At 66.2% G+C, this 229225-nt stretch carries 214 protein-coding genes, 5 tRNA genes and 1 riboswitch (2 of these 220 only partly in view); of the genes, 125 read left to right on the forward strand and 94 right to left on the reverse strand.

Translation table 11 applies throughout. The features are described from left to right. The 3 genes in view from J2848_RS02435 to J2848_RS02445 are tightly spaced (at most 23 nt apart) and all read right to left on the reverse strand, a layout consistent with a single transcriptional unit that may run on beyond the window. Window positions 1-100, reverse strand: partial view of a FliO/MopB family protein gene (locus tag J2848_RS02435; RefSeq protein ID WP_149230847.1) — the 5' portion only. The gene continues 239 nt to the left of window position 1, outside the view; only the first 100 of its 339 coding nucleotides appear in the window; it begins with the start codon at window positions 98-100; its stop codon lies off the left edge, out of view. Window positions 101-123: 23 nt separating this feature from the next. Next, window positions 124-537 carry a hypothetical protein gene (locus J2848_RS02440; protein WP_149230848.1) on the reverse strand — a complete coding sequence of 138 codons (414 nt, stop codon included), beginning with the start codon at window positions 535-537 and terminating at the stop codon, window positions 124-126. Beyond that, window positions 534-812, reverse strand: coding sequence for an EscU/YscU/HrcU family type III secretion system export apparatus switch protein (locus J2848_RS02445; protein WP_246193783.1), 279 nt, complete (start codon window positions 810-812; stop codon window positions 534-536). The genes J2848_RS02440 and J2848_RS02445 overlap by 4 nt, the downstream gene beginning before the upstream one ends. A 334-nt stretch (window positions 813-1146) precedes the next feature. On the opposite strand from J2848_RS02445, the gene flgB reads away from it, so the two are divergent. The 8 genes from flgB (at window position 1147) to recA (ending at window position 8491) form a co-directional block, all read left to right on the forward strand. Further along, complete coding sequence (flgB, locus tag J2848_RS02450; protein WP_253568565.1) at window positions 1147-1518, forward strand: flagellar basal body rod protein FlgB; 372 nt, start codon at window positions 1147-1149, stop codon at window positions 1516-1518. Between the two features lie 53 nt (window positions 1519-1571). Then, entirely contained in the window at window positions 1572-1982 is a 411-nt protein-coding gene (gene flgC / locus J2848_RS02455; protein ID WP_149230851.1) for a flagellar basal body rod protein FlgC, read from the forward strand. A 52-nt stretch (window positions 1983-2034) separates the two neighbouring features. After that, entirely contained in the window at window positions 2035-2334 is a 300-nt protein-coding gene (fliE, locus tag J2848_RS02460; RefSeq protein ID WP_109106993.1) for a flagellar hook-basal body complex protein FliE, read from the forward strand. A gap of 45 nt (window positions 2335-2379) precedes the next feature. Then, window positions 2380-2739: a flagellar biosynthetic protein FliQ gene (locus tag J2848_RS02465; protein WP_149230852.1), complete on the forward strand. Its 360-nt coding sequence runs from the start codon at window positions 2380-2382 to the stop codon at window positions 2737-2739. Then, window positions 2736-3506: a flagellar biosynthetic protein FliR gene (fliR, locus tag J2848_RS02470; RefSeq protein WP_149230853.1), complete on the forward strand. Its 771-nt coding sequence runs from the start codon at window positions 2736-2738 to the stop codon at window positions 3504-3506. Before J2848_RS02465 ends, fliR begins: the two co-directional genes overlap by 4 nt. Window positions 3507-3519: 13 nt before the next feature. Then, complete coding sequence (gene flhB / locus J2848_RS02475; RefSeq protein WP_149230854.1) at window positions 3520-4596, forward strand: flagellar biosynthesis protein FlhB; 1077 nt, start codon at window positions 3520-3522, stop codon at window positions 4594-4596. 131 nt (window positions 4597-4727) lie between these two features. Next, window positions 4728-7259 (forward strand): hybrid sensor histidine kinase/response regulator, encoded by a 2532-nt coding sequence (locus J2848_RS02480; protein WP_149230855.1) that lies wholly within the window; start codon window positions 4728-4730, stop codon window positions 7257-7259. Between the two features lie 152 nt (window positions 7260-7411). Continuing rightward, complete coding sequence (gene recA / locus J2848_RS02485) at window positions 7412-8491, forward strand: recombinase RecA (RefSeq protein WP_149230856.1); 1080 nt, start codon at window positions 7412-7414, stop codon at window positions 8489-8491. Window positions 8492-8579: 88 nt separating this feature from the next. Here recA and J2848_RS02490 read toward each other — a convergent pair whose 3' ends face one another. Together J2848_RS02490 and J2848_RS02495 are read right to left on the reverse strand one after the other, a co-directional pair. Then, window positions 8580-9152, reverse strand: a complete 573-nt coding sequence (locus J2848_RS02490) for a hypothetical protein (RefSeq protein WP_149235490.1) — start codon at window positions 9150-9152, stop codon at window positions 8580-8582. Window positions 9153-9240: 88 nt separating this feature from the next. Then, complete coding sequence (locus tag J2848_RS02495) at window positions 9241-11853, reverse strand: glycosyltransferase family 2 protein (protein WP_149235489.1); 2613 nt, start codon at window positions 11851-11853, stop codon at window positions 9241-9243. 256 nt (window positions 11854-12109) lie between these two features. On the opposite strand from J2848_RS02495, the gene J2848_RS02500 reads away from it, so the two are divergent. Beyond that, window positions 12110-12520, forward strand: a complete 411-nt coding sequence (locus tag J2848_RS02500; protein WP_149235488.1) for an HIT domain-containing protein — start codon at window positions 12110-12112, stop codon at window positions 12518-12520. A 70-nt stretch (window positions 12521-12590) separates the two neighbouring features. Then, on the forward strand, window positions 12591-12788 hold the full coding sequence (locus J2848_RS02505; protein ID WP_149235487.1) for a hypothetical protein: 198 nt from the start codon (window positions 12591-12593) through the stop codon (window positions 12786-12788). Between the two features lie 82 nt (window positions 12789-12870). Here the strand turns inward: J2848_RS02505 and J2848_RS02510 are convergent, their stop codons facing one another. The 3 genes from J2848_RS02510 to J2848_RS02520 all read right to left on the reverse strand — a co-directional run bounded on the left by J2848_RS02510 (window position 12871) and on the right by J2848_RS02520 (window position 17835). Continuing rightward, window positions 12871-13824 carry an ACT domain-containing protein gene (locus tag J2848_RS02510; protein WP_149235486.1) on the reverse strand — a complete coding sequence of 318 codons (954 nt, stop codon included), beginning with the start codon at window positions 13822-13824 and terminating at the stop codon, window positions 12871-12873. 1 nt (window position 13825) lies between these two features. After that, window positions 13826-17464: a transcription-repair coupling factor gene (gene mfd, locus J2848_RS02515; RefSeq protein WP_149235485.1), complete on the reverse strand. Its 3639-nt coding sequence runs from the start codon at window positions 17462-17464 to the stop codon at window positions 13826-13828. Window positions 17465-17526: 62 nt separating this feature from the next. Next, window positions 17527-17835 carry an FAD assembly factor SdhE gene (locus J2848_RS02520; RefSeq protein ID WP_149235484.1) on the reverse strand — a complete coding sequence of 103 codons (309 nt, stop codon included), beginning with the start codon at window positions 17833-17835 and terminating at the stop codon, window positions 17527-17529. Between the two features lie 234 nt (window positions 17836-18069). On the opposite strand from J2848_RS02520, the gene sugE reads away from it, so the two are divergent. Further along, window positions 18070-18387, forward strand: a complete 318-nt coding sequence (gene sugE, locus J2848_RS02525; protein WP_149235483.1) for a quaternary ammonium compound efflux SMR transporter SugE — start codon at window positions 18070-18072, stop codon at window positions 18385-18387. A 16-nt stretch (window positions 18388-18403) separates the two neighbouring features. Here sugE and J2848_RS02530 read toward each other — a convergent pair whose 3' ends face one another. Then, entirely contained in the window at window positions 18404-18943 is a 540-nt protein-coding gene (locus tag J2848_RS02530) for a glycine cleavage system transcriptional repressor (RefSeq protein ID WP_149235482.1), read from the reverse strand. A 452-nt stretch (window positions 18944-19395) separates the two neighbouring features. On the opposite strand from J2848_RS02530, the gene J2848_RS02535 reads away from it, so the two are divergent. Next, on the forward strand, window positions 19396-19851 hold the full coding sequence (locus J2848_RS02535; RefSeq protein WP_494546053.1) for a hypothetical protein: 456 nt from the start codon (window positions 19396-19398) through the stop codon (window positions 19849-19851). 13 nt (window positions 19852-19864) lie between these two features. Here the strand turns inward: J2848_RS02535 and J2848_RS02540 are convergent, their stop codons facing one another. The 3 genes from J2848_RS02540 to tldD form a co-directional block, all read right to left on the reverse strand. After that, complete coding sequence (locus tag J2848_RS02540) at window positions 19865-20161, reverse strand: immunity protein Tsi6 family protein (protein ID WP_149235480.1); 297 nt, start codon at window positions 20159-20161, stop codon at window positions 19865-19867. Between the two features lie 31 nt (window positions 20162-20192). Beyond that, window positions 20193-20753: a polymorphic toxin type 46 domain-containing protein gene (locus J2848_RS02545; RefSeq protein WP_149235479.1), complete on the reverse strand. Its 561-nt coding sequence runs from the start codon at window positions 20751-20753 to the stop codon at window positions 20193-20195. A gap of 150 nt (window positions 20754-20903) precedes the next feature. Beyond that, window positions 20904-22337, reverse strand: coding sequence for a metalloprotease TldD (gene tldD / locus J2848_RS02550; RefSeq protein WP_149235478.1), 1434 nt, complete (start codon window positions 22335-22337; stop codon window positions 20904-20906). A gap of 246 nt (window positions 22338-22583) precedes the next feature. On the opposite strand from tldD, the gene J2848_RS02555 reads away from it, so the two are divergent. From J2848_RS02555 to J2848_RS02600, 10 genes are all read left to right on the forward strand, one after another. Continuing rightward, window positions 22584-23963, forward strand: coding sequence for a DUF3422 family protein (locus tag J2848_RS02555; RefSeq protein WP_246194505.1), 1380 nt, complete (start codon window positions 22584-22586; stop codon window positions 23961-23963). Between the two features lie 577 nt (window positions 23964-24540). Next, on the forward strand, window positions 24541-25389 hold the full coding sequence (gene coxB, locus J2848_RS02560; protein WP_149235477.1) for a cytochrome c oxidase subunit II: 849 nt from the start codon (window positions 24541-24543) through the stop codon (window positions 25387-25389). A 120-nt stretch (window positions 25390-25509) separates the two neighbouring features. After that, window positions 25510-27129 carry a cytochrome c oxidase subunit I gene (gene ctaD / locus J2848_RS02565; protein ID WP_149235476.1) on the forward strand — a complete coding sequence of 540 codons (1620 nt, stop codon included), beginning with the start codon at window positions 25510-25512 and terminating at the stop codon, window positions 27127-27129. A gap of 135 nt (window positions 27130-27264) precedes the next feature. After that, window positions 27265-28176 carry a heme o synthase gene (gene cyoE, locus J2848_RS02570; RefSeq protein WP_149235475.1) on the forward strand — a complete coding sequence of 304 codons (912 nt, stop codon included), beginning with the start codon at window positions 27265-27267 and terminating at the stop codon, window positions 28174-28176. After that, window positions 28173-28358 (forward strand): cytochrome c oxidase system small membrane protein, encoded by a 186-nt coding sequence (locus tag J2848_RS02575; protein WP_149235474.1) that lies wholly within the window; start codon window positions 28173-28175, stop codon window positions 28356-28358. Before cyoE ends, J2848_RS02575 begins: the two co-directional genes overlap by 4 nt. Beyond that, window positions 28358-29002 carry a cytochrome c oxidase assembly protein gene (locus J2848_RS02580; protein WP_149235473.1) on the forward strand — a complete coding sequence of 215 codons (645 nt, stop codon included), beginning with the start codon at window positions 28358-28360 and terminating at the stop codon, window positions 29000-29002. Before J2848_RS02575 ends, J2848_RS02580 begins: the two co-directional genes overlap by 1 nt. A gap of 21 nt (window positions 29003-29023) precedes the next feature. Further along, window positions 29024-29899, forward strand: coding sequence for a cytochrome c oxidase subunit 3 (locus tag J2848_RS02585; RefSeq protein ID WP_211103362.1), 876 nt, complete (start codon window positions 29024-29026; stop codon window positions 29897-29899). A 33-nt stretch (window positions 29900-29932) separates the two neighbouring features. Next, the gene (locus tag J2848_RS02590) at window positions 29933-30340 is read left to right on the forward strand and encodes a DUF983 domain-containing protein (RefSeq protein WP_149235472.1); all 408 of its coding nucleotides are present in this window, start codon (window positions 29933-29935) and stop codon (window positions 30338-30340) included. Beyond that, a complete protein-coding gene (locus J2848_RS02595; protein ID WP_149235471.1) occupies window positions 30337-31137 on the forward strand; it encodes an SURF1 family protein in 801 nt (266 codons plus the stop codon). Before J2848_RS02590 ends, J2848_RS02595 begins: the two co-directional genes overlap by 4 nt. Continuing rightward, window positions 31115-32602, forward strand: coding sequence for a carboxypeptidase M32 (locus tag J2848_RS02600; protein WP_149235470.1), 1488 nt, complete (start codon window positions 31115-31117; stop codon window positions 32600-32602). The genes J2848_RS02595 and J2848_RS02600 overlap by 23 nt, the downstream gene beginning before the upstream one ends. A gap of 99 nt (window positions 32603-32701) precedes the next feature. Here J2848_RS02600 and trpE read toward each other — a convergent pair whose 3' ends face one another. The 5 genes from trpE to J2848_RS02625 all read right to left on the reverse strand — a co-directional run bounded on the left by trpE (window position 32702) and on the right by J2848_RS02625 (window position 37225). Further along, a complete protein-coding gene (trpE, locus tag J2848_RS02605; protein ID WP_149235469.1) occupies window positions 32702-34213 on the reverse strand; it encodes an anthranilate synthase component I in 1512 nt (503 codons plus the stop codon). A 41-nt stretch (window positions 34214-34254) separates the two neighbouring features. Beyond that, on the reverse strand, window positions 34255-36135 hold the full coding sequence (locus J2848_RS02610) for a peptidylprolyl isomerase (RefSeq protein ID WP_149235468.1): 1881 nt from the start codon (window positions 36133-36135) through the stop codon (window positions 34255-34257). A 231-nt stretch (window positions 36136-36366) separates the two neighbouring features. Beyond that, window positions 36367-36546: a CsbD family protein gene (locus J2848_RS02615; protein WP_109086593.1), complete on the reverse strand. Its 180-nt coding sequence runs from the start codon at window positions 36544-36546 to the stop codon at window positions 36367-36369. A 102-nt stretch (window positions 36547-36648) separates the two neighbouring features. Further along, on the reverse strand, window positions 36649-36987 hold the full coding sequence (locus J2848_RS02620; RefSeq protein ID WP_149235467.1) for a hypothetical protein: 339 nt from the start codon (window positions 36985-36987) through the stop codon (window positions 36649-36651). A 22-nt stretch (window positions 36988-37009) separates the two neighbouring features. Continuing rightward, window positions 37010-37225 (reverse strand): hypothetical protein, encoded by a 216-nt coding sequence (locus J2848_RS02625; protein WP_149235466.1) that lies wholly within the window; start codon window positions 37223-37225, stop codon window positions 37010-37012. Window positions 37226-37410: 185 nt separating this feature from the next. On the opposite strand from J2848_RS02625, the gene J2848_RS02630 reads away from it, so the two are divergent. Then, window positions 37411-37752 (forward strand): YnfA family protein, encoded by a 342-nt coding sequence (locus tag J2848_RS02630; RefSeq protein ID WP_149235465.1) that lies wholly within the window; start codon window positions 37411-37413, stop codon window positions 37750-37752. Here J2848_RS02630 and J2848_RS02635 read toward each other — a convergent pair. Next, window positions 37724-37969 carry a hypothetical protein gene (locus J2848_RS02635; RefSeq protein ID WP_149235464.1) on the reverse strand — a complete coding sequence of 82 codons (246 nt, stop codon included), beginning with the start codon at window positions 37967-37969 and terminating at the stop codon, window positions 37724-37726. The genes J2848_RS02630 and J2848_RS02635 overlap by 29 nt on opposite strands. 609 nt (window positions 37970-38578) lie before the next feature. Here J2848_RS02635 and J2848_RS02640 point away from each other — a divergent pair. The 3 genes from J2848_RS02640 to J2848_RS02650 all read left to right on the forward strand — a co-directional run bounded on the left by J2848_RS02640 (window position 38579) and on the right by J2848_RS02650 (window position 42904). Beyond that, a complete protein-coding gene (locus J2848_RS02640) occupies window positions 38579-40729 on the forward strand; it encodes a putative bifunctional diguanylate cyclase/phosphodiesterase (RefSeq protein WP_149235463.1) in 2151 nt (716 codons plus the stop codon). Between the two features lie 95 nt (window positions 40730-40824). Further along, window positions 40825-41847 carry a Fe(3+) ABC transporter substrate-binding protein gene (locus J2848_RS02645; RefSeq protein ID WP_149235462.1) on the forward strand — a complete coding sequence of 341 codons (1023 nt, stop codon included), beginning with the start codon at window positions 40825-40827 and terminating at the stop codon, window positions 41845-41847. 1 nt (window position 41848) lies between these two features. Then, the gene (locus tag J2848_RS02650; RefSeq protein WP_149235461.1) at window positions 41849-42904 is read left to right on the forward strand and encodes an ABC transporter ATP-binding protein; all 1056 of its coding nucleotides are present in this window, start codon (window positions 41849-41851) and stop codon (window positions 42902-42904) included. Window positions 42905-42925: 21 nt separating this feature from the next. Here J2848_RS02650 and J2848_RS02655 read toward each other — a convergent pair whose 3' ends face one another. Continuing rightward, window positions 42926-44713 carry an ABC transporter ATP-binding protein gene (locus J2848_RS02655; RefSeq protein ID WP_149235460.1) on the reverse strand — a complete coding sequence of 596 codons (1788 nt, stop codon included), beginning with the start codon at window positions 44711-44713 and terminating at the stop codon, window positions 42926-42928. 175 nt (window positions 44714-44888) lie between these two features. On the opposite strand from J2848_RS02655, the gene J2848_RS02660 reads away from it, so the two are divergent. Next, complete coding sequence (locus J2848_RS02660; RefSeq protein WP_149235459.1) at window positions 44889-45896, forward strand: patatin-like phospholipase family protein; 1008 nt, start codon at window positions 44889-44891, stop codon at window positions 45894-45896. An 8-nt stretch (window positions 45897-45904) separates the two neighbouring features. Here the strand turns inward: J2848_RS02660 and J2848_RS02665 are convergent, their stop codons facing one another. Continuing rightward, on the reverse strand, window positions 45905-46087 hold the full coding sequence (locus J2848_RS02665; RefSeq protein WP_149235458.1) for a hypothetical protein: 183 nt from the start codon (window positions 46085-46087) through the stop codon (window positions 45905-45907). A 161-nt stretch (window positions 46088-46248) separates the two neighbouring features. On the opposite strand from J2848_RS02665, the gene J2848_RS02670 reads away from it, so the two are divergent. After that, window positions 46249-46752 (forward strand): RT0821/Lpp0805 family surface protein, encoded by a 504-nt coding sequence (locus tag J2848_RS02670; protein ID WP_149235457.1) that lies wholly within the window; start codon window positions 46249-46251, stop codon window positions 46750-46752. 119 nt (window positions 46753-46871) lie between these two features. After that, on the forward strand, window positions 46872-48755 hold the full coding sequence (locus J2848_RS02675) for a potassium/proton antiporter (protein WP_149235456.1): 1884 nt from the start codon (window positions 46872-46874) through the stop codon (window positions 48753-48755). A 2-nt stretch (window positions 48756-48757) separates the two neighbouring features. On the opposite strand, the gene J2848_RS02680 is transcribed toward J2848_RS02675, so the two are convergent. Further along, a complete protein-coding gene (locus J2848_RS02680; RefSeq protein ID WP_149235455.1) occupies window positions 48758-50431 on the reverse strand; it encodes an ABC transporter permease in 1674 nt (557 codons plus the stop codon). 111 nt (window positions 50432-50542) lie between these two features. Further along, entirely contained in the window at window positions 50543-52369 is a 1827-nt protein-coding gene (gene typA / locus J2848_RS02685; protein WP_109086605.1) for a translational GTPase TypA, read from the reverse strand. A 270-nt stretch (window positions 52370-52639) separates the two neighbouring features. On the opposite strand from typA, the gene J2848_RS02690 reads away from it, so the two are divergent. Both J2848_RS02690 and J2848_RS02695 read left to right on the forward strand, forming a co-directional pair. Next, a complete protein-coding gene (locus tag J2848_RS02690) occupies window positions 52640-54583 on the forward strand; it encodes an autotransporter assembly complex protein TamA (RefSeq protein WP_246194503.1) in 1944 nt (647 codons plus the stop codon). 66 nt (window positions 54584-54649) lie between these two features. After that, window positions 54650-58993 (forward strand): translocation/assembly module TamB domain-containing protein, encoded by a 4344-nt coding sequence (locus J2848_RS02695; RefSeq protein ID WP_246194501.1) that lies wholly within the window; start codon window positions 54650-54652, stop codon window positions 58991-58993. A 60-nt stretch (window positions 58994-59053) separates the two neighbouring features. On the opposite strand, the gene J2848_RS02700 is transcribed toward J2848_RS02695, so the two are convergent. The 3 genes from J2848_RS02700 to J2848_RS02710 form a co-directional block, all read right to left on the reverse strand. Then, window positions 59054-59365 (reverse strand): hypothetical protein, encoded by a 312-nt coding sequence (locus J2848_RS02700; protein WP_149235453.1) that lies wholly within the window; start codon window positions 59363-59365, stop codon window positions 59054-59056. Window positions 59366-59483: 118 nt separating this feature from the next. Beyond that, entirely contained in the window at window positions 59484-59819 is a 336-nt protein-coding gene (locus J2848_RS02705) for a hypothetical protein (RefSeq protein WP_149235452.1), read from the reverse strand. 201 nt (window positions 59820-60020) lie between these two features. Then, window positions 60021-60947: a lytic transglycosylase domain-containing protein gene (locus tag J2848_RS02710; protein ID WP_246194499.1), complete on the reverse strand. Its 927-nt coding sequence runs from the start codon at window positions 60945-60947 to the stop codon at window positions 60021-60023. Window positions 60948-61617: 670 nt separating this feature from the next. On the opposite strand from J2848_RS02710, the gene J2848_RS02715 reads away from it, so the two are divergent. Then, a complete protein-coding gene (locus J2848_RS02715; RefSeq protein WP_149235451.1) occupies window positions 61618-62445 on the forward strand; it encodes an RNA polymerase sigma factor in 828 nt (275 codons plus the stop codon). A gap of 230 nt (window positions 62446-62675) precedes the next feature. Here J2848_RS02715 and J2848_RS02720 read toward each other — a convergent pair whose 3' ends face one another. Further along, entirely contained in the window at window positions 62676-62840 is a 165-nt protein-coding gene (locus J2848_RS02720) for a DUF1328 domain-containing protein (protein ID WP_042689062.1), read from the reverse strand. 354 nt (window positions 62841-63194) lie between these two features. On the opposite strand from J2848_RS02720, the gene J2848_RS02725 reads away from it, so the two are divergent. After that, on the forward strand, window positions 63195-63602 hold the full coding sequence (locus tag J2848_RS02725; RefSeq protein ID WP_149235450.1) for a hypothetical protein: 408 nt from the start codon (window positions 63195-63197) through the stop codon (window positions 63600-63602). Between the two features lies 1 nt (window position 63603). On the opposite strand, the gene J2848_RS02730 is transcribed toward J2848_RS02725, so the two are convergent. Further along, window positions 63604-65676: a YjbH domain-containing protein gene (locus J2848_RS02730; protein ID WP_149235449.1), complete on the reverse strand. Its 2073-nt coding sequence runs from the start codon at window positions 65674-65676 to the stop codon at window positions 63604-63606. Between the two features lie 88 nt (window positions 65677-65764). Then, window positions 65765-66184 carry an OsmC family protein gene (locus J2848_RS02735; protein WP_149235448.1) on the reverse strand — a complete coding sequence of 140 codons (420 nt, stop codon included), beginning with the start codon at window positions 66182-66184 and terminating at the stop codon, window positions 65765-65767. A 179-nt stretch (window positions 66185-66363) separates the two neighbouring features. On the opposite strand from J2848_RS02735, the gene J2848_RS02740 reads away from it, so the two are divergent. Next, complete coding sequence (locus tag J2848_RS02740) at window positions 66364-67341, forward strand: cation diffusion facilitator family transporter (RefSeq protein WP_246194497.1); 978 nt, start codon at window positions 66364-66366, stop codon at window positions 67339-67341. 4 nt (window positions 67342-67345) lie between these two features. Here J2848_RS02740 and J2848_RS02745 read toward each other — a convergent pair whose 3' ends face one another. Continuing rightward, window positions 67346-67861, reverse strand: coding sequence for a phasin family protein (locus J2848_RS02745; RefSeq protein WP_149235447.1), 516 nt, complete (start codon window positions 67859-67861; stop codon window positions 67346-67348). 84 nt (window positions 67862-67945) lie between these two features. Further along, on the reverse strand, window positions 67946-69154 hold the full coding sequence (gene metZ, locus J2848_RS02750) for an O-succinylhomoserine sulfhydrylase (protein ID WP_149235446.1): 1209 nt from the start codon (window positions 69152-69154) through the stop codon (window positions 67946-67948). An 80-nt stretch (window positions 69155-69234) separates the two neighbouring features. Next, window positions 69235-69314, reverse strand: a riboswitch (SAM riboswitch). Window positions 69315-69399: 85 nt separating this feature from the next. On the opposite strand from metZ, the gene J2848_RS02755 reads away from it, so the two are divergent. Next, complete coding sequence (locus tag J2848_RS02755; protein ID WP_246194496.1) at window positions 69400-70344, forward strand: AraC family transcriptional regulator; 945 nt, start codon at window positions 69400-69402, stop codon at window positions 70342-70344. Window positions 70345-70386: 42 nt separating this feature from the next. On the opposite strand, the gene murJ is transcribed toward J2848_RS02755, so the two are convergent. Beyond that, window positions 70387-71961, reverse strand: coding sequence for a murein biosynthesis integral membrane protein MurJ (gene murJ, locus J2848_RS02760; protein ID WP_149235493.1), 1575 nt, complete (start codon window positions 71959-71961; stop codon window positions 70387-70389). A 296-nt stretch (window positions 71962-72257) separates the two neighbouring features. Between murJ and J2848_RS02765 the strand changes: the two genes are divergently transcribed. Further along, window positions 72258-74747: a hybrid sensor histidine kinase/response regulator gene (locus tag J2848_RS02765; protein ID WP_253568568.1), complete on the forward strand. Its 2490-nt coding sequence runs from the start codon at window positions 72258-72260 to the stop codon at window positions 74745-74747. Window positions 74748-74771: 24 nt separating this feature from the next. Here the strand turns inward: J2848_RS02765 and J2848_RS02770 are convergent, their stop codons facing one another. From J2848_RS02770 to J2848_RS02800, 7 genes are all read right to left on the reverse strand, one after another. Continuing rightward, window positions 74772-76700: a PAS domain-containing sensor histidine kinase gene (locus J2848_RS02770; protein WP_246194492.1), complete on the reverse strand. Its 1929-nt coding sequence runs from the start codon at window positions 76698-76700 to the stop codon at window positions 74772-74774. Between the two features lie 106 nt (window positions 76701-76806). Beyond that, window positions 76807-77697: a VOC family protein gene (locus J2848_RS02775; protein ID WP_149235445.1), complete on the reverse strand. Its 891-nt coding sequence runs from the start codon at window positions 77695-77697 to the stop codon at window positions 76807-76809. A gap of 110 nt (window positions 77698-77807) precedes the next feature. Further along, entirely contained in the window at window positions 77808-78734 is a 927-nt protein-coding gene (locus J2848_RS02780; RefSeq protein WP_253568571.1) for an electron transfer flavoprotein subunit alpha/FixB family protein, read from the reverse strand. A gap of 53 nt (window positions 78735-78787) precedes the next feature. Next, window positions 78788-79537: an electron transfer flavoprotein subunit beta/FixA family protein gene (locus tag J2848_RS02785; RefSeq protein WP_253568573.1), complete on the reverse strand. Its 750-nt coding sequence runs from the start codon at window positions 79535-79537 to the stop codon at window positions 78788-78790. Between the two features lie 37 nt (window positions 79538-79574). Then, window positions 79575-80102 carry a thioesterase family protein gene (locus J2848_RS02790; protein ID WP_149233701.1) on the reverse strand — a complete coding sequence of 176 codons (528 nt, stop codon included), beginning with the start codon at window positions 80100-80102 and terminating at the stop codon, window positions 79575-79577. A gap of 114 nt (window positions 80103-80216) precedes the next feature. Further along, the gene (locus J2848_RS02795) at window positions 80217-80609 is read right to left on the reverse strand and encodes a MerR family transcriptional regulator (protein WP_149233700.1); all 393 of its coding nucleotides are present in this window, start codon (window positions 80607-80609) and stop codon (window positions 80217-80219) included. 114 nt (window positions 80610-80723) lie between these two features. After that, on the reverse strand, window positions 80724-82469 hold the full coding sequence (locus tag J2848_RS02800) for a long-chain-fatty-acid--CoA ligase (RefSeq protein ID WP_149233699.1): 1746 nt from the start codon (window positions 82467-82469) through the stop codon (window positions 80724-80726). Window positions 82470-82626: 157 nt separating this feature from the next. On the opposite strand from J2848_RS02800, the gene J2848_RS02805 reads away from it, so the two are divergent. From J2848_RS02805 to J2848_RS02815, 3 genes are read left to right on the forward strand one after another with little or no spacing between them, the layout of a single operon-like run. Further along, the gene (locus J2848_RS02805) at window positions 82627-82929 is read left to right on the forward strand and encodes an SCP2 sterol-binding domain-containing protein (protein WP_098739680.1); all 303 of its coding nucleotides are present in this window, start codon (window positions 82627-82629) and stop codon (window positions 82927-82929) included. A gap of 50 nt (window positions 82930-82979) precedes the next feature. Next, a complete protein-coding gene (locus J2848_RS02810) occupies window positions 82980-83636 on the forward strand; it encodes a DUF6134 family protein (protein WP_149233698.1) in 657 nt (218 codons plus the stop codon). A 21-nt stretch (window positions 83637-83657) separates the two neighbouring features. After that, window positions 83658-83942: a DUF1488 family protein gene (locus J2848_RS02815; protein ID WP_042702619.1), complete on the forward strand. Its 285-nt coding sequence runs from the start codon at window positions 83658-83660 to the stop codon at window positions 83940-83942. A gap of 9 nt (window positions 83943-83951) precedes the next feature. Here the strand turns inward: J2848_RS02815 and J2848_RS02820 are convergent, their stop codons facing one another. After that, a complete protein-coding gene (locus J2848_RS02820; RefSeq protein WP_149233697.1) occupies window positions 83952-84443 on the reverse strand; it encodes a flavin reductase family protein in 492 nt (163 codons plus the stop codon). Between the two features lie 280 nt (window positions 84444-84723). On the opposite strand from J2848_RS02820, the gene J2848_RS02825 reads away from it, so the two are divergent. The 6 genes from J2848_RS02825 to J2848_RS02850 all read left to right on the forward strand — a co-directional run bounded on the left by J2848_RS02825 (window position 84724) and on the right by J2848_RS02850 (window position 91636). After that, entirely contained in the window at window positions 84724-85860 is a 1137-nt protein-coding gene (locus J2848_RS02825) for a flagellar motor protein MotB (protein ID WP_149233696.1), read from the forward strand. 288 nt (window positions 85861-86148) lie between these two features. Then, window positions 86149-87531: a circularly permuted type 2 ATP-grasp protein gene (locus J2848_RS02830; RefSeq protein ID WP_246194141.1), complete on the forward strand. Its 1383-nt coding sequence runs from the start codon at window positions 86149-86151 to the stop codon at window positions 87529-87531. After that, entirely contained in the window at window positions 87528-88505 is a 978-nt protein-coding gene (locus J2848_RS02835) for an alpha-E domain-containing protein (protein WP_149233695.1), read from the forward strand. The genes J2848_RS02830 and J2848_RS02835 overlap by 4 nt, the downstream gene beginning before the upstream one ends. A gap of 69 nt (window positions 88506-88574) precedes the next feature. Next, entirely contained in the window at window positions 88575-89324 is a 750-nt protein-coding gene (locus J2848_RS02840; RefSeq protein WP_149233694.1) for an arginyltransferase, read from the forward strand. A gap of 240 nt (window positions 89325-89564) precedes the next feature. Continuing rightward, the gene (locus J2848_RS02845) at window positions 89565-90104 is read left to right on the forward strand and encodes a TRAP transporter small permease subunit (protein WP_149233693.1); all 540 of its coding nucleotides are present in this window, start codon (window positions 89565-89567) and stop codon (window positions 90102-90104) included. 20 nt (window positions 90105-90124) lie between these two features. Then, window positions 90125-91636: a TRAP transporter large permease gene (locus tag J2848_RS02850; RefSeq protein WP_149233692.1), complete on the forward strand. Its 1512-nt coding sequence runs from the start codon at window positions 90125-90127 to the stop codon at window positions 91634-91636. Window positions 91637-91724: 88 nt separating this feature from the next. Here J2848_RS02850 and J2848_RS02855 read toward each other — a convergent pair whose 3' ends face one another. The 4 genes from J2848_RS02855 to metC form a co-directional block, all read right to left on the reverse strand. Next, window positions 91725-92210, reverse strand: coding sequence for a PRC-barrel domain-containing protein (locus J2848_RS02855; RefSeq protein WP_149233691.1), 486 nt, complete (start codon window positions 92208-92210; stop codon window positions 91725-91727). 126 nt (window positions 92211-92336) lie between these two features. Then, window positions 92337-93020 (reverse strand): calcium-binding protein, encoded by a 684-nt coding sequence (locus tag J2848_RS02860; RefSeq protein ID WP_149233690.1) that lies wholly within the window; start codon window positions 93018-93020, stop codon window positions 92337-92339. A gap of 561 nt (window positions 93021-93581) precedes the next feature. Next, window positions 93582-94016 carry a phosphoribosyl-AMP cyclohydrolase gene (hisI, locus tag J2848_RS02865; protein ID WP_149233689.1) on the reverse strand — a complete coding sequence of 145 codons (435 nt, stop codon included), beginning with the start codon at window positions 94014-94016 and terminating at the stop codon, window positions 93582-93584. 29 nt (window positions 94017-94045) lie between these two features. Further along, window positions 94046-95224: a cystathionine beta-lyase gene (metC, locus tag J2848_RS02870; protein WP_149233688.1), complete on the reverse strand. Its 1179-nt coding sequence runs from the start codon at window positions 95222-95224 to the stop codon at window positions 94046-94048. A gap of 391 nt (window positions 95225-95615) precedes the next feature. Between metC and J2848_RS02875 the strand changes: the two genes are divergently transcribed. The 5 genes from J2848_RS02875 to J2848_RS02895 all read left to right on the forward strand — a co-directional run bounded on the left by J2848_RS02875 (window position 95616) and on the right by J2848_RS02895 (window position 101227). Further along, complete coding sequence (locus J2848_RS02875; protein ID WP_109443430.1) at window positions 95616-96635, forward strand: amino acid ABC transporter substrate-binding protein; 1020 nt, start codon at window positions 95616-95618, stop codon at window positions 96633-96635. A 216-nt stretch (window positions 96636-96851) separates the two neighbouring features. Continuing rightward, window positions 96852-98051: an amino acid ABC transporter permease gene (locus J2848_RS02880; RefSeq protein ID WP_149233687.1), complete on the forward strand. Its 1200-nt coding sequence runs from the start codon at window positions 96852-96854 to the stop codon at window positions 98049-98051. Window positions 98052-98056: 5 nt separating this feature from the next. After that, window positions 98057-99163 carry an amino acid ABC transporter permease gene (locus tag J2848_RS02885; protein WP_149233686.1) on the forward strand — a complete coding sequence of 369 codons (1107 nt, stop codon included), beginning with the start codon at window positions 98057-98059 and terminating at the stop codon, window positions 99161-99163. Between the two features lie 30 nt (window positions 99164-99193). Next, window positions 99194-99979, forward strand: coding sequence for an amino acid ABC transporter ATP-binding protein (locus J2848_RS02890; RefSeq protein WP_149233685.1), 786 nt, complete (start codon window positions 99194-99196; stop codon window positions 99977-99979). Window positions 99980-100141: 162 nt separating this feature from the next. Then, a complete protein-coding gene (locus J2848_RS02895) occupies window positions 100142-101227 on the forward strand; it encodes a pyridoxal phosphate-dependent aminotransferase (protein WP_149233684.1) in 1086 nt (361 codons plus the stop codon). A 330-nt stretch (window positions 101228-101557) separates the two neighbouring features. Here J2848_RS02895 and J2848_RS02900 read toward each other — a convergent pair whose 3' ends face one another. From J2848_RS02900 to J2848_RS02935, 8 genes are all read right to left on the reverse strand, one after another. Next, window positions 101558-101800, reverse strand: coding sequence for a hypothetical protein (locus J2848_RS02900; RefSeq protein WP_246194138.1), 243 nt, complete (start codon window positions 101798-101800; stop codon window positions 101558-101560). 100 nt (window positions 101801-101900) lie between these two features. Further along, complete coding sequence (locus J2848_RS02905; protein WP_149233682.1) at window positions 101901-102518, reverse strand: GNAT family N-acetyltransferase; 618 nt, start codon at window positions 102516-102518, stop codon at window positions 101901-101903. Further along, window positions 102494-102931 (reverse strand): GNAT family acetyltransferase, encoded by a 438-nt coding sequence (locus J2848_RS02910; protein WP_149233681.1) that lies wholly within the window; start codon window positions 102929-102931, stop codon window positions 102494-102496. The genes J2848_RS02905 and J2848_RS02910 overlap by 25 nt, the downstream gene beginning before the upstream one ends. After that, window positions 102928-103815, reverse strand: coding sequence for a rhodanese-like domain-containing protein (locus J2848_RS02915; protein WP_149233680.1), 888 nt, complete (start codon window positions 103813-103815; stop codon window positions 102928-102930). The genes J2848_RS02910 and J2848_RS02915 overlap by 4 nt, the downstream gene beginning before the upstream one ends. Before the next feature lie 52 nt (window positions 103816-103867). Beyond that, complete coding sequence (locus J2848_RS02920) at window positions 103868-104575, reverse strand: alanyl-tRNA editing protein (RefSeq protein WP_149233679.1); 708 nt, start codon at window positions 104573-104575, stop codon at window positions 103868-103870. A 17-nt stretch (window positions 104576-104592) separates the two neighbouring features. Further along, window positions 104593-105594, reverse strand: a complete 1002-nt coding sequence (locus J2848_RS02925; protein WP_149233678.1) for a cysteine synthase A — start codon at window positions 105592-105594, stop codon at window positions 104593-104595. A 147-nt stretch (window positions 105595-105741) separates the two neighbouring features. Then, on the reverse strand, window positions 105742-106353 hold the full coding sequence (locus J2848_RS02930) for an NUDIX domain-containing protein (protein WP_149233677.1): 612 nt from the start codon (window positions 106351-106353) through the stop codon (window positions 105742-105744). 97 nt (window positions 106354-106450) lie between these two features. After that, window positions 106451-107479 (reverse strand): S1C family serine protease, encoded by a 1029-nt coding sequence (locus tag J2848_RS02935; protein ID WP_149233676.1) that lies wholly within the window; start codon window positions 107477-107479, stop codon window positions 106451-106453. A gap of 239 nt (window positions 107480-107718) precedes the next feature. On the opposite strand from J2848_RS02935, the gene J2848_RS02940 reads away from it, so the two are divergent. Both J2848_RS02940 and J2848_RS02945 read left to right on the forward strand, forming a co-directional pair. Further along, a complete protein-coding gene (locus J2848_RS02940) occupies window positions 107719-107898 on the forward strand; it encodes a hypothetical protein (RefSeq protein WP_149233675.1) in 180 nt (59 codons plus the stop codon). 71 nt (window positions 107899-107969) lie between these two features. Next, window positions 107970-108212: a hypothetical protein gene (locus J2848_RS02945; protein WP_149233674.1), complete on the forward strand. Its 243-nt coding sequence runs from the start codon at window positions 107970-107972 to the stop codon at window positions 108210-108212. Window positions 108213-108254: 42 nt separating this feature from the next. On the opposite strand, the gene J2848_RS02950 is transcribed toward J2848_RS02945, so the two are convergent. From J2848_RS02950 to J2848_RS02960, 3 genes are all read right to left on the reverse strand, one after another. Further along, complete coding sequence (locus J2848_RS02950; protein ID WP_149233673.1) at window positions 108255-108506, reverse strand: hypothetical protein; 252 nt, start codon at window positions 108504-108506, stop codon at window positions 108255-108257. A gap of 264 nt (window positions 108507-108770) precedes the next feature. Beyond that, window positions 108771-108846 (reverse strand) — tRNA-Asn (locus tag J2848_RS02955). Between the two features lie 230 nt (window positions 108847-109076). Beyond that, a tRNA-Cys gene (locus J2848_RS02960) sits at window positions 109077-109150 on the reverse strand. 87 nt (window positions 109151-109237) lie between these two features. On the opposite strand from J2848_RS02960, the gene J2848_RS02965 reads away from it, so the two are divergent. The 6 genes from J2848_RS02965 to J2848_RS02990 all read left to right on the forward strand — a co-directional run bounded on the left by J2848_RS02965 (window position 109238) and on the right by J2848_RS02990 (window position 115450). After that, a complete protein-coding gene (locus J2848_RS02965) occupies window positions 109238-109459 on the forward strand; it encodes a hypothetical protein (RefSeq protein ID WP_149233672.1) in 222 nt (73 codons plus the stop codon). After that, window positions 109456-110112, forward strand: a complete 657-nt coding sequence (locus J2848_RS02970; RefSeq protein WP_149233671.1) for a protein-L-isoaspartate O-methyltransferase family protein — start codon at window positions 109456-109458, stop codon at window positions 110110-110112. The genes J2848_RS02965 and J2848_RS02970 overlap by 4 nt, the downstream gene beginning before the upstream one ends. 102 nt (window positions 110113-110214) lie before the next feature. Continuing rightward, window positions 110215-110541: a rhodanese-like domain-containing protein gene (locus tag J2848_RS02975; protein WP_149233670.1), complete on the forward strand. Its 327-nt coding sequence runs from the start codon at window positions 110215-110217 to the stop codon at window positions 110539-110541. A 2-nt stretch (window positions 110542-110543) separates the two neighbouring features. Further along, the gene (locus tag J2848_RS02980; RefSeq protein ID WP_149233669.1) at window positions 110544-111947 is read left to right on the forward strand and encodes a TolC family outer membrane protein; all 1404 of its coding nucleotides are present in this window, start codon (window positions 110544-110546) and stop codon (window positions 111945-111947) included. A gap of 126 nt (window positions 111948-112073) precedes the next feature. Further along, complete coding sequence (locus tag J2848_RS02985) at window positions 112074-112736, forward strand: DUF2497 domain-containing protein (RefSeq protein ID WP_281288639.1); 663 nt, start codon at window positions 112074-112076, stop codon at window positions 112734-112736. Window positions 112737-112801: 65 nt separating this feature from the next. Then, window positions 112802-115450 (forward strand): valine--tRNA ligase, encoded by a 2649-nt coding sequence (locus J2848_RS02990; protein WP_211103260.1) that lies wholly within the window; start codon window positions 112802-112804, stop codon window positions 115448-115450. Window positions 115451-115492: 42 nt separating this feature from the next. Here J2848_RS02990 and J2848_RS02995 read toward each other — a convergent pair whose 3' ends face one another. The 3 genes from J2848_RS02995 to purM all read right to left on the reverse strand — a co-directional run bounded on the left by J2848_RS02995 (window position 115493) and on the right by purM (window position 117499). Further along, on the reverse strand, window positions 115493-115636 hold the full coding sequence (locus tag J2848_RS02995) for an aa3-type cytochrome c oxidase subunit IV (RefSeq protein WP_149233666.1): 144 nt from the start codon (window positions 115634-115636) through the stop codon (window positions 115493-115495). A gap of 126 nt (window positions 115637-115762) precedes the next feature. Then, on the reverse strand, window positions 115763-116416 hold the full coding sequence (gene purN, locus J2848_RS03000) for a phosphoribosylglycinamide formyltransferase (RefSeq protein ID WP_149233665.1): 654 nt from the start codon (window positions 116414-116416) through the stop codon (window positions 115763-115765). 21 nt (window positions 116417-116437) lie between these two features. Beyond that, window positions 116438-117499 carry a phosphoribosylformylglycinamidine cyclo-ligase gene (gene purM, locus J2848_RS03005; RefSeq protein ID WP_149233664.1) on the reverse strand — a complete coding sequence of 354 codons (1062 nt, stop codon included), beginning with the start codon at window positions 117497-117499 and terminating at the stop codon, window positions 116438-116440. 97 nt (window positions 117500-117596) lie between these two features. Between purM and J2848_RS03010 the strand changes: the two genes are divergently transcribed. From J2848_RS03010 to J2848_RS03040, 7 genes are all read left to right on the forward strand, one after another. Then, window positions 117597-118961, forward strand: a complete 1365-nt coding sequence (locus J2848_RS03010) for a DUF2066 domain-containing protein (protein ID WP_170307169.1) — start codon at window positions 117597-117599, stop codon at window positions 118959-118961. Beyond that, window positions 118958-119518, forward strand: coding sequence for a CDP-alcohol phosphatidyltransferase family protein (locus J2848_RS03015; protein WP_149233662.1), 561 nt, complete (start codon window positions 118958-118960; stop codon window positions 119516-119518). Before J2848_RS03010 ends, J2848_RS03015 begins: the two co-directional genes overlap by 4 nt. Beyond that, complete coding sequence (locus tag J2848_RS03020) at window positions 119515-120582, forward strand: AI-2E family transporter (protein ID WP_149233661.1); 1068 nt, start codon at window positions 119515-119517, stop codon at window positions 120580-120582. The genes J2848_RS03015 and J2848_RS03020 overlap by 4 nt, the downstream gene beginning before the upstream one ends. A 13-nt stretch (window positions 120583-120595) precedes the next feature. Further along, complete coding sequence (locus tag J2848_RS03025) at window positions 120596-121318, forward strand: HdaA/DnaA family protein (protein ID WP_149233660.1); 723 nt, start codon at window positions 120596-120598, stop codon at window positions 121316-121318. A 22-nt stretch (window positions 121319-121340) separates the two neighbouring features. Then, window positions 121341-122120, forward strand: a complete 780-nt coding sequence (locus J2848_RS03030; protein ID WP_149233659.1) for an SDR family oxidoreductase — start codon at window positions 121341-121343, stop codon at window positions 122118-122120. 221 nt (window positions 122121-122341) lie between these two features. After that, entirely contained in the window at window positions 122342-122824 is a 483-nt protein-coding gene (locus J2848_RS03035) for a MarR family winged helix-turn-helix transcriptional regulator (protein ID WP_246194136.1), read from the forward strand. A gap of 762 nt (window positions 122825-123586) precedes the next feature. Continuing rightward, a complete protein-coding gene (locus J2848_RS03040; protein ID WP_149233658.1) occupies window positions 123587-124963 on the forward strand; it encodes an ATP-binding protein in 1377 nt (458 codons plus the stop codon). A 91-nt stretch (window positions 124964-125054) separates the two neighbouring features. Here the strand turns inward: J2848_RS03040 and hutG are convergent, their stop codons facing one another. Then, a complete protein-coding gene (hutG, locus tag J2848_RS03045; RefSeq protein WP_149233657.1) occupies window positions 125055-125879 on the reverse strand; it encodes an N-formylglutamate deformylase in 825 nt (274 codons plus the stop codon). A gap of 368 nt (window positions 125880-126247) precedes the next feature. Between hutG and J2848_RS03050 the strand changes: the two genes are divergently transcribed. From J2848_RS03050 to J2848_RS03070, 5 genes are read left to right on the forward strand one after another with little or no spacing between them, the layout of a single operon-like run. Next, on the forward strand, window positions 126248-126763 hold the full coding sequence (locus tag J2848_RS03050; RefSeq protein ID WP_149233656.1) for a hypothetical protein: 516 nt from the start codon (window positions 126248-126250) through the stop codon (window positions 126761-126763). Window positions 126764-126794: 31 nt separating this feature from the next. Beyond that, window positions 126795-128012, forward strand: coding sequence for a hypothetical protein (locus J2848_RS03055; protein ID WP_246194134.1), 1218 nt, complete (start codon window positions 126795-126797; stop codon window positions 128010-128012). Between the two features lie 43 nt (window positions 128013-128055). Next, window positions 128056-129312, forward strand: a complete 1257-nt coding sequence (locus J2848_RS03060; protein WP_170307168.1) for a glycosyltransferase family 4 protein — start codon at window positions 128056-128058, stop codon at window positions 129310-129312. After that, the gene (locus J2848_RS03065; RefSeq protein WP_149233654.1) at window positions 129305-130306 is read left to right on the forward strand and encodes a GumC domain-containing protein; all 1002 of its coding nucleotides are present in this window, start codon (window positions 129305-129307) and stop codon (window positions 130304-130306) included. The genes J2848_RS03060 and J2848_RS03065 overlap by 8 nt, the downstream gene beginning before the upstream one ends. Next, window positions 130303-131379: a glycosyltransferase family 2 protein gene (locus J2848_RS03070; protein WP_149233653.1), complete on the forward strand. Its 1077-nt coding sequence runs from the start codon at window positions 130303-130305 to the stop codon at window positions 131377-131379. The genes J2848_RS03065 and J2848_RS03070 overlap by 4 nt, the downstream gene beginning before the upstream one ends. Here J2848_RS03070 and J2848_RS03075 read toward each other — a convergent pair. The 3 genes from J2848_RS03075 to J2848_RS03085 form a co-directional block, all read right to left on the reverse strand. Further along, window positions 131289-131756, reverse strand: a complete 468-nt coding sequence (locus J2848_RS03075) for a helix-turn-helix domain-containing protein (protein ID WP_149233652.1) — start codon at window positions 131754-131756, stop codon at window positions 131289-131291. The genes J2848_RS03070 and J2848_RS03075 overlap by 91 nt on opposite strands. A 134-nt stretch (window positions 131757-131890) precedes the next feature. Then, window positions 131891-132685: a glycosyltransferase family protein gene (locus tag J2848_RS03080; protein ID WP_149233651.1), complete on the reverse strand. Its 795-nt coding sequence runs from the start codon at window positions 132683-132685 to the stop codon at window positions 131891-131893. After that, complete coding sequence (locus J2848_RS03085; protein ID WP_246194132.1) at window positions 132682-135516, reverse strand: SLBB domain-containing protein; 2835 nt, start codon at window positions 135514-135516, stop codon at window positions 132682-132684. The genes J2848_RS03080 and J2848_RS03085 overlap by 4 nt, the downstream gene beginning before the upstream one ends. A gap of 331 nt (window positions 135517-135847) precedes the next feature. Here J2848_RS03085 and J2848_RS03090 point away from each other — a divergent pair, with 331 nt between their 5' ends. Both J2848_RS03090 and J2848_RS03095 read left to right on the forward strand, forming a co-directional pair. Continuing rightward, window positions 135848-136882 (forward strand): histone deacetylase family protein, encoded by a 1035-nt coding sequence (locus J2848_RS03090; RefSeq protein ID WP_149233649.1) that lies wholly within the window; start codon window positions 135848-135850, stop codon window positions 136880-136882. Between the two features lie 89 nt (window positions 136883-136971). Next, a complete protein-coding gene (locus J2848_RS03095) occupies window positions 136972-137565 on the forward strand; it encodes a putative metalloprotease CJM1_0395 family protein (protein WP_149233648.1) in 594 nt (197 codons plus the stop codon). A gap of 40 nt (window positions 137566-137605) precedes the next feature. Here J2848_RS03095 and aguB read toward each other — a convergent pair whose 3' ends face one another. Next, window positions 137606-138514, reverse strand: a complete 909-nt coding sequence (gene aguB, locus J2848_RS03100; RefSeq protein ID WP_149233647.1) for an N-carbamoylputrescine amidase — start codon at window positions 138512-138514, stop codon at window positions 137606-137608. A 537-nt stretch (window positions 138515-139051) separates the two neighbouring features. Between aguB and J2848_RS03105 the strand changes: the two genes are divergently transcribed. After that, entirely contained in the window at window positions 139052-139567 is a 516-nt protein-coding gene (locus J2848_RS03105) for a MarR family winged helix-turn-helix transcriptional regulator (protein WP_149233646.1), read from the forward strand. Window positions 139568-139652: 85 nt separating this feature from the next. Here the strand turns inward: J2848_RS03105 and J2848_RS03110 are convergent, their stop codons facing one another. Beyond that, window positions 139653-140966, reverse strand: coding sequence for a pentapeptide repeat-containing protein (locus J2848_RS03110; RefSeq protein WP_149233645.1), 1314 nt, complete (start codon window positions 140964-140966; stop codon window positions 139653-139655). 186 nt (window positions 140967-141152) lie between these two features. On the opposite strand from J2848_RS03110, the gene phoU reads away from it, so the two are divergent. Together phoU and J2848_RS03120 are read left to right on the forward strand one after the other, a co-directional pair. After that, the gene (gene phoU, locus J2848_RS03115; RefSeq protein WP_149233644.1) at window positions 141153-141872 is read left to right on the forward strand and encodes a phosphate signaling complex protein PhoU; all 720 of its coding nucleotides are present in this window, start codon (window positions 141153-141155) and stop codon (window positions 141870-141872) included. A 276-nt stretch (window positions 141873-142148) separates the two neighbouring features. Then, a complete protein-coding gene (locus J2848_RS03120) occupies window positions 142149-144401 on the forward strand; it encodes an anthranilate synthase (RefSeq protein ID WP_149233643.1) in 2253 nt (750 codons plus the stop codon). A gap of 51 nt (window positions 144402-144452) precedes the next feature. Here J2848_RS03120 and J2848_RS03125 read toward each other — a convergent pair whose 3' ends face one another. Then, entirely contained in the window at window positions 144453-144701 is a 249-nt protein-coding gene (locus J2848_RS03125; protein WP_012973951.1) for a DUF2312 domain-containing protein, read from the reverse strand. Window positions 144702-145086: 385 nt separating this feature from the next. On the opposite strand from J2848_RS03125, the gene J2848_RS03130 reads away from it, so the two are divergent. The 8 genes from J2848_RS03130 to J2848_RS03160 all read left to right on the forward strand — a co-directional run bounded on the left by J2848_RS03130 (window position 145087) and on the right by J2848_RS03160 (window position 151503). Beyond that, a complete protein-coding gene (locus tag J2848_RS03130) occupies window positions 145087-146235 on the forward strand; it encodes a Re/Si-specific NAD(P)(+) transhydrogenase subunit alpha (protein ID WP_149233642.1) in 1149 nt (382 codons plus the stop codon). Window positions 146236-146261: 26 nt separating this feature from the next. Further along, window positions 146262-146681, forward strand: a complete 420-nt coding sequence (locus tag J2848_RS03135) for an NAD(P) transhydrogenase subunit alpha part 2 (protein ID WP_149233641.1) — start codon at window positions 146262-146264, stop codon at window positions 146679-146681. A gap of 4 nt (window positions 146682-146685) precedes the next feature. After that, entirely contained in the window at window positions 146686-148080 is a 1395-nt protein-coding gene (locus tag J2848_RS03140; RefSeq protein ID WP_149233640.1) for an NAD(P)(+) transhydrogenase (Re/Si-specific) subunit beta, read from the forward strand. Window positions 148081-148179: 99 nt separating this feature from the next. Continuing rightward, window positions 148180-148467: a DUF1330 domain-containing protein gene (locus J2848_RS03145; RefSeq protein ID WP_149233639.1), complete on the forward strand. Its 288-nt coding sequence runs from the start codon at window positions 148180-148182 to the stop codon at window positions 148465-148467. 156 nt (window positions 148468-148623) lie between these two features. Continuing rightward, entirely contained in the window at window positions 148624-148752 is a 129-nt protein-coding gene (locus J2848_RS35845; protein ID WP_281288637.1) for a hypothetical protein, read from the forward strand. 184 nt (window positions 148753-148936) lie between these two features. Then, window positions 148937-149965 (forward strand): ABC transporter substrate-binding protein, encoded by a 1029-nt coding sequence (locus tag J2848_RS03150; RefSeq protein ID WP_149233638.1) that lies wholly within the window; start codon window positions 148937-148939, stop codon window positions 149963-149965. Between the two features lie 30 nt (window positions 149966-149995). Then, window positions 149996-150748 carry an ABC transporter permease gene (locus J2848_RS03155; RefSeq protein WP_109052199.1) on the forward strand — a complete coding sequence of 251 codons (753 nt, stop codon included), beginning with the start codon at window positions 149996-149998 and terminating at the stop codon, window positions 150746-150748. After that, entirely contained in the window at window positions 150736-151503 is a 768-nt protein-coding gene (locus tag J2848_RS03160; protein ID WP_149233637.1) for an ABC transporter ATP-binding protein, read from the forward strand. The genes J2848_RS03155 and J2848_RS03160 overlap by 13 nt, the downstream gene beginning before the upstream one ends. A 12-nt stretch (window positions 151504-151515) precedes the next feature. Here the strand turns inward: J2848_RS03160 and J2848_RS03165 are convergent, their stop codons facing one another. The 3 genes from J2848_RS03165 to J2848_RS03175 all read right to left on the reverse strand — a co-directional run bounded on the left by J2848_RS03165 (window position 151516) and on the right by J2848_RS03175 (window position 157974). Continuing rightward, the gene (locus tag J2848_RS03165; RefSeq protein WP_149233636.1) at window positions 151516-152730 is read right to left on the reverse strand and encodes a threonine ammonia-lyase; all 1215 of its coding nucleotides are present in this window, start codon (window positions 152728-152730) and stop codon (window positions 151516-151518) included. Then, complete coding sequence (locus tag J2848_RS03170; RefSeq protein WP_149233635.1) at window positions 152727-155459, reverse strand: penicillin acylase family protein; 2733 nt, start codon at window positions 155457-155459, stop codon at window positions 152727-152729. Before J2848_RS03170 ends, J2848_RS03165 begins: the two co-directional genes overlap by 4 nt. A 145-nt stretch (window positions 155460-155604) precedes the next feature. Beyond that, window positions 155605-157974: a hybrid sensor histidine kinase/response regulator gene (locus J2848_RS03175; RefSeq protein ID WP_149233634.1), complete on the reverse strand. Its 2370-nt coding sequence runs from the start codon at window positions 157972-157974 to the stop codon at window positions 155605-155607. A gap of 157 nt (window positions 157975-158131) precedes the next feature. Here J2848_RS03175 and J2848_RS03180 point away from each other — a divergent pair, with 157 nt between their 5' ends. Next, on the forward strand, window positions 158132-158713 hold the full coding sequence (locus J2848_RS03180) for a hypothetical protein (RefSeq protein ID WP_149233633.1): 582 nt from the start codon (window positions 158132-158134) through the stop codon (window positions 158711-158713). A gap of 4 nt (window positions 158714-158717) precedes the next feature. Here J2848_RS03180 and cbiB read toward each other — a convergent pair whose 3' ends face one another. Next, window positions 158718-159680 (reverse strand): adenosylcobinamide-phosphate synthase CbiB, encoded by a 963-nt coding sequence (gene cbiB / locus J2848_RS03185; protein ID WP_149233632.1) that lies wholly within the window; start codon window positions 159678-159680, stop codon window positions 158718-158720. A 66-nt stretch (window positions 159681-159746) separates the two neighbouring features. Here cbiB and cobD point away from each other — a divergent pair, with 66 nt between their 5' ends. The 4 genes from cobD (at window position 159747) to J2848_RS36090 (ending at window position 164271) form a co-directional block, all read left to right on the forward strand. Further along, on the forward strand, window positions 159747-160847 hold the full coding sequence (gene cobD / locus J2848_RS03190; protein WP_149233631.1) for a threonine-phosphate decarboxylase CobD: 1101 nt from the start codon (window positions 159747-159749) through the stop codon (window positions 160845-160847). Window positions 160848-160983: 136 nt separating this feature from the next. Then, window positions 160984-162675, forward strand: coding sequence for a sensor domain-containing diguanylate cyclase (locus tag J2848_RS03195; protein ID WP_246194130.1), 1692 nt, complete (start codon window positions 160984-160986; stop codon window positions 162673-162675). Window positions 162676-162777: 102 nt separating this feature from the next. Next, a complete protein-coding gene (locus J2848_RS03200) occupies window positions 162778-163083 on the forward strand; it encodes an STAS domain-containing protein (RefSeq protein ID WP_149233629.1) in 306 nt (101 codons plus the stop codon). Between the two features lie 3 nt (window positions 163084-163086). Beyond that, window positions 163087-164271 (forward strand): PP2C family protein-serine/threonine phosphatase, encoded by a 1185-nt coding sequence (locus J2848_RS36090; protein WP_149233628.1) that lies wholly within the window; start codon window positions 163087-163089, stop codon window positions 164269-164271. Here the strand turns inward: J2848_RS36090 and J2848_RS03210 are convergent. Next, on the reverse strand, window positions 164234-165154 hold the full coding sequence (locus J2848_RS03210) for a response regulator (RefSeq protein WP_149233627.1): 921 nt from the start codon (window positions 165152-165154) through the stop codon (window positions 164234-164236). The genes J2848_RS36090 and J2848_RS03210 overlap by 38 nt on opposite strands. A 121-nt stretch (window positions 165155-165275) precedes the next feature. Continuing rightward, window positions 165276-168869, reverse strand: coding sequence for a response regulator (locus J2848_RS03215; RefSeq protein ID WP_246194128.1), 3594 nt, complete (start codon window positions 168867-168869; stop codon window positions 165276-165278). Between the two features lie 370 nt (window positions 168870-169239). Between J2848_RS03215 and J2848_RS03220 the strand changes: the two genes are divergently transcribed. Next, the gene (locus J2848_RS03220; RefSeq protein ID WP_253568580.1) at window positions 169240-169947 is read left to right on the forward strand and encodes a substrate-binding periplasmic protein; all 708 of its coding nucleotides are present in this window, start codon (window positions 169240-169242) and stop codon (window positions 169945-169947) included. An 81-nt stretch (window positions 169948-170028) separates the two neighbouring features. Then, window positions 170029-170655 carry a glutathione S-transferase family protein gene (locus J2848_RS03225; protein WP_149233626.1) on the forward strand — a complete coding sequence of 209 codons (627 nt, stop codon included), beginning with the start codon at window positions 170029-170031 and terminating at the stop codon, window positions 170653-170655. Between the two features lie 59 nt (window positions 170656-170714). Here the strand turns inward: J2848_RS03225 and J2848_RS03230 are convergent, their stop codons facing one another. Genes J2848_RS03230 through J2848_RS03240 form a run of 3 tightly spaced genes read right to left on the reverse strand, consistent with a single transcriptional unit; the run spans window position 170715 to window position 172590 of the window. After that, window positions 170715-171041 (reverse strand): DUF1244 domain-containing protein, encoded by a 327-nt coding sequence (locus J2848_RS03230; RefSeq protein ID WP_149233625.1) that lies wholly within the window; start codon window positions 171039-171041, stop codon window positions 170715-170717. 32 nt (window positions 171042-171073) lie between these two features. Then, entirely contained in the window at window positions 171074-172300 is a 1227-nt protein-coding gene (locus J2848_RS03235) for a DUF2478 domain-containing protein (protein ID WP_149233624.1), read from the reverse strand. Between the two features lie 47 nt (window positions 172301-172347). Beyond that, the gene (locus J2848_RS03240) at window positions 172348-172590 is read right to left on the reverse strand and encodes a sulfurtransferase TusA family protein (RefSeq protein ID WP_149233623.1); all 243 of its coding nucleotides are present in this window, start codon (window positions 172588-172590) and stop codon (window positions 172348-172350) included. A gap of 220 nt (window positions 172591-172810) precedes the next feature. Between J2848_RS03240 and J2848_RS03245 the strand changes: the two genes are divergently transcribed. Continuing rightward, window positions 172811-173842: an SDR family oxidoreductase gene (locus tag J2848_RS03245; protein WP_149233622.1), complete on the forward strand. Its 1032-nt coding sequence runs from the start codon at window positions 172811-172813 to the stop codon at window positions 173840-173842. A gap of 104 nt (window positions 173843-173946) precedes the next feature. Next, on the forward strand, window positions 173947-175197 hold the full coding sequence (locus tag J2848_RS03250; RefSeq protein WP_149233621.1) for an Hsp70 family protein: 1251 nt from the start codon (window positions 173947-173949) through the stop codon (window positions 175195-175197). A 38-nt stretch (window positions 175198-175235) separates the two neighbouring features. Here J2848_RS03250 and apbC read toward each other — a convergent pair whose 3' ends face one another. Then, entirely contained in the window at window positions 175236-176402 is a 1167-nt protein-coding gene (gene apbC / locus J2848_RS03255) for an iron-sulfur cluster carrier protein ApbC (protein WP_149233620.1), read from the reverse strand. A 172-nt stretch (window positions 176403-176574) separates the two neighbouring features. Here apbC and hflK point away from each other — a divergent pair, with 172 nt between their 5' ends. The 3 genes from hflK (at window position 176575) to J2848_RS03270 (ending at window position 180615) form a co-directional block, all read left to right on the forward strand. After that, window positions 176575-177840, forward strand: coding sequence for an FtsH protease activity modulator HflK (gene hflK, locus J2848_RS03260; RefSeq protein ID WP_149233619.1), 1266 nt, complete (start codon window positions 176575-176577; stop codon window positions 177838-177840). A gap of 13 nt (window positions 177841-177853) precedes the next feature. Beyond that, window positions 177854-178777: a protease modulator HflC gene (hflC, locus tag J2848_RS03265; RefSeq protein ID WP_149233618.1), complete on the forward strand. Its 924-nt coding sequence runs from the start codon at window positions 177854-177856 to the stop codon at window positions 178775-178777. Window positions 178778-178962: 185 nt separating this feature from the next. Further along, window positions 178963-180615: a DegQ family serine endoprotease gene (locus J2848_RS03270; RefSeq protein ID WP_246194140.1), complete on the forward strand. Its 1653-nt coding sequence runs from the start codon at window positions 178963-178965 to the stop codon at window positions 180613-180615. Between the two features lie 90 nt (window positions 180616-180705). Here J2848_RS03270 and J2848_RS03275 read toward each other — a convergent pair whose 3' ends face one another. Further along, the gene (locus J2848_RS03275) at window positions 180706-180882 is read right to left on the reverse strand and encodes a hypothetical protein (RefSeq protein WP_170307166.1); all 177 of its coding nucleotides are present in this window, start codon (window positions 180880-180882) and stop codon (window positions 180706-180708) included. 523 nt (window positions 180883-181405) lie between these two features. Here J2848_RS03275 and J2848_RS03280 point away from each other — a divergent pair. Continuing rightward, complete coding sequence (locus tag J2848_RS03280; protein ID WP_042689360.1) at window positions 181406-182095, forward strand: LuxR C-terminal-related transcriptional regulator; 690 nt, start codon at window positions 181406-181408, stop codon at window positions 182093-182095. Between the two features lie 132 nt (window positions 182096-182227). On the opposite strand, the gene J2848_RS03285 is transcribed toward J2848_RS03280, so the two are convergent. Then, the gene (locus tag J2848_RS03285; RefSeq protein ID WP_149233617.1) at window positions 182228-183628 is read right to left on the reverse strand and encodes an ATP-binding protein; all 1401 of its coding nucleotides are present in this window, start codon (window positions 183626-183628) and stop codon (window positions 182228-182230) included. Beyond that, entirely contained in the window at window positions 183625-184326 is a 702-nt protein-coding gene (locus J2848_RS03290; RefSeq protein WP_149233616.1) for a response regulator, read from the reverse strand. Before J2848_RS03290 ends, J2848_RS03285 begins: the two co-directional genes overlap by 4 nt. A 169-nt stretch (window positions 184327-184495) precedes the next feature. On the opposite strand from J2848_RS03290, the gene J2848_RS03295 reads away from it, so the two are divergent. After that, window positions 184496-184741: a hypothetical protein gene (locus J2848_RS03295; protein WP_246194126.1), complete on the forward strand. Its 246-nt coding sequence runs from the start codon at window positions 184496-184498 to the stop codon at window positions 184739-184741. 21 nt (window positions 184742-184762) lie between these two features. Here the strand turns inward: J2848_RS03295 and J2848_RS03300 are convergent, their stop codons facing one another. Further along, a complete protein-coding gene (locus J2848_RS03300) occupies window positions 184763-185275 on the reverse strand; it encodes a MarR family winged helix-turn-helix transcriptional regulator (RefSeq protein ID WP_098739700.1) in 513 nt (170 codons plus the stop codon). A 113-nt stretch (window positions 185276-185388) separates the two neighbouring features. Further along, window positions 185389-186345, reverse strand: coding sequence for an iron exporter MbfA (gene mbfA / locus J2848_RS03305; RefSeq protein WP_149233615.1), 957 nt, complete (start codon window positions 186343-186345; stop codon window positions 185389-185391). A gap of 258 nt (window positions 186346-186603) precedes the next feature. On the opposite strand from mbfA, the gene tpiA reads away from it, so the two are divergent. The 11 genes from tpiA to J2848_RS03360 all read left to right on the forward strand — a co-directional run bounded on the left by tpiA (window position 186604) and on the right by J2848_RS03360 (window position 198936). After that, window positions 186604-187359 carry a triose-phosphate isomerase gene (gene tpiA / locus J2848_RS03310; protein ID WP_149233614.1) on the forward strand — a complete coding sequence of 252 codons (756 nt, stop codon included), beginning with the start codon at window positions 186604-186606 and terminating at the stop codon, window positions 187357-187359. Window positions 187360-187546: 187 nt separating this feature from the next. Beyond that, window positions 187547-187870, forward strand: a complete 324-nt coding sequence (gene secG / locus J2848_RS03315; RefSeq protein ID WP_149233613.1) for a preprotein translocase subunit SecG — start codon at window positions 187547-187549, stop codon at window positions 187868-187870. 198 nt (window positions 187871-188068) lie between these two features. Next, the gene (pyrG, locus tag J2848_RS03320; RefSeq protein WP_149233612.1) at window positions 188069-189700 is read left to right on the forward strand and encodes a CTP synthase; all 1632 of its coding nucleotides are present in this window, start codon (window positions 188069-188071) and stop codon (window positions 189698-189700) included. A gap of 184 nt (window positions 189701-189884) precedes the next feature. Continuing rightward, window positions 189885-191714 carry an autotransporter domain-containing protein gene (locus J2848_RS03325; protein ID WP_170307165.1) on the forward strand — a complete coding sequence of 610 codons (1830 nt, stop codon included), beginning with the start codon at window positions 189885-189887 and terminating at the stop codon, window positions 191712-191714. Between the two features lie 74 nt (window positions 191715-191788). After that, the gene (locus J2848_RS03330; protein WP_149233610.1) at window positions 191789-192484 is read left to right on the forward strand and encodes a dienelactone hydrolase family protein; all 696 of its coding nucleotides are present in this window, start codon (window positions 191789-191791) and stop codon (window positions 192482-192484) included. A gap of 503 nt (window positions 192485-192987) precedes the next feature. Further along, window positions 192988-193428, forward strand: coding sequence for a hypothetical protein (locus tag J2848_RS03335; protein WP_149233609.1), 441 nt, complete (start codon window positions 192988-192990; stop codon window positions 193426-193428). Window positions 193429-193880: 452 nt separating this feature from the next. Beyond that, the gene (gene kdsA, locus J2848_RS03340) at window positions 193881-194708 is read left to right on the forward strand and encodes a 3-deoxy-8-phosphooctulonate synthase (RefSeq protein ID WP_149233608.1); all 828 of its coding nucleotides are present in this window, start codon (window positions 193881-193883) and stop codon (window positions 194706-194708) included. A gap of 87 nt (window positions 194709-194795) precedes the next feature. Then, a complete protein-coding gene (locus tag J2848_RS03345) occupies window positions 194796-195266 on the forward strand; it encodes a DUF192 domain-containing protein (RefSeq protein ID WP_318604834.1) in 471 nt (156 codons plus the stop codon). 100 nt (window positions 195267-195366) lie between these two features. Beyond that, window positions 195367-197001, forward strand: a complete 1635-nt coding sequence (locus tag J2848_RS03350; protein WP_149233607.1) for an efflux RND transporter periplasmic adaptor subunit — start codon at window positions 195367-195369, stop codon at window positions 196999-197001. Further along, window positions 196991-197707 (forward strand): ABC transporter ATP-binding protein, encoded by a 717-nt coding sequence (locus J2848_RS03355; RefSeq protein ID WP_281288636.1) that lies wholly within the window; start codon window positions 196991-196993, stop codon window positions 197705-197707. Before J2848_RS03350 ends, J2848_RS03355 begins: the two co-directional genes overlap by 11 nt. Beyond that, window positions 197704-198936 carry an ABC transporter permease gene (locus J2848_RS03360; protein WP_149233606.1) on the forward strand — a complete coding sequence of 411 codons (1233 nt, stop codon included), beginning with the start codon at window positions 197704-197706 and terminating at the stop codon, window positions 198934-198936. Before J2848_RS03355 ends, J2848_RS03360 begins: the two co-directional genes overlap by 4 nt. Here J2848_RS03360 and J2848_RS03365 read toward each other — a convergent pair. After that, the gene (locus J2848_RS03365; RefSeq protein ID WP_149233605.1) at window positions 198905-199309 is read right to left on the reverse strand and encodes a hypothetical protein; all 405 of its coding nucleotides are present in this window, start codon (window positions 199307-199309) and stop codon (window positions 198905-198907) included. The genes J2848_RS03360 and J2848_RS03365 overlap by 32 nt on opposite strands. 155 nt (window positions 199310-199464) lie before the next feature. Here J2848_RS03365 and J2848_RS03370 point away from each other — a divergent pair. The 3 genes from J2848_RS03370 (at window position 199465) to J2848_RS03380 (ending at window position 200036) form a co-directional block, all read left to right on the forward strand. Next, window positions 199465-199542: transfer RNA gene (locus tag J2848_RS03370), tRNA-Pro, on the forward strand. 76 nt (window positions 199543-199618) lie between these two features. Continuing rightward, complete coding sequence (locus J2848_RS03375) at window positions 199619-199915, forward strand: ETC complex I subunit (RefSeq protein WP_014247573.1); 297 nt, start codon at window positions 199619-199621, stop codon at window positions 199913-199915. Between the two features lie 44 nt (window positions 199916-199959). Beyond that, window positions 199960-200036 (forward strand) — tRNA-Arg (locus J2848_RS03380). A gap of 170 nt (window positions 200037-200206) precedes the next feature. On the opposite strand, the gene J2848_RS03385 is transcribed toward J2848_RS03380, so the two are convergent. The 4 genes from J2848_RS03385 to J2848_RS03400 all read right to left on the reverse strand — a co-directional run bounded on the left by J2848_RS03385 (window position 200207) and on the right by J2848_RS03400 (window position 205280). Continuing rightward, a tRNA-Lys gene (locus J2848_RS03385) sits at window positions 200207-200282 on the reverse strand. Window positions 200283-200412: 130 nt separating this feature from the next. Beyond that, window positions 200413-200991 carry a pantetheine-phosphate adenylyltransferase gene (gene coaD, locus J2848_RS03390; RefSeq protein ID WP_149233604.1) on the reverse strand — a complete coding sequence of 193 codons (579 nt, stop codon included), beginning with the start codon at window positions 200989-200991 and terminating at the stop codon, window positions 200413-200415. 23 nt (window positions 200992-201014) lie between these two features. After that, the gene (gene gyrA / locus J2848_RS03395) at window positions 201015-203786 is read right to left on the reverse strand and encodes a DNA gyrase subunit A (protein WP_149233603.1); all 2772 of its coding nucleotides are present in this window, start codon (window positions 203784-203786) and stop codon (window positions 201015-201017) included. 135 nt (window positions 203787-203921) lie between these two features. Further along, window positions 203922-205280: an MATE family efflux transporter gene (locus J2848_RS03400; protein WP_149233602.1), complete on the reverse strand. Its 1359-nt coding sequence runs from the start codon at window positions 205278-205280 to the stop codon at window positions 203922-203924. Window positions 205281-205554: 274 nt separating this feature from the next. Here J2848_RS03400 and J2848_RS03405 point away from each other — a divergent pair, with 274 nt between their 5' ends. After that, entirely contained in the window at window positions 205555-205740 is a 186-nt protein-coding gene (locus J2848_RS03405; RefSeq protein WP_211103259.1) for an entericidin A/B family lipoprotein, read from the forward strand. A 39-nt stretch (window positions 205741-205779) separates the two neighbouring features. Then, window positions 205780-205968 (forward strand): hypothetical protein, encoded by a 189-nt coding sequence (locus tag J2848_RS03410; protein WP_149233601.1) that lies wholly within the window; start codon window positions 205780-205782, stop codon window positions 205966-205968. Between the two features lie 81 nt (window positions 205969-206049). Here J2848_RS03410 and J2848_RS03415 read toward each other — a convergent pair whose 3' ends face one another. Beyond that, entirely contained in the window at window positions 206050-208035 is a 1986-nt protein-coding gene (locus J2848_RS03415; RefSeq protein WP_246194121.1) for a lytic transglycosylase domain-containing protein, read from the reverse strand. 36 nt (window positions 208036-208071) lie between these two features. On the opposite strand from J2848_RS03415, the gene dapA reads away from it, so the two are divergent. The 3 genes from dapA to J2848_RS03430 are packed head-to-tail and all read left to right on the forward strand — an operon-like array spanning window position 208072 to window position 210476. Continuing rightward, entirely contained in the window at window positions 208072-208947 is an 876-nt protein-coding gene (gene dapA / locus J2848_RS03420; RefSeq protein ID WP_149233599.1) for a 4-hydroxy-tetrahydrodipicolinate synthase, read from the forward strand. Window positions 208948-208975: 28 nt separating this feature from the next. Next, the gene (gene smpB, locus J2848_RS03425; protein ID WP_042704640.1) at window positions 208976-209449 is read left to right on the forward strand and encodes an SsrA-binding protein SmpB; all 474 of its coding nucleotides are present in this window, start codon (window positions 208976-208978) and stop codon (window positions 209447-209449) included. Window positions 209450-209453: 4 nt separating this feature from the next. Next, window positions 209454-210476, forward strand: a complete 1023-nt coding sequence (locus J2848_RS03430) for a class I SAM-dependent methyltransferase (protein WP_149233598.1) — start codon at window positions 209454-209456, stop codon at window positions 210474-210476. Window positions 210477-210524: 48 nt separating this feature from the next. On the opposite strand, the gene J2848_RS03435 is transcribed toward J2848_RS03430, so the two are convergent. Beyond that, a complete protein-coding gene (locus J2848_RS03435) occupies window positions 210525-211508 on the reverse strand; it encodes an aldo/keto reductase (protein WP_149233597.1) in 984 nt (327 codons plus the stop codon). 95 nt (window positions 211509-211603) lie between these two features. Between J2848_RS03435 and J2848_RS03440 the strand changes: the two genes are divergently transcribed. Next, window positions 211604-212266, forward strand: coding sequence for a TetR/AcrR family transcriptional regulator (locus J2848_RS03440; protein WP_149233596.1), 663 nt, complete (start codon window positions 211604-211606; stop codon window positions 212264-212266). Here the strand turns inward: J2848_RS03440 and J2848_RS03445 are convergent. From J2848_RS03445 to J2848_RS03465, 5 genes are all read right to left on the reverse strand, one after another. After that, window positions 212238-213098 carry a helix-turn-helix transcriptional regulator gene (locus tag J2848_RS03445; protein WP_149233595.1) on the reverse strand — a complete coding sequence of 287 codons (861 nt, stop codon included), beginning with the start codon at window positions 213096-213098 and terminating at the stop codon, window positions 212238-212240. The genes J2848_RS03440 and J2848_RS03445 overlap by 29 nt on opposite strands. 52 nt (window positions 213099-213150) lie before the next feature. Further along, window positions 213151-213708, reverse strand: a complete 558-nt coding sequence (locus J2848_RS03450; protein ID WP_149233594.1) for a YbhB/YbcL family Raf kinase inhibitor-like protein — start codon at window positions 213706-213708, stop codon at window positions 213151-213153. A 91-nt stretch (window positions 213709-213799) separates the two neighbouring features. Beyond that, window positions 213800-214804: a porphobilinogen synthase gene (gene hemB / locus J2848_RS03455; protein WP_149233593.1), complete on the reverse strand. Its 1005-nt coding sequence runs from the start codon at window positions 214802-214804 to the stop codon at window positions 213800-213802. Window positions 214805-214922: 118 nt separating this feature from the next. Beyond that, window positions 214923-215846, reverse strand: a complete 924-nt coding sequence (locus J2848_RS03460; protein WP_149233592.1) for a metallophosphoesterase family protein — start codon at window positions 215844-215846, stop codon at window positions 214923-214925. A 19-nt stretch (window positions 215847-215865) separates the two neighbouring features. After that, window positions 215866-216759, reverse strand: coding sequence for a diacylglycerol/lipid kinase family protein (locus J2848_RS03465; protein ID WP_149233591.1), 894 nt, complete (start codon window positions 216757-216759; stop codon window positions 215866-215868). 295 nt (window positions 216760-217054) lie between these two features. Between J2848_RS03465 and J2848_RS03470 the strand changes: the two genes are divergently transcribed. The 7 genes from J2848_RS03470 to J2848_RS03500 all read left to right on the forward strand — a co-directional run bounded on the left by J2848_RS03470 (window position 217055) and on the right by J2848_RS03500 (window position 224749). After that, entirely contained in the window at window positions 217055-218116 is a 1062-nt protein-coding gene (locus J2848_RS03470) for an enoyl-CoA hydratase/isomerase family protein (RefSeq protein WP_149233590.1), read from the forward strand. A gap of 243 nt (window positions 218117-218359) precedes the next feature. Then, window positions 218360-218833, forward strand: coding sequence for a MarR family winged helix-turn-helix transcriptional regulator (locus J2848_RS03475; RefSeq protein ID WP_045580172.1), 474 nt, complete (start codon window positions 218360-218362; stop codon window positions 218831-218833). A gap of 275 nt (window positions 218834-219108) precedes the next feature. Further along, complete coding sequence (locus tag J2848_RS03480) at window positions 219109-220389, forward strand: cation:proton antiporter (RefSeq protein WP_149233589.1); 1281 nt, start codon at window positions 219109-219111, stop codon at window positions 220387-220389. Between the two features lie 236 nt (window positions 220390-220625). Beyond that, on the forward strand, window positions 220626-221855 hold the full coding sequence (locus J2848_RS03485; RefSeq protein WP_149233588.1) for an ABC transporter substrate-binding protein: 1230 nt from the start codon (window positions 220626-220628) through the stop codon (window positions 221853-221855). A 107-nt stretch (window positions 221856-221962) separates the two neighbouring features. Beyond that, complete coding sequence (locus J2848_RS03490; protein ID WP_149233707.1) at window positions 221963-222850, forward strand: branched-chain amino acid ABC transporter permease; 888 nt, start codon at window positions 221963-221965, stop codon at window positions 222848-222850. A 4-nt stretch (window positions 222851-222854) separates the two neighbouring features. After that, the gene (locus J2848_RS03495; protein WP_149233587.1) at window positions 222855-223850 is read left to right on the forward strand and encodes a branched-chain amino acid ABC transporter permease; all 996 of its coding nucleotides are present in this window, start codon (window positions 222855-222857) and stop codon (window positions 223848-223850) included. Between the two features lie 236 nt (window positions 223851-224086). Further along, window positions 224087-224749: a phasin family protein gene (locus J2848_RS03500; RefSeq protein ID WP_149233586.1), complete on the forward strand. Its 663-nt coding sequence runs from the start codon at window positions 224087-224089 to the stop codon at window positions 224747-224749. A gap of 105 nt (window positions 224750-224854) precedes the next feature. On the opposite strand, the gene J2848_RS03505 is transcribed toward J2848_RS03500, so the two are convergent. Together J2848_RS03505 and J2848_RS03510 are read right to left on the reverse strand one after the other, a co-directional pair. Further along, the gene (locus J2848_RS03505; protein WP_149233585.1) at window positions 224855-225697 is read right to left on the reverse strand and encodes a 23S rRNA (adenine(2030)-N(6))-methyltransferase RlmJ; all 843 of its coding nucleotides are present in this window, start codon (window positions 225695-225697) and stop codon (window positions 224855-224857) included. 58 nt (window positions 225698-225755) lie between these two features. Then, the gene (locus J2848_RS03510) at window positions 225756-226373 is read right to left on the reverse strand and encodes a transglycosylase SLT domain-containing protein (protein ID WP_246194120.1); all 618 of its coding nucleotides are present in this window, start codon (window positions 226371-226373) and stop codon (window positions 225756-225758) included. A gap of 731 nt (window positions 226374-227104) precedes the next feature. Between J2848_RS03510 and J2848_RS03520 the strand changes: the two genes are divergently transcribed. Further along, window positions 227105-228424, forward strand: coding sequence for a tetratricopeptide repeat protein (locus tag J2848_RS03520; protein ID WP_281288640.1), 1320 nt, complete (start codon window positions 227105-227107; stop codon window positions 228422-228424). Between the two features lie 4 nt (window positions 228425-228428). On the opposite strand, the gene J2848_RS03525 is transcribed toward J2848_RS03520, so the two are convergent. Further along, window positions 228429-229225, reverse strand: the 3' portion of a protein-coding gene (locus J2848_RS03525; protein ID WP_149233582.1) for a glycosyltransferase family 4 protein. The gene runs 379 nt beyond the window's last position; 797 of the gene's 1176 nt are visible here — the last part of the coding sequence; its start codon lies off the right edge, out of view; the stop codon is at window positions 228429-228431.

Genomic DNA, 229225 nt, shown 5'->3' on the forward strand with positions numbered 1-229225 from the left:
CGGCCATGCCGACCCGGCGCATCACCCAGGCGACGACCATGATCAGCGCCACCACGAAGATGAGCGCCATCAGGAACCGGATATACTGGTCGAGATCCATGGAAACGGCAGGCTTTCTCTAGATTAAGGCGTGTCGTCCGGCAGGGCCGGAGCGGCCGGACCAGCGGTGCGGCCATAGGCGACAGCCGCACGCTGGCGGGCGGTGTGCGGATCGTCGCGGCCGGCCAGCGCGGCGGCGATGGCGTCCTCCCGCCGGTTCTTCTGGTCGGTCAGGGCGGCGGCCAGCGGACCCAGGGCCGCGGCCAGATCGCCGAGCGGGCCGAGCAGGGTGCGCGCCTCTCCCCGCGGCAGAGCCTCGGCGGCGAGGCAGAGATGGGCGACGCGGTCCTCCAGCCCGGCGAGGTCGATCAGGATGCCGGCCTCCGCCTGCGCCCGAGCATCGTCGAGCGTGCCAGCCAGCGCTGTCGCCCGTTCCGCAATCCGGGCGACCGATTCGGCGCCGTCTGAGACAAGGGGCGGGGATGGCGGACGGGTCACGGCTTGTCCTCCTCCGGAATGTCATCGGATCGCGGCTCCGGCGGCAGGGTGCCGTTGGCGCGGTAGACATGGGCCAGGACCTCCGCCACCGCGGCGATGGCCTCGACCGGGATGTCGCTGTCGACCTCGATGGCGGACAGGATTTCGACCAGATCGGCGTCCTCGCGCACCTTTACGCCGTTGGCGAAGGCAAGCTCCAGGATCTGCTCGGCCACCGTGCCCTTGCCGGTGGCGACGATCCGCGGCAGAGTCTCCGTTCCCAACGCGTACTTCAGCGCGACCGCGACCGGGCGCCGGGCGGCAGGCGGCCTCTTGCCGGCAGGTGAGCCAGCAGGTGGCGGGGCGGGAGGGCGTGCTTGCGCGGACAACAGGCGGCCTTGGTCAGAGGGTCCTTCCTGCGCCGCATCCTGGACCGGTAGGCTTAACGAACTGTAAAGGCGGGCCTGTCAGCCGACTTCCGTCGGCAGGGATTCATCCTTCGTTAACGCAAACGGGCGACCATTGGACACTATAGAAATGCCCGGATCGGGCGGCGTTCAGCGATATCGCGGACTCAAGGGCGGCGGGATCAGGGCGATGGACCTCGGAAATCTCGGACTCTTCAAACTGATGTCGCGCAAGATGGACTGGCTGACCCAACGCCAGGAAGTCCTGTCGCAGAACATCGCCAATGCCGACACGCCGGAGTACAAGAGCCGGGACCTGAAGCCGTTCAGCTTCCGCGATGCGCTCAGCGACAGCCGGCGGCTGACTCCGGTGGCGACCAACGCGTCCCATCTGGCCGGCACCCGCGGGGCCGGCGGCATGACCCAGGAACAGAAGGTGCGCGACCCGTACGAGACGGCGCCGGACGGCAACAACGTCGTCCTGGAAGACCAGATGATGCGGATGAGCCAGAGTTCGATGGATTACCAGACCATCACCAACCTGTATAAAAAGCAGGTGGCGATGATCAAGTCGGCGATCCGCTCGGGCAGCTGAATGTCTTCGGGGTGCCGGTCGGCTTTCAGGCTGGTTTGTGAGGAGGTGGTGCGATGGATCTCTATAAATCGATGGCGGTTTCCGCATCGGGCATGAAGGCGCAGGGCACGCGCCTGAAGGTCATTTCGGAGAATCTGGCCAACGCCAACACCACCGCCGAAACGCCGGGCGATCTGCCCTATCGCCGCAAGACGGTCATCTTCAAGAACGAGTTGGACCGGGCGATGGACGTCGACAAGGTCCGCGTCGCCAAGGTCGACGTGGACAAGAGCGACTTCCAGCGCAAGTACGACCCGTCCCACCCGTCGGCCGATGCCGACGGCTATGTCCTGCTGCCCAACGTCAATTCGGTGGTGGAGGCGATGGACATGCGCGAGGCCCAGCGCAGCTACGAAGCCAACCTGTCGGCGATCGACACCGCGCGGCAGATGCTGACCCGCACCATCGACATCCTGCGCGGCTGACGCCCGCAACTTCCATCGCCATCATCCCTTCTGACCGACCGGAACCGCCGCCATGATCAATCCGCTGAACGCCGCCGCGGCCTATGCCACCACCGCCGCCAAGACGACCGGCCCCGGCATGGCCGCCCGCGACGGTGTCTCCTTCGGTGATGTGCTGGAACAGGCGGCCAAGGAGAGCATCGGCACCCTGAAGAAGAGCGAGGACATGTCGGCGCTGGCCGCCGTCGGCAAGGCCGACCTGAACGACGTCGTCCAGGCGGTGACCAACGCCGAGGTGACGCTGCAGACCGTCACCGCTGTGCGTGACAAGGTGCTGAACGCCTATCAGGAAATCCTGCGCATGCCGATGTGACGGCGTTCGCCCGCGTCCACACATCGTCCTGCACCGTCTGCGATCATGAACGAGACCGAAGTCATCGAGCTTTGCCGCACCTCGATCGTCACGCTGGTGATTGTCTGCGGGCCGATTCTGGTCATCATGATGGCGGTGGGCACCATCATCTCGATCTTCCAGGCCGTCACCCAGATCAGCGAGCAGACGCTCGCCATGGTGCCGAAGGTGCTGCTGGTCTTCGGGCTCAGCATTCTGCTGATGCCCTTCATGCTGGGCAAGCTGACCGAGTTCTTCGAGCATGAGGTGGCCGACCGCATCGTCGCCATCGGCGTCGGCGCCACCGACAATGGCGGCGCCCCCTTCACGCCCGGCACCGGCGTGACGCCCCCGCCGGCTCCCACCGCCGCCGCGGCGGGTCAATGAATATCCTGCAACAGCTTCTGGGCGAGCAGATCTTCGTCTGGATGTTGGTCTTCATGCGGGTAGGTACCGCCTTCAGCGTGATGCCAACCATCGGCGACGCCTTCGTTCCCACCCGCACGCGCCTGCTGTTCGCGCTGGCGGTCAGCATGCTGGTGGCGCCGGCGATCCGGCCGATGCTGCCGCCGATGCCGGGCAACCCGTTCCAACTGCTGGTTCTGGCCGCCGGGGAGATGACCATCGGCATCTTTATGGGCACCATCGCCCGACTGCTGATGGGCGCGCTGGAGGTGGCCGGAACCATCATCAGTCTGCAGAGCGGTCTGGCCAACGCGCAGATCTTCAACCCGGCGCTGGCCACATCCGGATCGCTGCCCGGTTCGCTGATGGGCTGGCTGGGGTTGCTTCTGCTGTTCGTCACCGACCTGCACCATCTGCTGATCATGGCGGTGGTCGACAGTTATTCCACCTTCACGCCCGGTGCCGCCATCCCGATCGACGACATGGCGAATGTGATCGGGCAACTCGTGTCGAAGAGCTTCATGATGGGGGTGCAGATGTCCGCACCCTTCCTGATCACCGGCATCCTGTTCGCTTTGGCGCTGGGGTTGCTGAACAAGCTGGCGCCGCAGGTGCAGGTGTTCCAGCTGTTCACCTCGGTCCAGGTGCTGCTGGGGCTGTTCATGTTCGCGCTGACGCTGGGTGCGATGATGCTGTTCTGGCTCTCGCGCTTCGAATCGACCTTCGTCGAATTCCTGAAGCCGCTGTAGAAGGGGGACGCCGGTGTCGGAAGAGGCGGACGAGTCCTCCAAAACAGAGGACCCGACATCCAAAAAGCTCGACGAGGCCCACAAACAGGGCCAGTTCGCAATGACCCGCGAGGCCGCGAACTGGTTGATGGTCGCGGCGATGCTGGTGGTTCTGGTCTCCATCCTGCCCGGCACGATGAAGGGGCTGGTCTTCCGCCTGAACTATTATTTCGAAAACCTGGACCGCCTCACCTTCGACCGGGCCGGGGTTGGCGCCTTGCTGTTTCGGGTGATGAGCGACACCATGTGGGCGCTGTGGCTGCCCATCCTGCTGTTCGTGGTGGCCGGCGTTCTGTCGACCATCGGGCAGACGGGGTTCCACATCTCGTGGGAACTGATCTCGCCCAAGTTCGGCAAGCTGAACCCGCTGCCCGGCCTGATGAACATGTTCAAGGCCAACCAGGGCGTGGAGCTGCTGAAGAGCATCGTCAAGCTGGGGGTGGTCGGCGGCGTTGCCTATATGGCGCTGGTCCCGATGTTCGGCGGCATCGAGGCTTATATCGGCATCGACATCGTCGCCATGCTGCTGCAGATGGACGGGCTGGCCCACCGGCTGCTGGTCTGGGTTCTGGTCGTCCTCACCTTCATCGCTGCCGGCGACTTCATCTGGCAGAAGCAGCAATTCGACAAGAAGATGAAGATGACCAAGCAGGAGGTGAAGGACGAGCATAAGCAGCAGGAAGGCGACCCCGTGGTCAAGGGCCGCATCCGCCAGATCCGGTTCGAGCGCGCGCGCAAGCGCATGATGGCGGCGGTACCCAACGCCGACGTGGTGGTCACCAACCCGACCCACTTCGCCGTCGCGCTGAAATACGACCCCAGTCAGATGGGCGCACCGATGGTGCTGGCGAAGGGCGTCGATCAGGTGGCCTTCAAGATCCGCGAGATCGCCGAATCGAACAATGTTCCGGTCATAGAAAACCCACCTCTTGCCCGTGCGCTCTATGCCGCTTGCGATATCGACGAAGAAGTTCCATCCGAGCATTATCGGGCGGTCGCCGAAGTCATCACCTATGTCTTCAAGCTGAAAGGGCGGGCGCTGCGTAACTGACCTGGGCGCAACTGACCCGGCTCCGCAACGGTTGACGGGATCGGGTGTGCCGGCCGACGATCCGGGCGGTGCGATGGGCATGTCCGGACCGGGGCATTTCCCGGCGGGACCGTGTGGGGTTTGGAGTATTGGTGGACGAGACAACTTCCCTTTCCGACACCGCGCGCAATGCAGTGAACCGTCGGGCTTCGTCCGGCGGGGTGCTGATGATGGCCCAATATGCGCTGGCGCCCGCCGGGCTTCTGGTGCTGGCCGCCGGGTTGCTGGTGGACCGCGACTCGGTCGTCTGGTTGGGGGCGGCACTGGCGACCGCGGGCGTGGCCCTGCTGATCGCCCGCAGCGTCTCGGTGGTGCGGCGGTCGGCGCACATTGGCGCGCTTCTCGGCGGGGCGCTGGAAGGGATGCCAGCCGGACAGCTGGTCTGCGACGGGGCCGGCGACGTGGTGTTCGTCAACGCAGCCTTCCGTGAACTGGCGGGCTGGCGCCGCGGCGAACGGCCGCTGGACGCCCTGGCCCGCCAATTCTCCGGCGACCCCGACAGCGCGCGCGAGTTCCGCCGCCTGCGCGAGCGGGTGAAGGCAGGGGCCGCCGCCTCCGCGGAGCTGGCGATCCCGGCCCTGGACCACAACCCGCCGGAATGGCGCAAGGTGCAAGGCCAGCCGGTGGGCGGCTTTCCCGGCTCCGTCCACTGGCGGATCGAGGACATCACCGCCCGGCGCGAGCTGGAACATGTCATGTTGCGCGAGCAGGCCAAGCTTGCCGACTTTATGGAGCATGCGCCGGTCGGCTTCTTCTCGGTCGACCAGAACGGCAATTTCCTGTTCGTGAACGCCACGCTGGCCCAATGGCTGGAGGCCGCTCCCGGCGACCTGACGGACGGCGAATCGCAGCTGCACGGGATCCTGGCGGCACCGCCGCTCTCAGCCGCCCCTTATGACCTGTTCGACCATGGCGGGAGCGAGCAGCGCGGCGAGCTGACCATGGTGGGGCTGCGCGGACGGCGGTTCCAGGTCGCGGTGGCGCAGAGCGTGGTGCATGCCGACGACGGCACCATCCACACGCGGTCGGTGGTGCGCGACCTGTCCCCCGAGCGGGAATGGCAGGAGGCATTGCGTCAGTCGGAGCAGCGGTTCCAGCGCTTCTTCGAAGATGCGCCGATCGGCATCGCGCTGGTCGACGAGACCGGGCAGCTGACCGAATGCAACGAGGCCTTCCTGGCGCTGATCGGCAGCGAGGCGGGCAGCGTCATCAACCGTCCGATGGCCGACCTGATCGTCCCGGCGGAGCGTGAGGCGGTGATCGCCCGGCTGAAGTCGGTGCAGGGCGGCGCCGATCCGGCCCACCCGCTGGAGGTGCGGCTGTCCGGCGGGCGGGAACTGACCGCCCAGCTCTATGCCCGGCGCCTCGCCAACCCGGTGCGCACCGACGGCCGGGGAGACGGAACGCGCGGCGACGGTGTCGGCCTGATCCTGCACTTCATCGACATGACCGAGCGCAAGAGTCTGGAGGCCCAGTTCGCCCAGTCGCAGAAGATGCAGGCGGTCGGCCAGCTGGCCGGCGGCGTGGCGCACGACTTCAACAACCTGCTGACGGCGATGATCGGCTTTTGCGACCTGCTGCTGCTGCGGCACAAGCCGGGCGACCAGTCCTTCAGCGACATCATGCAGATCAAGCAGAACGCCAACCGCGCCGCCAACCTCGTGCGGCAGCTGCTGGCCTTCTCGCGCCAGCAGACCTTGCAGCCGCGCGTCATCAACGTGACCGACGTGCTGGCGGAACTGGCAAACCTGCTGCGCCGGCTGATCGGCGAGAACATCGAACTGAAGATGATTCATGGCCGCGACCTGGGGCTGGTCAAGGTCGACCAGAACCAGCTGGAGCAGGTCATCATCAATCTGGTGGTCAATGCCCGCGACGCCATGGCCGGCGGCGGCAAACTGACCATCAATACCACCAACTACGTCGTCACCCAGCCGGAACGGCGGGAGCATGAAACGGTGCCGTCCGGCAGCTATGTCTCGATCGAGGTGATCGACACCGGCTGCGGCATCGCGCGCGAGAACCTCCAGCGTATCTTCGAGCCGTTCTACACGACCAAGGAGGTCGGGTCGGGCACCGGGCTCGGCCTGTCGACGGTCTATGGCATCGTCCGGCAGACCGGCGGTTTTGTGCTGGTCGATTCGGCGGTGGGGGAGGGGACGACCTTCACCATCCTGCTGCCGCACCACCAGGGTGAACTGCGCCCGGTCGATACGGCGGAGCCGCGCGAACGCCGTGGCAGCGACCTGACCGGCACCGGTACCATCCTGCTGGTGGAGGACGAGGACGCCGTGCGTGTCTTCTCCGCCCGCGCCTTGCGCAACAAGGGCTATCAGGTGCTGGAGGCCAAGAATGGCGAGGCGGCCTTGCAGCAGATCGAGACCAACGGCGCGTCCATCGACCTGCTGATCACCGACGTGGTGATGCCGCAGATGGACGGCCCGACGCTGGCCCGCCATGTCCGCAGACTGCGCCCGGAGATGCGGGTGATCTTCATCTCCGGCTATGCCGAGGATCGGCTGGGCGAGATCGACGGCGTCGAAGTCGCCCATTTCCTGCCCAAGCCCTTCTCGCTGAAGCAGCTGGCGTCCAAGGTGAAGGAGGTCATCCGTGACGGGCGGTGAGCGGCAAATCCGCCCGCAAAAGCGTGCCCGGATATACCCCGTAAAATAGGAACGTACAGGCAACATCATCCCTTGCAAATGGGAACGAAGAGAGTACATTCAGCCTCGTTGCAAGCGCGCCGACCGTGTGTTCTAAGAGAGGGGTACCGGGCATGTCGTCCGCACAGCTTCGTTTGGTCGAGAAGGATTCCATGGACAAGCAGAAGGCGCTCGATGCCGCCCTGAGCCAGATCGAACGCGCGTTCGGCAAGGGCTCGATCATGAAGCTCGGCGCCAAGGAGAACTTGGTCGAGACGGAGGTCATTTCCACCGGCTCACTGGGTCTCGACATCGCGCTGGGCATCGGCGGTTTGCCGAAGGGCCGCATCATCGAAATCTACGGGCCGGAAAGCTCGGGCAAGACCACGCTGGCGCTGCACGCCATCGCCCAGGCCCAGAAGGCCGGTGGCACCTGCGCCTTCGTCGATGCCGAGCATGCGCTTGATCCGTCCTATGCCCGCAAGCTCGGCGTCAACATCGACGAGCTGCTGATCTCCCAGCCGGATGCCGGCGAGCAGGCGCTGGAGATCGCCGACACGCTGGTGCGCTCCGGCGCCATCGACGTTCTGGTTGTCGACTCGGTTGCCGCCCTGGTTCCGCGCGCCGAACTGGAAGGCGAGATGGGGGACAGCCATGTCGGCCTGCATGCCCGCCTGATGAGCCAGGCGCTGCGCAAGCTGACCGGTTCGATCTCCAAGTCGAACTGTCTGGTGATCTTCATCAACCAGATCCGCCTGAAGATCGGCGTGATGTTCGGCAACCCGGAGACGACGACCGGCGGCAACGCGCTGAAGTTCTACGCGTCCGTCCGTCTCGACATCCGTCGCATCGGTTCGATCAAGGACCGCGAGACCGTGGTCGGCAACCAGACCCGCGTCAAGGTGGTGAAGAACAAGATGGCCCCGCCGTTCCGCGTGGTCGAGTTCGACATCATGTATGGCGAAGGCGTGTCGAAGGTGGGCGAATTGCTCGACCTTGGCATCCAGGCCGGCGTGGTCGACAAGTCAGGCGCATGGTTCAGCTATGAGGGTACCCGGATCGGCCAGGGCCGCGAGAACGCCAAGAACTACCTGCGCAACAACCCCGAGGTCGCTGATGCGATCGAGGCCAAGATCCGCGGCAATGCCGGTCTGGTCGCCGACGCGATGATGGGCACCCCGGAAGCCGATGGCGAGTCCTCCACTCCGGAGTGAGGCCAAGGTAAATGAAATGAAAAGCCCCGCCTTCCTTAAGGAAGGCGGGGCTTTTTGCTTTTGGGAAATGTTGGCTGGCGAATGTTTCCTACACATCCACCACCATGTGCGGCCGGAACGCTCCCTCCAGCGTCAGCAGCAGATGCAGGTAGACCGCCACCTTGCGTGCGCGGTCGGTGTTGCGGGTGAGGCAGTCGCGCAGTTGCTCGGCCAGGCGGGCGGTTTCCGGGTCTTGCGCGGGTGCGACGGCGGTAACGGCCTGGACGATGTGCTCGGGGTCGACGGGGATCGGCGCCGCAGGATCCTTTAGCAGCGCTTCGGCCAGCGCTTCCTCGTCATGATGGACCGGCGGATTGGGCGGCGCGGGTGGAGCGGCGCGGGACAGGTGACTGCGGAGATTGTCCTTCAGCCGGGCCCGCTGCCGTTCGTCCAGCCCGTCGAACTGGTCGACCTCGTCGAACAGAAGATCGTACAGGCGGCGGCGCTGCGGGTTGGGTGGGTTGTGGTCGCGCCGTTCCTGCTCGCGCTCTTGCTGCTCGCGCCGCGGGTTGCGGCGGTGGTTGCGGTCGGTGGCGCTGCCGGCCCGCTCGACGCCCGTGGTGGTGCGGACGCTGAACTCCGGCGGACCGATGCCGCGCCCGGAGGTGAGATTACCGGACATGAGCCGCCTCCCGGGACTGGTAACCCTGACGGTCAAGTCTGGCAGAGCCGGCGCTTTCGTCAATGCGAAAGCGCCGGCTTGTCGCAGGTCAGTCGCCGGCCCCGGCGCTGACGGTGTCGTCGGTGGTTTCCGGCTTGCTCTTGCCGAAACCGATGGTGGGGAAGACGTTGATCAGCGCGGTGATGAAGGCGGCCAGATAGGGCAGCGATTGCACCACCAGCAGGCCCGACCACATGAAGGCGTCGCGGTTCTCATGGCCGAAGACCATGACGATCGCCAGCGCCGCCCCCCACAGCGACACCAGCAGCACCAGTTCCTCCCGCGCCATCAGGAAGGCCTGCATCAGCGCCGGCTGGTTCTCGCATTTCGGCGTGCGGACGAAGGGTCTGCCAGAGGTGAACATGCCGAGCCACATGGCGCGGCCGACCGTGTGGGTCAGCGCCATGCCGGCTACCGCCGCGCCGACCTTGTCCCAGAATCCGCACTTCACCCGCGCCTCGTAGAGCCAGAGCGAGGCACCGACCTTGAAGGCGAAGACGCTGAGCGTCGGGATCATGAAGACGTTGGGTGGGAACTCGAAATATTTGGGGAAGGCCATCAGGCCGATGGACCACAGGATGCCGGCGATACCGAACACCATGTGGGCGGCGTCGGCGAACCAGGGCAACCAGCCGGTGATGAAATGATACTTCTGGCCGGCGGTCAGCTCCTTGGCTCCCGGCGACAGCTGACGCCAATGATGCTTCAGGATCTGCACGGCGCCATAGGCCCAGCGGAAACGCTGCGTCTTGTAGGCGGAGAAGCTGTCGGGAACCAGGCCCTTGCCGTAGCTCTCCGGCATGTAGACGGCCTCATAGCCATGCTCGAACAGGCGCAGGCCGAGGTCGGCATCCTCGGTGATGCACCATTCACCCCAGCGGCCGACCTTTTCCAGGGCCGACTTGCGGATGATGGTCATGGTGCCGTGCTGGATGATCGCGTTGCGCTCGTTGCGCTGGATCATGCCGATGTGGAAGAAGCCAGCATATTCCCAGTTGGTCATGCGCTGGAACAGGTCGTGTTCCCATTCGCGGTAGTCCTGCGGCGACTGGACGAAGCCGACCTCCGGCCGGTTGAAGTGCGGGATGGTCGCCTTCAGCCAGTCGGGATGGACCTGATAGTCGCTGTCGATGACGGCAATGTGTTCGGCGTCGGGTGCCGTTTGCGCCAGACCGAAGTTCAGCGCACCTGCCTTGAAGCCCGGCCAGTTGTCGAGGTGGAAGAAGCGGAACTTCGGCCCCAGCTTCTTGCAGTATTCCTCGATCGGCCGCCAGACCGCCGGATCCTTGGTGTTGTTGTCCAGCAGCAGGACTTCGTAATTCGGGTAGTCGAGACGGGCCAGCGCGTCCAGCGTCTGCATGACCATGTGCGGCGGTTCGTTGTAGCAGGGCACATGGATCGACACCTTCGCGGCATTGGGCAGCGGGGCGGCGGAGCAGGGGACGAACTTGCGCTTGAACTTGTGCTGCCAGACGACCTCGGTCAGTTCCATGCCGTCGATCAGCATGACCGCGAACAGCACGAGCTGGCAGAAGATCAGCAGGCCCCAGGCGATTTCGGTGGTCAGTGCGAGGCCGGCGGCGGACGCTGCGCTGACGGTGAAGACCAGGACGGAGGCAACCGCCTGGATCAGCCCGCCGTAGAAGATCTGGCCGCCGATCTTCAGGTCGCTGCGGCGCCACAGGAAGAACACCAGCGGCAGGAAACCCAACGCCACGGCGGTGGCGCACTTGATCTCCCAGTTGCGGATCTCGTGCACCCCGCCGATCATCGGGAACTTCGGGTTGCGCTGATAGTCCCACAAGCCCCAGCTGGTGCCGGCCGTGCCCTCGATCTCCCGCTTCCAGGGCTGATCGAAGGCCTCCATGATGAAGTAGTCGAGCTTGTTCTGGGCGGCGACGTTCAGGAAGTTGCGGATGAACTTGGCCTGGTTGACCTGGCTGGCCTCGGCGCCGCGGCGCCATGGGCCGTCGGCCGGCCAGCCGATCTCGCCGATCAGGATGTGCTTGTTGGGGTATTTCTGCTTCAGCTCGTTGAAGCGGAACATGGCGTAATCGACCGACTGGTCGACCGGCACGCCTTCCCAGTAGGGCAGCAGATGGACGGCGAGGAAATCGACCGCCTCCACCAGTTCCGGATGCTTCAGCCAGACGTGCCACGGTTCGGCGATGGAGACCGGGACGTTGACCTTCTTCTTCACCCGCTTGATGTAGTCGATGGCCTGCGGGACGGTCAGGTCGGCGCGCAGGATCGCCTCGTTGCCGACCAGCACGCGGCGGACGTTGCTGTTGGCGCGGGCGAGCTTGATCAGGCCGGCCAGTTCGGGCTCGTCGATCTCGGGCTTGCCGGTCGTCCAGGCGCCGGCAGTGACCGGCAGGCCATGCTTGCCGGCGATGGCCGCCACCATTTCCGAACCGTCGGTGGTCGAATAGGTGCGGACCGCCTTTACCGCGCCATCCAGCGCATCCATGTCCTTTTCGATGTCGTCGGCGGATGCCTTGTCACCCTTCGACGGGCTCTTGTCCGAATGGAAGGGGGTATAGGCGACGCCGGTGATGGCGCCGGCCCAGGACCGCTCGTCCACCGGACGGTTCCACAGCGCCCAGAAGGCGATGTTGCCGAGGATCACCAGGATCAGAACCGCAAAGGCCGATTTGCGCATGTGGGTCGTTCTCGCTCGCCGCACCAGAAAACATGGATGCGGCCCGCGGAAATGGCGCAAGGGGATCGTTGCCGCCCCGACCATTGCCTCGGACCGAACTCTATAATCGTCCAACGAATGCCGCTGCGCCGTATGGCCGGCGCGCACAGCCTTCTATACAAGCTTCGCGGTTGCCCCGCCACTGCCGGCTACAACAGAGCAGCCTCCGGATTATTCCGGGATGATGCTTCCGGGCAGCGCCAGAGAGGAGTGAAGCATGTTTTCCCTTAACGAACGGCTACAGGCAGATACCCGCCTTGTGACCGATCTGCGGCTCTGCCGGGTCCTGCTGATGAACAACCGGCTGTGGCCGTGGCTGATCCTGGTGCCGATGCGGGAGGATGCGGTGGAGATCCACCGGCTGGGGGAGGCCGATCAATTGACGCTGATGCGGGAAATCGCTCTGGCGTCCCGCGTGGTGGAGCGGCTGTTCGCGCCGGACAAGATGAATGTCGGGGCTTTGGGCAACATGGTGCCGCAGTTGCACGTCCATGTGATCGGGCGGACGCGCGGAGATCCGGCATGGCCGGGTCCGGTCTGGGGCTCCGGCCATGCAGAGCCGTATGAACCGGCGGAGGCTGCGGCACTCGTTGATCAGCTGGCGGAAGCATTGCGGGCCAACGAGTGAATTTGGCGCGTGAACTTTGCCGAGGCTGGGGTGTTTGTGTGGTCAACCAGCTTTACGGGAGACCGCTGCCATGGCCGATCAGGATCGCTCCAAATCCGTAACCTCCGACGCTTCGTCGGACGCCGCACAGCGAATCGAGGACAAGCTGGTCGACAAGACCGGCAAGGCCTCCGGCGATCCCGATAAGCCCGTCCAAAAGAAATGGGAGGAGATGGGCGAGCGGGAGGAGATCATCGAGCAGACCCAGCGGGAGGGTGGCAGGGACTGAGCCGTCCCGGAGGTGCCTGCGCCATGTCCACTTCCTGACCCTCTCCCTTCTTCCGGCGGGGGAGGGTCGGTGGCGCTCGCCCCTACCGCTTCACAGTGCAGGTCAGCGCCAGCACGTCCGCCGCCTTGTCCAGGTCGTCGGCGCGGACCAGCACATAGTCGGTGTTGTAGGTGGAGATTGCGAAGATCGGCAGATGGGCCTGGGCCAGCGGCACGGCGATGCGGGCCAGGACGCCGAACAGGGAGAAATCGAGGACGCCCTCCACCCGGAAGGCGCGCCAGCCGCGTTCGGCCTTCACGCCATCGGGCACACGCTCCTCGCGGCAGAGGATCGACAGTTCCTCGCCGCTGCGGGTGGCGCCGACCAGCGGGTCGGTCCAATCGAGCCAATCGGGCAGTCCGCCGCCCGGCGGTAACTGGGCCACTGCCAGACGATCGGGCAGGATCGTCAGGGTAAGACCGGTCTGTTCGCGCACCAGGGCGGCGGTCAGCGTCGCCTCGTCCACCTCGAAGGGTTTCAGGATGCGCCGGGCACGGGCGACGAGCGACGGTACGCCGGAGCGCATGGCGCGGCCCAGCATCTCCGCCGAGGTGGCGCGCAGGCCGGCGTCAGATTCGGCAAGATCGACCACGGCTTGCAACGCGCTGGTCTGGACGATGCGGCTGGGGCTGTTCTCGAACCAGTCGGCCAGCAGGACGGCGGCGCGGTGGCGCTGCTCCTCGGTCATGGTCAGGCGCGGCACGATCTGGGCGATGTGCCAGCGGACTTCCGCCTGTTCGATGGCGACGGCGTCGGTCAGCAGATGCTCGACGTAAGAGTCGAGCCAACCGGGATTGCCGCGTGACACCCGTTCCAGCGCATCGGCGGCGCGCATGCGCACGCTGGCATTGTGGTCGAACAGGCAGCCTACCAATTCGGCCAGCTTGCCGCGGTCGGCGGATACTTCGTCGGCAACGGAGGGAGCGTCGCCGACCGCCCGCCGGTCGCCAATCGCCAGCCGGCGAGCGAGCGAGGCGTTGCGGATCAGGTCATCCATCTCAACGCCGTCCGGTTGGACGGCCGAAGCGCGACGGCGTGCCGAAACGCGACGCGATCTTGGCACCGGTCGGCTTCGGCGGCGGCGGAGGAGGGGGCGGCGGGGTTTCGCCGCGCGGCACGCCACCGCCGGACGCCATCTCTGCCAGATCCTTCACCAGTTTCTGGACGCTGCGGACGCGGGCCTGCGGATCGGGCCATTCGCGGCTGTAGACCAGCTTATGGTCGGGCCGAAGCTTCATCAGCGTCAGATGCTGGGCGATGTAGGTGAGCAGCTTGGCCGGCTCCGCATAGAAATTGTCGTGGAATGCCAGCACCAGCCCCTTCGGCCCTGCATCGACCCGGTCGATGTTGGCCTGTTTGCACCAGCGCTTGATGGTGACGACGTCCAGCAGGTTCTCCACCTCCTCCGGCAGCTTGCCGAAGCGGTCGATCAGCTCGGCGGCGAAGCCGTCGACCTCGGCCCGGTCGACCAGATCGGCGATGCGGCGGTAGAGCGACAGCCGCACCGTCAGGTCGGGGACGTAGCTTTCCGGGATCAGAACCGGCGTGCCCAGGTTGATCTGCGGCACCCACTCCTGCGCCGCCGCCGCGGCGACCGCACCCTCCTGCATCGCGGCGCGGGCGTTGGCGACGGCCTCCTCCAGCATCTGCTGGTAAAGCTCGACACCGACCTCGCGCACCTGACCCGATTGTTCCTCGCCCAGCAGGTTGCCGGCACCGCGGATGTCCATGTCGTGGCTGGCGAGCTGGAAGCCGGCGCCCAGGCTGTCCAGCGTTTCGATGACGTGCAGGCGCTGCTGGGCCGTGGCGTTCAGCGGCTTGTTGGGCGCGTAGGTCAGATAGGCGTAGCCGCGCTTCTTCGACCGGCCGACGCGGCCGCGGATCTGGTAGAGCTGCGCCAGACCGAACAGGTCGGCACGGTGGACGATCAGCGTGTTGGCGTTGGGGATGTCGAGGCCGCTTTCGATGATGTTGGTGGCGAGCAGCACCTCGAACTTGCCCTCGTCGAAGGCGGTCATCACATCTTCCAGTTCGCTGGCCGGCATCTGGCCGTGGGCGGTGACGATCTTGACCTCCGGCACCAAGTCGCGCACCCGCTCCGCCACCTTCGTCAGATCCTCGATGCGCGGACAGACATAGAAGGTCTGGCCGCCGCGATAATGCTCGCGCAGGATCGCCTCGCGGATTACCACCGGGTCGTAGGGCAGGACGAAGGTGCGCACGGCCAGACGGTCGACCGGCGGGGTGGCGATCAGCGACAGCTCGCGAACGCCGGACAGCGCCATCTGCAGGGTGCGCGGGATCGGCGTGGCGGTCAGCGTCAGCACATGGATGTCGGCGCGCAGTTCCTTCAGCCGCTCCTTCTGCTTCACGCCGAAATGCTGCTCCTCGTCGACGATGACCATGCCGAGCCGCTTGAAGTCGAGGCCCTTGGCGAGCAGGGCATGGGTGCCGACGACGATGTCGGCCGTGCCCTCCGCCAACTCCTTCTTGACCAGCGTCTGTTCGCGGGCGGTGACCATGCGCGACAGCTGCACGACGCGCACCGGCAAGCCATTGAAACGGGTGGAGAAGGTGCGGAAATGCTGGCGGGCGAGCAGGGTGGTCGGCACGACGACGGCGACCTGCTTGCCGCTCATCGCCACCATGAAGGCGGCACGGAGCGCCACCTCGGTCTTGCCGAAGCCGACATCGCCGCAGACCAGCCGGTCCATCGGTCGGCCGCTGCCGAGGTCGGTAAAGATGTCCTCGATGGCCTTCAGCTGGTCGTCGGTCTCGGGGTAGGGGAAGCGGGCGGCGAATTCCTGATAGACCCCCTCCGGTGTCAGCACCGGGTCGGCCTTCTTCAGCATGCGCTCCGCTGCGATCTTCAGCAGAGCCTCGGCCATATCCTTCAGGCGCTTCTTGACCCGCGCCTTGCGGCCCTGCCAGCCGGCGCCGCCCAGCTTGTCGAGCTGGACATTGGCGTCCTCCGAGCCGTAGCGGGAGAGCACCTCGATGTTCTCGACCGGGACATACAGCTTGTCGCCGCCCTCATAGATCAGGCGCAGGCAGTCGTGCGGCGCGCCGGTGACCTCCAGCGTCTCCAGCCCGTCATAGCGGCCAATGCCGTGATCCATGTGGACGACGATGTCGCCCTCATGCAGGGCCGAATGCTCGGCGATGAAGTTGGCAGCCTTGCGTTTCTTCTTGGCCGGGCGGACCAGACGGTCGCCGAGGATGTCCTGTTCGGTGATGACGGCGAGATCGGCGGAAATGAAGCCGTGCTCCATCCCCAGCACGATGGTGCCGATGATGCCGCGGTCGAAGCGGCGGACATCCTCCATGCTCTCCGCCGGCTCCAGGCCGGGGATGCCATGGTCGGCCAGCACATTGGACAGGCGGTCGCGCGATCCGGCGGAATAGCCGGCGATCAGCACCCGGCGCCCGTCGGCGCGCAGCGCGCGGATATGGTCCTTCACCGAGTCGAAGACGTTCACGTCGGGGCGGTTGCGCTCCTCGGCGAAGTCGTGGCCGCGCCTGCCGCCGGCGTCGACCGTCCCCTTGATGCCGGGGGGTGTCGAAAAGATCTGGAGTTGCGCCACCGCACGCTCCGCCATCAGGGCATCCCAACCGGTGGAGTCGAGGAACATCGAGGAGACTGGCACCGGCTTGTAGACCGGCGATCCCGCCCGCTTCTCGATGGCCATCATCGAATCGCGCGAGGTATGGAAATCGACGATCTGGGCGATGCGGGCGTCGCGCGCCTCGTTGGCCTGATGGTCCAGGCTGACGATGCCGCGTGGCAGATAGTCCAGCACCGTGTCCATGCTCTCGTGGAACAGCGGCAGCCAATGCTCCATCCCGCCATAGGAGCGGCCGGCGGAGATCGCCTCGTAGAGCGGATCGTCGTCGGTGACCGCACCGAACAGCTCGCGGTAGCCGGAGCGGAAGCGGGCGATCCCGGCATCGTCGAGGAAGACCTCCGACATCGGCTTCAGCTCGACCTTGTCGCGCTTGTCGGTGGTGCGCTGGGTCATCGGATCGAAGGCGCGCACCCCCTCCAGCTCGTCGCCGAACAGGTCGAGGCGTAGCGGTTCCTCCGTCCCCGGCGGGAACAGGTCGACGATGCCGCCGCGCACCGCGAACTCGCCCGGCTCCCGCACCGTCTGGGCGCGGGTATAGCCGTTGCCGGCGAGGTAGCGTTGCAGCTTCTCCAGGTCGATCCGGTCGCGCAGCTTGGCGGTGAAGACCGCATCCTTGAAGGCGCTGCGCGGCGGCACCTTCTGCACCACGGCGTTGACCGTGGTCAGCACGATCAGCGGGGCCAGACCGTCGCGGTTCGCCGCCGCGTCGCGCCGGGCGATCAGGCGGGTCAGCGTGTCGATGCGCCGGGCGACGATGCCGCCGTTCGGCGACACCCGGTCATAGGGCAGGCAGTCCCAGGCCGGGAAGGTCATCACCTCCAGCTTCGGCGCGAAGAAGGCCAGCGCTTCCGCCAGCAGGGCGCAACGCGTGTCGTCCAGCGCCACATGCAACAGGCCGTAGCCGCCGGCCTTCTGCGCAAGCTCCGCCAGGATGCGGGCATCATGACCCTCGGGCGCGCCGCCGATCAGGAGACGGCCGGCGCGGCCGGGCTGGAGATCGTAACTGACCAAAGGAGGATGCCTCGGAGATGCGGGGGACAGGCTGGGAACGTCGGGGGCCTTGACCGGCTCCGTCAGGAGCCCTGACGTGGTGTGTATCGGAACGCCGTCAACAGGCGCATCACGTCAGTGTCATGCTCCGCCGGGACAGGCTCGCGCCCGGACATCCAGTCATAGAGGTCAGGATCGCCAAGTTCCAGCAACGCCTCGAAGCGGTCGAGCATGGCGTGGTCGAACCCGCCGACATGGGCGTCGGCGAAGCTGCCCATCAGCAGGTCCATTTCCCGTGTGCCGCGGTGCCAGGAGCGGAAGCGCAGCCGCTTGCGCCGGTTTTCGAGCGATTCGGCCTTCTCGGGAGCCGACTGGATGCCGTTTTCGGTCATTGCTGTCCAACGTCAAAAGCCCCCAGCGCCACCAGCGGCGAAGGGGGAACCATTCAGGAACCCCATCCTGCACGGGCCGGCGCGGCGATGCAACCTTGGCTGCCTGCCTTGCCCCCGGCTTGACCCTGCGCAGGGGATGTCCTATCTGCCCAATGGCCCGCGGGGACGGCCCCGCCAATTGAAAGAGGGTACCGGGTGGGGACGACCCCGCCATTCCAGGACGGAGGCACCGTCATGGCGTGGGTCACGCTGTTCATCGCCGGTCTTTTCGAAATTGGCTGGGCTATCGGCCTGAAATACACCGAAGGCTTCACCCGCCTCATCCCGAGCGTGCTGACCGCCACGGCGATGCTTGCGAGCATCCTGCTGCTGGGGGCGGCGCTGAAGAGCCTGCCGTTGGGCACGGCTTACGCGGTGTGGACGGGGATCGGCACGGTCGGCACGGCCCTGCTGGGCATGATGCTGTTCGGCGAACCCGCCGGCGCGCTGCGTCTGCTGTGTATCGCGGCGATCGTCGGCGGGATCGTGGGACTGAAGGTTCTGCATGGGTGAGGGGAGGTCACCCCTCTCAGAGCGCCTCGGTCCGGCAGGTCAGGCCCAGGGTTTCCGCGGTGTTCGCCACCGCTGACAGGCAAACATCCGCCCGCTCCGCCGGAATCGACACCGAGAAACGCAGGACATAGCGCTCGCCGACCCGGTCGGGCAGGGTCTGCGCGTCCAGCCGCACGATGTTGGCGTCGAACTGGGTGAAGATCTCGGACAGCCGTGCGACGAGGCCGGGCTGGTCGCCGCCCGACACTTCGACGCGGTGGGTGACCATGGCCTGCGGCCCCGGCTGGGGATCGAAGGCGAAGGGGGTGACCTTCACCTCGGCGCCGGCGAGGACGGGCAGCGACGACAAGCTGGCCTGTACCTCCGCCACCGTCAGGCCGGCGGGCAGTTCGCAAACGGCGGAAAACTCGGCCCCGGTGCCCAGCGAGGCGAAGGTGGCGTCGCGCAGGTTGATGCCCTGTTCGAACAGGTGGCTGGTGATGCCGGAAACCAGCCCGACCCGGTCCGGGCAGAAGGTGGAAACCAGGGCCAAGCCCGCAGTCGATTCCGTCGCCATCGCACATCTCCCGTATTGGCTTTTTTCGACGGGCACAGCGTGCCGTGCCGTTTCATTGGGCGATCATCGAAGCCGGGGGCCAGGAACGCCAGTGGAAAATCATCCCTCAGCCGCCCTCTGGCCACCCACTGGGTTCTGTCGCTAAACCGTATAGCCAATCATGACGGAAGGGATCTGGACGATGCCGACCTTGGGCATCGGTACCGTTGAGGTGGGGCATCATGAGATTGAATAGCTTCAGCTTTCCCACCAATTGCTCGCCGAGCTTTCGCCGTGCGATAAACGATCCTGTTAGTAAGGAGCCCAGGTGGTGTGAAGTGATAGAATCCCCAATCTATATTGTGACGGACGTTGAGTTAAACGGCCTTGTTCCAGGTCGCCACTCGATGCTGTCCTTCGGATCTGTCGCCGTAAGGCCAGACGGCCATCGTTGTGGCGAATTCGAGGCCGTCTTGGACACACTTGATAATGCGACGGTTGATCCGAACGTCATGGCCTTCTGGCAGACGCAGCCTGAAGCATATGCCGCCGCGACCAGAAATCCCGAAGCGCCAACAGCAGTAATGGGGCGTTTTGTTGATTGGGTAAGGCAAATGCCCGGTGATGCGATATTCGCTGCGCATCCGCTTGCGCTTGATGGACCGTGGATCGATTTTTACATGCGGACGTTCGCTTCCGAGTGTCTCTTTGAAGGGTCATGGCGACCCAACCGCTTGTTCAAGAGCGCACCATTGTGCTTGGCGTCCTTTGCTGCCGGAAGGCTGGGTTGGCCATCATGGACGTGCGATGTCGATCAATATCCCGCCGACTGGCTGGGTGACCATGAACACACGCACCGAGCTATCGACGATGCAAGGGGTTATGCTCACCTTCTCGTGACTCTCATGCGCGAGATCAGCCCGGCATGAGCTTGCTCTTTGGTTACACCGCCGACCCGCCGAACAGCCGGCGGGTGGCGGCGCTGATGGCGTGCAACTCCGCCGCCAGCGCCGGGTCGATGTCGTCGACATAGTGGGAAGCGAGCAGGCCGAAATTCAGGTCGTCGGCGCGGTCCAACCGTGTGGCTCCATCCCGCGCCGCGCCGTCGACATACTCAAGCTGGCGCTGGATGCTGGTCAGCCAAATGTTCTCCGGCTCCCGCCGTGCCAGCGCGGCAATCCCGGACTGAGCCAGCGCGATGCGGCGGCGCAGGTCATCAGTGGTGGCGATATCTGGCATGGCGGGACTCCGGTGCGATGGGGGCGGGGAGTTACTGTACCAGCCCACCGTTGGAGACACCCGCCTTAACGCTGTTGGGCACGACGACCTGGGTACAGCCGCCCTTGGTCTGCACGCTGGTGCCGGGGGTGGTCCAGCTGTCGACGATCGGGGCGGCGATCGACTTCAGGCCTTGGCCGCCGGGCAGAACCGCCTTGTATTCGGCCCGGCCAGCGCCGGAGATGCCGAGGCAGTCGGGCGTCGCCGTCGCCACGGGCGAGAAGAAGTTGCCGAAGCGGATGCTGTCATAGCCGGTGCGGACGAACTGGAACCAAGTGGTCCCGGTCGGCACCTCGATCACCTCCAGCGGCTTGGAGAAATCGATCCCCTTGGAATCATCGGCGTAGCGGGCGGAGGTAAGGTCGGTCGAGGCATAGAAATAGCTCGCCACCACCACGCGGGCGTTCAGTTGATCGGCGCTGGAGCCCGGAGCCTTGGCGACGGTCACCTGCTCGGCCGTCGGGGCCGTCTGCGCCAGCCCGGGAAGAGCCGAGGCCAGCGTCAGGCCGAGTGCGAGGGTTGCGGCCTTCAAAATGCGGGAAAACGAATTCATTGGCGATCATCCATCCGGAAAATTGAAAAACTCCGGCGCAACGATACCAATGCAATCGACCTGTCCAAGCACCAAATAGCGCGAGGGGCCGGACCGCCTACCCGGTCCGGCCCCATATTCAACGTACCGTGATCACGTCAACCCATGGCGTCAGGCGGCCGTGCCGCCGACCGTCAGGCCTTCCAGCTTCAGCGTCGGCTGGCCGACGCCGACCGGCACGCCCTGGCCGTCCTTGCCGCAGGTGCCGACGCCAGGGTCGAGTCGGCTGTCGTTGCCGATCATCGACACCCTGGTCAGGCTGTCCGGACCGTTGCCGATCAGGGTGGCGCCCTTCACCGCAGGGCCCAGCTTGCCGTCTTCGATCAGATAGGCCTCGCTGGCGGAGAAGACGAACTTGCCGTTGGTGATGTCCACCTGACCGCCGCCGAAGTTCTTGGCATAGATGCCCTTCTTGACCGAGGCGATGATCTCGTCCGGCGTGTGGTTGCCGTTGCGCATCACCGTGTTGGTCATGCGCGGCATCGGGTTGTAGGCGAAGCTCTGGCGCCGGCCGTTGCCGGTGGGGCGCATGCCCATCAGGCGGGCGTTCATGCGGTCCTGCATGAAGCCGACCAGGATGCCGTCCTCGATCAGGGTCGTGCACTGGCCGGGCGTGCCTTCGTCATCGACGCTGATCGAGCCGCGCGAGTTCTCGATGGTGCCGTCGTCGACGATGGTGACGCCGGGGGCGGCGATGCGCTGGCCCATCAGGCCGGAGAAGGCCGAAGTCTTCTTGCGGTTGAAGTCCCCCTCCAGCCCGTGACCGATGGCCTCGTGCAGCAGGATGCCGGGCCAGCCGCTGCCCAGAACCACCGTCATCTCGCCGGCCGGGGCGGGGACGGAGGACAGATTGACCAGTGCCTGCCGCAGCGCCTCGTCGACGAAGCCGCGCCAGGTTTCCGGCTGGATGTAGTGTTCATAGGTGACGCGGCCGCCGCCGCCATAGCCGCCGGTCTCCATCCGGTCGCCCTCGGCCACCACGACGGAGACGTTCAGGCGCACCAGCGGGCGCAGGTCGGCGACGCGGACGCCATCGGCGCGGATGATCTGCACCGCCTGCCATTCGCCGCTGATCGAGCAGCTGACCTGCCGCACCCGCTCGTCCTTGGCTCGGGCGTAGGCGTCGATATCGGCCAGCAGCTTCACCTTCTCTTCGAAGGGAACGAGGTGCAGCGGGTTGTCGGGGATATAGAGCGCGCGGTTGGTGCCGGCCGGCGGCTCCGCCAAAGTGCCGGTGTGGCCGGCCTGCACGGCGCGCACGGTGGCCGCCGCACGGCGGATGGCCTCCTCCGACAGGTTGCTGGCATGGGCGTAGCCGGTCGCCTCGCCGGCAATGGCGCGCAGGCCGAAGCCCTGGGTGGTGTCGAAGCTGGCGGACTTCAGCTTCCCATCGTCCCAGCCCAGCGACTCGCTCTGGGCGTATTCGAGGTAAAGCTCCCCATCGTCGGCACTGTGCAGGGCGTCCTGCACGACGCCTTCCACGCGGGCGCGGTCCATGCCGGCGCGGTTGAAGAAGAGATCGTCGGTGACGGCAAGCGCGCTCATGAAAACTCCGAACCTGTGATGGGGCGGAACCCGGTTTGAGGCGATTGCCGGCCGGATTCCATCGCCTGATTCCACGGTAGGACACAGTGTCATAGCGGGCGATCTCGCGCCCAGCCGTACGATGTGTTCTAACGGACAGACTATAGTGTGGCGACGCTGGCGCGATCCGGCAAGTTCGCCGATGCCGGATTGTGTAACCTGACGGCGGACGGGCCGGGGGGCGGTGCTGAGATGGCGGAGGGGATCATGACGGACGGAGCGGCGCGGACGATCACGGATACACTGAACCGCGCCGGCGCGCCTGGAGCCGGTGCCGCCATGGCCGGTCCACGCCCGTTGCGCGACCATCCGCTGCGCCAAACGCTGACCAACGAAGTCCATGCCCGACCACCCGAAGCGCTGACCTCGCCGGTGCGCGCCACCATGCTGGCGATGCTATCGGGCGAAGGGGCGGCGGAGGCCGACCGCCGGCATCTGGAGGCGCTGTGCGACTGGGCCGGCGTGGTCCGCCCGCCGCAGGGCGCCACCCACCACAGCGCATCCTTCGGCAGCTTCCACCTCAAGTGGGAACGGCATACCGAATTCTCGACCTGGACCGTCTTCCGTCCCAGCGCCATGCCGGCCAACGCCGTGGTCGACCCCTTCGTGGAGCCGGCGCTGCATGCCCTGCCGCGCGACTGGCTGGCCGGGCTGCCGGGTGAGTTGCTGGTCGGCATCCATGTCGCCGTGCTGTCCCCCGACACGCCGGAACCGTCGCCGAACATGATGGCGGCGATGTTCGGGTCGGAAAGCTATGTCGGGTCGCGAATCGCCGGTCGGTCGGCCACCGCCTGGACCGATTTCCGCATCCATGGCGACGGCTTCTCCCGCATGCTGGTCGCAGACCATTCAATGACGCCTCGCCAGACCGGCCGCGTCGTCCAGCGCCTGCTGGAGATCGAGACCTACCGTGTGCTGGCCCTGCTGGCCTTGCCGATGGCCCGCGGCGTGCTGCCGCGCATCGGCCCGATCGAGGCCGGGCTGTCCGAGGTGACAACGCGAATCGCCAGCCTGCGCGGCCTACAGGACGAGCGCGACCTGCTGGACCGCCTGACGCTGCTGGCGGCGCAGACCGAGCAGATCGCCGCCGAGACCGCCTACCGATTCGGCGCCGCCCGCGCCTATCACGAGCTGGTGGAGCGGCGAATTGAGGAACTGCGTGAAATCCGGATCGAGGGGTTGCAGACCGTCCAGGAATTCATGGACCGCCGCCTGACACCGGCGATCCGCACCTGCGAGGCGGTGGAGGAGCGGCTCGATTCGCTGTCACAGCGCGTCGCGCGGGCCAGCACGCTGCTGCGCACCCGCGTCGAGATCGCGGTGGAGGGACAGAACGCCGAACTGCTCCAGTCGATGGACCGCCGCGCGCAACTGCAGCTGCGCTTGCAGGAAACGGTCGAGGGGCTGTCGGTGGTGGCGATCAGCTACTATCTGGTCGGGATCGTCGGCTATGCAGCCAAAGGGCTGAAAGGTTTCGGGTTCAAGGTCGATCCCGACATGCTGGTGGGGGTGATGATCCCCATCGTCATCGCTTTCGTCTGGTCGGGCGTGCGGCGGATTCGCAAGGTATTGGTCGGGCGGCATTGAGGGGTAGGGTGGCGGTTTCGCTCCGTCTTCGAAGAGGAAAGCTGGTCACCCCGTCCAACCTCCCCCGCCCAGCGGAGGAGGTTGGACGGGTGCAAGCGCCTATAACCTTCGCCCATCTGGCCCGAGGCCCAGGCCTCACCCATTCTGATCACCTGAGTCGCGCCCACGCACCGCAACAATCCTGCATCTAACTCGGCGAGCCTCCTCATATCCTTTCCCAACTTCATCGCCGCAAAACTCAGCTAGTCCAACGGACTGCGGCGGAATGTCGCATGGCATGACCCCTGTGTCCGCTCAACCTCTGTTCCTACGGCTCATCGGAATGTGAGGAAAAGTCTATGCGAACAGTGGGAGAGAGGAAAGGCTTGTAACCCAGCGTGGCGCGGGGATAAGCTCCGGCTGCGGGTATATGTCACGCTAAGATGGCGTGATCCCTGCATAAACTGACGTTCGCTGATAAGCCCAACCATGGACCGCGCGAACAGAAACCGGTCCGGACCAACAGGGCGGAGGGAGCGTCGGCGGGAAGAGACGACCGCGGGCCATGACGAGCGTCGCGGCTAAGAAGGGGTTGGGGATGAGAAGGCAAAGCCTGTACGCCGCCGGCCTGGCGGCGGTCCTGTCGATGGTGGGCGGCTGGAGCACGGCCGTCCTGGCGAACGAGCCGCGGCCGTGGGAGATGGGCATGCAGCCCTCCGCCTCGCCGGTCAAACACCTGATGACCTCGTTCAACGACCTGCTGACCGTCATCATCACGCTGATCGTGATCCTGGTGGCGGGCCTGCTGGCCTACTGCGTCGTCCGCTTCAACGCGAAGAGGAACCCGGTCCCGTCGAAGACTTCGCACCATACGCTGCTCGAGGTCGCCTGGACCGTGGTCCCGGTCATCATCCTGATCGTGATCGCCGTTCCATCGTTCAAGCTGCTCTACGCGGCGGAGCGCATTCCGCAGGCCGACATGACCATCAAGGTCACCGGCCACCAGTGGTACTGGGATTACGAATATCCCGACCACGGCAACATCACCTTCTCCAGCTACATGATCGCCGACGCCGACCTGAAGCCCGGCCAGAAGCGCCTGCTGGAGGTCGACAACCGCGTGGTCGTGCCGGTCAACACCACCGTGCGCGTGCTGGTGACCGCCGGCGATGTGATCCATTCCTGGGCGGTTCCCGCCTTTGGCCTGAAGAAGGACGGCGTTCCCGGCCGCATCAACGAGACCTGGTTCAAGGCCGAGCGTGAAGGCGTCTATTACGGCCAGTGCTCCGAAATCTGCGGCACCAATCACGGCTTCATGCCGATCGCGGTCGAAGCCGTGTCGAAGGAGGCGTTTGACGCCTGGGTCGCCAAGGCCAAGACCGCGTTCGCGCCGAAGGACGGCGACCGCGACGTGGCTCAACGCCCGACCGGTACGCTGGTCGAATAAGCGGACTTCGCACAGCCCGCCAGCGGGAAGACGCGATAAGAAGAACCTAACCCAGTTGCCGCCGGTGCTTCGAAAAGACGGCATGGACGGCGCCCAGGGACAGCGACAAAGGGTAGAGACATGGCAAACGCCACACCGGGACATGGGGAGCATGGGGGAGACCATGCGCACGGGCATGACGATCATCACGTCCCCGGCTTCGTCCAGCGCTGGTTCTATTCGACCAACCACAAGGACATCGGCACGCTCTATCTGATCTTCTCGGTCATCGCCGGGCTGATCGGTGGTCTGTTCTCCGTCATCATGCGGGCGGAGCTTCAGTCGCCGGGGCTGCAGTTCGTTTCCGACGGCCAGATGTGGAACGTGCTGATCACGGCGCACGGCCTGATCATGGTGTTCTTCGTGGTGATGCCGGCGCTGATCGGCGGTTTCGGCAACTGGTTCGTGCCGCTCATGATCGGGGCGCCCGACATGGCCTTCCCGCGCATGAACAACATCAGCTTCTGGCTGATCGTGCCGGCCTTCCTGTTGCTGCTGGGCTCGGCCTTCGTCGGCACCGGCGCCGGCACCGGCTGGACGATCTACCCGCCGCTGTCCTCGCCATTGGGGCATAGCGGGCCGTCGGTCGACATGGCGATCTTCGCCCTGCATCTGGCCGGTGCCAGTTCGATCCTCGGTGCGGTGAACTTCATCACCACCATCTTCAACATGCGCGCCCCGGGCATGACGCTGCACAAGATGCCGCTGTTCGTCTGGGCGATGCTGGTGACCGCCTTCCTGCTGCTGCTGGCTGTGCCGGTGCTGGGCGGCGCCATCACCATGCTGCTGACCGACCGCAATTTCGGCACCACCTTCTTCAATCCCGAAGGCGGCGGCGACCCGATCCTGTTCCAGCATCTGTTCTGGTTCTTCGGCCACCCCGAAGTCTACATCATGATCCTGCCGGCCTTCGGCATCATCAGCCACATCATCTCGACCTTCTCCAAGAAGCCGGTGTTCGGCTATCTCGGCATGGCCTACGCCATGGTCGCCATCGGCGTGGTCGGCTTCGTCGTGTGGGCGCACCACATGTACACGGTCGGTCTGGACGTCAACACCAAGGCTTACTTCACCGCCGCCACCATGATCATCGCGGTGCCGACCGGCGTGAAGATCTTCTCCTGGATCGCCACAATGTGGGGCGGCTCGATCGACTTCAAGGTGCCGATGCTGTGGGCGATCGGCTTCATCTTCCTGTTCACCGTCGGCGGCGTCACCGGCGTGGTGCTGGCGAACGGCGGCCTCGACAACTATATGCACGACACCTACTACGTCGTGGCGCACTTCCACTATGTGCTGTCGCTGGGGGCGGTGTTCTCGATCTTCGCCGGCTGGTATTACTGGATCGGCAAGATGTCGGGGCGGCAGTATCCGGAGTTCTGGGGCAAGGTCCATTTCTACACGACCTTCATCGGCGTCAATCTGGTATTCTTCCCGCAGCACTTCCTGGGCCTGTCGGGCATGCCGCGCCGCATCCCGGACTATCCGGATGCCTTCTGGGGCTGGAACATGATCTCGTCGCTGGGCGCCTATATCTCCTTCGCCTCCACGCTGCTGTTCGTCTGGATCGCCTGGAAGACCCTGCGCAGCGGCGAACGTGTGCCGGGCGCCTATTGGGGTCCGCAGGCCGGCACGCTGGAGTGGACGGTCAGCTCGCCGCCTCCGTTCCATGCGTTCGAGACGTTGCCCCAGGTGAAGTAAGCGTGCTAACGGGCGGGCGTCGCCGAGAAGGAGGCGCCCGCCCGATACAGAGGACCAAGCCGAGCAGCCCGAAAATGGGCGCCGGCGTGGAGGGTGCCGGGGTGACGACCCGGGGTTAGAAGACAAGGACCTGACATGACGGACGTGACGAACGAACTGACGCTCAACCACACCGGAGGGGCGTCGGCCGGTGACTTCATCGAGTTGCTCAAGCCGCGGGTCATGTCGCTTGTGGTCTTCACTGGGCTGGCCGGCATCGTGCTGGCGCCCGGCCACATCCACCCCTTCCTGGCTGTGGTCGCCGTGCTGTGCATCGCCGTCGGTGCCGGCGCATCGGGTGCCATCAACATGTGGTACGACCGCGACATCGACGCGGTGATGACCCGCACGGTGAAGCGTCCGATCCCGTCGGGCCGGGTGGAGCCGGCGGAGGCTCTCGGCTTCGGCGTCACCCTGTCGGTTCTGTCCGTTGTGGTGATGGGGCTGGCGGTGAACTGGACGGCGGCGGCTCTGCTGGCGCTCACCATCGGCTTCTATGTCTTCGTATACACCATGTGGCTGAAGCGCCGGACTCCGCAGAACATCGTGATCGGTGGGGCCGCCGGCGCCTTCCCGCCGATGATCGGCTGGGCCGCGGTGACCGGCACGGTCGACCTGCCGTCCGTCCTGCTGTTCCTGCTGATCTTCCTGTGGACGCCGCCGCATTTCTGGGCTCTGGCGCTGTTCCGCAACGGCGACTACACCCGCGCCGGCGTGCCGATGATGCCGGTGGTGGCGGGGGAGGCGGCGACCAAGCGGCAGATGCTGCTCTACACGCTGATCCTGCTGCCGGTGGCTGCGGCACCGTATTTCGTCGGCATCGCCGGGCCGGTCTATCTGGCGGCGTCGGCCATCCTAGGGCTGATGTTCGTCGGTTGCGCCGTTCGTGTCCTGCGGGCCTCCGACGACAAGCCGGCCAAGAAGATGTTCGGCTTCTCGATCCTGTACCTGTTCCTGCAGTTCGCCGTGATGATGGGCGAGCGGTTGATCCTTGGAGGGTGGGCATGACGGTGATGGAACGCGAAGACCTATCCGATACCCGCAACTCCGTCGAAGAGCAGCGTCGGCAGGAGGCCGACCTGCGGGCCAGGAAGCTGCGCGGCCGCAATCTGGCTGTGCTGGCGGCACTGCTGGCGCTGGTTGTCCTGTTCTATGCGATCACCGTCGTGCGGATGGGCGGGGCGCACTGATGGCCGGGCGAGACGACAGGCTGCGCCGCCGCAACCGCCTCGTCCTCGGCTCCCTGTTCGGGCTGGTGGCGGGGATGATCGGGCTGACCTACGCGTCGGTCCCGCTCTACAACCTGTTCTGCGCGGTGACGGGGTTCGGCGGCACGACCCAGCGGGCGGAGCAGGCCGCGGCGCGTGTCGTCGACCGCAAGGTGACCGTCCGCTTCAACGCCGACACCAACGCCGCCCTTCCCTGGTCCTTCAAGCCGGAGCAGAAGGATCTGGAGCTGAAGCTGGGCGAGACCGGCTTCGCCGCCTACCGGGCGGAGAACCGGGGGAAGACCGCCACCGTCGGGACGGCGGTCTACAACGTCACGCCGGAAAAAGTGGGCGCCTATTTCAACAAGCTGCAGTGCTTCTGCTTCACCGAGCAGATCCTGGAGCCCGGCCAGACCGTCGACATGCCGGTGACCTTCTTCGTCGACCCGTCGATGGCCGACGATCCGAACATGGACGACGTGAGCACCATCACGCTGTCCTACACCTTCTTCCGCGCCAAGGACAGCGAGGCCAGGCTGGCACAGCATACGGTCGCCGCACCCGTGTCCGGGGCACCGGGGGCAAGCAAACAAAAGGCGGAGCCGGGGGCGACCGCCACAAACTGAACCATATGGGGTAGTGAGACGATGGCCGACATCACCCACGGGCAAATGCCGCACGCCGAACCATCAGCCCATGAACCGGGCGCCGGCATCCCGCATCCCTACCATCTGCTGAAGCCCAGTCCCTGGCCGCTGATCGGCGCCTTTTCCGGCGGGCTGCTGGCGACGGGGCTGGTCATCTTCATGCATGGCGGCGGCAAGCTGCTGATGATCCTGGGCGTGCTGGCCATCCTGGTGACGATGTTCGGCTGGTGGCGGTCGGTCATCCGGGAATCGGTGGTGGAGCATGCCCACACCCCGGTGGTGAAGATCGGTTTGCGCTATGGCATGGCGCTGTTCATCGCGTCGGAGGTGATGTTCTTCGCCGCCTTCTTCTGGGCCTTCTTCCATGCGGCGCTGGAACCGAAGGTGTCGCCGATCAACCCTGACGCCGTCTGGCCGCCACCCAACGTGCATGTCATCGATCCGTTCGACATGCCGCTGATGATGACGCTGACTCTGCTGCTGTCGGGTGTCACCGTGACCTGGGCGCACCATGCCATCCTGGAGGGGCAGAACCGCACGGCAGCCAAGGCGCTGGGCCTGACCGTGCTGCTGGGCGCGCTGTTCACCTTCTTCCAGGGCTATGAGTACGTCCACGCCGCCTTCAAGTTCACCGACGGCATCTTCCCGTCGACCTTCTACATGGCAACCGGCTTCCACGGCTTCCATGTGCTGGTCGGCACCATCTTCCTCGCCGTCTGCTGGGTGCGGACGGTGAAGGGCCATTTCACCCCGCAAAGCCATTTCGGTTTCGAGGCGGCGGCCTGGTACTGGCATTTCGTCGACGTGGTCTGGCTGTTCCTGTTCGTGTCGGTTTACTGGTGGGGTGGGCATGGTGGCGTGATCGCTGCCCACTGACGCCATCGATGCCGTGCCGTTCCGGCGGCCCATATGTCTGCCGGAACGGTCCGAACGGGAGGTGATGGCGTGATCGATCTGTATCCGAGAGTTTCCCCGTTATCGGCGGGGCTTCGCTCCGTCTGCCCGCGTTGCGGCAAGGGGCGTCTGTTCGACGGCTACCTGACGGTGGCGGAGCGCTGCAATGTCTGCGATCTGGATTTCTCCCAGGTCGACAGCGGCGATGGGCCGGCGGTCTTCCTGATCTTCATTCTGGGTTTCCTGGTGGTGCCGGTGGCGCTCTGGGTTTCCATGACGGTCGACTGGCCGTTATGGCTTCATGCCATCGTCTGGAGCATCGTGGTGTTGGGTTTGACGCTGGGCATGCTTCGGCCGGCCAAGGCTTATGTGGTCGCTCTCCAGTACCGTTATCGTCGAAGCGAAGTGGAGAAAGGCTCTTGAGTGCCACTGCCGTGGAACCGGCGGAGCGGAAGCGTTTCCGCCCTTCGCTGGGGGCGACGGTGTTTACGCTGGCCGGGCTGGCGGTGACCATCGGGCTTGGCACGTGGCAGTTGGAACGGCTGTACTGGAAACAGGAGCTGATCGCCCGGATCGCCCGGCAGATGGCCGAAGCGCCGGTCCCGTTGCCCGCCCGTATCGACGATCCCACCGCGTGGGAGTTCCGGCCGGTGACGATCACCGGGCGTTTCCTGAACGACAAGGACATGCTGCTGATCGCCCGCCCGCATCAGGGGCAGGTCGGCTATGAGGCGCTGACGCCGCTTCAGCGTGCCGACGGGGCCGGCGTCGTGTTGGTCAACCGCGGTTTCGTGCCGATGGACCGCCGCGATCCGGCCACCCGGGCCGCCGCGCGGGTGGAGGGGGAGGTGAGCGTCAAAGGCATCGTCCGCGTGCCGCAGCCGCCCGGCTTTTTCCAGCCCGGCAACGGCAACCCGGCGCCCGGTTCCGCCTGGATGCGCGCCGACCCGCCGGCCATGGCGGCGGCACTGTCACTGAGCAGCGTGGCTCCTGTGGTGATTGAGATGTTGCCGGGGCAGGGGAGCGGGCTGGCTGGGGCGCCCGCCGGAACCCTGGCTGGAATCGAGCCGCGGGTGGAATTGCCGAACAACCACCTCCAGTATGCCTTGACCTGGTATGGGCTTGCGGTGACGCTCGCCGGGATCTACGTGCTGTCACAGCGCAAGCGCGCCGACACCGGAACCGACGGACGACCCGATGACCGCATATCAGGAGCTTGAACGCCGCCACGCCCGCATCGCCGCCATCGGCGATGCGCTGGGCATTCTCGGCTGGGACACCCAGACGATCATGCCGGAGGGTGCCAATGACAGCCGGGCGGAGCAGACCGCGACCCTGTCGGTGATCGCGCACGAACTGGCGACCGACCCGCGTATGGGTGACCTGCTGGCGGAGGCGGAGAGTGACGACAGCCTCGACGCCTGGCAGCGCGCCAACCTGCGCGAGATGCGCCGTCATCACATCCAGGCCACCGCCGTTCCCGCCGATCTGGTGGAGGCGACCAGCAAGGCGGTGTCGGTCTGCGAGATGACTTGGCGCGTCGCGCGGGCGGAGAGCGACTATGCCAAGCTGCTGCCTTCGCTGACCGAGGTTCTGGCCCGCGTGCGCGAGGGGGCGGAGGCGCTGGGCTCCGTGATGGGGATCAGCGCCTATGACGCACTGCTCGACAGCCACGATCCCGGCGCGCGGGCGGAGCGCATCGACGTGCTTTTCGCCGATCTGTCCAGCTTCCTGCCCGATCTGATCGGCCGTGTGCTCGACCAACAGGCGGCGGCTCCTGCGGTGATGGAACCGCAGGGGCCGTTCCCGGTGGAAAAGCAGCGCGAGCTTGGCGTCCGCATGATGGAGCGGCTGGGCTTTGACTTCCGCCGCGGCCGGCTGGACGTATCGCTGCACCCCTTCTGTGGCGGGGCGACCGGCGATGTGCGCATCACCACCCGCTATGATGAGGCGAACTTCACCGACGCGTTGATGGGTATCCTGCACGAGACCGGCCATGCGCTGTACGAGCAGAACCGCCCGCGCACGCGGCTGAGCCAGCCAGTGGGCCAGTCGCGCGGCATGGCGGTGCACGAGAGCCAATCGTTGCTGATGGAGATGCAGGCCTGCCGCTCGGCGGAGTTCATCACGTGGCTGGCGCCGGTGGTGCGCGAGACCTTCGGCGGAGAGGGCGCAGCCTGGGAGGCCGACAATCTGCGCCGCCTCTACAGCCGGGTGGAGCGCGGATTCATCCGCGTCAATGCCGATGAGGTCACCTATCCCGCCCACATCATCCTGCGCTATCGCCTGGAGAAGGCGCTTGTCGCCGGTGACCTGACGCTGCCGGATCTGCCGGGCGCCTGGAATGACGGCATGGCGGAACTGGTCGGGGTGGTGCCGCCGAACGACCGGCTGGGCTGTTTGCAGGACATCCACTGGCCGGGCGGCGGCTGGGGCTATTTCCCCAGCTACACACTGGGGGCCATGACGGCGGCGCAGCTGTTTGACAGTGCCCGCAGCGCCGATCCGGAGATCGTCCCGGCCCTGTCGCGCGGCGAGTTCGCGCCACTGGTGAATTGGCTGCGGGTGAACGTGCATGAGACGGGCTGCTTCCACGCCTCTGGCGACGAACTGCTGAGGGCGGCGACCGGCCGGCCATTGGATGCGTCGGTGTTCAAGCGGCATCTGGAGCGGCGGTATCTCTGACCGCCTGTTCGCGGGAGTCGCTCCGTTCGCTCGCAACCGTCCCTGCACGAAAAAGGCCGCCCATGAGGCGGCCCTTTTCGTGCAGCGTAAATGTGGAGATTACCCCCGCGCGGTGGTGCGCAGGGTCTCTTCGGCGGCGCGGATCAAGGCCATCGACTTGTTGACCGTCTCCTGATATTCGGCCTCCGGGTCGCTGTCGGCAACGACGCCGCCGCCAGCCTGGACATACATCATGCCGTCCTTCAGCACGGCGGTGCGCAGCGCAATGCAGGTGTCCATGGCGCCAGACGCGCCGAAATAGCCGACGCAGCCGGCATAGACGCCGCGACGGGCCTTCTCCAGCTCGTCGATGATCTCCATGGCGCGGACCTTGGGCGCGCCGGACACCGTGCCGGCGGGGAAGCCGGCGACCAGCGCGTCGAGCGCGTCGAACTTCGGGTCGAGTTCACCCTCGACGTTGGAGACGATGTGCATGACGTGGCTGTAAAGCTCCACGATCATCTTGGCTGTGACCTTGACCGTACCAACCTTCGCCACCCGGCCGACATCGTTGCGGCCGAGGTCGAGCAGCATCAGATGTTCGGCCAGTTCTTTGGGGTCGCTCAGCAGATCGGCGGCCAGCGCCTCGTCCTCCGCCGTGGTGGCGCCGCGCTTGCGGGTGCCGGCGATCGGACGGACTGTCACCTTGCCGTCGCGCACGCGCACCAGGATTTCCGGGCTGGAGCCGACGACGGTCAACTCGCCGAAGTCGCAGTGGAACAGGAAAGGCGACGGATTCAGGCGACGCAGCGTGCGGTACAGCGCCAGAGGCGACGGCTTGAAGGGGAAGCGGATGCGCTGGGACGGCACGACCTGGAAGATGTCGCCGGCGCGGATGTACTCCTTCGCCTTCTCCACGATCGCGTGATACTCCTCGCGCGTCGTGTTGGAAGTCCATGCCAAGGGCAGACCGTTCTCCGCCCGAGGCTCCCGCCGGTAGGGCAGGGGACGTTCCAGGTCGGCCAGCGCGTCGGTCAGCCGTTCCCGGGCGTCGGCATAGGCGGTGGCGGCATCCTTGCCGGCCTTCGGCCACACCGGCGTCACCAGCGTAATCGAATCGGTGTGGCTGTCGAAGATGGCGACGATGCTGGGCCGGGTCAGGATCGCGTCCGGGATGTTCAGCTCGTCCGGATTGTTGTCCGGCAGCCGCTCCATCAGGCGCACCATGTCGTAGGTCATGTAGCCGAACAGGCCGGCCGCCATCGGCGGCAGTTCTTCCGGCAGTGGAATCCGGCTTTCGTTGATCAGCGCGCGCAACTCATCCAGCGGCGCCCGGCCGAGAGGCCGGAAGGCGTCGCGGTCGTGCAGGGCGTCGCGGTTGATCTCTGCCTTGTTGCCGCGCGACCGCCACACCACGTCCGGCTTGAAGCCGATCACCGAATAGCGGTCGCGCCGCGACCCCGCCCCGCGTTCCGCCGATTCCAGCAGGAAACCAAATGGACGCCCGTCCGCCAGCTTCATGTAGGCGGAGACCGGGGTCTCCAGATCGCTGACCAGCGTGGTCCACACCACCTGCGGCCGACCGGCGGCGTAAGCGGCATCGAAGCTGGTGATATCGGGCTGGACCTTCACGGCACGAGACCTCTTGGATTGCTGTCGGCTAAGCCGAAGCCTCAGTTGCTGGCGAAGAACTGGTCGATGCGCTGGCGATGGATGCGGACCGGATACTTATCACGCAGCGCGTTGGTGAACTCAGCCAGCAGATCGTTCTGCATCCCCTGTTCGACCGAGGCACGGACCGGGGCCAGATCGGCATCGGCGGCCTTCGGATCGGCCGGGATGACCTCCTTCAGGCGGGTGACCACCTGGGCATCGGCGGTGTTGCCGGTGACGACCTCGTTCGGCTTGGCGGCAAACAGCTTGGCGACCATCTCGGCCGGCAGGCCCTGCACCGACTGGGTGTCGCGGGTGAAGGGGCTGGTCATGGCGAAACTGGCGCCGGCCTGGGTGGCGACGTCCTGGGCGGCGGCCTCGGCCCCCTGCTTCAGGCGGGCGGCGATCTCTTCCGCCTTCTTGGCGGCGCGCTCGGCGCGCTGTTCCTGCTGCCAGTCGGCGATGACCTGATCGCGCACGTCGGCCAGCGGGCGGACGGCGGCGGGGATCACGCTGTCGACGCGGACAGCGGTGAAATTGCTGCCCTCGCCCTCGGTCAGGTTGGAGGTGGCGCCGGTCTTGAGCTGGAAGGCGTTGGGGAGCAGCGCCTTCAGACCGGGCAGGTCAGGGGCGGCGTCCTTGCCGTCCGGAGCCTTTCCGGTGCTGTCGATGGCGGCGACCTTGCTCAGCACCAGACCCTGGGCCTGGGCGACCTCGTCCAGCGACGCGCCGCTGGCCAGTTGGTCCTCGACACGGTTGGCGATGGAGAAGACGGAGTCGAGCGCCTGCTCCTTCTTCAACTCGGCAGCCAGCTGGTCCTTCACATCCTCGAAGCTCTTGGTCGAGGCCGGGGTGACGCCGGTGACGGCCATGACGTGCCAGCCGAGCGCGCTCTTGATCGGGTCGGAGGTCTTGCCGGCCTCCATCGCGAAGGCGGCATCGCCGATTTCCGGCAGGTCGGACTTGGCGATGTTATCCAGAGTGACCGGCTCGACGCCGGCGTCCTTGGCGGCTTCGGCCAGACCCTTGGTCTTGGCGGCCTCGGCGATCTGCTTGGCCTTCGCCTCGTCGTCGATCACCACCATCTGCACGTTGCGCTTTTCCGGGGCGCCGAACTCGTTCGCACGCTCCTCATACGCTTTGCGGAGTTGGGCATCGTCGATCTTGATGTCCTTCGCCAGCGCATCGGGTGACAGGCGGGCGACCGTCAGGGCGCGGTATTCCGGGGCGGTGAAGCGGACCTGATGGTCCTCGTAAGCCTGCTTGATCGTCGCATCGTCCGGCACGCCGACATCGCCGATGGAGGCGTTGGGCAGCGTCACCACCTCGGCCACGCGCTTTTCGCCACGGTACCGGTAGAGGTCCTGCACCAGCGGCTGCGGCGGAGTCAGGCCGGCGGACACCGCACCGGCGACCAGCTGGCGGGCGGTCTCGCGCTGGACCATCGCGACATAGCCGTCCTCGGTCAGCTGGTTGTTACGCAGCACCGACCGGAAGACGTTGGGATCGAATTGGCCCTGCTGGTTGCGGAAGGCCGGCTCGTCGGCGATGCGCATGCGGACCACCTCCGGCCCTACGGCGATGCCCATGTCGGTCGCGGCGAGGTCGAACAGGGTGCGCTGGATCAGCGACTGCAGCGACTGCTCCAGCAGGCCGAAGCGCTTGGCCTGCTCGGCGGTCAGGTTGCCGCCCAGCATCGGGCGCAGCCGTTCCATCTGCCGGCGGAATTCCTGGTCCAGCGCCTGCTGCCCGATCTCCACCTTGCCGACTTCGGCGACGGTGGTGGGGGTAGTGGAGCGGAACACGTCGCCGATCCCCCAGATGCCGAAGCTGAGGATCAACAGCACGAACAGGATCTTGACGACCCAGGAGCCGGCGAAATTGCGGATGAACTGGAGCATGGGACCCGAATCTAAGCGCGTCGTTCGGCCATCCGGCCGGGGCGGCGCATCATAGATAGGGGAGGGTGGGGCGGCAACAGCCCATTTCCGGGTCGGCGAACTCCGCCGGTGTCCGGCCCGCAGGTGACTTACAGACGAATGCCCCGGCCCTGCACGCGAATGCGGGGCCGGGGCGTCCGATGGTCACGTCACCTCAGCGAACCCTTGCGGGTGCCGGGGTTCCGTCGGCGATCACTTCAGCGCGTCGCGCACCGAGTCCTTGGCGCCGCCAATGGTGTTCTGAACCTTGCCGGCGGCCTTCTCGCCGCGGCCTTCGGCTTCGGTCTTGGTGTCGCCGGTCAGCTTGCCTGCCGCTTCCTTGATGGAACCCTTGATGGAGCGGGCAGCGCCCTCGATCCGGTCCTTGTCCATGCTGGCAACCTCCTGTGTGTTGGTTATGCCGGGACAACAGGACGGAAGACGAAAGGGTCCATTAATAATATTACACGAAAGACAAACAGGCCGCCGTCGCGCTCACGCCCGGCGCGGTCCGTCGATTCCACGGTCGGGCCTGCGTGCGGGCACGCCTCCGTCACCTCCCATATTCGAGCTCATCGGTCCGGCGCTGTGACGGTGCAGGGCAGCCAGTTGCAGGGCATGGTGGGTGATCTGGCTACGGAAATCGCGATCGACGCGGCTGAAGGCGCTGAAGGCCAGTCTCACCGCCGCCGGGGATCGGGTGCGCAGCGCCTCTTTCAGGGCATCGCGCAAGGTGCGCAGTTCCAGGATGCCGGGGACGAAGGCCATCTCGACCGCCTCCGCCAAAATCCCCACAGAACACAGTGTGGCTTCGTCATCGAGCGTCAGGCTCAATCCGCGTATTCTCCAGCCGTGATCAGGAACCCAGCAGATCCACCACTGCCGTCAGGCAACGGCTATGGGACAGGCAGGCCTCGCAACGGCCGGCCATCGGACGCGGATCCGGGCAGTGCTTGTTCCGCAACGCTTCCAGCCCCTGGAACAGGATGTGCTTCTTCGCGTCCGAAATCACGTCGGTGGCCCGGATCGTTTCGATGGCATCCCGCATCGGGTTGGTCGCGTCTATGAACATCGCAGTATGCCTCCCTCAGGGCGAATTTATGCCGCACCCCCGTCCAAGTCCATGAATGTACTGTAATATTAGGGCGTCAAATTGAAACGAGCTGTGGCGCATTTCAGCGGCGCGCGACGCATTGACGCCGGAAGATGCGGCCGGCAGCATCCTGCCGCAGATGACGGGCGCGAAACGGAGCGAGAATGGAGCGGACGCTGGGTGTGACGCTGGCGGTGTATGGCGTGGCGGCGCTGGCGGAAATCGCCGGCTGCTTCGCCTTCTGGGCCTGGATCAGACTGGGGCGGAGCACATGGTGGGCTCTCCCCGGCATGGCCAGCCTGTGCCTGTTCGCCTGGCTGCTGACGCGGGCCGACGCTGATTTCGCGGGGCGGGCCTATGCTGCTTACGGCGGCGTCTACGTCGCAGCGTCGCTGCTGTGGCTCTGGCTGGTCGAGGGGGCGCCGCCGGACCGCTGGGACGCGGTCGGCGCGCTGATCTGTCTGGCCGGTGCGGTGCTTATTCTGGCCGGCCCGCGCGGGGGGTGAGCGCGGACGATACCGGCCGGAAGACCGAACGTTGCAGAGCCGGGCCGTTCACCAGCACCAGCCGGCCGCCGTCCACCCGCAGATAGGCGCCGACACGCACCCGGCGGCGAAGGATATCGTCGTTGAGCATGATCTGCGCATCGGCCAGAGACAGCGGGCTGCCCTGGTAGTACGCACGGCCATCGGCGTGTCGGATCTGGCTGAATGCGCTGGTCATGACGGAATGCTCCCAATCGTTTTTTCTCGAACCGTGGACCGTTGGCGGATCCGACGTGCGGCCGCCAACCGACCTGCTGTCGGTCGTTGCAGCCGTTGTCGGGAAAACGCCTGGGACCTCCGGTTTATTCCTCCATCAGGCACAAAGAGGCGGGGCAGGCGAAAAATGGCGGGACGAAGCCGGTATCTGGGCCGGTATCAGGGGGTACCGTGCGGGGCTGTCGGCGAACATCTTGAGGGGAATACCGCCTCAGGTCCAGAATGCCGCGCCCAATGCCTCCGAATTGTCGCAGGGCGTACGCGCAAAAGCTGTAGTGGTGCGCCGTATGGCGGCAGTCTGTCTCCGAAACCGCGGCATGCATTGAACCATGTCAATCGCGCTTCGGACTCCAACCGTTAGAGTGTGGACGCGTCACGGCAAGCCGGTTGCGGAAATGTCCTGCATTTACGCGTTCGCTTGGCGTTGGAAAAGATACCGGACGGGGTCATAATACCACCATCGGGTATCCGCTTCTGCCGCCAGGACATCCTGCGGTGCATCATCAGCCCAGCCATCCCGGCGGGACAGAGAAAAGCGGATCGTTTCGTGGACCTACAACCGGCGGATCAGATGAACGGTTCCGAGTGCAGCGGTTCCGATGTGGCGCAAGCCGCCGGAATGCCGCGCGATCCGGCCTTTCTGGCCTCGCTGGCCGCCAGCCTGCTCGACGATGGCGGGATGGCTCTCGTCTATCTCGACCGCAACCGCGTCTGCCGCCATGCCGACCCGCATTTCGCCGCGGCGCTCGACCGGTCGCCGGCGGACCTGATCGGCCGCCCGCTGGCCGGCATCGATCACCCGGTCATCGTGGCGCTGGCAACTGCCATTGCGGCCATCGGCGAGTCGCCGGCGCACGGCTCCGCCCCGGTCGATTGCCCGACGGTCGACTGTGACGGCCGCCGTTCGATCCTCAGCGGCAGCGTGATCGCCCATCGCGACGAGGCCGGGACGACGCTCGGCTATCTCGGCACCTTTCACCGGACCGGCGATCCCGACCGCATCGCCGAATTCGTGACCTGCCGCGACTCCTTCATTGCCACTCTGCTGGATGCGGCGGTCGACGGCATCATCGTGTCCGACCGCAGCGGCATCATCCGTTCCGTCAATCGCGCCTGTTGCCGTCTGTTCGGCTATGAGGACAGCGAACTGATCGGGCGGAACATGGCCATCCTGATGCCGCCGCCCTTTTCGCGCGACCACAACCGCTACATCGATACCTATATGCGGACCGACCGGGCCAAGATCATCGGCATCGGCCGCGACACGCTGGGCCAGCGCAAGGACGGCACGGTGTTCCCCATCCATCTCAGCGTCGGCGAGGCGCGGCTGGGGGAAGAGGTCACCTTCGTCGGCATCATCCGCGACATTTCCGAACGTCTGGCGGCGGAACAGCGGGCCTCCTACCTCGCGCGGCACGACCCGCTGACCGGCGTGCTGACCCGCACCGCCTTCCTGGAGGATTGCGAGGTCCTGTTCGCCGGCCACCGTGGCGATGGAGCGGCTAGGGGGGCGGATGGCGGAATGTTCGCGCTGTTCTCGCTGGACGTCGACCAGTTCAGCGACGTGAACGAAGCCTTCGGCTTCCATGTCGGCGACGCCGCGCTGAAGGCGATGGTCAGCCGGGTGACAGAGGTGCTGCCGCCCAACACCATCATCTGCCGCATTGCCGCCGATGAATTCGCAGCGCTGTCACGGGTGACCGACGCCGATCATGCCTGCACGCTGGCGGGCGTTCTGCACGACCGGTTGACCGCCTCGATCTATGCCGACCGCCATTGGGTGCGGCTACGCCTGTCGGTCGGTGCCGCGATGCAGGACGATGCGGTCGGCACGCTGGAGGATCTGAACGCCAAGGCCAAGCTGGCCTTGCAGGCGGTGCAGCACAATGGCGGCAATGCCGTCTGTTTCTACACGCCGGAAATGGCGGCGGCGGCGACGCGGCGGATGATGCTGACCATGCATCTGACCCACGCCATCGAACGCAACGAACTGCGCCTCGTCTACCAGCCCATCGTCGACAAGGCCGGACGGGTCCGTTCGGCGGAGGCGTTGCTGCGCTGGGACCATCACGCGCTGGGGCCGGTTTCGCCCGGGGAGTTCATTCCGGTCGCCGAGGAAAGCGGCCTGATCGTTCCGATCACCGACTGGGTACTGTCCACCGCCATCGCCCAGATGTCGGCGTGGGAGACGGAGGGCGTGCTGCCCGACCGCGTCTTCCTTAACATCTCCGGCCAGCAGTTCCTGCGCGGCAATCTGACCCTCCGGCTGGAGGAGTTGCTGGGCGAGCATCCGTCTCTGCGCAGGCATCTGGGTCTGGAGATTACCGAACAGGCGGCGGTGCGCGACCTGAAGGTGGCGGTGCGAACGCTTGGCGAACTTGCCCAACTGGGCATCCAGGCGGCCATTGACGATTTCGGTTCCGGCTATTCCTCGCTCAGCTATGTGCAGCAGTTGCCGGTGGCGAAGCTGAAGATCGACCGCGCCTTCGTCATCGACGTGCCGGAAAACCCCAAGAGCAACGCGCTGGTCCGCGCCGCCGTCGGCATGGCACACGGCCTCGGCCTGACCACCGTGGCGGAAGGGGTGGAGACGGCGGAGCAGCGCGATTTCCTGGTATCTGTCGGCTGCGACATGATGCAGGGCTATCTGTTCGGCCGGCCGATGGTGCCCGAGGCGCTGGCCGACATGGTGCGTGCACAGGCTGCTCCGCTCGCCGGCTGATCCCTTCCCAAAGTGAATCCCGTCTCGACAGCATCGGCTGCAACTGATATCCATTCTCATGGATTTGAGAGCTGTTCGCAGTCCGGGAGTGATGGATGTTCATCGACAAGATCGCTGGAGTTGCTTTTGCCGTCTGCGCCTTGACCGCCTTTTCGGTTCAGGCACAGGAAGTCAATATCTACAACTCGCGGCATTACAATACCGACCGAGTGATCTATGAGACCTTCACGAAGTCGACCGGAATCAAGGTCAACATCATTGAAGGCAACCACGATGAACTGATCCAGCGCATGAAGTCGGAGGGCGCCAGCAGCCCGGCCGACCTGTTCATCACCGTCGATGCCGGCCGTCTGGCCGCCGCCGCGAAGGAAGGGCTGCTTGCCCCGGTCAGCTCGCCGCAGTTGGATTCGGTGAAGGTGCCGGCGAACCTGCGTGACCCGAACGGTGCCTGGTGGGGGCTGTCCAGCCGCGCCCGCGTCGTCGTCTATGCCCGCGACCGGGTGAAGCCGGAGCAGATCAAGGATTACGAGGACCTCGCCAAGCCGGACTGGAAGCACCGCGTCCTGACCCGCAGCGGCACCCATCCCTACAGCCTGGCCCTGACCGCTTCGATGATCGAAGCACTGGGCGAGGAGAAGGCGGAGGAGTGGGTGAAGGGCCTCGTCGCCAATCTTGCCCGTCCGCCGCAGGGCGGCGACACCGACCAGATCAAGGCGGTGGCGGTGGGCGAGGGCGACGTCGCCATTGCAAACACTTATTACGTCGGCAAGATGATCACCTCGACCAAGCAGGAGGACCGTGAGGTCGCGTCCAAGGTCGGCGTGATCTTTCCCAACCAGGGCAACCGCGGCACCCATGTGAACCTCAGCGGCGCCGGCGTGGTGAAGACCTCCAAGAATCAGGAGAATGCCCGCAAGCTGCTGGAATATCTGCTGAGCCCGGAGGCCCAGCGGCAGTTCGCCGACGGCAACATGGAATATCCGGTCAACCCGGCGGTCCAGCCGCATCCAGAGCTGGTGAAGCTCGGCAGCTTCAAGGCGGCCGAGGTGAATGCGGCCTCCTTCGCGGCCCACACGCCGCAGGCGTTGCGCATCATGGACCGTGCCGGCTGGAAGTAAGATGACCGACGCGCTTCTTCCTTCCGTCGTCCTATCCGGCATCACCCACCGCTATGGACAACTGACCGCGGTCGACGACATCTCGCTGTCGGTGGCGCCAAAAGAGGTGGTGTGCATCGTCGGCCCGTCCGGCTGCGGCAAGTCGACCCTGCTGCGCCTGATCAGCGGGCTGGAGACGGTCCAGACGGGCGAGATCGCCGTGGATGGGCAGGCGCTCGCCACCGTTAACCGGTCGCTGCCGCCGGAAAAGCGGCCGGTCGGCATGATGTTCCAGGACTTCGCCCTGTTTCCCCACCTGACGGTGGCGGGCAACATCGCCTTCGGCCAGACCGACCGTCCGCGCGCCGAACGCAGGCGCCGGGTGGAGGAACTGCTGGAGATGATGGCGCTGACCCGCTATGCCGACGCCTACCCGCACACCCTGTCGGGTGGCCAGCAGCAGCGGGTGGCGCTGGCCCGTGCCATGGCGCGCGACCCGAAGGTCCTGCTGCTCGACGAGCCGTTCTCCGCGCTGGACGAGCAGCTTCGCCGGTCGGTGCGGGAAGAGGTGGTGCGGATCATCCGTGCCAGCGGCATCGCCACCATCGTGGTCACTCACGACCCGGAAGAGGCAATGGAGATGGGCAACCGCGTGGTGGTGATGGAGGCCGGACGCATCGTCCAGGCCGACACGCCGGTTACCCTCTATCGGCGCCCGGCCAACAGCTTCGTCGCCCGCCTGTTCGGTGAGGTGAACCGCTTCGAGGCGACGGTGCGCGACGGTCAGATCGTCACCCCGCTTGGCCGGATCATGGCGCCCGGCCTGCCCGGCGGCACCAAGGTCGAGGTCGCCTGCCGGGTGGAGGATCTGGAACTGGTGCCGCTGGGCGCCCGACCCGACGCCGTGCCGGTGCGGGTGCGGCATTCCAGCTTCCTGGGGCCGGCGACGCGGGTCTGCCTGGACCTTGGTGGGGCTGAGGTCCACGTGCGCCTGCCGGGCCATGTCGACGTGCGCGCCGGCGAGGAACTGTCCGCCGCGATGGCGGCCGAACGGGTGATGGTGTTTCCGGCGGGGTGAGGCAGCGTCGGGCGGAACGCCTCACGCTTCCGCCCGCACCTCGTCCTCGCCGAACTGCAACCGGCACAGCCGGGCATAGGCGCCGTCGGTGGCCAGCAGCGCCTCGTGGGTGCCCTGCTCGATGATGCGGCCGCCTTCCATCACAACGATGCGGTCGGCATTGCGCACGGTGGCCAGCCGGTGGGCGATCACCAGCGTGGTGCGCCCTTCGGTCAGCCGCTCCAGCGCCGCCTGCACCAGACGTTCCGATTCGCTGTCGAGCGCGCTGGTCGCCTCGTCCAGCAGCAGGATCGGCGCGTCCTTCAGGAAGGCGCGGGCCAGCGCCAGACGCTGGCGCTCGCCGCCCGACAGCTTGACGCCGCGGTCGCCGATCACCGTGTCGTAGCCCTCCGGCAGCTTCGACACGAAGTCATGCGCGGCGGCGGCCTTCGCGGCGGCGATCACGTCGTCCATCCCGGCATCGAGACGGCCGAAGCAGATGTTCGCCCGCACCGTGTCGTTGAACAGCACCGTGTCCTGGCTGACGATCGACACAGCACCGCGCAGGCTGCGCATCGTGGCGCCGCGGACATCCTGTCCGTCGATCAGCACCTCGCCCCCCGTCACATCATAGAGGCGCGGGATCAGATTGAAGACGGTCGACTTGCCGGCGCCGCTACGCCCGACCAGCGCTACCGTGCTGCCGGCCGGCACGTCCAGGTCGATGCCCTTCAGCGTGTCGGCCCCGGCCTCATAGGAGAAGCGGACGCCACGAAGGGCGACGGAACCCTTGGAGATGGAAAGCGGCTTGGCGCCCGGCTGCTCGACGATGGTCGGCTGCTGGTCCAGCAGTTCGAAGATGCGCTGGGCGGCGGCCAACCCTTCCTGCAAGGCGGCGTTCAGCGTGCCGATGGCGCGCACCGGCTGGGCCGCCATCAAAAGCGCGCCGACGAAGCCGGAAAAGGCGCCGACCGATCCTTCGCCCAGCGTCATGCGATAGCCGGCGAAGGCGATCACCCCCGCCACCGCGACGCCGCCCAGCACCTCCATCATCGGGTCGATGCGCGAGCGGGCGCGCACCGCCTTCATGGTCAGCAAGTAGTTGTCGTGGAAGGCGCGTCCGGCGCGGGCGCGCTCATAGTCTTCGAGGTTGTAGGTCTTGACCATGCGCGCGCCCGAAAGGCTTTCGGTCAGCAGCGAGGTCATGTCGCCCATCTGTGCCTGGGTGTCGCGCGACACGCGGCGCAGGCGCTTGCCGATGCGCACGATGGGCACGGCCGCGATGGGGTAGATGATGAAGACGATCAGCGACAGCAGCCAGTCCAGATAGAACATCGACCCGACCAGCGCGATCACCGTCAGGATGTCGCGCACCAGCCCGGTCAGTGTACGGGACAGCGCATTGCGGATCAGGTCGACGTCGTTGATGAAGCGGGAGGTCAGCGATCCGGTGGGCGTGGCATGCAGCTGCGCCATGTCGGCGGTTTGCAGATGCGCGAACATCGCCAGCCGGATGTCGGCGATGATCCGCTGGACGATGTCGCTGGTCACCACCGTTTGGGAATAGAGCGACGCGCCCTTGATGATCGTCACCGCGACGATGGCGAGCGGAATCGCCAGGAGCATGCCGCGATCCTGGGCGGAGAACATGGCATAGGACTGGTCGATCAGCAGCGGATAGGCGCCGGTGGTCGCCGCCACCACCGCCATCAGCACGAAGGACAGCAGCAGCTTGCCGCGATAGGGGCGCACCCATTCGCGCCACATCCGGGCCGCCAGCCGTTCGGTCGCCGCATCCAGGCGCAGGGGCTTGCCGCTCTTGTTCGTCACGGTCGCATCCGATCTCTTGTCCGATGGGGATGGCTTAGCCCATGGGCTTCGGCTTTGTCCACCGGTCGAGATGATGGCCCCGGCGCTGGTTACAAGCTTCGTTTACCGGTTCCGTGGAAAGCTGCGGATGATCAGGGCGGCGAACACGTGCCGCCGGGGGAGAGGGAGAAGGCGCATGCCGAACGGATTTAGCCCCAATGTCGGACTTAACGGCGGTTCACGGCGTCCGCGCATCGGTCTGGCGCTGGGCGGCGGGGTGGCGCGCGGCTGGGCCCATATCGGGGTGCTGCGGGCGCTGAAGCGCTATGGCATCGAGGCCGATATCGTCTGCGGTTCATCGGTCGGGGCGCTGGTCGGTGGCGTCCATCTGGCGGGCAAGCTCGACACGCTGGAAGAGTGGGTGCGCACGCTGACCCGGATGAAGATCGTCGGCTATCTGGATCTGCGGTTGCGCCAGGGCGGCGGGCTGATCGGCGGCGACCGGCTGCTGGCGGAGCTGCGAATGCATCTCGGCGACGTGCGGATCGAGGAACTGCCATGCCCTTATGCCGCCGTCACCACTGATCTGGTGACCGGCCACGAGGTGTGGCTGCAACGGGGCGAACTGGTCGATGCCATGCGGGCGTCCTTCTCGCTGCCAGGGGTGTTTCCGCCGGTGTCGATCGACGGGCGCTGGATGATCGACGGCGCGCTGGTCAACCCGGTGCCGGTGTCGGCCTGCCGGGCGCTGGGCGCGCAGATGGTGATCGCCGTCAATCTGGCCGGAGACATTTTGGGCAAGGCGCGCAAGCCCGGATCGAGCGTGCCGACCGCCGCCGGCTTCGACCTGCTGCGGCTGGTCGAAGACGAGGCGCCGGACCACCGCCCACCAAGCGGCATCGGCGCCCTGACGCGCCGGATCTTCCGCCGCGACTATGAGGGGCCGAGCCTGTTCGGCGTGATGGTCTCCTCGCTGGGCATCGTCACCGACCGCATCACGCGGTCGCGGCTTGCCGGCGATCCGCCCGACGTGCACATCGTGCCGCGGCTGGGCCATATCGGGCTGACCGAGTTCGACCGTGCCGATGATTGCATCCGCGAGGGCGAGGCGGCGGTGGAGCGCGTCCTGCCGGACCTGCACGACGCGCTCGCCGTCTTCGCGACCGGCCCGCGCGAATCGACGCGCACGCCGGTGCGGGACTGACGGGTTCCTTAGTGGTCGATTGCGGTGCCCAGCGCCGCACCACCCAGGCCGCCGATCACGGCGCCGCGGGTGCCATCAATCGCGTAACCACCGGCCGCACCGGCCGCACCGCCGACCACGCCGCCAGTCGAGCAGGCGGTGATGGAAAGAAGCGCGAACACCGCACCGATCAGACGCAAACGGGACATCATGCTACCCTCCACGTGTTGACTGTTCGGTCTCTAAACACGCGGGATCGCATTTTGCTTCCATCCTCCCCTGATCTTTTGGCTCTGCCCCTTGGGAGGAACTTCTTCACCTCTTAAGCGTTGACCCGACTTTGACCGTGAAACGTTGATACGGGGGAGCCGTCATGCGAACCATCACCAAAAATCTGCGCGCGACCGCGATCGCTGCCACCGCGGCGCTGTCGCTCACCGCCTGTCAGACCGGCAACAGCGGCAGCGGCATCGGCGGCATGAACACGTCGGAGACCGTCGGGACGCTGGGCGGTGCCGTCGCCGGCGGCCTGCTCGGCTCGCGCTTCGGCGGCGGGGCGGGCAAGCTGGCGACCACGGCCATCGGAACGCTGGTCGGCGCCTATGCCGGCCAGCAGCTGGCTCGCCACTTCACCGCCGCTGACCAGAACCGGGCATCGGATGCGGAGGAGCGTGCCGTCGCCAACAACCAGACCATCACCTGGAACAACCCGCAGTCCGGCAACAGCGGCACCATCCAGCCGGTAAGGACGTATCAGGGCACCGATGGACAGACCTGCCGGGACTACAACCACACGGTCGTGATCGAGGGCAGGACGGAGGTGGCGCGCGGCACCGCCTGCCGTCAGGCTGACGGAAGCTGGAAGCTGGTATCGTAAGCGTACAGCCTATCCGAATGACCGCCTCCGGGTCCTACTCCTTGCGGATGTGGGGACTTGCCGTCAAAATCAAGGAGTTCCGCCGGATGGCGGCCCGATAAGAACGGCGTACGGGGCTTATGGAGGCGGTCAGCTATATCATCCTCATCGGATCAACTCTGCTGATCGTCAGCGTGCTGACCAGCTACCTCGCTCTGCGGGTCGGTGCGCCGCTGCTGCTGATCTTCCTCGGCATCGGCCTGCTGGCCGGCGAGGACGGGATCGGTCAAATTTCCTTCAACGATGCTGGTTCCGCCTTCCTGATTGGATCGATGGCGCTGGCGGTGATCCTGTTCGAAAGCGGGTTCGACACCAAGCTCGCCAGCTACAAGGCGGCGGCCTGGCCGGCGATGACGCTGGCGACCCTGGGGGTGGCCATCACCACCGGCGTGGTCGGCGTCGCCGCCCATTACCTGATGGGGCTGGGATGGGGGGAGGCTCTGCTGGTCGGTGCGGCGTGCAGTTCCACCGATGCGGCGGCGGTCTTCTTCCTGTTGCGCGTCGGCGGCATCACGCTGCGTGATCGCGTCCGCTCCACACTGGAAATCGAATCGGGCAGCAACGACCCGGTCGCCATCATGCTGACCATCCTGCTGGTCGAGGCCGCGACCCATGGTCTGGCTTCTCCGGTCGCCATCGTGGGGGAACTGCTGCTGGCCTTCGCGTTGGGTGGGGTGATGGGGCTGGCCGGCGGCTGGCTGCTGGTGACCTTCATCAACAAGGCGAATTTCGAGGCCGGGCTGAACCCGGTGGTGACGCTGACCTTCGCCCTGTTCATCTTTGCCGTCACCAACGTCATGGGCGGCAGCGGCTATCTGGCGGTCTATGCCGCCGGCCTTTATGCCGGGAACGTCAAGTTGCGCGGCGCGCTGGAACTGCGGCGTTTCCATTCCGGGCTCACCTGGCTCAGCCAGATCGTCATGTTCGTGATGCTGGGCCTGCTCGCCACGCCAAGGGAGTTCGCCGGCATGATCCTGCCGGCGCTGGGGGTTGCCTTCGTCCTCATTGTGGTCGCCCGTCCGGTCGCGGTGTGGATGTGCCTGCTCCCCTTCCGATTCTCGGTGCGGGAGACCAGCTTCATCGCCTGGGTGGGCTTGCGCGGGGCGGTGTCGCTTCTGCTGGCGCTGGTGCCGGTGCTGGGTGAACTGGAAAACGGGCAGCTGATCTTCAACACCGCCTTCATCGTCGTGGTCGTCTCGCTGCTGGTGCAGGGCTGGACCATCGGCACGATGGCGCGGGCGCTGGAGCTGATCGTCCCGCCCCGCCGCGGACCGGTGGAGCGCGTGGAACTGGAGCTTCCCGGCAACGCCGACCAGGAACTGGTCGCCTACACCGTCCACGCCAAGAGCCCGGCCGCCCGGGGGCAGCGTATGCCGCGCTGGGCCAAGCCGTCACTGGTCATCCGCTCCGGCGCGGTGGTTCCACTGCACAAGGCCAAGCCGCTTCAGTCCGGTGACCATATCTATCTGTTCACTCCGCAGCACCGGCTGCCGCTGATCGACAAGCTCTATGGCGGCAGCCGGGCGCTCGACCAGAACGACCGGGAGTTCTACGGCGATCTGGTGCTGAGCCCCGACGCGACGGTGGAGCAGATCGCCGAGATGTACGGCCTACCTCTGTCGATGTCCAATGCCCGGCTGACGCTGAGCGACCTGCTGCGCAACGAGTTCGGCGGCTCCTGCGAATTGGGCGACCGGGTTCGCATGGGCGGGGTCGAGCTGATCGTGCGCGATATGGAGGACAACACCATCACCTCAGTCGGCATGGCGCTGGAACCGGCCCGAGTCACCAGCCGGCGCCGGCCGCTCTACCAGCGGGTCGCCGACATTGGCGGACGGCTGCACGGCTGGTGGAACGAGCATGCCTTCCGCCGCTGGAAGGAGCGGGAGAAGCTGCGGGCGCGGCGTCCCACCGATGCTCTGCCGGCCGCGGATGCCAAGCACGAGGAGCGGTTGGAAAGCTGACCTTAACCGCGGTGTCCCGGTCGTGACGCGGCGATGGTACGGCTGAGATAGATGACCGGCGCCAGCCCGACCAGCACGATCACCAGGGCGGGCAGGGCGGCATCGTCCAGCCGCTCGGTCGAGGCCATGCGGAAGGCCTCGATCGCCAGCGTGTCGAAGTTGAAGGGCCGCAGGATCATCGTTGCCGGCAACTCCTTCGTGATGTCGACGAAGACCAGCATGGCGGCGCTGAGCAGGCTGGGGCGCAGAAGCGGCAGATGAACCCGGCGCAGCACCTGCAACGGCGTGTGGCCCAGCGAGCGTGCAGCCCCTTCCAGATTGGGGCCGATCTTGGCGAAGCCGGACTCCAGCGGCCCGTAGGCGACGACGAAGAAGCGGATCAGGTAGCCATAGAGGATGCCGGCGATGGTGGTGCCGAGGATCACACCCATCGGCCAGCCGGTCCAGTCGCGCGTCAGCCCAACGGTGATGAGGATGCCGACGGCAATCACCGTGCCCGGCGTGGCATAGCCGAGCGAGGCGAGACGGGCCGCTCCGGTGGCGAGACCGCTGCGGTCATGACGCACGCCGTGTATTACCATCAGCGCCACCGCGACGACCAGCAGCGCACCACTGGCGCCGAGGATGAAGGTATTGACCGTCAGATCGGTGAAGCGGGACAGCGTCAGTTCGGTGCCGCCGCGCAGGATCATGCGGATCAGCACGGCACCGGGCAGCAGGAAACCGAACAGAACCGGCGTCAGGCAGACGATCCATGCCACCACCGTGCCGCGGGCCGACAGGCGTGGGGCGGGCAGGGCGCGATAACGGCCGGTGGTCTGGTGGAAGCGCATCCTGCCGCGAGACAGCCGCTCCAGCCCGACCAGTGCCAGCACCACCAGCAGCAGGACGGCGGCAAGCTGCGCCGCCGCGGCCGGGTCGCCCAGCGCGAACCAGGTGCGGTAGATGCCGACGGTAAAGGTGTCGATGCCGAAATAGCGGACCGCGCCGAAGTCGGCCAGCGTTTCCATCAGCGCATAGCCGACGCCGGCCACCAGCGCCGGACGGGCCAGCGGCAGCGCCACGCGGCGGAAGGCGCCGAACTGGGTGCAGCCCAGCGTACGGCTGGCCTCCAGCACGCAGACCGACTGTTCGAGGAAGGCGGCGCGGGTCAGCACATAGACGTAGGGATACAGCACCGACGACAGCACCAGACCGGCGCCCCAGGCAGTGTGGATCTCCGGAAACCAATAGTCTCCGCGCCGCCAGCCGAAGGTGGCGCGCAGGAAGGATTGCAGCAGCCCGGCGAACTGGAGGAAATCGGTGTAGGTGTAGGCCAGCACATAGGCCGGCATGGCCAGCGGCAGAAGCAGCAGCCATTGCAGAACCCCGCGCCCGCGGAAGTCGTGCATGGTGACGGTCCAGGCGCAGGCGACACCGGTCACCAGCGTGACGACGCCGACGATGCCCAACAGGATCAGCGTGTTGAGGATATAGCCGGGCAGCACCGTCCGTGCCATGTGCCCCCACAGGTCGGTGGAGACGCCGGCGGACTGGACGAAGACGGCAAGGATCGGCAGGGCGATCAGCAGCGCGAGGATCAGGGCGAACAGGCCGGTGAAGCCGATACACACCCACAGCCGGCGGAGAGAGAAGGACGGAGAGCCGGGAGACTTCGCGTCGGTCGCCATCGCCATGCGGAAACATCCTCGCGGTGGTTCAAAAAAAGCGGTCCAAAAAGAAGGCGGCGCTTGCTCCCTGTCAGGGGGCAAACGCCGCCGGTACTCTAGCCTATATGCGAACCGTTATCAGCTCGCTTCGGCAGCGCGCTGGTGACGCTTGCGCTCGTTCGGGTCGAGGTAGCGCTTGCGCAGGCGGATCGACTTCGGCGTCACCTCCACCAGCTCGTCGTCGGAGATGTAGGACAGCGCCTTTTCCAGCGTCATCTGGATCGGCGGAGTCAAGCGGACCGCCTCGTCCTTGCTGGTGGTGCGGATGTTCGTCAGCTGCTTGCCCTTGATGACATTGACCTCAAGGTCGTTGCCGCGGGTGTGCTCGCCGATGATCATGCCCTGGTAGACCGGCACGCCCGGATCGATCAGCATCGGACCACGGTCTTCCAGGTTCCACAGGGCGTAGGCCACCGCGGTGCCGTCGCTGTTGGAGATCAGCACGCCGGTGCGCCGCGCCGCGATGGTGCCCTTGAACGGGGCATAGCCGTGGAACAGGCGGTTCATGATGCCGGTGCCGCGGGTGTCCGTCAGGAACTCGCTCTGGTAACCGATCAGGCCGCGCGACGGGGCGTGGAAGACGATGCGGGTCTTGTCGCCGCCGCTCGGGCGCATCTCGATCAGGTCGGCCTTGCGCTCCGACATCTTCTGAACGACGGTGCCCGAGAACTCCTCGTCGACGTCGACGACGACTTCCTCGATCGGCTCCAGGCGCTGGCCGTTCAGCGGATCGGTCTTGAACAGCACGCGCGGACGGCTGATCGCCAGCTCATAGCCTTCGCGGCGCATGGTCTCGATCAGGATGCCGAGCTGCAGTTCGCCGCGGCCGGCCACCTCGAAGGCGTCGCCGCCCTCGGTGTCGGTGACGCGCAGGGCGACGTTGCCTTCGGCCTCGCGCATCAGGCGGTCACGGATCATGCGGCTGGTGACCTTGTCGCCTTCACGACCGGCCAGCGGGCTGTCGTTGACCGAGAAGGTCATCGCCAGGGTCGGCGGGTCGATCGGCTGGGCGGCCAGCGGCTCGGTCACTTCCGGCGCGCAGATGGTGTCGGCCACGGTGGTGTTGGTCAGGCCGGCCAGGGCGACGATGTCGCCGGCATGCGCCTCGTCCACCGGAACGCGTTCCAGGCCACGGAAGGCCAGCACCTTGCTGATGCGGGCGTTCTCGACCAGCTTGCCGTCGCGGCTCATCGACTTGACGGCCATGTTGACCTTGACCGAGCCGGTCAGGATGCGGCCGGTCAGGATGCGGCCCAGATACGGGTTCGCTTCCAGCGTGGTCGCCAGCATGCTGAAGGGCAGGTTCTCCTCGACCTTCGGCGCCGGGACATGGTCGCGGATCAGTTCGAACAGCGGGGTCAGCGTCTCGCGGGCGCCGTTCTCCAGATCCGTGGTCGCCCAGCCGTTGCGGCCCGAGGCGAACAGGGTCGGGAAGTCCAGCTGCTCGTTCGAGGCGTCGAGCGAGGCGAACAGGTCGAACACCTCGTCATGCACCTCGTGCGGACGGCCGTCGGGACGGTCCACCTTGTTGATGACGACGATCGGGCGCAGGCCGAGCTTCAGGGCCTTGCCCAGCACGAACTTGGTCTGCGGCAGCGGACCTTCGGCCGCGTCGCAGAGCAGGACGACGCCATCGACCATGGAGAGGATGCGCTCCACCTCGCCGCCGAAATCGGCGTGGCCGGGGGTGTCGACGATGTTGATGCGCAGGTCGTTCCACAGAACGGATGTGCACTTGGCCAGGATGGTGATGCCGCGCTCGCGCTCCAGGTCGTTGGAGTCCATGGCGCGTTCGGCGACCTGCTGGTTCTCGCGGAACGAGCCGGCCTGCTTGAGGAGTTGGTCGACCAGCGTGGTCTTGCCGTGGTCGACGTGGGCGATGATGGCGACGTTACGGAGATTCATGGAGCCTTGGTCTCGCAATGGCACCCCCGACACGCAGCACCTCGCCGCAAACAACAAAAAGGCCCGCCGAAAGAAATCGGTGGGCGCTGTCGGGGAAACTGTTGCGGCGCAATATATGGATCTGTGGAAAAAACGCAAGCACTGTACCCTTTGGTCTAGGGCGAATTTCCGGGATGGAGCCATGCGTCAATGGGCCCTACATTGGGGGCGATGATCCGCTTCGCTTCCGCTTCCCGCCGCCGGGCTGCCGCCGCAACCAGGATTGCAGCCGTGCCGCTCAAGGCTCCGATCGCCGTACCGCTGGTCGCCGCCCTGCTGATGCTGGGGCCGGCCGACGCCGGCCATGCCCAGGATTCGCCCCCCGACAGCATCCCCGGCGCCGTGCCCGCGGCGCCTTCGGAGGCTGTTCCGCCGGATGAGGAGGTGCGGCCGGCCGGCATCACCTATGACGTGGACATCACCGGCGTGGAGGATGACGGCCTGCGCGGCACGCTGCGCGACGCCTCCACCCTGGTGGAGCTGAAGGACGATCATCCGCCCTCGCTGATCGGGCTGGAGCGTCGTGCCGACAGCGACCGCGACCGTCTGCAGACGGCGCTGCGGTCGGCCGGATATTATGATGCCAAGCTGGACATCCGCATCGAGGACCCGGCGGCGGCCGGCACGCTGCCCGCGGGTGGGGAGGCGCCGCCGGTCAAGGTCACCGTCGCGGTGACGCCTGGGCCGCTCTATCACATCAAGACGGTGACGGTGCGCGGCGCCAACGGGTCGACCTTGCCGAAGGAGGTTGCGACCGACGATCTCGGCCTCGCCGCCGGCGCGCCTGCCGTGGCGCAGAAGGTGCTGGATGCCGAATCGGAGCTGGTCGGTCGGCTGAGCAAGCGCGGCTATGCCTTCGCCAAGGCGTCCGACCGCGAGGTGGTGGTCGACCATTCCGACCGGACGATGGATGTCGCCTATACCGTCGATCCCGGCCCGCTCACCCGCTATGGCGCCACCCGCATCGAAGGACTGGAGAAAGTCGACGAGGATCTGGTGCGCGGACGCCTCGCCTGGAAGGAGGGGCAGGTCTTCGACCCTGCCGCCACCGACAAGGCGCGCCAGGACATCGCCGCCCTTCAGGTCTTCGACACCGTCCGGGTGCGGATGGCGGACGAGCCGGGACCGGACGGCGTCACCCCGGTGATCGTCACGGTCAATGAGCGCAAGCGCCGTTTCATCGGCAGTGGCGTCACCTATTCGACCCAGGACGGGCTGGGCGCCAATGCCTATTGGGGTCACCGCAACCTGTTCGGCGGGGCGGAGCAACTGCGGGTCGGTGTCGATGTCGGGCGAGTCGCCGGCTCAAGTGGCGGCACGTCGAGCAAGAGCAACGACCTGCCGGACCTGCGCTTCAGCGTCAATTTCCGCAAACCCGACTTCCTGGCGGTGAAGCAGTCGCTGCTGGTCAACTTCGCCGTGGTCAACGATCAGCCGCCGGCCTACAGCCGTGTCGCGTCGGAACTGACGGTGAAACTGGAACGGCCGCTGACCGACCAGCTGACCGTCAGCTACGGCCTGACCGGCGAGCGTGGGCGGGTCCGGACGGAGGACACCACCTATCAGACCTCCTTCATCGGTGTGCCGTTGGGCGCGGCCTGGAACGGCACCGACAATCTGCTGAACCCGACATCCGGTCAGCGGGCATCCTTGCAGGTGACGCCTTGGTTCCCGGTCGGCGGTGATACCAAGTCGCCCTTCACCTCGGTGCTGCTGAACGGCTCCACCTATTACGATCTCGGCAAGGACGGGCGCTATGTCGCCGCGGCGCGGATCGGGCTGGGAAGCATCCTCGGCACATCGCTGACCGATATACCGCCGGATCACCGCTTCTATGCGGGTGGGGGCGGGTCGGTGCGCGGTTACGGCTTCCAGAAGGCGGGGCCGCGCGACCGCTATGACGATCCTGTCGGCGGCCGGTCGCTGTTCGAGATCGGGGCGGAGCTGCGCATCAAGGTCACGGAAAGCATCGGCGTGGTGCCCTTCGTCGATGCCGGCACGGTCTATGACAAGGCCTATCCCGACTTCAGCGAGCCTTTGCGCGTCGGTGCCGGGCTGGGGCTGCGCTACTACACCGACTTCGGCCCGCTGCGCGTCGATGTCGGCGTTCCGCTGAACCCCGCCAGCGGCGATGCGCGCTGGCAGTTGTATCTGAGTTTGGGGCAGGCGTTCTGATGGCGCAATTTCGTCTCAATCATTCGGGACGATGACCATTTATTGCGGTTAGGACTTGGGTGGCTGGTGAAAGGGTATGGTGTGACGGCGGTTCGCTTCCTTCTGGTCGGTCTGACGATCCTTGGCGGCCTGCTGGCCGGTCCGCAGCCCGCTCGGGCCTTCTCGCTGTTCGCCGGCGATACCGCCCGTGAATGGCTGACGGAGAAGATCGAGGGCGCGGTCGAATCGCCGGACATGCATCTGAAGCTGGGCACCATCGACGGCAGTATCCCCACCGACTTCACCATCGCCACCGTCACGCTGGCTGACAGCCAGGGCGTCTGGCTGACCATCGACCGGCTGCATGTGGTGCTGTCGCCGTCCGCTCTCTTCATGCGTAGCGCCAGAATCGACGCGCTGGAGGCGGCCTCCATCAAGGTGACCCGCGCGCCGGTCAGCACCCAGCCGGCGGCGCCCTCCGACCCCAATGCTCCGCTTTTGCCCAGCCTGCCGGTCGACATCGACCTGAAGAAGCTGCTGGTGGAGCGGCTGGAACTGGCGCCGGGGCTGTTGGGCGAGCAGGCGGTGCTGCGTATCGCCGGTGCCCTGGCGCTGGAGCACAGCGGCGGGGCGGTGAACGCCAACCTGTCGGTGGCGCGCATCGACGACAAGCCCGGCAAGGCCGATCTGGTCGCCGCCTTTGATCCCGGCAAGAACGCGCTGACCCTGTCGGTCAACGCGTCGGAACCAGCTGGCGGCGTCATGGCCCGCACGCTGTCGATCCCCGGCCTGCCGCCCGTCGAGCTGGCGCTGAAGGGCGATGGCACGCTGGACGACTGGACCGGCAAGCTGACCGCCATGGCCGGCGAGGCGGCTTCACCCGCCGGCACGCTGAACGCAGACGCCGCCATCAAGAAGCTGCCGGAGGGGCACGTCCTGACGCTGGCAGCCGGCGGCAACTTTGCGCCGCTGATCGCCGGGCTGGCAGGCGATACGGTGACGCCGCTGATCGGCCCCAGCCCGACGCTGAACGCCACTGTGTTGCGGGCACCATCCGGCGCCATCAGCCTGCGTCCGCTGGCGCTGACCGTCGCCGCTGCGAACGCTACGGTGAATGGCGATGTCGCCGCCGATTACAAGAGCCTGAACCTGCACTGGCGCTTGCAGGCCGGACCGGACTCCACCCTGCACCCGCTGGTGCCGCTGTCCTGGCGCGAGGGAGTGGTGGAGGGTTCCGCCGAAGGAACGCTGAATGCGCTGAACGTCGCGGTGAACGCCACCCTGCGTGACCTTGCCGCTGACGATCCGGCGCTATCCAGCCTTACCGGGTCGGAAACCATCCTGACTGCCAAGGCGCAGATCGACACCGGTAGCGGCCGGATCGGGCTGGAGACGTTGGCGCTGACCGCTGCCGCCGCGCGGGCCGAGGCGAAGGGAAATGTCGACGGCTGGGGCCAGACTGTCGATCTGACGCTGAGCGCGAGTGCCGACGATCTTGCTCCCCTGTCGGGACTCGCCGGCCGGCCGCTGGCCGGTGCGGTGGTGTTGAGCGGGCCGGTGAAGCGCGTTGCCGACGGCACGCTGACCGCCGACCTGACCGGCAGCCTCGACCGCCTGTCCACCGGCACGCCGGCCGACGCGATGCTGGGTGACAAGGCGACGCTGGCGCTGGCGGCGCGGATGGAGCCGGGCGGCGCCATGCGGCTGAGCAATCTGTCGGTTGATGGCCGCAACGGCAAGCTGAGCGGCAACGCGGCTCTCGTGGACAACAAGGTCGATGCCCGCACCACCCTGACCGTAGCGAAGCTGGAGCCGCTGGGAAGCGCGCTCGGCACGCTGATGTCGGGGGCAGCGACGCTGGAAGCGACCGCCCGCGGCCCGCTCGACGCCATCGAGGCGCAGGCGACGCTGAATGCCCGCGACCTCGTGGTGCAGGGGCGCCGGCTGGGTGCCACCGAGGCGAAGGCGACCGCCGCCGGGCTGCCGGCCACGCCGAATGGCATGGTCTCGGCACGGACCAGCCTGGACAATACGCCGCTGTCGGTGGATGGACGCTATGCCCTGCGCGAGCAGGCGTTGCGGCTGGACGGGCTAACCATCGCCAATGGGACCAACCGCATCACCGGACAGGCGCAAGTGGCGCTCGACACACTGCTTGCCACCGGACGGCTGGAGGGCAAGCTGCCCAACCTGAACGGCCTGTCGGAACTGGCCGGGATGCCGCTCGGCGGCGGGGCAAGCTTCACCTTGGCACTGGACGGCAAGGGCGGCAAGCAGGCGGCCAACCTGAGCGCCGACGCCAGCAACCTGCGGGTGGAGGGGCAAGCTGGACCGCTGCTCACTGCCCGCCGGCTGACCGCCAAGGCCGATGTCGCCGATGCGCTCGGCATTCCCAGCGGCAAGGCGCGGGTGGAGATGACCGAAGGCAACGCTGCCGGCAATGATCTGCGCAGCGTCACCGCATCCGTCGACGGGTCGCTGACCAAGGCATCTTTCCAGGCCAATGCCGCGGGAGCGGGTGCGCAGCCGATCTCGCTGGATCTCGCCGGCGGGATGACGCGCGAGGGCGAGGCAACTCGCATCCGGCTCGACCGGTTGCAGGCGCGCTATGCCGGGCAGGATCTGCGGACGACGGCGCCAGCCACCATCCTGCTGGCCGAGCGCCGGTACGAGGTGAAGGAACTGCGGCTGTCGTCGGGCAACGCCCGTCTTGCCGCCGACCTCGGCTTGAACGGCGATCGGCTGAGCGGCGAACTGACGGTCGACCGCTTGCCGCTGGCGCTGGCGAAGCTGGCCAGCCCGACGCTGGCGTTGGATGGAATCGCCAATGCGCGGGCGTCGCTCGGTGGAACGCTGCGCAACCCGCGTGCCGATGCCACCTTGCGGGTCAGTGGCCTGAAGGCACAACAGACCACCCAGGCTGGGCTGCCGGGCATCGATGCGATGCTGGACGCCCAATGGCGTGACCGTCGGCTGGCGCTGAACGGCCGGATCGCCATGCCGAAGAATGCCGGCACGCTGACCGCCACCGCCGCCCTTCCCCTGGTGATGGATCCCGACAGCTATGCCGTCAGCGTGCCGCCCAAGGGCGCGATCGAGGCGGCGGTGAACGGCACGGTGGATCTGTCGCTGGCGAACGACCTGCTTTCCGCATCTGGCGACCGGGCGCGCGGATCGCTGCGGCTGGATGTGCGCGCTGGCGGGACGGTGGAAAAGCCGTCGCTCGGCGGATCGGTGGTGCTGGCGAACGGGCGCTACGAGAATCGGGCGTCGGGAGCGGTCATCACCAACATCGAAGCGCGGCTGGCCGGCGACGGCGACGTCTTCACCATCCAGAGCTTCCGTGGTCGGACCCGCAATGGCGGTGCCATCAGCGCCAGTGGCGTCATCCGTCCGGGTGCTGCCGCCGACCGGCAACTCGACATCGCACTTCAGGCCGACAATGCCCGGCTGGTGGAGATCGATCTGGTGACGGCGGAGATCGGAGCGAACCTGACCCTGACCGGCGGGTTCGCCAACGCCCGGCTGGCCGGGCCGGTCGACATCCGCCGAGCCGAAATCCAGGTGCCCGACCGCATGCCGGCCAACGTCGTCGACCTGAAGGTGACGGAGGTCGGCAAGAGCCGCCGTGCCCGCGGGACGACGCAGGTGTCGACCGCCGGCGGTACCCGCCGCGTGCCGCAGCCGGCGGAGACACCACCAGCCGCGACACCGTTCGTGCTGGCGCTGGACATGACGGTCAATGCGCCGAACCAGATCTTCGTGCGAGGCCGTGGGCTGGATGCGGAACTCGCCGGCAGTCTGCGCGTCAAGGGCACCGCCGCGGCGCCGGAGGTGACCGGCCGCTTCAACATCCTGAAGGGTAGCCTGAACCTGCTGGCGAAGAATTTCGAGTTCAAGCGCGGCGTCTTCGATTTCGACGGTACCCAGCCGATCGACCCGCGGCTCGATCTCCTGGCGGAGGCGACGGCCAACGGCATCACCGCCGATGTCGTGGTCAGCGGCACCGCCCGCCAGCCGAAGATCGAACTGACCTCCCCCCAGGGACTGCCGCAGGACGAGGTCCTGGCCGGCGTGCTGTTCGGCAAGTCGGTCGGCGACCTGAGTGCGGCGGAAGCGGTGCAGCTTGCCCAGTCGGCGGCGTCGCTGGCGGGGGTCGGCGGCGGAGGAGGCGGCATCCTGGACAAGGTGCGCCGCGGCCTTGGCGTCGACCGTTTGGACTTCACCCAGGGTGAGAACGGCAAGGGCGGGGCGGTGCAGGCCGGCCGCTATGTCAGCGACCGCGTCTATGTTGGCGTCGAACAGGGCATCGGTGCCAACCAAAGCCGCGCCAAGGTCGAGGTCGACATCACCAAGAATCTGAAGGGCACCGCCTCGGTCGGGGCCAATTCGGAGACGAAGTTCGGGGTGGTGTATGAGAAGGATTATTGAGGGAGAGGGCCGGGGCTAGCTGGTCCAGATATGATGCGGCATCGGCAATGGCGGTGACGGTCAATGGAGAAGCCTTGCCGTGCCGGTCACGCGCTGGACCGTATCGGCGTCGCTCAACCGTTCGCCCAGCGCCAACAACTCGTCGGACAGCTTGCGGTTGGCGTCGGTCAATTCTTGGATGCGGGTCTGCGCCGCCTGCTGCTGCTGGGACAGGGTCGCCACCGTCTCCGTCAGCTTGCGGATTTGCTGGGACTGGCGAGCTGCCGCCTCGTTCTGGCTGCGGCGGATCGATCCGACGGCCACCAGCACGACAAGGCTGATGGTCACGCCGGCCGCAATGGCGACGATGCTGACCCCGGTGAACCAGTCCATGGGCGCAAAGCTTCCGCCCATTTCACTTATTGGTCAAGCAGCCTGGCAATCCATAAACGCAACGGACCCGGCGCCGCGCCGGGTGCCGGGTCCGTTGCGATAAAAACTATTGGTGGCGTCAGCCCACTGAGCCGCTGACCGGACGCTCCGCCTTCATGCGCAGTTCCTTCAGGTGATCGCCGAAGGCGCGCAGGACCGGCATGATCCGCTGGGTCTGGTCGGTGGTGACGTGGGCGTCCGTCTTCAGCACGATGGTCGGCGCCTCGGCCATCAGGCGCTTGGCGCGCATCGGACCGACCTTGTCGTCGAGGAACATGGCCATGCCCATCAGGATGCCCAGCGTAACGTCGTCCGGAGCCTTGGGCAGGGCCAGGACTTCATGAAGTTCGTTCAACAGCGTGTAGGCGACGATGGAGGTGCGTTCGATGGTGTCGACGTCGGCGGCCATGGGCATCGGGCGGGTCCTCGGGAAACGTTCGGAAGAAACGTTGCGGGTGAGACGCTGGCGGGTGACGCGGGAAGGCGTCCCGTGGGGCGCCAGCGCTTGCGAAATCCGTCGTGTCCCGAGGGTAATCGTCAGTTTATAACCAAAGTGTTAACCAAACGCCGCCCGAGTCGCCCGAGTCGCATTTTTCCGAGTCGCAATCTTCCGTTCTCATCGTTTTCCGCTGCTGCGCGCCTTGGTCGAAAGCGACAGTTCTGCAACCTCCTCTCGCGCGCTGCTGACGAGGCCGGCCGACTGGACGACGTCACGGTTGAACGGATGATAGGTCTGCGCATAGACGCCGCGGATCTTGGTCACATAGTCCTGCGTCTCGCGATAGGGGGGGATGCCCTTGTACTGAAGCACCGCCCCCTCGCCGGCGTTGTAGCCGGCCAGCGCATAGGCGACGTTGCCGTCGAAATAGGCCAGCAGCCAGCGCAGATACTTCATGCCGCCGCGCAGGTTCTGTTCCGCGTTGAAGGGATCGGACACGCCGAAGCGTTCCGCCGTCTCCGGGATCAACTGCATCAGCCCTTGGGCGTTTTTGTTCGACACGACGTCGATGCGATAGCCGGATTCGACCGCAATGACCGCCAGCACCAGATCAGGGTCGAGGCCATAGGTCGGCGCCATCTTCTGCACCATGGCGCGGATTTCGGCCGGCGGCTTGCGGATGATGCCCCAGCGCAGGTTGGGCGGTTCGCAGCGGTCGGGTGTCTTAACCGTTCCGCCGGCGCTGCCGACCAGACGTTCCGCCTGCTCGTTGCCCAATGCGGCGGCCTTGCGTAGCCAGGCTCGGCCCAAGTCGGCATCCTTGGACACGCCGCCCAACCCTCCCATGTGCATGCGCCCCGCCATCAGCGCGGCGTCGGCGTAATCCTGCCGGGCGGCCCTGCAATAGAGCGATAAGGCCAGTCGCTGGTCGGCCTTCACTCCGTCGGCGCGTTCGTAATGCTGCGCCAGTTCGTACTGGGCGCGGGCGCTGCCCTTGCTCGCCAGGGCTTCCAGTGCTGCGACGGTCTTTTCGGCGATGCTGGCGCTGGCCGGTACCGAGGCCAACAGACCGGGCAGGAGTGCCGCCGCCGCGAGTGCCGCCATGCGCGTGTTGCAGATTGGGCGTTTGGTATTGCGCCGTGAAGTTGTCGAAGCGTGCGGCGCGGACGATGTACCGCAAAGGTTCGTGTGGCCTTCCACCGGACCCCCCTGTATGATTTTCTTCAAGCTTTCGGAGACCATCAAAAGGTTGGGAGCAGATCTCTCTGGGAGGACGCCGTTGCACCCAACTGGCTGAGTGACGGGCATGGCGGCATAAGCCGAAACGGAACGCCGGTTGCCGGGAAATACATCGCCGTAACTGGTTGATGTGGCGCTGCCAATAAAAAATATATAGGCCGATCGACTGGTGTCGGTCGGTCTTTTTCTTTTCATGTTGGTCATGCGTCCTCCAATCGACTTGGAGAAATAACCAACGACCAAGTTTTAAGCCAATGCCCGAACGGTGATTGGACTGGGATAGCCGGGGTACTCTAGGGGTTAATTGTCTCCATTGTATGACCCACTAGCCTTTTTCCCAACTGGCAGCTCCTTTGTGCGCTCATTACGTACGGATCGGGCCAGATAATCGGCTGCGAAATTCGACGGCCCCGGACGATGGAAACTCTCCGTTGTCCGGGGCCGTCGCGCCGGAGGCCCCGGCAAAGCCATCCGCACCCACGATGCGGGCGGCGGCGCCGTGGCGAACGGCATTGAAGGAGGCATCGTTTTACCGATGGCGAACCACGTCGCGACCACCTTGAGCCACCGACTGCGCGTTCCGGCCGAGCCGGTGCCCTTCGGCGCCGAGGCCGTTGGCCGGACCCGTTCGGATGGCCTGCCGACGTACCTTGACCAAGACACTGCTGATGCCAGGGCCGATGCCAGGATGGAGACCCATTTGACTGTCCATGCGGAGGCCAGGAGGGCCAAGGCCAGCAGCGAGATCGACGAGGCCCCGGCCGATGTCGATGCCCCTGATGCTGAAGTTGCCAACGTTGACGTTGCTATCGAAGCTGCTGAGGAAGAAGAGTTCCACCCCGATCCCAACGCTCCGCCGGATCCGGCGGTAATCCGTCAGATCGAGGAGGAGATCCCGCGCCTTCGCCGTTTCGCCCGCGCTATGGTGCGCGACGCCACGCTGGCCGACGATCTGGTGCAGGAATGCCTGGAGCGCGCGCTGTCGCGGCTGCATCTGTGGCGCCCCGGCACCAACCTCCGCGCTTGGCTGTTCACCATCCTGCGCAACCTGCACATCAACGGCGTGCGCCGCCGCCAGCCGGTGGTCGACATCGATGCGGAGGCACAGGCCGCCATCGGCGCCGCTCCCGGTTCGCAATTCGTGCGGATGGAACTGCGCGACCTGCGCCGCGCGCTGGCCCTGCTGCCGAACGAGCAGCGCGAGGTGGTTCTGCTGATTGGGCTGGAGGGCATCTCCTACAACGAGGCGGCCGACATCCTGGGGATTTCCATCGGTACCGTGAAATCGCGCCTGTCCCGCGGTCGCCGCGCCCTGCGGCTGCTGATGGAGGGGCAGAACCCATCGGACGACACGGACGCCTGAATTCGATCGCCTGGTGAAATTCGTGGGGTGTCCGGTCGCCGGGCACCCCTTTTCATGATTGTCGACGACGGCCACAGGCGAAGAAGAAAGGCGGCGTCCACGTCGGATGCCGCCGGAGGCAGGGACAATCGAGATTCCGCCCGGGCTCGCCGGCGCTGACGTCGTCTCTGGAGGAGAGCGTGTTGCAGTGTCAGGAGATGCTGCGATCAACCGGCCGGTTTGCCGCTTCCCTACCGTCGCCGAACCAGACCCATGATCAGGCTGATGGCGAACAGGACCAGGAACAGGAAGAACAGGATCTGCGCGATGCCGGAGCTGGCCGACGCGATCCCACCGAACCCGAGCGCGCCGGCGATCAGCGCGATGACGAAGAAAACGAGAGCCCAATAAAGCATCATATCCTCCTTCGCTTGGCCGAATAGTCACCAAGGACTGCCGGCGTCACGCATGAGACAAGTCGTGACCGCACCCGCCGTCCCGTCGTCTCCGTCCCTCGGCCTCCTGGGTCATGCAAGTCGGGCCAAGGTGACGGTAAGCACAGCCGGTGAGGCGGCATTCGAAGACCAGAACAACGCCATGGGCATGATGTTCCCGGCTCCTGACCGGTCGGAGTATCGGGGTGCCGTAGGGCTGGTGCGGACTGGCATTTATGCAACAACGGGGCTGCCGGAGCGTTTCCGCTTCCTGAGAGGCCTGGCATCCGCCGGCCACAAGGGACGACAACGAGTGAGGACGCTATGAGGAATGGATTGATCCTGACGGCCATGGTCGCGTCATTGGCGGTGGCTCCGGCGGCGATGGCACAGCAGACCTATTCGCAAAGCTATTCCACCTATTCAGGAAGCACCGGTGGCGATGTCTCCGGGGTGACGGGCTCCGCCAGTGGATCGGCGTCCGATCTCGCCGGGCGTCGTGGCCGGGGGCAGAAGCCGATCGAATTGCAACAGACGACGCTGCTGAACCAGCTCAGCGCCGCCGGCTATGTCTCGGTTCGCGACTTCCGCAAGGAGGGGGACCGCTACGTCGCCAGTGCCATGACCCCGCAAGGCCAATGGACGACCGTGGTGCTCGACCCGCGCAATTCCTCGACGACGCCCGCCAAATCTTCGGTGATCAACTCTTCGGTGATCACGCCGGGTACCAAGCCGATCCGCTGAGTCAATTCAGCAGTCGCGACCATGTGCCGGTGAGGCGGCCGACGCTTCCCGGCACGCGGAGGTCGTAGAGCGGCAGGGGCTGCTGCAAACGCTGCCCGGCATCGCGGCCCAGGGTGCGGACAGCCGTTTCCACCGTTCCGCCGACCGGCAACCAACCCGACGCGGCGATCGGCACCACCAGCGCCACTCCCCAGTCCATCCGCCCGCCGAAGCGGCTTTGGGCTCCATCCGGCCCCTCGGTCCAGGTGGCATGGGCGGTCAGACCGATGCCGCCGTCGAAACGCCGCATCACCTCCACCGTGCCGCCCCAATCGCCACCGAGATAGCGGCCGAGTCGAAGCGCGGTCGTCGTGTCGGCGCCGGGGGATTCCCAATAGAGGCTGGCATGGCCGGTGCCGCGGGCATCGCCACGGTCGATGGCAAACAGGCCATCCGGCCGCCGTTTCCACACCTGATTGACGTCGAGTCCGATCGCCCAGCGTGCCGAGAGCGGCTGCACGAGAGCCTCCGCGCCGATCCCGCCGTACATTTCCTCCAGATGGCCGGCGGACAGCCGGGTGGTCAGTCCATCCATTGGCCGGGCAAGCCACGCCGCATAGGCATGCTCGAGGGCAATTGGACGGTCGGTGTAGCGGGGCAGATCACTGCGCACCGGCTGCGCCGCCGGCAGGGCATTGGTGTCCAGCAACTCCAGATCGCTCGGCGCGTTGATGCGCAGCCCGCCGCCCAGCACCAATCCACGTAGCGGCTCCGCCCGCAGCATCACGTCGGTGTGGGTGCGCTGGGCCAGGGTGGTTCCCAACTCCGCCAGATCGAAGGTGGCGACCAGCCGCGTCGACAGGTCGAGGTGCGGGCGCCAGTCCGGCGGCGGCTCGGCCGCGGAGGCGAGTTGGGTGGTGCGCCAGATCTCCTCGGAGCTGCCACGGTGGCCGGCTGCCCGTTCCAGATCACGGCGCAGCAGGGTCACGGAAGCGGTGTCAAGACCCGCAACACCGGTAACGACGCGCAGCCGCTCGACCTGCGGCGGGGCGAGGTCGGCGAGCAGGCGGGCGGCGTCGCCGACCTCGCGCGCCAGCGGCATGCGCCCGCTGCCGGCCGGGTCGAGCCAGAGCGTGACCATCTCACCTTCGATCCGGGCTGAGCGGACGGGCAGGCCGCGGCTGCGGGCCACCAGGGCGATGGCATCAGCCGACAGCGCCGATCCGGCGGAGGGGCGCGGACCGATGGCCGGGGGAGGGTGATCGGGGCGGTCGGCATCCACTGCGGGATCGAAGCGGACCGACAGCCGCAGCATCAGCCGCCGTCCCTGCTCGTAGGCCGCCCCCAGATCGGCCCAGGATGTCGGGCGCCAGGACAGGCCGAGGTTGTAGCGGCTGCCGGGATCGAAGCCGGGTTCGTCCTGCCGCTGGGCACGGAAACGATCGCCGGAGGATTCCAGCTTCAGGCTCAGCCCGTCGACCGGCGTGTGCCATTCGGCACCGCCGAACAAAGCCACACGCTCGCCGCTGAACCATGCCTTGGGACCACGGGTGGTTGGCCAGGCGGAAGGATCGCGGTCGCGGCGGAACCGGCCGCCCAGGAAGCGCAGCGGGTTGCGCAACTGCCCGGCCTCTCCCAGCGTGCCCCATCCCATGCCGAGGGTCAGGTCCAGGTCCCACCAACGGCGCGATAAGGCGATGTATTCGCCGGCGAAGCGCCCCTTGCCCGGCAGGTCCAGCCCCGATCCGGTGACGTCGCGTCCACCGACCACGATCGCCGGCCCATGCTCGTTCTCCCGCCTCAAGCGGAGCTTCAGGTCGAGCCCAGGTTCGCTAAGGCCGTAATAGCCGGGATAGACGCTGTTGCGCGCGGTGACCTCCAGCCAGGGCAGCGGCTGGGCCGAGATCGTAAAGTGGCGGTGCAAGTCGCCGAGCGCGGTCAGCCCGCCGCTCATCGAGCCGTCTGGCGCCATCCGCGCGGTCGGCGCCTGCAACAGCCCGATCCCGCCCCAGTCGGACAGGCTGACACGCGCCTCTTCGGCGAACGCAGGGGCGGACGATGCCGCGAGAAGAACAAGGAGAGCAAATGGATGCACGCGGTGATCGCGAAAAATCGGAGCTGCCGCCTGATTTTTCGCGAGTCATGCGTATGGATGCAATTGAAAAGTTGTGCTGGTTGCCGTTTTACTGCGCTTCGACCACTTCGAAGTCGTGGGTGATGGTGGCGGTCTGGCCCAGCATGATGGAGGCGGAGCAGTATTTCTCGGCCGACAGGGCGATGGCGCGCTCCACCTTCGCTGGGTCGAGCTTGCGGCCGGTCACCGTGAAATGGACGTGGATCTTGGTGAAGACCTTCGGATCGGTGTCCGCCCGCTCCGCTTCGATGGCAGCGACGCAGTCGGTGATCTGCTGCCGCCCCTTCTCCAGGATCATCACCACGTCGAAACAGGTGCAGCCGCCCATGCCGATCAGCAGCATTTCCATCGGGCGGATGCCGGCGTTGCGGCCGCCGGCTTCCACGGCGCCATCCATCACCACGGCATGGCCGCTGCCGGATTCGCCGACGAACATCTTGCCGTCCACCCAGGTGACGCGCGCCTTCATGACCATTTCCTTCGTTCACTGTTGATCGTGAGTGACCGCGCGAAGCTAGGCGTGGCGGCGGATCGGCGCAAGGGGGGCGCTACGCCCTTCGGCGCAAGGGAGCGCTGCGCCCTTCAATGTCGGACTTGTCCAACCGCGTCCGCGCGCCCAAAGTCGGGGGCGCTGCGACGCACCATCCGATGACGAGACCCACCACCATGCCGCACGGCCATTCCCATGGCGGTTCCAGCCATGCCGGTCACGACCATGCTGAACATGACCATGCCGGCCATCACCATCACGGTCCGGTGCGTTACGACCGCTCCTTCGCACTGGGGGCGCTGCTGAACATCGGCTTCGTGGCAGTGGAGGCGGTCTATGGGCTGATTGCCAACTCCACCGCCCTGCTGGCCGATGCCGGGCACAATCTCAGCGACGTGATGGGACTGCTGCTGGCCTGGGGTGCCGCTTGGATGGGGCGACGAATCCCGCAAGGTCGCTATACCTACGGCTTCGGCAACGCCTCGATCCTGGCGTCGCTGCTGAACGCGATGATCCTGCTGATCGCCGTCGGGGCCATCCTGCTGGAGGCGGCCAACCGCCTTGCCGCTCCCGAGCCGGTGGGGGAGACCACGGTGATGGTGGTGGCGGTGATCGGCATCGTCATCAATGCCTGGACCGCCTGGCTGTTCATGGGCGGTCAGAAGCAGGACATCAACCTGCGCGGCGCCTATCTGCATATGGCGGCCGATGCGGCGGTGTCGCTGGGCGTGGTGGTAGCGGCGCTGGCGATCCGCTTCACCGGCTGGCTATGGCTGGATCCGGTGACCAGCATCGTGATTGCCCTGGTCATCGTCGCCGGTACCTGGGGCTTGCTGCGCGATTCGATACGGCTGGCGATGGACGCAGTGCCCGACGGCGTCGACCGGGCGGGGGTGGAGCGTTATCTGGCAGGGCTGCCCGGCGTCGTTGCCGTGCACGACCTCCATATCTGGCCGATCAGCACGGTGGAAACCGCCCTGACCGCCCATCTCGTCCGGCCCGGCATGAACCAGGACGACACGCTTCTGCTGGAGATCTCGACGGTGCTGAAGGACCGCTTCGGCATCGGCCACGCCACCATCCAAGTGGAGCATGACGGCAGCTGCTGCCGCCTTGCTCCGGCGGACGTGGTCTGACCCTTTACGCCTGTTCGCGGGCGAGGCGGCGTGCGTTGGCGCGCACCTTGCGGTAGGCGGGATTCATGCCGGCGGCGGCAAGGGCGGCCGTCGCCTCGATCAGGCGCAGGTTGGCGTGGATGCCGGCATCGACGGCATCGGCCAGCAGGCGTTGCTGGACGTCGACGATCTCCACCGGGTTCTTGCAGGTGGCGAGGCCGCCGATGGTGGTGGCGACCGCCTGGGTCTGCTTGGTGATCATGGTGATCCAGGCCTGCCCGAACTCGCCGAGGCCCGTGGCGACGGCATGGAAGGCTTCCACCGCAGCCTCCACCTTCTCCGCACCCATGCGGATGAACTCCGGATTGGCGAAGTCGATCGGGTTCGACAGGGCCGCCGTCATCATCGCGGTGCGATAACCGATGGTCTGCGCCGCCGCGACGCCCATTTCGCTACTGCGAAGGCCGGTCTTGGTGAGCTGGCCCGCCACCGCCATGAGCCTGTCGGTGGGATGGCCGTTGCCGGCGTTCTGTCGTGCCATGGGCGTCGCCTCTCTCAAAAAATCGTTGCCGTAACCTGACTGCAGGGTCAACGCTGCACTGCAACATAGGTTCCGGCACGATCTTTACGCCTCGGCGAGCGCGCGGTCGAGATCTTCGATGATGTCCCGGGGATCCTCTAGACCAACGGACAGGCGCAGCAGGCCGGGTTCGATCCGGGCGGCGACCTTCTCCTCGTCCGTCAGCTTGGAATGGGTGGTGGTGGAGGGGTGGGTGACGAGGCTCTTCGAATCGCCGAGATTGTTGGAGATCATCACCATGCGCAGGCCGTTCAGCGTATTGAACGCCTCGGTCTTGCCGCCCTTCAGGAAGATCGACAGCATATTGCCGCCGCCGGTCATCTGCTTGCGCACCAGATCATATTGCGGGTGGCTGGGCAGCAGCGGGTACAGAACCTGGGCGACCTTCGGATGGCTTTCCAGGAACTCTGCGACCTGGAGGCCGGCCGCCGACTGGGCCTGGACGCGCAGTTCCAGCGTCTCCATGCCCTTCAGCAGAAGCCAGGAATTGAAGGGGGAGATGGTCGGGCCGGTGTTGCGCAGGAAGGGGTGGATGACCTCCGAAGCGTACTTCTTGTCCTTGGCCAGGATGACGCCGCCCAGGCAGCGGCCCTGGCCGTCGATGTGCTTGGTCGCCGAATAGATGATGACATCGGCACCGAAGTCGAACGGGCGCTGGAGCACCGGCGTCGCGAAGGCATTGTCGACCACCACCACGGCACCCGCCTTGTGGGCGAGATCGCAGACCGCCTGAAGGTCGACGACCTCCAGGCCGGGGTTCGACGGGGTTTCCAGGAAGACCGCCTTGGTCGGCTTGGACAGCGCTTCTTCCCATTCCGTCAGGTTGGTGCCATCGACGAACACCGTCTCGATGCCGTAGCGGCTACATAGATCCTTCAGGATCCAGTAGCAGGAGATGAACAGCGCCCGCGGCGCCACCACCCGGTCGCCGGTGCGCAGGCCGCTCATCAACGCGCCATGCACCGCCGCCATGCCGCTGGCGGTGGCATAGGCCCATTCCGCGCCCTCATACTCGGCCAGTCGGTCCTCGAACATCGCCGAGGTCGGGTTGCGGAAGCGGGAATAGACGTGACGCGAACCGTCGTTGGCGAAGGCGTTCTCCGCCTCCTCCGCGGAGCCGTAGACGAAGCCTGAGGTCTGGTACAGAGCCTCGCAGGTTTCGTCGAACTGCGAACGGCGGATGCCGCCATGGACCAGCTTGGACCGCGGGCGCAGACCCGCGACGTTCGGATTGCGATGATCGGTGCGCGACATTCCGCGACTCTCCCCTGATGATCGCCGGTGGGGCAAGGCCGGCCGCAAACAAAAAACGCCCCGACCGATCGGGTCGAGGCGCGGACGCGGCTCGGACCTTTTTAGCGGATTGTTTTACGTGGCCCGCAAGCCGGTCGACCAAATCACCACGTGGGTCCGCTTGTACGACTGCCTATGACCGCCGTCAAGAGGGGTAGCGCCGCATTCCCCTCTTCCGGATCCATCCAGCCTGCCGATCCGCAATCGTGGCCGATATTCAGCAAGATGCGCCAGGACGGCTGCCGGACCCCGGCTTATGGTTCCCCTCATCAACCGTGCAGGCCAGACCGACGATGAGCAGGAAAGTATATGACGAAAGGTTTTCCCGGTTGTTCGAGTATATCGATCAGAATCTGGAAGGAGACCTGTCGCTCGACAGGTTGAGCGATGTCGCCTGCCTCTCGAAATTCCACTTCCATCGTCTTTTTTCGGCTCATTTCGATGTCAGTGTTGGGAAATACATCCAGCTGGCACGGTTGAAGCGGGCATCGTTCCGGCTGGCCTTCTATCCGGCCGACAAGGTCATCGACATTGCCTTGGACGCCGGTTTTGAAACGCCGGAATCCTTCTCCCGCGCCTTCAGGAAGGCGTTCGGCCAGACCCCGTCCGAGTTCAGGAAAACTCCGGAATGGCGGCGGTGGCACGACCGCTATCGTCACATCAAAAGAAAAAGGATCAGGACCATGGATGTTTCGATCGTCGACTTCGCGCCGGTCCAGGTGGCGGCCTACTGTCATCGCGGACCGATCGAAGGCGTGAATGACTCGGTTCGCATCTTCATCGACTGGCGCAAGAGCAGCGGGCTGTCGCCACGCGAGCGCTGCCGGACCTTCGGCGTCGCCTACGACAACCCGGAAATCATCGAGCCGGCCGACTTCCGGTTCGACATCTGTGGGGAGATCGACGGGGAGGTGCCCGAGAACCCCCAAGGTGTGGTGAAGAAGCTCATCCCCGGTGGGCGCTGCGCCGTGGTCAGGCACCGTGGAGCGCACGAGCAGATCGGGGAGTTCGTGAGATTTCTCTATGGCCGATGGCTTCCGGAAAGCGGCGAGGAGCTTCGTGATTTCCCGGTCTATTTCCACTATCTGAACTTCATCGGAGAAACGCCGGAGCATAATTTGCTGACCGACGTCTATCTGCCGCTGAAGTGAAGCCAGGGCACGGAAGTGGCGCCGCTTCCGTTGGCCGCTGGTTCAGCCGACCTGCTCCTTGCTTGGTTGCACCTTTTTCGACAGCATCCCCTTCACGTCTCCCAAATTTGCCCCGCCCAGCAGCGCCGCCAGCGCTCCGAAGGCCGCGGCGCCGCCTGACACCAGCAAGGCCAGTGCGACGAACCGCACCGCGGTGGAGGGTGCAGCCAGCCAGGGCGCCAGCACACGCTCGCCCACCAGGAGCGCCGCCCCCATGCCGGCTGCCGCCACGGCGATGCGCGGCGCGCGGCGCTTCAACCGGCCGTCCAGGTCGAACAGGCCGCGCTTGCGCATCGCCGCCACCAGCAGCCCGACATCCAGCCAGGCGGTCAGGCCGGTGGAAAGCGCAATGCCGACATGCCCCAGCCAGGGCATCAGAAGCAGTGCCAGCAGGGCGGTGGCGACCGTCACGATGACGGCGACGCGCACCGGCGTCACCGTATCGTGGCGGGCGAAGAAGGCGGCGTTCAGCGACTTCACGATCACATAGGCCGGGATGCCGACGGCATAGGCGGCGAGTGCCATCGCGGTGGCGTGCGCCTCCTCCGGACCAAAGGCACCGCGCTGGAACAGCACCGAGACGATGGGCGTGCCCGCCACGCCGAGGGCGACCGCCGCCGGCAGGCCGAGCAGCAGGCTGAACTCCAGCGCCCGGCTCAGGTAGTGGCGGGCCATCCGCTCGTCCCCGGCAGCGACATGGCGCGCCAGCACCGGCAGAAGGGCGGTGCCGATGGCGATGCCGATGACGCCCAGCGGCATCTGGTTCAGCCGGTCGGCGTAATAGAGGAAAGACACCGCACCCGACGGCAGCAGCGAGGCCAGCACGATGTTCAGGAACAGGTTGATCTGCATGACCCCGGCGCCGACGGCACCCGGGCCGATCAACCGGAACAGCCGCCGCATTCCCTCCGTCATCCGCGGCGGACGCAGCCTCAGCACCACCCCGGCCTTTGCGCAGGCCCAGGCCATCCAGGCGACCTGCACAACTCCCGACAGCGTGACCGCCGCCGCCATGGCGGTGCCGGGCGCCAACCCCAGCCGCGGGGCGATCAGCAGGGCGGCGACCAACGTCAGGTTGAAGGCGATCGGGGCCGCGGCGAAGGGGCCGAAACGGTCGAGCGCGTTCAGCACTCCGCCGAGCAGCGCCACCAGCGAGATCAGCGCCAGATAGGGAAAGGTCAGCCGCGCCATGTCCACCGCCAGGGCGAACTTGGCCGGCTCGTCGACGAAGCCGGGGGCGAGGCCATGCATCAGCCAGGGCATGGCGACGATGGCGGCCAGCGTGAAGGGCAGCAGCATCGCCAGCAGCATTGTCAACGCCTCTTCCGCGAAGCGGATAGCGGCACTGCGGCCACGGGTCTGAAGCTCGGCGGCGAACAGCGGGACGAAGGCGACGCCGAAGGCGCCTTCCGCGAACAGCCGACGGAACAGGTTGGGCAGTTTCAGCGCGACGAAGAAGGCGTCGGCAACCGGGCCGGCGCCGAGCACGGCCGCTGTCAGAATGTCGCGTGCGAAGCCGGCCAGCCGGCTCAGCAGGGTCAGGCCGCCGACGGTGGCGATGGCGCGTGCGAAGTTCATCGGCGCGGTATAGCCGGCCGTGAAGGCGCGGCAAAGCCGGCTTTTCGGCGCGGTTCCCACCTGCCCGCCGTCATCCGGCGCCATCCGGTGCGCCGCAGCACCGCTCGAAACGCGATGGCTGCGATTCCAGTGCCGGCAGTCTGCCCGGGTGGAGCAACTGTCGTCGGCTGCCACCTTGCCGGTTGCGGCGTTGCGCCGGCATCTGCGTTGCGGCATGCTTGCGTCCGCCTGCCGCTGCCGTCCGCTTCCTGCCGATGGGCGCGGTCGGCGGACGATCCACTGCGTTCGGGGTTTACGTGAAGCGGGCGCTCTGGCTTTTCTCCGGTTTCGGCGGGCGTCTGGTTCTGCCCGCTCTGGCGGTTGCGCTGGCCATCGCTGCCCTGTGGTGGATTCTGCTCGACCGGCTTCACCGGGAAGAGCGGCTGCTTGATCTGACCGCCCATGAGAAGACCGCCGTCATCGCCCGTCTGGTGGAGGAGCATGCGGTCTCCACCTTCCGCCGTGTCGACGACCTGCTGCTGGACCTGATCGCCAACACCGAGCGCAACCGTTCCATGCGCCTGGATACCCGCCGCGCCTTCGAAGAGGGGCTGGTGGTGGGCGTCCGCGTCTATGACGCCTCCGGCATGCTGACCATGGGCGGGGGGCGCGCCACCTTCCAGGGCACGGTCACCGATCGCGACGAGTTCCGCATCGCCCGCGACGGCACGCCGCGCGGGCTGGTGATCGGCATTCCCTATGCCTCGTCGGAGGCGCAGGATCTGCTGATCCCGGTGTCGCGGCGGCTGGAAAACACTGATGGCACCTTTGCCGGCATCGCGGTCGCCGACATTCCGGTCGAATCCTTCGCCCGCTATTACCGCGTTCTCGGTCTGCCGTCCGATGGGGTAGCGACGCTGCTGCGCTTCGACGGCGTCATTATTGCCCGCAACACAGGGCTCACTGCCGTCACCGGCCGCGGAGTGGCCAACAGCGAGCTGTGGCAGGCGATCCGGCAGCATCCCGTCGGCCACATGCGGATGGTCAGTCCGGTCGATGGGGTGGAGCGGATCACCGCCTTCCGGTCGGCACCCGACTATCCGGTCATCGCCATCGTCGGCGAATCGGTCGAGACGGTGTTCGGCCCTTGGCGCGACAACGCCCGCCTTTACATCGGCTGGGCAGTCGTCACCACGGTGGTGATCCTGCTGTTCGTCATCGCCTTTATCGTCGAACTGCAATGGCGCCGCCACACCGATCGGGCGCTCAGGGTGCGCAACCGGGCGCTGGCCTGGAGCAACGACGGCATCATGATCGCCGACGCCACCCAACCGGGAATGCCCATCGTCTATGTCAATCCGGCGCTTGAACGGCTGCTGGGTACGCCGACATCCGATCTGATGGGCAGCGGCGCCCTGACCGCGCTGGAACGGGCGACGAACGACCGGGCGGCCTTGCAGCCCCTGCGCGACGCCATCGTTGTCGGCCGCGATGCCCGGGTGGAACTGACCCGTCCCGATCCGGTGACGGATGGGCCAGACTTGAAATGGCCGCGCTGTCTGGAGCTGAGCGCCTCGCCGGTGCGCGACCATGACAACCGGCTGGTTAGCCTGATCGCCACCGTCCGTGACATCTCCGAACACAAGCGGGTCCAGTCGGCTCTGGCCGAGGCGAGGCGGGAGGCCGACCGGGCGAACGTCGCCAAGTCGAAATTCCTGGCGGCCGCCAGCCACGACCTGCGCCAGCCGGTTCAGTCGCTGATGCTGCTGATGGAGGTGCTGTCCAGCCGCGTCAGCGACGGCATGAGCCGCAATGTGCTGGGCACGATGGAGCGGGCGCTCGGCGCCTTGAAGATGCTGCTGGACGGGCTGCTCGACGTCTCCCGGCTGGAGGCCGGTGCGGTGGTGCCGGAGGTCGAGGTTTTCCCGTTGTCCGAGGTGATGGAGCGCGTCGCCGCCAACAGCCGCCCGGTCGCCGTCCAGAAGGGGCTGATCCTGCACATCGTGCCGTGCAGTACCCATGTGCGCAGCGATCCGATGCTGCTGGGCCGGATCCTGCAGAATCTGGTGGAGAACGCGCTACGCTACACCGACAAGGGACGGATCCTGATCGGCTGCCGCCGTCGCGGCGAGGCGTTGCGAATCGAGGTATGGGACACCGGCATCGGCATTCCCGCCGACCAGCAGGAGGACATCTTCCAGGAGTTCGTGCAGGTCGGCAATGCCAGCCGCAACCGTGACCAGGGCCTGGGCCTTGGGCTGGCGGTGGTGCGGCGGCTGTCGGTCATGCTGGGGCATCAGGTGACGGTGCGGTCGACGCCCGGCGAAGGGTCGGTCTTCGCGGTCGAGGTCCCGGTCGCCGACCCGCCGGCGGTGAAGCCGTTGCCCGCTCCGTATTCTTCCCGTCCGGCTTTCGCCACCACCGTGCTGGTGATCGAGGATGATCCAATCGTCCGTGAAGGGCTGCGCGCCATGCTGTCGGAGTGGGGCTATACCGTTCTGGCCGCCGAGTCCTGCACCGAGGCGCTGGACCTCGCCAACCGCGGGCCGGCTCCCGACCTGATCGTCGCCGATTACCGCCTGCGCGAGGGCCGCACCGGGACGGAGGCGATCCGCGAGGTTCGGCTGGCCCTGGGCCGCATCCTGCCGGGGATCCTGGTCACCGGTGATACCGCCCCCGCCCGCACGCAGGAGGCGGAGGCCGGCAATTTCCGCGTGATGCACAAGCCGGTGATCGCCGCCGACCTGCGCCGCGCGGTGGCGGAGGCGCTGGAACCGCTGCTGCGAGAACGCCAGACGGTCGCCTGACCGGCACCGGGCGGTCGCGGGAGGTCAGCCGAGATCCGGCGCCTGCCGCGGCACCCGCAGGATGAAGACGGCGCCCTGGCCGGGGCTGTTGCGGACGCTCAGCTGCCCGCCCAGCGTCTGAGTCGCCAGATTGTAGGCGATGTGCAGCCCGAGGCCGACGCAGCCGGCATGGCGCGCGGTGGTGAAGAAGGGGTCGAAGATCCGCGGGAGATCGGCTTCGAGGATGCCCTGGCCGTCGTCCTCGTGCACCACCTCAATCCAGTCGTCGCCGTCGGCATGGATGTCGATGACGATCAGGCCGCTCTGCTCGGGCCGGAAGGCGTGGGTCAGCGAGTTGCGCACCAGATGGGTCAGCACGCGGGCGAAGGCGCCGGGGAAGCTTTCCAGCTGAAGCGCCTCCGGGCAGGCCAGCTCCACCCGGTGGCCGGAGGAGCCGATCTGCGTGTGCAGGCTCAGCAGCACGTCCTCGGTGTATTCGCGCAGGTAGAAGGTACGGCGCTCGTCGCCGGTCTGGTCGGCTGCCACCTGCTTGAACATATGGACCAGCGTGGCGATCCGCTCGGTGTTGCCGACCAGCAGTTGCCCGGCCTCCTGTGCCACCTCAAGGAAGCCGGCCAGCGCCGAGCGGGTCAGGGCGTTGGCGGCGAACTGGCGCTTCACGTCCTCCGCCCGGCTCAGCAGGTGTGAGGCGGTGGTGAGCGCCACGCCGACCGGCCCGTTCACCTCATGCGCCACCCCGGCGACGAGCTGGCCGAGGGACGCCATCTTCTCGGTCTGGACCAGGCTGTCCTGGGCCGACTGCAATTCGCGATAGGCCTGCTCCACGCGGTCCTTGGCGGCGCGCAGGGCGTCGGCGGCGCGCGCCCGCTCGGTGGTGTCCAGCATGACGCCGAACAGGTGGGTCAGCCGCCCATCCAGATCGAATCGGGGGGCACAGGAAGAGGAGACGTAGCGGACCTCGCCCACCGGATCGATCACCCGGTATTCAACATAGACGCGGCGCGAGTTGCCGATAACGCTTTCCAGCATGTTGCCGAAGGACATCCGATCGTCGGGGTGGAGGATGCCCAGCAGATTGTCGAAGGTCGGTTCGAACCGGTCCGGATCCTGGCCGTAGATGCCGAAGGCTTCGCGGTTCCACACCAGTGCGCCGCTGTGGATGCCGTACTCCCAGTAGCCGAGATGACCGGTGCGGTAGGCCTCCTCCAGCCGTTGCTTGGCAGCTTCCAGCTGGGCCGCGGCCTCTGCCCGTTCGGTGCTGTCCATCAGCACGCCGAAGAGGTGGGTCAGCCGTCCGTCGGCATCCAGCCGCGGCGCGCAGGAGGAGGAGACGTAGCGGGCCCGGCCGTCCCGGTCATGGACGCGGTATTCGACGTAGACGCGCTGAGGGTTGCCGACGACGCTCTCCAGCATGTTGCCGAATCGCGGCCGGTCGTCCGGGTGCAGGATGCCGAGCAAGGCATCGAAGCCGCCGGCGAAGCGGTCGCGGTCATGACCCAGCACGGTCAGTCCGGCGTCGCTCAGCACCAGCTCGCCGGTATGGATGCCGTATTCCCAGTAACCAAGCTTGGCGGTGTGATAGGCCTCCTCCAGCTTCTCGGTCGCCAGCGCCAGCCCACGGGCGGCGTGACGCTGGTCGGTGACATCCTCCATCGTCGCGATCCAGGGCGGGCCGCCGATACGCACCAGCAAGTCGCGGATGTCGCCGGAGATGGACGGCGCGGTCACCTCCCGCTCGGCACCCGGCGCGGCATCGGCAAGGTCGGCCGGAAAGGCGTCGATGCTGCCGTAACGGTCGAGAAAACGGCGGTTTCCCCGTAACCGCCCGTCTGCTTCGCGCATCAGGGCCGGAATGGGCAGGGCATCGAAGAGCGGGGCGAAGGATGCCGGTGCGGGTCCGGTCTCCTGCCCCGGAGCCCCCGTCACATCCATCGTCTGACCCGCTGCCGTCATGTGCATCTCCACAGTCTGCACCCGTTCACGGGCGCAACTGTCGGGGGACACTACACAAGCAACTCAACGGCTCCTATGCCCAATTCGGTGCAAATCGTCGCGAATTTCAGGGTATCAGGCTGTCGAGGTCGAAGTCCTGGGCGAAGGCGACCATGGCACCGCAGGCGCTGCCCGACCCGACCCGCATCACGCCGCCGCCGACCACGGTCGGGAATTTGCTTTTCTGCAAAGCCTGCTGGGTCTTCACCGGGTCGGCGACGCGCAGCACGAAGCCGGCGAAGAAGGGCAGGGTGGCCTTGGCGAAGGCCGGATCGGCGGTCCAGGCCCAGTGCAGCCGGTCCGGCGTGGCGACCAGCACGGGGACCTGACCGTCGCCCCGTTGCGCCGGCTCCACCACGCGGGCGGAGCCGCGGTCGGTGACGGTGCTGCCGAGCAGCCGCGCATAGGTCGCAGCCACCGCATCGGGATCGGCGGCGGCGACCACCAGCGCTTCCAGCCCGATGGCGCTGTTGGCATGCTCCAACTGGTCGGGGCGCCAGACCAGATCGGGCGTGTGGTGCTGGCACAGGAAGACGCGGCCAGCCGGGGTGGCCGCCGGGTCGATCTGGGTGATGGTGAAGGTTGCGTCACGACTGCCGCCCGGCAGCTCCACCGGCCGGCCGAAATCGACGGGGTCCGACGACGGGAAGCCGGCGGCGGTCAGCGGCCCGGCGGCGGCGCGGGCGTCCGGCGTCTTCAGCGCGATGGCAGCGATCCCCTCGCGCTTACGCAGAAAGGCGGCGTAATGGGCGTTGACCGGCCGCTGTTCCTCGATGCCCAGCAGTTCCAGATAGGTGCCGGTCGGGAAAAGGATGGTGTGGTTGGCCGACTTCAGTTGGGTGTGGTGGCCGCGCGGCGTTACGGTGAAGCCGAGCCGGGCGTAGGCGTCGCGCGCCGCGTCGAGGTCGCGGGTCGCGATGACCAGATGGTCCAGTCCGGTGATGCCGTCGATGCTCATGGCGTCCTGCCGCTGTCGGGTTGCTATGTCGCCAGCGATAGAACAGCCGGCCCGCCGCGGCAAGCGCGAAGCGGCCGGGCCTCCGCGCGGGGAAGGCCCGGCCTTACCGGTCAAAGCGCCTGCTGGAGTTCCGGCAGGGCCTTGAACAGGTCGGCGACGAGGCCGTAGTCGGCGACCTGGAAGATCGGTGCCTCTTCGTCCTTGTTGATGGCGACGATGATCTTGCTGTCCTTCATGCCGGCGAGGTGCTGGATGGCACCCGAGATGCCGACGGCGACATAGAGGTCCGGGGCGACGATCTTGCCGGTCTGACCGACCTGATAGTCGTTCGGCACGAAGCCGGCATCGACCGCCGCACGGCTGGCGCCAACCGCAGCGCCCAGCTTGTCGGCGATCGCTTCCAGCAGGGGAAAGTTGTCGCCCGACTGCATGCCGCGCCCGCCGGAGATGACGATGCGGGCCGAGGTCAGTTCCGGACGCTCCGATTTCGACAACTCGGCCGAGACGAAGCTCGACAGGGCGGGGTCGGCGACGGCGGCGACACTCTCGACCGGGGCGTTACCGGTGATGGCGGCAGCCTCGAAGGCGGTGGTGCGGACGGTGATCACCTTCACCGTATCGGCCGACTGCACGGTGGCGATGGCGTTGCCGGCGTAGATCGGCCGCTCGAAGCTGTCGGCGGAGACCACGGCGGTGATGTCGGAGATCATCGCCACGTCGAGCAAGGCGGCGACGCGCGGCAGCACGTTCTTGCCCACCGAGGTGGCGGCGGCCAGGATATGGCTGTAGCCGGGGGCGAGCGAGACCAGGAGGGCCGTAACCGGCTCGGCCAGCGCGTGCTCGTAGGCGGCATCGTCGGCGAGCAGCACCTTGGCGACGCCGGCCAGCTTGGCGGCCTGCTCCGCGGCGGGGGCGGCGTTGCGGCCGGCGACCAGGACATGAACGTCGCTGCCGAGCTTCCCGGCGGCGGTCACCGCGTGGGCGGTGGCGGGCTTGAGGGTGACGTTGTCGTGATCGGCGAGGATCAGGATGGGCATGGGAGATTCCTGTGTCGGGCGGGATGTAGGACTTGGGACACCGAGGCCAGTCCTCAGATTACCCGCGCCTCGTTCTTCAGCTTGTCGACCAGGGTGGCGACGTCCGGCACCTTGATGCCGGCCTGACGCTTCGGCGGTTCGGTGACCTTCAGCGTCTTCAGCCGCGGCGTCACGTCGACGCCCAGGCTGTCCGACGTGATGGTCTCCAGCGGCTTCTTCTTGGCCTTCATGATGTTGGGCAGCGAGGCATAGCGCGGCTCGTTCAGGCGCAGGTCGGCGGTGACCACTGCCGGCAGCTTGAGGTCCACCGTCTCCAGGCCGCCGTCGATCTCGCGGGTGACCGCGACCTTGCCGTCGCCGGCAGCGATCTTGGAGGCGAAGGTGCCCTGGCCCCAGCCGAGCAGCGCCGCCAGCATCTGGCCGGTCTGGTTGCAGTCGTCGTCGATCGCCTGCTTGCCGAGGATGACGAGGCCGGGGGCCTCCTTCTCGACCAGTGCCTTCAGCACCTTGGCGACGGCCAGCGGTTCGGTCGTCACATCGGTCTGGACCAGGATGGCGCGGTCGGCACCCATGGCAAGAGCGGTGCGCAGGGTTTCCTGCGCCTGCGCCGGGCCGATGGAAACCACCACGATCTCGGTCGCCTTGCCGGCTTCCTTCAGGCGCACGGCCTCTTCGACGGCGATCTCGTCGAAGGGGTTCATGCTCATCTTCACGTTGGCGGTCTCGACGCCGCTGCCATCCGCCTTGACACGGATCTTCACGTTGTAGTCGACTACTCGCTTAACCGGCACCAGAACCTTCATGACGGCGTGTCTCCTCTCTGATGGTTTCTTGTACGATTCACGCGGCGGACAGGGTCTGTCCGCGCAGGCCAGCGACAGCATCGGGGATCGGCGGGGAGGCGGTGGTGGTGCCGAGGGCCGCCAGAACCTCGGCCGGGGCGACCACCCCCTTGGCGCTGACGAAAGCGCCCTGAACGACGGCCAGCGCCGCCAGCCCGTCCCGCGTCTCCATGCGGTGTTCGATGAAGATGTATTTGTCGTCCCAGCACAGCACCCGGCTGGCCAGGGTGAAGCGCTGGAATGGCCGCAGCGAACGGCGGTAGCGGATGGTCGCTCCGCCCAGAACCGGTTGCCAGCGGTTGCGCAGGATCGCCGGACCCAGGCCGACGCGGATCATAAGGTCGGTGCGACCCAGATCCATCACGCTGAAATAGCGCGCGTTGGTCATGTGCAGGTTGATGTCCAGGTCTGTCGGCCAGACCCGGAAGCGCAGCGTCGATGGCTCCAGCAACCCGGCACGGCGACCACGCCATGCGGAGACTGTGGCGGCGACGGCAACGGCCAGCAGACGGAAGATCAGGTTCATGCCCGATCTCCCGGCCATATGGCTTTATCGGCGGCCCGCGGCTGTCGCTGTCCCATCATGCTCCGATCTCCCCTCGCCAGGCCGATCGGAGCGCTTTCGGGGGCGCCCGACCGGTCAGCTGTCCTTCGCGGCGGATTTCAGCTCCGCCAGGGTGCTGTTGACCTGCTGTTCGATGTCGCGCAGCTCCTGCACGGTGGCTTCCAAGTCCTCTCGCTGCTGGGCGAGGTCCTTCAGCCGCTTCTGCACGCGCTTCAACAGGTTCTTCTGCTGTTCGACCCCGCCATTGACGTTGTAGAGGTCGAGATATTCGCGGATTTCCGCCAGCGAGAAGCCCAGGCGCTTGCCCCGCAGGATCAGCTTCAGCCGGGCGCGGTCGCGTTTCGTATAAACCCGGTTGTTGCCGACGCGGTTGGGCGCCAGCAACCCCTTGACCTCGTAGAAGCGCAGAGCCCGCGGCGTGATGCCCAGCTCTTCCGCAAGCTGGTTGACCGTGTAGAGCTGTTCCATCCCTGGGAAGACCTTTTGTTCGTGTCCGGCACAATGCGCCTTCCGTCTGGTAGCACAGCTGCCGTCGCGTGATAAGGCTTCCCTTTACGTCCGGGTCAACGCGGTGACTTCGGGTCATCCTCCGTTCGATAGCGCCTGCTGCGCCTCGGCGATCAGCTCCTTCTTCGACAGCTTGCCGACGGCGGTCTTCGGCAGTTCCTCGCGGAACTCGATGGCCGTCGGCATCTCGATTCGGGAGATCTTGTCGCGCAGGAAGTCGCGCAGAGCGTCCGCCGTTAGGCTGGCGCCGGGCTTCAACTGCACGAAGGCCTTCGGCGTCTGGCCGCGGTAATCATCGGGCAGGCCGATGACGCAGGCGGCGACCACGTCGGGATGCTGGTAGATCGCCTCCTCGATCATGCGCGGATAAACGTTGTAGCCGCTGCAGATGATGAGATCCTTCAGCCGGTCGAGCAGGAAGACATAGCCGTCCTCGTCCATCGTCCCGACGTCGCCGGTCAGCAGGAAGCCGTCGACCACGGTGCGGTCGCTCTCCTCTGCCCGGCCCCAGTATCCGGCCATTACGTTGGGTCCGGTGATTGCCACCTGTCCTTTCTCGCCGATGCCGAGCTTGCGGGTCGGGTCCTCCAGGTCGCGGATCTCGATGGCGATGCCGGGCAGCGGCAAGCCGATCGACCCTTCCTTGTTGATGCCGTTCAATGGGTTGGCGGCGCAGACGGGAGAGGCTTCCGACAGGCCGTAGCCTTCGATCAGCACGCAGCCGGTCGCCGTCTCGAACTGGCGCTTCAACTCCATCGGCAGTGGCGCGCCGCCGGAGATGCAGTAGCGGATCGAGGTCATCGGATAGCGGCCGACCTGCGGGTGACCCAGCAGCGCCTTGTACATGGTCGGCACGCCGGGAACGAGGGTCGGCCTGCGCTTGGCAATGGTCTTCAGCACCTGTTCGGTCTCGAAGCGCGGCAGCATGATCAGCTCCGCCCCGCAGGCCAGCCCCATGTTCAGCACCACGGTCATGGCGAAGACATGGAAGAAGGGCAGCACGGCGAGTACCCGCTCCTTGCCCAGGGCAACGTCGGGGAACCATGCCTGCACCTGCCGCGCGTTGGACAGCAGGTTGTGGTGGGTCAGCATCGCCCCCTTGGGGACGCCGGTGGTGCCGCCGGTGTATTGCAGCACGGCGACATCACGCAGCCCGTCGATGCGCACCGGGCGCAGCGTCCCGTCATTGGCCAGCAGGCTGCTGAAATCGACATGGCGGTCGTCGCGCGGCACGGCGGCAAGCTCGCCGCGCTTCAGCACGCTGAACAGCGCTTTCTTCACCGCGGGCAGGATGGTCCCCATGCGGCAGACGACGATGCGCTTCATCGGCGTGCGCGCCAGCATCGCGGCGACGCGCGGATAGATCTGCTTCAGGTCCAGCGTCACCATGATCTCGGTCTGCGAGTCGGTGATCTGGTGCTCCAACTCCCGCTCGACATAGAGCGGGTTGTAGTTGACGACGGTCCCACCGACCTTCAGCACCGCGAAATAGGAGATGACGTAGGTCGGGCAGTTCGGCAGGCACAGGCCCACCCGCACCCCCGGCCCGACACCCAGATCCTGGAAGCCGCGGGCGGCGCGGTTCACCAGATCCAGAACCTCGGCGTAGCTGTAGCGGCGGCCCATGAAGTCCAGGCAGGGACGGTCGGCATAGCGCGCGGCCGCTTCCTCGAACAGCATGTGCAGCGGCATCGGCGCGAACGGCTGGTCCCAGGCGACCCCCTTGGGGTAATGCGCCAGCCAGGGATGGGCGGCGTCTTGTGCAGCGTCGTTTATGGCGGTGGTGGGCGGGTTGGCGCTCTGCGCAAGCGGCTCGGGCATGGTTCGCTCCCCTTGGCGGTGGCGCGTTCCGGATCACCTGACAGCCGGCTTCAGGGGCGGCGGGCGTCTGAAACGCTTTCGTTATGACGTTGACGTAAACGTAATGCGAGCCTACTGTCAAGACCAGTCCTACGAACAATCCTGAGGGCACGCTTTCATGGTCGACGACATTCTGCAGGAACTGCGCAGCCGCAGCGGCGATCTGCGCTCGCTCAACGCCTCGGTCCGCTTTCTGCTGGGCAAGGAGGGGGAGGTGATCCGGGTCGATGGCCGTGCCAGCCCGATCAGCATCAGCCGTGAGGATGCCGAGTCCGACTGCACCATCCGCATCTCGCCGGAAAACCTGCAGAAGCTGATCAACGGCAAACTGAACCCGATGCTGGCCTTCACCATGGGCAAGCTGAAGGTTGAAGGATCGATGGGCGTCGCGATGAAGCTGGCGCAGCTGCTGGACGATTGATCGAGCGGCCGGAAGAGCCGCCAAACACACTCAACCGGGAGGAAAAGACTATGACGACGATGCGCAGCAAATGCGCCACCCTGTCCGCTGCCCTGATGGCGACCACGCTGCTGACCGGCCTGTCGGGAACGGCTTCAGCGCAGGCGACCGCGCGGACACTGAATTACCAGATCCTGATGGGCGAGGACCCCATTGGCAGCGAGCAGGTGAAGATCGAGCCGCAGGGCGATCGCACCAAGGTCACCGTCACTGCCACCACGCGGGTGAAGGTGCTGTTCATTAACTTCCGCTACGACCACAAGCGGGAGGAGATGTGGAAGGGCGGGGTGCTCGAATCGATGAGCGCCACCACCGACGATGACGGCACTCCGCACAAGATCGAGATGGCGCGCGATGCCGGCGGCTACCGCCTGACGGTGGACGGCAAGGCCCAGCAGGCGGCGGCGAACGTTCTGCCGCTGACGCTGTGGACGCCGGAGGTGTTGAAACACCGCGAGCTGCTGTCGGTGATCGACGCGGCCCCCTACAAGGTGGCGGTGCGCAAGGTCGGGGCGGAGACGGTTGAGGCCGGCGGCAAGGCGCTGGAAGCTGCGCATCACCGCATCGAGGGCGATGTGGAACGCGACCTGTGGTATGCGGCGGACGGCACGCTGCTGAAGACGCGCTTCAAACGCAGCGGCTATGATATCACCTATGTCCTGAAGTGATTTCTGCCTATTGAGGACCCGATGCCCATCTTCCTGTTTCCCGACGATCCCTTCTGGAACGAGGAGGCCGACGCCGTGGAGTTCGCGGTGCAGGTCGGGGAATATCAGGGCCGGGTCTTCGTCACCCGCCGCACCTTGCAGGGCATCGTCGGCCATACGCCCAAACCGGACGAGGCGGTTCAGCAGGTCTGCATGAACCGCCCCCTGTTCGAACGCGCAACCGAACAGCGCATCATGGCCCGCGCGCTCGACCCTGACGCCAACATCCACCTGACCGGCCGCGACCTGCACCGCGCGGCCGGCTGAGGAACACGATCAGCCCAGCCGGGCGTAGCGGCCGCGGAAATACAGCAGCGGGTCGCCGCTTTCGCGCGAGGTCAGCTTGCGGACGCGCCCCACCACGATGACATGGTCGCCGCCGTCCAGCAGATGCTCGCGGTCGCACTCCAGCGTGGCGAGGCAGCCGGGCAGCAGACGGACGCCGCCGCGGCCGGTGACGACCTCAAGCCCGGTCCACCGCTCCTGCAGATCGCGGCGGGAGAAGCGGTTGGACAGTTCCTCCTGATCGGCGGCCAGGATGTTCACCGCGAAATGCGGGGCGGAGTTGAAGGCCTCGAAGGACATCGCGGCACGGCCCAGGCAGAACTGCACCAGCGGTGGATCGAGCGACACCGACGAGAAGGAGTTCACCGTAACCCCCAGCGGCAGCCCGTCGGGTGCGATGGTGGTGATGACGGCGATCCCGGTGGCGAAGCAGCCGAGGGCGGAGCGGAACGCAAGGGGATCGATCGGCTGGTCGGTGATCATGACGTCCTGTGGTGTGGGCCTGCGTGGAGGGGAACTGCTCTGAACAGCCTTTGGAGGGGCCGAAGGTGACACACAAGGTAGGAAATACCGGGAATTAATCCAGCACGCCACCCGGCGCAAGCCGCATCTCCGCCCCATCCCCGACCCGGACAACGTCGTTAAACGGATCTTAATGAAACCCGGTCAGGGTTTTGCCGCGGCAGTCGGCCGCCGCGTCCACCGCGGCGCGGCGCGCGAAAATCGGCCTTGAGGGCCGCGAACCATTCGCCACGGCCAGGGCATGAGCGGGAATTCCGGCGGCAACGAGCAGCCGATCATCATCAAGAAGAAGAAGGGCGGGCACGGCGGCCACCATGGTGGCGCCTGGAAGGTGGCCTATGCCGACTTCGTGACCGCGATGATGGCCTTCTTCCTGCTGCTGTGGCTGCTGAACGTCACCACCTCGGACCAGCGCAAGGGCATCGCCGACTATTTCTCGCCGGTATCGGTCAGCCGTGAGCAGTCGGGTTCCGGCGGCATGCTGGGCGGCAAGACCATCACCGTGCCGGGTGCGCAGGTCTCTCCCAGTTCGCCGATGTCAGCCGACGTGCCGGTGTCGGGACCGCCCGGCTATTCGGCGCAGCAGACCGAGGATGCCGACGACCCGACCGAGACCACCGCCGGCCCTGGCCAGGGCACGGGTCCCGGAAAGTCGGCCAGCGGCACTGCCTCCAATGCCGACGTCGCCGACCAGAAGCCGAGCGAAACCCGCGCCGAGTTCCAGAAGCGGATGGAGGAGATGGCCAAGCAGCTGGGCATCCCCGGCCAGAAGCCCGGCGAGAAGCTGTCCGACTTCGGCGAGCGGGTGAAGGAAGCGATGGACAGCCTCCAGGGTGCCGCCAAGGAGGCCCGCCAGTTCCAGCAGGCCGCCACCGAGATCCGTCAGGCCATCCAGTCGGTGCCGGAATTGGAGCCGCTGGCCCAGAACCTGATGATCGACCAGACGCCGGAGGGCTTGCGCATCCAGATCGTCGATCAGGACCGCGTGTCGATGTTCCCCGGCGGTTCGGGCCAGATGTATCCGCAGACCCGCCAACTGGTGCAGCAGGTGGCGAAGGCGCTGTCCAAGCTCCCCAACAAGCTGTCGATCAGCGGCCACACCGATTCTTCGCCGTTCCCGGCCGGATCCGGCCGCGACAACTGGGATCTGTCGACCGAGCGGGCCAATGCCACCCGCCGCGCCCTGCTGGCCGGCGGCATCGACCCGACGCGAATCCAGGACGTGGTGGGCAAGGCCGATCGCGACCCGCTGGTCGCCGACCAGCCCAACAGCCCGCGCAACCGCCGCATCACCATGGTCCTGCTGCGCGAAACCCAGGCGGCACCCGCGGCCGGCGGCCAGTCCGGGGGCGGCGGTGCTCCCACCAAAGCACGATAGCGCCTCCACGCTACCGGTACTTTGGCGCTATTTTCCGCAAGCGCCCGCATCCGAATTCTTGCTTTGTCGTCGCGTTGCACAACGGCACGCGCGTTTGCCCTGTTCAAAGCGCGCGGCGATGGGTCATACTTCCTACACAATGCGACATGGCCGGGGCGATGCCGCCCGGCCCGCGATGATCGGTCAGATACAAGCGCGGGGGAGTCTGTGAGCGTACCCGAGGGCAAACCGTCCGACCTTTTGTCATCCTACAATCCTGGCCTGTACTTCGACGAGCTGTTCGGAGCCATGGATTTGCCGGCCGAACATACGGCGCTCATACGCCAGAGGCTGGCCGCACTCGATTTCGATGAGCTGCGCCGCCGCGCGCAGGATGCGGAACGGGAGCTGTACAATCTCGGCATCACCTTCATCGTCTATTCCGACAAGGACGCCGTCGACCGCATCCTGCCGTTCGACGTCATCCCGCGGGTGATCTCCGCACCGGAATGGAAGCATCTGGAGGCGGGCGTCACGCAGCGGGTCGCCGCGCTGAACCTGTTCCTGCACGACATCTATCACGACCAGAAGATCCTGAAGGACGGGGTGATCCCGCGGGATCTGGTCGAAGGGAACCACAATTTCCGTCCGCAGATGATCGGGCTGGACGTTCCCTTCAACACCTACATCCACATCATGGGCACCGATCTGGTGCGCGACCGCCATGGCACCTTCCGCGTGCTGGAAGACAACGGCCGCGTTCCGTCGGGCGTCTCCTATGTCGTGGAAAACCGCCACATGATGCAGCGGGTCTTCCCCGACCTGATGCAGGACATCGGCATCCGGCCGGTCGACAATTACGGCCACAAGCTGCTCGATGCGATGGTGGAGATCGCGCCGGTCGACGACCCGCAGGTCGTGCTGCTGTCACCGGGCACCTACAACTCCGCCTACTTCGAGCACATCTTCCTGGCGCGCGAGATGGGCGTGCCGCTGGTGGAAGGGCGCGATCTGGTGGTGGATAACGACCGCGTCTTCATGAAGACGACCAATGGTCTGGCCCCGGTCCATTCGATCTACCGCCGTCTGGACGACGCCTTCCTTGATCCCAAGGCCTTCAACCCGGACAGCCTGCTGGGCGTGCCCGGCATTCTGGAGGCCTATCGCAAGGGCAACGTCGCGCTGGCGAACGCCATCGGCACCGGTGTGGCCGACGACAAGGCGGTCTACTGCTACGTTCCGCGAATGATCAAATACTACCTGGACCAGGAACCGATCATCCCCAACGTCGACACCCGCATCTGCCGCGAGCCGGACGCTCTGCAATACACGCTGGACAATCTGGCCGATCTGGTGGTGAAGCCGGTTGGCGAGGCCGGTGGCTACGGCATCACCATCGGCCCGCGCGCCAGCAAGGCGGAGTTGGAGGATTGCCGGGCCAAGCTGCTGGCCGATCCGTCCAACTACATCAGCCAGCCGGTCGTCGACCTGTCGGTCTGCCCGACCGTCTGCGACGACGCCATCGAGCCTCGGCATGTCGATCTGCGCCCCTTCGCCATCACCGGCAAGAGCACCTGGGTCCTGCCCGGCGGCCTGTCGCGCGTGGCGCTGAAGAAGGGCACGCTGATCGTCAATTCGTCCCAGGGCGGCGGCTCGAAGGACACCTGGGTTCTGGAAGGTGGTGCGGCATGAACCTGCTGTCCCGTTACGCCGAGTGCATTTTCTGGATGGCCCGCTACATGGAGCGGGCCGAGAATCTGGCCCGCATCCTGGACGTGCACGAAACCTTCGCGCGCGACACCCGCGGGGCCACCAACTGGTTCTCCATCGTCCAGCTGAACGCCGACGAGAAGGACTTCTTCAGCCGCCACGACCGCCCGACGGCGGAGGCGGTGATCCATTATTACATGTTCGACGGGCAGAACCAGAATTCGCTGCTGTCAATGCTGCGGATGGCGCGGGAGAATGCGCGGACGCTGCGCCCCTGGATCTCGACGGAGATGTGGACGCAGATCAACGTGTTCCACAACAAGCTTTTGGAGATGTCGGTCAAGGATGTGGCGACTCAGAACCTGTCCAAGGTCTGCACCTGGATCAAGGAGGAGTGCCAGACCCACACCGGCATCACCGAGGGCACCTTCTACCGCGACCAGGGCTGGTACTTCTACCAGATGGGCAAGTATATCGAGCGGGCGGACCAGACCACGCGCCTGCTCGACATCAAGTATCACACGCTGTTGCCGTCGCCGGTCGAAGTAGGATCCACCCTGGACGTCAGCCAGTGGACGACGGTCTTGCGTTGCACCGCCGGCTATCACGCCTTCCGCCGCGTCTATCCCCGCGGCATGTCGCCGGCTACCGTCGCCGGATTCATGCTGTTCAACGAGGGCTTCCCGCGCTCGGTCGTGATGTGCGTGCGGCAGATCGACGGCGTGCTGACGCGGATGCGCTCGCGCTATGACCTGCGCGGCGGCTCCGCGGCGATGGAGCGGGTGGACGAGTTGCTGGCCGCCCTGCTGTCGCGTCCGATCGACGCGGTTCTGCGCGACGGTCTGCACGAGTACCTCGACTGGATCCAGCAGCAACTGAACATCGTGACCACGGAGATCGCGCAGGCCTTCTTCGGGGTCCAGCCTCCTCTGGCGGTTCAGAGCCAGTCGCAGTAAGCTTGCGGCGGCGGAGGGGGCTGGCACTCCTCCGCCTCCTCGTCATTGTCGTGGTGGTTGTCGCTCAGAATGTCGGTCATCCAGCCGCCGCAGCGTCCATTGCAGCAATTCTTCCGGTCGGGGCCGATGCCCTGCCCCTATCTGCCCGGACGTGTGGAGCGCAAGCTGTTCACCCGCCTCATCGGTCCCTTTGCGACCGAGGTGAACTCCACCCTGTCACGGGCTGGTTTCCGCCGCAGCCACGATATCGTCTACCGCCCGGTCTGCCCCAACTGCCAGGCCTGCGTGCCGGTGCGCGTGCCGGTCGCGGAGTTCGAGCCGACCCGGTCGCAGCGCCGCGTGCTGAAACTGAACGAGGGGGTGACGCTGACCGAGCGGCCGGCCTATGCCACGTCGGAGCAGTACCGGCTTTTCTCGCTCTATCAGAATTCCCGCCACGGCGATTCGGACATGGCCCGCATGGCGATGGGCGATTTCGCCGCCATGGTCGACGAGGGCAGGGCGGACACCAACCTGCTGGAGGCACGCGACGAGCGCGGTCAGCTGGTCGGCTGCATGCTGACCGACCGGCTGTCGGATGGCTATTCGGCGGTCTACAGCTTCTATGATGCGGCCCAGGACCGCCGCAGCCTGGGCACCTTCATGATCCTCGGCCTGATCGAACGGGCGCGGCTGGCCGGCATGCCCTATGTCTATCTGGGCTACTGGATCGCCCACAGCCGCAAGATGGCCTACAAGGCGAAGTTCCACCCGCTGGAATGCCTTGGCGAAGACGGCTGGCGCCGCGTGGATATCGTGTCCGACGGCGACGCGGAGTAGGGGCATCGGGGCCGCCTGTCCCGTTCGCGATGCCTTCCCCACCGTCCGCCTACGTGATTCTACGTAGCTCCAACGTAGCCCTTGCCGCTGTGGGGCGGGAAAGGAATAGTCCCTTCAAATCCTATCTTTTGGTATACCCTCCGAACGAGAGAGGGTTGCGACCTGCCGCGGCTATGCGGCTGCAACAAAAGCAAAAGGGGACGGCCAAGGCCGCGCCCCCGCAACAGGGAGGTTTCTCCTTTGACAGGTCTGCTCAGACTAAGCGGGCTGATCGATGCCGTGAATGAAGGCATCGGCAAGCTTGCCTACTGGCTCGTGCTGGTCGCCGTCGTGGTCAGTTCGGTCAACGCGGTCATCCGCTATGCCTTCAATATCAGCTCCAACGCCTGGCTGGAGCTGCAATGGTACCTTTTCGCGGCGGTGTTCCTGCTGTGCGCCGGCTACACCTTCCTGCGCAACGAACATATCCGCATCGACATCGTTCTGGGCCGCTTCTCTCGGCGTGTGCAGGCCTGGGTCGACATCTTCGGCATCCTGGTCTTCATGTTCCCGATGTCGATCCTGATCCTGAAGCTGTCGCTCCCGATGTTCTGGGACAGCTTCCACACCAATGAAATGTCGAGCGATGCCGGCGGCCTGATCCGTTGGCCCGCGAAGCTTCTGATCCCGGTCGGCTTCTTCCTGCTCACCGCACAGGGTGTGTCGGAACTGATCAAGCGCATCGCCTTCCTCACCGGCCATCGTGACGAGCCGGGTGAGAAGATGCACAGCCATTCCTAAGGACCGGGAGCGCTCCCCAGATGGTAGAGTTCGTATCCGCCAATATGGCGCCGCTCATGTTCGGCGCCCTGGTGATTTTCCTGTTGATGGGCTTCCCGGTCGCCTTCGCCCTGGCGGCCAACGGTCTGGTGTTCGGCCTGATCGGCATTGAGCTGGGCCTGCTGACCCCGGCGCTGTTGCAGGCGTTGCCGGAACGCGTGTTCGGCATCATGCGCAACGACACGTTGCTGGCGATCCCGTTCTTCACCTTCATGGGCCTGATCCTCGAGCGATCCGGCATGGCCGAGGATCTGCTCGACACCATCGGGCAGCTGTTCGGTCCGATCCGCGGCGGTCTGGCCTATGCGGTGATCTTCGTCGGTGCGCTGTTGGCGGCGACCACCGGCGTGGTCGCGGCCTCGGTCATCTCCATGGGCCTGATCTCGCTGCCGATCATGCTGCGCTACGGCTATGACCGTAGGGTGGCCTCGGGCGTCATCGCGGCGTCGGGCACGCTGGCCCAGATCATCCCGCCGTCGCTGGTGCTGATCGTGCTGGCCGACCAGCTCGGCCGGTCGGTCGGCGACATGTATGCCGGCGCACTGATCCCCGGTCTGGTACTGACCGCGCTCTATGCCGGCTACATCCTGCTGACCAGCATCATCAAGCCGGAGATGGTGCCGGCCCTGCCGCCGGAGGCCCGCACGCTGCGCGGGGGCAAGCTGCTGCTGCGCGTCATTACCTCGCTGGTGCCGCCGCTGGTGCTGATCTTCCTGGTGCTGGGCACCATCTTCATCGGCATCGCCACCCCGACGGAGGGCGGCGCCATGGGTGCCGCCGGCGCCATCCTGCTGGCGCTGGCCAAGCGGCAGTTGAGTTGGAGCCTGATGCGTCAGGCGATGGACTCGACCGCCAAGCTGTCGTCCTTCGTGGTGTTCATCCTGATCGGCTCGACCGTCTTCGGTCTGGTGTTCCGCGCCGTCAACGGCGACCTGTGGGTGGAGCATCTGCTGATCGGCCTGCCGGGCGGCGAGCTGGGCTTCCTGATCGTCTGCAACATCCTGGTCTTCGTCCTGGCCTTCTTCCTCGATTTCTTCGAGCTGGCCTTCATCATCGTTCCCCTGCTGGGGCCGGTGGCGGACAAGCTGGGCATCGACCTGATCTGGTTTGGAGTGCTGCTGGGCGTCAACATGCAGACCAGCTTCATGCACCCGCCCTTCGGCTTCGCCCTGTTCTTCCTGCGGTCGGTGGCACCGAAGACCGACTATCTCGACAAGATCACCGGCAAGAAGATCGCGAAGATCACCACCGGCCAGATCTATTGGGGGGCGGTTCCCTTCGTGGTCATCCAGATCATCATGGTCGGTCTCGTCATCGGCTTCCCGCAGCTCGTCGATGCCGGCCGCGACAAGGGGCCGGCGATCAACCTGAACGACGTGAAGATCGAGATCCCGGCCTTCGACAACCAGGATGTGGCCCCGCCCTTTGGCGCCCCGGGTCAGCCGGAACAGAACCCGGCGGACGACATCATGAAGCAGCTTCAGGGCAAGTGACGGATTCCATCACGAAAGCTGGACAGGAAAAGGGGGGCCGGTTCGTCCGGCCCCCTTTGTTTTTGGTGCGTTTCCAGTTGGGAAAGGGTCAGCGTGTCGGGGTCGTCGCCCCGGCCCAGTTGGTCGGGGCATTGCCCGCCGGCAGAACCACTCCGCCATTGCCGAGCGATACCATGCGGTCGCTTCCGGCAACCGGCGGCAGGTCGGCGAACTGCTCCGCCGTCATGCCGGTGAGGATCACGGCCTGCCGGTTGCGGGCGTAGCGCAGATTGTCGCTGGCGACCGTCACCTTGTGCTCGTTCGGGAAGCGGGGGGCGCCCACGGTAATGATCGCCTGCTCCACCTGGTTGGCGGGCCCGATCACGAGGTCAGTAACGTTGCCAAGGATGCGGCGTCCGTCCGGCGTCTGCACGGTCAGTCCGACCAGTTCGACCGGCGGCTGGGTCGACACCTCCGCCGACGGGACGCCGCCCATATCGGAACTGGCGCAGGCACCCAATGTCAGAACCGGCAGGAGAGCAAGGACCGGCAGGGTGGGAAGCAGCGTGCGCTGGGAAAGGCGGCGATGGTCCATCGGTGTTGGCCCTTTTGCTGACGGCGCGGAAATATCCGCTTCCACAACAGCACGAGCGTGGCCGGAGGTCCCCCGCGCCGATGGAGTGATCCCATCGTCCGCGAGTGACCACCTCTTCCGGACAGGTCAGGTGAAGATATAATCGTGGCCGGCGGTCAGCCCGACCTGATCCACGGTCAGCGACGAGCCGTCGGCGAAGGTGAAGACCGATTGGAAGCCGCTGGTGGTCAGCGACATCTGGCCTGCGGTGTAGCCGTGGAACTCGATCTGATCGATTCCCCGCTCGAAGTAGTTGATGGAGTCCTGGCCAAAGCCGCCGGTGGCCTGCTCCATCAGGAAACGGTCGACCTGCCCGTCGGTGTAGCTGACCATCTGGTCGTTGCCGGTGCCGGGCCGGAACAGGTCGGCGCCGCCGTCGCGATAGCTGTCATAGAGCGTGTCGTTGCCGGAACCGCCGATCATGGTGTCGTCGCCGCGCATCCCCTTCAGGATGTCGTCGCCGGTACCGCCGTCCAGCCAGTCGTTGCCCTCTCCGCCGAACAGCTGGTCGTTGCCGCTGTCGCCCCACATCGAATCATTGCCGGCTTCGTTCCCGCCATAGGGGTCGCCGAGCCAGTCGTTGCCATCACCGCCATGCAGTTGGTCGTTGCCCAGCCCGCCGATCAGCGAATCATTCCCCCGTTCGCCGAACAGCTGATCGTTTCCGCCGGCGCCGTTGATACGGTCGTCCCCATCCAGACCGTCGAGACGATCGTCAAAGGCGGTGCCGGTCATGGTGTCGTTGTTCGAAGTCCCCCAAAACTGGCGCATGGCGTCTCTCCATCAGTGCCGTTAACGTGCTGTTAACGATTAACCAGATGTTAACCATGGCCCCGGGGCGGTCGAAAAGCGATAAAGGGGCAATACAAAGGGGGGCGGGCGAGATGACACAGATAATTGAAACTTGATCGAATTAAAAAAATGAAGTGTTTCTTTATTCGGTGCTTTTGTGGCCGAAAGCGGGAAATTTTTGTGATTGAATGAAGACTTTCTCTCCCATCCGGGCAGGTTTTGACCGGCGGAAGGGCACAAGTGCGGCTGACGAAGGCGATGCGCAGGCAGGCAAGGCGGTAGACCACAGGCCAAAGGCACTGTCGGAACGGATCGACCGGAAGAGGTGCAGCGGCGCGAACGGGTGCAGGGATCTCCGAATTTGCGGATTCCGGTGCTCGTGCAAAAAATAACCGGGCGTCCAAGGGGGCGCCCGGTGCAGTCATATACAGGGAGGGTTAGAGACAAGAAGGTGTGTATACCCTTCGGCGGGGGTGCGGCGTTGATGTGGATCAACAAACACTCCCGCGGCGGCGAATCACCTTACTCCCGGCCTGTCCGTCAGCCGTGGCTGTGTGAATGGCCACCATAGAGAATGGCGGGATCGGTCTCGACCTCCTGGATCGTCTCCAGTCGTCCTTCGCGCCAAGCGCGATAGAAGCAGCTGCGCCGGCCGGTATGGCAGGCGACGCCGTCCTGCTCGACGATCAGCAGCAGGGTATCGCCGTCGCAATCGACGCGGAAATCCTTCAGCCGCTGCATCTGGCCGGAGGTTTCGCCCTTGCGCCACAGACCGCTGCGCGAGCGCGACCAGTAGCAGACGCGGCCGGTGGACAAGGTCTCTACCACCGCGTCGCGGTTCATCCAGGCCATCATCAGAATCTCGCCGCTGCCCTCGGCCTGGGCGATGGCAGGTACCAACCCGTCGGCGGTGAAGTGGATGGTGTCCAGCACCTCTTCATAGGGGGCTGAATCGATCGACGGTGCGTCCGTCATGGCAAATCACTCCTCAACTGACCCGCCGCCTAGAGGGCGGCGGCCATCCGGCGGAAGCCGGCTTCGAGATCGCGGATCAGGTCGTCGGGGCTCTCCAGCCCGGCATGCAGACGCAGCACCTGTCCCGGATCGGTCCAGCGGGTGGCGGAGCGCACGGCCGCCGGCCGGGTCGGCAGGATCAGGCTTTCGAAGCCGCCCCAGCTATAGCCCATGCCGAACAGCTCCATCCCGTCCAGCATCGCCGCCAGCGCCTTGCGTGGCACCTGATCGATGACGATGGAGAACAGGCCGCTGGAGCCGGCGAAGTCGCGCTTCCACAGTTCGTGGCCGGGGAAGTCGGGGCGGGCAGGGTGCAGGACCCGCGTCACCTCCGGCCGGGCGGCCAGCCAGTCGGCGAGCGCCAGCGCGCTTTCCTGATGCTGGCGCATGCGCACCGACAGGGTGCGCAGGCCGCGCAGGCCGAGGTAAAGGTCGTCCGGTCCGCCGCAGACGCCGAAGCGGGTGGCGGTCTTCTTCACCACGGTCCAGCTTGCTTCGTCGCGGCAGGTGACGACGCCCAGCATGGCGTCGGCATGGCCGACCATGTATTTGGTCGCGGCATGGATCGACAGGTCGACGCCATGGTCAAAGGGGCGGAAGAACAGCGGAGTCGCCCAGGTGTTGTCGATCATCACCGTGGCGCCGACCGCCTTGGCCGCGGCGGCGATGGCCGGCACGTCCTGCACCTCGAAGGTCAGGGAGCCAGGCGATTCGAGGAAGACGACGCTGGTGTTCGGCCGCAGCAGCGCCGAAATGCCGGCGCCGATGCATGGGTCGTAGAACTCGACCTCCACCCCATAGGGGGCCAGCGTTTCCTTGGCGAAACGGCGGGTCGGGCCATAGGCGCTGTCGGTGATCAGCACATGGTCGCCGGCCTTGGTGAAGGAGGACAGCGCGATGGCGATGGCGGCGAGACCGGAACCGGTGTTCACCGCCCGGTACCCGCCCTCCAGCGCCGCCGCCGCCTCTTCGAATGCGAAGGTGGTGGGCGTGCCCATGCGACCGTAGTTCACGCTTGTCAGCATGTTCCGGTCGCTTTCCTCCAGCGCGTCCAGGGTTGGGAACAGCACGGTCGAACAATGATAAACCGGCGGATTGACGATGCCGTGGTTGTTCCGCGGATCGCGGCCGGCATGAACGAGAATCGTGTCCTTCGTGACGTCCTTCATCGACTGTCCGTTTGGCTGGAGCGGCAATCCGGCCCGTCCGATTCCGTCACCTGCGGAGCAAGCCCACAGGCGGCGGTGCGGGCGCGGCCGAACATTGTGTCATCCCGGACGCCCTGCCGCCATCGCGGATTGCGCGCAGCGACCATCAGGGGTTGGTATGTTCTGGTAACACCACCAATGCACAGAGGATTCGACAAGTCGGATCAAGTTGATACACTCTTGTCCCACGCGCATGGCTGCGTCGCGATCCTCACAGGACCGATCCAGGGGGATTGTCCTGCCGGATCACAAGGTGGATCAAATCCAACTTGGATCACGGGGCCGGCGTGACCAAGCGCGTCATCAGACCGCTCAAATGCGAAGAACGCAAGAACAGGGTGGAGTTCATAATATGAAGTCAGGGTTCCTGGCCGCCGCCGCTGCGGCCGTGGTCGTTTCCGCCAGCGCCGTCGCCGGTGCTGCCACGCTCGACACCGTCAAGCAGCGCGGCTTCGTGCAGTGCGGCGTGAACGCCGGCCTTCCGGGCTTCGGCAACCCCGACAGCGCCGGCAACTGGACCGGCCTGGACGTCGATTACTGCCGTGCCGTCGCCGTCGCCATCTTCGGCGATGCGAACAAGGTCAAGTTCACCCCGCTGTCCGCCCAGCAGCGCTTCCCGGCCATCCAGTCAGGCGAAGTCGACCTGCTGTCGCGCAACACCACCGCCACGCTGACCCGCGACACCTCGGTCGGCCTCAACTTCGCCCCCGTCACCTATTATGACGGCCAGGGCTTCATGGTTCCGAAGAAGCTGGGCGTGAAGAGCGCCAAGGAGCTGAACGGTGCCACCGTCTGCGTCCAGTCCGGCACCACGACCGAACTGAACCTCGCGGACTATTTCCGCGCCAACAACATGACCTACAACCCGGTCGTCATCGAGTCGAACGACGAGGTGAATGCCGCCTACTTCGCCGGCCGCTGCGACGTGCTGACGACCGACGTGTCCGGTCTGGCCGGCACCCGCGCCGGCGTCGCCCCGGTTCCGGACGACCATGTCATCCTGCCGGAAGTCATCTCCAAGGAGCCGCTGGCCCCGGCCGTGCGCCATGGCGACGACCAGTGGTTCGACATCGTGAAGTGGACGGTCTACGCGACCATCCAGGCGGAAGAGTTCGGCATCACCTCCAAGAACATCGACGAGTTCGCCAACTCCAAGAACCCGGACATCCAGCGCTTCCTCGGCACCTCGCCGGGCATGGGCAAGGCTCTGGGCCTGGACGAGAAGTGGGCCTACAACGTCGTGAAGAAGGTCGGCAACTACGCCGAGATCTTCGACCGCAACGTTGGCCCGGGCACCCCGCTGAAGCTGGAGCGCGGCCTGAACGCCCTGTGGACCAAGGGCGGCCTGATGTACGCGCAGCCGTTCCGGTAAGGCACGTTACCGTTCGAAGCGCCGCCCGCAGGCCCATTGCCGGGGGCGGCCTTCCGGTTCTTTAAGGAGCGGTCGCGAAGGGTGCCGGTGAAGCGCCCGCGCAGGGGACCGCATTGGGAGACATGTCGCATCCCCTACGGTGTGGGAAATGCCCGGAAGAACGTCCGGGACCGCGTGGGCACCGTATGGGGCGCGATGGTTGGGGGAGAGTAGTCCGTGGCGACCGAGACCCGGACCACCCAAGGCGCTCCGCCGCCGGGTGGCGTATCGTTTTCCCTCAGCGACCCGACGTTCCGCGCCATCGTCTACCAGATCCTGGTGGTCGGCGCGGTCGTCCTGGTCGGCTGGTTCCTGATATCAAACACGCTCGACAACCTCGCGCGGCGCTCGATCGCGACCGGGTATCATTTCCTGGAGCGTGAAGCGGCCTTCGGCATCGGCGAGTCGCTGATCGACTATTCGCCGAAGGACACCTATGGCCGGGCTTTCCTGGTCGGCGTGCTGAACACGCTGAAGGTGTCGATCATCGGCGTCATCCTGGCGACGATCATCGGCACGATCATCGGCGTCGCCCGCCTGTCCAGCAACTGGCTGATCGCCAAGCTGGCCTCGACCTATGTCGAGATCATCCGCAACATCCCGCCGCTGCTGCAGCTGTTCTTCTGGTACGCGCTGGTGTCGGACGGCCTGCCGCCGGTGCGTCAGGCGCTGAACCCGATCCCGGGCGTGTTCCTGTCGCAGCGCGGCCTGCGCGTGCCGGTCCCTGCCCCAGATCCGGTCTGGGCCAACATGGGCATCGCACTGCTGGTCGCCATCGTCGCCGCTTGGGGCGTGTCGCGCTGGGCGCGGGCGCGGCAAGCCCGCACCGGGCAGCCGTTCCCCGCGGGCTGGACCGGGCTCGGCCTGATCGTCGGCCTGCCGATCCTGACCTGGCTCGCCGGCGGCGCGCCGCTCGCGATGGACGTGCCGAAGTTGACCGGCTTCAACTTCACCGGCGGCGGTGCCATCTCGCCCGAATTCTTCGCCATCCTGACCGGCCTGACGCTCTACACCGCGGCCTTCATTGCCGAGGTTGTGCGTAGCGGCATCAAGGCGGTCAACTGGGGCCAGACCGAGGCCGCCCGCGCTCTCGGCTTGCCGAGCAGCCCGACCCTGCGTCTGGTGATCCTGCCGCAGGCGCTGCGGGTGATCGTGCCGCCGCTGACCAGCCAGTATCTGAACCTGACGAAGAACAGCTCTCTGGCGCTGGCCATCGGCTATCCCGATCTGGTGTCGATCGCCAACACGACCCTGAACCAGACCGGTCAGGCGATCGAAGGCGTGACGATGATCATGGGCACCTATCTGGTCATCAGCCTCAGCATCTCGATCTTCATGAACTGGTACAACAAGCGCATTGCGCTGGTGGAGCGGTAACGGCCATGACCGACAACGTGCAAAGCGTCGGCCTGCCGGACGAGCGTCCGCCGGCCAACACCGTGGGCCCGATCGCTTGGCTGCGGAACAACCTGTTCAACAGCTGGTACAACGCCATCCTGACCATTCTGGTCCTGGGGCTTCTGGCGTCGGCGATCCCGCCCTTCCTCAACTGGCTGCTGTTCCGCGCCCACGGCTTCGATGCGACCTCCACCGTCTGCCGGCAGGATGCCGGCGGCGCCTGCTGGGGCTTCATCAGCGAGAAGCTGCGCTTCATCATGTTCGGCATGTTCCCCTGGGAACAGCAGTGGCGGCCGCTGGTGACCATCGCCGTCTTCATCGCCCTGCTGGTCGCCAGCTGCGACCGTCGCTTCTGGAAGCCGTGGTTCGGGCTGGTCTGGGCGGCCGGGCTGGCGCTGGTGGCGGTTCTGATGTGGGGCGGCGTGTTCGGTCTGACCTATGTCGAGAACACGCTGTGGGGCGGTCTGCCGCTGACCATCATCCTGTCGGTGATCGGTCTGGCCGTGGCCTTCCCGGTGTCGATCCTGCTGGCGCTGGGCCGGCGGTCGAACATGCCTGCGGTGAAGGTGCTGTGCGTCACCTACATCGAGCTGATCCGCGGCGTGCCGCTGATCAGCCTGCTGTTCATGGCGTCGGTTATGCTGCCGCTGTTCCTGCCGAACGGGGTGTCGATCGACAAGCTGCTGCGCGCGCAGATCGCCTTCATCATGTTCGCCGCCGCCTATATGGCGGAAGCGATCCGCGGCGGTTTGCAGGCGATCCCGAAGGGGCAGTATGAGGCGGCGGACGGGCTGGGGCTCGGCTATTGGCAGAAGATGCGGAAGATCATCCTGCCGCAGGCACTGGCCATCGCCATCCCGCCGCTGGTGAATACCTTCATCAGCTTCTTCAAGGACACCTCGCTCGTCATCATCATCGGCCTGTACGACCTGCTCGGCACTGCGAAGGCCGCGCTGTCCGATCCGTCCTGGCGCGGTTTCTACCGCGAGGCCTATCTGTTCATCGGCGTGATCTACTGGATCTTCTGCTTCAGCATGTCGAAATACAGCCAGAAGCTCGAACGCGATCTCAATCGCGGCCATCGCCGCTAGATCCTCGCCGTCAAGGGAGATACGAGACCCATGTCCCAGGCCATGTCCCAGGGCACCAAGCCGAAGCACACCCTGAGCGGCGAGGAGATCATCCGCTGCACGGGCGTCAACAAGTGGTACGGCGAGTTCCACGTCCTGAAGAACGTCAACCTCAGCGTCCAGAAGGGCGAGCGCATCGTCGTCTGCGGCCCCTCGGGGTCGGGCAAATCGACGATGATCCGCTGCCTGAACCGGCTTGAAGAGCATCAGAAGGGCACGATCGTCATCGACGGGATCGAGCTGACCAACAACCTGAAGAACATCGAATTGGTCCGCCGCGAAGTCGGCATGGTGTTCCAGCACTTCAACCTGTTCCCGCACCTGACCGTGCTGGAGAACTGCACGCTGGCCCCCATCTGGGTCCGCAAGATGCCGAAGGCCGAAGCGGAAGAGCGGGCGATGAGCTACCTGAAGCGGGTGCGCATCGCTGAGCAGGCCAAGAAGTATCCCGGCCAGCTGTCCGGCGGCCAGCAGCAGCGCGTCGCCATCGCGCGGTCGCTGTGCATGAGCCCGAAGGTGATGCTGTTCGACGAGCCGACCTCCGCCCTCGACCCCGAAATGGTCAAGGAGGTGCTGGACGTCATGATCGGGCTGGCCGAGGACGGCATGACCATGCTGTGCGTGACGCACGAGATGGGCTTCGCCAAGTCGGTCGCCGACCGGGTCATCTTCATGGACCGCGGTGAAATTGTGGAGCAGGACACGCCGGACGCGTTCTTCTCCAACCCGAAGTCGGAGCGCACGCGCCTCTTCCTCAGCCAGATTCTGAACCACTGATCGCCAAGGCGGATCGACAGTTCCATTCGATCCGTCATATGGAAATAAAACACCTCGACTCATGGTGCGCGACGCAATGTCCTGTGGCGTCGCGCACCGGTTTGCGGTTCAATCGGTCGCCTGACGTGCTGTTCGACCGATCCGCTTACGGAGACCGAGGTTATGGACCTGCTCAGCCCCCGTCCCAGCGTTGGCCAGATCAAGCCGTACCGTCCCGCTCGCCCGCCCCGCGACGGTCGCCGGTGGATCGACCTGTCCCTTACCCATAATCCGCTCGGCCCCAGTCCGCTGGCGCTGGACGCCTATTGCGAGGCGGCGACCCGCATCCACTGTTATCCCGACTGGGATCAGGAACCGCTTCGCCACGCGATCGCGCGCCGACATTCCATCGACGTCGACCACATCGTCTGCACCGCCGGATCGGAGGAGCTGATCCATCTGGTTGCCCAGGCCTTCGCCGGCCCCGGTGACGAGGTGCTGTGCCACGAGCGTGGCTATCGCGGATTCCTGAAGGCGATCCGCGCCGCTGGCGCGACCGCGGTCATCGCGGCGGAGCGCGACATGGTGGTGGATGTCGAGGCGCTGATCGACCGTGCCAGCGAGCGTACGAAGATCTGCTTCCTCGCCAACCCCAACAACCCGACTGGCACCTACATCCCGGCCGATGCGGTGCAGCGTCTGCGCGCCGGGCTGCCGCCGCACACGCTGCTGGTGCTCGATTCGGCCTATGCCGATTACTGCCGGCTGCCGGACTACAGCGATGGGACGGAGATCGTCGAGAACTCCGACAACGTCATGCTGATCCGAACCTTTTCCAAGATGCATGGGCTGGCGGGCCTGCGGGTGGGCTGGGGCTATGGTCCCGCCACGGTGATCGAGGCGGTGAATGCCATCCGCGGCACCTTCAACGTCTCGCTGCCGGCCCAGCTGACCGCCGCCGCCGCGCTGAGCGATGCCGAGCATGAGGAGGCGACCTTCGCCCACAATGCGCAATGGCTGCCCTGGCTGTCGCGTGAACTGGAGCGGGTGGGGCTGCGTGTCTATCCCAGCGTCTGCAACTTCGTGCTGGCCCGGGTGCCGACCGATCCGTCGCTGGGCATCCAGGCGGTTATCGACCATCTCGCCCGCCGCGGTATCCTGGTGAAGGCGGTGACCGAATACGGCCTGTCCGACTGTCTGCGCATCACCGTCGGCCGCGAAGAAGAGAACAAGGCGCTGGTGGTGGCGCTGGCGGAGATTCTCGGTTGAGGATTGCGGCAGAACGGTGCAAAGGAATCGCCGGGATTTCCATCGCTCTTGATACAGATCAACGAACGACCTATGCGCTTCGGTGTAAGGTCCGTCTTGTCTCTAACCCTCCCTATATCACTGAGCCGGAGCATCCGCATGGATGGCTCCGGCTTTTTCTTTTCGGGAAGAAGAGAGAGAGCCGGGGGCGGAAAGTGCCGGTCCTTTGACATGCATCAACGCAGGGAACGGCAGACGGGCGTAGACCTATGACTGTCTCTAACCCTCCCTGTTTTACAGGAGGCTCCGGTTTCGGTGCCTCCTGTTTTTTTGTCCGCAATCAGGCTGGGGTCAGGAGGGCGGTCGCGAGCGGTTCCAGCGCATGACCAGCCCGATCAGCGACAGCGGCACCACCACGACGGCACCGATCAGGATATAGGGCAGGGCCCAGCGTCCGGCGTCGATCACCAGTGCGGCAATGTCCTGCACCGTCTGCCAGCTGTTCGTCAGGATGCTGGCCGGGTCGATGTGCAGGAACGACAGCACGAAGCCGACGATGAAGCACAACACCAACGTCCGAATGATCCAACCCACCAAGGCCCCACCTCGCGCTCGTCATGGCGTAGTTCGGTAGATGGGGCGGGATGGATGGAATGGTCAAGGGGGAGGTGCCGGTCGGTGACGCTCCCGGTCATTACCCCGCCAGCGGGATATGGTCCCCTGCGTTGCGGGGCAGTACGCCGTCCAGACGCGGGTCGCGGACCTCGCGGGCGACGTGGCGGGTGGGGACGAAGCCCATGCTCTGATAGAGCGGCAGCGCCTTCGGATGGTCGAAGGTGCAGGTGTTGACGACCAGTTTCGAGGCGCCGCCCTCCCAGGCCTTGCGGATGATGGTGTCGAGCAGCCAGGGACCAAGCTTGTGGCCGATGAAGTCGGGAATCAGCCCGAAATAGGCGAGGTCGGTCTCCTGAGCCCGCCGGTCCAACTCGCCAAAGCCGGCCGGCGTGCCATCGACATACAGCACCCAGACCTCTACCCGCGGGTCGAGGATTGAGCGCTCCAGCTCCTTGCGCGGCATGCGGCGGCGTTCGTGCCACAGCCAGGGCTCGCCCACCGTGTCGTAAAGATAGCGGTAGAAGGACCAGCTCGGCGGGTTGGCCCGCACCAGCGAAAGGTTGCCGGATGGCTGGCGCACAGGCGCATGGGCCGGTGGGGCGGTCATCTCCAGATAGGTGACGATCACCGGAAGATGGCCCGGCCGGCTGGCGGCGGACAGGGGCGGGCGGATCAGGGAGAAGGGTTGGTCAGCCATTTCTGCATCATCGTGACGGGCGATCTGGCATAGCCCAACCTTTCATAGAAGGCCAGCACCCGTTGGTTGGTCTCACGGACGAGCAGCTGGACCTTCGGCATGCCAGCCGCCGTCAGCCAGCCTTCGGCCTCCGCCACCATCCGGCGGCCGAGGCCCTGGCCCTGCAATGCCGGGTCGACGGCGACGTAATAGATCCAGCCACGGTGCCCGTCCTGCCCGACCATGGCGGTGCCGACGATTCGCCCGCCATCGTCAATGGCGGCCAGCACTGTCGAACTGCTCTTCGACAATGCCAGCGTGAAATCGGCGGCCGGGTTGTTCCACGGCACCACCAGCCCGCAGGCGGTCCACAGCGCAACGACGGCGTCGCAGTCTTCCGCCGTGCAGGGCCGGATGGTGACGGCCGCGGTCATGGTTGCCGAGGCCCGGTTTCCATAGGCAGATCTTCGCGCAGCCCCCATTCGGCCCAGGACCCGTCATAGATCGCCACGTCCGGCTTGCCGGCGGTGGCGAGGCCCAGCGCGATGACACAGGCGGTGATGCCGCTGCCGCAGGACGCCACCATCGGCTGGTCGAGGTCCAGCCCGGCGGCCTGGGCTTTCTGCACGATAACGTCAGGAGGCAGCAGGGTCTTGGCTTCCGCGTCGATCAGGTCGGTGTGGGGCAGGTTGAAGCTGCCGGGAATGCGGCCGCTGCGCCGGCCGGGCCAGGGCTCCGCAACCGCACCTTCGAAACGTGGTTGGGCGCGGGCGTCGGTCACCTGATCGGCGCAGACCTCGATGTTGGCGAGCACCTGATCGGCGCTACGGATCAGCTCTGGCCGCTTGCGTGCGGTGAAAGTCGTGGGCTGGACCGGGGCGGCTTGACCCGATTCGGTCGGGCGTCCTTCCGCCAGCCATTTCGGCAGGCCGCCGTCCAGAACCGCCACCCGGTCGAAGCCGAACAGCCGGAACAGCCACCAGACGCGCGCCGCCGCGGTCGCCATTCCGGCACTGTCATAGACCACCACGGTATCGCCGTCGGCAATACCCAGCGCGCCGATCTTGGCGGCGAAGGTGGCCTCGTCCGGGGCCATGTGGGGTAGGGGAGCGGTGTTTGGTGCCGCCACCTCGTCGACGTCGCACAGGCGGGCGCCGGGAATGTGACAGGCTGCGAACTCCGCCCGAATGTCTCGCTTCAGGGCCGGCATATGCCAGGACCCGTCGAGAATCTTCAACCCCGGCCGGCCGAGATTGCGGGCCAGCCAGTCGGTGGAGACGACGGGGCCGGTCAGCGCTTCAACAATGCTGTCGCTCATGCTGCGCGTCCTTGGAATGAGGGGCTGTCGGGAACGGATCGGTGAAAGGGGTTCAGTCCTTTAGCGCGATGACGACGCGCCGGTTCTGCTTGCCCTTGTTTTCGATCTTCGTCACCTCGATTCCGCCGATCTCGCCGGTGCGGGCGACATGGGTGCCGCCGCAGGGCTGCAGATCGACGCCCTCGACATTCAGCAGGCGGACCCGGCCGCTGCCGGTCGGCGGCTTTACCGACATGGTGCGAACCAGTTCCGGCTGTGCCGCCATCTCGTCGTCGGTGATCCACCGGGTGCCGATGGGCGTATCGGCGGCGATCAGCCGGTTCACCGCCTCGGTGATGGCGTCCTTATCGAGGGACTCGGCCGGGACATTGAAGTCCAGCCTGCTCTTGTCGGCGCCGATCTGGCCGCCGGTGACCGACCCCGGCACCACCGCGCACAGCAGATGCAGGGCGGTGTGCATGCGCATGTGGCGGTAGCGGCGGTCCCAGTCGATCTCCGCCTCAACCGCGGTGCCGGGGCTGGGCAGTTCCTGCCCGTCGTCGGGCACATGGATGACGTCGTCGGGGCCGCCGTCGCCTTTCACCGTGTCCTTGATGCGGACTTCGAACCCGTCGAAGCGCAGGACCCCGCTGTCGCCCGGCTGGCCGCCGCCGGTCGGGTAGAAGACGGTGCGGTCGAGCCGGATGCCGCGCTCGTCCACCGCCGTGACGGTGGCGACGCAATTGCGGGCGTAGGCGTCCTCGCGGAAAAGCGCGTCCATATCCCCCTCAGGAAGAATCAGGCCAGCCAGTCTGGCACCGGAAGATTCTTCTCACGGAGGAAGTCAGGATTGAAGAGCTTCGATTGGTAACGCTGCCCTCCGTCGCACAGGATGGTCACCACCGTGTGGCCGGGACCGAGGTCGCGCGCCACCCGCATCGCCGCGGCGATGTTGATGCCGCTCGATCCGCCCAGTACCAGACCCTGGGTTTTGATCAGGTCGAAGATGATCGGCAGCGCCTCTTCGTCCGGGATTTGCAGCGCATCGTCGATCGGGGCGTCTTCCAGGTTGGCCGTGACGCGGCCCTGGCCGATGCCTTCGGTGATGGAACTGCCTTCCGACTTCAGCTCACCCTTGGTGTAGTAGCTGAACAGGGCGGCGCCCATCGGGTCGGCCAGAGTGATGCGGATGTTCGGGTTCCGCTCCTTCAGGGCCAGCGCGATGCCGGCCAGCGTGCCGCCGCTGCCCACCGCACAGGTGAAGGCGTCGAGCTTGCCGCCGGTCTGCTCCCAGATCTCCGGGCCGGTGGTGGTGCGGTGGCCTTCGCGGTTCGCCGTGTTGTCGAACTGGTTGGCCCACACGACACCGTTGGGTTCGGTTTTCGCCATCTCCTCGGCCAGACGGCCGGAATAGCGGACGTAATTGTCGGGGTTGGAATAGGGAACCGCCGGGACCAGCCGCAGGTCGGCGCCGATCAGGCGCAGCATGTCCTTCTTTTCCTGGCTCTGCGTTTCCGGCATCACGATGACGGTGCGATAGCCCAGCGCGTTGCCGACCAGCGCCAGCCCGATGCCGGTATTTCCGGCCGTGCCTTCGACGATGGTGCCGCCGGGACGCAGCAGCCCACGCTTTTCGGCGTCACGCACGATGGCGAGCGCCGCCCGGTCCTTGACCGATCCGCCGGGGTTCAGGAACTCCGCCTTGCCCAGGATCTCGCAGCCAGTCGCCTTCGATGGCCCTTCCAGGCGAATCAGCGGCGTGTTGCCGATGGCGCCGATGAAGCCGTTGCGGATGTCCAAGGCGGGTACTCCCAAAGTCAGGTGTGGATTGCTGCCGATACTATCAGGGCAGGGAGGGCTGGTTTCAAGGTGGGGGTGTGGAATGCTGCATTGAACGTGTAGTGAATGTGGAATTTGAGGGTTAGGGGCGATTGCCCCGACCACACCTTACCCCTGCCCCAGCCAGCGCTTGCGCAGAGCCTCGCGGTGACGGGCCAGCCAGCCGATGGCGATGATGGCGACGGAGTTGCGCAGGCGGTTCTCGTCCATCATGCGGATCGCCTCGTCGGCCGGCAGCGCCATGATGCGGATGTCCTCATGCTCTTCCTCCAGCCCGCCGGTGGCGGCGAGGTTTCTGCTGTCGACCCTGCCGCAGAAGACGGTGACCATCTCGGTGAAGGCGCCCGGGCTGACGTAATAGTCGCAGATCTGCTCGATCTCCTGGATGGCGCAGCCGGCCTCCTCCATCGATTCGCGCCGTGCCACCTCTTCCGGCGTTTCGCCCTCGCCGACCATGCCGGCGACGATCTCGGTCATCCAGGCCGGGCCGCCGGCCGCGGCGGAGCCGACACGGAACTGCTCGATCATCACGACGGTGTCGAGATCGGGGTCGTACAGCAGCACGCCCACAGCGGCGCCGCGGTCGCACACCTCGCGCGGGGGCAGCACGTCGGTCCAGGTGCCGTCGAACTTCTTGTGGCGCAGGCGATAGACGTCGATGGTCAGAAAGCCCTTGTAGGGGGTCTTCTTGTCGAGAATCTCGATATCGGGATGGTTCATGGTCGGTGCGGTTCCATGGATGGCTGTTTTTCACAGGGTGCTACGCCGGCGCGCCGTCCACAAGCGCCCGGGAAGACAACCAAATCCGAGGTAAGGGTCACAGCGTCGGGTTCAGCCGCAGGAACCGCACGCGGTCGGCCGAGGTCACCGGGACCGGGGTCAAGGTGGAACCGCGCATCACCTCGAGCGGAACGACGACGCCGGCCGGACCCAGGCCCCAGAGCTTGCGGTAAAAATCAGCCAGTCCGCTGAAACGCTGTCCGCCGACGCCGACGATCCAGTCGCCTTGGCGGAGGCCGGCCGACTCGGCTGGGCTGCGCGGCGACACCTTTTCCACCAGCAGCCGCCCCATCTCCTCGCGCAGCGTGACGCCCAGCCATGGCCGGGCCGGTTCCTGCCGCCGGCCGTAGGCGAGAAGGTCGGCCAGGATGGGCTCCAGCGCCGAAACCGGAACGAACATGTTGCCGGGCAGGCTGCGGCCCTCCACGGCCTCCGCCACCAGCAGCGATCCGATTCCGACCAGCCGGCCTTCGCGGTTGACCAGGGCCGCACCGTTGAAAGCGCGGATCGGCGGGAAGGTGAACAGCGCCTCGTCCAGCAGATATTCCCAATAGCCGGCAAACTCCCGCTTGCCGACCACTTTCACGGCGGCGGCCCCGCGATTGTCGCCGCCGCTGAGCGCCAGCAGAGTATCGCCCTCCTTCACCGCGTCGGAATTGGCCAGCCGCAGCCAGGGGGCTGAAAACCCCATTTCCGCTCGAAGCAGTCCGAAGCCGCTGACGGGGTCGTAGGCGACCATGTTGGCGGGATAGCTGCGCCCTTCAGAGGTGGTGACCTGAATCTGCGAAGCCTCCATCACCGTATAGCCGATGGTCAGGATCAGGCCCGAGCCGTCGATGACGACGCCGCTGCCCTCGCGGTCGGTGCCCAGCGTCCGGGCGCTCTGGCTGTCGGCCGGCACGGTGGCGCTGATGCCGACGATGGAGCGGACGACGCGCTCCGGATCCAGTTGTGCCGGCTCCGCCGCACTGGTGGAAACGGCGCCGGGCACGGCCAGATGCAGGCCGATCAGCAGAAGGATGGCGGCGGCCAGACGCGGCACGACCGGTGTAGAGACGACCCGCATGACGCCGCACTCCCGCGCAGGGCAGGGCCAAGAGCACCCCCGGGGCCGCGCGGCCCTGTCCGTCGCGACTCGGGTGACACAAGCATGACATTGCGCTCGAGTCGCGGCTCATCAAGCCGTCATCACGTAGTCACCGACCGCAAGCGCGACGGTAGCATCGGAAACATACCGGCGACGGCCGCTGTTGTCTTGTCCGTGTCCCGAAATCCAACCTGAAATCCAAGGGGAAAGGAGACAGCATGCCCATTGAGAGCGAACGGGAGCTGGAACAGGCCGTCCAGGAGTTCCAACGCCTGCGCGACGCGCCGGAGGGATCGGAGGAGGGACGCCGCCGCAGCGTTCTGGACGCGGACATCAAGGCGTATTACGCCAGATGCGCCAACACGATGCGGCCGGCCAAGCCGCCCTCTACCGGCTGAGCGGAGGGTGGCGAGCGGGGCCGGGCGACTGACCATCGTAAAGACGGCCATCAGAAGGAGACCGGTCCGCGATGAAGCGACTCGACACCTGCTATACCTGCCGCTTCTGGGAGGGGCAGGGCCTCCGCCAGCGCGGACCGAAGGGAACCTGCCGGCGTTATCCGCCGGTGGTGACTCCGCGCAGCCCCGAAGGCGACTTCCCGATCACCCTGTCCACCGACTGGTGCGGTGAATGGAAACGGGTGGCGGTCGCCGCGGTGGGCGGCGATCCATCGGATTCCGACGAAACCATCTACGATGATCTGGTGGAGTAGGGCGTCCCGCCACCGGCGCCTTACCCCGGCCCCCTTGGTGCCTTACCGCGGGTGGGGCGGGATCACCAGAACCGGCGTGTTCTCGTAGGCCTGCGGCCTGCGGTCGGCGACGGGCCCGGTCCAGTCGGTACTGAAGGCCAGCAGGGCGATCATCACCGCCGCCAGGAACAGCAAGGCCGCGGTGACGCAATCCACCGTCCGGACCGGATGGTCCTCGGGTTCGCTGGAGCGATGACCGGCGCTGTTGACCGGTGGGGCGGTGCGAAGATGTTCGGACTGGAACGGCAGAAGCACGGCGATCCTCCATCGGCTGGAGACGCCCGGCCCAAGACTAGGGCCCGGAATTTCATCAAGTCTAACCCCGCGCAGACGCGCGCGGCATTTCGCTTCCGGCAAGTCAGGATCGTCTTTTGGGACTAGTTCATGCTGCGACGGGCGACCGTCAGTCCTAGCCCAACTGCTTTAAACCGAATTCGGTTACTTAAGCGCCACAGTCAAGCAGCAATAGGGCTGAAAGAAGAAAAGACCGGATGCGCTTGGCATCCGGTCTTTTCGATCTGGCTCCCGGTGCTGGACTCGAACCAGCGACAAGCGGATTAACAGTCCGCTGCTCTACCAACTGAGCTAACCGGGATCGGTGACTGACCTTTCGGCCGCCGCCGTTGTTGGCGTGGCGGGTGTATAGCCGAACCATTCGACCCTGCCAAGCCAATTCCGACAGGAAAATGAATTTTCCTTCGGCAGGTAGGGCAGGGTGGGCGAAGAGGCATTTTACCAATAAAAACAAAGCTCAAACGAAAAAACCCCGCCGGGGGCGGGGCTGCGTTCAGACCGGTTGGTCAACTTTTATAATGTCGTCAGGTATGGAGGCACGGGCGGGAATCGAACCCACGTACACGGATTTGCAGTCCGCTGCATCACCACTCTGCCACCGCGCCATCCTGACCGGCACCGGCGCGCCGTTTCCGGTGCGCCCTCGGTGTGGAGCGGTGGTATAGCGGCCCGGAACGGAGCGGTCAAGGCGAATGGTGACGATTTTTGAACATCTCCGACCGGCCGGTCCGGACTGCTTGGCCTTCGCACCGCCGCCGACCATTTTCCCGGCCTTCGGCAAAGCCCACGCACACATCGCTCGTGACGTTGTGTTCGCCAAGCCTTTGCGGCTATATACCGCCATGGCAGGAAGCCGTTCGCTGTTCGGCTTGGTGCCGGTGTCGTCACAACACATCAATAAGCGACCGCCATGACCGATTTCGCCGCCGCACGCTATTTCATGGTCGAGGGACAGATCCGCCCCAACAAGGTGACCGATCACCGTCTCGTCGATGTCCTGTCGGAGCTTCCGCGCGAAGCCTTCGTTCCTCCGTCGGCGCGCGGCGTCGCTTATGTCGACGACGATCTCCCCATCGGCAAGGGCCGTTTCCTGCTGGAACCGATGGTCTTCGCCCGCATGCTCCAGGCCGCCGCCGTTCAGGAGACCGACCGCGTGCTCGACGTCGGCGCCGCCGGCGGCTACTCCACCGCGGTGCTGGCCCGGCTCGCCTCTTCGGTGGTCGGCGTGGATTGTGACGAAGCACTCACCGCCGCCGCGACCGCGGCGCTGGCAGGGCAGGGGATCGCCAACGCCAAGGCCGTCACTGGTCAGCTGGCGGAGGGGTACGTCCAAAACGCCCCTTACGATGTCATCGTCGTCGAAGGTACCGTTCCGGAGGTGCCGGCTTCGCTGGTCGACCAACTGGCGGAAGGTGGGCGTCTGGTCGCCATCGTCCAGGGCAAGGGCAGCGTCGGCGAGGTCCGCTTGTTCCAGCGCACCGCCGGCGTGGTGTCGAGCCGTATCCTGTTCGAGGCCCAGCCGCACGCACTGCCGGGCTTCGAGAAGAAGGCGTCCTTCGTGTTCTGACCGGATTCACCGGTCTGACAGGTCTTGAACTGAACCGTGCAGTTTACCTCTGCGCGGTTCTGCGCTACCGTCGCCTTCGCCCTTGCACGAAAGTGAGCACCCATGGCCGCACCGTTTGAGATCGAGGTGGAAGAGCTGGACCGCCGCCGCAAGGCCGGCGACGAACCGGTCGTCCTCGACGTGCGCGAACCGTGGGAGTTCGCGCTGTGCGCCATCGACGGCAGCCTGCACATCCCGATGAACGGGCTTCCCGGTCGGGTGGGCGAATTGCCGAAGGACCGCGATGTCGTCGTCGTGTGTCATCACGGTGGCCGCAGCGCGCAGGTCACCATGTGGCTGCGTTCCAAGGGCTTCGACCGCGCCATCAACCTGGATGGCGGTGTCGATGCCTGGGCGCGCCGAATCGACCCGAACATGAAGGTCTACTGAACATGACCGTGCGAAGCCGTTTTGCGCGCCGCTGGCTGCTGGCGACGGCCCTGACCCTGACCGCCACGATGGGCACAGCAGTGACCGGCGGTGCTACGGCCCAGGCCCAGTCGCTTGAACAGGCCCTCGCCCAGGCCTATGCCAACAACCCGACCATCGGCGCCCAGCGCGCCCGCCTGCGCGCCGTCGACGAAGGCGTGCCCCAGGCGCTGTCCGGCTACCGTCCGACGGCCCGCGTGACTGCCGGCATCTCCCGCTCGACGGGCGAGAGCAAGTTCGACGGCGGCTCGACGGGGTCCGAAAGCAATCCCAAAAGCGTCGGCGTCACCGCCACCCAGCCGATTTACGACGCCACCGTCGCCCCGGCTGTCCGCCGCGCCGAGCGGTTGGTCGAAGCGCAGCGCGCCACCCTGATCGCGTCGGAACAGTCGGTCCTGCTGGCCGCGGCCCAGGCCTATCTGGACATCGTCCAGAACCAGGCCATCCTGCAGCTCCAGACCAACAACGAGCAGGTGCTGCGCCGCCAGCTGGACGCTGCCCGTGACCGCTTCCGCGTCGGCGAATACACCCGCACCGACGTCAGCCAGTCCGAGTCGCGTCTGTCGGCCGCCATCGCTTCCAAGATCTCGGCCGAAGGCACGCTGCGCGCCTCCCGCGCGACTTATGAGCGTCTGGTCGGCGCCGCTCCCGGTGAACTGAAGGCGCCGAAGCCGGCCTTCCGCCTGCCGAAGAACCTGGACGAGCTGGTCGAGCTGGCCCGTGCCAACAACCCGAACGTCCTCTCCGCCTCCTACACCGAGGCGGCGCAGCGCGAGGCGGTCGATCAGCAGTACGGCCGCCTGCTGCCGTCGGTGAACCTGTCTGCCAGCGGCACCCGCACCTATGATCCCGGCCGTTCCTCCGGTGTCGAGCTAAACCGGAGCGACAGTGCGCAGATCACCGCCCAGGTGACCATCCCGCTCTATCAGGCTGGCCAGCCGGAAGCCCTGGTCCGCGAAGCCAAGCAGACGGCCAACCAGGCCCGCCTGCAGATCGAGGAGTCCCGCCGTCAGGTGACCGAATCGGCGGTCAGCGCCTGGCAGGCGCTGCAGACCGCCCGTGCCAGCATCGAGTCCTACACGGCGCAGATCAAGGCGGCGCAGATCGCTCTGGAAGGCGTCCGTCAGGAAGCCCAGGTCGGCTCGCGCACCGTGCTCGACGTGCTGAACCAGGAACAGGAACTGCTGAACGCCCGCGTCTTCCTCGTTCGTGCCCAGCACGACGAAATGGTCGCGGCCTTCAATGTTCTGTCGGCCAGCGGACAGTTGACGGCCGACCGGCTCAATCTGCCGGTCCAGAAATACGACCCGCAAGCGAATTACGACAAGACGCGGGGCAAGTGGTTCGGAACTTCGGTGACCGAATGAACGAAACGGCCCGCGAAAGCGGGCCGTTTTTGCATTATGGCTTTTTTGCCAGCCCTGCCCTAGGTTTGGGGCAGGTTGACGTCTCGGGTTGCCAAGATGAGCGATAAGGGCCAGCAAGAACCTTCGATGGAGGAAATCCTCGCCTCCATCCGGCGGATCATTTCCGAGGACGGCGAGCCGGCCAAGTCGGAAACCCAGGCGCCACCTCCGCCTCCGCCTCCACCTCCGCCGCCCCCTCCGCCACCCCCTCCACCCCCGATGGTGGAGGAGGATGACGACGTTCTGGAACTGACCCAGATGGTGGAGGATGAACCGGACGAGCGGCCCGATTTTGGCCAGCCCGACCCCTGGCCGGAGGAACCGTCTTTTCCGGAGCCGTCCCCGCCCCCTCCGCCTCCGCCGCCCCGCTGGGATGAGCCGGAGCCCGAACCGATGCCGCCGCCGCGCCCCGCTGCCCGGCGGCCGATGCCGGCCTTCGACGATTTCGAGGATGATGAGCCGCCGCCTCCACCGCGCCCGCGCCGCCGTGCGGTCGATCCCGATGACGGGCTGATCTCACGCCGGACGGCGGAGGATGCTTCGCACCATCTGACCCATCTGGCGCGCGAACTGGGCGACGACTTGTCCATCGGTCCAATGCCCATCGGCATCCGAACGGTGGAAGAGGTGGTGCGCGAACTGCTGAAGCCGCTGTTGAAGGAATGGCTGGACGAGAATCTGCCGACGGTGGTCGAGCGGCTGGTCCAGCAGGAGATCGACCGGATGATCCGGCGGTCGCAGAAGTTCTGATCCTACCTATTTGAGCCCCGCCTTTTGAGCCCTGGTTGAGACGTTTCTAGCGAAAGTTCGTGGTGATGTTGGAAAAGACGTACCGGCCCGCCGAGGTCGAGGAGAAGCACTACCGCCTGTGGGAAGAGTCGGGCGCCTTCGCCGCTCAGCCGCAGGGGAACGGCAAGCCCTACACCATCATGATGCCGCCGCCGAACGTAACCGGCAGCCTGCACATGGGCCATGCGCTGACCTTCACCATCCAGGACGTGCTGACCCGTTACAACCGGATGCGCGGCCGCGACGCCCTGTGGCAGCCCGGCACCGACCATGCCGGCATCGCCACCCAGATGGTGGTGGAGCGCAATCTGGCGAAGGACGGCAAGACGCGCCACGATTTCGGCCGCGATGCCTTCATCGACAAGGTTTGGGAATGGAAGGCGGAATCGGGTGGCACGATTACCCGCCAGCTGCGTCGCCTGGGCGCCTCGCCGGACTGGCCGCGCGAGCGCTTCACCATGGACGAGGGGCTGAGCCGCGCCGTCCGCAAGGTGTTCGTGGAGCTTCACCGCCAGGGCCTGATCTACAAGGACAAGCGGCTGGTCAACTGGGATCCGAAGCTGCACACCGCCATCTCCGATCTCGAGGTCGAGCAGAAGGAGATCAAGGGCAACCTCTGGCACTTCCGCTATCCGATTGACGGGGAGGAGGGGCGCTTCATCGTGGTCGCCACCACCCGTCCGGAAACCATGCTGGGCGACACCGGCGTTGCGGTGCATCCGGAGGACGAGCGCTACAAGGACCTGATCGGCAGGATGGTCCGCCTGCCGCTGGTCGGCCGCCTGATCCCGATCGTCGGCGACGAATATGCCGATCCGGAGACCGGATCGGGTGCTGTCAAGATCACGCCGGCCCACGACTTCAACGATTTCGAGGTCGGGAAGCGCTGCGGGCTTGAGCAGATCAACATCATGGATCGCGATGCCCGGCTGAACGACAATGTTCCCGAGGCCTATCGCGGGCTGGATCGCTACGAGGCGCGCAAGAAGATCGTCGCCGAGCTGGAAGCGCTGGAGCTTCTGGAGAAGATTGAGCCGCACACCCACATGGTCCCGCACGGCGACCGCTCCGGCGTCGCGATCGAGCCGTGGCTGACCGACCAGTGGTATGTCGACGCTGCGACCCTGGCCAAGCCGGCCATCGAGGCGGTGGAGACGGGCAAGACCGTGTTCGTGCCCAAGCAGTGGGAGAACACCTATTTCGAGTGGATGCGCAACATCCAGCCCTGGTGCATCAGCCGCCAGATCTGGTGGGGCCATCAGATCCCGGCCTGGTATGGACCGGACGGCATCTTCTTCGTCGAGGAAAGCGAGGAGGAGGCGCACGCCGCCGCCTGTAAGCACTACGGCAAGGATGTCGAACTGACGCGTGATGCCGACGTGCTCGACACTTGGTTCTCGTCGGCGCTCTGGCCCTTCTCGACGCTCGGCTGGCCCGACCAGACGCCGGAGCTGGACCGTTACTACCCGACCGATGTGCTGGTCACTGGCTTCGACATCATCTTCTTCTGGGTTGCCCGGATGATGATGATGGGCCTGCACTTCATGAAGGATGTGCCCTTCCGTACCGTCTACATCCATGCCCTCGTCCGTGACGAGAAGGGGCAGAAGATGTCGAAGTCGAAGGGCAACGTCATCGACCCGCTGGAGATCATCGACCAGTATGGCACCGATGCGCTGCGCTTCACCCTGTCGGCGATGGCCGCCCAGGGCCGTGACATCAAGCTGGCGGTCAACCGGGTCGAGGGCTACCGCAACTTCGCGACCAAGCTGTGGAACGCCGCCCGCTATTGCCAGATGAATGGCTGCGAGCCGGTCGCCGGCTACAAGCCGGTTAGGCTGACGCAGACGGTCAACCGCTGGATCGTTGGCGCGCTGGCCGATGCGGCGAAGAAGGTCGCCGAGTCGATCGACGCCTACAAGTTCAACGAGGCCGCCGGCGCTGCCTACCAGTTCACCTGGGGCACCTTCTGCGACTGGTACATGGAATTCACCAAGCCGATCCTGGCTGGTACCGACGAGGCGGCGAAGGCGGAGACGCGGGCGACCACCGCCTGGGTGCTTGACCAGATCCTGCATATCCTGCATCCGCTGATGCCCTTCATCACCGAAGAACTGTGGGAGCAGCTGTCGCCGGCCCGTGCCAACCGCCTGATTTCGGCAGAGTGGCCGGAGTTCGCCGCCGACGTTGTCGATCCGGCGTCGCGCGACGAGATGGATTGGGTGGTGCGGCTGATTACCTCGGTTCGCTCGATGCGGTCGGAGATGAACGTCCCGCCGGCGGCGCAGATCGAGCTGAAGCTGAAGGACCCGAACGCGGTCAGCCTGAAGCGGTTGGACACCCACCGTGACCTGATCCTGCGGATGGCCCGCCTGTCGAGTGTCGAGCCGCTGCAAGGCGACGTGCCGAAGAGCAGCGTCCAGGCCGTTCTGGACGAGACTACGTTGGTTCTGCCGCTGGAAGGCATCGTCGATCTCGACAAGGAGAAGGCGCGCTTGTCCAAGGAAATCGACAAGCTCACCGGCGAGATCAAGAAGATCGACGCCAAGCTGTCGAACGAGCAGTTTGTCGCCAAGGCTCCGGAAGAGGTGATTGAGGAACAGCGCGACCGCCGCGAGGCCGCCGACCAGGCTCGCGACAAGCTGCAGAAGGCGCTGGAGATGCTGGCAGGGTGATCCGTCGGGGGTGAGGGGGCGGCTGTTGCCCCCTCCCTAACCCTACAGCGTAAAGATCGCCAGCAGCACCAGCACCGCAATAACCCCGGCGATGCTGAGCTTCATGAATTTGGTGAAGGCGATCCAGGTCGCCTGATGGGAGCGGACGGTCTCCTCACTGACCGGGTTCGGGCTCACGGCCGCCATATCGATCAACCCTCCAACAGTTTCTTTTGCCCGCAAATTTTGACGCGGACGCGTGGAAACGCAACAGATTCCGAGCGGAACCGTCAACGATGCCGGAAGGGTGGGTGGTCGGAAGGGAAGGCGCGTCTAAAGCGGCGGGTTTACCATAGCCGCCAATTCCAGAATCGGACCGTCGATCCGCACCAGATCGCCGTCGACTTGGGCCCGGCCTTCGGCGATCAGGCGGACGGCGTGGGGGTAGAGCTTGTGCTCCGACTCCAGGATGCGGTCGGCAAGGCTGTGGGCGTCATCGCCGGGCAGGACCGGGACGGCCGCCTGGGCAATGATTGGACCCTCGTCCATCTCCGGACGCACATAATGGACCGTGCAGCCATGGAAGCGGACGCCGGTTGCCAGTGCCCGCTCATGGGTGTCCAGCCCCTTGAAGGAGGGCAGCAGGGACGGGTGGATGTTGATGAGCGCATTGTGCCACTGCCCGACGAACCAGGGTGACAGCAGGCGCATGAAGCCGGCAAGGCAGACCAGCTCGACTCCGGCCTCGCGCAGGGCGGCGTCCATCGCCGCCTCGAAGGCCGGCTTGTCGCCGGGATAGTCGCGGTGGTTGACCACCGCGGTGGCGATCCCGGCCTTGGCCGCCCGCTCGAGGCCGAAGGCGTCGGCCTTGTTGGACAGCACCAGCGCGATCTCGGCCGGGAAACCCGGCGCGGCGCAGGCGTCGATCAACGCCTGCAGATTGCTGCCGCGCCCCGAGATCAGGACGCCGAGCTTCAACTTGCTCATCAAACGATCCTTAGGCGTCCCTTACGCGGTCCAGGCCGCGTCCATGCCGTTGACGGTCACGCGGGCATCGCCGTTCCTGAGGGCGGTGACGGTGCCGACGGTGAAGACCGTCTCGCCGCCATCGCGCAGGATGTCGGTTGCCTCGGCAGCCTTGTCGGCCGAAACCACGACGACCATGCCGAGGCCGACGTTGAAGGTGCGGGCCATCTCGTACGGAGCGATGCCGCCGGTCTTCATCAGCCAGGAGAAGACGGGGGGCAGGGTCCAGGTCGAGGCATCGAGCACGACACCCAGCCCATCGGGCAGGACGCGCGGAATATTCTCGATCAGGCCGCCGCCGGTGATATGGGCCATGGCGCGGACCGTGCCGGCGCGCACCGCCTTCAGCGTGCTCTTCACATAGATGCGGGTCGGGGTCAGCAGCGCTTCGCCCAGAGTCTTCGACGCATCCCACGGGCAGGCGGAGTCGTAGCCGAGGCCTGACTTCTCCACCAGCTTGCGGACCAGCGAATAACCGTTGGAATGCACGCCGGTGGAGGCGAGGCCGAGGACCACGTCGCCCGCCTGCACGGCGGAGCCGGTCAGGGCGTGCTGGCGTTCTACCGCACCTACGGAGAAGCCGGCGAGATCGTAATCGCCTTCGGAATACATGCCCGGCATTTCGGCGGTCTCGCCGCCGACCAGCGCGCAGCCGGCCTGACGGCAGCCTTCGGCGATGCCGGCGACGATGTCGCGGCCGGCGGCCACGTCCAGCTTGCCGGTGGCGTAGTAATCGAGGAACAGCAGCGGCTCGGCGCCCTGGACCACCAGATCGTTGACGCACATGGCGACGAGGTCGATGCCGACCGTGTCGTGGCGGTTGGCGAGAATCGCCACCTTCAGCTTGGTGCCGACGCCGTCGGTCGTCGCGACCAGAAGCGGATCCTGGTAGCCGGCAGCGCGCAGATCGAACAGCGCGCCGAAACCGCCCAGGCCCGCGTCGGAGCCTGAACGCGCGGTGGAGCGGGCAAGCGGCTTGATCGCTTCGACAAGCGCGTTGCCCGCATCGATGTCCACACCGGCCTGCTTGTAGGCGTCGGACATGTTATAGGACTGGGTGCTGATGGTATCCTCGCTTGGGCTGAGCTATATACCGGGCCTTGGGCTCGGGCCGAACATACTCGAATCGGAAGGCTTTGCAATGCTCCACCGCCGCCGTGCGCCGCTCCTCGCCGGTCTTGCTGCCATGTCCACCGCTCTGGTCGTGACCATGACCGGGCCGGCCGGGGCACAGACCGGTTCCCCGCCGCCGGCCGCCGCGTCCGCCCCGTCCGCTGCCACTCCGTCCTCCGCGGATGCGTTCGCGGTGACCGGCGTCAAGGTTGATATCAACGGCAGCAACCCGACCACCGTGCGTGATCAGGCAATCCGCGAGGCGCAGGCCAAGGCCTGGGCGGAGCTTTACCGTCGTTTGGTCCCCGGCGGCGGCAACCCGCCGCGGTTGTCGGACGGCGAGATCGCCAAGCTGGTTCAGGGCTTCGAGATCGACGATGAGAAGGTATCGGCCAGCCGCTATGTCGGCGCCATCACCGTGCGGTTCCGTCCCAATGCGGTGCGCGACGCGCTGGGCCAGAGCGGCGGTGCCGCCCAGTATGTCGAGCCGCCGTCGCGGCCCTTCGTCATCCTGCCGGTGACCCAGACCGACGGGCGCACCATCCTGTGGCAGGACCGTACCCCCTGGCGTGCGGCGTGGGAGGCGCGGCAGCCCGCCGCCTCGCTGGTGCCGCTGATGGTTCCCGACGGCGAGTTGTCCGATGCCCAGGCGATCAGCGGCGAGGATGCGGTCGCCGGCAATGCCGACGCGCTCGCCCGCATTGCCCAGGCCTACAAGGCCGGTGGAGTCGTCGTCGCCCGCACCGATCTGCCGGCGAACGGCCCCGATCCGGCGCGCGGCCTGACGGTCGATGTCACCCGCTACGGCCTGGACGGCACGCGCGATAACCAGACGGTCCAGGTGAAGGGTGGCGGCACCGCCGACGAACTGCTGAATCGCGCAGTCGCCTCGGTCGGTACCCAGTTGGACGACTCGTGGCGGCGCGAGCATACCACCGCCACCGGACCCGAGCAGAACACCCTCGTCCGCGTGCCGCTGACCGCAGTGAACGACTGGGTGGAGACGCGCAAGCGCCTGTCCGCCGTCAATTCGGTGGCCCGTACCAACCTGATGTCGATCAGCCGCAGCGAGGCACTGATCACCCTGACCTATCGCGGTGCGCCGGAGCAACTGGCCCAGGCACTCGCCCGCCAGGATCTGGGCTTCGCGCAGGCCGCCCCTGCTGCTGCCGCGTATCCCGGGGCGCCGTTGCCGGTGCAGTCGGCCGACTGGCAGCTGACGCTGCTGCCGCGCGGGTCGGGTACCGCGTCGGCCGGTGCCGTTCCAGGTTCCGCCACGCCGATGGCCGCCCCCACCTCACTGGCGCCGTCGGCACCACTGGACGGCAGCACCGCCACCATGGGCGCCCCGCCTCGCAATTTGGGTACGCTGCCGGCCAAGAGTGCGCCGTGAGCGTTCCCAACATCATCACGTTCCTGCGCATCGTGGCGGTTCCGGCCGCGATGTACATGATCCTGACCGGCAGGATGGAGTGGGCCTTCGCCCTCTTCGTCGCCGCCGGTCTGTCCGATGCGCTGGACGGTGCCATCGCCCGCATGTTCCGCGCGCGCACGGTGCTGGGTGGCTATCTCGATCCGCTGGCCGACAAGGCTCTGATCGTTGGAGTGTACGTCGCCTTGGCGTGGATCGGCGCGATCCCGCTGTGGCTGGCGATGATGGTGGTGTTCCGCGACATCATGATCATTGGCGGCGTCATCCTGCTGTTCACGCTGAAGGAGACGCTGGCGATGCAGCCGCTCTACATCAGCAAGGTGAACACGGTGGTGCAGATCGCGCTGGCCGCCGCGGTGCTGGCCCCACCGGCTCTCGGCCTGCCGGACGTCCACCTGCATGGCTGGGAACTGGTCGACCTGCTGGTGTACGCCTGTACGGTGACGACCGTGCTGTCCGGCGTGCTGTACGCACGGCGCGGCGCCCTGTTGTTCAATCGGCTCGGCGGCGTTCCGTGACGCCGGCCAAGCAGCTCCGATTCTGGCTGATCGGGCTAGGGCTGTTCGTCCTGGCGCTGTGGCTGCTGGCGGACATGCTGCTGCCCTTCGTGGTCGGGCTGGCCATCGCCTATCTGCTCGACCCGGCGGTCGACCGGCTGGAGGCGGCAGGGCTGCCGCGCTGGCTCGGCACCACACTGGTGCTGCTGGGTTTCGTCCTGGTCATGGTGCTGATGGCGCTGCTCCTGCTGCCGCTGGTGCAGGGGCAGGTCTCCCATCTGCTGGAGGTGCTGCCGAGCTATGCGACCCTGGCGAAGGAGAGGCTGATCCCGGCGCTGAATCGCTTCATCCACCGTCTGCCGGCTGACGATGTGGAGCGGCTGCGCGCCGCCGCCGGCAATTATGCCGGCGAGCTGGCGGGGCTGGTCGGCCGCATCGTCACCCGCATCCTGTCGGGCGGGCTGGCGCTGTTCGACATCGTTACCTTGATGTTCATCACCCCCGTCGTCGCCTTCTATATGATGCGCGATTGGGACCTGATGGTGGGCAAGGTCGATTCGTGGCTGCCGCGCCAGCATGCCGAGACGGTGCGCGAACAGGCCCGCGAGGTGAACGTCACGCTGTCCGGCTTCGTGCGCGGGCAGGCGACGGTCTGCGTCGTGCTGGGCGTCTTCTATGCGCTGGCGCTGTCGGCGGCGGGGCTGGATTTCGGGCTGGTGATCGGTCTGATGGCCGGTTTGCTGTCCTTCATCCCCTATGTCGGCACCCTGTTCGGCTTCGTCGCCAGCACCGGCCTCGCCCTGTTGCAGTTCGACGAGTTCTGGCGCGTCGCCATCGTCGTCGGCATCTTCCTGTTCGGACAGGCGGTGGAGGGCAACGTCCTGACACCAAAGCTGGTGGGTGACAAGGTCGGGCTCCATGCGGTGTGGGTGATGTTCGCGCTGCTGGCCGGCGGCAGCCTGTTCGGATTCGTCGGCGTGCTGCTGGCGGTGCCGGTGGCAGCGGTGATCGGTGTGTTGACCCGCTTCGCATTGCGACAGTATCTCTCAAGCCCGTACTACCGCGGCACCGACGCGGAACGCTGATGGGTGTGTCCGCATGAGCTTGCCGGCGCAGATACCGCTCGACCTCGGGCACCGGACGGCGATGGGATGCGAGGATTTCCTCGTGGCGCCCAGCAACGCCGACGCCGTGGCGTGGCTCGATCGCTGGCCGTCCTGGCCCGCCCCGGCATTGACGCTGTTCGGCCCGGCCGGCTGCGGCAAGACCCATCTGTCCCAGGTCTGGCGTGCCCGCAGCCACGCGGTGGTGACGCGCGGAGATGCTCTCGAGTCGGGTGTCGTGCCGTCGCTGTTGGCACCCGCCAATGCCGTGGTGGTCGAGGATGCCGATCTGGTCGCCGGCAAGCCCGAGCGGGAAGAGGCGCTGTTCCATCTCTACAACCTTGCCCGCGAACAGCGGGGCCATCTGCTTCTGCTGTCGCGCAAGGCGCCGTCGCGCTGGCGGACGAAGCTTCCCGACCTGCGGTCGCGCATCAAGGGTGCCCCCGCGGTGGAGGTCCGGCCGCCGGACGATGCGCTGCTGGCCGCAGTGCTGGTGAAGCTGTTCGCCGACCGACAGTTGCGGCCGGGGATGGAGGTCATCACCTATCTGCTGGCGCGGATGGAACGGTCGCTGGATTTCGCCCGCCGTCTGGTGGCGGCACTGGACCATGCATCGCTGGCCGCCCATCGCGGCGTCACCGTGCCGCTGGCGCGCGAGGTCCTTTCGGAGCTGCAACGGACTGAACCGCAACGATCCGGTTCCAAAACGACCCCCTGAACACAAAAAGGAAGAGACGATCATGGATTTGGGCATTGCCGGCCGCCGCGCCATCGTCTGCGCCGCCAGCAAGGGGCTGGGCCGCGCCTGTGCTTTCGCGCTGGCCAGTGAGGGTGTGCATGTCACCCTGACCGCCCGCAACGCCGAGGCACTGGAGGCGACCGCCGAGGAGATCCGCAAGGCGACCGGTGTCACGGTCACCATCGCGCCCGGCGACATTTCGACGGAGGAGGGGCGGGCCGCGGCGCTGGCCGCCTGTCCGGAGCCGGACATCCTCATCAACAATGCCGGTGGTCCGCCGCCGGGTGACTTCCACGATTGGGATCGCGAAGACTGGATTCGCGCTCTGGACGCCAACATGCTGGCGCCGATCTTCCTGATCAAGGCGACGGTGGACGGCATGATGTCCCGCCGCTTCGGTCGCATTGTCAACATCACCTCGGCCGCGGTGAAGGCGCCTATCCCGATTCTCGGCCTGTCGAACGGTGCGCGCACCGGCCTGACCGGCTTCGTCGCCGGACTGTCGCGCCAGACGGTGAAACACAACGTCACCATCAACAACCTGCTGCCCGGTCCCTTCGAAACCGACCGCTTGCGCAAGACGATGGAAGGCGGGGCCAAGGCCGCCGGGCGCAGTATCGATGAAGAGATGGAACTGCGCCGCAAGACGAACCCGTCCGGCCGATTCGGCGATCCGGAGGAATTCGGGGCGACCTGCGCCTTCCTTTGTGCCGCCCGATCCGGTTTCATGACCGGCCAGAACATTCTTTTGGATGGCGGAGCCTTCCCCGGCACGATGTGAACCGCCGAACCGGGGACTGGAAAGCCCCGCGTCTCAAGTTTGTCTCTCCAATTCGCAATAAAATCCGCCCATCGTCACAGGCCATTAAGAAACGGCAACGGGAAGGGGGGCTCCAGCATCGGCTTGGGCGCCACTTCCCCGGTCCGCCGGTCGGACTACGCGGCAGTGCCGCGACGACCGGAAAACGGCTTTTGCTAGCCACTGGCACAGGAATGATGAGCATGCAGCAGAGTGTGGCGGCCCCCGCGGTCTACACCGACCTTGGCCGCGTCATGGAGAGCATCACCCGGCGCTTCCTTGACGTGCTTCGGATGGAACTGGCCCGCATCGGCGTGACCGACCTCAGCCCGACACAGGCGCTGATGCTGCTGCACATCGGCACCGAGGAACTGTCGGTTCGCGACCTGCTGGAGCGCGGCTATTACCTGGGCTCCAACGCCTCCTACAATTTGAAGCATCTGGTGGAGGCCGGTTATGTCGACCGCAGCCCGTCCCAGCGCGACCGCCGGGCGGCCCGCCTCAAGCTGTCCGACCAAGGGCTGGCCACCTGCGAGGCGCTGAAGAAGCTGGAAGCGATGCGTGCCGACAGCCTGCTGCGCACCGACAGCGACGGTGCGGATTTCGAAACCACCTACCGCACCCTGCGCCGCTTGGAACGCGCATGGACCGACCTGATCCGCTATGACGACGCCGATCCGGCCTGACCGTTTCCCGCTTTCGACACATAACTTTCCAACCTCCTGTCCGTTCGATCTGTGTCCGGAATGGAACACTTGAGCCCTTAACTGGAACATAGACAGAACTGTCTGGTTGCTGTTCCGCGTCCGTTCTGATAGCTCTATCGGAACAAGACGCGAACAGTGGAGGTTGGCATGTCGGTTTTGGCTTTCCTGCGTGAATGCATGACCCTCGCCTTTTTCCTGGCGGTGCTCTATGGCTGGGCCACGGTTGGGCCGATTCTGATCGGTTGAGAGCGGCCGGGAAGCGCCAGCAGGGTTCCGGCGCGTATCCCTTCGAAAGAGGTCCCCAAAGGGGGAGCGCCGCGTCGGTATTATATCCGAAATCCCAGCCCACCCCGGCCGGCGCAGCGCTTACATCGGGAACACGCGGAGCCGTCCCTGGCCCATCCGAGAAGCCGAAAGGGGGCCGGTTCCGCGAACGCCGACAACGCGTGGGGATTGGGACGGATGCGGAATTTCTTTCGAAAGCGTCGTTCGGCCGCCGTGGCGGACGAGCGCATACCGGCCGCCGGCGGCACCGGTCCGGGTAATCCGGGCATCACCGGCGGCGGACTTGGCTCTGGCCCACTCACGGGCGGACCGGGCGTGGCTGGTCCCGGAATGGGCAATGTCGGGGCCGGCGGCTTTCCCAATGCGCCGGGATTCGCCCGGCCAGGTGGAGGTCATCTGCGCCCGGTGGATGGCAGCATGGGCGCCGGAATTGGTGGGCGGGCCGGATTCGAGGCAATGCGTGGACCGGCGGCTCCGCGGCTGCCCGACATCATCGACAACGAGGCCACCGGTGACCGGCGCGGCCATATGTTCCCGCAGCCGGGTGGCCAGGATGCCGACGGCGATCATGATCTGCCGCGTTTCACCATGTCGGTCAACGGCGGCTACCGCGGTGGCATGGGGGCTAATGGCGGCGCGAATGCGCCGGCCATGCTGAAGGGCCTGACGCCGGAGCTGAACGGTCTCCTCCGCGAAGCCTTCACGCCGACGCGGCCGAAGCAGCAGTTGAACGGTCTGTTCATTGGACGCAACGACACGCTGCGCCGCATCATCTCGGCGATCGAGGAGGAGCGGGCGCACGTCATCCTCTACGGTGACCGTGGCCGTGGAAAGACCTCCGTCGCCAACGCGATCGAGAAGATCGCCGGGCAGGCCGGCTACCTGTCGCTGAAGCTGACCTGTAGCGGCGAGCTGAGCTTCGAGGACATCTTCAGGCACTTCCTGAAGAAAATCCCGTCGACCTATTACCGCTCCGCGCTCGACAACCCGTTCGCGGCGCGCCGCAACTTCGCCAGCTTCAACGAGCTTCTGCCGGACGGCACCTTCAGCGTCACCGAACTGAACGAGGTGCTGGCGGGCATCCATGCCACCCACGTCCTGTTGATCCTGGACGAGTATGACCGCGTCCTGGACGAGGATTTCCGCAACAAGCTGGCGGAGCTGTTCAAGAACCTGACCGACAGCTCGATCCCGGTCACCCTGCTGGTGGTCGGCGTCGCCGAGAATCTCGACCAGCTTCTGGGCAAGCATCCGTCGATCCAGCGCTCGCTGGTGCCGGTGCATCTTCCGCTGATGACCGATCAGGAGATCGGCCGGCTGATCCAGGCCGGTGCGCAGAATGCCGGCATCGAGTTCGCCCCCGACGTGGTCCGGCGAATCGCCGAGTTTGTGCGCGGCCTGCCTTACTACGCGCAGCTTCTCGGCCTGCACGCGGCGCGCAGCGCCGTCAGCCGCGGCAGCAAGCTGGTGGAGCGGCCGGACCTTGCCTATGCCGTCGCCCGCTGCCTGCAGGAGGCCGAGCGCGGCATCGTCGAGAGCTATGCCCGCGCGCTGGCCGCCGACCGGCGGGCCGAGCTGGAGGATGCGCTGCTGGCGGCGGCGCTGTGCCCGGCCGACGCCTATGGCGTCTTCGATCCGAAGGATCTGGCGGGCGACAGCGGCGAGCTGCCAAGCGCCGCGACGCTCGACCTGCTGAAACGCCTGACGCGGGAGGATCATGGCGGCGTCCTGGCCCCGGTGGTGGAACCGGGATTGGAGCGCTACCGCTTCCGCAACCAGATGATGCGCCAATACGTCCTGATGCGTCAGGCGAGCGAGCGCGGCCAGATCTGATCCATCCCCGATCAGGCCGTCCTTCGGCCCTTCCCCGGCGACGGGGGAGGGCCATTCTTTCGTGGTGGCTCTGCCGTAAAGCGGTGGGGCGTTACAGGAATGCGGCCCGCCGCTGCCCGCTGGCCTTCTGCCAAGCCCATTCGATCACCACGCTCAGCAACCGTTCCAGCGACGGCTTCACCTCCGCCGCCAGGGCGGAGTGAAAGTGATAGGGGGCGTCCTCGTCCATATAGGTGGACTGGGTCAGTTCCAGCTGGATGGCGTGGATGTTCTCTTCCGGCTGGCCATAGCTGCGGATGATGAAGCCGCCGCGCAGGCGGCCGTTCAGTGCCGCGGAATAGCGTTCCGATGCCGAAAGGACATTCATCAGCCGCACGACCAGCGGTTGGGCGGCGCTGCTGCCATCGCCGGTGCCGAGATTGAAGTCGGGCAGGGTGCCGTCGAAGAAGCGGGGAACGCTGCTGCGCACCGAATGGGCGTCGAACAGGATTGCGACACCGTAACGGTCGCGCAGAGCGTGCAGCTCGCTGCGAAGCTGTTCATGGTAGGGACGCCAATAGGCGCCGACCCGCCGGTCGATCTCGGCACGGTCGGGCTCCTGTCCGGGCTGGTAGATCGGTGTGCGGTCGAAGGTGGTCAGCGGACAGATTTCGGTGGGGTCCAGCCCCGGCTGCGGCACGACGCCATCGGGATCGCGGTTCAGGTCGATCACGTAGCGTGAATAGAGCGGTGTCAGAAAACCGATTCCGAGTGCCGGCGCGAAGTGGTACAACCGGTCCAGATGCCGATCGACGTCGGGCTGCGCCAGCCCCGCCGGTGTCATCGTCGCGGCGATGTCCGGCGGAATCATGGTCCCGACATGCGGAATGCTGAGCAGAACCGGGGTTTCGCCCGGCTGGAAGCGGAAGGTTTCCATGGCTCGTCTCGTCATCGGAACGGCTTGCACCGGACTGTGTGCAGTGCGGCAAGGCCTGCGGTGGGACTATGAAGCGCGCTGCGGCACCCCGTCAAACAGATTGCGTTTTTTTGAAAGAGTCGGAATGGCGTGCGGACGAAAGCCTGTCCTTTCGCGTCGCATTCCCTACTGCACTGCGCTGAATTGCCGGTTGACCTCGATCTGCGCTTGCCGGAGACTTCCGCGCAATCGGCGACTGCCCGCCAGAAGGCGTCGCCCCGCACCGGACAATGCTATTCCCTGGCGACCGGACGAAAGACCTCTACAACATACGGCGCCCCGATTTCGCAGCCCCGGTGACGAAGCAACGCAGCAGGGGAGAAGCGACCATGAGCACCGCCACCCGTCTTGGCGCAGCCCTTGGCACGGGCATGCCTGCCCGGCGCCAGATTCTGTTGCCGCTTGCGCTCGCCCCCATCGCCGGCTGGGCGGTTTGGGCCGCCGGAACGCCGGAGGCGCCGAGCCATCCCGCCGGCCCCTTCCATCTGCCGCTGGACGAAACCACGGCGATCTGGCGCGACCTGGGCACCGTGCGGATGGGCGGACTTGCCGGCGACCCGCAATTCCCGGTGAAGGTCTCGGCGATGGACGGCCGGCCGGTCACGGTCCGCGGTTTCATGGTGCCGTTGACCGACGGTGCCACCCACAATCGATTCATCCTGTCCGCCAACCCGATCGGCTGCCCCGCCTGCCAGAGCCCAGGGCCGGCGACCATGATGCATGTCCACACCGCCATCACTCTGGCGGCCACACGGGAACCGCTGACTCTCGCCGGCACCTTGCGGCTGCGTCCGCAGGAAGGGCTGTACTACCGGCTGGACAGTGCCGAACTGCGCTGGGCCTGAGCCGTAGGGCGGGTTTCCGTGGGGGAAGAAGGTGACGGCGGCGGCCGGCAGGGTTGGCGCGATGGCGATGGCGGGGGCGCTGCTTCTCTACGGCGGCCTCAGCGTGCCGGCACCGCCGGCCCTGCGCGGGGCGGAACTGTCCATCGGCATGCTGATCCTGCTGTCGATAGGCTGGAAATGGCCATTGGCGGTGGCTAGTGGCCATGCCCTGCGGGCGCGGTCCGGCATCGGGTGGATGCCGATGGCCGTCGCGGCGTTCGCCTGGCTGCTGTGGGCGCCGCTGCTGCGCGGAGCGGCGCTGGGCTGGGAGGCGGCCGACATCCTGCGCGACGTTGTGCCCCTGTTGTTCCTGTTCCTCCCCGTGCTTCTGGTGCCGGCGCTGTGCAGTGCCGGGCAGACCGCCGTGCGCGCGCTGACAGGTGGGTTGGCCATGGCCGGTCTGCTGCTCGCTCTGCGCTGGTGGCGGCAGGCGGAGTGGGGATTCGGTGCCATTGGACAACGGGCGATGGCGGATGGCGGCGTCTATCTGCTCAATGCGCCGTCGGTGCTGTTCGCCGCCGTGGCCCTGCCGGCGGTGGCGCTGTCGCTGATCGCCGTTGGCGGGCAACTCCGCCATTGGCTGGCGGCGGTGCCTTTTGCCGTTGGCGGGGCGCTCTGCCTTGCCGCATTGGCAGGAGCGGTCCACCGCACTGCGCTGGGGCTTGCGCTGTTGTCGTTGACGTTGATTGCCCTGTGGTGGGCGCGGCAGCGGGCATGGCTGGTCTTGCCGCTGCTGGTCGGTCTGGGGCTGTTGATTGCTGTTGGTGGAGATGCCTTGGTCGGTGCCTGGCAGCAGGCGGCTGAGAAGACCCGGTTGACCGGGGTCAACGCCCGCTGGGAGGAGGCAATGGCGGTGATCGACCATGCCGTTGTCACGCCTTGGGCGCTGCTGTTGGGTGACGGCTGGGGTGCGCGGATCGCCAATCCGGCGGTGGGCGGCTGGCGGGTCAGCTATACCCACACGCTGGCAAGCTACAGCCTGCTGAAGACAGGGGTATTCGGCATGGTTGCGCTGGCGGCCTATCTCGGTGCGCTGGTCAGGCCCTGGTACCGGCTGCTGGCGGCCGATCCGCCGCTGGCTCTGGCGGTGGTGCCGCCGCTGCTGATGGCGCTCTGCCTCCACACAAGCTTCAAGTATCTCGACACCGGCGTCATCCTGTCGCTGACGCTTTTGGCGGTGGAGTGCAGGAAAGGGTTGTCGACGCCCTAACGGTTCATCATACTTTCGCGTGCAATTCACGCCGTGGTGCCCCGTGACGCTCGACCATCCGTCCATCCTGTTCGTCAACCGGGTGTTCCCGCCGGACCGTGGGGCTACCGGCCGTTGCCTGTCCGACTTGGCGGGACGAATCGCGGCTGCCGGCTGGCGAGTGACGGTGGTGGCGGATGGGAAACAGTCCGATGCCGAGGCCGGAGAGTGTGCTGCTTCGGCCGGCATCACCCTTGTCCGCACAGGCCACACGCTGGCCGAGGGGAACCGTCCCGATGCCCGAACCTATCTCGATTCGTTGCGGCGGCTGACCGGTCATTCCCTGCGACTGCCGCGCCAGGACCTTATCGTGACGATGACCGATCCGCCGATGCTGGCACTGGCCGGTCCCATTCTGGCCGCGCGACATGGAGCGGCGTCGCTGCACTGGTGCCAGGATCTCTACCCGGACCTGCTTCCGGTGCTGGGCGTGCGGATGCCGGCCCTGCTCCGCCGGGGTGCCGGTTATGGCATGGCATGGGCATTGCGGCGGCATGATGGGGTGGCCGCCATCGGGCGCTGCATGCGCGAACGCATCGTCGCGGCCGGCGTGGCGGCGGACCGGGTCAGCCTGTTGCCGAACTGGCCGGATCCGGCGATCCGCCCCATGGCGAAAGTCGACAACGGCTTTCGCCGCTCGCTTGGGCTCCAGGATGGCGACGGCCGATTCCTGGTGGTCTATTCCGGAACTCTGGGGCTCGCCCATCCGATGGATGGCGTGCTGGCGGCCGCCGCCCGCCTGCAGGACAGCGACCCGGCCGTGCTGTTCCTTCTGGTCGGCGAGGGCAGGGGCTTCGCCGCCGTGGAGGAGGGGGCGCGCCGCCTCGGCTTGCGCAACCTGCGTCGGCTTCCCTGGCAGCCGGCCGACCGGCTGGCCGAGTGCCTGTCAGCCGCCGACCTGCATCTGGTGGCGATGGCCCCGGCGGCGAAGGGAATGCTGGTGCCGAGCAAGCTGGCGGGTGTGCAGGCGGCCGGCCGGCCCTGCCTGTTCCTGGGGCCGACGGGAAGCGAGGCGGCGGTGCGGGTGGAAGGCTGCGGTGTGGTGATCGACCCGTTCGATGGCACGGCCATCGCCGACGCAGTGCGTGCCTATGCCGCCGATCCCGGCCGCTGCGCTCTGGAAGGCGACCGCGCGGTCAGAATGGCGCAGGCCTGGAACGCCGACTGTGCTGCTGCGGCCTTCATCGGGCTGGCCGAACGTCTGGTCGAGGCACGCCGTGCTGTCCGGCCGTTGTGGGGGAGGCCGCTGCCCAATGCCTGACGGCGCCATTGCCCAGCCGCACAGCCGGCCTCAACAGCAGGCCATGACCCTGGTCCTGCCCGCGGTGGACGGGGAGAGCGACCTGCGTTCCTTCGTTCGCACCTTGCGGACGGGTTGGCGCTGGCTGCTCGGTGGGTGGTCGGGCGGGCTGGTTCTGGCGGTGGCGGCCTTGTGGCTGGTGACGCCGGCCTATACCGCGACGATGGTCATCGGGCCGACGGCGCGGGTGGGGTCCGCCGCGATGGGGGCCCGGGTGCCGACGCTTAACGGCCGCGACTCCGCCGGCGTTGCCGAACCCGGCGCCGGGGACGAATCACTGTCCGACTTTGCCCGCTATCTGGAACTGTTCGGTTCGGGACCGGTTGCAGACCGTCTGGCCACCGATCCCGCCATCCTGCACGCCCTGTTCCCAGAGCACTGGGATGCGGATGCCGGGCGCTGGCGTCGGCCGCCGGGACTGTTGCCGACCGTGAAGCGGGCTCTGCTGGCTCTGGTCGGGCGCGAGGATTGGGTCGAGCCGGACGGCGACCGCGTCGCGCGTGCCCTGCGCGATCGGCTGGTGATCGACATGCTGCGGTCTGGTCCAATGCGGCGCATCACCGTCCGCCATGCCGATCGGGCAACCGCGATCGAACTGCTCGGCCGGATCGCCGCGGCTACCGACGCTCATCTGCGCGCGGAGGCCGCCCGGCGCAGCGCCGCACAGATCGCCCACATCAAGCTGCGCCTGGGAGCCGTCACGGTGGCGGAACACCGGCAGGCATTGAGCGACCTGCTGCTGGATCAGGAGCGGGTGGCGATGATGATCGGCGTCGATCTGCCTTTCGCTGCCGACATGATCCAGCCGCCCAGTGCCGGCGCCCTGCCGGACTGGCCGAACCCGGCTGTGCTGGTTCCGTTGGCCGGGTTGGTCGGGCTGGTCGTTGCCGGATTCGGTCTGTCTGCGTCCCATGCCCTGAGGGAGCGGGGGGCGGGTATGGAGGCTGTCCCATGACCCCTCACGAAGTGACTGCCCATGACGTGACGGTCATTCCCGTCTCCGTGGTGGTGATGACGCGCAACGAGGCGGCAAACCTGCCGCGCTGCTTGCCGGCGCTCGCCCGATTCGCCGAGTGTTTTGTGGTCGACAGCGGCAGTGACGACGGATCGCCGGACATCGCACGGTCCCATGGTGCCCGGCTGATACCTTTCCGTTGGAACGGCCGCTACCCCAAGAAGAAACAATGGTGTCTGGATGCACTGCCCTTCGCCCATGACTGGGTTCTGTTCGTCGATGCGGACGAGCGGCCGACGGTGGAATTGGTCGAGGAGATCGCCCGGCTGACGGCAGAGACCGGGTCGAATGGACCTGCCCATGCCGCATACTGGATCGACGGCCGTCCGGTCGTGCATGGCCGACCGCTACGCTTCGGCTGCTGGAACCGCAAGCTGGCCTTGCTCCATCGCCGACATGTGCGCTTTCCCGACCAGCCCGACCTGGATGTCGCCGCGATGTGGGAGGTGGAGGGGCATTACCAGCCTCAGGTTGCCGGCACGACCGGCCGGCTTCGCCACCCGATGGACCATGAGGATGCAAAACCGCCATCGGCGTGGTTCGACCGTCACAACCGCTATTCCGACTGGGAAGCGGCATTGCGTGCCGACGGCCGGATGGAGCGGCTGATCAAGGGAGAACCGGATGGTGGCTTCGGTGTCATTCCCCACATCCGTGCTTTCTTCGGCCGGCAGGCGCAGAAGCGGCTTTTCCAGCGCTTGCCGGGCCGGCCGCTCTGGGCATTCCTGCATGCCTATGTGCTGCGCCTTGGCGTCTTCGATGGCACAGCAGGGCTGGATCACGCGCTGGCGCGCGCGTTCTACTACTGGCAGGTCGGATTCAAGATGCGATCGGCTGCAAGGGCACCGGGGGAGTTTTCCCGTGTCCCGTCAATCCGAACTGTTTCCGACTCCGTCCGGTCCGTCCGTCCGGCCGGCGACCCTTATTCTTCGAGCAGCGCGATCCGGTCGCCGCCCAGCGCCTTCAGCAGGTCGAAGGTGCGCTTGCGCACGCCCGGATCCTCGATCCGGTAATAAGCGCGCACCAGTTCCAGCGTCTCGCGGCGCGCCATCGATTCGAACTCGTCCGTCTCGCTCATGGTCTCGGCCGGAGTTTCGGCGGCGATCTGGTCGGACGACGGCATGTCGTCGAAGAAGTAGCTGACCGGCACGCCGAGAACCTGCGAGAGGTTGTAGAGGCGGCTGGCACTGATGCGGTTCGACCCGCGCTCGTACTTCTGGAGCTGCTGAAAGGTGATCCCAACCGCTTCGCCCAGCTTCTCCTGGCTCAAGCCAAGCAGGGTCCGGCGAAGCCGCAGGCGGGCTCCAACATGGATGTCGATGGGGTTGGGACCTTCGCCGCGGCGCGACAGGGTGTGGGCGGGGGCGAGTTTGGTTTTGGTCGCGCTCATAAGTCGTACCTCGAAGGGAAAGCCGGAGGGAAGGCGCCGCAAGAATGCTTAGTTCAGAAAGTAAATTCTATGCAACCATTTGTGCGTATCAACGGTCCGTTTGGGTGGAAGCGGAAGGGAAGAAGCGAAAGACATTAAGTTTCCGGGCATCGGAAACGTAATTTCGCGTATGCTGCGGGGAAGTGCTGGCGTAGTGCCAGCGCGACTCGTTGAACCGCGGTGATTATCGCTGCCTGTGCCGCTCCATGACGGAAATGCAGCCGCCGAATTGCCGCTTGTTCGCGCCTGCCTGCAGTCGGGTCGCGTTGCGACAGGCCGCCGGGCGCGAACTGGCAGACCGGCCAGTGCAGCCGCACCGCCTGTCCGCGCTTCAGCACGGCCAACGTGAAGGCATAGTCGGCCGCGATCCGGTATCTGGAGTCGAACCGAAGCCCTGTCAGGGCGGAAAGGCTGTAGATCATCGCCTGATGGTGGGTGAACATGCCAAGCGATGCCCAGCGGTGGGATCGGGCGCGCTTCAGCAGGATACGTCCATCACCCTGCCTTTCCAGCGCATCGCCATAGAGAAGGGCGCAGTCGGGATGCCGGGCGATGGCGTGCAGCAGCCGTATCCCGCTGTCCGTCGCCGCCAGCCGGTCGCCGGCATTCAGGAACAGCACGTGGCTGCAGCCGAGCCTGAATGCGGCGTCGAGCGCATCGTTCATCGCATCGTACAGCCCCGAGTCGCGGGCCGAGCGCCACCACACCGGGACATTGGCATGATCCGCCAGCCAGTCTGCCGTACCGTCGGTCGAGGCGCCGTCGGCGACCAGCCAGACGATGTCGGGACCGAGCTGCCCGCGCAGGCTGTCGCAGGTGTCGGCCAGTCCGGCGCGGTCATCGCGGACAACGGTCAGGATGGCGAGGCTGAACCGGCCGGGTGCCGTCATCGCGTGATCACCGAAATCGAGGCCGCGGTGATCGCCAGCTGGCTCAGGATGTTGCCGATCGCCTTGGTGGCGTCGAGCCCATCGAAGGGGCGGGGATCGCGCGGCACCACCAGGATCGTTCCCGGCGGGATCGTCTCCACCCGATGATTCCAGGAGGACAGCGCCAACGGCCGGGCCCGACCGTCCGGCAGAACCAGGAAGCTGCGGCCTGTATCGGCGTCTCGAGTCGGGCCGCCAGCCTCGTTCATATAGTCTTCGGCAGTCTTGCCGCTGACGAACTGCGCGGTGGTCGGATGCAGGACCTCGCCCGAAACAGCGACGGTCAGCGGACGCTTTGGAATCTGGATCCGGTCGTCGGGTTCCAGCAGCGGGTCGAGATCAGGCCGGCTGCGTAGGATTGCCGGGTCCGCCTCCACCACCACGCGGCCGAGCGGCTCGGCGCCGCGGAGCTGTGCGGCGAGTTGGCGGGCCAGCGCGACATTCTCCGCCTTCACCGGTTCGCCCTTCTCCACCTCCAGCGCCAGCGTGCGTTCCAGTTCGCGCGCCTGGCGCTGGAACTGCTCCCTTTCCCGCCGGCGTTCGCTTTCACGTGTCAGCACGGCCCCGGCGGGATAGGCATCGTCGATCAGGCCACCGGCCCGCGCGATCAGGGAGGACAGCGTCTCGCCACGACCGATGTCGTAGCGGCCGGGACGGCGCACCGCCCCCTCGATGGCGACGGCGCGCGACTCCAGCGCCTGCGGGCGAGGATTGATACGCAGCGCGTCGCCAGGCCCGACTGCGCGAGTGCCGTCGCGGGTCAGGTCAACTCTGCTGCGCGTGCCGGTCACCGTCGTCAGTTCCGCCACTGTCGGATCAGCTTCGGCAGACAGGCCGCCCGCCGCAGCGACCAGGGCCGTCAGCGGCGTGCGATCGGCGACCGGATAGCCGCCGGGATCGCGCACGGCGCCGCGCACCTGGACGGTCCGCTCGCCGATGACCGCGACGATGGTGGGATCGAGCAATGCCGCCAGCATCGACGATTCCGTTTCATTCTCCGCCTTGCTCTCCGTTGCGGATTCGTCGGGCTTCACCAAGTTGCGGATGTCTTCGGTGGCGAACAGGTGGATACGGTCGCCGTCACTCAGGCTGCGGTCGGCACGCCCGGCGGAGATCTCCTGTGGAGAAAATGGTAGATAGATGCGCGTCAGGGTCCGGCGGTCATAGCGTTCGACGATGCCCAGCAGCGGATAGACGTCGCGCTTCAGTGCCTTCCCCTCTGCCAGAGCTTGGCGCAGCGTGGTTCCGGCCGACAGCCGACGGGTGCCAGGGCGGCGGACATGGCCGATCAGTTCGTAGTGGGGCGCCTCCGGCTCGACGATGGTCTCGCGGGCGCCGGAGGTGGCATCGGTGCTCTCAGCCCCATCGGCGACGGGATAGAAACCGGGACGCGGCACGCCGGTCAGGCGCAGCACCGAATGGCGCAGTGCCAGCGGCAGCAGGTCCGGCACCGTGGTGAACAGCGGCGGGCAGGGAGCGCGGGACCCGGTCAGCGTGGCGGCGGCGCGCGCCTGCGGACCGGTGGCGAGCGGGCCGGCCGGCTCCGCCGCCAGGATGCGGGCGAGCGCGACCAAGCCGGGACAGGCGTCCTGCGGCGGTTGACGTTCGCCGCGCAACAGGGCAAGCACCGGCTCCGACGTCAGGAAATCGACGTCGGCGGTTCCAAGGACGTGCAGCGTGTCGCCCTCAGCCAGCTGGCGGCGGTCGCGCCCGTTCAGGACGGCCAACGGATCGACCGGCCGCAGGCGGCGCGCCTCCGTGGTGGCGGTGGGGCTTTCCAGGATGGCGAAGGCCAAGTAGGCCGTCGGGCTCAGATCGGCGCGGGAAAGCAATCCCGACAGGGATTTGACCTGTGCCAGCGCGCGCGGACCGGGACGAAGGACATGCCCCTCCAGCCGGATCTCGCCCCGGCGGTCTTCCCGTTCCGGAGCAATCAGCAGCAGGTCGCCATCGCCGAACCGCTTGGCCCCAGCGTCCGCGATCTCCTCCATCGTTTCCTCGCCCGCCGGACCGATGCCGAACCGCAGAAGCCGGCTGCGGCCGGGCCGCAGCGCGCCACCGGCCAGGTCGCGCAGTTCCGCCACCGAGAGCGGGCCGCCACCCGGCGGCAGCTCATAGATGCCCGGCCGCTTCACCGGTCCGGCGACTGCGACGGTGTCGCCCAGCGGCGGGACGAACAGGCGGTCGCCATCGCGCAATGGGATATCGGCATTGCCGGTGGCACCAGCAATCTGGAGGGCGTAGAGGTCGACCGTTGCAGCGCCGCCGGTCCGCATCAGCCTGACGGCGCGCAGACTGCCGCCGCGGTCCACGCCGCCGGCCGCCGAAAGCGCGTCGAGTACCGTGGCGAAGGCGCTGATCTCCTGCCGGCCAGGGCGGCGGACGGCGCCGGTGACCAGCACGCCGATCCGCCGCACTTCCGCTAGCGAAGCGAAGGCTTCGGTGCTGGGCCACGTGGCGGCGACCGTGGCGGCGAGATCCCGCCGCAAGGCATCCAGCGTCAGGCCGGCCGCGGTCAGCGGGCGCAGGTCGTCCACCACCAGTTGGCCGTTGCGGTCGACGATGAAGCGTTTGCTGAAGGATTTCTGGCCGCGCAGGGTCACCAGCACCGCGTCGCCGGTGTTCAGCACATAGTCGCCCTGGATGGCGCCGGGTGCGGCGTCGGTTGCTGGGGCCACGTCCGTGGTGGAGGCAAACAGATCATAGCCGAACTGACGCAACGGTTCTCCGGCACGGGCCGAGAATGCTGCTTCCAGGGCAGAGCCGGAGGACACCACCGGCTGACTGGGCAATGGCGGATCGCTCCGCGTCGGTCCGGCGGCCGACACGGCGCACACCCACAGAATCAGCGCCGCCCCGGGCGCGAGTCGGGCGAATATCCTGCACGTAGCAGCTAGCATCAGTGTCAAAAAACCCCATCCAACACCCGCACGGCGCGAGTATCAGGCAATGAACACTATCGCGTGTGTTAGGTTGAAAGGCAATGGTCAGCATCCGGGGCGCCATGCAAAAGCACGGCATCCACGGACGTCGTGGCGAAGCTATGATGCGGTTTCCTGCCGTCCACCCGCGCGGCTCGGCGGTAAAGCAGTCGCAGCTGAACAATCTAAGGAAGCCAACAGCGTGATCGTCATCCATAGTGAAGAGCATAGGCTGCAGGCCGGGCGGTCCGAACTCAACGATGGTCAACTCGTCCCCTGCTACGAAAAGCCGGCGCGCGCCGACATCGTCAGGGCGCGAATCGAGGCGATTGGGCTGGGGCCGATTATGGAGCCCACCCGTCATGGCATCACCCCGCTGGAGCGCGTGCATGACACCGGCTATCTCGGCTTCCTCCAGACCGCCTGGGACGAGTGGGTGGTGGAGCATGGCGCCGACATCGACGCGCTGCCTCTGAACTGGGTGGCGCCGGGCATGTCGCGGCGGCGGGTGCCGCGCTCCATCGATGGGCGGCTCGGCTACTATTCCTTCGATGCGGGCACGCCAATCACCGCCGGCACTTGGCGGGCCGCCACCGCCGCGGCAGACAGCGCGCTGACGGGTGCCGCCCGCCTGCGGGCCGGCGACCGCAGCGCCTTCGCGTTGTGCCGCCCACCGGGCCACCATGCCGGCCGCGCTTTCTATGGCGGCTATTGCTTCCTGAACAACGCGGCCATCGCGGCACAGTCCCTGCGGGACGGCGGGGCGGGGCGGGTGGCGGTGCTCGACGTCGACTATCACCACGGCAACGGCACCCAGGAAATTTTCTGGGAGCGCGGCGACGTACTGTTCGTCTCGATCCATGCCGATCCGACCGACGAGTTCCCCTATTTCTGCGGCCATGCCGACGAGACCGGGGCAGGTGCTGGGGAGGGGGCGAATCTGAACCTGACGCTCCCCTGGGGAACCGATTGGAGCATTTACGCGCAGGCGCTGGCTGCCGCGGCGGAACGCATCCGCGATTTCGGTGCCGATGCGCTGGTGCTGTCGCTGGGGGCGGACACCTATGGTGGCGACCCGATCTCCCGCTTCCGCCTGCTGTCGGAGGATTTTCTGCGCATGGGTGCCGCCATCGCCGGCATCGGCTTGCCGACGCTGTTCGTGATGGAAGGCGGCTATGCCGTAGACGACCTCGGCGTGAATGTCGCGAACGTCCTGACAGGCTTCGAGCAAGGCTGAGGCGAAGAGTCGGGCATAAGCGTGGCCGCAGCGTTGCCGGTGCGGCCGAATCATCCTAAATTGATGGGAAGTTCGGCATCTGATTGAGGATGCAGGCGGTGGCTGCTGACCTTTCCATCTCCGGTCTGTCGATCGGGTCCTATTCCACCTCGCGCAGCCTGCCGCTGCGGCGGGACGGGAAGGACACGGCCGGTGCACAGGATGGGAAAAGCGGCTCCACCGACAGCGTGACGCTGTCCGATGCGGCCCAGCAGCAGGTTCAGAAGCTAAAGCAGGCCGACACCAGCGTCCGCCAGCACGAAGCGGCGCATCAGGCTGCCGGCGGCGCCCATGCCGGCGGCGCCTCCTTCACCTTCACACGTGGTCCGGACGGCAAGAACTACGCCACCGCCGGCGAGGTGCCGATCGACGTCAGCCCCGAATCGGAGCCGGCGGCCACCGTCGCCAAGATGGAGCAGGTGAAGGCCGCAGCCCTCGCTCCGGCTGACCCTTCTCCGCAGGATTTGCGCGTCGCCGCGCAGGCCAATGCGGCGAAGCTGCAAGCTCAATCGGAACAGCGACGGCAAGGCGGAGATACCGCATCCGGACGTGCTGCGGCGGCCTACGGCGCGGCACAGGCCCTTGGCGGTATTGGGGGCGGTATCGGGGGCAATGCCGGAAGGGGGAGAGGACTGACAGTCTGATGCCGCGGCGGCAGCTCTGGCCGGTCCACTCCCGATCAGGTCAACGATGCGGAGTCGTTTCGCCATCCAGCGTCAGCAGGGCTCCGTACAGTTCCGGCCGGCGGTCGCGGAAGATGCCCCAGGACGCGCGCTGGGCCGCAATGCGGTCGAGGTCGAAACTGGCGGTCAGGACCGTACGGCTTTCGCGGTCGGCCTGCGCCACGATCTCCCCCTGAGGCCCGGCGATGAAGGAGGAGCCGTAGAAGGTCAGCGCGCAGCTTTCCCCCTGCTCCACCCCGACACGGTTGGAGGCGATCAGCGGCATCAGGTTGGCACCGGCGTGGCCCTGCATCACCCGTGTCCAATGGCCCTGGCTGTCGATGGTGGAGTCCTGCGGTTCCGATCCTATGGCGGTGGGATAGAGCAGGATCTCCGCCCCTTTCAGTGCCATGACGCGGGCGGTTTCCGGAAACCACTGGTCCCAGCAGATGGCGCAGCCGACCGTGGCGTAGCGGGTCTTGAACACAGGGATACCGGTGTCGCCTGGGCTGAAATAGAACTTCTCCTGGTAGCCGGGTCCGTCGGGGATGTGGGACTTGCGGTAGATACCTAGCAGGCTGCCGTCCGCATCGACCATGGCCATCGAGTTGTAATAGGCGTTGCGCGCCTTCTCGAAGAAGCTGACGGGGATGACCACCGACAGCTCCCGCGCCAGGGCTTGCATACGTTCGATCACCGGATGCCCCTCGGCCGGGGCGGCCAGTTCGAACAGCGACTGCTTCTGGTCCTTGCAGAAATAGGGGGTCTCGAACAGTTCCTGCGGCAGGATGATCTGCGCGCCCATGGCCGCAGCCTCGCGAATCAGCGATTCGACGCCATCGACGTTGGCGGCACGGTCCCAGCTGCAGGCCATCTGAGTGGCGGCGACGGTGACGGTACGAGACGAAAGGACGGTCGGCGAGGCTGTCATTGCGGGCTCACGGCTCCTGTAAAGGGCGGTTCGGGATTTGTGTGACCAAAGGTCGCGGCGGTGACAAGAGGGCGGAAGGGAATTATAAGAAATTTAACGAAATAATCATTTTTCCGGTTAAGTGCGGTACGAATTGCCAAATAAAACCGATCCAACCCGCAATCATCATAACGTTCATCATATGCGGATATGGCGTATGCCGAGGGCGCTAAAAAAGATGGATGTGGCACAAGGTGACCTTGCGACGAGTGAAGAGGCGTCTTCTGCTTCAGCGTGAGCCGATTCGGCGATCCTGAGGTGACATATCATTGCATGTCGGCGACCGGCGGCCACGCAATTGATTTGCGCTTTGCACACAACACGTTATGATTGGATGACGCAGCCATACCCCTTCGTGTCAAGGTGGTGTTACCAGATAGGCATAAACCCGGCGGATGCAATGCGGCGGTGTCGCCCCAAAAGGCGGTCGTTCGACGCTTACAAACGGTGGGCTGGGCTGGTTGTGGGCATGGGAACGACGGCAGAGAGATTGTCGGTATGGAGGCGTCTGTCAAGGGGTGGGAGCCGGAACGCCCCGGCGAGTCGGAGGGCGCGGCCGGTTCGGCCGACGGTGCTTTATCGTTCGTCGTCCGGGAAGTGAATCGTGCTTTTGCCCGCGCACTTCAGACGCGCATCGCGCGTTCCGGTGTCAACATGGGCCAATGGTTCTTTCTACGCGCCCTTTGGGAGGAGGACGGCCTGACCCAGCGGGAACTGAGCCACCGCGTTGGTATGATGGAGCCGACCACCGTCACTGCCGTCAACGTGATGGAAGGCCAGGGGCTGGTGCAGCGCGTGCGCAACAGCCATGACCGTCGCAAGATGAACGTCTTCCTGACCGACAAGGGGCGAGCGCTGCGTCAGACGATGATGCCCAGCGCATCGGAGATCGCCCAGATCGCCATCGAAGGCATTGCGCCGGAGGACCTGGACCTGACGCTGGACGTGTTGCGTCGCGTCGGCGCCAATCTCAACGCCGCCTGCGCCGCCGCCCGCGACGGCGAAGAGGGTTAGTGGGGTAGGAATGTAAATCAAAGCGGGCAGCGCTATGCCGCCCACGCCATATCGCGTGTGCGATGGTTGGGATCAGCCATCCGGATCAGTCGTCATCCGGGTCCGGCGGCGGGGGCAGGCTGGCGCCGGTCAGGTTGGCGCCGGTGAACTTGGCGTCGCGGATGTTGGCGTCGCTCAGGATCGCGCCGGTCAGATTGGCATTGCTGAAATCGCAGTCGGACAGGTTGGCGCCCCGCAGATTGGTACGGACGCAGGAACTGCCGGTCAGTCGGGCGCCGGTCAGGTTCGCCGCCCACAGCCGCCCGGTCGGTTGGCCGTCCGGTCCCTTTATATCGACCCAGCCGACGCCGGCCCCGTCCAACCGCACCCCGTCCATGTTGGCGCCGCGCAGGTTGGCGCCGTCCAGGATCGCCCCGCTGAAATCCGCCTCGGCGAGCACCGCTTCGGAGATGTCGCACATGATCAGCAGCGCCTCGCGCATCTTGGCGCCGCTGAGATTGGCCCGCTTCAGGTTGGCGCCCGACAGGTTCACTCCCGTCAGATCGATGTGGCTGAGATCGGCGCCGGTCAAATCGGCCCGCGCGCCCATCGTCCCGTTGGTGTTGATCCAGGTGTAGTGGCTGTGCAGCGCCTGCTGGATCTGGACCGAGAAATTGTCGGCCGACCGTGCCAGATTGGCGCCGGTGGTGTCGGCCCCGGCCAGATCGGCGCCCTCCAGCTTCGCCCCCTGCAGGTCGGCGTTGCGTAGGTTGGCCCCGGCCAGCATCGCGCCGGTCAGGTTGGCATCGCGCAATACCGCCCCCTGCAGGTTCACGCCCGACAGGTTGCTGCCGCGCAGGTCGGCGCGGGCGAGATTGCAGCTTTTCATGCTGGCGCGCATCAGCGTGGCGCCGGTCAGCAGCGCGCCTTCGCAATCGGCTCCGTTCATCGACACGTCGGTCAGGTCGGCGCCCGACAGGTTGGCGTTGTTCAGCGACGCATCGTCGAAATCCGTTCCCGACAGGTCGGAGCGGACGAAGTCCAGCCCCTTGCCGCCCTTCCCCCCCTGTCCGCCGTAGAGCAGGGCGCCGCCGCGCAGGTCGGCTTCCTTCAGGATGGCGCGCTTCAACTTGGCGCCGCGCATGTGGGCGCCGCGCAGGTCGGCGCGGTACAGGTTGCAGCCGGACATATCCGCCTTTGTCAGATGGGCGGCGAACAGGTCGGCGGTGCTGAGATTGGCGTTGGACAGGTCGCAATGGGACAGGTTGGCACCGGACAGCTTGCCCTGTGCCAGATTGACCCCGGACAGGTTCGACCCTTCCATGTTGGCCATGGTCAGGTTCGCGCGCGAACCGCCCGACTTGTTCTTCAGCCAGCGCTCGTGCTTTTCCAGCACGGCAACCAACTCGTGCGGTGTCATCGGTCCTGTCCGGTCTGCATGGTTGCGTGGTCCATCGATAGACCAGTGTCCCGAAATAATCTATGCCAAAGGTTAATGCGGCTTCCAGTGCGGGGCAGCTTGGCGCGGGTGGCGTCACGCCCCATCTGCGGGGCGCCGGGCGCCGAATTGCCAGTCACGGCCCAGTGACAACAAGGAGTTGGGATCATGTCGGGTGGACATACGCTTGCGGCTTTCGACACCGAGTTGGCGGCCCTGCGCACAGCCATTGACCGGATGGGCGAGTTGGTGGAGCGGCAGGTCGGGCTGGCGCTCGATTCGCTGGCCGGTCCCGATGCCGACCTCGCCGGCGAGGTGCTGAAGGGCGACGCCGAGATCGATCGCTTGGAAGCGGAGGTGGAGGCGATGACCGTCCGCCTGCTGGCCCTGCGCCAGCCGATGGCGAAGGACCTGCGCGAGATCGTCGCGGCGCTGAAGATCGCCTCCAACCTGGAGCGCATGGGTGATTTTGCCGGATCGGTCGCCAAGCGGGCGGTCACGCTGGCGACCCTGCCGGCGGCGCCGCCGGTGGCCTCGTTGATTCGCATGGGGCGGATGGTGCAGGCGATGATCGGCGACATGCGGCGCGCCTACACCGAACAGGATGCGGACCTCGCCACTTCCGTCCGTGATCGCGATGGCGAGGTCGATGCCGCATATACCGCGCTGTTCCGGGAATTCCTGACCTACATGATGGAGACGCCGGCGCAGATCAGCGGTGGAACCCATCTGCTGTTCGCCGCCAAGTCGATTGAGCGCATCGGCGACCATGTCACCAACGTGGCGGAGAACATCAGCTTCCTGGTCAAGGGCCGCCTGCCGTCGGACGAGCGCCGCAAGGAGGATCTCAGCAGCTACGCCGTCGCCCCGCCGCGGGACGGGGCGTGACACGGAATCCTTGACAGGTCGCCCCACCCTGTGTTGCGGTTGCAGCCATGACCAAGTCCTCGCCCCTTCTGTCGCAGCATTGGTGGTGGCCCGTCTCCAACGGGCCGGCCTGGCAACGCGCATGAGCGTGGATTGAGAACGAAAGGCCGCCCGGTGCATCCGGAGCGGCCTTTTTCCTGACCCGACGCAGCGGGTCACCCAGCGGAAGAATGGACAGGCAGGCGGAAGCACCGGGCGGCGTCACCGACAAGACGACCGAACCGGAGCAGTTCCGCCATGATCCCGTCCCATCTGTTCCTTGCCGATCCCGCTTTCCTCGAACCGTTCGCCGCGAGGACCGGCGGGGGCATTGGCCTGTGTCGCACCGCCGAACCGGTGGGACTGGCCGAGGCTGTCGATGCAGTGGTCACCGCACTCGACGAGCGGCGCGGCCTGCTGCTGTCCGGCGGGGTGGAGGCGCCCGGCCGGTACCGCCGGCAGGCACTGGGCTTCGTCGATCCGCCGCTGTCGGTGACTGCGCGCGGCCGTACCGTGCGCATCGATGCGCTGAACCCGCGTGGCCGGCTGCTGCTGCCCGCCGTGGCCGCCGCGCTGGACGGATACGAGGCGCTCGTCGGGCTGGAGATCACCGCTGGCCGCGTTACCGCCCTGGTGCGCCGCCCCGCCGGCATCTTCGCCGAGGAGGAGCGCAGCCGCCAGCCCTCCGTCTTCAGCGTGCTGCGGGCGCTGATGGCGCTGTTCGCCTGTCCGGACGAGCCGTTCCTGGGGCTCTACGGCGCCTTCGGCTATGATCTCGCTTTCCAGTTCGAACCGATCCGCCGCCGGCTGGAACGGCCGGACGACCAGCGCGACCTTTTGCTGTATCTGCCTGACCGGCTGCTGGTGGTCGACCATGCCGCCGGGGTGGCGCGCCGCTTCACGTACGAGTTCATGGTGGACGACGTCTCTACCGAGGGCGTTGCCGGTGGCGGGCGTGGCCATGCCTATCGCTCCGACACCAACGCCGCCGCCGAGTGCGACCATGCCCCCGGCGAGTACCAGCAGGTGGTGCGGGCGGCGAAGGAGGCCTTCAACCGCGGCGACCTGTTCGAGGTGGTTCCCGGCCAGACCTTCGCCGAGCCCTGCGCCGACAGCCCCGCCACCATTTTCCGCCGACTGCGCGCCGCCAACCCGGCCCCCTATGAGGCACTGATCAACCTCGGCGACGGTGAGTTTCTGGTTGCCGCCAGTCCCGAAATGTATGTGCGCGTCGGTCAGGGGCGGGTGGAGACCTGCCCGATTTCCGGCACCGTGGCGCGCGGGAGCAATGCGCTGGCCGACGCTACGCAGATCCTGACGCTGCTGAACTCGGCCAAGGACGCGGCGGAGCTGACCATGTGCACCGATGTCGACCGCAACGACAAGGCGCGGGTGTGCGAGCCCGGCTCCGTCCGCGTGGTCGGCCGGCGGATGATCGAACTTTACTCCCGCCTGATCCACACCGTCGATCATGTGGAAGGCCGGCTGCGCGAGGGCTTCGATGCGCTCGACGCCTTCCTCACCCACACCTGGGCGGTGACGGTGACCGGCGCGCCGAAGCGCTGGGCCATGCAGTTCCTGGAGGACACCGAGCGGTCGCCGCGCCGCTGGTACGGCGGGGCCTTCGGCCGCATCGGCTTTGACGGCGGGATGGACACCGGGCTGACCCTGCGCACCATCCGCATGAAGGACGGTGTCGCCTTTGTCCGCGCCGGCGCCACCCTTCTGGCCGACAGCGACCCGGATGCCGAGGATGCCGAATGCCGGCTGAAGGCGTCGGCTTTCCTCGACGCGGTGCGCTGCGCCAGTCCGCGGCTGTCGGTGGTCCAGAGTGTCGCCCGGCAGAGCGGCGAGGGCAGGCGGGTGCTGCTGATCGACCATGACGACAGCTTCGTCCACACGCTGGCCGACTATTTCCGCCAAACCGGTGCCACCGTCATCACCCTGCGCCACACCCATGCGCGCGCCGTGCTGCGCAGCGATCCGCCCGACCTGCTGGTGCTGTCCCCGGGACCGGGGCGGCCGGCCGACTTCGACGTCGGCGGCAGCGTGCAGGCGGCCCTCGACCTCGGCGTGTCGGTGTTCGGCGTCTGCCTGGGGCTCCAGGGCATGGCCGAGCATTTCGGCGCGGTGCTGGACCGCTTGCCGGAGCCGATGCACGGCAAGGCCTCTCCCCTGCGCCATCAGGGCAGCGGGCTGTTCGACGGGTTGCCTGAGGGAATGCAGGCCGGCCGCTATCATTCGCTGGTGGCTCGGCGCGACAGCCTGCCGCCGGACCTGCGGGTGACGGCGGAGACGGAGGACGGGACAGTGATGGCGATCGAACACCGGACGTTGCCGCTGGCCGCGGTGCAGTTCCATCCCGAATCGATTCTGACGCTGGACGGTGACGCCGGTGGTGGCGCCAATGGAGGGGCCAATGGAGGAACTGGGCTGGCTCTGATCGCCAACGTCATGGAGAAGCTGGCCGGACGCATCGGCAGCGTACCGGAACGCGAAGCGGCGGCCTGAAGGGGCCGCCGCATTCGTAAATCCAGTGATGGGGAGTGACGGGGAAACCCGTTACTCCACCATGCCCAGCGCTTCCTTGTAGAGTTCCAGAATGGCTTCCTGCTCCTGGCGATCGGCCTTGTCCATCTTCCGAAGGCGAATGATCTGCCGGATGATCTTGGTATCGAACCCGGTGCCCTTCGCCTCGGCGTAGACCTCCTTGATGTCTTCCTGCAGACCGCGCTTTTCCTCTTCGAGACGCTCGATGCGCTCGACGAAGGACTTCAGGCGATCCGCCGCGATGCCGCCGACGTCGGACATGGCAAAACCTCAAACGATGGGGGTGTTCGTGAACGGGGCGGGACAATATCGGCGGGCGGAGGGAATGGCAAGCCGACGATGTGCCGCTGGCGCGCACGACAGAGGTCCGGCTGCGTCATCCGGTCGCGGCAATGCCTTTGTACAAGCTCGACCGCCGCCAGGATTTGAACAGCTCGTGGCTGATTTGTCTTGTTGCATGAAACAATCGTACGATGGACTTACTCAGCCATTCCCTTTGTTGCGGCGCACCCAATAGGCTGGTATTACCATCGGTGGGTTCGGCTTCACAAAGTCACATGGATCCGGCATGTATGCGCGTCGTCTGTGCCGATAACCCATGGGGGATGCCGGGATCGGCGTATTTGAGGCAGGGGAGTTTTATCTAATGAAAGTCGCCATTCCAAAGGAGCGACGTGCGGGCGAACTTCGCGTGGCCGCCTCACCGGAAACGGTGAAGAAACTGAAGGGTTTGGGACTGGACGTGGTGGTGGAGAGCGGGGCCGGTCTCGGCTCCAGCCTTCCTGACGCGGCCTATGAGGCGGCGGGGGCCGCCATCGCCGCCGATGCGGCGTCCGCGCTGGCCGATGCCGACATCGTGCTGAAGGTGCAGCGGCCGCTGATCGCCGCGGAAGGCGGCGTCGACGAACTGGCGCTGCTCCGCAAGGGCGCGCTGCTGTTCGCCATCCTCAACCCCTACAACAGCCGCGACCATGTGAAGGCCTACGCCGATGCCGGTGTCAACGCCTTCGCCATGGAGTTCATGCCGCGCATCACCCGCGCCCAGGTCATGGACGTGCTGTCCTCCCAGGCCAACCTCGCCGGCTACAAGGCCGTCGTCGATGCCGCCTCGGAATATGGCCGCGCCTTTCCGATGATGATGACCGCCGCCGGCACCGTGCCGCCGGCCCGCGCCTTCATCATGGGCGTCGGCGTCGCCGGTCTCCAGGCCATCGCCACCGCCAAGCGTCTCGGCGCCATCGTCTCGGCCACCGACGTGCGTCCGGCGGTGAAGGAGCAGGTCCAGTCCTTGGGCGGCAGCTTCGTCGCGGTCGAGAACGACGAGTTCAAGCAGGCCGAGACCGCCGGCGGCTACGCCAAGGAGATGTCGGACGACTACAAGCGCCAGCAGGCAGCCCTGGTCGCCGAGCACATCAAGAAGCAGGACATCGTCATCACCACGGCACTGATCCCCGGCCGCAAGGCGCCGATCCTGGTGACGGCGGAGCATGTCGCGTCGATGAAGCCGGGTTCGGTGATCGTCGATCTGGCGGTTGAGCAGGGTGGCAACGTCGAGGGCGCCAGGCTGGGCGAGGTGGTGACCACGGCCAACGGCGTGAAGATCGTCGGCCATGCCAACTACGCCAGCCGCATCGCCGAGAGCGCCTCGCTGCTCTACGCCAAGAACCTGCTGGCGCTGCTGACGTCGCTGCACGGGAAAGACACCGGCGTGGCCGTCAACTGGGACGACGAGATCGTCAAGGCCATCGCGCTGACCCGCGACGGCGCCGTCGTCCATCCCGCCTTCGCCGGCTGACCGGGCGCCCGAGGAGACTTACCGCAATGGATCAGACCCAACTGTCCGCCCGTATTGCCGAGCTGAAGGCGAACCTCGCGGCGCTCGGCCAGCAGGCCGACCAACTGGCCGCCCAGGTCGCACACGCCGCCCAGCCCGCCGCCGAGGCGGCTGGCGGCCACGGCAACTTCTTCGTCACCGGCCTGACCGTGCTCGTGCTCGCCTGCTTCGTCGGCTACTACGTCGTCTGGCGCGTCACCCCGGCCCTGCATTCGCCGCTGATGGCCGTCACCAATGCCGTGTCCTCGGTCATCATCGTCGGCGCCCTGGTCGCCGCCGGACCCGTCGGCCTCGATTTCTCCAAGGTCCTCGGCTTCCTCGCCGTCATCCTGGCGTCCGTCAACATCTTCGGCGGCTTCCTGGTGACCCAGCGCATGCTCTCCATGTTCAAGAAGAAGGGCAAGTAAGACCATGGAAACCTTGTCGGCCCTTCTCTATCTCGTCGCCTCCATCTGCTTCATCATGGCGTTGCGCGGGCTGTCCAGCCCGGAAACCTCGCGCCAGGGCAACATCTACGGCATGGTCGGCATGACCATCGCCATCCTGACCACGCTGGCCTCGCCCATCGTCCAGTCCTACTGGATGATCGTGCTCGGCATCGCCATCGGCGGCGCCATCGGCTACGTCGTCGCCAAGAAGATCGAGATGACGGCGCTGCCGCAGCTGGTTGCCGCCTTCCACTCGCTGGTCGGCCTCGCTGCCGTCTTCGTGGCGCTCGCCGCCTTCTACTCGCCGGAGGCCTACGGCATCGGCCTGCCCGGCGCCATCGCCAAGGGCTCGCTGGTCGAAATGGCGCTGGGCACCGCGGTCGGTGCGATCACCTTCACCGGCTCCATCGTCGCCTTCGCCAAGCTCCAGGGGCTGGTCACCGGCAAGCCGCTGGTCTTCCCGATGCAGCATCCGCTGAATGCGGCACTGGGCGTGCTGACCGTCATCCTGATCATCTGGCTGGTGCAATCGAACTCGACCGCCGCCATGTGGCTGATCATTCTGGTGGCGCTGGCACTGGGCTTCCTGCTGATCCTGCCGATCGGCGGTGCCGACATGCCAGTGGTGATCTCGATGCTGAACAGCTACTCCGGCTGGGCGGCCTGCGGCATCGGCTTCACGTTGCAGAACAACCTGCTGATCATCACCGGCGCACTGGTAGGCTCGTCGGGCGCGATCCTGTCCTACATCATGTGCAAGGGCATGAACCGCTCGATCTTCAACGTCATCCTCGGTGGCTTCGGTGGCGAGGCTGCCGCGGCGGGTGGTCCTGCCAAGGGTCCGCAGGGCTCGGTCAAGGCCGGCTCGGCCGAAGATGCCGCCTACATCATGAAGAATGCCCAGTCGGTCATCATCGTCCCCGGCTACGGCATGGCGGTCGCCCAGGCGCAGCACGCGTTGCGTGAAATGGCCGACGTGCTGAAGCATGAAGGCGTGGACGTGAAGTACGCCATCCACCCGGTGGCGGGCCGCATGCCCGGTCACATGAACGTGCTGCTGGCCGAAGCCAATGTGCCCTACGACGAGGTGTTCGAGTTGGAGGACATCAACCGCGACTTCGGTACGGCGGATGTGGCCTTCGTCATCGGCGCCAACGACGTGACCAACCCGGCGGCCAAGACCGACCCGTCGAGCCCGATCTACGGCATGCCGATCCTGGATGTGGAGAAGGCCAAGACGGTGTTCTTCATCAAGCGCGGCATGGCCGCCGGCTATGCCGGTGTCGAGAACGAACTGTTCTTCCGCCCCAACACGATGATGCTGTTCGGCGACGCCAAGAAGGTCACCGAAGAGGTCGTCAAGGCGATGGAAGCCTGATCGGTTTTCACGAGCAGTTGACCGAAACGGGCGCGGGAGGCGAGGCTTCCCGCGCCTGATTCTTTTGGGCCGATAACGACAAGAGAGGATACGGAAGCCATGGCCGCCTACATCATCGCCGACGTGCGCGTGACCGACCCGGTCGCCTATGAGGTCTACAAGTCGCTGACCCCCGACGCGATCGCCAGGAACGGCGGGCGTTTCCTCAGCCGCGGCGGCGAGACGGCGGTGCTGGAAGGCGATTGGCAGCCCAACCGCATCGTCATCCTGGAGTTTCCCGACATGGCGACCGCCAAGGCCTTCTACGACAGTCCGGAATACCGCAAGGCGCGCGAGGCCCGGCGCGACGCAGCCGATTTCAAGATGATTGTCGTGGAAGGCCTGTAACATCCAGCCTGCGACGTCTGGCGGGCATGGTTACCAAGCGTTACACAAGCCCGTCCGAGGGACACACCGCTGCAACATGGCGCCGTTAACGCTTACCGTCACAAAGAGCCAGCCGTTGCCCTCCGCCGGCTCATCCACAGTGACGAAGGCCAAGCCATGGACGATGATGATCTCTCCGACCCGTTCGATTCGCACATCACGCTCTGGACACGCATCGCCATGGCGATCCTGATGGTCGGAGTTTCGCTCTGCGGTGTATCCCTCTACCTGCTGACGGAAACCTGAGGTCGAACCATCCTGGCCGCGCCGAACCCACAGTTTCCGCGGCTTTTCAGTGGCTTTCGCACTACAGTAAAACAAAAAATAATCGTTAAACGGCGAATTCCCTTTTCCTGTTATGTGGAAATCGCTCTTCTCCATCCGTGCAACCGTGCTAAATAGCGTCGGAACCTTAGCCGAGGACGATCCGATGCTCCGCCTGACCCGTCGCTCCACCCTTGCCGCCCTGGTCGCCCTTGGAACGGCTGCCGCCGCCATGCCCGGCACCGTGCGTGCCGCCGATCCGGTGAAGCTGGAAATCGGCTATATCCCGATCCTGGCGGCGTCGCCGCTGTTCATCGTCGACGGGCAGGGTTGGGCCAAGGACGCCGGGATCACGCTGAAGCTGACCCGTTTCGAATCCGGGCCGCACGCCATCCAGGCGATGGCTGCCGGCCAGATCGATTTGCTCTATGCCGGCGTGGCTCCCGTGCTGGTCGCCCGCACCAAGGGCGCCGACATCTCGGTCATCGCCAATTCGGCGGTGGAGGAGATGGTGGTCGCCGCCCGCGGCCCGTTCGCCAAGTCGATCGGCGCCACCCCGACCGCGGAGTCCTTCAAGAAGTTCACTGCCGACACCGGCCGCAAGCCGAAGATCGGCACCCAGCCGCCGGGCTCGGTTCCCGACACCGTGCTGAAGCACTGGCTGTTCAAGGTGGTGAAGGTCGATCCGGCCGATGTCGAACTGGTGCCGATGGGCATCGAGAAGACGCAGCAGGCCCTGCTGGCCGGCGCGCTCGATGCTGCTACCATCCGCGAGCCGACGGTGACGGTCACCCAGCAGATGGACCCGAATGTCGTGTTGGTCGCCACCGGCGCCCAGATGTTCCCGGACCAGCCCGGCACCGTGGTCTCCGCCCGTGCCGAGGTGCTGAAGAAGAACCCGGACGCTATCAAAGCGCTGGTCAAGGCCCACATCCGCGCGGTCGAGCTGATCGCCAAGGACCCGGCTGGTTCCGCCAAGATCGTGAACAACTATCTCGGCAAGGGCCTGATGGAGCCGGCGACGCTGGAAGCCGCCTTCAAGGGACCGGGGTCGAAGTTCGTCGCCGATCCGCATTCCGTGGTGCCGGCGGTGGAGAAGATGATGGCCTTCACCAAGGAGATCGGATCGGCCGGGGAGACCATTCCGGTGGCCGAGGCCTTCGACTTCAGCTTCTACGACGCCGTCGCCAAGTAAGACGGCCGGTCCAGGGACATCGACAAGCCGATGAAGACCTATAACAAGATCGCCCTGTCGGCGCTGGGCGTCATCGTCTTCCTGCTGGCGTGGGAAGCGGTGGCACGCAGCGGCGTGGTGCCGGCCCGGCTGTTGCCGTCGCCGAGCGCCGTGCCCGCCGCCTTCCTGACCGAGTTCAACAGCGGCACCTGGCAGGCGATGGTGCTGGCCAGTCTGTCGCATTATCTGGTCGGGCTGTCGCTGGGGACCTTCCTCGGCGTGTCGTTCGGGACGGCGGCGGCGCTGTGGGGCAAGTGGGACGCCTTCCAGGCCTGGGTCGTGCGCATGCTGCGCCCGATCCCGGCCATCGCCTGGATCCCCTTCGCCATCATCTGGTTCGGCGTCAGCGAAGGGGCGGCGTCCTTTCTGATCGCGCTGACGGTGTTCTGGATCAACTATTATGCCAGCTATGCCGCGGTACGCGGGGTGGATAAGGACCTGATCGAGCTTGGCTATGCCTTCGGTCAGGGCGGTCTGATCCCGCGCCTGTTCAAGATCATCCTGCCGGGCGCCCTGCCGGGCATCCTGTCGGGCCTGCGCGCCGGGCTGGGGCAGGGCTGGATGACCGTGGTCGCGGCCGAACTGTTCGGCATCTCCGGCCTCGGCATGCGGATGATGGAGGCGTCGGGCCTGCTGGCGACCCACATCGTCGTGCTCTACATGGTCACCATCGCGCTGCTCTACGGCGTGTCGGATTTCCTGTTCATGCAAGTTCAGTCGCGGGTGCTTTCATGGCAGCGGTGACCCTCTCCAAGACCGCAATCGCGTCGGTCATCGACCTTGAGGATGTGTCCATCGGTTACGGCAAGGACGCGCCGCCGGTTCTGGTCGACGTCAATCTGTCGATCGAGCGCGGCAGCTTCGTCGCCATCGTCGGCCCGTCTGGCGTCGGCAAGTCGACGCTGCTGCGCGTCGTTGCCGGCCTGCACACCGCACGTAGCGGCGGCGTCACCATCCACCAGGACCAGCGCCCCGGCCATCGTCCGGTCGGGCTGGTGTTCCAGGATGCCCGCCTGTTGCCTTGGCGCCGGGTGATCCGCAATGTGGAGTTCGGGCTGGAGGGGCTGCCGGTCAGCCGTGACGAGCGCCGCCGTCGGGCCGAGGCCGCGCTGAAGCTGGTCCGGCTGGACGGCTATGCCCGCCGCTGGCCCTATGAACTGTCGGGCGGCCAGCGCCAGCGTATCGGCATCGCCCGCGCCATGGCGGTGGACCCGGACATCCTGTTGATGGACGAGCCGTTCGGCGCGCTCGACGCGATCACCCGCCACAACTTGCAGGACGAGCTTCGCCGCATCCATCAGGAGACCGGCAAGACCGTGCTGTTCGTCACCCACGATCTGGAAGAGGCGGTGCATCTGGCCGACCGCATCATCGTGCTGGGCGGCACCCCGGCCCGCGTGGTGCGCGACGTGCGCAACAGCGCCGGCCGGGATGGGGCGGTGTTCCGCGATCAGGTGGAACAGCTGCGCTCCGAGATCGCGGACAATTACAGCATCTGAGGGGTGGGGCTTTTACCCCACCTCCATCATCAGGCTGGTCGGATAGCCGGCGTCCTTCATCCGGCCGATCAGCGTGTCGACATGGGTCTGGTTGCGGGTTTCCAGCACGACGTCGACCTCGGCCATCTTCACCGGCACATTGTGGAACAGGCGCTGGTGGTGGACCTCGACGATGTTGGCGCCGGCCTCGCCCAGCAGGCGGGTGACGCGGGCCAGCGCGCCGGGGGCGTCGGTGATGCCGATGCGCAGGCGGACGATGCGGCCCTCATAGACGAGTCCGCGCATCAGCACCTGCGCCATGATGCGGGAATCGATGTTGCCGCCGGACAGCAGGATGCCGACCTTGCGGCCGCGGTAGCGCTCCGGTTCCTCCAGTACGGCGGCGAGCGCCGCCGCACCGGCCCCCTCGGCGACCTGCTTCTGCACGGTGGCGAGGCGGTAGACCGCTTCCTCCAGCCGGGCTTCGCCCACCTCGACCACGTCATCGACCAGGGTGCGGATGATCGGCAACGTCAGGGCGCCCGGCGCCTTCACCGCGATGCCTTCCGCCACCGTCGCGCCGCCGCAGGTGATCGGCTGGCCGGCCAGCGCCTGCCGCACCGCCGGATAGAGGCTGCATTGCACCCCGACGATCTCCAGGTCCGGGCGCAGCGCCTTGGCCGCGGTCGCCATGCCGGCGATCAGCCCGCCACCGCCGATGGGAATCACCAGCACGTCGAGGTCCGGCACATCCTCCAGCAGTTCCAGTGCGGCGGTGCCCTGGCCAGCGGCGACCAGCGGGTCGTCGTAGGGATGGACGAAGGTCAGCCCGTCGCGCGTCGCCAAGTCATGAGCGAAGGCGGCGGCCTCGCTCAGCGTTTCACCATGCAGTTCGACGGTGGCGCCGAGATTCTCCGTCCGCTCCACCTTGGTGAAGGGGGTGAAGGCCGGCATGACGATGGTGGAGCGGATGCCCAGCCGCGTGGCATGGCAGGCCACCGCCTGGGCATGGTTGCCGGCGGACATGGCGATGACGCCGGCGTGGCGCTCCGTCTCGCCCAGCGACAGCAGCTTGTTCAGCGCGCCCCGCTCCTTGAACGAGGAGGTGGCGTGCAGGTTCTCCAGCTTCACGTGCATCCGGCAACCCGCCATGTCCCCCAGGCGGGGAGCCGGAACCGTGGGCGTTCGGGACAGGTGCCCCGCGATGCGCGCCGCCGCAGCGCGCACGTCCTCCAGAGTTATGGTCATTTCGTGTTTGTCCCGGTGTTGCGTGGTGTGAGTGTCAGCACCTCCGCCCCTGCCGAGACCAGCGTGCCACGGTCGCCGGCCAGACGCAACGAACCGCCGTCGCGCCACAGCTCAACCAGATCGCCCCAATGGCGGGACCAGATGTTGCCGGACTGGCCGGTGGCGATCACGAAACGGGAGTTGTCGAGGTCGGCCAGATCATAGACCGCGCGGAACCCGGCGCCCTGGACATGACGGAACGGATTTCCGGGATCACGGATGGTGGTCGATCCGCGGTTCACCGTGAAGAAATCACCATCGGTCTCCACCGACAGGTCGGCCTTGCCGCCGATCAGCGGCACGCGACTCAGCATCCGGTGGACCAGAGCCACCGTGTGGTCATCGCCCCAGCGCCAGCTTTTCGGGCTTGAGCCGTGACGCTCGGCCAGTTGCTTGACCGCCGTTTCCAGCGAGCGGCCGATCATGTCGGCGCAGCTTTCCTTCTGCGGCGTGGTGACATCGTCGCACCACTCCGGCCGCTCCTTCAGGACATGGCGCAGAGGCTCCGGCCGCAGGTCCCAGTAGGAGGCGAAGTCGGGGCCCAGCTCGTCGGCGAAGACCGCGCGGACCAGCTCGCGCAGCCAGGCGGTGAAGATCAGCGGTTCCGGCCGGTTGCGGTCCATCCGCCCGTCCCAGCCGCGCAGCAGGGCTGCGGCGTCGCTGGCAAGGCCGGGCGGGGTCGGGTACTTCAGCAACTCCGGCAGGAAATCGCGGGCGGGCAGGGAGACGATGTCCATCTGCTGCCGTGCCACATCCTCGACCGAATGGCGCCCGTTGCCCAGCATCTCGACGATGCGTTTGGCGCGGGAGGGATCCGGCCATTCGGTGGCGAGGCGATAGGGATAATCGCGCCCGACCACCGCGTTGTTGGCGTTGACGAACTGGCCGGTCGGCGGGTTCACCGCCTGCGGCAGGGCGTAATAGGGCAGGAAGCCGGTCCAGTCATACTCGCCGGCCCAGCCCGGAACCGGCACGCGGCCGTCGCCCTTGCGGCGAATCGGCACCCGGCCGGCGGTGATGAAGCCGACCTCGCCGGTCACGTCGGCATAGACGATGTTCTGCTGCGGGGCGACATGCAGGCGCAGCGCGTCGCGCACGCCCTCCGCCGATCCGGCATGGTTCAGGCGGTAGAGCGCCTCGGCGCTGGTGTCGTCGTCGGCGAGGCCGGGGAAGGAGAGCGCCAGCACCGGCGCGGTTCCCCCCGCCGGTGCGACGTCGAGGTCGGAGATGACCGGGCCATGCCGTGTGCTGCGCACGGTCAGCGTCTGCGGAGCCTCGCCGGCGATGGCGATGGTTTCGGCCCGCGTCTCGAATTGCTGGCTGCCGTCCGGCGTCAGGTAGCGGGCGGGGTCCTGCGGGTCCGGCTTCTCGACAAACAGATCCTGGGTATCGCTGTGGGTGGTGGTGAAGCCCCAGGCGACCTTGCCGTTATGGCCCAGGATCGTCAGCGGAACGCCCGGCACGGTCGCGCCGGTGACGGTGAAGCCGGGCGTCACGATGCGGGCGAGGTACCAGAGGATCGGCGCCTCAAGCGCCAGATGCGGATCGTTGGCCAGGATCGGCTTGCCGGTCGTGGTCCGCGCACCGGTCAGGACCCATTCGTTCGACGCGGTGTCGAAGCCCATCTGCGGCAGGGCCGCCAGGGTGCGGCGCACGGTTTCCCGCATATCCATTCCACGCAGGTCGCTCGCCAGCGTGGTGGGAGACCCAGGGGCGTCGGGCGGGAACAGGTCGTCGAGCTGTTGCGGCGACAGCCGCTCCAGCACGCGGGAACGGAACAGCTCGTCGCGGTAGTTGGCGGACAGCTGCAACGCCATCAGCTTCGCCCAGACCAGACTGTCGGCGACGGTCCAGGGCTCCGGCGTGTGGCGCAGAAGCTGGAATTCGACCGGCAGCGCCTCCGACCGGGTGGCAAGATAGGCATTCACGCCCTCGGCATAGGCCTCGAAGGCGGTGCGGGCGTCGGGCGACAGGGTGGCTGCCATCGCCTCCGCCGCGCGGCGGATGCCCAGCATGCGCATCAGCCGGTCGGTGCGCAGCGCGAAGTCACCGTATTTGGTGCCGATCAGCTCGGCCAGCCGGCCGGCGCCGGCCCGGCGCATCGTCTCCATCTGCCACAGCCGATCCTGGGCGTGAGCGTAGCCCAGCGCGCGGTAGGCGTCACGCTCGGTCGCGGCAAAGATATGGACCACACCCTGCTTGTCGCGGACGACCTCCGCCGGAGCGCCGTCGCCGGGGATGGCGACCGAGCCGCTGGTCTGCGGCTGCTGTGCCCGCATCCACCAATACGCACCGAGCAGAGCCACCGGGGGCACCAGCACCAGCACGCCTGCGACGGCTGCAACCTTGCCCCAGCGCCCGCGCGGCAGGCGCATGCGTGGGCGATAGGAGGGGCGATAGAAGGGGCGACCGGGCGGTGCCGATTGCGGCGGCACACCATAGGGCTGCTGCTGGGGATAGGGCTGGCCGGGCGGTTGCGCACCCGTGGGATGGACGGCGGGAGGATAGGTTCCCGGCGGATAGGCATGAGGCGGATAGACCGGTTGTTGCTGCGTCTGGTGGGGAGCCGCCGGATAGCCGGTGTAAGGCGGAGCAGCGGGGGGAGCCGGGCGGGACAACGCACGCGCCAAGGCGGCGCGGAGGTGGAAAGCGCAGGTCTCGCCGGCGCGGATCAGGGAACGGCGCAGCATCACGGTCCGTGAGAGAGAAGGGGAGGCGGCGACGGGCGGGGGTCGCCAGGGGGGCTCGTTCGGGTGGCGGATGCTAGTCTGCCGGCCGCCGGCCCGTCCAGGGTTGCATCGGTGGAGTCGGGCGCTTTTTCGTCCCGCTGCCCCCTTATGCCGCCGTGTTCAGAATCTCGCGCAGCATCGGGGCGGAGACCGGCTTGTGGATCAGGCGGTGTCCACTGCGCTGGACCTCGGCGATACGGGCAGGGTCGGTGTCGCCGGTCAGCACCACGGCGGGGACGCGCACGCCGCAGACGCCGTAGATGTCGCGGATCGCCTCTACCCCCGTCCGTCCTTCGCGCAGGCGATAGTCGGCGACGATCATCGCCGGCTGACGGCCGAGATTCAGCAGCGAAGCGATCGCCTCGTCGGCGGACACCGCGGCGACGACCTCGTAGCCCCATTCCTCCAGCATCGCCCGCATGCTGAGAAGGATGATGGTGTCGTCGTCGACGACCACGATCAATCCCTTGGCGTCCGGCAGTTCGGCCGGGATGCGAACCGGCTTCGGGATCGGGCGCGGCAGCGCCACCGGCAGGTCGAGGAAGAAGCCGCTTCCCCGGCCAGGAGTGGAGCGCACCGTCACCCCATGCTCCAGCAGACCGGCCAGCCGCCTCACGATGGCAAGGCCGAGGCCGAGGCCCTTGCGCCGGTCGCGCTCCGGGTTGGCGAGCTGGGTGAACTCCTGGAAGATGTCCTGCGTCTTGTCGGCGGGAATGCCGATGCCCTGGTCCAGCACCGCCAGCCGCAGCACGCCGCGACGGCGTAGGCAGCCGACCAGAATGTCGCCGCGTTCGGTGTAGCGGATGGCGTTCTCGATCAGGTTGCGCAGGATGCGCTCCAGCAGGGCGGGATCGCTGCGGGTCCAGGCGGAGGTCGGGACATGGCGCAGCGTCAACCCCGACTCGGCGGCGCGGATGCGGTATTCCTCCGCCAGCCGGTCCAGCAGGGGGCCGAGCGCGAAGTCGGTGACGCTCGGCTTCACCACGCCGGCATCCAGCCGGGAGACGTCCAGCAGGCTGTCCAGCATCACCCGAAGCCCGTTCAGCGAGTCGGTCATGCTGGCCAGCAGCGGAGCCGTCGGATGGTTCTCCAGCTTGTCCGACAGGGCGTGGGCGAAGAAGAACAACGATTGCAGCGGCTGACGCAGATCGTGGCTGGCAGCGGCCAGGAACTTGGTCTTGGCACGGTCGGCGCGCTGGGCGTCGTCGCGGGCCTGCAGCGCCTCGACCCTGGCCGCCTCCGCCTCGTCGCGGGCGCGCAGGATCGCTTCCTCCGCCGCCTTGCGGGCGGTGATGTCGCGCATGATGCCGGTGTACATACGGCGTCTGCCGACATGCCATTCGCCGACCGACAGGTCGAGCGGGAAGGTGGATCCATCCTTGCGCAGCCCCATCACCTCGCGGCCGATGCCGACGATCCGCCGCTCTCCCGTCCGGTGGTAACGGTCGAGATAGCCGTCATGGGCGCTACGGTAGGGTTCCGGCATCAGCATGTTGACGTTGCGTCCGATCACCTCGTCGGCCTGATAGCCGAAGGTCTTCTCCGCCGCATGGTTGAAGGACTCCACGGTGCCGTGGTCGTCGATCAGGATGATGGGGTCGACCGCAGTATCGACGATGGCGCGATAGCGTGCCTCCTGCTCCGCCGACCGCTCTGCCTGTTGCCGGCGGTCGAGCAGCGACGACAGCATCGCCAGCGACAGCAGAAGCAGCGTCCCGGCGCCGGTCATGATCGCCAGCAGGGAAGAGGACAGGGCGATTCCCTGGCCGGAGTGTGTTGCTGCATGGGGTAGGACTGCCCGGTTGGCGTCGGCTCCCCCAATGGTCGCAGTGCTCAGCTCCGTCACCGGCTCCATACCGGCGGCGGCCATGCCGGTATAGTGCATCGTCACCACCCCCAGGCCCAGCAGGACGGCGCCGGCGGCCCGCTGCATCGGGCGGCTGGTGCGGAAGGCCAGCCACAATGCCGCCGTCGAGGCGACGATGGCGACGATCACCGAAACGGCGACCAGAGCCACGTCATAGGACAGGTCCATGTCCATGCGCATGCCCGCCATTCCCACATAATGCATGCTGACAATGCCGAGCCCGGTCAGCGTTCCAGCAATGGGCAATCTAAAATAGTTGGTATCGCGGCTTCGCGCTACCGCGAACAGGCCGGCCCCCGATACTCCGACAGCCAGCAGAAAGGACAGCGCGGTCAATCCGGCGTCATAGCCGATGGGCATGTCGCTGCGGTAGGCAAGCATGCCGATGAAATGCATCGACCAAATACCGGCGCCCAGCGCCAGTGCTGCACCGGCAAGCCGCCGATTGTCGCCCGAACCTTTGCCGGTCTCGCCCCGCAGGCCCGATGCAAGCGGTTGGCCCGCCACGCCGTTGCGGGAATAGTGGGCGAGATCCAGCGCCACATAACCGCCGAATACGGCGATCACATAGGACAGTGCGACGAGAAGGGGGTCGTAGTGGCCGGGCACGGTGGATTGACTGTTGTGAGGAGGCGTTCGGGGAAGGAGCAGAATCGATTGTGTGTGTACAGGAACAATTTGGGTCAAGGTGCCAGCCCCGTCCCACGAACGAAAGGCTCGCCTTGGTGGTAGACAGGGACCTAGAACCTCCGGCGGACTATTTCCAATGAACAGCACTCTCCCTCCTGGGGCGCAAAGCCACCCCGCCTCGTCCGGACGGCCATCCCAGCCGCGTCGGCTGCTGTCCCGGTTGTTTCGGCCGCTCGCGATCCTGTTCGCCGTCGGGTATTTCCTTCTGGACGCGCTGGCCTACTGGGTCGTGCGGCCGGTGGTCGGCCGATTCGCCCGCCTGCCGCTGTTCACGCGGTTCGGACGGTGGGTGGCCGGGCTGGGACCTTATCCGTCGCTGGTCCTGGTCCTGGTGCCGCTGGCCCTGCTGGAGCCGGCGAAGCCGGTCGGCGCATGGCTGTTCGCTACCGGCCGGCCGATGACCGGCGCCGCCGTGATCGTCGGGGCGGAACTGGTCAAGATCACCCTGGTGGAGCGGCTGTTCCACATCGCCAAGCCGAAGCTGCTGACCATCGGCTGGTTCGTCTGGGGTTATGTGCGGGTGACGGCTTGGCTCACCTGGCTGAAGGACGCCCCTCCGCTGCGTACCGCCCGCCGCATGCTGGGCGCAGTCCGGGAGTTCGCGCGCCGCGTGGGTCAGCGACTGTCGCTGATGGTACGGCGGGCGGGGAGGGGGTGAGCGGTCAGCCCAGCACGGCCAGCACCAGCGCTCCGGCGATCAGCAGCGCACAGGCGCGGCGGTAGAGCACCAACGCCCGGCCGATATCGTCCGGCGTCGCGGCGGTGCGGCCGGGGCCGAGCCAGACATCCTCGATGCGCGTGTCGCCATAGACGCGCGGTCCGCCCAGCCGCAGGTCGAGCGCGCCGGCCATCGCCGCCTCCGGCCAGCCGGCATTGGGGGAGCGATGGCGGTGGGCGTCCCGCCGGACCGATGCCCAGGCCTGCCGTGCGTCGGCCCCGCCGGTCATCCAGGCGGCTCCCACCAGCAGCAGGGCGGTCAGGCGTGATCCTGGAAGGTTGACCAGATCGTCCAGCCGCGCAGCCGCCCAGCCGAAGGCCTCGTGCCGCGGTGTGCGGTGGCCGATCATGCTGTCCGCCGTGTTGATCGCCTTGTAGAGCGCCAGACCGGGCAGCCCGCCGACCAGCAGCCAGAAGGCCGGCGCCACCACCCCATCGGAGAAGTTCTCGGCAAGGCTTTCGATGGCGGCGCGGGCGACGGCCGGTTCGTCGAGCGTCGCCGGGTTGCGGCCGACAATCATCGACACCGCCTTGCGCGCACCCTCCAGCCCACCGGTGCGGAAGCCTTTGGCGACGGCCGCCACATGGTCGTGCAGGCTGCGCTGAGCCAGCAGGGTGGAGGCAAGCGCCGCCTCGATCAGCCAGCCGAAGGGCAGAAGCCGACAGGCCCAGGCCACCGCCACCGCGACCCCGCCCACCGTCAGCAGAAGGACCACGACCGCTAGAACGCCGAATGCCTTGCGACGGTCGAAGCCATCCGTCTCATGGTTGAGTGCGCTGTCCAACTGGGCGATAAGCGCTCCGATCCATACGACCGGGTGACGGATGCGGGCGTAGAGTGGATCGGGATAGCCGACCGCCGCTTCGATGACGAGCGCTGTGGCGAGCAGGAAGGGATGCAGCGGCACGGGGGGACGTTCCAGGAAATGGGGCGGCCCGCTGGCCGCGCGACGGTGGAAATGAGGAGCGTGATCATGGCCGAAGACAGTCCGGCGACCAAGCCGCACGTGGCAGAGCAATGCGGGCGGGAGGGCATCGTTCACGGCCCCCTTCTGCATGGCGGCGATCTGGACGGTGCCCGTGCTGCTTTTCCCGGTGCGCCGGAGCCGTGGATCGATCTGTCCACTGGCATCAACCCGTGGCCCTATCCGCTGCCGCCGGTGCCGCGGGATGCCTGGACCCGGCTTCCCGGCCGGAGGGCGGAGGCGGCGTTGCGCACGGCGGCGGCCGATTGCTATGGGGTGCCCTCGGCGGAACTGGTGGCCGCGGCCTCGGGCTCGCAGGCGCTGATTCAACTGCTGCCCCGGCTGCGTGCGCCGGGCAGCGTTGCCGTGTTGGGGCCGACCTATGCCGAACATGCCCGCTGCTGGGCGCTGGCCGGTCATGATGTCCGGATGGTGGGTGAGGTGGCGTCGGCCGACGGGCTGACCGACGTGCTGGTCGTCGTCAGCCCCAACAACCCCGATGGCCGGCGCTGGCCTGTCGCCCGGTTGCTGGAGCTTGGCGCGGCGCAGGCCGCGCGTGGCGGCTGGCTGGTGGTGGACGAGGCCTTCGCCGATATGCGGCCGGAGGACAGTCTTGCCCCCCATGCCGGCCGGCCGGGGCTGGTGATTCTGCGGTCCTTCGGCAAGTTCTTCGGGTTGGCGGGGCTACGGCTCGGCATTGCGCTTGCCCCGGCCGATCTGGCGGCGGCGCTGCGCGAGGCCATCGGACCATGGTCGGTATCAGGGCCGGGGCTGAGTATCGCAACGGCTGCGCTGGGTGATCGCGGCTGGATCGCGTCGACGCGCGACCGGCTTGCGGGCGCCGCGGCGGAGCTGGACCGACTGTTGGAGGATGCCGGCTTGCGGGTGGCCGGCGGGACCGAGCTGTTCCGCCTTGTCGAGGACGCGCGGGCGCCGGCACTTTATCATGCCCTGGGCGCGGCCGGGATCCTGGTGCGCCGGTTCGAACACCGGCCGGATTGGCTGCGCTTCGGATTGCCGGGAGACGACGCGGCATGGCAGCGGCTCGGCGACGCCTTGGGGCGGCGGCAGGCTTGGGCGGCGCAACCTCAACAAATGTCCGCGTCTTGAACAATCTCTGAAAATTTTATACACTCAACCGCTTCTAGAATTCCGGCCCCTTGAGTTCGACCCTGTCGGAAACCGCCGGCGTTGCGGGGAATAAATAATCAATGGACCATTCTCAGCCATGCCGATTCCGGGTTGCATGGCAATGATCTCAAGCCGCGATGCGCATGACGGACACGATGGCGCGTTCTCGATCCTCGATCGTCTTCCGGTCGGAGTGTGCGTCGTTGCAGCTTCAGGGATCATCCATCATGCGAATCCGGTTCTGCATGAGCTGCTGGGCTGCGAAGCCGGCGGCTTGCCGGGGCGGAGCCTGTGCGAGTTCGGGCTGGACAGCTGCGATGGCGGCGGACTGGTTGCCGATCCGGCGCCGGCGCACCGGGTGCTGCGGAACGATGGCTCCGCCCGCTGGGTGACGGTGGCGGTGACGCCCTGGCCCATGCCCCGTTCCGGTGTGGAAGCCGGGCACGAGATGGACGGGTTGCGGCTGGTGACGGTGACCGACGTCGATTCGCTGTACCGGCAGGTCCATGCTGACCAAGGTGCTGTGCGGGACGGTTCCGTGCAGGATGGTGCTCTTTGCGGCGAGATGCCGGCGGACCAGATGCAGATGGTCGATGCCCTGCTGGAGGCGTCGCCGGTTCCGCTGTTCGTCAAGGACGTGGCCGGCCAATACATCGCGGTCAACCGTGCCTTCTCGCGCCTGACCGGAATTGCGCGGGAGGAGATACTGCGGCGGACCACTCTGGCGCTGACCACCCCGGAAAGGGCCAAGGAACATATCGACCACGACCGTGCCCTGCTGGAGCGCGACGGCAGCGTCCAGTACGAGACACCGATCTGCACGGCCGAGGGCGCGATGCGCCTGGTCAACCTGACCAAGGCCGCTTTCCGTGATGGATCGGGCAAGCCCGCCGGCATTGTCGGCGCCATCCATGAGCTGAGGGACTCGCGGCCGAGCCAGGAGCGGCTGGAGGCCATCCTGGAGCAGAGCCCGATCGGCGTTTCAGTGTCCCGCCGGGACGACGGCCGGATCATCTTCGTCAACACCCGCTTCGCCGAGCTGATCGGCCTGCCGCGCGAGAAGCTGATCGGCAGCCGCGCCCGCGACTATTACCTGGACAGCCATCAGCGCCTGCGCGTGCTGGAGCAGCTGCGCGGCGGTAGCGGCGTCACCAACATGGAGGTTCAGTTCAAGCGGGCGGACGGATCGCCCTTCTGGACCCTGTTCACGGTGAATCAGGCGGTGATCCAGGGCACGGCGGTCAATCTGGCCTGGATCTACGACTACACCGAACGCCGTAGCATGGAAGAGGCGTTGCGCGACATGGCCTCGCGGGATCCGCTGACCGGCATCTACAACCGGCGTTCCTTCATGGAAATGGCGCGCGCCCAACTGGCCCGCGCCCATCGCTTCCACGAGCCGTTGTCGGTCTTCGTTCTGGATGTCGACCACTTCAAGCGTATCAACGACACCTTCGGCCACGCCACCGGCGACGATGCGCTGCGGATGGTGGCGGCCGGCTGTCAGGCCATCCTGCGGGAATATGATATCCTCGGCCGGCTGGGCGGGGAGGAGTTCGTGGTGGTCCTGCCCGGGGCGACGGCCGACGAAAGCCGCGTGGTGGCCGAGCGGGTGCGCCGCCATCTGGCCCGCATGCCGATCGAGGCACCGGACGGCACCTTCCGCCTGACCGCCAGCATCGGCATTGCCGGGCTGGAGGGCGCCACCGACACCCTGGAGCGGGCGATCCACCGGGCCGACCTCGCGCTTTATCGGGCAAAGCATATGGGACGCAACCGTGTCGCGGTGTTCGAGCCTGGAATGTAAGCGAACGGTTGGTGTTGGTTCCGCCGTTTGCTAGCTTGGGCGGGAATGGGCTCCACCGTGGACGGAGCGTCGGTATGACGGCTTGCAACGTGGGAAGCGGCGATGGACTACACGGTGCACGACAGCGGCAACCTGCGCGAACTGGAACTGCGCGGGCAGATTACATTCGAGGCCGATGGCGACTTCCGGACAATTCTGGCGGAATGGCAGCAGGGCGGCATCGGCGACTGTGTCCTCAACCTGTCCGCCGTCGATTACATGGACTCCGCCGGCCTGGGGCTGCTGGTGATGGCGAACAACGCTGCCAAGCAGGCAGGTGTTACCTTCCGCCTGAAGCATCCGCGCGGCCAGGTCCGTGAACTGATCGAGATATCGGAGTTCCACACCATCATCCCCTGCGAGTTCTAGCCGGTGAGCGGCAGCCCGCGGGTCGTCATCGGCCATCCGCGCCCATCGGCGGCCGGGCCGCTGCGTGATGTCCTGGGCCGTCTGGGGATTCGGCACGTCACGGTCGTGGATAGGGACGGGCTGGCCGGTGCGGCTGCAGAGGCACCGCATCTGCTCCTTCTGCATGCCGGGTTGCCCGGTTTCGGCCCCGGTCTGCTGGCGGGACTGCGGGCGGAGGCACATCTGTGCGACGTGCCGATCCTGGTGCTTGGCCGCTTTGCCGGCAGTCACCATCGGCGGGCACTGATGCAGGCGGGGGCGAGCGACCTGTTGGCTCGCCCGCTGACCCTGGCGGAGCTGTCAGCCCGCCTGTCGGTGCATCTTGAGAACCGCCGGCTCGACCGCTCCCTGCAGGAGGTCATCCTCAGCCTGCGCACCTACCATCATGGTGCCATGCAGCGGATGGCGCTGGCGCGCGAGATGCAGCTTGGGCTGCTGCCCGATGCCACGGCCTGCCGGTTGCTGGAGAGCCGTTACGGCATCACGTTGGACAGCCATTTCGAATCGAGTTCGGAATTGGGCGGCGACCTGTGGGGGGCGCGTCCGCTCGACGACCAGCGCTTCGGGCTGTTCCTGTGCGATTTCACCGGTCATGGGGTGGCTGCTGCGCTGAACACCTTCCGACTGCACGCGCTGCTGGCCCGCACCGACCTGCCGGCTGATGATCCGGCCGAAACCCTGGCTGCGCTGAACGCCCTGCTCGTCGGGCTGCTGCCGGAGGCGCAGTTCGCCGCGATGATCTATGCCGTGGTCGATGTGGGCGCCGACCGGCTGGTCTACGCGACCGCCGGCGCACCCAGGCCGCTGATCCGCCACGCGGACAGTCGGCTGGAGGTGGGGCCGAGCTGCGGTCTGCCCCTGGGTGTGGCGAGTGGCGCGCGATACCGCAACCACTGCCTGGATTTCCCGTCCGGCTCCACCCTGCTCCTGTTCAGCGATGCGTTGTATGAGGCGCGTGGATGGGACGGCGAGATGTTCGGCTATGGCGGCGTGACCGATCTGGTGCGGTGTCTTGGCGACGGCGCGCCGGATCGCCCGCTGGATCGTCTGCTCGACCGTTATTTCACGACGATGCCCCGGCTGCTGGCCGACGACCTGACTTTGGTGTGGATCAGTCGGACCGGCCGTTCGCCGTCCGGTCCAGATTGACGATACCGACCACACGGTTGCCATTGCCGACATAGGTCAGCTGGTCGAAACCGACCATGCGGGCCAGTGCGATGCCGCGGCCATGGGTCGCGTCCGACTGCGAGGCGTCGACCGACAGGTAGCGGTTGAAATCGAAGCCCAAACCCATGTCAGTGACGGTGAAGATCACCCGGCTGTCGCTGCGCTCCACATGCAAGGTGGCATATTTGCCGCAATGCTCGGCGGAGGCCAGCCGCGCTTCGATCTCGCGCGCCAGCATGCCGCTCGCCTTCAATCGGCCTTTGGCTTCGAAGCCGATGCCGAGATTGCCGTGCTCGACCGCGTTCACCAGGATTTCCGACAGACCGAAGGTCAGGCTGTGGGCGGTTGCGGCGACGGACGACAGGGTGATGGCGAGGTTCTGAGCTTCCTGCGGCGTGCGGAAGCGGAAACGCCCGTCGCGCAGCAGTCCGATCGCGTCGGAACGGGAGCGCAGGTCGCCTTGCAGACTCTTCAGCCGCCCGGTCGTTTCCTCCGCCGCCCGCACGACGGAACGCAGCAGGGCACCGTCATAGGGTTTGATCAGATAATAGAAGACGCCGGCCCGGATCGCCGCGGCGATTTCGGAACTGCTGTCGGAAATGGTCTGGACGATGACGGGGATGTCGGCCAGATGTGGCTCCCGCTTCATCCGCTCGTACAGTTCCAGCCCGTCGCCGTCGGTCAGCCGTCGGTCGAGCAGCACGACATGGATCGCCGATCCGCTGGTCGACAGGATCTCCCAAGCCTGCGCCTTGGTCTCCGCCTCCAGCGTCCGATAGCCGATGCGTGACAGATAGCCGGCGACGATGGCGCGGGTCATTTCCTCGTCGTCGACGACCAGTGCGGTGACGGCATCGGCCATGGTCGGCGTGTACTCCAGAGGTTCGGGATGAGGGATCAGGAAATCCCGGACATTTTACAGAAACTGTGTCGATCGCACAATCACCGGCGGCACTGCGTCGCAGCATTGCCAGTCGCGGACATCAGCCGGCCGCCGCCTCCAGCGTCGCCGCGGCCTTCCGCGCCATCGACAGCTCGGCGGCGACGCGTTCGCCGGCGGTGGCGGTCAGGGCGTCGATGTCGCCGCGTCGGGTGGCGGCCACCAGATAATGGGCGGTGGCGGCCAGCCGGTCGAAGCCGACATTGGCGGCTGAGCCCTTCAGGATATGCGCTTCCCGCTCGATGCCGGTGCGGTCGCCGCGTGCGATGGCGGCGCGCAGCAGGTCGAGGTGCCGCGGGCTGTCGCTGAAGAAGGTTTCCAGCAGCAGGGCAAAACCGTCCTTGCCCAGGGCGTCGCGCAGTTCCTCGATCTTCTCCGTATTGACGGTGGCGGGTTCTGGATCCGCCTTCGGCGGCGGTGGGGCAACCTGCCCGGTGGCTTCGCCCCCCTCGTCGGTGGCCGGGCGGACGAAGCGGCCAATGGTGTCCAGCAGTTTGCGGGCGTTGATCGGCTTAGACAGATAGTCGTCCATGCCTGCTTCCAGGCAGATGGCGGCGTCGCCTTGCATGGCGTTGGCGGTCAGCGCCACGACGGGAATGCGGGCCACCGGTCCGGACAACCGGCGAATCCGCCGCGTCGCCGTCAGCCCGTCCATCACCGGCATCTGGACGTCCATCAGGACAAGATCGTAGGGCCGGGCGGTCACCGCCTCTACCGCCTCCTCGCCGTTCGACACCGCTTCCGCGCTGTGACCGGCGCGGCGCAGCAGGGCGAGCGTCAGCTGCTGGTTGACCGGATTATCCTCAGCCACCAGTACGCGGGCGCGCGGCGTCGGTTCCGGCTGGTTGCCGGGAGCGGGGTCAGTCTTCGCATCGGCGGTCACGGCTGCTGGGGCACGGATGGGCAGAGGGACGACGTTGTCTGCCGGCGTGCCGCTTCCTGGTGTACCGTTCAGCCAGGACGCAGCAGGCGGCCCCGCCAGCGGCAGCGCATGAGGCTCCAGCAGGCGGGCGAGGCACTGGCACAGGGTGCTGAAGCGGATCGGTTTCGGCAGGTGGATGTCCACCGGCGCCTGTTCCGGCTCCAGCCCCTCCAGCCTCTGCGAGGAGGCGAGTGCCAGCCGGATACCGGCCAGTTCAGGGATGGCGCGGATGCGTTGCGCCACCTCCGGACCGGTCAGGCCGGGCATGCGGTGGTCTAGGATGGCGGCGTCGAAGGGAGTGCCGAGGCGGACTGCGGCGACCAGCCGGTCGAGCGCCTGCTCCCCATTTTCCGTCGTTTCGACAATGATGCCGAAGCCGTCGATCTGCCGGGTCAGCAGGTCGCGGTTGACGGCGATGTCATCGACCAGAAGCAGGCGGCACCCGGCCCAATCGCCGATGGGGGCGGGAGGATGGGCGCTGCCGGCACCGCGTTTCAGCGGGACGGCCACCCAGAAGACGCTACCCGCACCCGCCTGGCTGTCGACGCCGATCCGGCCGCCCATCAGCTCCGCCAGCCGCTTGCAGATCGCCAGCCCAAGACCGGTGCCGCCATGGCGGCGGGCGGGAGACGAATCGACCTGGGTGAACATGGCGAACAGACGGGGACGCTCCTCTTCCGGGATACCGATGCCGGTGTCGCGCACCTCGAAGCGGACGCAGACGGTATCGCCTGCATTGCCAGTGGCCGGAGCGCCGGCAACCGGCGGTTCCTCGCTCAGCAGAATGGTGACGCTGCCGGAGTCGGTGAACTTCACGGCGTTGCCGGCGAGGTTCAGCAGGATCTGCCGCAGCCGCCCGGCATCGCCCAGCAGGGTTCCGCGCAGCTCCGTCGGCACGAAGCTGGCAAGGTCCAGCCCCTTGGCCGCGGCGCGCGGCGCCAGGATCTCCGCCACACTTTCAACCATCGGGACCAGTTCGAATTCCCCGATCTCCAGATCCAGCCGGCCGGCATCGATCTTGGAGAAGTCGAGGATGTCGTTGATGATCACCAGCAGTGATTCGGCGGAATCGCGGATCGTCTCGGCATAGGCACGCTGGTCCGTCTTCATCGGTGTGTCGAGCAGCAGCCCGGCCATGCCGATCACCCCGTTCATCGGCGTGCGGATCTCGTGACTCATGGTCGCGAGGAATTCCATCTTGATGCGCTGGCCATCCTCCGCCCGCTCCTTGGCGTCGCGCAGGGTGTGTTCCAGCCGCTTTTCCTCGGTCAGGTCGCGCAGGATGGCTGCGTAAAGCGGGCCTGCGGCGGTCTTCACCAGCGCCATGGAATAGGCCAGCGGGAAGCTCTCCGTTTGCTCCCCGTTCCTGTCACCGTCCGGTGCCGGCCGCAGGGCGATGGTCTCGCCGCGGGCGGTGGGGTCCATGGCGCGTCGGCCACGTGCAATCTCCTCCAGCGCGCGGATGGCATTGGCCCGCTTGTCCGTCGGCAACAAATCCACCACCGATCGGCCGACGAGTTCGCCCGGTGCGCAGCGGAAGATGGCATGGGCGGCCGGATTCGCCGCTTCGATCACGCCGTCCGGCCGCGCAGTGACGATGCCTTCCGCCGCGGTGTCGACGATGGCGGACAAGCGGGCGTTGGCCTCTTCCAGTTCTTTCCCCTGTTCGCGCTGCGCTGCAAGGGAGCGGGCCAGCAGCAAACCGAACAGGCCCAGCAGCAGGATCATGCCGCCGGACAGCAGCGACGCCGTCCGAAGATTTTCGTGCCATGCCGCCAGCACGGTGTCGCCGCGTACGCTGACCGTCAGGACCAGCGGCCAGACCGGCGTCGTCCGGTAGGCGACCATGCGCATTTCCGGGCCGGCCCCGACATCCGTCCCGGATTGGCGGAACACGCCATATTCAGCCTGCGGCAGATAATGGCGGAACAGCGGGGTTGCGGCGAAGGATTTGGCGATCTCCCCCGCCGTCTGCGGCTGGACGGTCAGCAAGGTCCCGTCATAGCGGTACAAGGCGATCCGGTCGCCGATGCCCGCACCCGTGCCGCCCTGCACTGCCTGGTACAGGCCCTGGAAGTAATCCGGGTTGACGGTGGCGACGACCACCGCCTGCAGCGTGCCGTCGGCCTCGCGCAGGGCGCGGCTCATCGGCAGCAACCAGCGGCCCGACCGCTCGCCCCCGGCGGTGCGGTCGATCAGGCTGCGTCCGGGACGCGGGTCGCCGATCAGCAACCCGCTGCCCTGGCCGGCGGCCTGGAGACGGAACACGTCCAGTTCCGTCAGGTAGGTGCCGGCGGGGTGTGCGCCTTCGGTGGTGGCGATGACGCGGCCGGTGCGGTCGAGCAGGGTCAGCCCGCGCAGGTGTGGCGACCGGCGCAGCCGGTCCGTCAGCATGGCCATCAGGTCGGGATCGGATGAAGCGTCCGCCCCGGTCCAGTTGGCGTCCAACAGCGCATCGATGATGGAGGACAGGGTGACATCCACCGACTGTACCGTGCGGGTGGTCGACACCTCCAGCGCAGCGACAAGGCTGGAGAGGCTGGCCTCGGCCGAGTCCAGGGCCGCCTGACGCGCGGCGATCAGCTGCTGGCCCTGGTTGATCAGCAGGGCGAAGACTGCAAGAAGGGCGAAGGCGATGACGCCGCCCCGCTTTTCGAAGAGACCCTTCAGATCCGCTTTGGCTGGAGACGGGGGCAGGGCTTTCGTTCCGGACAATCAGATGTGATGGTGCGACCAAGCCGCGGGTTGCAAGAGCCCGAACCCGTCCTACGATTGCGCTCCGCCATCGGATCACAGTCGAATTAACGCGCTGAGCCCTGAGTCTCGGTCGAAGTTTGCGTCTGAGACAATAGCAGGTGCACACACCGTACGCCAAGCATTCGCTGCTGTCTCCGCCCGGTCGATGCTAAGATGCCGTTGCTGCTTTGCGATCTTGCGCTCAGCATGTGAAGAACAGTGGTGGTTGGTTAACGAAAGGTATGACATGGAGATGCGGGTCCTTTGGGCAGTTGGCCTCTCAATTCTGTCGGTTCTATCAGCCGGGTTCGCGACGCCCGTCGCTGCGGCGGACGAGAGACTTCAGAAAATTGCAGAGCAGAAGCAACTTCGTGTCTGCTCTTGGCCCGATTACTATGCAATTTCGTTCCGCAATCCGCGCACCGGCGCGCTGGAGGGGTTGGATGCCGAACTGGCGCAGGCCTTCGCCGGTGATCTGGGTGTTCGCCTGACGGTGGTGGAGAGCAGTTTCCCCCGCTTCATTGAGGACCTGTTGGCCGACCGCTGCGACGTCGGCATGTTCGCCATCGGCGCCACCCCGGCGCGGGCGCAGCATGTCGCCTTCAGCCAGCCTTATCTGCGCAGCGGCATCTATGCCGTGACTAGCCAGACCAATGACGGCATCCGGCGGTGGGAGGATCTGGATCGTGCCGGCAACGTCGTGGCGGTGCAGAAGGACACCTACATGGACGGCTATGCCCGCTCTGCCATGAAGGCCGCGCGCATCGTCGCCGTGAACCGACCGCAGGAACGGGAGGAGGAAGTGCAATCCGGCCGAGCCGACGCCTTCCTGACCGACTATCCCTATGGACAGCGCATGCTGGCCTTCCACCCCTGGGCGCGGCTGATCGTGCCGGACGTCCCGGTGCAGCCGACCCCCTACGCCTATGCGGTGGTGCCGGGCGATGCCGCGTGGTTGGAGCGGGTCAACGCCTTCGTCTCGGCGATCAAGGCCGACGGCCGGCTGGAGAGCATCGCCGCCCTTTACAACCTGACCCCGATCGTGGCGCGGGACTGAGCCGCGTTGCACGAATGCGGCGGTGGGATAAATCCGGTCTAGGATGGATAGCGTCTTTCACCAATCGGCAGGGAAATCCCGATGATCCTGATCGGACAGTATGACTCGCCCTTCGTGCGCCGTGTCGCCGTCGCTCTGCGTCTTTACGGCATGGCTTACGAGCATCGGCCCTGGTCGGTCTTCTCCGATGCGGCGGAGGTCGCGCGCTTCAACCCGCTGAAGCGGGTGCCGACGCTGGTGCTGGCGGATGGCGAGGCGCTGATCGAAAGTGGCGCAATCCTCGACCATCTGGACGAGGTCGCCGGGCCGGACCGCGCGCTGATCGCCCGTCAGGGGCCGGACCGCCGCCGGGCGCTGAAGCTATGTGCACTGTCGACCGGATTGGCCGACAAGGCGGTCAGCCTCGTCTACGAACGCGTCCTGCACAAGGAGCGGTCCGACCTGTGGGTGGAGCGCTGCACCGGCCAGATCGGCGCTGTTCTCGACACGCTGGAGGCCGACCGTGCCGCCGCCCCCGGTCCCTGGTGGTTCGGTGAGCGCATCGGCCATGCCGACATCGCCGCCGGCTGCGCCCTGCGCTTTGTCGGCGAGGCCCACCCCGGGGTATTCGACCGCTCCCGCTGGCCGGCGCTCGCCGCCCATTCCGACGCCTGCGAGGCAATGGCGGAGTTCCAGGCCGTGGTGCAGCCCTTTTCGGTGAACGCCTGAGGCGGAGCCCCCTTCCCGTGCATCAGCGTGGGAAGGGGACATGGTGCCTTGGTGGCGCCTTACCGATGCCCGCTGATCTCGGCGTGCAGTGGCTTGGTGTCCTCGAACGTCTTCTGCTGTTCGGGGGTGGCTTCCTTCTGGTGTTTCTGCTTCCATTCGGAATAGGGCATGCCGTAGACGGCGATACGGGCGTCCTCGTCGGACAGTTGGACGCCACGTTCCTTGGCGGCTGCCGCGTACCATTTCGACAGGCAGTTGCGGCAGAAGCCGGCGAGATTCATCAGGTCGATGTTCTGCACGTCGGTGCGCTTGCGCAGATGTTCGACCAGCCCGCGGAAGGCGGCGGCTTCCAGTTCGATGCGGGTCTGGTGGTCCAGATCGGCCATGGGGTCTCAACTCCTCCGGTTTTCTTGTTCAGTTAAGAGTGGGGTGGCCGGTGCAGCGTGACCATCCGGCCATAGGGGTGAAAATCGCGCGATCCGCCGCCGCCGGCGATGGTGCGCGCCACCGCTTCGCGATCGACGGCGACGAAGCCGGCCAGCGATTGGATGCCGTAGTCGAACAGGCGAGGGGTCAGCGGCGTGCCGGGACCGATCATCGCCACCGTGGCACCGGCCGACACCCGCAGCAGGCGGGGCAGGGTGCGGTTGGCGAAGGCCGAGGCGGTAACCGCCACCGCATCGGCGCCGGGCAGAAGCCAGTCGCAGGCAGCTTCCGGATACTCGCCGTCCTGCGGGTTCATGTCGATCACCTGGGCGCGCGGCAGGCGGCGGGCAATCTGGGGGAAGCCACCGACCACCACCACCCGACCCTCCACCGAGGCGAACAGGTCCAACCCGTTGCCGGTAACGCCGGTCAGGTCGGGCCGGTTGTAATGCGCATTCAGCGCGGCGACGCCAACGGCGATTTCCAGCGGGTCCCAAGACTGAGCGGCCATGGCGGCGAGATCGCGCAAAGACCGGCAGGTCCAGCGCCTCGGATCGTCCTCACCCGCCGGGGCCTGCCGCGCGGCAACGCCGAGTCCGCCGTCGGTTTCCACCAGAACCCATTTATCGCCGGTGACGACGCGGTGCACCTCGGCGTCGGTGATACCCTGGACGAGATCCTGGTACATCCGCTGCGGACCCCACCAGCGCCACAGGGCGTCCGCCACCGGCGACAGCAGGTCGCAGAAGCCGCCGGTCGCGGTCTGCCATTCGTTGAGGTAGCGGCTGCCGACGCTGGTCAGCACCGGAATGCCTTCGGCAATGGCGGCCAGCATCTCGTCCGACAGGCCGTCGCCGTGCGATTCCAGCCCGGCGAACTTGTTGACCACCAGCAGATCGACGCCTGACGAGACGGCGTTGCGGATCGCTTGGCTGGCCTCAGCCACCCCGGTCGGATCGACGCGGCAGGACTGCGATTCCCGCCCCAGCTTCTGGGTGATGTCATAGGCGTGGCCGGTGGCGATATCCACCAGTTCCATCCGCTCGGCGCAATCGTCGCCCGGCCCGTGGTTGCGCTGCACCAGTCCGCCGATACGGAAGCCGCGCCGCTTCAGCTCCGCCGAAAAGCCGTCCAGCAGCGTGTCGACGCCGTAGGACCCCGGCCCATGGATGACGGCACCGGGACGCAGTGGCGGAAGGGAGGCGGGGGGGAGCGGCATCGGGGATGGACCTTTCGCGGGACGGCAGGCGGGCGGCGACGGGCGCCTCAGCCGCCGCGGCGGATGCGGTAGATGAAGACCGTCTTGTGGACCTCGTCCGGCTGGGTCTCGTGCGACAGCAGCGCATTGTCGGTCGTGTTGCAGAAATGCTTGAAGTCGATCACCGAGGCCGGATCGGTCGCATAGACCACCAGTTCCTCCCCAACCTCCATCCCGTTCAGCAGAGCGCGGGTACGCAGGATGGGCAACGGGCAATGCAGCCCCTTCACGTCAAGCTCTCTCGCCGGCACCGCGCCCGCTCCACACTGGTTGAGGACGAATTCCTTAACAAGGACGTATGACTGTAGCGGGTTCGTGCCCGCTTCTCCATACCGGCGGCCGAAAGGTCGCATGCGCGATGAGTTCCCCTGAGCCGCGATTTTCCGCTGCCGGCGCTGTTGTACGGCGCAATCGCAAGGAATTTTCCCCGAGAAACTTGCCCCGAGAAATCTGGACGAAAGGACGGCGATCATGGCGAAGCGGCCCGGCGACGATATGAGCGACAAGGTGGTGGTCATCACCGGCGCCTCCAGCGGCATCGGCCGGGCGACCGCCTTGGAGTTCGCCAGCCAGGGGGCGGCGGTGGTCCTGGCCGCCCGGCGGATGGCTGCATTGCACGAAGTGGCGGAGGAGTGTATCGAGGCCGGCGGCCGGGCCATGGTGGTGCCGACCGACGTGACCGACCAGCGCGCGATGCAGGCTCTGGCCGACCGCGCCGTCCAAGCCTTTGGCGGTATCGATGTCTGGGTGAACAATGCCGGCGTCATCGCCTTCGGCCGTTTCGAGGACATCCCCGACGAGGTGTTCGAGCAGGTGGTGCGCACCGACTTCTTCGGCATGGTCCATGGTTGCCGCGCCGTGCTGCCCCATTTCCTCGACCGCGGCGAGGGGATCATCATCAATACCGCGTCGATGGTGTCCAACATCGGCCAGCGCTATGCCACCCCCTACACCGCGGCGAAGTTCGCCGTGCGCGGCTTCTCCGAATCCCTGCGGCAGGAGCTGGTGGACGAGCCGGACATCCATGTCTGCATGGTCATGCCGGCTTCCATCGACACGCCGCTGTGGCAGCATGCCGCCAACTACACCGGCCGGGCGATCAAGCCGCTGAACCCGATCCATCCGCCGGAGGAGGTCGCCGCGGCCATCCTGTCGCTGGCGGCCAATCCCCAGCGCGAACTGTTCGTCGGCGCCGAGGGACGCCTTGCCGCCGTCGGCAACGCCATGGCGCCGCAGATGACCGAACGGGCGCTGGCCCACACCATCGAGCGCGACATGTTTCAGAACCGCTCGGCCCCCGACACCTCGGGCGGGGTGTTGATCGCAATGCCGGAATATCAGGGGGCCAGCGGCGGCTGGATGGACCGGCGACCGGGGCGCGGCCGGGGCAGGGAAGAGGGGCGGAAGCGCCCCTTCTCCTGGACCAACCTGACCCTGTTCCTGCTGCCGGTGGTACTGGCAAGCCGTCCCCTGGGCAACGGCCGGATGCGCCACGTTTGGTGATCCTTCGGCAGCACGCTTGATCCTTCGGTCCGGAGCCGTTATACGCTCGCCCCTTTTCCGGTGCGGCAGGTGGCCGCATCGGTCATCCGGGCAGGAGGCGGGACATGACGGCGTGCGGGCTCGATTTCGGCACCTCGAACACGACGCTCGGCGTGCAGGACGCCGACGGCTTCCGGCTGCTGGCGCTTGACGGCACGCGCACGACCCTGCCGACTGCGGTGTTCTTCGATTTTGAACATGACCGGACCACCATCGGACAGGCCGCCATTGACGGTTATGTGTCGGGGGTGGAGGGGCGGCTGATGCGTTCGATCAAGTCGATGCTCGGCACCGACCTGATTGACGCCGACACAGCACTCCGCAAGGGCCGCATCAGCTTCCGCGCAGTGATCGGCACCTTCCTCGATCTGGTGAAGAAGCGGGCGGAGGATGCGCTGGGCGGTGAGCTTGGCGACGTGGTGGTCGGCCGTCCGGTCCATTTCGTCGACGGCGACCCGGCCGGCGATGCGGCGGCGGAAGAGACGCTGGGGCAGATCGCGCGGGCCGCTGGCTTCCGCAACGTCTCCTTCCAGTTCGAGCCCATCGCCGCCGCGCTCGATTACGAGCAGCAGGTGGCGGGGGAGGAACTGGCGCTGATCGCCGATATCGGTGGCGGCACCTCGGACTTCTCCGTCGTGCGCATCGGGCCGGCGCGGCGCGGCAAGGCGGACCGGGCCGGCGACATCCTGGCCAACGACGGCATCCGCGTCGGCGGCACCGATTTCGACCGCGACCTCAGCCTTGCCACCGCCATGCCGGAATTGGGGCTGGGCAGCGCCATGAAGCGCGCCGGGCTGCTGGCGCCGAAGAGCATCTATTTCGATCTGGCGACCTGGTCGAAGATCAACTTCCTCTACACCGCCAAGGCGATGGCCGAGTTGGAGCGCCTGCAGCGCGATTCCGCCGAGCCGGAGAAGATCGAACGCCTGATCGGCGTGGTCGAGCATCGCCAGGGCCATGCGCTGGCGATGGCGGTGGAGCGCACCAAGATCGCCCTGTCCGATCATGAGGCTACGGAACTGGCGCTGGACTGGGGCGATGGCGATCTGGCGCTGGCTGTGGACCGGGGGGCGCTGAACCGCGCGACCGGCTCGCTGGCGGCGCGGATCGGAACCCGCATCCGCGATTGTCTGGCCGACGCCGGGGTGACTGCCGACCGCATCGACGCGGTGTTCCTGACCGGCGGATCCACCCTGCTGCCCCAGGTCCGCGCGGCGATCCTGGCCGAGGCGCCGGATGCACGGGTGGTGGAAGGCAACATCTTCGGTTCCGTGGGCCTGGGGCTGACGGTGGAGGCGTTGCGCCGGTACGGCTGAAAGGACGGGGTGGGAGGTAACCTCCCACCCCTGACTGGTCACTGCACCACGATGCGCGGCGCCGCACGACCGCCGGTGCCGCCGCCGATCTTCTCCCACAGGCGCGTCGCGATCCGGCGGTAGGCCTGGGCATGCTCGGAGTCCGGCTGCGACACCACGATCGGCTGGCCCTGGTCGGAGGTCTCACGGATTGACAGGTGAAGCGGGATCTCGCCCAGGAACTCCATCCCCAGATCGTCGGCTTCCTTGCGGGCGCCGCCGTGGCTGAAGATGTCGGTGCGGTGGCCGCAGTTGGGGCAGCAGAAATAGCTCATGTTCTCGATGATGCCCAACACCGGCACATCGACGCGGCGGAACATGTTCAGCCCCTTGCGGGCGTCCAGCAGGGCGATGTCCTGCGGGGTCGAGACGATCACCGCACCGGCCAGCGGAACCTGCTGCGCCATGGTCAGCTGGGCGTCGCCGGTACCCGGCGGCATGTCCACCACCAGCACGTCGAGCGTGCCCCAATTCACGTCGCGCAGCATCTGCTGCAACGCGCTCATCACCATCGGACCGCGCCAGATCATCGGCGTGTCCTCGGCCACCAGGAAGCCCATGGACATCACCTTGACGCCGTAATTCTCCATCGGCTCCAGGCGCTTGCCGTCGGGGCTGTTGGGCCGGCCGGCAATGCCCATCATCCGCGGCATCGACGGGCCGTAGATGTCGGCGTCGAGCAGCCCGACCTTCAGCCCGTTGGCGGCGAGCGCCAGTGCGAGGTTGGCGGATGTGGTCGATTTGCCGACGCCACCCTTGCCGGACGCCACCGCGACGATGGCCTTCACGCCGGGGACCAGGGGTTTCTGCGGATCGTTCTGTGGTGCAGCCTGGGGGGCGCTGCCATGGGAATGCCCGTGTGAATGGCCGTGGCCACCGTGCGAGTGGCCCTGCTGCGGCGCGGCCTGCGGCGCCGCGCGATGGGCGGTCAGCACGGCGGTGACCGAAAGGACACCGGGCAGGGCGTCGACAGCCTTCTCCGCCGCGTGGCGCAGGGGCTCCGCCTGGGCACCGCGTTTGGGGTCGACCTCGATCGAAAAAGCGACATGCCCGTCGCGCACCACGAGGCCCGACAACATGCCCAAGCTGACGATGTCGCCGCCCCGGTCCGGGTCGATGACGGTCTTCAGCGCCTGCATGACTTGAGCTTCGCTGATCTGCGCCATGGTTGAAAACTCCGCTGTCTTCCCGATATTGGCGGATATCCGTTGGTGGAATCCTTGCCGAAGGGTATGGGGGACTATAGGACCGACGGACGAGATCGGTAAAGGGATGCGCGGGGCTTAAGCCATTGCGCTTCCACATGATGGGACGAATCGCAGAAGGGGACTGAGTCGGATGCCGTGGAACAATCAAGGTGGGGGCGGCGGTGGCGGCCCCTGGGGTCCCCCGCCGGGCAACAACGGCCCGGGCAACCCGTGGGGGCGTCCCCAGGGCGGGGGAAACGGCGGCGGTGGCGGCGGCCCGCAGCCTCCCGACCTTGAGGATCTTCTGCGGCGCAGCCAGGACCGCCTGCGTCGCGCCATGCCCGGCGGCTTTGGCAGCGGTCGGGGCGTTGCGTTGGTCGTCGGCGTGCTCGGCCTGATCTGGCTCGCCAGTGGCATCTATCGCGTCGAGGCGGACGAGCAGGGCGTCGTCATGCGCTTCGGCCAGTGGACCCGCACCGAACAGCCCGGCCTGCGCTACCGCCTGCCGTCGCCGATCGAGACTGTGCTGCTGCCCAAGGTGACGCGCGTCAACCGGATCGAGGTCGGCTACCGCTCCTCCGTCGGCGGCGGGCGCACCGACCGCGACGTGCCGGACGAATCGCTGATGCTGACCGGCGACGAGAACATCATCGACATCGACTTCACGGTGTTCTGGGTCATCAAGGACGCAGGCAACTTCCTGTTCAAGATCCGCGAACCGGAAGTGACGGTGAAGAAGGCCGCGGAAAGCGCCATGCGCGAGGTCATCGGCCGCACCGACCTGCAACCGGCATTGACCGAGGCCCGCCAGCAGATCGAAACATCGACCCGCCAGCTTCTCCAGGCCATGCTGGACGAGTATCAGGCCGGCATCGAGATCACCCAGGTCCAGTTGCAGAAGGCCGATCCGCCGCAGCCGGTCATCGACGCCTTCAACGACGTGCAGCGTGCCCGCGCCGACCGCGAACGCGCCCGCAACGAGGCCGAAGCCTACCGCAACGATATCATCCCGCGTGCCCGCGGTGAGGCGGAGCGTCTGGTGCAGGAAGCGTCGGCCTACCGCGAGCAGGTGGTCAGCCTGGCGCAGGGCGATGCCGACCGCTTCCGCAAGGTGTACGAGGCCTATGCGCTGAACAAGGACGTCACCGCCAAGCGCATGTATCTGGAAACCATGGAGGAGATCCTCCGCGGCCGTAACAAGATCATTGTGGAAGGGGCGGCGCAGAATGTCGTGCCCTACCTGCCGCTGAACCAACTGGCCCCGAACGCCACGCCGGTCCCGCAGCAGCAGGCGCCGCGTCAGGCGCCGGCCAGCCCGAGCAGCAACCAGGGGGGCGCACGGTCCGGTACGCAGACGCAGCCGCTGTCCTCGCTGCCCCAGAACTCTTCCCAAAATTCGTCAATGTCCGGCCAGTGAGGAGGATCGCATCATGAACCGCACCCTCGCCATCGCCGGTATCGCGATCGTCGCCCTCGGCGTCGTCGCGTCGTCCGCCCTGTTCACCGTCAATGAGGCCCAGCAGGCGCTCGTCCTGCAATTCGGCGAACCGCGCCGGGTGATCCAGGATCCAGGCCTGAAGGTGAAGATCCCCTTCATCCAGGAGGTCCGGCTGCTCGACCGCCGTGTCCTCGACCTCGACCCGCCGGTGGAGCAGGTCATACTGGCCGACCAGAAGCGCCTGGACGTTGATGCCTTCGCCCGCTACCGCATCCATGACCCGCTGCGCTTCTACCAGACTGCCGGGACCGAAGCGGTGGCCGAAACCCGCCTGAACTCCATCGTCAACTCGTCGCTGCGCCGCGTGCTCGGCAACGTGACGGTGCTGGCCGTGCTGTCGGACGAGCGCGCCCGCATCATGACCGACATCAAGGGGCAGGTGAACGACGAGGCCAAGCGCTTCGGCATCGAGATCGTCGACGTCCGCATCCGCCGCGCCGACCTGCCGGAAGAGACCAGCCAGTCGATCTTCGCTCGTATGCGGTCCGAACGTGAACGCGAAGCGGCCGAAGCCCGCGCCCAGGGCCAGGAGCAGTCGCAGCAGATCAAGTCGCGCGCCGAACGCGAACGGACGGTCATCATCGCCGAGGCTCAGCGCGACGCGCAGATCCTGCGCGGCGAAGGCGACAACAGTGCGCTGAAGCTGATTGCCGAGGCGACCTCCCAGGACCCCGGCTTCTACGGCTTCTACCGGTCGCTCGAAGCCTATCGGAAGTCGCTGAACGGCAACGACACTACCATGGTGCTGTCGCCGACCGGAGAGTTCTTCCGCTACTTCAACGGCGTCGGTCCGCAGGCCGGAGGCGGCGCGCCCGCACCGGCAGTTCCGGCACCTGCGCCGGCCCCGGCGCAGTAAGGTCGCGTCCAAAGATGAAAGAGGCTTGGGGCCGGGTCGGGTTTGCCCCTGACCCGGCCGCAGCCATATCCGGCTCCCATGGTCCGCAGAAATGGTTCGAAAGAAGTCCCCGGGCTTAAGATTTCCACTGGTGCCGACTGGACCGGCACGCCATCTTGCGGCCATACTCTTGGCCCAACACCTATATGGCCCAGAACTGGGCGGCCGCTCCCGTCCATGGAATCGGCCGGACGTCTGGTAGGGAGAGCACGTTGATTCGCATACCCAACTTCGAACCCGCCACGCGCGGCGCCGTGGCCGAGGCCCGGCCTCGCAAGGCGGGCGTCCGGCCGCTGGTCGCCGCCATCGTCTGGGGCATGACGTCGGTCCTGGCCGGCGGCGCGGTGATGGGCGGATTCGCCGCCGCGCCGGCCCAGGCCCAGGCGGCGACGCCGAACCGCAACGCGCCCGGCAGCTTCGCCGATCTGGCGGAAAAGCTGCTGCCGGCGGTCGTCAACATCTCCACCAGCCAGAATGCGCCGCAGCGCCCGCAGGGCCAGCGCCCGGAGATCCCGCAATTCCCGCCGGGCTCGCCCTTCGAAGATTTCTTCAAGGACTTCTTCGACCGCCAGCAGCAGCAGGACCAGCCGCAGCGCAAGGCGACGTCGCTGGGATCCGGCTTCATCATCGACGCCAAGAACGGCTATGTGGTCACCAACAACCATGTCGTTCAGGACGCCGACGAGATCACCGTTATCCTGCAGGACGACACCAACATCAAGGCGGAGCTGGTCGGCAAGGACAGCAAGACCGATCTTGCCCTGCTGAAGATCAAGACCAGCCATCCGCTGGTCGCCGTGCCCTTCGGCGACAGTGACGCCATGCGCGTTGGCGACTGGGTTCTGGCCATCGGCAACCCGTTCGGCCTGGGTGGGTCGGTCACTGCCGGTATCATCTCTGCGCGCCAGCGCAACATCGACGCCGGCCCGTATGACGACTTCCTGCAGACGGACGCCTCGATCAACCGCGGCAATTCCGGTGGCCCGATGTTCAACCTGAACGGCGAGGTCATCGGCATCAACACCGCCATCTTCTCGCCATCGGGCGGGTCGGTCGGCATCGGCTTCGCCATTCCGTCCAACCTCGCCAAGCAGGTGGTGGCGCAGCTGAAGGACTATGGCAAGACCCGCCGCGGCTGGCTGGGCGTGCGCATCCAGGCGGTGACGCCGGAGATCGCCGAGAGCCTTGGCCTGCCGGGGGGGCACAAGGGCGCGCTGGTCGCCTCCGTCACGCCGGACGGCCCGGCCGCCAAGGGCGGCATCCAGGCCGGCGACGTGGTGACCAAGTTCGACGGCAAGGAAATCGACGAGATGCGCCGCCTGCCGCGCGTCGTCGCCGAGACCTCCATCGACAAGGCCGTCCCGGTCGAGGTGTGGCGCAAGGGCAAGGCTCAGACCGTCCAGGTCAAGGTCGGCGAGCTTGAGGCCGCCGAGGAGCAGGGCCTGCTCGCCGCCGGTCCGGACGAGAAGCAGCAGCCGAAGGACAAGGCCCCGGCGCAGAAGCCGACCGAATCGCTGGGCATGAAGCTGACCGCCATTACCCCGGAACTGCGCCAGCAGTACGAGATCAAGCCCGACATGAAGGGCGTGGTCATCACCGATGTGGCCGGCAACTCCACCGCGGCGGAAAAGGGCCTGCGCGCGGGCGACGTCATCATCGAGGTCGGCCAGGAAGAGGTCCGCAAGCCCGAGGACGTGACTGCCAAGGTCCAGAAGGCCAAGGAGCAGAGCAAGAAGTCCGTCCTGCTTCTGGTCGACCGCAAGGGCGACCTGCGCTTCGTGGCGATCCCGCTCAGCTGACTGGCTGCGGTAAAGGAACAAGGGCGTCGGCGGGAGACCACCGGCGCCCTTTTTGTTTGCGTACTGTGGGAGGAGCGGGGGGCTGAACGCTTATTGCGCCCCGTCCAGCAGCATTGCCAGCGCAACGGCGCCGGCCAGCAGGGCGCACAGGGTGGCGACGATGGCGAGGCTGCGTAGATACTGGCGGAACTCGCCCTGCTTCCAGGCGCTGCGCCCCAGCAGCATCAGATAGCCGATCATAGCGGCGGCGATGATCTGCCAGCCCATTCCGCCCTCATCCTGTTTCCGCCGGATGCGGAAGCCGGCAGAAATGCGCATGAGCGGCTTGGCGGGGTCAAGCCTAAGCCGATGGCTGAAAGCTTTTCTATATCGAAAGTGCAGCCTCTCCATTCGGGTTATCTAATGGCATCACCCCACTGGCGGCAGTTGGCGCAACTCGGTGTGAGAAAAATGCGGCATGACTTGCTTATGAGATACTCTCATACGCAAATAAGTGGTGGTTAACAAAACAGTTAATGCCTTTGCGCATAACAATGTTCGCTGCTGTGATATCTTTGGATCCGGAAATCTTGGAGAGGCTTTGCGCATATGCCCAATGCGTTCTTCTTTTAACTCCGGAGAGTGGTACCGTAGGACACGACACGGGGGTAACCTCCCCCTAAATAACGGCCTGCCGAAGCTATCGAGGGGTAATCGCCGAATCGCCAAAGCGTCGGGACCTTCCTCTGTACAACGGCCTTCATCCTGGCCACGACGTCATGACGATCGACCAAAATCGCGGGAGCGGACGATGGACTCAGTGCGCGCTTTTCTAATCGACTCGAACAAGCTGTTTCGCGAGGGGCTGAAGCGCCTGCTCGATGATTCGCCTTTCCAAATCGTTGCCGAGGCGGGAAACCTGCGGGAGGCGCTGGGGTCGGTTGAAAGCGGCTTGCGGCCGCAGCTGGTCCTTCTGGACCTGCAGAATGGCGGTGACGAGGAAGCGGACGGGATGCGCCGCCTGCGCGCCTTTCTGCCGGAAACCCGCATGGTCATCCTGACCAGCGACCTGTGCACCCGCCGCCTCGCCAACGCGCTGGAAGCCGGTGCCGACGGCTACCTGATGAAGGACCTGTCGTCCGACGCGCTGGCCCAGTCGCTGAAGCTGGTGATGATGGGTGAGAAGGTGTTCCCGACCCATCTGGCGGCTCTGCTGATCTCCGGCCGTGTCAATGGCAACGGTACCGAGATGCCGGTGTCGCGCAAGGGCCTGTCGCAGCGTGAGGTGCAGATCCTGCGCTGCCTGCTGAACGGCGACAGCAACAAGATGATCGCCAACCACCTGAACATCACGGAAGCCACCGTGAAGGTTCACCTGAAGAGCCTGCTGCGCAAGATCAACGCTTCCAACCGCACCCAGGCGGCCATCTGGGCGCTGAACAACGGAATTGGTGGCGAACTGGCCGGTGCCAATGTGGTTGCCGCTGCGGCGAACCAGTAACCACGCGCCTGTCCATTGCCCCAACCCCACCTTGCCCGCTTGCGGGAAGGTGGGGGGACGAGGCAGTCCTTGCATGACATGAATTGCCCGCCTGAATGAAGGCGGGCTTTTTCATGGGATTACTTCATTGGATCAGACCGGAAGCCGGATCACCGCGCGCAGGCCGCCATAGGGGCTGTCGTCCAGCGTGATGTCGCCGCCATGGCTGCGCGCCACGTCCCGAGCGATGGTCAGGCCGAGGCCGGAACCCCCGGTGTCGAGATTGCGGCTGCTGTCGACGCGGAAGAAGGGCTTGAACACGTCGTCGCGCAGATAGGCGGGGATGCCGGGGCCGTCGTCGTCCACCGTGATCTCGATTACGCCGTCCTTGCGTTCGGCCTTGACCCAGGCCGTACCGGCATGCCGACCGGCATTGACCAGCAAGTTGGCGATGCAACGGCGCACCGCATTGGGGCGCAGCGGCAGGGTCAGCCCCTCCGGTGCGGTCAGCGTTACCTCGGTGCCCTCGCGGCGGGCACCGGCAGCGACCTCATTCAGCAGGCGGGTCAGGTCGGTCGGTTGCACTGCCTCCGTCCCCTCGCCGCGGGCGAAGGCGAGATAGCCTTCGATCATCTCCTCCATCTCGGCGACGTCGGCCTTCAGTTCCTCCACTTCGGGGTCGAGGTCGGGATCCTCGATCATGTCGAGCGCCAGCTTCATCCTGGTCAGCGGCGTGCGCAAATCGTGGCTGACGCCAGCCAGCATCTCGGTGCGCTGATTGATCTGGCGCTGGATGCGTTCGCGCATCAGCAGGAAGGCCGAGGCCGCCTGCCGCACCTCCGTCGCCCCTTCCATCTTGAAGTTGGAGACGTCGCGGCCTTTGCCGAGCGCGTCAGCGGCGATCGCCAGCCGCTTGATCGGCCGGATCTGGTTGCGCATGAACAGGATGGCGACAGCGAACAGCACGATGGCCGACCCGACCATCCACAGGATGAAGATGTAGCTGGTGGGCGTGAACAGCCGGCGCTCCGGCGACATCACCGACAGCACGCCATCGGCCATCTGCACCCGGATCTCGTACCATTCATGGGCGACGCGGGTGTTGATGGTGAAGGGGCGGCCGACCCGGTCGTCCAGCGCCTTGCCCAACGTGCGCTCCAGCAGGCCGCTCAACGCACGGCGCTTGTCCGGCAGGATCTGATCCGGTTCCACCGTGACGATCAGGTCGGTGGTGCGGGCGGCGGTGGCGAGCGTCCAGTCGCGCCCGTCCTGTGATGGGTCGCGCTCCAGCATGGCGATCACGGTGGCGATGTCGCCGGCGACCGCATAGGCCAGCCGGTTGGTCACCGTGTCCCAGTGGCGGTCGTAGAAAATCCAGGTCGCCACCGCCTGCGCCAGGATCACCGGCGTGACGATGATCAGCAGGGAGCGCCCGAACAGGGTGCGCGGCAGGAAGCGTTTCAGGAACGGCGTGCGCCGCCGCCGTTCGGCCCGGCGGGCCGCCGCCCGGCCGGCCGCGGCACCATCGGTTCCGGCCTGTCCGCTCGCCGTCACGGATCGGGCCTCAGCACGTAACCCTCACCGCGGACCGTGTGGAGATAGCGCGGCTCGCGTGGGTCTGCCTCGATCTTGCGGCGCAGGCGGGTGACCTGGACGTCAACGGTGCGGGCGTTGCCGGCGACCTTGCTGCGCTCCGTCAGTTCGTCGCGCGTGAAGGTTACGCCGGGGGAGGCGGCGAGGATGCGCAGCAGGCTGGCTTCCGCCGTGGTCAGGCGGATCACCTCGTCGCCCTGGCGCAGTTCGTCACGATCGGGCAGGTAGGTGAGGGGGCCGAGCCGCACCGGGGCGGCGGGTGGGGACGTCGGTTCCGGCGGGCGCGCGGCCTGACGGCGCAGGATGGAGTTGATGCGCAGCAGAAGCTCGCGCGGGTTGAAGGGCTTGGCGAGATAGTCGTCGGCCCCGGCCTCCAGCCCGGCGATGCGGTCATCCGGCTCGTCGCGGGCGGTCAGCAGCAGGATCGGCAGGTCGCGCTCGCGCCGCAGCGATTCGGTCAGCGATAGCCCCGATTCGCCCGGCATCATGATGTCGAGCACCAGCAGGTCGAAGGCCAGCCCGCCCAGCTGCGCCCGCGCGTCGGTGGCGTCGCGGGCGGTGCTGACCAGAAAGCCGTTGCTGGTGAGGTATTTGCGCAAGAGTTCGCGCAGGCGGGTGTCGTCGTCGACGACCAGGATGTGGGGCTGATCTTCGGTCATGGCCGGACTATAACGCGGCTCCCCGCAATCGACATAGAGCGGCCTTGCAGGACATTTCCTGGGTATGCATGGCGGGCAGGCGTGTAAGCGCTTGGCCGTTTCGGCCCCGATCCGTGTTAATCTCCATATGCCCTCCGCTGAGGGCCGAGAGACACGAGGAGCGATCACGATGGCCTATGACCACAGGTCCAACGACCCCCGGGACCTGGACGCCCAAGACCTCGCCGAAATGACCCGCGCCTTCCTGGCGAAGGGCGGGAACATTGTCCAATGCCCGCCGGGCGCTTCCGAAAACGTGGTGTATCGCAAGGGCGGCTTCCGCCGTCGCAATCCCAACGACGCGAAGCCGGCCGGGGAGAAGCCGGCCGACACGACCGCCGCCGCTCCGGCGGCACCCGAATCGAAAGCCGGCTGATCCGCTTCAGCGTTTATCCGTTCAGCGTTTGACGGCAAGACGGGCAGGGGGAACGGGCGGAGCGAACTTCGCCCGGTCCTCCTCGTCCAGCATGCCCATCATCACCTTGCGGAATCCCTCCACCGCTTCCGCCCCCGCCATGCGATAGGCGCGGGCGATGCGCTGACGCTGGGTTTCGGACAGCTGGCGTTCCAGTTCCACTCCCTTTTCCGTCAGCTCCAGCAAGCGCTGCCGCCGGTCGCGGGCGCCGGTCTGCTGGTCGATGAAACCCTGGCGCACCAGTTCGCCCAGCACGCGCGACAGGCTCTGCTTGGTGATCTTCAGAATCGCCAGCAGTTCCGACACCGTAATCTTGGGATAACGGCCGACGAAGTAGATCACGCGGTGATGCGCGCGGCCGAAGCCGATCTCCGCCAGAATTTCGTCCGGTTCGGCGGTAAATTCGCGGTAGGCGTAGAAAAGCAGCTCCATCCCGGTGCGGAGTTCCTCCTCGCGGAGGAAGAGCTGGTTCACGCCCGCTTTAAGGTCAGCCATGGCGACGCGATTGGTTCGATTTGTTCTAATTAGGACAGCAACTCAGACATAAACAATCGTGCGCCCGGTTACAAGGATAAGCTCGTTCCCGCAAACGGCTTTTCCTCCGCGCCTCAGGCGCTGCCGATCAGGATGCCGGTGCCGAAAACCAGCAGCCCGCCGACCACCACCTGGAAGGCGGCGGACAGCAGTGGCGTGTCCATGTAGCGGTTGCGGATCCAGGCGATGACGGCCAGTTCAACCGCCACCACGGCGATGGCGATGGCAGTCGCCGTCCAGAAATGCGGGATCAGGTAGGGCAGGGCGTGGCCCAGCCCGCCCAGCGTGGTCATGGCGCCGCAGACCAGCCCGCGCAGCCATGGGCTGCCACGCCCGGTCAGCGACCCGTTGTCGGACAGTGCCTCGGCGAAGCCCATCGAGATGCCGGCGCCGATGGAGGCGGCGAGGCCGACCAGGAAGGTTTCGTGGCTGTCCTGGGTGGCGAAGGCGGCAGCGAACAGCGGGGCGAGGGTAGACACCGAGCCGTCCATCAGCCCGGCTAGCCCCGGTTGCACGACCTGAAGGAGGAACAGGCGGCGTTCCGATTCGTGCTCCTGTTCCCGCACCTTTGGCGAGACGTATTTCGCCTCCAGCCGTTCGGCCTTGGCCTCGTGCCGCCGCTCCTCCTCGGCCAGATCGCCCAGAAGCTGGCGGATGGCGGCGTCCTGCGACCTCTCCGCAGCGCGGTTGTAGAAGCGCTTGGTTTCCGCCTCCATCAGTTCGGCCTGCCGGCGCACGGTGTCGAGCCCGAGCGGTCGGGTCAGCCAGACAGGCTTGCGCTCTACGAAGCCTTTCACGTCCTGGCGGCGGATCAGCGGGATATGGTCGCCGAATCGTGACTGGAACAGTTCCAGCAGGCGGTGCCGGTGCCCGCTTTCCTCCGATGCCATGGCGCGGAACAGCTTCGCCGTGTCGGGGTAATTGTCGGTAAGGCCGTGGGCGAACTCGTCATAGATGCGGTTGTCCTCCTCCTCCAGGGCAATGGCGAGTGCCAGCAGCTCCTTTTCCGTCAGGTCCGAGAAGTTCTTCATGGGGGCCAAGCCTTCGCCGCGTCTGGATGGTGCGTTGCGAATGATCCTATTCCGTATGGGGGCATCTTCAACATGGCACTTCGTCTGATGAGGCTCCGCCGTGGGGCTGCTACAAGATGTCTCTTATGGTAGCCGGCGGCCGATGCGCCGGTCGGGTGAGTGGAAATTCCGCGGCGGGCTTGCTATGGGCTTGGGTTACGAGAGGCCAAGAACGTTCCACAAGTTCCCATATAAAGCCGAGACAAGAAGGAAACGACCATGACCGCCAACCGGAAGCTGATCGCCGGAAACTGGAAGATGAACGGGTTGAAGGCCGACGGGCTGGATCTCGCCTCCGACCTCGCCGGGCGGCTGAAGGGCGCCGGACCGGTCGCCTTCGACATGCTGGTCTGCCCGCCCTTCCCGCTGCTGTTCCTGGTGGGTGAGGCGATCGCCGACAGCCCGTTGGCGCTGGGTGGCCAGGATTGCGCGCCGAAGACCTCCGGCGCCCACACCGGTGACGTGGCGCCGACGATGCTGAAGGACGCCGGCTGCCGTTTCGTCATCCTGGGCCACTCGGAGCGCCGCGCCGACCATGGCGAGAGCGACGCCGTGGTGAACGCCAAGGCGGTTGCCGCTCACAAGGAAGGCCTCGTCGCCATCATCTGTGTCGGCGAGACCGAGGCGCAACGCGACACCGGCCAAGCCAACACCGTGGTGTCGGGCCAACTTGCCGGCTCCATTCCCGCGGGCGCGACGGCCGGGAACACCGTCATCGCCTATGAGCCGGTCTGGGCGATCGGCACCGGCAAGACCGCGACTCCGGACGACGTGAAGGCGATGCACGCCCATATCCGCGCCGAGCTGGAGGGCAAGATCGCCGAATCCGCGAAGGTCCGTATCCTCTATGGCGGTTCGGTCAAGCCGAACAACGCGGCGGAGCTGATGGTGGTGGAGAATGTCGACGGCGCGCTGGTCGGCGGTGCGTCGCTGAAGGCTGACGATTTCTGGGCCATCGCGACCGCCTGCCGTTGATGCCGGCCTTCCCAAGCGGCATGGCGCCCATCGGTGTCAGCCATGCCGCCAACGGATATGGCATAGGTATTTTGGCGCTGGCATATCGCGCCATGGCGCGGTACAAACAGTGGGCGCGCGCCACGGGCCCTTGAGACGGCCTGTGGCGCGCTATTCGATTTTTGGGATGGTGTGGGGTGAGCATCGCATGGAATCGGTGATTCTGGTCATTCACCTGCTGATCGCCGTCGGGCTGGTCGGTGTGATCCTGATCCAGCGGTCGGAAGGCGGCGGGCTCGGTATCGGCGGCGGCACCATGGGCGGCATGATGAGCACCCGTGGCACGGCCAACCTGCTGACGCGGACCACCGGCATTCTGGCGGGCTGTTTCTTCGCAACCAGCATCGTGTTGGCGATCCTGGCCGGCGGCCATTCGCGCCCGGCGTCGATCATCGACACGCTGCCGGCGGCTCCGACGGCCCCGGCCCAGCCGACCGCTCCGGCACAACCCGCGCCGCCGGTGTCCCAGTAACGGGGACAACTCCCAGCGCACGGGTACGAAGCGGACAGCGAGGCGGCCTCCCCGAAGCCGCCTCTTTCTTTTGAGGGTCGAATGCGGCGTGACGTCGCTGCGGCTCTCCGGGGACTGGAACATTCGCCCCCCAACGGGGACATGGCACATCCGTCCCCTTCGGGGACATGGAACAGCTCTCAAGCTCTTCGGACGGACATGACTCGCTACATCTTCATCACCGGTGGCGTCGTTTCTTCGCTGGGCAAAGGTCTGGCATCGGCGGCGCTTGGGGCGCTTCTCCAGGCGCGCGGCTACAAGGTGCGGCTGCGCAAGCTGGACCCGTACCTGAACGTCGATCCCGGCACGATGAGCCCCTATCAGCACGGCGAGGTCTTCGTGACCGACGACGGGGCCGAGACGGACCTTGACCTGGGCCATTACGAGCGCTTCACCGGCGTGTCGGCCCGCAAGGGCGACAACATCACCACCGGACGCATCTATTCCACCGTGATCGCGAAGGAACGTCGCGGCGACTACCTGGGCGGCACCGTCCAGGTCATTCCGCACATCACCGACGAGATCAAGGAGTTCATCCGCGCCGACGCGACCGATGAGGACTTCGTCCTGATCGAGATCGGCGGCACGGTGGGCGATATCGAGTCGCTGCCCTTCCTGGAGGCGATCCGCCAGTTCGGCAACGAAGTCGGCCAGGAGAATGTCCTCTACATTCACCTGACGCTGCTGCCCTACATCCCGACCGCAGGCGAGCTGAAGACCAAGCCGACCCAGCATTCGGTGAAGGAATTGCTGAGCGTCGGAATCCAGGCCAACATCCTGCTGTGCCGCGCCGACCGCCCGATTCCGGAGAACGAGCGCAAGAAGATCGCGCTGTTCTGCAACATCCGTCCGGAGCGGGTGATTGCGGCGCTGGACGTCGAGTCGATCTATCAGGTGCCGATCAGCTACCACGAGGAAGGCTTCGACACCCAGGTCCTGAACTATTTCGGCCTGCCGACCGACAAGGAGCCGGACCTGTCGCGCTGGACCCGCATCATGGAGCGGGTGCGCAAGCCGCAGGGCGAGGTTACCATCGCGGTGGTCGGCAAGTACATCAGCCTGCTCGACAGCTACAAGTCGCTGGCCGAGGCGCTGACCCACGGCGGCATCGCCAACAACGTCAAGGTCAACCTCGACTGGATCGATTCGGAAATCTTCGAGGACGATGATGCGGCGGTGAAGCGGCTGGAGAATGTCCATGGCATCCTGGTGCCGGGCGGCTTCGGTTCGCGCGGTACGGAAGGCAAGATCCGGGCGGCGCAGTTCGCGCGTGAACGTAAGGTCCCCTATTTCGGCATCTGCTTCGGCATGCAGATGGCGGTGATCGAAGCCGCCCGCAACATGGCGAAGATCGAGGATGCCGGTTCTACCGAACTGGGCAAGCCGGGCAATCCGGTCGTCGGCCTGATGACCGAATGGATGCGCGGCAACACGCTGGAGCGTCGCGCCGAGGTCGGCGACCTGGGCGGCACCATGCGGCTCGGCGCCTATCCGGCCAAGCTGCTGGACGGCAGCAAGGTCGCCGAGGTCTACGGCACCACCGACATCTCCGAACGGCACCGTCACCGCTATGAGGTGAATGTATACTACAAGGAACGTCTGGAGCGCTGCGGCATGAAGTTCAGCGGCCTGTCGCCCGACGGGGAACTGCCGGAGATCGTGGAGATCCCCGATCATCCCTGGTTCATCGGCGTGCAGTTCCACCCGGAACTGAAGTCCAAACCCTTTGAGCCGCACCCGCTGTTCACCGCCTTCATCAAGGCAGCGATCGACCAGAGCCGACTGGTCTGAGGAATCGGGAGGTGAATTCAACCTCCCGCATAGGAAGCCGTTCATGGAAGCCCCGCCCCCAAAAAGGTGGGGCTTTTTCATTTCCAGTACATTCCCCTTACGTCAACTTCCTTGCGTGCTGGATACCTGTATGCCACGATCCTCAGAAAATCGCATAACCAAACAATCGGATCGGGGAAGGACCATGAATCGCGTCAGGATCGCTGCGCTTGCCACTTGCCTCACCACACTCGCCTCGGTCCCGGCCGGCGCGGCGGATTATTCCTCCACCATCTTCTTCGGCGACAGCCTGACCGACAGCGGCGCGTTCCAGTCGTTGCTGCCGGTCGGTGGCAAGTTCACAACCAATCCCGGTCCGGTGTGGTCGGAGAATCTTGCCGGTGCGCTCGGCACCTCGGCCACCACGGCGGCGCGGGGCGGCACCGATTATGCGGTCGGCGGTGCGCGGGTGAACACCTCGGTCGGCGTTCCGGCAACCGGTCCGACGGCGCTGGCCCCAAGCGTGGCAACACAGATCTCCGGCTACTTGGCCTCCACCGGCGGGCGGGCCGATCCGAACGCGCTCTATACCGTCTGGGGCGGTGCCAACGACATCTTCGCCGCACTCAACACCCCCTCCACCGCACAGGCGACGGTAACCCAGGCGGCGACCGATCTGGTGACCCAGGTGGCGCGGCTGCGCGCCGCTGGCGCCCGCACCATACTGGTTCCGACGGTGCCGGACATCGGATCGACACCGTTCGGGCTGGCGCAGGGCGCCACGGCTGCGGCGCAGATCACGCAGCTGGTCAGCGGCTACAACCAGCTGGTCACGCTGGGGCTGGCGAATGCCGGCATCTCGGTCATTCCGATCGACACCTATTCCCTTCTGCGGGCGGCGGTGGCCAACCCCACGGCCTTCGGCTTCACCAACGTGACCGGCACCGCCTGCACCACCAGCAGTTCGCTGCTCTGCACCTCCGGGACATTGGTGGCGCCGAACGCGGCGCAGAGCTACCTGTTCGCCGATGGCGTCCACCCGACCACGGCCGGGCACCGCGCGGTGTCGGACTTCGTGCTGAACGCGCTGACCGCCCCCGGCAATGTGGCGCAGCTTGCCGAATCGCCGATCCACACCCGTGACCGGCTGACGTCCACCATCCTGGCTCAGGCGGCGAGCAGCCTGTGGAGTCGCAAGCCCGGCACCAGCGGTGCCTGGATCAGCGGCGGGGTTGGCCGGCTGACCAGTGACCGCACCGGCGACCCCGGTGCTGGCGGACAGGCGGAGGTACGCGGCACGCCGCTGTCGGTCAGCGTCGGCATCGACAAGCGCTTCACCGAGAACCTCCTGCTGGGCGTGGCCGGCACGGTGTCGCATTACCGTGGCAGCTTCTCCACCGGCGGCGATTACAAGCAGCGGGAATATGTGCTGAGCGGCTACGGCGTCTACCGCATGGGCGGCGCCTTCGTGAACGGCGTCGGGTCCATCGGCTTCACCGATTACGACCTGCGGCGCGGCGTGACCATCAACGGCACCGACCATTCGACCGGCGGCAACACCGAGGGCATCAACGCGTCCATCGGTGCCGAGGGCGGCTATGAGTTCATGACCGGCGGGCTGACCCATGGTCCGGTGCTGGGCCTGCGCTATCAGCATGTTGAGGTGGAGGGGTTCAGCGAGGACAACAGCCTGTTCGGCTTCACCTACCGCTCGCAGACCCGCAATTCGCTGGTCGGCAGCATCGGCTATCAGGCCTCCTATGATTTCGGCGGTGTCCTACCTTATGCCAAGGTGACACTGAACCGGGAGTTCAAGGACGACCAGCGGAACATCACGGTGGAAAGCCGCAGCATCTCCACACTGGCCTACGACGTGGCGGTGGCGAAACCTGATCGCAGCTATGTCGACCTGACGGCCGGTGCCTCCTTCAAGCTGGCGGAGTCGGTGACCGGCACGCTGGGCCTGAATGCCCGGCTGGGTGAGGAAAATCGCCGTGATTACGGCGGCTTCGTTGGCGTCAGCGTCGGTTTCTGACGAAAGGCGGGGTGACCGGGGGCAAGTCCACTCCATATCAGGGGCGGATTTGCCAACGGGAGGTTAAGAGCGCTATGTCCGAAGTGATGATTGATGCCGCCGACGGCGGCCGCTTTTCCGCTTATGTCGCCAAGCCCACGGTAACCCCGGCGGGTGGATTGGTGGTGATCCAGGAGATCTTCGGCGTCAATCCGGTGATGCGCGAGCAGTGCGACTGGTACGCCGCGCAGGGCTTCCTGGTGGTATGCCCCGACCTGTTCTGGCGCCAGCAGCCCGGCGTGCAACTGACCGACAAGACGCAGGAGGAGTGGAACCAGGCCTTCGCGCTGTTGAACGGCATGGATCAGGACAAGGCCATCGAGGATCTGAGGGCGGCGCTGGCCTGGGTGCGCGGGCAGGACGGCTGCACCGGCAAGGCCGGAACCGTCGGCTACTGCCTGGGCGGCCGGCTGGCCTTCATGATGGCGACGCGGTCCGATGCCGAGGCCAATGTCGGCTATTACGGCGTCGGACTGGAGGGGCTGCTGGGTGAGGCCGACAAGATCGCCAAGCCCCTGATGCTGCACATCGCCGAGAACGACAAATTCTCCAGCCCCGACAAGCGCGATGCGGTGGTGGCCGGGGTGAAGGACAACGAATGGGTGACCGCCAAAGTTTATCCGGGCATGGACCACGCCTTCGCCCGGCCGGGCGGCGAGCATTACGACCGGGACGCGGCCGACGAGGCGAACCGGCTGACGGTGGAGTTCTTCCGGACACATCTGGGGTGAGGGAAGAAGGGCGTCGCTTCAGGCAGAATGAATACTGCAAGGACTTCGAACGACGCCGGGACATCCGGGTGGGCTTCAAAATCGCAGAGAACCGATGAGTCCACAGGCTGTTAAGCGGGGTTGCCCGGAATGAGCCGCGTGTGGCCCGAACCGGACAAATCCGCGGACACTGTGTTTTTCAGAATCTCCGAGCTCCGCCATCGGTGGGCGGAGTTCGGAATTTCTGCTTGGGCTCCGTGGCCCAGCCCGAAAACGCCTACGCCCTTTTTGCTCCCGCCATCACGCATGACCGTGGGCTATGCATGCGGTGGCGCGGTCATGCCATTCCGAGCGGTTTGCATGATAAGCGAATTTCAACAAAAAAAAGCGGTTTGGAGCCAAAATACAATAAGTGTATCTCTTATATAGTTTTACAATTTTTCATCTTAAGTAAGGCCGGATATGCGTATATATTGATTTGCGTTGAGAGTAAAATATCTCTCTGAAATAGCAGGAGGCGTGATATGGCAGCCAATCCGGCACTTGTTCCTATTTCCGGAAACTTTGTGACGACTCACACAGCCAATGTAGGAAAGTTTAACGTAACGGCAGATGTTATCGTTTCTGCAACAATACCTGTTGGAGATGGCGACTTCTCTTCAGGTATTACCATTAACCTGGGAGGAGAAATCGATACAGCTCTGGGAAAGCAGGTTCTCTCGGTGGTGACGAGTTCGCTGTCTTCTGCCAGTCCAACCGGAACCATTTCCTCCGATAAGGTGTTCGGCTACTATTTTACTGTTTCATTGACTTATACGGCGCCGGGCGATGATGCGCCGGGTAGCCTTGAGCTCAATTCGGTGACCATTTGCCACGACGTTCAAGGCACTGTGACCACGGTGTGGAGCCAAGAGTTTGACACGGTTGTGCTCTCTTGGACGTCGGCCGGAAATGTTGTTATGTGATAAACATCAATATCTACGTGGTTTTCTTAACTGAAAAAGATAATTTACCTGATTCGGCCGGAAAACAGGAAAACTTCCGATGTTTTCAATAAAATCCGGCCGAACTTTAAAAAATTTCAAGTGGAAATTTTTTTTAAACAAAATTCTTCATACGAAATGAATAGATAGGCAGAATAAGTATGGTGAAAATTTGATCCCTAGTAAAATTCTAACACATGTCCCCCGGTTCCATGCTGACAGGGCATGGTTGAGTAGAGGCGGCTTTGCCGGTGGCCGTGAAGGGCGGGAACGAAAAGGGATGGGGAAGGAGCGTGCCGCAACAGCCCCGAACAGCGCTCGGCTTTCGGCACGTTGCCCAGCATTGACGTCCCATGCGTTGACCATTCAGGCATTTAGTGGGATGCAAGGGACTGCGGGCGCCCTCTCGCCCGTTTTCGTTCCGGAGCACTCCAATGACCACGCCGCGCACCGTCCAGATCGGCGACCTGTCGATCGCCAACGACCGTCCTTTCGTCCTGATCGCCGGCCCCTGCCAGATGGAAAGCCGCGACCATGCGATGGAGACCGCGTCCGCGCTGGTGGAGATGACCCGCGCGCTGGGCATGGGGCTGATCTACAAGTCCAGTTTCGACAAGGCCAACCGCACCTCGATCACAACTGCGCGCGGCCTGGGCATGGACAAGGCGCTGCCGATCTTCGCGGAAATCCGCGAGCGGTTCGGCTGCCCGGTCATCACCGACGTGCATGAATCGACCCAGTGCGCCCCGGTCGCCGAGGCGGTGGACGTGCTGCAGATTCCCGCCTTCCTCTGCCGCCAGACCGACCTGCTGATCGCCGCCGCCGAAACCGGCCGCGCGGTGAACGTCAAGAAGGGCCAGTTCCTGGCACCGTGGGACATGAAGAACGTCGCCGCCAAGCTGGTTGCGTCGGGCAACGAGCGCGTCCTGCTGTGCGAGCGTGGCGCCAGCTTCGGCTACAACACGCTGGTGTCGGACATGCGGTCCCTGCCGATCATGGCGGAGACCGGCTTCCCGGTCGTGTTCGACGCCACCCACTCGGTCCAGCAGCCGGGCGGGCAGGGCACCACCTCGGGCGGCCAGCGGGAGTTCGTCCCGGTTCTGGCCCGTGCCGCCATCGCGGTCGGCGTCGCCGCCGTCTTCATGGAGACGCATGAAAACCCGGACTGCGCCCCCAGCGACGGCCCCAACATGGTGCCGCTGAAGGACATGCCGGCGCTGTTGGCGAAGCTCCAGGCCTTCGACCGTCTGGCGAAGTCCTAAACAGGCTTAATTTGGCTGGGGCGGGGCGCCGTGCTTCACTGACGCCTCTCCCGTATCCACGGGTCGAATCAGCCTTCGGGGACGAGCATGATGGTCGGTCGGAGTTTTCGGGGTGTTGTCGCGACGCTCCTGCTGCTGGTGGTCGCCTTCCCGGCGCTGGCGCTGGAGAGTTTCCAGAAGTCCAAGCTGACCATCGAGACAACGGGCGGCGGCAAGTTCCGCTTCGACGTCGAACTGGCGCTGACCCCCGGCCAGCAGGCCCAGGGGCTGATGTTCCGCCAATCGATGGCGGCCGATGCTGGAATGCTGTTCGTCTATGACCGGGTGCAACCGGCCAGCTTCTGGATGAAGAACACGCTGATCCCGCTGGACATGCTGTTCATCGCCGCCGATGGCCGCATCGTGAACATTCACGAGCGTGCCGTGCCGGAATCGCTGGACTCGGTCAACTCCGACGGGCCGGTGAAGGCAATCCTGGAACTGAACGGTGGCATGGCCTCGCGGCTCGGCATCCGTCCCGGCGACCGGGTGGTCTCGCCGGACATCGCCAAGCCTTGAGGCGCCAAAACCCTGTCGTTGAAAGAGGGCTCGCAGCCCATGACTTTCGCGTAAACTCCCCCAGATTCATCGCGCGGGTGGCGCGGTGCGGAGGGGCGCGATGGGCAGGCGGGTGGCGATCTTTCTCGGACTGGCGCTCAGCGCTGCGGCCGGACTGTCCGCCTATGTCGTGCTGGCGCGGGCGGAGCCGGGACCGGCCTATCGCTTGGCGCGGGTCGAACAGGGTCCGCTGGTCAGCGCCATCACCGCCACCGGCACCATGAGCGCCCTGGTGACGGTCGAGGTCAGTTCCCAACTGTCCGGCCAGATCGCCGAGCTTTATGCCGATTTCAACAGCCGTGTCACCAGCGGGCAGATCCTCGCCCGGCTGAATGGCGACCAGCTTGCCGCGCGGCTGGCCCAGGCCGGCGCCGATGTCGATTCGGCCAAGGCATCGCTGATCCAGCAGCAGGCGCTGCTCGACAAGGCGCGGGCCGATCTTGCCAATGCCAAGGCCAGCATCGCCAATGCCGACGCCCAGATCGTCCGCGCCGACCTCGCCCAGCGCGATGCGGAGCGCGACCTGCGGCGGCGACGCGATCTGCAGGGCCGCGGCGTGGTCGCCGCCGCCGATCTTGAGAAGGCGGAGACTGCAGCCCACAGCGCCCAGGCCCAGTTGATCGCCGCCCGCGCGCAGAAGCGGCAGGCGGAGGCGGCGGAGGCATCCGCCGACGCTTCGCTGGCGGTTGCCGCTGCCCAGGTGGAGGTCGCCCGTGCCCAGGTGGCCCAGCGGGAGGCCGCCCTGCAGTTGGTCCGCGTCGATTTGAACCGTTCCGTCATCCGATCGCCCATCGACGGCGTGGTGGTGAACCGTGCGGTGAGCACCGGCCAGACGGTGGCGGCCAGCCTGTCGGCCCCCACCCTGTTCACCATCGCCCAGGATCTGCGGCAGATGGAGGTACTGGCCAACATCGACGAGGCTGACATCGGCCGGGTGCGCGAAGGCATGCCGGTGCGCTTCACCGTCAATGCCTTCCCCGGCGACAGCTTCGCCGGCCGGGTGGCGCAGGTGCGGCTGGCGCCGAAGGAGGACCAGACCGTCGTCACCTACATCGTCGTCATCACGGTGGAGAATCCGGAACTGCGGCTTCTGCCCGGCATGACGGCCAACTTGCGGATCACCGTGGATGAGCGGCCGGCGGCGGTGAAGCTTCCCAATGCCGCTCTGCGCTTCCGCCCACCGGGTGTGGAAGGGGCTGCCGATGCCCCGACCCCGACCACCGGTGGCCTGAACGGCGGGCGGGGAGCTGCGGCGCTGGAGGCGGCGGCCAAGCGGGTGATGGACGGACTGAAACTGGACGAGACGAGGCGGCGCGACATCGCCGCCCTGGTCGCCGAGGCCCGGGAACGCTTCATCGCGCTGGATGCGGAAGGCGGCGATCCTGAACGCCGCCGGGTGGAGGCCAATGCCATTCGCACCGCGACACTGGAGCGGATCGCCGGGCTGATCGAGCCGGCACAGCGCGACCGCTTCGACTCGCTGGTCGATCCCGGCCGAGCGATCGAAGCGACACGAACCGTCTGGGTGCCTGGCTCCGGCAATGGGAGTCCTGTCGGCGTAGCGGTGCGCCTCGGTATCGGCGACGGCAGCTTCACGGAAGTGGTGGCGGGCGACCTGCGGGCGGGGCAGGAGGTCATCACCGGCATCCTCGCCCCCGACCGCGACAGCCACCGGGGGCCGCGCCTTGGTTTCTGAACCGGCTCATTCCCTGATAACGGTCGAACGGCTCACCCGCCATTACCGCATGGGGCCGCAGATCGTCCATGCGCTCGACGACGTTTCCGTCACCGTCCGCCCTGGCGAGTTTGTCGCGGTGATGGGGCCGTCGGGGTCGGGAAAATCCACCTTCATGAACCTGCTAGGCTGTCTGGACCGTCCCGATTCCGGGCGGTACTGGTTGGACGGGCAGGAGGTTGCCGGCCTGTCCTCCGACGCGCTGGCGGCGGTGCGGAACCGCAGCATCGGCTTCGTCTTCCAGTCCTTCAACCTGCTGCCGCGCCAGTCCGCACTCGACAACGTCATGCTGCCGATGGTCTATGCCGGCGTCAGCCATGCCCAGCGTATCGAGCGGGCGTTGGCCGCGCTCGACGCGGTGGGGCTGCTGGAACGCGCAGGTCACCGGCCGACCCAGCTCTCCGGTGGGCAGCAGCAGCGCGTCGCCATCGCCCGCGCGCTGGTCAACGACCCGCTGTTGCTGCTGGCCGACGAACCGACCGGCGCGCTCGACACCGCCACCAGCCTGGAGATCATCGGTCTGTTCCAGCGGCTGAACCGGCGCGGCATCACGATCGTCCTGGTGACGCACGAACCGGAGGTGGCACGCTTCGCGTCCCGTGTCCTGCACTTCCGCGACGGCCGCCTGATCGATGACCTGAGCCAGGATGCGGAGGTCGCGGCATGACCGCCTGGGATGCGCTGCGCGCCGCGCTCGATTCGCTGCGGGCCAACCCGTTGCGCAGTGCGCTGACCATGCTGGGCATCGTCATCGGCGTTGCTGCGGTGATCGCCATGGTGGCGGTCGGGGCCGGCGCGCGCGAGCAGGTGCTGCGTCAGATCGCCAGCCTGGGCACCAACCTGATCATGGTCGGGCAGGGCAGCATCGTCCGCGGCGGGGTGAAGCTGGGCGCCGGCACCGCCTCCTCCCTGACGGAGGACGACGCGCTGGCGGTGCTGTCGGAAATCCCCGGCGTGGTGGTGACGGCGCCATCGGTGCGCTGGGGATTACAGATCGTCGCAGGCAACCAGAACTGGGGCACCGTGCTGTTCGGCATCACCCCCGACTATATGGATGCCCGCGACTGGAGCATTGCGGCCGGGCACGGCCTGTCGGACGTGGATGTGGCGCAGGCCAACAAGGTGGTCGTGCTGGGGCAGACGGTGGTGCGCAACCTGTTCGGCGGCGGCGATCCGATCGGGGAGCCGGTGCGGGTGTTCTCCACCCCGCTGACCGTCGTCGGCGTGCTGGCGGAGAAGGGGCAGAACACCCAGGGGCAGGACCAGGACGACGTCATCTTCGTGCCGCTGTCCACCGCCAAGCGCAACATCCCGGGTATGGCGAAGAGCAACCCGCGCTTCATCCACACCATGGTGGTGAAGATGCGTGACGGCGCCGACATGGCCGACGCCCAGGCCCAGATCCGTGACCTGCTGCGTCAGCGCCACCGGCTGATTCCTGGCCAGGACGACGATTTCTGGATGCGCGACCTGTCGGAGGTGTCGGCGACCCGCGATGCCTCCTCCCGTGCCCTGTCCTTCCTGCTGGCCGCCGTCGCGGCGGTCTCTCTGCTGGTCGGCGGTATCGGCATCATGAACATCATGCTGGTTTCGGTGACCGAGCGCACACGGGAGATCGGCCTGCGGCTCGCCATCGGGGCGCGGCGGCGCGACATCCTGGTGCAGTTCTTGATCGAATCGACCACCCTGTCGCTGATCGGCGCTGCGGTGGGGGTCGCGCTGGGTATCGGCACCGCTATGGGGGTCGCGGAACTGGCTGGATGGCCGACGCTGATCCAGATCGACTCGGTGGTTTTGGCGGTGGTGGTCAGTGGCCTGATCGGTGTGTTCTTCGGCCTTTACCCCGCCCGCCGCGCGGCCCGCCTCAACCCCATCGAGGCGCTGCGGCACGAATAGCTGCAAGGTCCGCGTCCCGATCGCCCGCCAGCACGATCAACCGTGCATCGCTGCGCGCCAGCCGCAGCGCCAGCTGCCCGACCCACGCCACTTCCTGCGGGATCGCCAGCAGCGTTGGCTGCCGTTCCGACACCACGCGGGCCAGCGCCAGAGCGGAGGTCGCGGCATGGCGCTTGGCGAGGTCGATCTGCCCGATGGCCGGGTCCAGGGTCGCGCGCAGCGGTCCTCCGCCCATCGGCGCCACCACGTCCACCGCCACGCCGGCGTGCAGCACCCCGTGGGCGAGATCGACGGCGGCACGCCGGTCGGGCCGGTCGGCAAGGTCGGGCAGGAAGAGGGCGATGGAGAGCGGGGCAGGGGTGAGGGATGGCAACGAAACGGATCCGGAACGGTGTTGAACACAGGCTGTTGAGCGACCGAACGCCGCACAATCGACCAGCGCGGCAGGCGGGATGGCGAAAGTCCGCGAAAACGGTGCGCCGTCCGCTTGCCGTGGGCGTGGCGTTCGTGTATCTCACAACGCGGCGACGGGGCGTAGCGCAGTCTGGTCAGCGCGCCAGTTTTGGGTACTGGAGGCCCCCGGTTCGAATCCGGGCGCCCCGACCATCGCCAGGGGACAAAACCGCGTCCAAGCCATAGGTGCCAGGACGCAACTGTAGGCATTTGAGGAGACGAGCGAGCCATGAACGTCCGGATCTATCAGCCGAGCAAGACGGCCATGCAATCCGGCCGGGCCAAGACTCACCGTTGGATGCTGGATTACGAGATCGAGACTCCGCGCCGTCCGGAACCGCTGATGGGCTGGACCAGTTCCGGCGACACGCTGAACCAGGTGCGCCTGTCCTTCGAGACGAAGGAAGAGGCGATCGCCTTCGCCGAGCGTGAAGGCTGGAACTACACCGTTCAGGAAGCTCCGGTCCGTCGCGTCCGTCCGCGCAACTATGCCGACAATTTCCGCACCGACCGTCCGCGCTTCTGATCGCTTTCGTTTCTGATTGCGAAGAGTGCGCTCAACCGGGACAAGGCCCCATAGCTCAGTTGGATAGAGCAGCCGCCTTCTAAGCGGCAGGTCGCTGGTTCGAATCCAGCTGGGGTCGCCATCTCGGCCAAGCCGGTACACAACAAGGAAGAGCCCCGCTTCAGCGGGGCTTTTTTCATTCATCCGTGGGCACCGGCCGACGATGCGAAAGCGTGCCCGGAACCGTGCCCCAGATACAAAAAGGGGCCGCGGAAGCGACCCCTTGAAGAAGGCTAAAACCTTGAATTGGTTTGGTGATCCGGGTGGGATTCGAACCCACGGCCACATGATTAAAAGTCACGTGCTCTACCGACTGAGCTACCGGATCATCCTTTCGCGGCGGTGCAAAACTGGCGCCCGCCGGAAGTGGGCGCACCATAGAAAGACGCGCATGAAAGGTCAACCATGGGCTTGATGGAAAACGCAGGATTTTGTCATCAAGCCCACAGTCGCACAGATCAGGTCTGGCTGGTTGTTGGAGCTGTGCCGTTGCCGGCCTCCAGTGCGAAGCGCTCGGCCAGCCGTTCGGCGACGCGGGCGGAGACGAAATGGCGGATGTCGCCGCCCAGACGTCCGATTTCCTTGACGAATCGCGAGGAGATGAACTGGTGCTTCTCCGACGACATCAGGAAGATCGTCTCGACCTTCGGGTTCAGCCGCGCGTTCATGCCCGCCATCTGGAACTCATATTCGAAGTCCGAGACGGCCCGCAGACCGCGGATGATGACGCGGGCGTTCATCTCGATGGCGAAATGCATCAGCAGATTGTCGAACGCCCGCACCTCGATGCTGGCCCCGCCGGCATTCAGCGCGGCCACATCCTCGCGAACCATGGCGACCCGCTCGTCCGTGGAGTAGAGCGGGCCTTTGCCGGCATTCCTGGCGACGCCGATGATCAGGTGGTCGACCTGACGGGCAGCGCGCTGGATGATGTCCATGTGACCGTTGGTGATCGGATCGAAGGTGCCGGGATAGACACCGATTCGACGACCCTTGCTGGTCTCGGCCTTGCTGGTCTCGGTCTGGCTGGTCGCCATGGGTTCCCCTTTAGGCCCGTCCGTTATTCGTTCGGCGTGGCGGTGCCGCCGGCATCGCCGACCGACCCGACCGAACCGTTGGCGTCACCGCCATCCTCAATACCATTCTCGCCTTCTTCCTCGGCGATGGTGGCGACGGACACCACGCGCTCATCCGCCCCCACGCGGAACAGCGTGACGCCCAGCGTCTTGCGGCCGGCAACCCGCACATCGTGCAGCGGCATGCGGATTACTTGGCCGCCGTTGGTGACCATCATCACCTGATGGTTCGATTCGACCGGGAAGGCGGCGACGATGGAGCCGTTGCGCTCGCCCATCTCCATGTTCCAGATGCCCTGGCCCCCGCGTCCGGCGGTGCGGTACTCGTAGGACGAGCTGCGCTTGCCATAGCCGCGGTCGGAGACGGTGAGAATATACTGCTCCTTCTGTTTCAGTTCTTCATATCGCTCCTGCGTCAGGGTGACGCTGTCCGTCGGCACCTCGTCCGCTTCCGGAGCGGCCTCGCCTTCCATCTCCAGCCCTTCATCGCGCTTCATCTTGAAGAAGGCGGCGCGTTCCTCGGGCGTGGCATCGACATGGGTCAGGATCGACAGCGACACCACCTCGTCCCCATCGGCCAGCTTGATGCCGCGGACACCGGTTGAGGTGCGGCCGGCGAAGACGCGCACATCGTCCACCGGGAAGCGGATGCACTTGCCACCGCGGGTCGCCAGCAGGACGTCGTCGGTTTCCGAGCAGGTGTGGACGCCGATCAGCCGCTCGCCTTCCTCCTCCAGCTTCATGGCGATCAGGCCGTTGGAGCGGATGTTGGCGAAGTCCGACATGCGGTTGCGGCGCACGTTGCCTTTCGACGTGGCGAAAACGACGTGCAGATCGGCCCAGGCGGCCTCGTCCTCCGGCAACGGCAGGACGGTGGTGATGGTCTCTCCGTCGATCAGCGGCAGCAGGTTGACGAAGGCCTTCCCGCGCGCCTGCGGGTTGCCCAGCGGCAGGCGGTAGACCTTCAGCTTGTAGACCATGCCGCGGTTCGAGAAGAGCAGCAGCGGCGTATGGGTGTTGGCGACGAACAGGTCGCTGACCGCGTCCTCCGCCTTCATCGACATGCCGGAACGGCCCTTGCCGCCGCGCTTCTGCGCGCGGTAGGTCGACAGCGGCACCCGCTTCACGTAACCGGACTGGCTGACGGTGACGACCATGTCCTCGCGCTGGATCAGGTCTTCGATGTCGGCTTCGAATTCCAGATCCTGGATTTCGGTGCGGCGCGGATTCCCAAACCGCTCCTTCATCTCCACCAGCTCGTCGCGCAGGATTCCCATCAGCTTCGGACGATTGGCCAGCGTGGCGAGGAAGTCGGCGATCTGGTCGGTGACGTCCTTCAGCTCGGCGCCGATCTTGTCGCGCTCCAACCCGGTCAGGCGGTGCAGGCGCAGATCAAGGATAGCGCGGGCCTGGACTTCGGACAGGCGATAGGTGCCCTGCGCGCTGACACCACGGCCCGGCTCGTCGATCAGCTCGATCAACGGGCCGACGTCATGGACCGGCCATTCGCGGTTCATCATCTCCTCGCGCGCCCAGACCGGATCGGGGGCGCTGCGGATCAACTCGATCATCGCATCCAGGTTGGCGACGGCGACCGCCAGACCGACCAAGGTGTGTGCCCGCTCGCGGGCCTTGCCCAGCAGGAACTCGGTCCGCCGGGTGATGACCTGCTCGCGGAAGCGGACGAACGCGGTGATAACGTTCAGGAGATTCATCAGCTCCGGACGGCCGCCGTTCAGCGCCAGCATATTGACGCCGAAGGAGGTCTGGAGTTGGGTGTGGCGGAACAGCTGCGCCAGCACGACATCCGGAACGGCATCGCGCTTCAGCTCGATCACCACGCGGACGCCGTCGCGGTCCGACTCGTCGCGCAGGTCGGCGATGCCTTCGATCGTCTTGTCGTTCACGACCTCGCCGATGCGTTCCATCAGCTTGGCCTTGTTGACCTGATAGGGGATCTCGGTCGCGACGATGGCGGTGCGATCCTTGCGCACCTCCTCGAAATGGGTCTTGGCGCGCAGGATGACCGAGCCCCGCCCGGTCTGGAGTGCCGCCCTGCTGCCCGAGCGGCCTAGGATCAGGCCGCCCGTCGGGAAATCGGGGCCGGGCACATGCTCCATTAGTTCGTCGAGCGTGACGTCGGGATTGTCGATGTAGGCGCAGCAGGCGTCGATCACCTCGCCCAGATTGTGGGTCGGGATGTTGGTCGCCATACCGACGGCGATGCCGCCGGCGCCGTTCACCAGCAGGTTCGGGAAACGGGCCGGCACGACGGTGGGCTCGCGGCCCGAATCGTCGTAGCTGGCCTGGAAGTCGATGGTGTCCTTGTCGATGTCGTCCAGCAGTGCTTCCGCCGCCTTGGCCAGACGCGCTTCGGTGTAGCGCATCGCCGCCGGCGGATCGCCGTCCATTGAACCGAAATTGCCCTGGCCGTCGATCAGCGGCAGGCGCATGGAGAAGTCCTGCGCCATGCGGACCATGGCATCGTAGATCGCACTGTCGCCGTGCGGGTGGTATTTACCCATCACGTCGCCGACGATGCGTGCCGACTTCTTATAGGGCTTGGTCGAGTCGTACCCGCCCTCCTTCATCGCGTAGAGGATGCGCCGGTGCACCGGCTTCAGCCCGTCGCGGACGTCGGGCAGGGCACGGCTCACGATCACGCTCATCGCGTAGTCGAGATACGATTTCCGCATCTCGTCTTCGATGTTGATCGGCGCGATGTCGGAGGCGGGAGGAAGGGGCGTATTGCTCAAGCGGACACTCATTTTTCGAAGGTGCCGCCGCTTGCGGATCCGCGGCAGTCACTGGCCTTGCGGGCCGAAGTTTAGCCGGGGAAATATAGCAACTCTCGCAATTGCACACAATGATTCGGGGCCAAAAAGGCCAGTTCAGTGCCGGCTCAAAAGCGCGAATCGCAGCGAGAGGATGGTGACGGATACCAGGCTGGCGATCAGGATTCCCTCGAACAGCCCATGCGCGCCGTGGCCGAGGCCGAAGACAAGGAAGGCCGACACCGGGATCATCACCACCGCGTAGGAGAAGAAGTGGAGTGCGGTCGGAATCCAGGCGTCGTGCCGGCCGCGCAGGGCGTTCGCCATCACCGTCTGGCCGCCGTCGGCGATCAGAATCCAGGCGGCGAAGGCGATCAGCGGCACCACCGCCTCCAGCAATTCCGGGTCGCCGGTATAGATGGCCCCCAGCGCCTCGGGCAGGCTGCGATAGAGGATGCCGACGCAGGCCAGAATGGCGCTGGTGACGCCGAGACCGGTCCAGCCGGCCAGCGCCATATCGCTGCGGTCGCCGCGGCCATAGGCCACGCCCACCCGTACCGCGGTCGCCGATGCCAGCCCGACTGCCGCCATGAAGGGCAGGGCGGTCAGGTTCAGCCCGACCGTGTAGGCACCCAATGCCAGCGGAGAGATCATGCCGGCGAACAGGCCGAGACCGCCGAAGGCTCCGCTCTCCACCCCGATGCTGAGCCCGGCGGCATAGCCCAGGTGACGCTGGCGCGCCGCCCCGCTCCACCAGTCGGCGACCGGCCGGCGCACCTGCCAGCGCTCATGGTCGTGCATCCACCAGACATAGGCGACCAGTCCCAACCCCATGCCCCAGCGCACGATGCTGGTGGCCCAGGCGGAACCAACGGCGCCGAGCGGCTCCAGCCCGACATGGCCCCACACCAGTGCCCAGGCGAGTGCGGCGTTGACGATGTTGCCGATCACCATGGCGACCATACCCGGCAGCGGGCGCTTGATGCCCTCCAGGAAGAAGCCGGTGGTGATGTACAGCATCATGCCCGGCGCGCCGAGGCCCAGCACCGCCAGCACATGGGCGCCGCCCGCCGCCATCTCTGCCGTCTGGCCGCCGGCCTGGAACAGCAGGTCGCCCAGCAGCGAGACCAGGGCGAACAACACCCCCAGCAACAATGCGTAAGGGACGGACCGCCGCCATGCCCGTCCACAGTCGGCGTCGTTGCCGGCACCGAAGGCGTGGGCGGTGATCATCACAGTGCCCATCAGCAGCCCGACGCCGGTACCGACCATGATGTTGCCGGGGAGGTGGGCCAGCCCGTAAAAGGCCAGTTCCTGGGCCGAGAAACGGCCGACTATGGCGGTGTCGACCGCCATCATCACCATCAGCCCGGCGCGGGAGACGATGACCGGCGCCGCCAGCCGCAGCAGCTCGCCGATATGGGTGACAAGGCGCGCGCGCAACGGCTCCGGGGCGGGCAGGGTGGCGGTGCTCATGATGAAGCCTGTGGTGGAAAAGGAGTGGTAGCGGCCGGTGCCGCGCCGCCGGACGGTAAGACTTGACCGGAAAGCGAGCAGACTGCGCAAAAGCCGGTCATTCTGCCCGGTGGGTGTACCGCGTCAAGGCTTTCGGGCGCCCCGAAAGGACGGTTGCATTCTCTGCATGGCAGCGAGGGCCTGTGTGGAACCAAGCCGCCGCCGACCCGTTGTCAGAAGCAGAGACGAGCGACGCACCTGATCGGAACCCCCAGCCCCAGACCGGAGAGACACCATGCAGCACGCCAAGAACCGCCGGCAGCGCGCCACCGCCCGTGCCATCCCGTTCCCCGCGCGCGAAGTGGTGATCCTGACATTCCTGATGGCGCTGGCCGCCATGCTGACCGGTTGCAACACGGTCGAAGGAGCCGGGCAGGACGTCCGGGCCGGGGGCCGGGCGATTGAACGGACGGTCGACTGAGGCGTTACACCAGGGCACAGCCTAGAGAGGAGTTCCCGCATGAGCGATCAGCAGAAGCCGTCCACTCCCGGAGAGATTCCGCCGCCGTCGAATCCGAATCCGCCGCAGCCTGACCGGCCGACGACGCCCGATCCCTATCCGGTACCCGACAATCCCGGCATCCTGCCGGAAGTCCCCCCGCCGGCTGACGAGCCGATGCCGGGCATGCCCAATCCGACGACGGCGTGATGGCGGCGTGATGGCGGCGGTGTGATGCGCTAACCGGGGGAGGGGCTTTCCCGTGATTGCCCCTCTTCACCACCCGTAAGCTTACCGCCGCAGATCCCGGTCCAGATTTGGTTCCGCCCGGTCGCCGTTCAGGCGGGCGCGGTAGACCTGGACGGCCTCCAGCACGCGCTGGACATAGTTGCGGGTCTCGGAGATTGGGATCAGCTCGATCCAGTCGACCACGTCGACGGTTCCGCTACGCGGATCGCCATAGGTCTGGAGCCACTGGCTCACGCGGTTCGGGCCGGCATTGTAGCCGGCGATGGCCAGTACCCAAGAGCCGTTGAACCGGTCGATCAGATCAGCCAGATAGGACGAACCGAGGGTAACGTTATAGCCGGGGTCGGAGGTCAGCCGGGCATTTGTGTGCTTCAGCCCCAGCTTTCCCGCCACCTGCTGTGCCGTTGCCGGCATCAGCTGCATCAGCCCGCGCGCACCGGCGGACGACACGATGGCGGGATTGAAGGTGCTCTCCTGGCGGATGATGCCGTGGATCAGGGCCAGTTCTGGTGCCGCTGGCCGGGAGTCGATCATCGGATAGCCGGCCTCGACCAGGAACACCTCGTTCTGGGCGGCATCCTTGGCGGCGGCGACGGCCAGATCGCGGCGGCCGACGTCGCTCGCCAGCCGGGCGGCCAGCACATAGTCGGCTGGCGTCTTGGCATCCAGGCTGACGCGGCGGACGAAGCCGGTCACCTGATCCGCTGCATTCCCGCCGATCTCGGCCAGCAGGCGGGCGACCCGCACCACTTCGCGCTTGTTGAAGGCGGCCGTTTCGGCGCTGGAGACCGTTGGCGGCGTCGGCAGGGTGACCGCCCCGCCGGAGACATGGCGGAACGCGAGCTGTCCATAGAAGGTGGTGGGGTAGGTCGCCGCCTTGGCGTACCAGTCGCGCGCCGGCCCTGTCTGCCCCAGCGCCTCCGCCGCCCGGCCGCACCAATAGGCGCCGCGCGCCTTGCTGATCGGAGCGGTGACGGACCGGTAGAGCTTGTGGAAATGGGTGAAGGCCTCCGACGGTTTATCGAGGAAGCGCAGCGCCAGGAAACCGGACAGGAACTCCGCATCGGCGAAAGCGCTGCCCTCGCTCATGCCGTTGGTGCTGACCAGCCGGTAGGCGAGATTGTAGTCGCCGCGCTCCATCGCCCGGCGGGCCAGCAGATGGCGTTCCGACCACCAGGATTGCGGACGGCCCAAATCGGTGCCGGCCTGGGCGATGATCTCCAGGGCACCGGCATCGTTGCCCTTGCGCCGCAGATAACGGGCGCGGTCGTACATCAGGCCGGGATCGTTCAGCAGGCTGGGTGGCACGCGCGCCAGGGCCGCCTCCGCACCGGCGCTGTCGCCGTCCAGCGCGATGCGCGCCTCGATCAGCGTGTCGTATGCCTCATCGAAGAAAGGCAGCATCCGGCGGACCGGCGCCTCCTGCTTGGCCCACAGCAGCCGGTCGATGCGCGCCTTGTGGTCCTGCTGACGCAGATAAGGCGTATAGTGGGACAGGAAGGTCGCTTCCTCGTCAGCGGTGAAGGTGGCGTCGGCCCACTGCTTGCGGATCAGCGTGGTCGCGCGCTCCACGCTGCCGGTGGCGATCAGCGCGTCGGCATAGCGGACGAAGCCGTCGTTGGTCTGCGGCGGGCTCTGGCGGAACCACTCCACCACCTCGGCCGGCGGGATGTCGGGCATCGCCATTTCCGCCTGACGGCGCAATGCCCCCATGTTTGGCCAGTCCGGATTCTCGCGGATGAAGGTGGTGATGTCGCTGAAGCTGCCGCCCCCGGGATTGGCGAGCGCGATCCAGCGCAGAACCTTCGCCGGTAGCGGGTCCTGGGCGCGGGAGGCTGCCGCCAGCGCTTCGGCCAGCCGCTCGTCGTCGGCGAGCTTGAAAGCCTCGCGGTAGATGGCGATGTCCTGCGGGCTCAGCGCCGCGGCGGGAAGGGCGCCGGGAAGTGCCGCGAAAAGGGTGAGGAGACCCGCGAAAACAGAGGTCCGGGCGCTCTTGCCGAGGGCGGCGGGGAGGGATAATGTGCGCAACTCTTTTTTCCAGCTAAGCCGACTGAGGAGGCAGCCATGTTCCACGGTTCCATTGTCGCCCTTCTGACTCCGTTCAAGGGCGGGAAAGTGGACGAGAAGGCCTTCCAGTCCTTCGTGGAGTGGCAGGTCGCCCAGGGGACGCACGGTCTGGTGCCCTGCGGCACCACGGGCGAGTCGCCGACCCTGTCCCACGAAGAACACAACCGCGTCGTGGAGCTTTGCATCGAGGCTGCCGGCGGCAAGGTGCCGGTGATGGCCGGCAGCGGCTCCAACTCGACCGACGAAGCCATCGCCCTGACCCGCCACGCCAGACAAGCGGGCGCGCAGGCGGCGCTCGTGGTCACGCCCTACTACAACAAGCCGTCTCAAGAGGGTCTGTACCAGCATTTCAAGGCGATCCATGACGCGGCGGATTTGCCGATCTTCATTTACAACATTCCGGGCCGCAGTGTCGTGGATATGTCTGTGGCGACGATGGCCCGGCTTGCAAAGCTGCCCAACATCGTCGGCGTGAAGGATGCGACCGCCGACCTGTCCCGCCCGTCCCGCCTGCTGCAGGAGGTCGGCCCCGACTTCATCCAGCTGTCGGGCGAGGATGCCACGGCGCTGGCCTTCAACGCGCAGGGTGGGGTGGGTTGCATCTCCGTCACCGCGAACATCGCGCCGGCGCTGTGCTCTGCCATGCAGACCGCCTGGGCGAAGGGTGACCTGAAGGAGGCCTTCCGCCTGCGCGACGTGCTGTCGCCGCTGCACGACTCGATGTTCGTCGAGACCAGCCCGGCCCCGGTGAAGTTCGCCGCCAGCCTGCTTGGTCTCGGCACTGACGAGGTGCGCCTGCCGCTGGTTCCGGCATCCGACACCGCCCGCGCCGCCGTGCGCGCGGCCATGACCAAAGCCGGCCTGCTGTCCTGACGGGCAGCGGGTCCGCAAGGAGAGAGATTTGGCGACGCGCGAGGAAGCAAAAAAATACGCGGCGCAGAACCGCCGCGCGCGGTTCGACTTCTTCATCGATGATGTCCTCGAAGCCGGGATCATGCTGACCGGGTCCGAGGTGAAGTCGCTGCGCGGCGGCCGCGCCAGTGTGAACGAGGCCTATGCCGGCCTGAAGGGCGGGGAGCTGTACCTGTTCAACGCGTACATCCCCGAATATCTCCAAGCCGGCCGCATCGATCAGCACGAGCCGAAGCGTCCGCGCAAGCTGCTGGTCCGCCGCCGCGAGCTGGACAAGCTCGCGGCCGGCATCAAGCAGAAGGGCGTCACACTGGTGCCGATGTCGGTCTATTTCAACGATCGCGGCTATGCCAAGGTCGAGATCGGTCTCGCCACCGGCAAGAAGAAGCACGACAAGCGCGAGAGCGAGAAGGAGCGCAGCTGGCAGCGCGACAAGGCGCGGCTGATGCGAGACAAGGGTTAATTCGTTGGCACGTCTCGATAATCGGGCCACGGACCGCGACCAGACGGTCGCCGCTGTGGCCGCCGAAGCCCTGTCTGAAATCCGGCCGCAGGGCCGGATTCTCGTTGCGTTCGACAGCGATGGCGCCATCGCCGACGCGCTCCGCGACGGCGGGGCGGACGTGGTGGTGTGGAATCGTCTTGCCATGGCTGGGCAGGCCGCCACGCCCTGGCCTGCCGAAGGGCCGTTCGACGGCGCCGTGTTGCGCCTGCCGCGCGGCTGGGCCGGGTTCGAAATGGCGCTGCATGCGCTGGCCTCGCGCCTTGCCCCCGGTGCCCCGCTATGGATCGCCGGCGGCAACGACGAAGGGGTGACCAGCGCGCCCAAGCATCTGGACGGTCTAGCGGAAGAGCCGGAAACGCTGATCATCAAGCGGCGTGCCCGGCTGCTGCTGACCCGCCGTACCGGCGCGCCAGCCAAGGGGGCGCTGGAGGACTGGCGACAGACCGTCACCCTGACACTGCCGGACCAGACGCTGGACCTGGTGTCCTATCCTGGCCTGTTCGCCCACGGCCATCTGGATGCCGGCACCGAATGCCTGCTGAAGGTTCTGCCGGAGGTCGCGGCCGGCACCCGCGTGCTGGATTTCGGCTGCGGCGCCGGGGTGATCGCCCGCGCCGTGCGCGAGCGCCGGCCCGACGCGCCGCTGACCCTGTTGGACATCGACGCGGTGGCCCTGCATGCCGCCCGCCAGAATGTGCCGGACGCCGAACTGGTGCTGAGCGACGGCTTGGCCGGGCTCGGCACCCGTGAACGCTTCGGCCTGATCCTGTCCAATCCGCCGCTTCATCGTGGCAAGGACGAGGATTTCGGCATGCTCGACGCGCTGGTGGCGGGCACGAAGCAGTATCTGAAGCTGCGTGGCACGCTGGTGGCCGTTACCCAGCGGACGGCCGGGGTGGGCAAGCTGTTCAAGACCGCCTTCGGGCACAGCGACATGCTGATGGAGACCACGCAGTTCCAGGTCTGGGCGGGCACGCCGAAGTAGCTGACGCAGTGGGGAGACGTCGACGAGCGACGACTCCCCACCTCGACTTCACACATTCACTCCCCGCATTCCCTCCGCCGTGTAGCGGTCCCCCGCAGCCACTCCCGGCGGCAGCGCATCACTCAGCGCCTTCACCTCCGCCTCGGTAAGAGCAACCACCGCCGCACCCACATTTTCCTCCAGATACTTGATCCGCTTGGTCCCTGGGATCGGCAGGATGTCCGGCCCCTGCGCCAGTAGCCAGGCCAGCGCCACCTGACCCGGCGTGCAGCCCTTCTGCGCCGCCAGTGTCTTCACCTGCTCCACCAGCGCGAGATTGTGGTCAAAATTGTCCCCGGCGAAGCGGGGCGCGATGCGGCGGAAGTCGTTCTCGGCGAATTGGTCGGGGCTGCTGACCGCACCGGTCAGCATGCCACGGCCGAGTGGGGCGTAGGCGACCAGCGAGATGCCCAGTTCGCGGCAAGCCGGCAAAACTGCAGCTTCCACGTCGCGTGTCCACAGCGAATACTCGCTCTGCACCGCGGCGATGGGGTGGACGGCATGGGCGCGGCGCAGGGTGCCGGCCGACACCTCCGACAGGCCGAGCGTACGAACCTTCCCCGCCTTCACCAGATCGGCCATGGCGCCAACCGTCTCTTCCACCGGGATTTCCGGGTTCAGGCGGTGGGCGTAGTAGAGGTCGATGGTCTCCACACCCAGCCGTTTCAGCGAGGCGTCGCAGGCCTGCCGCACATAAGCCGGGCTGGTATCGACCCGGCGGGCATACTCACCGGGCTGGCGAACGATGCCGAACTTGGTGGCGACTGTTACTCGGCCGCGCTTGCCGTCCAGGAAGCGGGCGAGCAGCGACTCGTTGTGGCCGCTGCCGTACATGTCGGCGGTGTCGTAATGGGTGACGCCAAGCTCCAATGCCCGCTCCAGCGTAGCGAGCGACTGGGCGTCGTCGGTGGGGCCGTAGAACTCCGACATGCCCATGCAGCCGAGGCCGATTTCGGAAACCGAGAGAATGCCGCCGATGTTGCGCTGTTTCATCGCTTTACCCCTCCCGTGCCGCGGCCGGGCGGATTACCCTGGTAGCCTGCGGCAACAAATACACTACACTGTGCAGTGTACTTAGAGGGTGGAGAATGTCAACGTCTCAGGCGGGGTCTCACGCTGGAGGTGCCGCGCGCGGCTCGGTCAAGCGGGATGCGGTGGTGGAGGCGGCGACCCGCGCCTTCCTGACCCATGGCTACGAGGCATCGTCGATGGACGCCATCGCCGCCGACGCCAACGTGTCGAAGCGCACTGTCTACAACCACTTCCCCGGCAAGCGGGAGCTGTTCCAGGCCGTGGTATCCGGCCTGTACGAGGGCTTCCGCAGCGAGGATGGCCAGAGCCTGCTGCGCCATGACCGACCGCCGGAGCAGGCTCTTCCGGCCTTCCTGCGATCCCTGCTGGTCCATACGGGCCGGCCGGAGGTGCGCGGCCTGCTGCGCCTCGTGATCGCCGAGCATCAGCGCTTCCCCGAACTGTCGCAGGACTATCTGGAGGGCGGAAAGAGCCAGGCCTACGCGTTGCTGGACGACTATATCGCCGCGCAGCATGTGCGCGGCCGGCTGAATGCGCCGGACCCGCATGTGGTGGCGACACAATTGCTAGGTGGCATGAAGGAGGTGCTGTTCTGGCCGACCATGCTCGGCCTGCCGGTCACCGCCGACCCGGAGCGGGTGATCGCCGACTCGGTCGCAGCGCTGCTTCGCGCCTACGGCACCGCGCCGGTCAGCGTCCCCGCAAGTCCGACGGATTGACGCCCACCGCCGCCCGGATGCGGCGGGCGAAGTGGGAGCGGTTGGCATAGCCGCAGGCTTCCGCAGCCTCTTGCACGCTCAGCCCTTCGCCTTCCAGCAGGGCGCGGGCATGGGCCACCCGCTCCTCCGTCAGGATGCTGCGGACGGAGCAGCCCTCCTCGGTCAGGCGCCGGCGCAGCGTGCCGGTGCTGAGGTTGAGCGCACCGGCCACGCGCTCGGCCGTCCAGGGGATGTCCGGCTGGGTGCGCAGCAACTGACGCACCGCGTCGGCTGTCCCGGTCGGCGCCACCGGACCCAGCCACCAGACGCCGTCCTCAAGCAGGGCCAGCAGCACCTCCATGCAGCGATGCTCCGCCAGCTTGGCAGGCAGCGGCGGATCGGCGGTCAGGCCGCCGGCGGCATGGTGGATGGCATCCGTCATGGCCGGCGTCAGGGTGACATGCCAGTCGCCCGGTCGGGTGCGTTGGGTCAGTCCCTCGGTCCCATGGGCACGCAGAAGCCGCCGCACCATCTCCGCCGGGAATTCCAGCACCAGCGCTCGGTAGCGTCCACCGGCACTGGGGTCATTCACTACCGCACCGCACCAGCCCGGCGGCAGCAGCATGGCGCTGCCGGTCGGGAAGCGGCGGGTGGTGCCGGATTGGTCGGTCAGTTCCTTGGTGCCTTCCAGGACTGCGATCAATGCCGTGCGCTCGATCCGCACTTCCGCCAGCCGCTCGCGGTCATGGGCGACGAAGGCCCAAAGCTCCGGTCGATGTGGACGGTCACCGCCGTTGGGGCGCAGGTCGCGGGCGGCGAACCGGGACAGGCGGGCGAGCAGATCCGGACCCATGGCGTTCATCCTTTGGCCTTGGCAATATCCTAGAACCGGCAAGCGCGGGCGATCAACGGCCGTAGCGCGCCGTCAAAGTCGCCGTGCCCAGGCTGGCGGCGTTCAGGTTGAAGCCGACCATGGCGCCCGATGCTTCAGCCGGCAGCGGCAGGCTGTCGACCTTCAGCGCATGGACGGTCACGACATAGCGGTGCGGTTTGTCGCCCTGCGGCGGACAGGGGCCGCCATAACCGGGGGTGCCATAATCCGTGCGGCTCTGCACGGCACCGGCGGGCAGGTTGGGCTTCGCTGCATCGCCGGCTCCGGCGGGTAAGCTGCGGGTGTCGGCCGGCAGGTTGAACAGGACCCAATGCCACCAGCCGCTGCCGGTCGGCGCATCGGGATCGTAAATGGTGACGGCGAGGCTGCGCGTGCCGGCCGGCGGTGTCGACCAGTTCAGGGCTGGCGACTGGTTGCCGCCGGTGCAGCCGAAGCCGGCGAAGACATTGCGCGCAGGGATATGCGCCTTATCGGTGAAGTCGGGACTGTGCAGCTCGAACGCTGCAGCGGGGGAGGCTGCCAGCAGCAGGGTGGCCATCAGGGCCAGGCGGAAGGGGGATTTGGCAGGCATCAGGGGGGCTCCATCGATTGGGATACCCTGACGATAAAGGGCCGCGGATTGCTCCGCGGCCCCGGACGGCTCAAAGATGGTCCCGAACTGCTCAGCCCTGCTTCAGCAGCTTCGCCGCGTCCACCGCGCCGTAGGTCAGGATGGCGTCGCAGCCGGCGCGCTTGAAGCCCATCAGCGTTTCCAGCAGAGCCTTGTCGTAGTTCAGCCACCCGTTGGCCGACGCGGCACGGAGCATCGCGTATTCGCCCGATACGTGGTAGGCGAAGGTCGGGACCGCGAACTGGTCCTTTACCCGGCGGATGACGTCGAGATAGGGCAGGCCCGGCTTCACCATCACCATGTCGGCCCCCTCCTGCAGGTCGCAGGCGACTTCGCGCAGGGCTTCGTCGGTGTTGGCGGGGTCCATCTGGTAGGTGGTCTTGTCGCCCTTCAGGAAGCCGCCGGAATTCACCGCGTCGCGGAACGGTCCGTAGAAGGCGGAGGCATACTTAGCCGCATAGGAACAGACGCGGGTCAGTTGATAGCCCTCGGCGTCCAGCTTGTCGCGGATAGCGCCGATGCGGCCGTCCATCATGTCGGACGGGGCGACGATGTCGACACCGGCTTCCGCCTGCGACAGCGCCTGGCGGATCAGCACCTCGACCGTCTCGTCATTCTGGATATAGCCATCGCGCAGCAGGCCGTCATGGCCATGGATGGTGTAGGGGTCGAGCGCCACGTCGCCCAGAATGCCGACATCGGGGGTGGCGGCTTTCACCGCGCGGATGGCGCGGTTCATCAGGTTTTCGGGATTGTAGGCCTCCGCCGCATCCTCCGATTTGCCCTCGGAACCGACGACCGGAAACAGCGCGATGCAGGGAATGCCCAGCGATCCGGCCTGTGCCACCGCCTCGCAGAGCAGGTCAATGGTCATGCGCTCCACGCCCGGCATGGAGGCGACGGGTTCCCGCTGGTTCTCGCCCTCGATCACGAAGACCGGCCAGATCAGGTCGTCGACGGTCAGCATGTTCTCGGCGACCAGACGGCGGGTCCAGGCGTCGGCGCGGTTGCGGCGCAGACGGGTACGCGGGAAAGCGGCAGGCAGGGTGATCGGCATCGGGGGGAACCATGCACTTAGAACGAGTGCGGCGATCCTACGCCTTCCCTCCTGGTGAACTCAAGCCGCGGCGCCCGATCCAGTTCTTTGGGACCGGGCCGGCTGCCTTGCGCAGCTCTCATGACCCGCCGCTGGCGTTCCCGCTTGCATGTCGGGCAACCTGGTCCCATCGGGCGGCCAGCGGATCGGCAGTGGCGAGGTCGCTGCCGACGGGCCGGAAGCCGGTGTCCTGGGCCTGAAGCGTCCAGCGGTTGCCTTCCTTGCGGTAACCGGACACCAGCCCGCCGGTGAAGGCGGCACCCTCCCAGGACCGCACTTCGAAGGTTACGGTGGGATGGGCGACGGTGATCAGGTTGTAGGCGTTCGCCTCATTCCGCAAGCGGGTGGATGTGGCGGTGGAGGCCTGGGCAACCAGGATGGAGCGGGCAACCTGGGTGTGGAAGCTCATGATGTCGCCGGAATAGGCCTTGTGCAGATGGCCGGCAAGCAGCAGATCGACACCGCAGCTTTCCAGTGCCGGCAGGGCCAGCTTGTGGCGGCCGACCAGCTGGGTCTTCGGCAGGTCGGGCGGCGGCAGGAAGGGGTGGTGGGTGAACAGCACCTTGAACATGGTGTCCGGCATACCGCAGAAGACCTCGCGTACCCGGGCGATCTGCCTCTTGTTCATCCGGCCTTCGGAAAAATCCACGATGACCGGGCGGGCGGTGTTGATGCCAAGCACCGCGATCTCGTCGTCGATGTGCAGCGGGCTGAAATCGCTGCTGATATAGCGCCGGTAATGGCCGAACGGGTCGGTGAAGCGCTTGAACACGTTGTAAACCGGAATGTCATGATTTCCCGGTACAGCCATGTAAGGAAAGGGCAATTTCTGAAGGAAGGCCCGCGCTTCCTCGAAGTGTCGTACTTTCGCCCGCTGCACGAAGTCGCCGGAGATGACGATCAGGTCGGGAGCCTGTGCTGTCAGGTCAGCCAGCAGACCGTCCACCACGCGCTGGTCGATCCGCCCGAAATGCAGGTCGGAAATGTGAGCAAGCCGTTTCACGCCATCTTCATCCTTTCTCTCAGCTAGGGGCCAGAACCTTCAATGCACCGGGGAGAATCCGATAATGCAGTGGGGCATGCAGCTTCCGGATCTCGCCATCGTTGACCATCTTCAGGTGGTGCCTTCGGCTGTGGACCGTCAGGCTGGTCACCGCATAGGTCTCCAGCCCCTCGTCCTGCTTCCAGGAACCGGCAACCAGCCGTCCCATCAACCGCAGCATCGCCAAGGCGTTCCGTTCGCGGGCCACATACACGCCGAGTTTTCCGGCATCGAGCGCCTCTCGTGTCAGGACGAGACCAAATCCGTCGTCATAAACATTGTTGGAGACCACCAGGATCGGCGTGCGCATCCGCCGCGGACCCTCGCCCCAGTCCAGCCGCACATCCAGCATGGGCAGCCGGTACAGCGTCTTGGCCAGGGCGATGGCGGCACCAGGCCATTTCAGCAACCGGTGCTGCTTGCGCTGGCGTTCGCGTTCCTGGACGACCTGCGGATAGAAGCCGAGGACGGAGCTGTTGGTGTAGGGCTCCCCATTCACCTCAGCGATATCGATCGCTCGGACCCGCCCGGCGGCCAGCGCTTCCGCCGCTTCCTCAAGCTCAAGCGGAATATGAAGATCACGGGCCAGTAGGTTGAGAGTACCGAGAGGAATCACGCCAAGCGTCTTGGACTTCGGCAGCGCCAGCTTCACCGCGCTATGCAGCGTGCCGTCGCCACCGCCGACCACCACCGTCTCCGCATCGGAGTCCAGCACGCGCTGGATCGTATCGGTGCATTGCGCGCCGTCGACAGTGTGCAGGTCCACGGTGGCGCCATGCCGCTCGAACGCCGCACGGATGGCCGCCTCCGCGCGGCCGATGGGGCGGTCGACCAGCGAGCCAGCTTGGCGGTTCAGGATGATTCCGACCTTCATGGGCAACCCGGCAGGATGTGGAGCGGCATCGGCATCTGACTTTTCCTGAGCAGTCGAATTGGGGTTCGCCTTCAGATGAGAGCGTGAGCGCAACGGTCCAAGAGGGGGGATGTTCCTGGTTGGCTTGCGCGGACCGTGAGGGATGAACATCCGGATCCGTATGGTTGATTTGACAGTGCCGCAGGGTCCCGTATCATCGCTGGCGGTTGCTCCTGTCTCCCTGACGCACAGCGGGGCTGGCGAGGACAGCCCGCCACCGCCCGATTCGCAACGATAATTGAGAAAACACAAGACGATGAGCGACGCTGCTGAGATTCTGTTCGAACGTCGGGGCGCCATCGGCCTCGTCACGCTCAACCGGCCCAAGGCGCTGAACGCGCTTACACTGGGGATGATCAGGCTGTTCGATCCGCAGCTGCGGGCCTGGAACGCCGATCCGGAGGTCAAGGCGGTCGTGATTCGGGGTGCCGGCGAAAAGGCCTTCTGTGCCGGCGGTGACGTTGTCAGCCTGTATGAGGCCGGCAAGGCCGCGAAGGAGGGGCATGGCGACACGGGACCGGTCCGCGCCTTCTTCAGCGAGGAATATGTGTTGAACCGGATGATCAAGCGCCTGTCGAAGCCCTACATTGCGCTGATCGACGGCATTTCCATGGGCGGCGGTGTCGGCCTGTCGGTGCACGGCACCCATCGCGTCGTCACGGAGCGCACGCTGTTCGCCATGCCGGAGACTGGCATCGGCCTCTATCCCGATGTCGGCGGTACCTATTTCCTGCCGCGTCTGCCAGGTCAGGTCGGTATCTGGCTGGGCCTGACCGGTGATCGGTTGAAGGCTGCCGACCTGCTGGCCATCGGTGCAGCCGACGTCTTCGTGCCGAGCGCGAAGATTGATGCGCTCATCGACGATCTGGCCGCAGGCATCCCGGCGGACGAGGCGGTCGCAGTCCATCGCGGCAAGGCGGGGGAGGCGGCTGTAACCGCGACTCGCGCGGCGGTCGACCGCTGCTATGCCTTCGACAGCGTCGAGTCCATCGTCAAGGCTCTGGAGGCCGAGGGGACCGAATGGGCGGCCGGCCAGCTTGCCACCCTGCGCCGGGTGTCGCCGACCAGCCTCAAGGTGACGCTGGCTGCCCTCCGCCGCGGGGCCAAGCTGGATTTCGAAGGCTGCATGGTGCAGGAACTGCGCCTCAGCCTCGCCTGCTTGGCCGGCGACGATTTCTACGAGGGTATCCGTGCCGTCCTGGTCGACAAGGACAAGAACCCGAGATGGAAGCCGGCGGAACTGGCTGACGTCGGCCCGTCCGACGTCGAGCGGCACTTCGCCGAACCGGCCGACGGCGATCTTGTGTTCCGGGACTGAGAACATTGCCATCCGCAAGGGCATGGTCGCGTGGCCATGCCTTTTTGCTTATGACGGGGTAACGCCCGGCAGAAGAGCTTTCCCTTGGGGCACTCGGCGAAAGGGACCTGTACAGACGGGTTGTGCCAGACTTTTTCTGGAATTATTAGGATGATTGCCGACGAATGATCGGCTAATCTCGCTTTAAGGTCCCGGTATCGTCCTTGCGCGGGGAACGGCCGGTTAGAGCCAAAGGAGACCGCGGTGCGCAAACCCTATTACGAGAGCATTCTGTTGATCGAGCGGCTTCACCGCCACTTTCTTGAAGTGCTCAAGACTGAGTTGGACCGGCTTGGCATCCAGGACATCAATAACGTCCAGAGCCTGATCCTGTACAACATCGGCGAAGACGAGATGACGGTCGGTGAACTGACCGCGCGCGGTTACTATCTGGGCTCCAACGTCTCCTATAACGTCAAGAAGATGGTCGAGAACGGCTATCTCGGTCAGGAACGCTCTCCGCACGACCGCCGCTCGGTCCGTGTCCGCCTGTCGGAGAAGGGGCTGGATCTGCGCGAGAAGATCAGCGTCATGTTCGAACGTCATCTGACCGCCTTGGAAAAGGCCGGTTTCAGCGACGAGGAACTGACCAAGGCAAACGAGACTCTGCGCAAGCTGGAACGCTTCTGGTCGGCATCGCTCGACTACAGCGGCTTTCCGATGACCTCCGCGGCCTGATCGGCCGATTTTGCGACGGCCCCCGCGGTTCCGGCTCCCGCGGGCGGCATCGGGTTCAAGCTTCCCAATTTCGGTCCCATTTCAGGCGGGCTGATAGTCCCGGCGTCAAGGGTGGGTAGGGAAGCATGACCGAAAAACGAGCCGGCACCCTCATCATCAATTCCTCAGCCTTATTGCGCCTGGCCTGAACCCATCAGCGTCTTCGCGTGTTGTCGTGGATTGGCCTTCGCGCGGTGGCATCGCCGTGCCGAAGCGATCCCGGCAATGGGCTGCGCATGTCTTATACCGTCATGATGGTGGGGGTGGGGTTCCTGATCCTGTTGGTGGCTTGGCTGCCGATGGTGCTGAAGGAGTTGCCGCTTTCCCTGCCGATCATCTGCGTCGGCCTGGGCTTTGCGGTATTCGGGGCGCTGGAACTGGAAAACCCTGAACCGCTGGCTTTCCCGGAAGCGACGGAACGGCTGACTGAACTGATCGTCATCATCTCCCTGATGGGGGCGGGCCTGAAGCTGGACCGCCGCATCGGCTGGCGGCGCTGGATCATCACATGGCGTCTGCTGGGCATCACCATGCCGCTGTCGATCCTGATGATCGCGCTGATCGGCTGGTACTGGCTTGATTTTCCTTTGCCGGCTTCGATCCTGCTGGGGGCGGCGCTGGCGCCGACCGATCCGGTCCTTGCCTCCGACATCCAGGTCGGCCCGCCGCAATCAGGGGAGGAGGACGAGATCCGTTTCAGCCTGACTTCCGAAGCCGGGCTGAATGATGGGCTGGCCTTCCCCTTCGTCCATCTCGCCATCGGTGTTGCGCTGTTGAACGGCAACCCGCCCTGGGATCTGCTGGAACATTGGGTTCTGCTGGACGTGGTGTGGAAGCTGGCCGCCGGAGTCGGGGTGGGCTGGCTGGTGGGCCGGCTTCTCGGCTATGTCACCTTCCGGGTGCCGAACCGGGCCAACCTGTCGCGAACCGGTGACGGCTTCGTGTCGCTCGGCATCACGATGGTCGCCTATGGCCTGACGGAACTTGCCAGTGGCTATGGATTCGTCGCCGTCTTCGTTGCCGCACTGGCCCTGCGCGATGCGGAACGCAACAGCGAGTACCACGAGCGCCTGCACGACTTCGTCGAACAGACCGAGCGGCTGATGATGATGGTGATGCTGGTGTTGTTTGGCGGGACCCTGGCGCATGGGCTGATCGACGCGCTGTCCTGGAGCGCGGTGGGGGCCGCGGCGGCCATCCTGCTTCTGGTGCGGCCGGTTGCCGGGGTGATTGGGCTGACAGGTGTGGCGATGCCGTTGGGCGAGAAGCTGGCCATCGGCTTTTTCGGCATCCGCGGCATGGGCAGCATCTATTACATCGCCTACGCGCTGAACGCGGCGGAGTTCGACGTGCCGAATGCGCTGTGGGCGGTCGCCGGCTTGATCGTGCTGCTCTCGATTCTCGTTCACGGCACCACGGTGACGCCGATCATGCGGCGGATCGATCGGCGCCGGCAGGTCGTGGACCCGTTGCCGGATGCCTCCATACACCGCCGAATGGAAAAAGCCGATGTCTAGGTCGACCCTTGATGAAAATTGTTTGTGAAGCTGAAATTCAGCTTTCCGCACAAGGTGATGCGCCTGCATAGTGGATCGGAAGGGACGGCGTCGACGGCCTGACGGTTTCCAATGAAACCAATTGAGCAGGCCGACACGACCGTCCGGGAGCCGCCGGACGAGCCGATCCGCAAGATCCGATCCGGATGCGCGCCCGCAACATGCGCAACGCAACGCTGAGGGGGAGGAATTCACGCATGATCGCACGTCTTTTGGCCGGTGCCGCCCTGGCTGCCTTGACGATTGGTGTTCTGTCCACCGGGCCTGCCGCGGCCCAGCAGGGCAAGCTGTCCGGCGACATGGTCAAGATCGGTGTGCTGAATGACCGCTCGGGCCTCTATGCCGATCTTGGCGGCGAGGGGTCGGTCATTGCCGCCCGCATGGCGGCCGAGGAGTTCGGCAACAAGATCCTGGGCAAGCCCATCGAGATCATTTCCGCCGACCACCAGAACAAACCCGACATCGGCGCCAATCTCGCCCGCCAGTGGATCGACCAGGATGGCGTCGACGTGATCGTTGACGTGCCGAATTCGGGCGTCGCGCTTGCCGTGCAGGAGGTGACGAAGGAGAAGAAGAAGATCTTCCTGATGGAAGGTCCGGCCACCTCCCGCCTGACCGGCGACGCCTGCTCCCCCACCGGCTTCCACTGGCCCTACGACACCCATGCGCTGGCGGTCGGCACCGGTCAGGCAATGGTGAAGGAAGGCGGCGACAGCTGGTTCTTCATCACCGCCGACTATGCCTTTGGCCACCAGTTGGAGGCCGACACCTCGGTCGAGGTGAAGAAGGCCGGCGGCAAGGTCGTCGGTTCGGTGAAGGCGCCGCTGAACACCGCCGACTTCTCCTCCTTCCTGCTGCAGGCCCAGGCGTCGGGCGCCAAGATCGTCGGCCTCGCCAATGCGGGCGGCGATACCATCACCTCGATCAAGCAGGCCTCCGAATTCGGCCTGACGCAGAGCGGGCAGCAGAAGCTCGCCGGCCTGCTGATCTTCCTGTCGGACGTGCATGCGCTGGGTCTTCAAGTTGCCCAGGATCTGGTGCTGACCACCGGATTCTACTGGGACCGCGATGACGAATCGCGAGCCTGGTCCAAGAAGTTCTTCGACCGCTACGGCAAGATGCCGACCATGGTGCAGGCCGGCAGTTATTCCGCTGTCCGTCATTATCTGAAAGCGATCGAGGCCGCCGGGACCGATGACGGGCCGACCGTCGCCGCCAAGATGAAGGAGATGCCGGTCAACGACATGTTCGCCAAGAACGGCACGATTCTGCCCAACGGCCGCATGGTCCACGACATGTATCTGGCCCGCGTGAAGAAGCCGTCGGAGTCCAAGGGGGCCTGGGACTATTACCAGATCCTGCGCACCATTCCCGGCAAGGAAGCCTTTGCCAGCTTCGAGGAAAGCGGCTGCAAGCTGCCGAAGTGATGAACCGGCGGCACGAGCCGTGACGTGACGGAGCGGCATTCCCGGACGTAGCGATTCCTTGAACGGGCGCTACGGCCGGGATGCCGTCGTGGAGAGCGACGCTCATGATGGGAACGATTTTCGGCATTCCACCCCAGGCGCTGTTCGGCCAGCTCCTGCTGGGGTTGATCAACGGATCGTTTTACGCGCTGCTTAGTCTTGGGCTGGCGGTGATCTTCGGCATGTTGAACGTCATCAACTTCGCCCATGGCGCGCTTTACATGATGGGAGCCTTCGTCGCCTGGCTGATGCTGACTCAGCTTGGTATCGGTTACTGGTGGGCGTTGCTGCTGTCGCCGCTGATCGTCGGGCTGTTCGGGGTGGTGCTGGAAAAGACGCTGCTGTCGCGGCTCTACAAGCTGGACCATCTCTATGGCCTGCTGCTGACCTTCGGGCTGGCGCTGATCGTCGAGGGGGCGTTCCGCCACCAGTATGGCGTCTCCGGCCAGCCCTATCCGATCCCCGATGCGCTGAAGGGCGGGCAGAATCTCGGCTTCATGTTCCTGCCCAATTACCGCGGCTGGGTGGTGGTGGCCTCTCTGGTCGTCTGCATCAGCACCTGGATCGCGATCGAAAAGACCAAATTGGGTGCGTATCTGCGTGCGGCGACGGAGAACCCGGTTCTGGTGCAGGCCTTCGGTATCAACGTACCGCGGATGATAACCCTGACCTATGCCTTCGGCGTGGCGCTGGCCGGTCTGGCCGGTGTGCTGGCGGCACCGATCTATCAGGTATCTCCGCTGATGGGATCGAACCTGATCATCGTGGTGTTTGCGGTGGTAGTGATCGGTGGCATGGGATCGATTCTGGGCGCCGTGCTGACCGGCTATGGGCTTGGCCTGCTGGAAGGGCTGACCAAGGTGTTTTACCCCGAGGCCTCCAATATCGTGGTGTTCGTCATCATGGTGGTGGTGCTGATGATCAAGCCCGCCGGTCTGTTTGGACGTGAGAGGTAAGCGCATGAGCCTTCATTCGCAGAGCAGCGGCCGCGCATCGGCAAAGGCCGCCCAAGCATCGGCGACGGGGCCGACCGCAACCAGGATCGGCGCGCTGGTGGCGCTGGCCGCCCTGCTGGCGGTGCCCTTCCTGCTCTATCCTGTCTTTCTGATGAAGGTGCTGTGCTTTGCGCTGTTCGCCTGCGCTTTCAATCTACTGATCGGGTTCGGTGGTCTCCTGAGTTTCGGCCACGCTGCCTTCTTCGGCAGCGCCGCCTATGTCACCGCCCATACGGTTAAGGTTTGGGGGCTGCCGCCAGAACTGGGGATCCTGCTGGGCACCGCAGCCTCGGCCCTCCTCGGCATCCTGTTCGGCAGTATCGCCATCCGTCGGCAGGGCATCTATTTCGCAATGATCACGCTGGCGCTGAGTCAGATGGTGTTCTTCCTCGCTTTGCAATTGCCCTTCACCCATGGTGAGGACGGCATCCAGGCGGTGCCGCGCGGTGTGTTGTTCGGAGTCTTCGACCTGAACAACCCGCTGGCGATGTACTACACGGTGCTGGGCGTTTTCCTGATCGGCTTCGCCATCATCTGGCGGACGGTGCATTCGCCATTCGGACAGGTTTTGAAGGCGATCCGCGAAAATGAGCCGCGCGCCATTTCGCTGGGGTACCGTACCGACCGTTACAAGCTGCTGGCCTTCGTTCTGTCGGCGTCGCTCGCCGGGCTGGCCGGCGGCACCAAGGCGATCGTCTTCCAACTGGCGACGCTGACCGATGTGACTTGGCAGATGTCGGGCGAGGTGGTGCTGATGACGCTGCTGGGCGGCATGGGTACGCTGACCGGGCCGGTGATCGGTGCTGCCCTTGTGGTGACGCTGGAGAATTATCTGGCGGCGACCAGCTTGCCGGTGCCGGTGGTGATCGGCTGTATCTTCGTCGCCTGTGTTCTTGTTTTCCGCCGCGGCATTGCGGGGGAAATCCAAGCGCGTCTTGGAAAGAAGAGCCGGGAAAGCTAAGATACCGGACGATAAAGTGGCAGATATTTTAAGAATTATTTCGTGCAGAAGACAGTATGGTTTCAAAATACCACATACCTCGAAAGAAGGGGTGTGGTGCTATTATTTTGCGTCCTGGAACGTTCTGCTTGCCGGGTGTTATAGGACTAAACTCGTTCGGCGGTGCAGCAAAATGGCCGACGCGAGATTTGGGAAGAGGCGTCCTCCCGGACGAACGTATTCGAGGAGCATCCCGCATGGCTATGGACAAGGACATCACGACCGGTGTGCGTGAGCCCGCCGACCGGGCAAAGGGCACGGTTGAGGAGATGACGCGCGCCGGCGAGGCCACCACCCGCCGCGCCGCCGATGCCGCACGCTCCATCGGTGGGGCCGCGGCTGAAACCGGGATTCATACTGCCGAGAGCGGTCTGGATGCCGGCCAGAAGGCGATGGGTGCCGGTGCCGACATGACCCGCCGCGGCACCGAAGCTGCCAACTCCGTGATGGGCTCCGCGACCGACGTTGCCGGCCGCACGACGGAACAGCTTCAACGCGTGCTGGGTCTGTCCAAGGAAGCACAGGGTGAGGTCGCCAGCCAGACCCGCGAGACGATGGACGTCATGGTCCAATGCGGCAGCGTGCTTGTCGACGGTCTGCAGAACGCCTGGCGCGAGTGGCTGGGACTGGCGCAGGATGTCGCGTCGCGCAACGCGGAGGGCGTGAACGCCCTGATGCGCAGCCGGAGCGTCCCCGACTTTTACGCGGCGCAGAGCCGTATGCTGAAGGACAACATGCAACTGGTCCTCAGCCGAAGCGTCAAGATCTCCGAGCTGTCGGCGAGCACCGCCAACACTGCCATCGGTAAGCTGAACGCTCGCCTGGAAGGCGCCGCCCAGCAGACGGAGCGCCGGTTCTGACCACCGCGCAACCGATGACGATCCGTCATCGATAACGAACGGTCTCCATCCTGACTGAACCCCGGCCCGCAGGGGCCGGGGTTTTTCTGTGTCCGATGGCTGCTGCTATGACACTTCGGGACTCAGCCAGCTTACCGCCGTCCCGCCGCCGGTGGAGGGCAGGGCGTCGTGCAGGGCCGGCAGCATTTCCTTCAGCGTCTCGTCCAGCTTCCAGGGCGGGTTGACGATCAGCAGGCCGGAGCCGTTCAGCCGCAGGTGGGTGTCTTCGGGGTGCCAGGTCAATTCGGCGATCAGCACCTTTGGAATACCGGTCTTCTCCACCGCATCCTGGAAGCGCCAGACCGCGGCGCGTTCCTTGATCGGGTACCACAGGGCGAAGATGCCGGTGGACCAGCGCCGGTGAGCCAGCGCCAGCCCTTCCGCCATGCGGGCGAACTCGTCAGGCTGCTCGAAAGGCGGATCGATCAGCACCAGCCCGCGCTTCTCCCTCGGCGGCAGGTGGGCCTTCAGCGCGGTGTAGGCATCCGACTGATGGACTGCGACGGCGCGGTCACCCGCAAACTCGGCCTTCAGGCTGTGGGCGTCGTCCGGATGCAGTTCGACCAGCACCATGCGATCCTGCGGGCGCAGGGCCGCACGGGCGATGCGGGGGGAGCCAGGATACCAGCGCAGCGACCCCTCGGGATTTAGCGCCTGGACAGCGTCCATATAGGGCGCCAGTGACGGGTGCGGCAGGGGACGGCCGAACAGCCGGCCGATGCCCTCGTCGCTCTCCGCCGTCTTGCGGGCCGCTTCGGAGGTCAGATTGTAGCGGCCTATGCCGGCATGGGTATCGATCACGCAGAACGGTGCCGGCTTAGCGCGCAGATGACCCAGGATCAGCGCCAGCACGGCGTGCTTCATGACGTCGGCCGGGTTCCCGGCATGGAAGATGTGGCGATAGTTCATGCGTCGGGATTTACCCGATCATGCAACGCTAAGCCAGTGCGGTCGAGCGTCAGGCCGATCAGTTGATCGCCGCGACCTGTTGGGCATTGCGGAAGCTGCGCCGGGTGTTCGGCGCGACGCTGACGGGATCGCTATCCTCGCAGCGGGAAGAGGCCAGCAGCTTGGCGCTCTGCGCGTCCAGTTCCGACAGGCTCTGCCAGATTTTGCAGACATAAGCCTGCGCGCGGCGGCCCGAGCTGCCGTTGTAGCGGGTCAGCGCGGTCTTCCAGTTGCCTTCCTCGCCATGGAAACGGACGAGGAGCTGGCCAGCGTAGAACACGTTGTCGCGCGGTTCGACGATCTTTTCCACCGGCTGGAACTCGCCCCGGTGGGTGGCGACCGACAACTGCATGCAGCCTACATAGGTGTTGCTGCGAAGCTGGCCGCGGTGGTCGCGCAGATGGCGGGCGGCATCGCTGACGTTACGCGCATAATAAGGACGGCCTGCGACGCTCATCGCGAAGGGGTGTGGCGCGCCGTCCTGGCCGCTTTCCACCAGAGCGATAGCCACCAGCATGCCGGACGGAATGCCAAGTTTCTGTTCAGCTTCCACCGCGTGGGTGACGCAGCTTTCCTTGGAAGATGCCTGGGGTACGGTTTGGGCCTGTGCGGTGCCGGATACGGTCAACGCAACCATGGAAGCCGTCAGCAGTCCCGCAGCCAGTGCGAAGCGTCCACACGCTGTGGCGCCTACGCGCTGATTTCGTCCCCGCATTCCAAACCTCCTTCTGCTGTCGCCCCGTGTTCCACGGCGGCTGTTTGACCCCCCGCGCGGGGCCGTTGTTCCGGTCACCGAGTCGCTTACGGCGACCGCCTCCTACCCAGATGTTCAGCGCCTCCCAATCGGGCGCCGGGGCCACATTTCCAAAAATTTGATCCATCGTCAACCCGCTTGCACCCTGGTAATACCACAGCTTTCGTCCGTCAGATGTCACGCGGAGCCCCAAGGCGGATGGTTTAGGCCCTTCGGCAGGGGGCTTAAGCCATTGAATCGCCACATTTGCCGACGATAACGATTGGGTTAGCCCACCGCCCCTCATTGTCCTTTCGGACAGGGGTCAAAAAAGGGGCTACTGCGACCGCGTGTCGCCGGAATCACACTTCGGAAGGATTTTCGCTACCCCCTTGCGCGTTGCAGCATGTTGGGGCAGTAAAATCCGCCGCCCTGTTTCCCCTCGATTCCCTAGGACTCGGATTTCGGGGTCTGGGTGGTGCCGCAGCGACGCCCGGGATGGCCCGATGGCGGGCGGAGGCGGGTTCTCCGGGCCGGCGGCATTTCCCTGGCCGAAGCCTGACACCAGAGGAAAATCATCCGTGTCCGCGGATCCCTCCTTCGGCAATGAGCCGCAAATCTACAATCTCGATCAAATGTTCCGGATTGGATACGACCGGCTCTACACCGGGGATCCTAGCGGGGCTGGGCGTGCATTCGGTACTGCCGTCATCCTCGATCCCGGCAATGGAGAGGCTTGGTTCGCGCTGGCCGAAGCTGACGGCGGGACCAGATCGGCAGGGCAGGCAGTGGCGTGTTTCCGACGGGCGGTCGCTCTGGAACCGGACAATTGGTCCTGGCGGCTGATGTTGGCCGACGCCCTGCGGCAGTGCGGCGAAAACGATGCTGCATATGCGCTTTTCCGGGCAGTGGCGACGGAACGGAGCGATTCGGCTCATGCGCGACTCGGGCTTGCCCGCTGCCTCGCAGCGCTCGGCCGAGCGGAGGACGCCTTGGGAGAGTTCCGGGAGGCGGTGGCCCTGCGGCCCGACGATCGCGATGCCGTCCTTGCGCTGGCCGACGCGCTGACCGCATCCGGTGACGCGCTGGCGGCGGTCGAACTGCTTCAGCCGCTCGCCCGCCGGTACGAGGACGATGCGACCGTTCACCATGCGCTGGGCCGCAGCTGGCTTGCTTTACGCGAACCGGTGAAGGCGCTTGCCGCCCTCCGTCGGGCTCGGGACGCTGCAGAGGGGGATGAGGCGGCAGCTATCGACAGGCTGATCACCGCCCTGGAAGCCGGGGAGGGCGCCGACCTGTCAGCCGCTTATGTCCGCGCGCTGTTCGACCGCTATGCCGACCGTTTCGACCAGGATCTGGTCGGCAAACTTGGCTATGCGGCGCCGGATCTGCTGCGCTCGGCGGTCGACCGGGTGATGCCCGGCGCCACGGGCTTGCGGATTCTCGATCTCGGCTGCGGCACCGGACTGGCGGGGGTGACCTTCAAGCCGCTGGCGGCGCATCTTGCCGGTGTCGATCTGTCGCCGCGGATGGTCGAGAAGGCGCGCCAGCGTACGCTCCATGATCGCCCACTCTATGATGAGTTGGATGTCGGCGATGTGGTGGAGGCGATGGAGCGGACGCCCGGCGGCTGGGACCTGCTGGTGGCCGCCGACGTCCTTGTCTATATCGGCGACCTCGTTGCCATCTTTGCGGCGGCGGCTCGCGCCCTTCCGCCCGGCGGCCGGTTCGCCGCGACGGTGGAGCGGCTACCCTCAGGGGCGGCGGCCGAAGCGTTGGCGGAGCCTTTCGTCCTCGGCGCCACCCGGCGCTATGCCCATGCCGAGAGCTATGTCCGGCAGACTGCGGAGGCCGCAGGCTTTACCATCCGCCTGATGGAACCTTGCACACCTCGCCGGGAAAAGGGCATGCCGGTTCCCGGTCTGCTGTTCGTGGTGGAACTGGCGGCGCCGTAACGGGTCAGACGCTGCAGGCTTCGACGAAGGACTTGGCGAAGGCGCTCCAGGTCCGTTCGCCTTGGATGAAGGCGACCGCCCGGCCAGCGCGGCGCTTCGCCTCCTCGCGGTCGGAATAGAGCGCCTCCAGATGGGCGATGATCTCGCTGACGGACGACTCCTTCCAGCCCTTGCGGTCGCCGCCATGGAACAGCTGGGTCTGTTTCATCAGCGGCCAGCAATGCGGATCGTCGGCCGGGCCGATCAGGTCGAGATGGCCGGTGTTGGCCGAGAGCACCACGGGAACGCCGCAGCCCATCGCTTCCATGGCGACGAGATTGGTCGCCCCTTCGCACCGGTTGGGGAATACCGCCGCATGACAGTCTGACAGGATCGAGGCAAGCTCGCCCCGCCCGACCACGCCGAGATCGATCATCGAACCAGGGGGAAGGCCGTAGCGCGCACCCCATTCAACCACCTGCAACCGCCCATTGGCGCCAATGTCCGGCGCGGTGGCGGTCAGGTGGGATTGGGCGATGTTCTGCGCGATCTCCGGCCACGGGCTCTGCCATGCCGTGACCAGCAGGGCGTCCGGATGGCGCTGCTGGAAGGCGCGGAAGGCCATCAGCACGATGTCCTGGCCCTTGCGGAACTCCAGCTTTCCGCCGGAGAACACGACAAACCGGTCGCCATAGCGCCCCGTCGGCGGTAGGGGCCGGATCTCGGTCGGGTCGATGCCCTGAAAAGCGAGGCCGACATTGGTGAAGCCTTGCTCCACCAGCAGGTCGCGGTTGTAGCTGGAATGGACGATGATCCGGTCGA

It is taken from the genome of Azospirillum lipoferum (assembly GCF_024170005.1).
GTDB lineage: Bacteria > Pseudomonadota > Alphaproteobacteria > Azospirillales > Azospirillaceae > Azospirillum > Azospirillum lipoferum.

Bases quoted from the DNA above. Each gene is read 5' to 3' on its own strand.
- flgB (WP_253568565.1), top strand. From the start codon at position 1,147: ATGTCGCGCAAGATGGACTGGCTGACCCAACGCCAGGAAGTCCTGTCG.
- flgC (WP_149230851.1), top strand. From the start codon at position 1,572: ATGGATCTCTATAAATCGATGGCGGTTTCCGCATCGGGCATGAAGGCG.
- fliE (WP_109106993.1), top strand. From the start codon at position 2,035: ATGATCAATCCGCTGAACGCCGCCGCGGCCTATGCCACCACCGCCGCC.
- J2848_RS02465 (WP_149230852.1), top strand. From the start codon at position 2,380: ATGAACGAGACCGAAGTCATCGAGCTTTGCCGCACCTCGATCGTCACG.
- fliR (WP_149230853.1), top strand. From the start codon at position 2,736: ATGAATATCCTGCAACAGCTTCTGGGCGAGCAGATCTTCGTCTGGATG.
- recA (WP_149230856.1), top strand. From the start codon at position 7,412: ATGTCGTCCGCACAGCTTCGTTTGGTCGAGAAGGATTCCATGGACAAG.
- J2848_RS02490 (WP_149235490.1), bottom strand. From the start codon at position 9,152: ATGTCCGGTAATCTCACCTCCGGGCGCGGCATCGGTCCGCCGGAGTTC.
- J2848_RS02495 (WP_149235489.1), bottom strand. From the start codon at position 11,853: ATGCGCAAATCGGCCTTTGCGGTTCTGATCCTGGTGATCCTCGGCAAC.
- J2848_RS02500 (WP_149235488.1), top strand. From the start codon at position 12,110: ATGTTTTCCCTTAACGAACGGCTACAGGCAGATACCCGCCTTGTGACC.
- J2848_RS02505 (WP_149235487.1), top strand. From the start codon at position 12,591: ATGGCCGATCAGGATCGCTCCAAATCCGTAACCTCCGACGCTTCGTCG.
- J2848_RS02510 (WP_149235486.1), bottom strand. From the start codon at position 13,824: ATGGATGACCTGATCCGCAACGCCTCGCTCGCTCGCCGGCTGGCGATT.
- J2848_RS02520 (WP_149235484.1), bottom strand. From the start codon at position 17,835: ATGACCGAAAACGGCATCCAGTCGGCTCCCGAGAAGGCCGAATCGCTC.
- sugE (WP_149235483.1), top strand. From the start codon at position 18,070: ATGGCGTGGGTCACGCTGTTCATCGCCGGTCTTTTCGAAATTGGCTGG.
- J2848_RS02530 (WP_149235482.1), bottom strand. From the start codon at position 18,943: ATGGCGACGGAATCGACTGCGGGCTTGGCCCTGGTTTCCACCTTCTGC.
- J2848_RS02540 (WP_149235480.1), bottom strand. From the start codon at position 20,161: ATGCCAGATATCGCCACCACTGATGACCTGCGCCGCCGCATCGCGCTG.
- J2848_RS02545 (WP_149235479.1), bottom strand. From the start codon at position 20,753: ATGAATTCGTTTTCCCGCATTTTGAAGGCCGCAACCCTCGCACTCGGC.
- tldD (WP_149235478.1), bottom strand. From the start codon at position 22,337: ATGAGCGCGCTTGCCGTCACCGACGATCTCTTCTTCAACCGCGCCGGC.
- J2848_RS02555 (WP_246194505.1), top strand. From the start codon at position 22,584: ATGACGGACGGAGCGGCGCGGACGATCACGGATACACTGAACCGCGCC.
- coxB (WP_149235477.1), top strand. From the start codon at position 24,541: ATGAGAAGGCAAAGCCTGTACGCCGCCGGCCTGGCGGCGGTCCTGTCG.
- ctaD (WP_149235476.1), top strand. From the start codon at position 25,510: ATGGCAAACGCCACACCGGGACATGGGGAGCATGGGGGAGACCATGCG.
- cyoE (WP_149235475.1), top strand. From the start codon at position 27,265: ATGACGGACGTGACGAACGAACTGACGCTCAACCACACCGGAGGGGCG.
- J2848_RS02575 (WP_149235474.1), top strand. From the start codon at position 28,173: ATGACGGTGATGGAACGCGAAGACCTATCCGATACCCGCAACTCCGTC.
- J2848_RS02580 (WP_149235473.1), top strand. From the start codon at position 28,358: ATGGCCGGGCGAGACGACAGGCTGCGCCGCCGCAACCGCCTCGTCCTC.
- J2848_RS02585 (WP_211103362.1), top strand. From the start codon at position 29,024: ATGGCCGACATCACCCACGGGCAAATGCCGCACGCCGAACCATCAGCC.
- J2848_RS02590 (WP_149235472.1), top strand. From the start codon at position 29,933: ATGTCTGCCGGAACGGTCCGAACGGGAGGTGATGGCGTGATCGATCTG.
- J2848_RS02600 (WP_149235470.1), top strand. From the start codon at position 31,115: ATGACCGCATATCAGGAGCTTGAACGCCGCCACGCCCGCATCGCCGCC.
- J2848_RS02610 (WP_149235468.1), bottom strand. From the start codon at position 36,135: ATGCTCCAGTTCATCCGCAATTTCGCCGGCTCCTGGGTCGTCAAGATC.
- J2848_RS02615 (WP_109086593.1), bottom strand. From the start codon at position 36,546: ATGGACAAGGACCGGATCGAGGGCGCTGCCCGCTCCATCAAGGGTTCC.
- J2848_RS02625 (WP_149235466.1), bottom strand. From the start codon at position 37,225: ATGTTCATAGACGCGACCAACCCGATGCGGGATGCCATCGAAACGATC.
- J2848_RS02630 (WP_149235465.1), top strand. From the start codon at position 37,411: ATGGAGCGGACGCTGGGTGTGACGCTGGCGGTGTATGGCGTGGCGGCG.
- J2848_RS02635 (WP_149235464.1), bottom strand. From the start codon at position 37,969: ATGACCAGCGCATTCAGCCAGATCCGACACGCCGATGGCCGTGCGTAC.
- J2848_RS02640 (WP_149235463.1), top strand. From the start codon at position 38,579: ATGAACGGTTCCGAGTGCAGCGGTTCCGATGTGGCGCAAGCCGCCGGA.
- J2848_RS02645 (WP_149235462.1), top strand. From the start codon at position 40,825: ATGTTCATCGACAAGATCGCTGGAGTTGCTTTTGCCGTCTGCGCCTTG.
- J2848_RS02650 (WP_149235461.1), top strand. From the start codon at position 41,849: ATGACCGACGCGCTTCTTCCTTCCGTCGTCCTATCCGGCATCACCCAC.
- J2848_RS02660 (WP_149235459.1), top strand. From the start codon at position 44,889: ATGCCGAACGGATTTAGCCCCAATGTCGGACTTAACGGCGGTTCACGG.
- J2848_RS02665 (WP_149235458.1), bottom strand. From the start codon at position 46,087: ATGATGTCCCGTTTGCGTCTGATCGGTGCGGTGTTCGCGCTTCTTTCC.
- J2848_RS02670 (WP_149235457.1), top strand. From the start codon at position 46,249: ATGCGAACCATCACCAAAAATCTGCGCGCGACCGCGATCGCTGCCACC.
- J2848_RS02675 (WP_149235456.1), top strand. From the start codon at position 46,872: ATGGAGGCGGTCAGCTATATCATCCTCATCGGATCAACTCTGCTGATC.
- J2848_RS02680 (WP_149235455.1), bottom strand. From the start codon at position 50,431: ATGGCGATGGCGACCGACGCGAAGTCTCCCGGCTCTCCGTCCTTCTCT.
- typA (WP_109086605.1), bottom strand. From the start codon at position 52,369: ATGAATCTCCGTAACGTCGCCATCATCGCCCACGTCGACCACGGCAAG.
- J2848_RS02700 (WP_149235453.1), bottom strand. From the start codon at position 59,365: ATGGACTGGTTCACCGGGGTCAGCATCGTCGCCATTGCGGCCGGCGTG.
- J2848_RS02705 (WP_149235452.1), bottom strand. From the start codon at position 59,819: ATGCCCATGGCCGCCGACGTCGACACCATCGAACGCACCTCCATCGTC.
- J2848_RS02710 (WP_246194499.1), bottom strand. From the start codon at position 60,947: ATGGCGGCACTCGCGGCGGCGGCACTCCTGCCCGGTCTGTTGGCCTCG.
- J2848_RS02715 (WP_149235451.1), top strand. From the start codon at position 61,618: ATGGCGAACCACGTCGCGACCACCTTGAGCCACCGACTGCGCGTTCCG.
- J2848_RS02720 (WP_042689062.1), bottom strand. From the start codon at position 62,840: ATGCTTTATTGGGCTCTCGTTTTCTTCGTCATCGCGCTGATCGCCGGC.
- J2848_RS02735 (WP_149235448.1), bottom strand. From the start codon at position 66,184: ATGAAGGCGCGCGTCACCTGGGTGGACGGCAAGATGTTCGTCGGCGAA.
- J2848_RS02740 (WP_246194497.1), top strand. From the start codon at position 66,364: ATGACGAGACCCACCACCATGCCGCACGGCCATTCCCATGGCGGTTCC.
- J2848_RS02745 (WP_149235447.1), bottom strand. From the start codon at position 67,861: ATGGCACGACAGAACGCCGGCAACGGCCATCCCACCGACAGGCTCATG.
- metZ (WP_149235446.1), bottom strand. From the start codon at position 69,154: ATGTCGCGCACCGATCATCGCAATCCGAACGTCGCGGGTCTGCGCCCG.
- murJ (WP_149235493.1), bottom strand. From the start codon at position 71,961: ATGAACTTCGCACGCGCCATCGCCACCGTCGGCGGCCTGACCCTGCTG.
- J2848_RS02770 (WP_246194492.1), bottom strand. From the start codon at position 76,700: ATGACGGCAGCGGGTCAGACGATGGATGTGACGGGGGCTCCGGGGCAG.
- J2848_RS02775 (WP_149235445.1), bottom strand. From the start codon at position 77,697: ATGAGCATCGACGGCATCACCGGACTGGACCATCTGGTCATCGCGACC.
- J2848_RS02780 (WP_253568571.1), bottom strand. From the start codon at position 78,734: ATGCCCATCCTGATCCTCGCCGATCACGACAACGTCACCCTCAAGCCC.
- J2848_RS02785 (WP_253568573.1), bottom strand. From the start codon at position 79,537: ATGAAGGTTCTGGTGCCGGTTAAGCGAGTAGTCGACTACAACGTGAAG.
- J2848_RS02790 (WP_149233701.1), bottom strand. From the start codon at position 80,102: ATGAACCTGATCTTCCGTCTGCTGGCCGTTGCCGTCGCCGCCACAGTC.
- J2848_RS02795 (WP_149233700.1), bottom strand. From the start codon at position 80,609: ATGGAACAGCTCTACACGGTCAACCAGCTTGCGGAAGAGCTGGGCATC.
- J2848_RS02800 (WP_149233699.1), bottom strand. From the start codon at position 82,469: ATGCCCGAGCCGCTTGCGCAGAGCGCCAACCCGCCCACCACCGCCATA.
- J2848_RS02805 (WP_098739680.1), top strand. From the start codon at position 82,627: ATGGTCGACGACATTCTGCAGGAACTGCGCAGCCGCAGCGGCGATCTG.
- J2848_RS02810 (WP_149233698.1), top strand. From the start codon at position 82,980: ATGACGACGATGCGCAGCAAATGCGCCACCCTGTCCGCTGCCCTGATG.
- J2848_RS02815 (WP_042702619.1), top strand. From the start codon at position 83,658: ATGCCCATCTTCCTGTTTCCCGACGATCCCTTCTGGAACGAGGAGGCC.
- J2848_RS02820 (WP_149233697.1), bottom strand. From the start codon at position 84,443: ATGATCACCGACCAGCCGATCGATCCCCTTGCGTTCCGCTCCGCCCTC.
- J2848_RS02825 (WP_149233696.1), top strand. From the start codon at position 84,724: ATGAGCGGGAATTCCGGCGGCAACGAGCAGCCGATCATCATCAAGAAG.
- J2848_RS02830 (WP_246194141.1), top strand. From the start codon at position 86,149: ATGGATTTGCCGGCCGAACATACGGCGCTCATACGCCAGAGGCTGGCC.
- J2848_RS02835 (WP_149233695.1), top strand. From the start codon at position 87,528: ATGAACCTGCTGTCCCGTTACGCCGAGTGCATTTTCTGGATGGCCCGC.
- J2848_RS02840 (WP_149233694.1), top strand. From the start codon at position 88,575: ATGTCGGTCATCCAGCCGCCGCAGCGTCCATTGCAGCAATTCTTCCGG.
- J2848_RS02850 (WP_149233692.1), top strand. From the start codon at position 90,125: ATGGTAGAGTTCGTATCCGCCAATATGGCGCCGCTCATGTTCGGCGCC.
- J2848_RS02855 (WP_149233691.1), bottom strand. From the start codon at position 92,210: ATGGACCATCGCCGCCTTTCCCAGCGCACGCTGCTTCCCACCCTGCCG.
- J2848_RS02860 (WP_149233690.1), bottom strand. From the start codon at position 93,020: ATGCGCCAGTTTTGGGGGACTTCGAACAACGACACCATGACCGGCACC.
- hisI (WP_149233689.1), bottom strand. From the start codon at position 94,016: ATGACGGACGCACCGTCGATCGATTCAGCCCCCTATGAAGAGGTGCTG.
- metC (WP_149233688.1), bottom strand. From the start codon at position 95,224: ATGAAGGACGTCACGAAGGACACGATTCTCGTTCATGCCGGCCGCGAT.
- J2848_RS02875 (WP_109443430.1), top strand. From the start codon at position 95,616: ATGAAGTCAGGGTTCCTGGCCGCCGCCGCTGCGGCCGTGGTCGTTTCC.
- J2848_RS02885 (WP_149233686.1), top strand. From the start codon at position 98,057: ATGACCGACAACGTGCAAAGCGTCGGCCTGCCGGACGAGCGTCCGCCG.
- J2848_RS02890 (WP_149233685.1), top strand. From the start codon at position 99,194: ATGTCCCAGGCCATGTCCCAGGGCACCAAGCCGAAGCACACCCTGAGC.
- J2848_RS02895 (WP_149233684.1), top strand. From the start codon at position 100,142: ATGGACCTGCTCAGCCCCCGTCCCAGCGTTGGCCAGATCAAGCCGTAC.
- J2848_RS02905 (WP_149233682.1), bottom strand. From the start codon at position 102,518: ATGGCTGACCAACCCTTCTCCCTGATCCGCCCGCCCCTGTCCGCCGCC.
- J2848_RS02910 (WP_149233681.1), bottom strand. From the start codon at position 102,931: ATGACCGCGGCCGTCACCATCCGGCCCTGCACGGCGGAAGACTGCGAC.
- J2848_RS02915 (WP_149233680.1), bottom strand. From the start codon at position 103,815: ATGAGCGACAGCATTGTTGAAGCGCTGACCGGCCCCGTCGTCTCCACC.
- J2848_RS02920 (WP_149233679.1), bottom strand. From the start codon at position 104,575: ATGGACGCGCTTTTCCGCGAGGACGCCTACGCCCGCAATTGCGTCGCC.
- J2848_RS02930 (WP_149233677.1), bottom strand. From the start codon at position 106,353: ATGAACCATCCCGATATCGAGATTCTCGACAAGAAGACCCCCTACAAG.
- J2848_RS02935 (WP_149233676.1), bottom strand. From the start codon at position 107,479: ATGCGGGTCGTCTCTACACCGGTCGTGCCGCGTCTGGCCGCCGCCATC.
- J2848_RS02940 (WP_149233675.1), top strand. From the start codon at position 107,719: ATGCCCATTGAGAGCGAACGGGAGCTGGAACAGGCCGTCCAGGAGTTC.
- J2848_RS02945 (WP_149233674.1), top strand. From the start codon at position 107,970: ATGAAGCGACTCGACACCTGCTATACCTGCCGCTTCTGGGAGGGGCAG.
- J2848_RS02965 (WP_149233672.1), top strand. From the start codon at position 109,238: ATGGTGACGATTTTTGAACATCTCCGACCGGCCGGTCCGGACTGCTTG.
- J2848_RS02970 (WP_149233671.1), top strand. From the start codon at position 109,456: ATGACCGATTTCGCCGCCGCACGCTATTTCATGGTCGAGGGACAGATC.
- J2848_RS02975 (WP_149233670.1), top strand. From the start codon at position 110,215: ATGGCCGCACCGTTTGAGATCGAGGTGGAAGAGCTGGACCGCCGCCGC.
- J2848_RS02980 (WP_149233669.1), top strand. From the start codon at position 110,544: ATGACCGTGCGAAGCCGTTTTGCGCGCCGCTGGCTGCTGGCGACGGCC.
- J2848_RS02985 (WP_281288639.1), top strand. From the start codon at position 112,074: ATGGAGGAAATCCTCGCCTCCATCCGGCGGATCATTTCCGAGGACGGC.
- J2848_RS02990 (WP_211103260.1), top strand. From the start codon at position 112,802: ATGTTGGAAAAGACGTACCGGCCCGCCGAGGTCGAGGAGAAGCACTAC.
- J2848_RS02995 (WP_149233666.1), bottom strand. From the start codon at position 115,636: ATGGCGGCCGTGAGCCCGAACCCGGTCAGTGAGGAGACCGTCCGCTCC.
- purN (WP_149233665.1), bottom strand. From the start codon at position 116,416: ATGAGCAAGTTGAAGCTCGGCGTCCTGATCTCGGGGCGCGGCAGCAAT.
- purM (WP_149233664.1), bottom strand. From the start codon at position 117,499: ATGTCCGACGCCTACAAGCAGGCCGGTGTGGACATCGATGCGGGCAAC.
- J2848_RS03010 (WP_170307169.1), top strand. From the start codon at position 117,597: ATGCTCCACCGCCGCCGTGCGCCGCTCCTCGCCGGTCTTGCTGCCATG.
- J2848_RS03025 (WP_149233660.1), top strand. From the start codon at position 120,596: ATGAGCTTGCCGGCGCAGATACCGCTCGACCTCGGGCACCGGACGGCG.
- J2848_RS03030 (WP_149233659.1), top strand. From the start codon at position 121,341: ATGGATTTGGGCATTGCCGGCCGCCGCGCCATCGTCTGCGCCGCCAGC.
- J2848_RS03035 (WP_246194136.1), top strand. From the start codon at position 122,342: ATGCAGCAGAGTGTGGCGGCCCCCGCGGTCTACACCGACCTTGGCCGC.
- J2848_RS03040 (WP_149233658.1), top strand. From the start codon at position 123,587: ATGCGTGGACCGGCGGCTCCGCGGCTGCCCGACATCATCGACAACGAG.
- hutG (WP_149233657.1), bottom strand. From the start codon at position 125,879: ATGGAAACCTTCCGCTTCCAGCCGGGCGAAACCCCGGTTCTGCTCAGC.
- J2848_RS03050 (WP_149233656.1), top strand. From the start codon at position 126,248: ATGAGCACCGCCACCCGTCTTGGCGCAGCCCTTGGCACGGGCATGCCT.
- J2848_RS03065 (WP_149233654.1), top strand. From the start codon at position 129,305: ATGCCTGACGGCGCCATTGCCCAGCCGCACAGCCGGCCTCAACAGCAG.
- J2848_RS03070 (WP_149233653.1), top strand. From the start codon at position 130,303: ATGACCCCTCACGAAGTGACTGCCCATGACGTGACGGTCATTCCCGTC.
- J2848_RS03075 (WP_149233652.1), bottom strand. From the start codon at position 131,756: ATGAGCGCGACCAAAACCAAACTCGCCCCCGCCCACACCCTGTCGCGC.
- J2848_RS03080 (WP_149233651.1), bottom strand. From the start codon at position 132,685: ATGACGGCACCCGGCCGGTTCAGCCTCGCCATCCTGACCGTTGTCCGC.
- J2848_RS03095 (WP_149233648.1), top strand. From the start codon at position 136,972: ATGCAGGCGGTGGCTGCTGACCTTTCCATCTCCGGTCTGTCGATCGGG.
- aguB (WP_149233647.1), bottom strand. From the start codon at position 138,514: ATGACAGCCTCGCCGACCGTCCTTTCGTCTCGTACCGTCACCGTCGCC.
- J2848_RS03105 (WP_149233646.1), top strand. From the start codon at position 139,052: ATGGAGGCGTCTGTCAAGGGGTGGGAGCCGGAACGCCCCGGCGAGTCG.
- J2848_RS03110 (WP_149233645.1), bottom strand. From the start codon at position 140,966: ATGACACCGCACGAGTTGGTTGCCGTGCTGGAAAAGCACGAGCGCTGG.
- phoU (WP_149233644.1), top strand. From the start codon at position 141,153: ATGTCGGGTGGACATACGCTTGCGGCTTTCGACACCGAGTTGGCGGCC.
- J2848_RS03120 (WP_149233643.1), top strand. From the start codon at position 142,149: ATGATCCCGTCCCATCTGTTCCTTGCCGATCCCGCTTTCCTCGAACCG.
- J2848_RS03125 (WP_012973951.1), bottom strand. From the start codon at position 144,701: ATGTCCGACGTCGGCGGCATCGCGGCGGATCGCCTGAAGTCCTTCGTC.
- J2848_RS03130 (WP_149233642.1), top strand. From the start codon at position 145,087: ATGAAAGTCGCCATTCCAAAGGAGCGACGTGCGGGCGAACTTCGCGTG.
- J2848_RS03135 (WP_149233641.1), top strand. From the start codon at position 146,262: ATGGATCAGACCCAACTGTCCGCCCGTATTGCCGAGCTGAAGGCGAAC.
- J2848_RS03140 (WP_149233640.1), top strand. From the start codon at position 146,686: ATGGAAACCTTGTCGGCCCTTCTCTATCTCGTCGCCTCCATCTGCTTC.
- J2848_RS03145 (WP_149233639.1), top strand. From the start codon at position 148,180: ATGGCCGCCTACATCATCGCCGACGTGCGCGTGACCGACCCGGTCGCC.
- J2848_RS35845 (WP_281288637.1), top strand. From the start codon at position 148,624: ATGGACGATGATGATCTCTCCGACCCGTTCGATTCGCACATCACGCTC.
- J2848_RS03150 (WP_149233638.1), top strand. From the start codon at position 148,937: ATGCTCCGCCTGACCCGTCGCTCCACCCTTGCCGCCCTGGTCGCCCTT.
- J2848_RS03155 (WP_109052199.1), top strand. From the start codon at position 149,996: ATGAAGACCTATAACAAGATCGCCCTGTCGGCGCTGGGCGTCATCGTC.
- J2848_RS03160 (WP_149233637.1), top strand. From the start codon at position 150,736: ATGGCAGCGGTGACCCTCTCCAAGACCGCAATCGCGTCGGTCATCGAC.
- J2848_RS03165 (WP_149233636.1), bottom strand. From the start codon at position 152,730: ATGACCATAACTCTGGAGGACGTGCGCGCTGCGGCGGCGCGCATCGCG.
- J2848_RS03170 (WP_149233635.1), bottom strand. From the start codon at position 155,459: ATGCTGCGCCGTTCCCTGATCCGCGCCGGCGAGACCTGCGCTTTCCAC.
- J2848_RS03180 (WP_149233633.1), top strand. From the start codon at position 158,132: ATGAACAGCACTCTCCCTCCTGGGGCGCAAAGCCACCCCGCCTCGTCC.
- cobD (WP_149233631.1), top strand. From the start codon at position 159,747: ATGGCCGAAGACAGTCCGGCGACCAAGCCGCACGTGGCAGAGCAATGC.
- J2848_RS03195 (WP_246194130.1), top strand. From the start codon at position 160,984: ATGGCAATGATCTCAAGCCGCGATGCGCATGACGGACACGATGGCGCG.
- J2848_RS03200 (WP_149233629.1), top strand. From the start codon at position 162,778: ATGGACTACACGGTGCACGACAGCGGCAACCTGCGCGAACTGGAACTG.
- J2848_RS03210 (WP_149233627.1), bottom strand. From the start codon at position 165,154: ATGGCCGATGCCGTCACCGCACTGGTCGTCGACGACGAGGAAATGACC.
- J2848_RS03225 (WP_149233626.1), top strand. From the start codon at position 170,029: ATGATCCTGATCGGACAGTATGACTCGCCCTTCGTGCGCCGTGTCGCC.
- J2848_RS03230 (WP_149233625.1), bottom strand. From the start codon at position 171,041: ATGGCCGATCTGGACCACCAGACCCGCATCGAACTGGAAGCCGCCGCC.
- J2848_RS03235 (WP_149233624.1), bottom strand. From the start codon at position 172,300: ATGCCGCTCCCCCCCGCCTCCCTTCCGCCACTGCGTCCCGGTGCCGTC.
- J2848_RS03245 (WP_149233622.1), top strand. From the start codon at position 172,811: ATGGCGAAGCGGCCCGGCGACGATATGAGCGACAAGGTGGTGGTCATC.
- J2848_RS03250 (WP_149233621.1), top strand. From the start codon at position 173,947: ATGACGGCGTGCGGGCTCGATTTCGGCACCTCGAACACGACGCTCGGC.
- apbC (WP_149233620.1), bottom strand. From the start codon at position 176,402: ATGGCGCAGATCAGCGAAGCTCAAGTCATGCAGGCGCTGAAGACCGTC.
- hflK (WP_149233619.1), top strand. From the start codon at position 176,575: ATGCCGTGGAACAATCAAGGTGGGGGCGGCGGTGGCGGCCCCTGGGGT.
- hflC (WP_149233618.1), top strand. From the start codon at position 177,854: ATGAACCGCACCCTCGCCATCGCCGGTATCGCGATCGTCGCCCTCGGC.
- J2848_RS03270 (WP_246194140.1), top strand. From the start codon at position 178,963: ATGGCCCAGAACTGGGCGGCCGCTCCCGTCCATGGAATCGGCCGGACG.
- J2848_RS03275 (WP_170307166.1), bottom strand. From the start codon at position 180,882: ATGGGCTGGCAGATCATCGCCGCCGCTATGATCGGCTATCTGATGCTG.
- J2848_RS03280 (WP_042689360.1), top strand. From the start codon at position 181,406: ATGGACTCAGTGCGCGCTTTTCTAATCGACTCGAACAAGCTGTTTCGC.
- J2848_RS03290 (WP_149233616.1), bottom strand. From the start codon at position 184,326: ATGACCGAAGATCAGCCCCACATCCTGGTCGTCGACGACGACACCCGC.
- J2848_RS03295 (WP_246194126.1), top strand. From the start codon at position 184,496: ATGGCCTATGACCACAGGTCCAACGACCCCCGGGACCTGGACGCCCAA.
- J2848_RS03300 (WP_098739700.1), bottom strand. From the start codon at position 185,275: ATGGCTGACCTTAAAGCGGGCGTGAACCAGCTCTTCCTCCGCGAGGAG.
- mbfA (WP_149233615.1), bottom strand. From the start codon at position 186,345: ATGAAGAACTTCTCGGACCTGACGGAAAAGGAGCTGCTGGCACTCGCC.
- tpiA (WP_149233614.1), top strand. From the start codon at position 186,604: ATGACCGCCAACCGGAAGCTGATCGCCGGAAACTGGAAGATGAACGGG.
- secG (WP_149233613.1), top strand. From the start codon at position 187,547: ATGGAATCGGTGATTCTGGTCATTCACCTGCTGATCGCCGTCGGGCTG.
- pyrG (WP_149233612.1), top strand. From the start codon at position 188,069: ATGACTCGCTACATCTTCATCACCGGTGGCGTCGTTTCTTCGCTGGGC.
- J2848_RS03325 (WP_170307165.1), top strand. From the start codon at position 189,885: ATGAATCGCGTCAGGATCGCTGCGCTTGCCACTTGCCTCACCACACTC.
- J2848_RS03330 (WP_149233610.1), top strand. From the start codon at position 191,789: ATGTCCGAAGTGATGATTGATGCCGCCGACGGCGGCCGCTTTTCCGCT.
- J2848_RS03335 (WP_149233609.1), top strand. From the start codon at position 192,988: ATGGCAGCCAATCCGGCACTTGTTCCTATTTCCGGAAACTTTGTGACG.
- kdsA (WP_149233608.1), top strand. From the start codon at position 193,881: ATGACCACGCCGCGCACCGTCCAGATCGGCGACCTGTCGATCGCCAAC.
- J2848_RS03345 (WP_318604834.1), top strand. From the start codon at position 194,796: ATGATGGTCGGTCGGAGTTTTCGGGGTGTTGTCGCGACGCTCCTGCTG.
- J2848_RS03350 (WP_149233607.1), top strand. From the start codon at position 195,367: ATGGGCAGGCGGGTGGCGATCTTTCTCGGACTGGCGCTCAGCGCTGCG.
- J2848_RS03360 (WP_149233606.1), top strand. From the start codon at position 197,704: ATGACCGCCTGGGATGCGCTGCGCGCCGCGCTCGATTCGCTGCGGGCC.
- J2848_RS03375 (WP_014247573.1), top strand. From the start codon at position 199,619: ATGAACGTCCGGATCTATCAGCCGAGCAAGACGGCCATGCAATCCGGC.
- coaD (WP_149233604.1), bottom strand. From the start codon at position 200,991: ATGGCGACCAGCCAGACCGAGACCAGCAAGGCCGAGACCAGCAAGGGT.
- J2848_RS03400 (WP_149233602.1), bottom strand. From the start codon at position 205,280: ATGAGCACCGCCACCCTGCCCGCCCCGGAGCCGTTGCGCGCGCGCCTT.
- J2848_RS03405 (WP_211103259.1), top strand. From the start codon at position 205,555: ATGCAGCACGCCAAGAACCGCCGGCAGCGCGCCACCGCCCGTGCCATC.
- J2848_RS03410 (WP_149233601.1), top strand. From the start codon at position 205,780: ATGAGCGATCAGCAGAAGCCGTCCACTCCCGGAGAGATTCCGCCGCCG.
- dapA (WP_149233599.1), top strand. From the start codon at position 208,072: ATGTTCCACGGTTCCATTGTCGCCCTTCTGACTCCGTTCAAGGGCGGG.
- J2848_RS03435 (WP_149233597.1), bottom strand. From the start codon at position 211,508: ATGAAACAGCGCAACATCGGCGGCATTCTCTCGGTTTCCGAAATCGGC.
- J2848_RS03440 (WP_149233596.1), top strand. From the start codon at position 211,604: ATGTCAACGTCTCAGGCGGGGTCTCACGCTGGAGGTGCCGCGCGCGGC.
- J2848_RS03445 (WP_149233595.1), bottom strand. From the start codon at position 213,098: ATGGGTCCGGATCTGCTCGCCCGCCTGTCCCGGTTCGCCGCCCGCGAC.
- J2848_RS03450 (WP_149233594.1), bottom strand. From the start codon at position 213,708: ATGCCTGCCAAATCCCCCTTCCGCCTGGCCCTGATGGCCACCCTGCTG.
- hemB (WP_149233593.1), bottom strand. From the start codon at position 214,804: ATGCCGATCACCCTGCCTGCCGCTTTCCCGCGTACCCGTCTGCGCCGC.
- J2848_RS03465 (WP_149233591.1), bottom strand. From the start codon at position 216,759: ATGAAGGTCGGAATCATCCTGAACCGCCAAGCTGGCTCGCTGGTCGAC.
- J2848_RS03470 (WP_149233590.1), top strand. From the start codon at position 217,055: ATGAGCGACGCTGCTGAGATTCTGTTCGAACGTCGGGGCGCCATCGGC.
- J2848_RS03480 (WP_149233589.1), top strand. From the start codon at position 219,109: ATGTCTTATACCGTCATGATGGTGGGGGTGGGGTTCCTGATCCTGTTG.
- J2848_RS03485 (WP_149233588.1), top strand. From the start codon at position 220,626: ATGATCGCACGTCTTTTGGCCGGTGCCGCCCTGGCTGCCTTGACGATT.
- J2848_RS03490 (WP_149233707.1), top strand. From the start codon at position 221,963: ATGGGAACGATTTTCGGCATTCCACCCCAGGCGCTGTTCGGCCAGCTC.
- J2848_RS03495 (WP_149233587.1), top strand. From the start codon at position 222,855: ATGAGCCTTCATTCGCAGAGCAGCGGCCGCGCATCGGCAAAGGCCGCC.
- J2848_RS03500 (WP_149233586.1), top strand. From the start codon at position 224,087: ATGGCTATGGACAAGGACATCACGACCGGTGTGCGTGAGCCCGCCGAC.
- J2848_RS03505 (WP_149233585.1), bottom strand. From the start codon at position 225,697: ATGAACTATCGCCACATCTTCCATGCCGGGAACCCGGCCGACGTCATG.
- J2848_RS03510 (WP_246194120.1), bottom strand. From the start codon at position 226,373: ATGGTTGCGTTGACCGTATCCGGCACCGCACAGGCCCAAACCGTACCC.
- J2848_RS03520 (WP_281288640.1), top strand. From the start codon at position 227,105: ATGTTCCGGATTGGATACGACCGGCTCTACACCGGGGATCCTAGCGGG.